Below are 227,747 nucleotides of genomic sequence, written 5' to 3' on the forward strand. Positions count from 1 at the left end.
GGGCAGGCTCCCATCCTCGGCTCTCGGGATGTTGCGGTTGGCCGGGCGGACCCGCAGCGCGAGGAACCTCGATCGCATGCTCGCGGTCGGGTTGCCGGGCGACTTCTTGGTTCCGTGGCGCCAGACCACGAACTTGCCCGCGCCGCGTCCGGCGGCGATGGCCAGGGACTTCAAATCTGTTGGCTTGTCGGCATAGCGCGGTCCGGGCGGGCGGCCGTTGCCGATCCAGGCCGCGGTCGTCGGCACCGCCTCGGCGGGGTGCGCGGTCGCCGCGGGGCTGACGGCCAGCACGTAGGTCAGGCCGCGTTCGGTCAGCCCGAGCCGGAACTCGGTGGCATCGCCGTAGCCGGCGTCCGCCACCACCGGCCGAGACGGCAGGCCCCACGCGCCGGTGACCTCGTCGAGCATGTCCAGCGCGAGCCGCCACTTCTCCCGATGCCGCACCTCGTCAGGAATCGCGCTGCGCGCCCGCCGCGCCCTGATCTCGGTCGCCGTCTTGTCGTCGGCGGCTTTCTCGTCGTCCCACGACTCCGGCAGGAACAACCGCCAGTCGATCGCGGCCGAGGCCCAGTCGGTGACCGCGTGCACGCTCACCCCGACCTGACAGTTCCCCGTCTTGCCCAAAGCACCGCAATACATGCGTGCCACACCAGGAGAATCCTTGCCGTCCTTGGGAAACCCGGTGTCATCGATGACCAGCGCGTCCGGATCGACGAACTCGCCGGCCCACCCGGCCAGGCGGCGGCGCACCTCGACGTGATCCCACGTCGAGGTGGACACGAACTGCTGCAACTGCTGATGATCGACCCCGAGCCGAGCCGCCATCGGCTGCATCGACTTGCGCTTGCCGTCCAGCATCAACCCACGCAGATACAGCTCACCCTTCGCCCGCTGATCACGCCGCGCGAACCCACCGAACATCTGCGCGGCGAAGTCCTCGATCACCGGCCGAACCCGAGCCATCTCCTCCGGAGTCACCCGACAAGAAGATCACACACGACAGCCACCCGAACATCCCACCTAACAAAGCACTACTAGCGTCGGGCGTCGTGAAAACGATCCGTGCCTCCCTGCTGGCCGTCGCCCTCTTCACCACGGCCCTCACCACACCGGCGAACGCCGCCGTCTCGGACCACGACCTGGCGTTCCACTGGGCGCCGGTCCACCACCAGGACACCGACTCGTCCGGCCACGACGCCGACTACCTGTCCACAGTGGACTTCGACGGTGACTGGAACACGCTGAACAACTGGGAGAACCAGCCGCAGCTCGCGAAGCTGACCGGCGCCGCCTACTACTCCGTGGTCGAGACGTCCACTCACTGGTTCCTCGTCTACGGCTTCTTCCACCCGCGCGACTGGGACGACCGGCCGGACCCGTTCGGCACGAGGACCCACGAGAACGACCTGGAGGGCGCGCTGTTCGCGGTCCGCAAGGACGGCTCGCAGTTCGGCAAGCTCGAGGCCGCGGTCACGGTGGCGCACAGCGACTTCTACTCCTACGTGCCCGCCGGGTCGCCGTACCGGAACGGTTCGGAGACCATCGACGGCACGTTGCTGCTGGTCGGCGGCCGCCCCGCCACGTTCCAGGAGGCCAAGGGCCACGGCCTGTACCGCTGGAACGGCGGCGACTTCCCCGGCGGTGACGGCGTGGTCTACCAGCCCGCCGTCACCGGCGAGGTGCCGTCGGGTGGCAACGACCGCACCGTCGGTTACCGGCTCGTGAACACCCTGGAGACCGGCGGGATGTGGGCGCGCCGCGACAACGCGGAGACCTACTCGTCGTTCGGGACGTTCCGCGGCGACAACGGCAAGGACAACGCCGCCAACGCGCCGTGGGGCTGGGACGACCAGAACGACGGCGCGATCTACCGCGGCTACCTGGCCACCGACCCTGCCCTGGTGATCGACAGGTACTTCTCCGGCAAGGGCAGCTTCAGCCTGACCTACACGCGCAACGCCTTCCGCTAAACGCCGGTCACCCCATCGTGGGTAGGCCGACTTCGGCGACCGGTCACGCCCCAGTCCACACCGGATACTCCGGTGTGGACTGATCTGACGGTGCGACGGAGGAAGGCCGCCCGATGACGACTGCGGAAATGCTGTTGCGCCTCGGCACAGGTGTGGGTCTCGGCGCGGTGATCGGGATCGAGCGCCAGTACCGCGCCCGGATGGCCGGGCTGCGGACCAACGCGCTCGTCGCGGCCGGCGCGACCCTGTTCGTCCTGCTGTCCGCGCACGGCTTCACCGGTGACAACGCCGATCCCACCAGGGTCGCCGCCCAGATCGTGTCCGGCATCGGTTTCCTCGGCGGCGGGGTCATCCTCCGCGAAGGCCTCACGGTGCGCGGGCTGAACACCGCGGCCACGCTCTGGTGCTCCGCCGCCGTCGGGGCGCTGGCCGGCGCCGGTCTGCACCTCGAGGCCGTCGCGGGCACCGTGGTCGTCGTCGCCGTGCACCTGGTGCTCCGCCCGTTGGGACGCGTCCTGGACCGGCGCCCGGAGACCGGCGGCGACACACCCGCCACCTACACGTTCCTCGCCGTCGCCAAGGACGACGCCGAGGCGCACGTGCGCACGCTGCTCGTCCAGGAGATGTCGCGCACCGGCTTCGCCCTGCAGTCGGTCGAGAGCACCAACGCCGACCGCGGCGACCTGGTCGAGGTCCGGGCGGTGCTGACCGCCGACCAGCGCGACGACAAGCAGATGGAGTCGGCGGTGAGCCGCCTGTCGCTGGAGCCGTCGGTCACCAGCGTGCGCTGGCGCGTCCACGTCCCCAGCGAGCACCAGGACGAAGAGGACAGCTGATCGGTCCCGGTGCCTGCCGGTGACGGTCATCCCTTCGCGCATCCCCTGTCCGGGGTGCGCTTCCCCCGTCAGGTGGCCGCCGACATCGGCGCAGACGCACCGGATGTCGCTCGTTCGGCTACCTCGCGTCCGGCAGGTTTTTTGGGCCCGACCGCGGTTACTCCAAATGGCGCAACGAGGGCGTTCCGCTGGAGGGAGGTGCTGAGGTCCGGAACGCCGGCGCGACGGTAGGCGGCAAGTCCTGTTCCCCCGGCTCGAACGTCAACCCTGCGGCCCGGATGCCGGAGTGCTCCGGGACGTGGAGGGACGAGACGGCCGGGCATCCACCACGACGATCCGCCTCGCGTGAACGTGCTCCACGTTCGAGAAGTTGTCGTCAAGGAAGGAAGAACATGCGCAAGAACGTCAAATCCGGCCTCCTGGCCGCAGCCGTGGCCACTGGCCTCGTGCTGGCGGGCGGACCGACCGCCAGCGCGAACACCAGCGCGTTCCACCCGTTGGGGGTCGGCGGCGCAGAACATCAGACGGCCTGGGAGTGGTTCGATCATCAGGTCTCGGCCTCTGCCGCGGCCGGGCACGGCGGGCATTCCAGCGAGGGTGGCGACGCCGAAAGCACCGACATCGCCGCGACCGGCGAATCGGGCGACTCCGATGAGTCCGGCGACACCGGCCACAACTCCGCGACCGTGCTGTGCGTCCACTCCGCCTGCCAGACCGGCACGGATTCCGGCGACTCGGGCGCCACGTCCACGGGCAACACCGGCAACGCGACCAACGACAGCAACACCAACGGTGGCAACACCGGCCACGGCGGCAATGGCGGCGACGCCGCGGCCACGGTGGAGAACGCGGTCACGACCATCTGGGACGAGGACGACGAGGACGACGAGGACGACGACAAGGGCAACGTCCCCGCCCACGGCAACCACGGCAACCACTGGACCCATGGCAACCACTGGGGCCACGGCAACCACGGCAACCACTGGGGCCACGGCAACGACACCGAGGCCACGGCCTCTGCCACGGCCGGGCACGGCGGGCATTCCGGCAATGGGGGCGACGCCGAAAGCACCAACATCGCCGCCACCGGCGACAGCGGCGACTCGGGCGATTCCGGCAACACCGGCCACAACTCCGCACTGGTGATGTGCGTGCACTCCACGTGCCTCACCGGCACCGACTCCGGCGACTCCGGCGACACGTCCACGGGCAACACCGGCCACGCCACCAACAACAGCAACACCAACGGCGGCAACACGGGCAACGGCGGCAACGGCGGCGACGCCGACGCGGCAGCAGGAAACTCCACCGCAGCCGAATGGGATGACGACGAGAACGCCGCGCACGGTGACACCGATGCCACGGCTACCGCCACCGCCGGGAACGGCGCATCTTCCGGTGCGGGCGGCGACGCCAGCAGCACCAACATCGCCGTGACCGGCGACAGCGGTGACTCGGGCGACTCCGGTGACACCGGCCACAACTCCGCGACCGTGATGTGCGTGCACTCCACGTGCCTCACCGGCACCGACTCCGGCGACTCCGGCGACACGTCCACGGGCGACACCGGCAACGCGACCAACAACAGCAACACCAACGGCGGCGACACGGGCAACGGCGGCAACGGCGGCGACGCCGACGCGGTGGCCACGAACCTGACCCAGGGGGAGGACGACTGATCGCTGCCCTGTGAGGCGATCATCCGCGGAACGGGTGGGACCGGTTTGCCGGTTCCACCCGCTTTCCGCGTGCGGGAAGGGTTTCAGGCAGCTCGCGGGTAGAGGTTCGCCATTCCCGGTGGCGCGGCGAAGGGCGCCCACGTGCCCTCCGCCTGTGCCAGCCGGTCCGCGACCACCCAGAGGACGCTCGAATTGAAGCCGTATCCCAGGTGTGAGGACGACACCTGGACGTTCTCCTTGTGCGGCCCCGGTTCCTCGACGCACGACTCCCACGAGACGATGCCGTCCGTCTTGGAGTAGATCGACGTGGCGGGCACCGGGATCGGCGGCCGCGTGGACTCCAGCGGCGGGAACTCGTCCTTCGGGATGTGCAGGCGGGAGAACAACGCGAAAGCGGGCATCGCCCGTGACTGCACGGGATCGCTCATGTTGTACGGCGATCCGAGCGTGATCACCTGGCGGACCCGGTGCGGGTGGTCGCGTCCCATCTCGCGCGCGAAGATCCCGCCGAGCGACCAGCCCACGATGGACACCGGGCCGCCGTAGGCGTCGGAGACCTTCTTCACCAAGGCGTGCATGCCGTCCACGGCCTTGCGCGTGGGTCCGATGTTGCGGCCCAGGCCCCACGGGTTCACCTGGTAGCCCAGGCCCGACAGGAACCGGCGCAGCATCACCGTGGACGAGTCGGCGGCGCCCAGGCCCGGGAAGACGAGCACCGGGTGGCCGTCACCGGACGGCGCGCCGCGCAACATCGACCGGGTGGCCACGAACTCGCTGACGTCGAGCGCGCAGCGGGTGGGCTCGGTGAGGTACCAGAACAGACCGGGCGCGGAGCCTCTGACGAGGTGGAGGGGCGGAGCGGCAGGCACTTCGAAGACTTCGTCCGAAGGTACGGCAGACATAGGAGCCTCCCCACACGTCGACAACCCCGAGCCGGCGCCCCGGGCAGCGTTGCCCGGTGAGTCCATGATGTTTCGTGAACGATCTTTTTGCCAGTACTTTCGAGTCTCGATTCGCCACCCGCAGGTAACACGTTGGCAACTTCACAGCTGTGCAGTGCCTCTCACCTGCATGGACGTCGATTGAGACGCTCGAGTCCTCTACTGTTTTTCGAGTGGATCGCATGAGCTCTCTGGACGCCAGCTTCTACTTCATCGAGGACGAGAACGTGCCCATGCACGTCGGTTCCGTCCTCGTTTTCGACGGGCCGGCCCCGTCCTACGGAGATGTGATCCGCCTTTTCCTGGCACGCATGGACCAGGTTCCGCGCTATCGGCAGAAGGTGAAGGCGCTGCCGTTCCACGTCGGGCGTCCGGTCTGGGTCGACGACGACCACTTCAACATCCTCTACCACGTGCGCCACACCGCGGTGCCGTCGCCGGGCGGGGAGGACCAGCTGCGCAACCTCGCCGGCCGGATCTTCGCGCAGAAGCTCGACGGCTCCAAGCCGATGTGGGAGGCCTGGCTGGTCGAGGGCCTCGAAGGCGGTCGCTGGGCGATCATCTCCAAGGTCCACCACTGCATGATCGACGGAGTGTCCGGTTCGGACATGCTGCAGCTCATCCTGGACTTCAGGCAGGAGACCGTGCTGCCGGAACCGAAGGAGTGGAAGCCGCAGCCGCAGCCCTCCACGCTCGACCTGGTGGTCGACGGCGTGCGCGACGCCGTAGTGACGCCGGTGCAGCACCTGTCCGCGTTGCCCGCCGTCGCGCGGAACGTGCGCTCCTTCAGCGAGATCGTGGACTTCGGCAAGTCCGTTCTCGGTTCTCTTCCCGGTACGGCAAGGCGTTTGACCACGCGTGCGGCGACGTCCCTGAACGGTCCTATCGGGCCACACCGCCGCTGGGTGTGGGCGCGCGCGAACCTGGCTGAGATCAAGCAGATCCGCGTCGCGGCGGGGGGCACCGTCAACGACGTCATCCTGACGGCGATCACGCGCGGTTTCCGGGACCTGCTGGAGAAGCGCGGCGAACTGACCGAGGGCATGGTCGTGCGGACCATGGTGCCGGTGTCGATGCGCAAGGCCGATCAGCACAACGAGCTGAACAACCGCGTCAGCGCCGTGCTCGTGAACCTGCCCGTGGGCGAGGCCGACCCGGTGAAGCGCCTCGCGTCGATCCGCACGCAGATGGACGACCTGAAGAGCTCGCGCCAGGCCGCCGGTGCCGACGTCCTCACGAACCTGTCGAACTTCGCCGCGCCGACGCTGATGGCGCTGGGCTCGCGGACCGCGATGCGGTTCCCGCAGCAGATCCTGCAGACCGTCACCACCAACGTGCCCGGCCCGCGCATCCCGCTCTACATGCTCGGCCGCCCGCTGGTCGAGATGTTCCCGTACGTGCCGATCGCCTCGACGATCCGGATCACCGTGGGCATCTTCTCCTACCTCGACAGGTTCACCTTCGGCATCAACGCCGACTTCGACGGCGTGCCGGACGTCCAGCTGCTCGCGGACGGCATCCGCGCGGGCTTCGACGAGATGGTGGCGCTGGCCGCCGAGGCGGCGGAGAGGACCGAGGCGGCTCAGAGGGTCGTGGAGGCCGCGCCCGCCCCCGAGGCCGCCGTGAAGCCTGCTGCTAAGCCTGCTGCCAAGCCGGCGGCGAAGAAGCCCGCTCCCAAGCCCCGAGCCGTGCGCGCGACCTCCAAGGCCGCGACGACCGGCGTGAAGCCGGAGACGACGGCCTGAGACACGATCTGACGGTCCGGGCAGGTGCGCACGACCTGAGCCTGACCGTGGTGGGACTCGACGCACGGCTGGGTGCCCTGGGACTGGCTCTCGGCCAGCTCGACGACGTCCGGGTGGAGCTGGAGGACGTGCGGTGGTCGCGCTGGCGTGCTCGCCAGGCGACCGTCGTCTGCCACGACGTGCACGTGAACCCGCCCGCGGTCCTGGTGGCCTCGCCGGTCGAGTTCCGCGTCGAAGTGGACTTCGCGGACATCCCCGAGTTGCGACCGTTCAGCTGGTTGCCGCTGACAGTCCGGCTGGTCGGCTCGGAACTGCACGTGCGGCCGCACAAGTGGCTGCCCGCGCGGGTGTTCGCGGTGCCCGAACTGCCGCGCGGCATCGAGCTGACGGGCGTCGAGCAGTGCGACGACCACTTCGTGCTGACCGGAGCCGCCCCCGTGCTGCGGGAGCGGCTCACCCTGGGTCAGCTCGCGGACGTGCTCAGGCGGTTGGCGTCCATCCAGTCCAGGACCCGCTCCGACACGACCTCGGGGATCTCCATCTGGGGCACGTGACCGACGTTGGCGTACTCGTCGTAGCGCCAGTGCGGGAACCGGCGCGCCGCGTACCGGGCGGCGGCGACGTTGACCAGCCGGTCGCGGTCGCCGCTCATCAGGAACACCGGCACCCGCACCTCGGCCATCGCCGCGTAGTAGGCGCCGCGCTTGGACGTCGTGGAGACGACGCTGCGCGCGGCCGCGAGGAACGCCTTGTCCAGGCCCTCGACCTTGGCGCGCTCGCCGATCAGGTGCTCGCTGGCCAGCTTGAGCTCCTCGGGGATGCCCGACGGGTCCGCGCAGACCATCTTCAACAGGCGGTCGACCTGGCGGCGGGCGGGGACCGCCCTCGACCTGGCCAGGTACCGCTCCCCCAGGCCCGGCACCGAGTACAGGAAGAACGTGCTGAGCATCGCCGGGTCCGGCCGGGTCCCGAACACCATCGGCAGCGCCGGGTCGACGAGCACCAGGCCCGTGACCGGCTCGGGGCCGTGGGCAACCTGGAAGAGCGAGATCAGCCCGCCCATCGAGTTGCCGACGAGGACCGCCGGTTCCTCCACGACCTCGCGCAGGAACCGGCCCAGCAGCCTCGTGTTGGCCTGGACCGTGGTCTGCCGCCCCTCGGGGTTGGTCAGGCCGTGCCCGGCGAGGTCGACGGCCGTGACGCGGGCCTTGCGCGCGAGCAGCGGTGCCAGCAGCACCCAGTTGAGGTGCGAGCCGCCGAGCCCGTGCACGAGCACGATGCGCGGCCCGTCCGCCGGTCCGCCGAAGTCGACCCAGTGCACGGGCCCGTCGAGGTCAGCGTGGTGACTGATGCCGCCGAAGTTCGCCACAGTCGTCATACCAACCAGTATGTCGCTTGGACCGACCGGCCGGTAGTGACCATTCAGCGCCAGGGTTCGGCGGGCTTGCAGAAGTCCGGGACCTGCAGCCGGTCGAAGGAACCGGAGATGATGTTGCCCTCCCGGTCGACGTAGCACGAGCTCAGGTCCACCCGCGTGTCGCCGAGCAGCTTGCCCTCGGCGTCGTAGGCCCTGAGCGACTCGCTGCCGTCACGTTCCTTCGGGAAGTCCCAGTCGGTCGGCTGCAGGATCCGCGCCACGAAGGTGCCGTCGGCGATCTCGGCCTCGACGGTCCTGCCGAAGTAGGTCCAGGTCATCCGCTTGACCTGCGAGTCCACCCGCCCGGCCACCGTCTGGCTGCCCGGCCGTCCGGCACGGTCGCCGCTCATCTGGTGCTGGTGGTCGATCGAGAAGTGCCCGTTGAGCCAGCGCGTGTCGAACGCCCTGCGGCCCGGCAGGTGCGCGTTGGAGTAGTAGCTCCCCGGTGTGCTCAGGTCGCACGCCAGCGCGTCGGTCGGGGTGTAGAGCAGGGCGAACGTGCCCGCGTCATCCTGGTGGTAGCGGTGCAGCACCGGCCGGGCCGGGGTCCGCGCGGCCTTCCAGCAGCCCTCCTCGATGTCCTCGACCTGGTCTTTGCCCAGTCCGGAGATCGAGGGTTGGGAGGACCAGTAACCGCTGGTCGGCTGATCGGGCAGCACGAGCACAACGGCGGTGACGACCGCGGCGAGCGCCGTGGCCGTGCTGGTGAGGCGCATCCCACGCCGGCGCCGGAGCACCGACCGTTCGAGCCGGGATCGGATCTGGATTTGACGGCCGGGCGGCAGGTCGCGCGCCGGCGGGAGCGTGGTGGTCATCGGTCCTTCCCGGTGTGCACGAGCACTGGCTGCTGGAGCTTCGCCTTCGCCTTGCTGACCCGCGCCCGCACGCTCACCGCGGCGATGCCGAGCACGGCGGCGGCGTCCTCGTAGGACACCTCGGCCCACACGCAGAGAGCGAGCGCCTCACGTTCGTTGCGCGGCAGTTTCTCCACGGCTGCGAGCAGCTCTTTCATCCGTTGCTGGTCATCAAGCCGTTCGGCGACCATGTCCGCGTGGTCGGGCACCGCGCGTTCTTCCCCGACCCTGCGCAGGTTCCTGACGCGCCTGGTCAGCGACCGCTGCTCGTTGCGCACGACGTTGGTCGCGACCGTGAGCAGCCACGGCAGCGCGGACTCCCGTTCGAGCCTCATCACCTGGCTCTTCTTGCGCCAGGCCAGCAGGAACGTCGCCTGCAGGTGGTCCTCGGCCTCAGCCCAGGACGCGGTCAACCGGAAGCAGTGGTTGTAGACCGCCTTCGCGTGCCGGTCGAACAGCACCCCGAAGGCGTGCGCACTGCCTCCAGCCGCCTGCGACCACAGCGCGCGGTCGTCAGGGTCTTCGGTTGTCATGCCTGTTCGTGTCCGCTCGCCCCAGAAGTGTTGGCACCAGTTTCACGCGCCCATCACTAACGTCGCGGAGCGTGGCACATCTGGGGGTGGCCGACCTCGCGAACATCGCGCAGGCGGCGTACGGCCGTGAACTGCGCGACGTGGTCCGCCTGCACGGCGGCACCAAGAAGGGCGTCTACCGCCTGACGCTCGACGACGGCACGACGGGCGTCGCGTACGTGTGGCGCACGAGCGAGGACTACTGGCCGGTGCACGAGCAGGACCCGTTGTTCGGCAACGCGAGCGGGCGCGACCTGTTCCTCACCGCGCACACCGCCCTGTCCGAGGCCGGGGCCTGCGTGCCGAGGCTGGTGCTGGTCGACAGCGACGTCGTCGTGGTCGAGGACCTCGGGGGCGAGTTCCTCGAAAAGCTCCTCGACCACGACACCGAGGCACTGGAACGACTCTGGGACGACCTTAGCGCCGTGCACCAGCGCACCAGCCCGCGCTACGGCCGCCCGAGCGCACTACAACCCGCGGACGCGCCACCGGCACCGGACGTGGTGCTGCACCGGGCCCTCGGCCACCTCGACGCGTGCTGCGAGCGCGTGCCGCGCATCGCCGCCGAGCGCGACCGCCTGGAAACCCAGCTGCGCCAACGACACGCGGCGATCGAACAGCGCACGACGTACGGGCTGATCCACGGCGAGCTGGGCCCCGACCACGTGCTCGTGGCGGACGGACGCCCGGTGCTGATCGACATCGAGGGCGCGATGTTCTTCGACGTCGAGTGGGAGCACGTGTTCCTCGAGCTGCGCTTCGGCCCGCACTACCGGCCGGTACCCGGCCTCGACCCCGCGCGGATGTCGTTCTACCGGCTCGCGCAGCACCTGTCCCTTGTGGAGGGTCCGCTCCGGTTGCTGGACGGCGACTTCCCGCACCGGGACGCGATGCGGGAGATCGCCGAGCACAACATCGGCCGCGTGCTGGACTGCTAGGGCCGAAAGCGCGGTCGTCCCCAGGCGCTACCCGTGTGACGGGTGCCCGTAGAGCCCCACGCCGGCGAACTCCAGCGTCGTGAGGAACGTGGTCGAGGCCAGGTAGGAGGCCTCGACCAGTTCCGCGGTGTGCGAGAAGTCCAGCGGCGTCACGGCCTGCACGGGCGGGCCTGGCAGGTAGAGCACCGGTGCGCTCTGCGAGGCGAGCTCCACCTCCAGCACGGCCTGGTTGCGCATGCCCAGGGTCGCCCAGAACAGCAACGTCTCGGCGAGCGTCTCCGGCACGGTCGGCAGGTGGCCCGGGAACGCGCAGTCCAGCACCACCAACGACTTCGCGCCCATCGCGAGGGCCTGCCGGATCGGCACGTTCGCCAGCACACCGCCGTCGTAGAGCACCTGGTCGCCGATGCGCACCGGCGGGTAGACGCCCGGAATCGCCGCGCTGGCGAGGATCGCGGGGACCAGCTCGCCCTCGGTGATGTTCACGGCCTCACCGGTCACGCCGTTCACCGACACCGCGCCGAACGGCAGCGTCAGTTCCTCGAAGGACGAACAGCCGCCGAGCCCCTCGGCCAGCACGTGCGCGAGCCCGGTGTTCGGGAAGAGGTAGGTCTTGTTGGTGCGCAACGACCTGAGCTGCGCGATCGGCCCGCCCGGGAAGACGCGCTGCCGCGTCATGCCCTGCCACAGCACGGCAAGCCGCTCGGCCGCCCTGTCCGGGTCCAGCGCGAGCAACGAGCCGTTGACCGACCCGACCGAGGTGCCGACGACGAGGTCCGGCCGCACCCCGTGCTCACGCAGGGCGCGCAGCATGCCGACCTGCGCGGCGCCGAGGCTTCCCCCGCCGCCGAGCACGAAGCCGACTGGTCCTGGCAGTTCGATCGTCACGTCCGGTGATCCTAAAGCGAGACAACGGAAAGGGCTGATTTCAATTTACACTGAAGGAACTGAGTGAATCAGAATCGGAATCGCCGTCTCTTGGTGCGTGCGCGACCCGTGGAACCCCTTCATGCCCGTCCACATGGGCTCCGCCTGACTGCGCACGACCACCGCGGAGCCCTTCATCGCCACCACGACGTCTCCGATGCGGTCCGCCGCCAGCGGACTGATCGGGCCGAACCACCCGGCGTCCACCGCGTCCTCGCGCGTCAGCACGTCGGCGCGGTCGCCGAGGTACTCGCGCCACACGTCCAGGACCTCGTCGGTCTCGGTGTGCAGGTACCGCACCCGGGGTTCTCCGGCGATCACCCGGACTCCCTGCCACAGCAGGGGTTCGGTGTCGAAGTCGATCCGCTCTCCCGCGGTGACCATGCCGTGGTCCGCTGTGACGGCGAGGACCGAGTCCGGCGGCATGCGCGCGGCGATCCGCGACACCAGCGCGTCGATGAACTCCAGCTGCAGCAACCACTCCTCGGAACCCGGCCCGTAGATGTGCCCGATCGTGTCGAGGTCCGCGTGGTAGGCGTAGCAGAACGAACGGTCCTCCCGCACGGCCGCGAGAGCACCGAGGGCGAGGTCGCCGAACCCCGCCGCGCCGCGGAACCACGAGCCGCGCAGCACCGCCCTGGTGAGGCCGCTGCCGCGGTGGAACAGCGGGGCGACCACGCTGACCGCGACACCGGCCGCCGCCGCGCGTTCGAACAGCGTCGGGTGCGGCTGCACGACCTCGGGCACCAGCGCCTTGCGCAGGTCGTGGTGGCGGTCGTCGGCGCGCGACCAGGTCAGCGAGTTGAGCACCTCGTCGCCGACCACGAACGTGTAGCCGACGATGCCGTGCTCACCCGAGAGCAGCCCGGTGCCGATCGAGGCGAGGCTGGTCGCGGTCGACGACGGGAAGCCCGCGGCGGTCTCCAGGCCGGCCATCGACGACAGGAACGGGGCGTGCTCCGCGTGCGAACGCAGCAGTTCGTGGCCCAGACCGTCGACGAGCAGCAGTACGACACGCCGGGCCGCGGGCAGGCCTAGCGTGTTGTCGGCACCCGGCACGTCCAGGCCCGACAGCAGTGATGGGACGACCTCGGCGATGGTCATGAAGGACACCGTGCCACGTCGGATCGGGCAACGGGCAGAATGGCGCGCTGTGACAACGCTCATCCACCAGAAGATCGCTGACGAGCTCGGAGTGGCCGCAGGCCAGGTCGGCTCTGCTGTCGAACTGCTCGACGGTGGCGCGACCGTCCCGTTCGTCGCCCGCTACCGCAAGGAGGCGACCGGCGGTCTCGACGACACCCAGCTGCGCACGCTCGAGGAACGCCTCGGCTACCTGCGCGAGCTGGAAGAGCGCCGGGCTGCCGTCCTCAACTCCATCCGAGAGCAGGGCAAGCTCACCGACACCCTCGAAGCGCAGGTCCTCGCCGCCGAGTCCAAGGCGCGGCTCGAGGACCTCTACCTGCCCTACAAGCAGAAGCGCCGCACGAAGGCCCAGATCGCGAGGGAGGCCGGTCTCGAACCGCTGGCCGACGCACTTCTGGGTGATCCCGGGCTGAACCCGCAGGAGGAGGCCGCGAAGTTCGTCGACCCGGCGAAGGAGGTCGCGGACGCCGCGGCCGCCCTGCAGGGCGCGCGGGCGATCCTGGTCGAGCGGTTCGGCGAGGACAGCGACCTGATCGGCGACCTGCGCGAGCAGATGTGGACGCGCGGCCGGGTGGTCTCCAAGGTCCGCGAGGGCAAGGAGACCGAGGGCGCGAAGTTCTCCGACTACTTCGAGTTCGACGAGCCCTTCTCGAAGCTGCCGTCGCACCGCATCCTGGCGCTGTTCCGCGGTGAGAAGGAGGAGGTCCTCGACCTCGTCCTGGAGCCGGAGGAGCCGCGTGAGGAGGGTCCCTCGACCTTCGAGGTGCGCATCGCCTCCCGCTTCGGCATCGACGACCGGGGCCGTCCCGGCGACAAGTGGCTCACCGACACCGTCCGCTGGGCGTGGCGGACCCGGATCCTCGTGCACCTGGGCATCGACCTCCGCGGCCGGCTGCGCTCGTTCGCCGAGGACGAGGCCGTGAGGGTGTTCGCCTCGAACCTGCGCGACCTGCTGCTGGCCGCCCCGGCCGGCACGCGCGCCACGATGGGCCTCGACCCCGGCTACCGCACGGGCGTGAAGGTCGCGGTCGTCGACGCCACCGGCAAGGTCGTCGCGCACGGCGTCATCCAGCCGCACGTGCCCGCGAACCGCTGGGACGAGTCGATCGCGAAGCTCGCGATGTGGGCCAAGCAGCACAACGTCGACCTGATCGCCATCGGCAACGGCACGGCCTCGCGCGAGACCGACAAGCTGGCCGCCGACCTGATCAAGCGCCACCCCGAGCTGAACCTGACCAAGATCGTGGTGTCCGAGGCGGGTGCCTCGGTGTACTCGGCCTCGGCCTACGCGTCCTCGGAGCTGCCCGAACTGGACGTGTCGATCCGCGGCGCCGTCTCGATCGCCCGCCGCCTGCAGGACCCGCTGGCCGAGCTCGTGAAGATCGACCCGAAGTCGATCGGTGTCGGCCAGTACCAGCACGACCTCGCGGAGTCGAAGCTCTCGCGGTCGCTGGACGCGGTGGTCGAGGACTGCGTGAACGCGGTCGGCGTCGACCTGAACACCGCCTCGGTGCCGCTGCTGAGCCGCGTCTCCGGCATCACCGCCGGTCTCGCGGAGAACATCGTGCTGCACCGCGACGCCAACGGCCCGTTCAAGTCGCGCAAGGCGTTGAAGGACGTGGCGCGGCTCGGCCCGAAGGCGTTCGAGCAGTGCGCGGGCTTCCTCAAGATCCGCGGCGGCGACGAGCCCCTGGACGCCTCCTCCGTGCACCCCGAGGCGTACCCGGTCGTGCGGAGGATGCAGATCGAGGCGGGCGCCGAGCTGATGGGCAACACGGCCGTGCTGACGAAGCTGCGGCCGGAGAAGTTCGTGGACGAGCAGTTCGGTCTGCCGACCGTTACGGACATCCTCCGCGAACTGGAGAAGCCCGGCCGCGACCCGCGCCCGGCGTTCAAGACGGCGACCTTCGCGGACGGCGTCGAGAAGATCGCCGACCTCAAGCCCGGCATGGTGCTGGAGGGCGTCGTGACGAACGTGGCCGCGTTCGGCGCGTTCGTGGACATCGGCGTGCACCAGGACGGCCTCGTGCACATCTCCGCCCTGTCCAACACCTACGTGAAGGACCCGCGCGACGTCGTGAAGTCCGGTGACGTGGTGCGGGTGAAGGTGCTGGAGGTCGACGAGGCGCGCAAGCGCATCGGCCTGACGCTGCGCCTGACCGACGAGCCGGGCAAGGCCGCTCCGAAGCAGCAGGGCGGCGGCGGTGGCCGTGACCGAGGCGGTCGTCCGCAGCAGCGCGGCGGGCAGCCCCAGCGCGGCGGCCAGCAGCGCAGCGCGCCTCCGGCCGCGAGCGGCTCGATGGCGGACGCGCTCCGCAAGGCCGGCTTCGGCAAGTAGCGAAACTGATGAGGGGAGCTTTCATAAACCTGAGGTTTATGAAAGCTCCCCTCATCAACTACTTGGCGCGGGTGCCCTTGATCTTCACGAGCTCGGACTCGAACAGTTCCTCGACGGTCGTGAGACCGCCGGGCGCCTTCGAGTCGACCTTGGTGATGTACGACTGCGTCGCGGACGGCCGCCCGACGAGCGAGTAGTGCAGAGCGCTGGTCAGGCCCTGGGTGTCCAGGCCGTTGGTGTTGTGGAACGCCTTCAGCACGCCGTCCCGCGTGAGGTCGCCGTCCTGGCAGGCCTTCTCCACGACGGACAGGAACACCTTCGCGACGGTGTAGCCGTGGTCGACGTAGATCGCGGGCTTGTCGTCCGGGTAGTACTTGTTGAACGCCGCCGCGACCTCGCGCGGGCCGGGCTGGGTGCCGGTGAACGGTGCCACCGACGTCACCACGGACAGCTGCTTCTCGACGGCCGGGCCGACCGGCGAGTCGAGGATCGCGGTGTCGAAGCCGACCACGTTGACCATGAACGGCACCTCCCACTTCAGCGCCGCGGCCACGCCGACGGCGGCGGCGGTCTGAGCGGGGGTGGTGCTGAGCACGACGGCCTTGGCGCCCGCTGCCTTGAGCGCGCCGATCTGCTGCGCGAGGTCGGCCGTGGTCTCACCGATCGGCTGCTCGGCGATCCTCATGTTCCACTGCGTCCCGACGAACCGGCTGCCCTCCACGGCGTTGTCGCCGTAGCTGCCCTGGACGTAGACGTGGCCGACGGTGTCGCCGTCCTTGATCACGCCCTTGCGCTTGTAGTGGTCGAGCCCGTTGATGACGTCGAGGTCGTACGTGGTGCCGACGATCATCATGTGCGGGTTGCCGAGCAGGGACGCGGCCCACGAGGCGGGAGCGGTCAGGGTGCGGGTCTGCATGATGTCGGGCTCGATCGCGGCCGTCATCGGCGTGCCCGCGAGCTCCAGCAGGCCGAGGACCTGCGGTTCCAGCTCGAAGTAGGCGTCGAGTGCCTTCTGCACGTCGTACGCGTGGTCCTTCTGCTTCAGCTCGATCCGGCGGCCGCAGATGCCGCCGCGGTCGTTGACCTGCTTCAGGTACAGCTCGTAGCCCTTCATGCGGGTCAGCGCGGAGGCTTTGAACGGGCCTGTCATGTCCGTGAGGATGCCGAGCGAGATCGTGTCGTCGGTAACGCCCGGCCCGGTCTTGACCTGGGCCTTCTCGTCTGTCTTGGCACCGCAGCCGGCCACCAGGACGGCGAGCGCCAAGGCGGCGGTGGGCAGTACACGGCGGAGGGGCATGCAGGGTCCTTGTCCGGAGATCGAGCCATACTAAGCGGTAGCTCAGTATTGGGTGGGGCCCTAAATAATGGCCCCTTATGTGCTACGGAACACAGGCTCGTAAGGTTCATGTGACTACCGTTCGACTACGGAGTGTGCTAGCTCTTCGGTACCGAACGAAATGAGATACGCGTGATCGGTCACATCGCGGGTATCCGGTCAGGGTGAAAATCGTCGTCACCGGTGCGTCCGGCAACGTCGGCAGCGCGCTGCGCCGCCACCTGGACTTCGAGGACGCCGGTGTTGACGTGCGCACACTCTCGTCCCTGCGCGACGCGTTCCGGGGCGCCGACGTCGTGGTGCACCTCGCGTGGGCGATCAAGCCGACGAACCAGGAGACGAACGTCGACGGCACCGAGCACGTGCTCGCTGCGTGCGTCAAAGAGGACGTCGGTCATCTGGTCCTCGCCTCTTCGGTCGCGGCCTACGGCCCGGCGCAGCGCTGGACGAGGGTCGACGAGTCGTGGGAGCTGACCGGCATCGCGGGCAACACCTACAGCGCGCACAAGGTCCGGCTGGAGCAGATGGTCCAGCGCTATCCGTTGCCGTGCACGGTGATCCGGCCGTGCGGCATCGGGCAGGCGTCCGCCGCCGAGAAGATCCGCCGCTGGCTGCTCAGCCCGTTGCTGCCGCCGGGGCTGCTGCCGTTCCTGCCGGTCCCGCTGTGGAACGACCTGCGCCTGCAGCTCGTGCACGCGGACGACGTGGCGCGCGCGATCGTCGAGATCATCCGCCGCAAAGCGCTGGGGGCCTTCAACCTCGCCGCCGAACCGGTGCTGACCGCGCCGATGATCGCCGAACGCGTGGGCGCGGTCCGGGTGCCGGTGCCGTACCCGGTGATCGAGAAGCTCGCGGGCGCCACGGCGCGGCTCGGGTTGCAGCCCCTGACCCCCGAGTGGGTCCGGATGGCCGATCAGGCGCCTCTCGTGCACACCACACGAGCACATGAAGATCTGGGATGGTGGCCCGAACACGACGCGCGTGATGTGCTGCGTGAGGTCATCGCTGCAATGGGAGGACGTGCGTGAACGAGGTTGACGCGGTCGTCATCGGCTCCGGCCCCAACGGGCTGGTCGCCGCGACCCTGCTGGCGGACGCGGGCTGGGACGTGCTCGTGCTGGAGCAGCGCGAGACTGCCGGCGGCGCCGTGACATCGGCCGAGATCACCGCTCCGGGCTTCACCAACGACGTCTACAGCGCGTTCTACCCCCTCGGTCTCGGCTCGCCCGTCATCGGTGCGTTGAACCTCGACGTGCAATGGCAGCACGCACCTGCCGTGCTCGCTCATGTGCTGCCGGACGACCGTGTCGCGCTCCTCTCCCGTGACGTCGACGTCACCGCGAAGTCCGTCGGTTCCTTCGCTCATTCGGACGCCGAGGCCTGGCAGTCCGAGTACGCCCGCTGGCAGCAGGTGCGCAACGCCGTGCTGGAGAGCCTGTTACGGCCATTCCCGCCCGTGCGCGGCGGTCTGTCGTTGCTCAGGACGCTCGGCGCCGGTGAAACGCTGCGGCTGACGCGACTGCTGACGCTGCCCGTGCGCCGCCTCGGTGAGGAGCTCTTCGCCGGTGAGGGCGCGCGGTTGTTGCTGGCGGGCAACACGATGCACTCGGACCTCGGCCCGGACCAGGCCGGTGGCGCGGGCTTCGGCTGGCTGCTCGCCATGCTCGCCCAGGACGTCGGCAACCCCGTGCCGCGTGGCGGAGCGGGTGAGCTGGCCGCGTCCCTCGTCCGCAGGTTCGGTGGACGCATCGAGACCGGTGCCCGTGTCACCGAAGTGCTGCACGCACGCGGTGTCGCCGTTGGCGTTCGTCTGGCAGATGGTTCCGTTGTGCGCGCACGCCGTGCCGTCCTGGCCGACGTGCCCGCGCCCCGGCTTTACCTCGACCTGATCGGCGGCGACGCGCTGCCGGCCAAGCTCGCGGAGGACCTGAAGAGGTTCCAGTGGGACGGCGACACGATCAAGGTCGACTGGGCGCTGTCGGGCCCGATCCCCTGGCGCAACACGGAAGCGGCGCAGGCGGGCACGGTCCACCTCGGCGGTGACGTCAACGGCCTGGCCGGCGTGGCCCACGAGCTGGCGTGCGGCAAGGTTCCGCGCAACCCGTTCATGATCCTGGGCCAGATGACGACGACCGACCCGACGCGCTCTCCCGCCGGCACCGAGGCCGCCTGGGCCTACACCCACGTGCCGCTGGGCGGGAACTGGACGCCGGACCGGCTGAAGCGCCGCGCCGACCGCCTGGAGCTGATGATCGAGGAGCGCGCGCCCGGCTTCCGCTCGCGCATCCTCGGGCGCTCGGTGCTCGGCCCCGACGACATCGGTTCGGTCAACGGTGGCACGGCGGCGATCCACCAACAGCTGGTCTTCCGGCCCGTGCCCGGTCTCGGCCGCGCGGACACCCCGTTCGACCGGCTCTACCTCACGGGTTCGTCGGCGTGGCCGGGCGGCGGCGTGCACGGTGCGGCGGGTGCGAACGCGGCACGGGCGGCGCTGGCGCGCTGGGGTGTGGCGGGCGGCCTGTACCGGGCTCTGATCCAGGGAGCCCTCAAGGCCATCTACTGACGGGCGTACCTGCGCGTGCGTGACGCCCGCAGGTATCCCATCACCAGCGCCTCCAGGTCGGGGCGCTCGGTCTGGAAACCCTCGGGCGCACCGCTGCCGCGCACCAGCGCCGTCGTCTGGCGGGACGTGTGCGAGGAGTCGACCACGACGCCGTCGGTCTCCAGGTCCAGTCCGGCGGGCCCGACGACGACCTGGTGATCGTCCAGGACCTCCTCGATCTCGCCCGCCACCTGCACACGGCCCTCGTCCAGCAGCAGCAGGTGGTCGCAGACGTCGCCGAGGTCGGTGAGCAGGTGCGACGACAGCAGCACCGTCGTGCCCCGTTCCGCGACGTCGGTCATGACGATCCGCAACGTCTCGTCGCGCGCCAGCGGGTCGAGGTCGGACAGCGGTTCGTCCAGCAGCAGCACCTTCGGCAGCCGGCCGAGCGTCAGCGCGATCGCGACCTGCGTGCGCGCGCCGGCGGACAACGTGCGCACCTTCGCGTCCTTGTCCACTCCCGCAAGGAGGTCCAGCACCTCGTCCGCGCGTCCGGCCGACCAGCGGTCGTTCATCGCCGCGCCCGCCCGCATCAGCTCGCGCACGGTGAACTGGTCGTAGAGCGGCCTTTTCTGGGTCAGCAGCGACACGTCGGGGTGCATCCGGCCGCGCACCGCCGTGCCGTGCACGGTGATCTCGCCGGTGGTGGGCTTCGCGAGCCCGGCGATCAACGACAGCAGCGTGCTCTTGCCCGCGCCGTTCGGCCCCACCAGCCCGGTCACGCTGCCCTCCGGCAGCGAGAACGAGCAGCCGTCGAGCGCTTTGGTGCGCCCGAAGTGCTTCGCGAGGTTCTCCGCCCGCACCGGACTGGTGTTCATCGTGCTCCCACGTCCACAGTGGACATCAGTAGTGCGTGCCCCGCACGTCGGTGTAGATCGCGTCGACCTCGTCGGCCGAGAGCCCCTCGTCGACCGCGCGGTCCATCCACTGCTCCATGCCCTGCCGCAGCGGCGCGTCCGCCTTCGTCGCGTCGGTGGCGAGCGAGGCCGTGACGAACGTGCCCATGCCGCGGCGGCCCTCCACGAGACCCTCGTGTTCGAGCTCGCGGTACGCCTTCAGCACGGTGTTGGGGTTGACCCTGGTGGCCTCCACCACCTCCCGTGCCGTCGGCAGCTTGTCGCCGGGGCCGAGCAGCCCCATCCGCATGGCCTGCTTGACCTGCGCGGCGATCTGGAGATAGGTGGACACCCCGGAGTGCCGATCGATGCGAAACTCGATCACGCCGCTCAGCATAGGTGTCCACCCGTCCACTCAAGTCACACCTGCCTGCGCACTGCCCAGACCGAGCCCAGCACGAACAGCACCGCGAGTCCCGCGAAGATCGACCCTTCGAGCAGGTGCAGGGTCGTCGCCTGGTCGGTGGGGATGACGTCCGCGTACCGCTGCGCGAGCCCGTTCTCCCGGTAGCAGGCCGCCGTGTCGACGACGCCCTGCGCGTCGGCCTTCGAGCCGCAGTTCATCATCGGCGCCGGATCGGCGATCACGTTCCCCTTGGCGTCGAGGTACCCGGACCGCACCACCAGGGGCCCGCGATCGGCCACCGCCGGCTCGGCCACGTCGCCGGAGATCAGCCTGGTCGGCGTGATCAGGGACTCCCGCACGCCGCCGACCACGACCCGCACGACGACGAACAGGCCGAGCGTCAGCGTCATCGCCACGAGCGTGCGCTTGAACAGCGCACCGGCGAACATGCCGAGCGTGTAAGCGAAAAGCGTGTAGGCGACGGGTGACACGCCGCGGGAGTCGAAGACCGTGAAGTAGAACTCCCCCGTCGACAACGGCCCGAGCTGACCGGCGACGTCCAGCCAGCTGTGCACCACGAGCTGGTAGACGACCACCACGACCAGCGCGGGCAGTGCCGCGACGAGGAACTTGGTCGCCATCCAGCGCGTCCTGCTGACCGACTGCGTGAACGCCAGCGCGTGGGTCCCCTGCTCGAACTCCCGCGCGAACAGCGGCGCACCGACGAAGACACCGATCAGCACGGGCGCGGCGAGCACCGTGGCCAGGGCGATGTGCATCTTGTCGAACCAGGCGGTCTGGAACTCGGTGGCCGCCGGGCCCATGCAGGCCTCCAGGCCCTTCGCCGCGCAGTCCACGAGGTTGCGCGCGACGAGGTCCGCCGACATCGAGGCCCGCAGCACCAGGACGGCCACCACCGCCACGGCCAGCCCGGCGACGAGCGTGATGAACACGGGCCGCTGCTGACGCCACACGATCCACGTCATGCCGCGACCTCCATCCGCATGTAGGCGAGCGCGAGCTGACTCAGCGTCCGGTGCTGCGCGTTCGCCCGCAGCAGCGCGCTGACGTCACCCGCCAGCCGCACCCGGCCGTCGGCGAGCAGCACGAGGTGGTCGCACACGTCCTCCAGCTCCGCCAGCACGTGCGATGACAGCAGCACCGTGATGCCCTGCGTCCGGCACTCCTGCACCAGCGTCCGCAGCACGCTCTCGCGCGCCAGCGGATCGAGGTCCGCGAGCGGCTCGTCGAGCATCAGCAACCGCGGCCGCTTGCCCAGCGCCAGCGCGAGCGCGACCCGCGTCCGCTGGCCGCCCGAGAGCGTCCCCACCTTGGCCGCGAACGGCACCTGGGCCTTCTCGACGAGCTCCTCGGCGTACGCCTGGTCCCACCCCGGATTGGCGTTGCGGCCGTACCGCAGCGTCTCGGCGACCGTGAACTGCGGGTACAGCGGCTTGGCCTGCGTCAGGAACGACACCGACCGGTGCATCCCACGCCCGTTCGGCTCGTCGCCGAACACCGAGATCCGGCCCGTCGTCGGGCGCAGCAGTCCGGTGATCATGCCCATCAGCGTGCTCTTGCCGGCCCCGTTCGGCCCGACGAGCGCGACGATCCGGCCCGCCGGGACCTCCAGCGAGCAGTCGCGCAACGCCCAGCCCCGCGAGTACTTCTTCCCCAGGCCCTCAGCCAGGACCGGCGGGTGCTCCCTCTGACTCATGGGAGCAACCGTATCACCCTTTCACTATTTACCTAGTGAAAGGGTTCAGGCGCGGCCTCTGGCCAGATCGCCCAGGCGCTGCAGCGTCTCCTTGTTCCGGGGTGTCAGCAGCAGGTCCTGCAAGAAGTTCGGCAGGATCGTCGACGGTCCGCGCACCGCCCTCTCGGTCATGCGCACCTCCGTCAGCGACTCGGACAGCGCCCGCAGCGCGAAGGTGATCCGCGCCGCGCCCGCGGGCCAGAGCCGGGCGTCCAGTTCCAGCAACTGGGCGGCCTCGCACCGGACCACCTCGGTCACGTCCTCGATGACCAGCGGCCACGGGCCCACGCTGTGGTGGATGCGGGTGCCGGGCTTGGGCCAGCCGGTGTCGACGTCGCGGATGTGCGACGCGCCCACCACCCAGCCCCCGTACGACCAGCCGTCGGCGAGCACGTCCCACACGTGCGCGACGGGTGCCTCGATTTTCAGGGTGACCTCAGCCATGCCCAGGAGTACCCCGTGGGTCAGGAAGCCATGCTCTGCCGGTACTCCGCCGCCTCGGGCTCGAGGACGTACGTCTTCTGCGCGTCCGCCGGCTCGGTGCGCAATCGGGCGGCCTGTTCCAGCGAAACGATCTTCTTCCGCTTGCTGCCGTCAGGACGCGATGCGGCGAGTGCGGCGGCTCTCCGCCCTGCGCTGCAGGTGATCAGCGGTGAGTTCGAGCTCGTAGGTGCGCAAGGCCTGGTAACGCGGCGAGATGCGGAGCGCGAACGTCCCGCTGAGGCGTTCGATCGCCGACGCCGAGCGATCGAGCCGCCTCCTCGCCGCGTCCAGGCCACCGGCTCGCAGCATGCGCAGGCAGTTCTCGGCCTCGCAGTTGTACGAGCGGAGCATCAGCGCCGACCAGTCCTCGACGAGCCTGCGTCCGGTCGCGTCCGATCCGTTGTAGGTGACCTGCCCGCCACCCTCGATCGCCGCTCCGGTCTTGATCAGGGTCTTCATCTCGTCGTGGACGAGGTCCAGCTGCGCCTGGTGGTCCGCGACGGCGTCGGTGCGGAACACGCCTGCTCGTTGCAAGATCAGTTCTTCCTTCAACGGTCGCAGTTCGGCGCGCGCCTTGTCGATCCGGTGCCGCAGCGCTACTAGTTCGGCACCGGCTCTGTCGACCTCTTCCAGCGTGACGGTCTGCGCTGATCGGGCGTCACCGATCCGGGCGAGGAGTTCCTGCAGGCCCTCCACGGCCCGCTCCAGCTCAGCGATCCGGCGGTCTTTGCGCCCGAGCATGCTTACCTCCCCGATCGGCGACGAAAGGACCATGACCGTTCCATCGCAAGGAGGAATCCGCCGTTATCTACGACGCTATGCACTCACTCCATCGAGTGATCCCACGAATCGGACGAACCCTTCCGGGTCCTCGCTCGTGGCGGACTGTTGCAGGATCACGCTGGTAGCGCCCGCGGCGGCTACTGAAGCGACCAGGTCCGTGACGAACGCGCGGTCCCGCGAGTCCGTCTCCACGTAGACGATCACGGGGTGCTCGCGGGTGGCGCGGACGGCCAGGACGCGGTCGAGGTCGGCCGACGCGTCGAGGATCGTGCCGTCGCCCACCTCACCCGCCAGGTCCAGGGTCTTCTCGCCCAGGCCGCCCACGTAGACGGGCATCGGCGCGGACGGCGGCCAGTCCAGCGCTACGCCGGTCAGCTTCACGTACCGGCCTTCGACCGTGACGCGCTCGCCGGCCAGCAGTGCCTTCAGCGCGCCGGTGTACTCGCGCAGCAACGTCAGAGGTGACGCCACCCGCGCGCCGACCTGGCCCATCCAGTCCTGCACGCCGTGCCCGACGCCGATCATGACGCGGCCGGGGAACAAGCGGTCGAGCGTCGCCGCCTCCATCGCCGTCAGGGCGACGTTGCGCAACGGCACCGGCAGCAGGCCGACGCCGACCTTCAGCCGCGACGTCCAGGCCAGGGCCGCCGAAGCGCAGGCGATGCCGCTCTCCAGGAAGCAGTCCTCCCACAGCCACAACGAGTCCACACCGGACTCCTCGGCCGCGAGGACGACGGAACGCAGGTTCTCGGGAGGGAGCTGTGGCCGGTAGACGGCGCCGAGTGTGATCACCCGACAACTACTACCGGCCTCACCTCAGATCAGCAACAACCTCAGCACCCGCAGTTGTGGTACGTGACGTCCCAGTGGTTCGACTCGAGGTAGTAGATGTTGCCCGCGTTCGACTTCCACTTGTTGCCGCCGATGGACGAGAAGCTGCCCTTGATGTAGTTGGTGACGCAGCTGGACAGCCGGTAGTCCACCTTGTAGCCGTTCCAGTGCGAGTACGTGCCCGACGCGTGGCCGGTCTCCGTGCCACCGGTGATGGTCAGCGCACAGCCCGACGCGCTCTTGAACGTCTTGGCACCCGCGATGGTCGTCTGGTTGATCTGCTCGAACGAGGTGCAGTTCGGCTTGTTGCGGTCGCTGCACCCACCGCTGGACGTCCAGGTGACGCCGGCCGCGCGCAACTGCGCGGTCGCCTGCGAGTGGGTGTACTTGGCCGGGGCCGCCGACGCGACGGACGCGCCCATGATCAGAGCGGCGAACATCGCGACCACGGCTGCGATCGTGCGAACGAACATGTGCTCTCTCCTTATGCCCAAGGTGCGGCGAAACCTAGGAAGGAGCGGTAAAGGAAGTCCTAAATCAGCCTTAGGCCGATCTTTGGCGCCACCGTGGACAGTTCCGGTCATCACCGACAGCAAGTCGATCGGAGCTACACCATGCGCATTCGCCACGCAGTCGCGGCGACCGCGATCTCGCTGGGTCTGCTGGGTGGCCTGAGTGGCGTCGCCCAGGCCGCACCGGAGGGTCCTGCCGAGCAGGAGACCGCCGTCTCGCAGGTCCAGGCGGCGGCCGGGTACGGCGGTTCGATCAGCCGTACCGAGGTCATCAAGCGCGCCAAGGACTGGTGGGACCGCAAGGTTCCCTACAGCCAGTCCGCCTACGTCTGGGACATCGGCAAGGGCAAGAAGTACCGAACGGACTGCTCCGGCTTCGTGTCCATGACGTGGAAGCTCACGACGAGCCGCAACACGTCCACTTTGGACGAGGTCGCCACCAAGATCTCCTGGGCGAACCTCAAGCCGGGCGACATGATCCTGCGCAACGGTCACGTGAAGCTGTTCGAGAAGTGGGCCAACTCGGCGAAGACGTCGGCGTGGATCTACGAAGAGGGCAGCACCGCGACGGACATGGACCACGAGACCGTCACCATCTCTTCGCTGAAGAGCGGTGGCTACGCCCCGTGGAAGTACAAGAAGATCACCGGCTGAGTGCGGGCGGGGCCCATTGAGCCGGCCACTGGCGCACCTCTCCCATCTCCCTGGTGCCCAGTCGCGTGAACAGGCCGGCGGCCTCGCGCCAGGAGCGGTCCGCGCCTTCGACGTCCCCCAGACGGGCGTGGACCGCTCCCAGGTCACGTAATGTCCGAGCCCTCCACAGCGGCAGGCTCAGGTCGTTCCACACCGGCAGCAGGTCGGTCAGCACCACCCGCGCACCCGCGTGGTCTCCCGCCGCGAGCTTCCACTCGCCCAGCGTGCGGCGCATCAAGGCCTCGCCGAACCGGTCTCCGACGTCGCGGCAGCCGTCCAGCGCCTGCTGGATCAGATCCGCCGCCGGATCGAGAAAACCCTTGCGCAGCAGCACCTTCGCCCAAGCCTGCGCGGTGTAGCAGCCGAGCAGTTCGTCGCCGGTGCCCGCGACCATCTCGTGGGCGCGCCGGATGTGGTCCTCGGCCTCGTCCAGCTCACCGCGGGCGCGGTGGACGAGCCCGATCCCGCGCGCAGCCAGCGCCTCACCGCGCCGGCTGCGCGCCCGGCGGTAGATGGTCTCGGCGAGCCGCAGCGTGCCGAACGCGCCCTCGTCGTCGCCGAGTTCCCGTTTGATGGAGCCGATTCCGTACAGCGCGTGCGCTTCGCCCTCGAGGTCCTGGGACTTCAGCAGCTCACGGGCCCGGCCCAGGGCCTCCAGCGCGCACGGGTACTGGCCCAGATCGCGGCACACCATGCCGATGCCGTTCATCGCGACGGCCTCGCCGCGCTGGTCGCCCAGGTTCGCGAACAACGTCTTCGCGGTGTCGAACCACGACCGCGCCTGCTCCAGGTTGTCGCGCTTGTAGTGCATCTGCCCGAGGCTGCACCGCAGCACCGCCTCCAGCCGCACGTCCCCGGTCCTCCACACGGCCTCCAGCGCCGCCGTGTGTGTTCGTTCCCATGCCTCGTAACGGTTTCTGAGCCCGAACCACGCGAACACCAGCACCTCGGCCAGCTGTGACGCGATCTCCGCGAGCCCCAGCTCGGCGGCCCGTTCCACGAGCCTGGTCAGCAACGGCTCCTCGCGCGCGAACCAGGCGTCCTTGTCGGTCGGGCGCGCCGCGGACGTGACGACGCCCAGCGAGTCCTGCATGCGCGGCACGGCCAGGAAGAGCTGCTCGGTCAGGCCGTCCACAGTGGACAGCGCGGCGACCACCGCCCTCCTGACCACGTCCTCGCGTTCCTGCTGCTGGTCTTCCGCCTCGGCGAGCTCACGGGCGTGCAACCGCACCAGTTCGTGCATCCGGTACCGCGCGCTGCCGATGACGTCGAGCAGCCGTGCGTCGACGAGCTGGTCGAGCACGTCCTCGTCGAGCAGGTGCGCCCAGAGGAAGCTCGGCACCTCGGGCAGGCCGAGGAACCCGAAGATCCGGTACGCGCGGCGGACGTTCTCGTCGAGCGCCCGGTAGGTCAGCTCGAGCCCGGCCCGCACCGCGAGGTCGTCCGCGACGAGCTCGTCGAGCCGCGACCGTTCGTCGGACAGCCTCCTCACGAGCTTCGACACCGGCCAGTGCGCGCGTCCGGCCAGCTTCGCGCCGGTGATCCGCACCGCGAGCGGCAGATATCCGCACAGCCGCGCGACCTCCTGCGCCTGGTCGGGCTCCGCGGACACCCGGTCGTCGCCGAGGATGCGCTGGAGCAGCGTGACGGCCTCGTCGCCGCTCAGCACGTCCAGCGGGACGCGGCGCACACCTTCGAGCCCGCACAGCCTGCTGCGGCTGGTGATCAGCGTCAGGCAGCCGGGACTGCCCGGCAGCAGCGGCCGGACCTGCGAGACGCTCGTGACGCCGTCCAGCACGATCACCACCCGCCGCCCGCTGACCCTCGCGCGCCAGAGCGCCGCCCGTTCCTCGGCGGACTCCGGGATCCGTTCGCTCGGCACGTCCATGGCGCGCAGCAACGCGTCCAGCGCGCCGGACGGTGAGTGCAGGTCGACGAACAGCTGCCCGTCCGGATACCGGTCGGCCAGCCGGTGCGCCGCATGCACCGCGAGCGCCGACTTGCCGACGCCCGCCGGCCCTTCGATCCACCACACGCCGCCGTCGCTGTCGAGCAACCTGCCGAGCTCCCGGTCGCGCCCGGTGAAGTCGCCCGCGTCGCGTGGCAGGTAGTTGCGGCGGCTGTCCCGCGAGCCCTCCAGCACGTCGCGGTAGAGCTTCTGCAGCTGCTCGCCGGGCTCGACCCCGAGCTCGTCGACGAGCACCTTGCGCGTCTCGCGGAACACCCGCATGGCGTCCGCCCGGCGCCCGGCCCTGGCGAGCGCCGTCATCAGCTGCCCGCGCAGCCGTTCGGCCAGCGGGTACTCGGCGACGAACGCGCCGAGCCGGTCGATGAGCCCGGCGTGCCGGCCGAGCGCCAGTTCGGCGTCGACCCACGCCTCGGCGGCCGCGAGCCGTTGCACGTCGAGCATCTGCGCGAACACGACCGGCGTGCCGCGCCAGAGCTGCAACGCCTGGCTGAGGACGTCGGCCTTCACCTTGAGGTCGGCCTCGTCGCCCGCTCTGCTCACGAGCTTGCGGAACACGTGCAGGTCGACGCTGTCGGGCTCGGCGCTGAGCACGTACCCCGCCGCGCGGTGCTCGACCGGCAGCCCGGCCCGGCGCAGGCTGGAGATGTGCACCTGCAGCGACTTGCGCGCCTGCGGTGGCGGCTCCTCACCCCAGATGAGGTCGATGAGCCGTTCGACGGGGACGATCTTCCCGCACTCGACGGCCAAGACAGCTAGGATCTGCGCGGGCTTCGGCGGCACTGAAGGCTCGACCGGCCCGAGAATCCTGACCTCCACTGTGCCCCCACCAGTGTTGAAGATTCACCGAGTTCTGCACGGCAATGCCAAATTTTGACGCAGCCTGGCTTTCCGGGGTTCCACTTCTGGGTGAATGCACTCGAACGGACGCAGATCTGGATGCAACCAGACCAGAGCCCACTCCGTCCAGCCCACTTTCAGTGGGCATGAATGTGAACTTTTGTTCTGTTTCTACAGGCCGGCTTTGAGCCGCCCGAACTCCTCGGCCAACGCCGGTAACTGCCAGTGCGCGTTCAGCCCGCTCGGATTGGGCAGGATCCACAGCCTCGCACCACCCACGGTGTCCTGCTGCGGCCCCACCTGGGCCTTCTTGCGGTTGAAGGCCGCCCGGTACACCGTCACACCGAGTATCGCGAGAACCTTCGGTGAATACCTCTCGACCTTTTCCGCGAGTTCGATCGCACCTTGATGCATTTCGTCAATTGTTAATTCGTCGGCTCTGGCACTGGGCCGCGCGACGACGTTCGTGATCCCGAGCCCCAGTTCGAGCAGCTTCTCCTGCTCGGCGGGCGCGAACTGGGAGGGAGTGAAACCGGACAAATGAAGTGCGGGCCAGAACCGGTTTCCCGGCCGCGCGAAGTGGTGCCCGGTGGCCTCCGACACGAGGCCGGGGTTGATGCCGCAGAAGAGCACTTCGAGGCCGGGCTTGATCACGTCGGCAATCACGTGGCCAAGCCTACGAGGTCCGTCGTAGCGTGCCCGTCGTGGCCACGCTCCCGATCCTCTTCCTCGACGTCGACGGCCCGCTGCTCCCGTTCGGCGACGGCGTCCCCGGCACACCGGGCCTGGCCAGGCTCGACCCGACGCACGGCCCGTGGCTCACCGCCCTGCCGTGTGAGCTGATCTGGGCCACGACCTGGATGGACGAGGCGAACACGCACATCGCGCCCCTGCTCGGCCTGCCCGCGCTGCCGGTCGCCACCTGGCCGGACGACCCGGGCACCGAGGACGCCGACGCGCGCCAGGGCCTGCACTGGAAGACCCGCGGCCTGGTCGCGCTGGCGGGCACCAGGCCGTTCGCCTAGGTGGACGACGAGATCAGCGAGAAGGACCGCGCCTGGGTCACCGAGCACCACCACCGAGCCCTGCTGCTCAAGGTGAACCCGCGCCACGGCCTGACCGACGCCGACTACCTCGAACTCGACGCCTGGCTGCGGGCGACCTAGGCGCCCGCGGGAACGCGCGGACGCGGCGTCCACATCGTGTAACCGGCCCGGCGCGCGTCCTCCGGCGAGTGGAAGAACGCGTCACCCTTCATCCGCTTGTAGTACGGCGATTCAGGGGTGTGGAACATCATCGTGCGCGAGTTCGCCTTGATCGCGGGCGCGGTGGCGGCGGGCTCCTCCATGATCGACAGGGGCTGAACCTCAACGACGGACTCGCGTGAGCGCATGGTCAGCCAGGTCAGCAGGACGCCGGCGAGGAACGCGCCCGCGCACAGCAGGAACATCTGGAAGAAGAACCCGAACACCGAACAGCTCCTAGCCCGTAGTCGTGAAGTCCTCGTCGACGCGCAGTCCGGGGGCGGCCGAGCGCAGAGCGTCGCTCAGAGAGCCCGCGCGCTCCGGGTCCGCGACGCGTGCCGACGCGGTCAGGTGTCCTTTGTGGACGACGCCGGTGAAGTCGGTGACGCCGTGCTCCAGCACCGCCGCGAGCAGTGACGCGGCCGCGGCCGGGGTGACGGGCATGCGTTCGCCCGCGTCGGGGGTGATCACGTCGGTGATCCGGTGGGCCGCGGTCAGCGCTCGCACGGCGTCCACGACCTCCTGCCGTTCCCCGGCCGAGATGGCGGTGCCCGCCAGCACGATCTCCGACGCGCGCACCGCGAGCACCAGCCGGCCGGACGGAACGGGACGCACCGCGAGACCCACCGAGGCGAGCAACGCCGGCACGACCAATGCACCGACGACAACGCGTTGCGGCAACTGCACGCGCTTGGACTATCCCATCCGGCCGACCAGGTGCCACCGCCTCGGGCGGAACCCCCAGGACACCGCGCCCGAATTCACTCGTTCGTGGACACCACTACGGGCTCGCCACCGACGACCAGGCGCCAGTCGGCACCGGCGAACGAGGCGGGGTCCAGCACGCCCGCCGCCTTGACCCAGGCGATCAGCAGCTCGCGGACCTCCTGCTGCTGGTTGTGCAGCACGGGCGCCGAGGCGATGTGCGGGAAGTCGCCGCCGCCCGCCTGCCGGTAGTTGTTCACGGCCACGGCGAACTCGAACGAGTCCTCGACCGGCACACCGCCGTACGACAGGCCGAGGATCCGCGAGCCGGCCGGGCGCGAGACGTCGATGTCGTAGGTCAGTGGCTCGGTCAGGCCGTAGGCGATGTCGAAGTTGTAGTCGGGCACGTCGTTCGAGATCTCGGCGGCGGAGAACGGGCCCGGCGAGGACACCTGCCGGAAGTAGCGCGCCGACTCCTCCAGGAGGTCGCGCACCTGTCCGCCGGTCATCCGCACGCCGACCAGCGTGTTGTCGAAGATGTAGAGCCCGGCGACGTCCCGGATGGACACCTCTCCCGCCGGGATCGCGGCCGCACGGTTGAAGGGCGCGCACAGCGACAGCACGGGCAGCGAGGTGGACTTCGCGATCTCCAGCGCCTGCACGTGGTTGATGAACCGCAGCGCGGGCGTGTCCTCGAACCGCGACCGCGCCGCCGACATCGCCGAGGCGCAGGTCCCGATGTGCGAGTTGACGTACGACATGACCCGTTCGTGGTCGTGCCGCAGCAGCCGCACGATCCGCGGGTCCTCCTCCACCGAGGCCGACGACAGCACGGACGACCGCGACGTCACCAGTTGCCAGTGCTCGTCGTGGCGCAGGTCGAACTCCATCACCGACAGCCGCTTGCCCGAGAACAACGGCTCGGTGAGCAGCACCGGCCGCCCGGTCACCTTGTTCGTCACGAACCGCGAGGGGATCTCCACGTGCGCGTGGCCGACGAGGACCGCGTCGATGCCCGGCACGGTCTCGGCCAGCAGTTCGGAGCAGTTCTCCGGGAACGGCACCTGGTCGCCCAGCGACGACGACAGGTCGGCCCCGGAGTGCGCCACCACGATCACCAGGTCCGACTTGTGCCGGAGCTCCGGCACCCAGTGCAGCGCCTGCTCGACCAGCCCGGGGAACGTCAGCGCCCCGTCGACGTGGGCGCGGTCCCACACGGCGATGCCGGGGTTCGTCAGCCCGAGGATGCCGACCCGCAACGGCGGCCCGCCCGTGCGCCACAGCGTCTTCACCACGTACGGCTGGAACGCGGGCAGGCCGGTCGCCACGTCCAGGGCGTTCGCCGCCAGCAGCGGGAACTCCAGCTGCCGCTCGAAGGTCCGCAGCACGGACAGCCCGTAGTTGAACTCGTGGTTCCCCAGCGCGGCGGCGGTGTAGCCGATGGCGTTCATCGCGGCGGCCATGGGATGCGTGTGCGCACCGCGCGTGATCGGCTCGACCTTCGCGTAGTAGTGCGCGAGCGGTGTGCCCTGGATGGTGTCACCGGCGTCGAGCAGCAACGTGCGATGCCGTCCCACGGCCGCACGCACGTCGTTCACCAGGGTCGAGATCTTCGCGAGCCCGACGTCGTTGTGCGCGAAGTCGTCGTACTCGCGGTTGAGGTAGTAGTCCCAGTTGAACAGGTTGCCGTGCAGGTCCGTCGACCCCATCACAGTCAGTGTGAACGTGCGCACGCCGCTCACCTCCGGTTGTGGTCGGGCTGATCACCCGACCATAACCGCTCACACTTGACCCCAAATCACCTCGTGGGCGGGGCCTGTCCGGCCCGCTGGCCACGCTGACCAGGTTCGACGACGCTGGAGGCGACGAACTTGCCGTCTTCTGTGGTGGCGATCACCGTCACGGTGTCCCCCTTCTCGACACCTTCGGCCACGGTGTCCGCGTCGACCACGTACGTCTTCGTGTAGCCGTCGGTGGACTTCACCTCGACGGACGAGTCGCTGATCGCGGTGACCTCACCGGTCTGGAACTCGCCGTGCGTCGTGGTGCCGGTCCCGAGGCCGAAGCCGCCGCGCATGCCGCCCTGGCCGTCCGGCGGTGCGCCGCCCATGCCGCCGGCGCCGGTCTGCTGGTTCGTGCCGCCGGCGGCGTGGATGGCGACGCCACCGGCACCGGCGATCGCGACGGCGATGGCCACGGCCGCCACCGTCTTCTTCGCGGTCCACGCCGGCCGAGCCGCGGGCTCTGCAGCGGGCTGGGGTGCTGCGCCCCACTCCGGGGACTGTTGTTCGGTCATGAGAGCCACCGTGTCGGTGCCGGCTGTGCCGAACCTGTGAGCGCAGTAGGCCTGAGCTGTGCAGATCGCTCACAGCTGGTACACAGGATCCGCGTTCACGATGGGAGCCATGCGCGCGATGAAGACCGAACTCCGCCGGCCGGACGGGCAGCCCGTGCGGGTGCTCGTCGTCGACGACGAGTCCACTCTGGCCGAGTTGATGTCGATGGCGCTGCGCATGGAGAAGTGGGACGTGCGCACGGCGCTCGACGGCACGACGGCGGTGCGGACCGCGCGCGAGTTCCGCCCGGACGTCGTGGTGCTCGACGTGATGCTGCCCGACTTCGACGGCTTCGAGGTGCTGCGCCGGATGCGCGCGGAGGCCCCGATCCTGCCGGTGCTGTTCCTGACGGCGAAGGACGCGGTGGAGGACCGCATCGCGGGGCTCACCGCGGGCGGCGACGACTACGTCACCAAGCCGTTCTCGCTGGAGGAGGTCGTGCTGCGGCTGCGCGCACTGCTGCGGCGCACGGGCGTGACCGACGCGGACGCGGGCACCCGGCTGGTCGTCGGCGACCTGTCGCTGAACGAGGACACCCGCGAGGTCGAACGCGCCGGCACCTCGATCGACCTGACGGCGACGGAGTTCGAGCTGCTGCGCTACCTGATGCGCAACCCGAAGCGCGTGCTGAGCAAGGCCCAGATCCTGGACCGCGTGTGGAGCTACGACTTCGGCGGCCAGGCGAACATCGTCGAGCTCTACATCTCGTACCTGCGCAAGAAGATCGACGCCGGCCGCACCCCGATGATCCACACGATGCGAGGCGCCGGTTATGTCCTCAAGCCTGCGTCCTAGGACGCTGCGGGCGAAGCTGGTCTCGGGCCAGATCGTCCTGCTCACCGCGCTGTGCCTGGTGATCGGCGGCGTCTCGGTGCTCGCGCTGCACGCGTTCCTGATGACCAACCTCGACCGCGAGGTCACGACGCTGCGTCCGGCGCCGCCGGGGTCGTCGTACGGTCCCCCCGGCATCAACGCGAGGATCTTCCCCGACGGCAGCATCCGCGGCACGATCGAACTGCCCGGCTGGCAGGCGCCGCGCCTGCTCACCGACGCCGAGATCGAGGTGCTGGCGGCCGCGCCGTCGACGCCGCACACCGTCGACCTGGGCGAGGCGGGCGAGTTCCGCGTGGTCACCGACCGCAGGGACGTCAAGGGCCTGTCGCTGCAACCCGTCACGGACATCGTGTGGCGGATGGTCTGGATCCTCGCCGGGCTCATCGTCGCGGGGGCGGCGGCGGTCGCCCTGGCGGGCAGGGTGGTCGTGCGGCGCGCGCTGGTGCCGCTGGACCGGGTCGCCGAGACCGCCGCGCGCGTCTCCGAGCTCCCGCTGCACGAGGGCGAGGTCGCGCTCGCCGAACGCGTGCCGGAGGAGTACACCGATCCGGCCACCGAGGCCGGCAAGGTCGGCCTCGCGCTGAACAAGATGCTCGGCCACGTCGACCAGGCCCTGAAAGCCAGGCACGACAGCGAGACCAGGGTCCGGCAGTTCGTCGCCGACGCCTCGCACGAGCTCAGAACCCCACTCGCGGCCATCCGCGGCTACGCCGAACTGACCCGCCGCACGGGAGAGGACCTGCCGCCCGCGGTCACGCACGCGATGAGCCGCGTCGAGTCCGAGGCGCTGCGGATGACGTCGCTGGTCGAGGACCTGCTGCTGCTGGCCCGCCTCGACGCGGGCCGTCCGCTGGAGAGCAAGGACGTCGACCTGTCGCGGCTGGTGCTGGACGTGGTCGGCGACGCCCGGATCGCGGGCCCGGACCACAGCTGGAAGCTGGCGCTGCCGGAGGAGCCCGTGACGGTTCCCGGTGACGTGCAACGGCTGCACCAGGTCATCGGCAACCTGCTGTCCAACGCCCGCGCGCACACCCCGCCGGGCACCACCGTCACGACCGGGCTGTCCGTCCACGACGGACGCGTCGACCTGAGCGTCACCGACGACGGCCCGGGCGTTCCCGAAGGCCTGGAGGTCTTCGAACGCTTCGCGCGCGGCGATTCCTCGCGCTCGCGGGCGGCGGGCAGCACCGGGCTGGGGTTGTCGATCGTGGCCGCGGTGGTCGGCGCGCACGACGGTGACGTGTCCGTCGTGAGCAGGCCGGGCCACACCACGTTCACGGTGTCGCTGAAGACATCTGCGGACACAGCTCGTTCACAGCGGGAGCACACGACCGGCCCAGACTAGGCCGCGACGCTCGTCCGCATGAGACGAGAACGCCTGGCGCTGGCGGTCCTGCTGATCGCGACCGGCGCGCTGTACCTGTGGCGGCTGGGGGACTCGGGCTGGGCCAACGCCTACTACTCCGCCGCCGCACAGGCCGGCGCGACGAGCTGGAAGGCGTGGTTCTTCGGCTCGTCGGACGCCTCGAACGCGATCACCGTCGACAAGACGCCCGCCTCGCTGTGGGTGATGGGCCTGTCCGCACGGCTGTTCGGCGTCAACGCGTGGAGCATCCTGGTACCGCAGGCGCTGATGGGTGTCGGCAGCGTCTGGCTGCTGCACGCGACGGTGCGCCGCTGGTTCTCCCCCGCGGCCGCGCTGATCTCCGGCACCGTGCTCGCACTGACGCCGGTCGCGGTGCTGATGTTCCGCTTCAACAACCCGGACGCGCTGCTGGTGCTGTTGCTCATCGCGGGCGCCTACTGCGTGACCCGCGCGGTCGAGAACGCCAGCCCGTTCTGGCTCGCGCTCGCCGGTGTGGCGATCGGGTTCGGCTTCCTCACCAAGATGCTGCAGGCGTTCCTGGTGCTGCCCGCGTTCGCGCTGGTGTACCTGATCGCGGCGCCCGCCACGATCGGCAGGAAGGTCCTGCACCTGACCGGCGCGCTCGGCGCCATGATCGTCGCGGGCGGTTGGTGGATCGCCGCCGTCGAACTGACGCCGGACCGGCCCTACATCGGCGGCTCGCAGACGAACAGCGTTCTCGAACTGACCCTGGGCTACAACGGTTTCGGCCGCCTCACCGGTGACGAGGTCGGCAGCGTCGGTGGTGGCCGCGGCTGGGGAAGTGCTGGCTGGAGCCGCCTGCTGAGTGCGGAGATGGGCAGTCAGATCGCGTGGCTCCTGCCCGCCGCGGTGGTGCTGCTGGTCGCCGGGCTGTGGCTGACGAGGGGACGCGCCCGCACCGCGCTCGCGCTGTGGGGCGGCTGGCTCGTCGTCACCGCCGGGGTGTTCAGCTTCATGAACGGGATCATCCACTCCTACTACACCGTGGCGCTGGCGCCCGCGATCGCCGCCGTCGCCGGCATCGCCGCCACCGAACTGTGGGAGCGCCGCAGCGAACCCGTTGCGGCAGCGGTGCTTTCAGGCTCCGTCGCGCTGAGCGCGCTGCAGTGCCACGTGCTGGTCAACGAGTTCTCCACGCCCGTCGCGGTGCTGGTGCTCATGACAGGACTCATCGCGGCGGCCGGGCTGGTGCTGTCGATGCGCTGGGCGATCCCGGTCGCGCTCATCGCCGCGTTGCTCGGCCCCAGCACGTACTCCTTCGCCACCGTCACCACCCCGCACACCGGCGCGCTGCCCGTCGCGGGCCCGTCGAACGGCCGGATGGGCGGCATGGGCGGCGGGCTGCTCGACGCCACGACACCGGACGACGAGGTCGTGACCCTCCTGCAGGCCAACGCGAGCGACTACCGGTGGGTCGCCGCGGCGATCGGCTCCAACAACGCGGCCGGGCTCCAGCTCGCCAGCGGGCAGCCGGTCATGGCGCTCGGCGGCTTCAACGGCACCGATCCCGCGCCGACCCTGGCGGACTTCCAGGGAATGGTCCGAAGTGGACAGATCCACTACTACGTCGCCGCCGGCCGGATGATGCAGGGCGAGACCGGCAGCGATGCCGCCCACGACATCGCCGAGTGGGTCGCCGAGAACTACACCGCGGCCACCGTCGCCGGTGCCACCCTCTACGCACTGGACGCATCATGACCGCCACGCTCGCCCCCGCGCCCGTCGCGCCACCGAAGCCGCAGGAGCGCCGGGACACGAAGATGCCGCACCGCATCGCCTTTCTCGGTCTGCTCGCGGCGACCGCCGTGCTGTACCTGTGGAACCTCACCGCTTCCGGCTACGGCAACGAGTTCTACGCGGCGGCGACCCAGGCGGCGTCGCAGAGCTGGAAGGCGCTGCTGTTCGGTTCGCTCGACCCCGGCAACACGATCACGGTCGACAAGCCGCCCGCGTTCCTGTGGGTGAGCGGCCTGTTCGCGAAGGCGTTCGGCTTCTCCAGCTGGGCCGTGCTCGCCCCGCAGGCGCTGGAAGGCGTTGCGGCGGTGGGACTGCTGTACGCGACGGTGAAGCGCACCTCCGGTCCGGCGGCGGCGTTGTTCGCCGGCGCGGCCTTCGCCCTCACCCCGGTCGCCACGCTGATGTTCCGGTTCAACCTGCCGGACGCGCTGCTGGTGCTGCTGATGGTCGCGGCCGCGTACTGCACGGTGCGGGCGCTGGAGAAGGCGAGCCCGCTGTGGCTGGCGCTCGCGGGCTCGGCGATCGGGTTCGCGTTCCTCACGAAGATGCTGCAGGCGTTCCTGGTGCTGCCCGCGCTTGCGCTGGCGTACCTGATCGCGGCCCCCACCTCACCTCTCAAGCGGCTGCTGCACCTGCTCGGTGCGGTTGTCGCGGTCGTCGTCTCGGCCGGGTGGTTCATCACGCTGGTCGAACTCTGGCCGGCGGACAGCCGCCCGTACATCGGCGGCTCCACCAACAACTCGCTGTGGGAACTCGCCATCGGCTACAACGGTCTCGGTCGCATCTTCGGCGGTTCCGGAGGTGGACCCGGCGGCGGTGGAACGGGCGGCGGCAACGGGAACATCGGCTTCGGCGGCGAAACGGGCGCCGGACGGCTGTTCGGCGCCAGCATGGGCCCGGAGATCTCCTGGCTGCTGCCCGCCGCGCTGATCGGACTCGGTGCCGGGCTGTGGTTCCTGCGCCGCGCGCCCCGGACCGACCGCACCCGTGCGGCGCTGGTGCTCTGGGGTGGCTGGGTGCTCGTGAGCGGCGCGGTGTTCAGCTTCATGAGCGGGATCACGCACCCCTACTACACGGTGGCGCTCGCCCCCGCGATCGCGGCGGCCGCCGGAATCGCGGGAAGTGAGCTGTGGCGCGGCCGCGGGCACTTCCCGGTGCGGATGGCGCTGACGGTGATGGTCGCGGCGACCGGCGTGTGGGGCTTCATCCTGCTCGACCGCACCCCGGACTGGACGCCGTGGCTGCGCTGGGCCCTGCTGGCCGTCACCGCGGTCGCTGTGGCGGCGCTGGTGTTCGGTCTTGACCGGCGCCGGCTGGCGGGCGTCCTGGTCGTGGCGGCGCTGCTGGGCACCTCCGGTTATGCCGTGGCGACCGCGTCGGTGACGCACAGCGGCTCGATCCCGTTGTCCGGCCCGCGTTCCCAGCAGGGCGGTGGCATGCGCGAGGGCACGTCGTCCACGGAGGTCGTGCAGCTGCTGAAGGCCACCGTCACCGAGTGGGCGGCCGCGACGACCGGCGCCCAGAACGCGGCGTCGCTCCAGTTGGCGTCCGGCCGGCCGGTGATCGCGATCGGCGGCTGGAACGGCAGCGATCCCGCGCCCACGCTCGACGAGTTCACAGCGCTCGTCGCGGCCGGCAAGGTGCGCTATTACGTCGAGGGCGGCCGAGGCGGTGGCAGCAGCGACATCAGCGAGTGGGTCGCGGCGAACTTCGAACCCACCACTGCCGGCGGCCAGACGCTCTACGACCTGGGCTGATCGTCAGAGGCGGCCGGTGTCGGCGGGAAACACCTCCCCCGGCACCGGCCACGCCTCGGCGGGCGACTCGTCGTTCCACAGCAACGGGACCAGGTCGGCGCCCCGCCGGAACAACCACGGAACCCCCTTGAGCGCCAGCCACGCCACGTGGTGCCACACCGTCAGCTCGCGGCCGCCGGAACACTCCAGGCTGACCTCGCCGAACTGGTGCCCCAGCACGCGCAGCTCATCCGCGAACGCCCGCGCCAGCATCCGGTGACCGAGCTCCGACGGGTGCAGCCGGTCGACCGCCCACGTCTCCAGCTCGTAGGCGCCGGGCATCGTGTGCAGGTCGACGCACCGCACGCCGTGCCGCGCCACCACCACGTCGACAACGCGGTTGTACTCGTCGATGCGGTCCTTCAGGACCCGCCGGAGCTTGCCGGGCAGCTTGAACACGCGGCCCTGGTCGTGGAACCGCACGGTGACGACGGAGACCCCGGCCGCGCTCAGCTCGCGGCAGACGTGGTCGAGGTCCTCGTGCATGCGCCGCACGGAGAAGTCCGACCTCAGCGTGTCGTTGACACCGGCGATGACCACGGCGGCACTGGGCCTGTCCCGCAACGCCTGCGGCAGCTGGCCGCGCCTGACGTCCGCCAGCCGCGCGCCGGAGACGGCGTAGTTGCGATAGCCGTTGTCCGAGTAGGCGGAGGAGAGGATCGGGCCGAAGCCGCGCCATCCGCCGGGAACGAGGTCGCCGATCCCGACCGCTGTCGAGTCACCGAGTAACACCAGCACGCGAAACAGCATCAGGTGACGCGGTGATCCGTGAATGACCGTGCGGGAACGGTTCAGCGAAATGCAGGGTAAAGCGGGAGTTCGAGCACCTCAGGGCCGTAGCGGTCGGCCAGTGCGCCGATCACCGCGTCGGCGTGCGACGCGACGGTCTTCTCGCCCAGCAGCAACGCGTCGGACCGCAACCGGATCCACCGGCCCGTCAGCACGACGCTGCGCGGCGGAGCGTTGACGTCGACGGGCATGGGCTTGGACAGCGCCCGCCACGTCGCGAGCCACACCCACAGCAGCTGGGCCTCCAGCAGCCGCGGTAAGAACACCGCGTCGTCGTCCATCTCGGGCCACACCGACCCGACCTCCGCGCGCCAGGCGGCGACCATGGCCTCGGACATCCCCGGCGGCAGGCCCCACGCGCACCAGCAGGACGGGAACGGCACGCGCAACGCGGCGGCGTCGAACACGATGTCGCGGACGCAGCCGCCCTCGAAGTCGACGAACCGGACCCCGCGCGAGGTGACCAGGTGGTTGTCCGGGCACGACGTCGACGGGCTGAACGCACGCCGCCGCGAGGTGCTGAACGCCCGTGCGGCGCCGTTGGCGTACTCGATGGCCTGCGTGGACGTGCCGACGCCCACAGTGGACTCCAGGAGCCCCGGTAAGCCCGCGATCGCCGCGTGCACGTCGACCGCGATCGGGTCTTGGCAGCACTGCGCCCCGGCCCGGCGCATCAACGCGTCGAAGTCGGCGTCACGGCCCGCCGTCGTGGCGTGCAGGCGGCCCATGGCGTGTGCCCACGAGAGCAGGCCGCGTTCGGCCGCCCGCGCGTCCTTGGCGTGCAGCTTCTCGGACAGCCTCGGCGCACGGCCCAGGTCTTCCAGCACGACGAGACGCGCCGCCGCGTCGTGCGCGAACAGTTCGGGTGTGGCGCGCTCTTCGGCCGGCAGCGCCGTCAGCAGCTGGTGGCTCACGGCCTCGTGCGCCCACGGGTCCCGGTCGCCGGAGCCGGCGGGATAGCGCTTCACGACCAGCGTGCGCGGCATGGAGAACGGCGAGGCAGCGACTCTCACGCGAATGACGACGGAACGACCGGTACCCCCGAGAGCCTCGGGGTCAGCGAGGCGCACCTGTGCGCCCAGTCGCTTGGTCAGTACCCGCTCAGCCGCCACGACAGCGTCCGCGATCTCAGGTGAAGTCGTGTCAGGAGGGCCCGCGGTGATCTCCACGCTCATCCCCTCCGACCCTACTCCCCATGTCCGTGAGCCGGACCGACGCTAATCGGGCCGGGCTGCGACCACCACCACTCGTTGGTAACGGCTCGCACCGTTCCCGAACACCCCTCCGAGGTGTGGACGTGTGGAAACACCTTCCGTTGCCCACTACGTACCGATCAAGCCGATCGATCGGCACGCGCTCCTCAATACCGATCAAGTAGGTCCTCGATCGGGCGAACCGGTCTCATGTTCTGGGACGCGCGGAGGCATCCGTCAGGTTGCCTCCGCGCCGCGAAAGATCGTCAGGCCTTCGGCTCGGCCTTCTCGGCCGCCTTGTCCTGGGGCTTCGCGTCCACACCGGCCTCCTTGCGCTGCAGCGCCGTGATGGGCGCCGGAGCGGCCGTCAGCGGGTCGTAGCCGCCGCCCGACTTCGGGAACGCGATGACCTCGCGGATCGAGTCGGCACCCGCGAGCAGCATGCACAGGCGGTCCCAGCCCAGGGCGATGCCGCCGTGGGGCGGGGCGCCGAACTTGAACGCGTCGAGCAGGAAGCCGAACTTCTCCTGCGCCTCCTCGGCACCGATGCCCATGACGTTGAACGCGCGCTGCTGCACGTCCGCGCGGTGGATACGGATCGACCCGCCGCCGAGCTCGTTGCCGTTGAGGATCACGTCGTAGGCGTAGGCCAGCGCCTCGCCGGGAGACTCCTCGAAGGTGTCGATCCACTCCGGGGTCGGCGAGGTGAACGCGTGGTGCAGCGCAGTCCAGTTGCTGCCGCCGACGGCGACGTCACCGGCCTCGAGCTTGTCGACCGACTCGAACATCGGGAAGTCGACGACCCAGCCGAACGCCCAGGCGTTCTCGTCGATCAGGCCGACGCGGTGCGCGATCTCGACACGGGCCGCACCCAGCAGGGCACGCGCGTCACGCGGGTCGCCCGCGCCGAAGAAGATGCAGTCGCCCGCGTTGGCGCCGACGGCCTTCGCGAGACCCTCGCGCTCGGTGTCGGTGAGGTTCTTCGCGACCGGGCCGCCCAGCGTGCCGTCCTCCTGGACCAGCACGTACGCGAGACCCTTGTGACCGCGCTGCTTGGCGAACTCCTGCCACGCGTCGAGCGTGCGGCGCGGCTGCGAGGCGCCACCCGGCATGACGACGGCACCGACGTACGGCGCCTGGAACACGCGGAACGTCGTGTCCTTGAAGTACTCGGTCAGGTCGGTGAGCTCGAGCTCGAAGCGCAGGTCCGGCTTGTCCGAGCCGTACTTCGCCATCGCGTCGGCGTAGGAGATCCGGCGGAACGGCAGCGGGATGTCGACGCCCTTGGTCTCCTTCCAGATCGCGGCGAGCAGCTTCTCGGTCAGGCCGATGACGTCGTCCTGCTCGACGAAGCTCATCTCGATGTCGAGCTGGGTGAACTCCGGCTGGCGGTCGGCGCGGAAGTCCTCGTCGCGGTAGCAGCGCGCGATCTGGTAGTAGCGCTCCAGGCCACCGACCATGAGCAGCTGCTTGAACAGCTGCGGCGACTGCGGCAGCGCGTACCAACTGCCCGGACGCAGCCGCGCCGGCACCAGGAAGTCGCGCGCGCCCTCGGGGGTGGAGCGGGTCAGCGTCGGCGTCTCGACCTCGACGAACTTCTCGCCGTGCAGCACCTCGCGGGCGATGCGGCTGACCTCGCTGCGCAGCCGGATCGCCTGTGCGGGGCCGGAGCGGCGCAGGTCGAGGTAGCGGTGCTTGAGGCGGGCCTCCTCGCCGGGCTCCACGTCGCTCTCGACCTGGAACGGCAGCGGCGCGGCCTCGTTGAGGACCTCGAGGTCGCTCACGTAGACCTCGATGGCGCCGGTGGCCAGGTCGGGGTTGTCGCTGCCCTCGGGACGCTTGCTCACCTCACCGGTGACCTTGACGACGTACTCGCTGCGCAGCCGGTGCGCGCGCTCCGCCATCTCGCCCTCGCGGAACACGATCTGGGCGACACCACTGGCGTCGCGGAGGTCGATGAAGATGACACCGCCGTGATCCCGCCGGCGAGCGACCCACCCGGTGAGGGTGACGGACTGCCCGGCGTGCTCGGCCCGGAGTGACCCGGCCTCGTGCGTGCGCAACACGGTGGTGGCTCCTTGTAGACGAAGTCAGCTTTGCCGTCAAGGCTAGCCGGAGCCACCGACAGATTTTCAGGCAGGGCGGATCGCGGGTCCCGCCTTCGCCCACGCGGCGTGCCAGCCGGGGTCGACCTGCTCGGCGTTCTCACCGTCGTCCGCGATCCGTTCGATCATGTCCAGCAGCCGTGCCCGGTGCTCCGGTGCGAGCAAGGGCATGACCTCGACCAGGAACGGCAACACCGCCGTGGCCGCGGGACACACGAACCCGCCTTCCTCGTACACGGTCCGGTCCAGGTCCGTGACAGCCTGAGCGACCACCTCGGGGTCATCGGACAGCAATGCCCTGAGGTGCCCAGGCGTGTCCAGCGCGGGACCGCAGGCGTGGTCGATGCTGTGCCACGCGACGTCGTCCAGACCTTCCAGGCTCATCGCAGCTCCAGCAGCACCGACGAGGCCAGCGTCGAGACCTTCTGCCCCAGCGACGTCACCCCGTGGTCGTGCACCCTCCCGGCGACGAGGTCCCGGTACTCCCGAGCCCCCGCGACGCCGGCCAGCCACACCGCGAACGCCCGCAGCCGCACGTCCGGATCGGCGATCCACACCGGCACGAACGGCACGACCAGCCCCACGTCGGTGATGTCGCGCTCGAACAGCCGGCGCAGGTAGTCGAGCGCTTCGGTCCGCCACGGCAGCACGTCCACCAACGCCAGCACGAGGTCGATGCCGTCGAAGTCCTTGGGCCCCACCAGCCAGAGCACGTGCTCCAGCACCTCGTCGTAGCCCATCTCGAACGACCCGGTCGCGAGGAACAGCTCCAGGTCCCCGGTCAGCCCGCGCAGGATGACGTCGGCGTCCGGCCTGGTCGCCGCCGACACGAGCAGCCGCACCAGCGGTTCGTCGCCGGAGACCGTCAGCTCCCGCAACCACTCCACCGCCGCCTCGTCACCGCGCCCGGCGAACTCCGTGGCGACGATCACCAGGCACAACCGCGTGGCCGGATCGAGCTCGTCCTCCCACCGCCGGGACAGGGCGGGCAGCACGAGCGCGCTGTCCCCGTGCCCCTTCCCCAGCATGAACAACACGCCCCGGCGCACGCCCGCGGAGCCGTGGTCGAGCAGAGCCAGCAACGTCGGCTTCGAGGCCTCCCAGGCGGCCGGCCAGCTCGGGTGCACCCCGTCGGAGCCGCTGCCCCCGGCGACCGCGATCGCCCCGCAGACGTTCTCCAGCAGCCACTCACGGCTGGGGGTGTTGTCGTGCGCGACCAGCTCCAGCAGGAACGGCCACGCCGCCACCGTCGCCTCGCTGACCTCGGACTCCTCCCCGGTCAGGTGCCGCACCAGCTCCTCGTGCGGCTCGACGGACGTCCTGGCCTGCCTCAGCAACCTGGGAAGGTCGTCGGCGTACCCGTCGTGACTGCGCAACCGGTACCAGTCGATGCCCTTCAGACCCTCCACCATGGACCCAACAATAGGAAAAGGCCGCGACCAGCAGGTCGCGGCCTTCTCATCGGGAGCTAGCTCACGCGGTCGGCGCGAGGTAGAGCAGGCGGTTCGGCGAACCGGTGCCCGGGTTCGTCACCTTCGACGGCGTCGACTGCGCGATCAGGTACGAGGCGACCTGGGCCGGCGTCGCCGCGCGGTTCGTCGAGAGGTAGCGAGCGACGGCACCCGCGACGTGCGGGGTGGCCATCGACGTACCGGAGATGGAGTTGGTGGCGCTGTCGGACGTGTTCCACGCCGACGTGATGGCCGAGCCCGGAGCGAAGATGTCCAGCACCGAACCGAAGTTCGAGTAGGACGCGCGGGCGTCGGTGCGCTCGGTGGCGCCGACCGTGATCGCCTCGGTCACGCGGGCCGGCGAGAAGCCGGACGCGTTGGCGTTGGAGTTGCCCGCGGCCACGGCGAACGTGACGCCCTTGGCGACGGCGTTGCGGACGGCCGTGTCGAGCGTGGCGTTGGCGCCGCCGCCCAGCGACAGGTTGGCGACGGCCGGCTTGACGGCGTTGGCGCCCACCCAGTCGATGCCGGCCGCGACGCCCGCGAGGGTGCCGGAGCCCGCGTTGTCGAGCACGCGGACGGCGACGATCTTCGCGGCCTTCGCGACGCCGTACTGCGAGCCCGCGATGGTGCCGGCGACGTGCGTGCCGTGGCCGTTGCCGTCCTGGGCGACGTTGTCGTTGTCGACGAAGTCACGGCCGTTGGCGGCGCGGCCACCGAACGTCGAGTGGCTGATGCGGACGCCGGTGTCGATGACGTACGCGGTGACGCCCGATCCGGTCGAGGTGTAGCTGTAGGAGCTGTTGAGCGGCAGGTTGCGCTGGTCGATGCGGTCGAGACCCCACGACGGCGGGTTCGTCTGCGTCGCCTGCGTGTGGACGACCTGGTCGGCCTCCACGAACTCCACCGACGGGTCGGCGGCCAGGCGCTTGGCCTGCTTCTCGGTCAGCTTCACGTTGAAGCCGCCGAAGGTCTTGTACTCGCGCTCGACGGTGCCGCCGAAACGGGAAGCGAGGGCGTGCCCGTTCGCCTTGCCCTCCTTCAGCTTCACGATGAAGCTGCCGGCGATCTTCTCCGGAGCGTTGAGGGACAACACCTCGCCCTCGGCGGCGGAGGCGTTGGGAACCATCAGGACCGACATGGCGAGAGTCGCCGCGCCGGCACCGGCCAGGAACCGGATCTTTCGCGTCATGATTCGCTTTCCGTTCTTTGCAGGGGAACGAAGCGCTTTCGACGTTATGGAGAGATCCGGTTCCTGCCAAGGGTGTCTTACCGTTTAAGACGCGCTTGCATTGCCGGACAATTCACCTTTCACAGGGACGGCGGCCAGTAGAGGATACGAGTGACGGGTGGCGTGCCCGGGGTGCCCGTGGTAACCAGCGCGCGCTCGACCTGCGCGGGCGTGGCGGTGCGGTCGCGTTCCAGGAACCGGGCCGCGACACCGGCCGCGTGCGGCGCGGCCATGGACGATCCGCTCAACGTGTTGGTCGCCGTGTCGGAGGTGTTCCAGGCGGAGGGGATGCTGACGCCCGGTGCCCAGATGTCCACCAGGGGGCCGTAGTTCGACGAGGAGGACTTGGTGTCGGTCTGCGTCAACGCACCCACGCAGATCGCCGCCGCAACCCGTTGCGGCGACGAGTTCGCCGGGTCGGTGTTGCTGCCGCCCGCCGCGACCGCGTACGAGATGCCGGAGTCGATGGACTTCTTCACGGCCGTGTCCAGAGCCGCGGAAGCACCGCCTCCCAACGACATGTTCGCCACCGCGGGCTTCACCGCGTTGCGCGTCACCCAGTCGACACCCGCGATGACACCGGAGATCGTGCCGGAACCCGACCCGTTCAGCACCCGCACACCCCACACCGTGGCCTGCTTGGCGACGCCGTGCTTCGTGCCCGCCGCGATGCCGGCGACGTGCGTGCCGTGACCGTTGTCGTCCTGGGCGATCGCGTCGTTGTCGACGGTGTCCCAGCCGTTGCGCGCCCGGCCGCCGAAGTCCGCGTGCGTCACGCGGAGGCCGGTGTCGATCACGTAGATGTTCACGCCACGTCCGGTGGTCGTGTACTCGTAGCGCTGGTCGAGCGGCAACGCGCGCTGGTCGATGCGGTCCAGGCCCCACGGCGGGTTGAGCTGGACGCTGTTGGCGTGCACGATCCCGTCACGCTCCACAGAGGACACGGCCGGGTCGGCCTTCAGCTTCCTGACCTGTGCCGAGGTCAGCCGGGCGCTGAAACCGTTCAGGACGCTCGAGTACGTGTGCTCGACGGCACCGCTGAACGACGAGACGGCGCCGTCCTCCAGCACGACGATGTACGACGACGTGGCCGCGGACGCCGGGGCGACCACGACCGTTGCCGCGAGTGCGGCGACTGCCAGCAGGGCTCTCACAGGCAGACTTCCTTTCGATCGCAGGGAAAACGGCCCCGGCTCGTGAAAGAGCCGGGGCCGCACATCTCAGTGCCGTGTTCAGCTGGTCGGGGCCCAGTACAAGAGCCTCGTGGTCGTGTTCGCTCCGGGGTTGGTCACCTTGCCGTTGGTGGCGTTGGTCGTGATCGCGGTCGCCACCTGGGCGGGCGTCACGGTGAAGTTGCCCTGCAGGTACCGGGCCACCACGCCGGCGACGTGCGGTGCCGCCATCGAGGTGCCGGAGATGGTGTTCGTGGCCGTGTCACTGGTGTTCCACGTGGACGTGATGCCACCACCGGGCGCGAAGACGTCCACCACGGGGCCGTAGTTGGAGAAGGAGGAGCGGGCGTCGGTGCGGTCGGTGGAGCCGACGGTCAGCGCCGCCGCCACACGGGCGGGCGAGGTGTTCGCCGCGTTCGTGTTGGCGTTGCCCGCCGCGACGGCGAACGTCACGCCGCGCGTGATCGCGCCGGACACGGCGTTGTCGAGCGAGGTGTTGGCGCCGCCGCCGAGCGACATGTTGGCGACAGCGGGCTTGACGTGGTTCGACGCCACCCAGTTCACGCCGGCGACGACACCGGCGATGGTGCCGGAACCGGAGTTGTTCAGCACGCGGACGCCGATGATGTTCGCCTGCTTGGCGACACCGTGCAGCGTGCCCGCGACGGTGCCGGCGACGTGCGTGCCGTGACCGTTGCCGTCCTGCGCGACGGCATCGTTGTCCACGAAGTCGTAGCCGTTCTTCGCACGGCCGCCGAAGTCGCGGTGCGTGACGCGGACACCGGTGTCGATGATGTAGGCGTTCACACCGGAACCGGTGCTGTTGTAGGTGTAGCGCTGGTCGAGCGGCAGGTTGCGCTGGTCGATGCGGTCGAGCCCCCACGACGGCGGGTTCGTCTGCGTGGCCTGGATGCTGACGACCTGGTCGCGTTCGACGTAGTCGACCGAGGGGTCAGCGGCCAGTCTGCGCGCCTGCGCGTCGCTCATCCTGACCGAGAAGCCCTGGAAGACGGTGTCGTAGACGTGACCGACCCGGCCACCGAACCGGGAACCGAGGGTCTGCGCGCTCGCGGTGACCCCGTTGTCCTTCAGCTTCACGATGAAGCTGCCGGCGATGTTCTCACCGGGCGAGACGCGGATCTCGCCCACGGCGGCGGTGGCCGGTGCCGCGAACGCGGCGATCATGACCGCCGAACCCAGCAGAGTTGCAGTCTTGCGCATTGTGCTGTCCTGTTCGTCGCAGGGATGCTCAGGAAGCTGACCGGGGCTATTGGCGGCGTAATAGTCCCGAGATCTGAACCTGCCGAGTTTCGAACCGGGACAAAACCGCCGATCGGCTGTACCGCGTTCCCTTTGCTGCCGATAGCCTTCCGAGCTTGACTCCGTGAAACGGAGGAGTGGATGCTCACGATTTACCCACCGCGCGAGGAGCTCGCCGACCTTCTCGTGACGGGTCCGTTCGCGGACGCGTTGCGGGTCGCGATCCAGGTGCGGGGACTCAGTCTGGAACGACTGCAGCACCGTCTGAAGGTGCGGGGCGCGCCGATCAGCGTGACGGCGCTGAGCTACTGGCAGTCGGGCCGGCGCAGACCCGAGAGGCCCGAGTCGCTGATGGCGCTGGCGCACCTGGAGGACGTCCTCGGGCTGCCGGCGGCCGCACTGAGCCGCCTGCTGGGGCCGCCGCGGCCGCGTGGCCGTTCCCGCAGGCGGGAGCAGGCGGCACGGGCCGCGTGGGACGGTTCCGGGCTGGTGCTGACCGCCCAGCACGACCGGGTCGACGTCGCGCCGTGCGGCGGGGTGCTCGGCATCCGGTCACGGCAGGTCATGCAGGCGAGCACCGCCGATGTGGACCGCTGGATCCTGTGCCAGGAAACGGGTTCCGCGCAGCCCGCGGTCACGGCCGTCCGTTCCTGCCGGGTCGGCCGGATCGCCAGGGAACGCACGAACGGCGTGCTCGTCGCGGAGATGTTGTTCGACGAACCGATCTCCACCGGCGACTCGATCGCCATCGAGTACGAATTGATCTATCCACATCCGACTGTCGAGCACACGCATTTCCGGCGGTTCGGAGAGCGCGTGCACGACTACGTGCTGGAGATCAAATTCGCGGCCGAGTCCCCGCCCGCCTCCTGCGAGCAATTCTCGTCCGGCCCGGCCGGAACGGAAATGTTCGCCGGCGCCCGTCCCGCGCCCGTGGACGAAGGCGGGTACGCGCACGCCGCCGCGCTCGACTTCGGTCCCGGCCTCTACGGAATGCGCTGGACGGTCGCCGCGAACGCCTCGGGGTCGTCCACCCAGGGGAAGTGACCGGCACCGGGCTGCACGACCAGCGTCGCGCGCGGGAACAGGTCGGCGTACTCCCGCGCGCGGTTCGGCGGTAGCGCCACGTCGTACTCACCGGTCAGCAGAAGCGTTGGCACGTCGAGGTTCGCGAGCTTCTCGCGAACCTCCCGCGGATCGAACGCGCCGTCGGCGTAGTACTCCCTGGCGGCCTCGTCGTTGCGCGGGTGGTCGTCGAGCGCCCGCGCCTGCGCGTCCCACCGGCCGTGCATGAACGGCGTGATGCCCTTGAACGCCTCCGGGGTGAAGTCACCGGCCCAGATCTGCTGGAAAGCCGCGAACGCCTGCTCAAACCACGGTTCGGCCCGGCGCTGCTCGGCGATCTCCCTGCGGTCGTCGTCGGTGACGTCAATACCGACGACCCGGGCCGTGGGAGTGATCAGCAGTAGTTGCTCGACGCGCTGCGGAAATCGCGTCGCGTAGAGGATCGCCAACGACGCGCCCGCGCAGTGGCCGAGCAGCCTGATCTTGTCGAGACCGAGGTGCTGCCGCAACGCCTCGACGTCGTCCACCTGGTGGTCGACGCGGTACGCCGCGGCCGGTGCGGAGTCGCCGGTGCCGCGCAGGTCGAGCCTGATCATGTCGTCCAGCGGCAGACCGCCCAGGTACGAAGACGCCTGCATCGGCCCGCCCGGCACGCAGATCAACGGGTCGCCGGCCTCGCCGTGGTAGGCGAGGCCGACGCCGTCTGAAGTCGTGAAAGTCCCCATGTCCCGCAGTGTGTCAGTACGAGCGCGGCAACTTCAGCGAGTTTTGCGCGACGAAGTTGAGCACCATCTCCCGTGAGACGGGCGCGATGCGCGACAGCCGGGACATGCCGAGCATCGACGCCAGCCCGAACTCCGAGCTCAGCCCGTTGCCGCCGTGGGTCTGGATGGCCTGGTCGACCGCGGCCGCGATGGCCTCGCCCGCCGCGTACTTGGCCATGTTCGCGGCCTCACCGGACTCCTTGTCGCGGCCGGAGTCGTAGAGCGCGGCCGCCTTCTGCGTCATCAGCCTGGCCAGCTCGATCTCGATGTGGATCTTCGCCAGCGGGTGCGAGAGGCCCTGGTGCGCGCCGATCGGGCTGTCCCACACCTGACGCTGCTGGGCGTACGAGACGGCCTTGGCCATCGCGAGGCGGGCCGAGCCCGTCGCCATGCTCGCGCCCATGATCCGTTCGGGGTTGAGACCGGCGAAGACCTGCAGCAGACCCTGGTCCGGCGAGCCGACCACGGCGTCGGACGGCAGCCTGACGTCGTCGAAGAACAGGGTGAACTGCTTCTCCGGCGCCACGAGGTCCATCTCGATCTGGTGGTGGGTGAAGCCCTCGGAACTGGTCGGCACGACCACGAGCACCGGCCCGGTCGCCTGGATCGCGACCACGAGCACGGCGTCGACCTCGTCGACGCCCGAGATGTAAGTCTTGGTGCCCTTGAGGATCCAGTCGTCACCATCGCGCCGGACGTGCGTCTTCAGCTTGTGCGAGTTGGAACCCGCGTCCGGCTCGGTGATCGCGAACGCCATCTTCAGCGTGCCGTCCGCGAAACCGGGCAGCCACTTCGACTTCTGCTCCTCGGTGCCGAATCGCGCGATCACCGTGGCGCAGATCGCGGGCGAGACCACCATGAGCAGCAACGGACATCCGGCCGCCGCCAGCTCCTCGCACACCGCCGCGAGGTCGCCGATGCCGCCACCACCGCCGCCGTACTCCTCGGGCACGGCCACGCCGAGGTAGCCGAGCTTGCCGGCCTCCTCCCACAGTTCGGTGGTCTTCTCCCCCGCCCTGGACTTGGCGATGAAGTAGTCGTGGCCGTACTTCGTACCGAACTCGGCGACGGCCTTGCGCAGTGCGATCCGCTCTTCGGACTCGACGAAGCTCACAGTTCCTCCACTACGGCCAGGACATCTCCGGCATTGACCTGCTGTGCCTGCGAGACGAGGAGTTCGGTGACGGTGCCCGCGCTGGTCGCGAGCACGCGGTGTTCCATCTTCATGGCCTCCAGCACCAGGAGTTCGGTGCCGGCCTCGACCACGTCGCCCTGCTGAACCGACACCCTGACCACGGTTCCGGGCATCGGGGCGACGGTCGCGCCCGGCGCGAGCTTCGTCTCCGGTTCGGGGAACCGCGGCACGGCCTTCAGCGTCACCGACCCGCGCGGCGAGTCGACCTCGACCAGATCGCCGTACTTCGCTACGTGGAACGGAACGCGCACGCCGTCCAGGTCCAGAGTGACCACACCCGGAGTCGCCTGCTTCGGGTCGTACTCGACCTCGACCAGCTCCTCGCCGAACAGGAACCTGGCCTTCGGCTGCTGCGATCGCACGTTGCGCCAGCCGAGCGGCAGGTGCCCGATCTTCCGGCCGGCCGCGCTCGCCAGCGCCGCCGCGACCGCAAACGGTTGCGGGTCAACGGTCCGGGTGAAGTCGTGCTCGGTCAGGAACCCGGTGTGCGTGTCGCCGTCGAGGAAAGCCTCGCTGCCGAGGACGTCCACGAGCAGTGCGCGGTTCGTGACCAGGCCGTGGATCTGAGCGCTCTGCAACGCCGTCGCGAGCTTGCGTGCTGCGGCACGGCGCGTCGGCGCGTACGCGATCACCTTGGCCAGCATCGGGTCGTAGTGCACGGAGACCACGGAGCCGTCCTCGACACCGCTGTCGAGCCGGACGTCGCCGGGCACGTGGAACCGGTGCAGCGTGCCGCTCGCCGGCCGCCAGTCGTTCGCCGGGTCCTCGGCGTAGAGGCGGACCTCGATGGCGTGGCCCCGCGGTTCCGGTACGTCCACCGGGAGCTCGGCACCTTCGGCGATCCGCAGCTGCCAGTCGACCAGGTCGACGCCGTGGACGAGTTCCGTGACGGGGTGCTCGACCTGCAGCCGGGTGTTGACCTCCAGGAAGTGGAAGTCCTCGCCCTTCAGCATGAACTCGACGGTGCCCGCGCCGACGTACCCGATCGACTCCGCCGCCGCCGTCGCCGCGGCGAACAAACGCTGGCGCACGCCGTCGCTCACCGCCGGACTGGGCGACTCCTCGACGATCTTCTGGTGCCGGCGCTGGATCGAGCACTCGCGTTCGCCGAGCGCCCAGACCGTGCCGTGCGCGTCGGCGAGGATCTGCACCTCGACGTGCCGCGCGTGCTCCAGCAACGGCTCGCAGAACACCGTGGGGTCGCCGAACGCCGACTCAGCTTCACGCCGTGCGCTCGCCAGTGCGCCGGCGAACTCGGCTTTCTCCCGCACGATCCGCATGCCACGGCCACCACCACCGGCCGACGCCTTGATCAGCACCGGGAACTCGGTGACGGTCTCCGGGTCCAGTTCCGGCAGCGTCGGCACACCCGCGGCGGCCATCCGCTTCTTCGCGGCGACCTTGGAGCCCATCGCCTCGATCGAGTCCGGTTCCGGGCCGACCCAGGTCAGGCCCGCGGCCTGCACCTTCCGTGCGAAATCGGCGTTCTCGCTGAGGAATCCGTAACCGGGGTGGACGGCGTCCGCGCCGGCCTTCGTCGCCGCCTCCACGAGAAGGTCGGCACGCAGGTAGGTCTCGGTCGGTGACGCGCCGGGCAACCGCACCGCGAAGTCGGCCTCGCGGACGTGCGGCGAGTCGGCGTCCGGGTCGGAGAACACCGCGACCGTGCGGATTCCGTTGTCCTGACAGGTGCGGATGATCCGGCGGGCGATCTCGCCGCGGTTGGCGATCAGCAGAGACTTGATCACTGTGCTCATCTTCGGGCTCACATCCGGAAGACGCCGAAGCCGTCGGCGCCCTTGATCGGTCCGCTGTGGACAGCGGAGAGGCAGAGGGCGAGCACGGTCCTGGTGTCGCGCGGGTCGATCACGCCGTCGTCGTAGAGCTTCCCGGACAGGAACGGCGCGAGCGACTGCTCCTCGATCTGCGCCTCCACCATCTTGCGCATGGCGGCGTCGTGCTCCTCGTTGTACTCCTGCCCCTTGGCCATCGCGGCCTGCCGTCCGACGATCGAGAGCACACCGGCGAGCTGAGCAGGGCCCATCACGGCCGACTTGGCGTTGGGCCAGGTGAACAGGAACCTCGGGTCGTACGCCCTGCCGCACATGCCGTAGTTGCCGGCGCCGTACGAGGCGCCCATCGTGATCGTCAGGTGCGGGACCCTGCTGTTGGAGACGGCGTTGATCATCATCGAGCCGTGCTTGACGATGCCGCCCTGCTCGTACTGGGCGCCGACCATGTAGCCGGTGGTGTTCTGCAGGAACACCAGGGGCGTGTCGCTCTGGTTCGCGAGCTGGATGAACTGCGTGGCCTTCTGCGACTCCTCGCTGAACAGCACACCGCGCGCGTTCGCGAGGATGCCGACCGGGTAGCCGTGGATGCGGGCCCACCCGGTGACGAGGCTGTTGCCGTACAACGGCTTGAACTCGTCGAAGTTCGACCCGTCGACGAGCCGTGCGATGACGTCGCGCGGGTCGAACGGCACGCGCTGGTCCTCGGAGACGATGTCGAGGATGCTCTCGGCGTCGAACAGCGGCTCTTCCACCGGTGCCGGCTCAGGACCCTGCTTGCGCCAGTTCAGCCGGGCGACGACCCTGCGCGCCAGCCGGATCGCGTCGGTCTCGTCCTCCGCCACGAAGTCCGCGAGCCCGGACGTGGCCCCGTGCATGGTCGCGCCGCCCAGCGACTCGTCGTCGGAGTCCTCCCCGGTGGCCATCTTGACCAGCGGCGGCCCGCCCAGGAACACCTTGGAGCGGTCCTTGATCATGATCACGTAGTCGGACATGCCGGGCACGTACGCACCGCCGGCCGTCGCGTTGCCGAACACCGCCGTGATCGTCGGGATGCCGGCCGCGCTCAACCGGGTCAGGTCGCGGAACGCCCTGCCGCCGGGGATGAAGATCTCGCTCTGCGTCGGCAGGTCCGCTCCGCCCGACTCGACCAGGCTGACCAGCGGCAGCCGGTTCTGCAGCGCGATGTCGTTGGCCCGCAGCGACTTGCGCAGCGTGTACGGGTTCGACGAACCGCCGCGCACGGTCGGGTCGTTCGCGACGATCACGCACTCGACGCCCTCGATGCGCCCGATGCCGGTGACGACCGACGCGCCGACCGGGAAGTCGGTGCCCCACGCGGCGAGCGGGGACAGCTCCAGGAACGGGCTGTCCTCGTCGACGAGGAGCTCGACCCGTTCGCGGGCGAGGAGCTTGCCGCGCTTGTGGTGCCGCTCGACGTACTTGGGCCCACCCCCGGCGAGCGCTTTGGCGTGCTCGGCGTCCAGGCCCGCGATCTTCGCGAGCAGCGCCTCCCTGTTGCCCATCAGGCGAACCCCAATCGTCGTGCCGCGAGCTCGGTCATCACTTCACTCGCCCCGCCCCCGATGCCGAGGATGCGGGCGTCCCGGTAGTGACGCTCCACTTCGGACTCCCGCATGTAGCCCATGCCTCCGTGCAGCTGCACCGCTTCGTCGACCACCTCGGAACAGGCGTCCACGGCGGCGTTCTTCGCGAAGCAGACCTCGGTGACGCAGTCGTCGCCGCGGTCGATTCCGGCCGCGACCTCGCGCGTGTACGTCCGCGCCAGGTCGATCTTCTGCGCCATGTGTGCGAGCTTGTGCCGCACCACCTGGTTCTTGATCAGCGGTTTGCCGAACGTCTCGCGGTTGCGCACCCACTCGACGGTCAGGTCCAGCGCCCGTTGGGCCGTCGCGTACGCCTCGACCGCCATCGTCACGCGTTCGACCTGGAACTGCCGCATGATCTGCCCGAAGCCCTGGTTCTCCTCGCCCACCAGGTTCTTCACCGGTACGCGCACGCCGTCGAAGTGCAGTTCGGCGGTGTCGCTGCAGTGCCAGCCCATCTTGTCGAGCTTGCGCCGCGTGAACCCGTCTTCGATCACCAGCAGCGAGATGCCCTGGTAGCCCTCGCCGCCGGTGCGCACCGCGGTCGTGACGAAGTCGGCCCGGCAGCCGGAGGTGATGAAGGTCTTCTCGCCGGTGACGACGTAGTGGTCGCCGTCCCTGACCGCCTTCGTCCTGATGGCCGCCACGTCGGAGCCGGCGCCGGGTTCGGTGACCGCGAGACTGCCGATCTTCTCGCCGCGGATGGCGGGCTTCGCGAACCTCTCGACCAGGTCGTCGTTCCCGCTCTGCCAGATGTGCGGGATCGCGATGCCGAGCGTGAACAGCGCTGCCATCACGCCCGACGAGCCGCCGTTCTGGATGATCTCCTCGGTCAGCGCGACCGAGTCGAGCAGGTCGCCGTGCTCGAACCCGATGCCGAGCAGGTCGAGTTCCGCGGCCTTCTTGTGCAGCTCACGAGGAACCTCGCCGTCGCGTTCCCACTGGTCGAGGTGCGGTGCGATCTCCCTGCGGGTGAAGTCGCGGACGAGTTGCCGCAGTTCTTTCCGCTCGTACAGGTCCTTCGTGATCACAGCAGCTCCTCCGGGATCTCTACTTCCCTGCTGCGCAGCCATTCGCCCAGAGCCTTGGCCTGCGGGTCGAAACGGGTGCTGCTCGCCACCCCGTCACCGAGGAGTCCGTGCAGCACGAAGTTGAGCGCCTTGAGGTTCGGCAGCTCGTACCTGCTGACCTCGCGCGCCTCCGGCAGCAGCTCCTTGAGCTTCTCGGTGGTGAGGAAGCCGTTCAGCCACTCGAAGGCCTCGTCGCTGCGCACCCACACACCGAGGTTCGCGTCCCCGCCCTTGTCGCCGCTGCGCGCACCGGCGATCGTTCCCAGCGGCCTCTTCACAGCAACACCGCCTTGGCACTGACTTCGTCGCGGTTCACGTAAGCCGCCTGGTAAACGCCGAACGGTGTCCCGTCGCCGGGTGGTGCCGTGACGTGGAAACCGGGATAGCTCGCCAGCGCCAGCTCGATCGCCGCCCGGCTGAACCCTTTGGCCCGCTTGGGGTCCGTCGTTTTGATGGTGACGTGCAGCAACGCGCTGGCCTGCTCCTCGGTGGCCGCGTCGCGCTGGTCGGTCCGCGCCAGCGTCCACGTCAGGCCTTCCTCGCCGATGGCGTCGTGGAGCTGCCGCCGAACCAGGTCGGCCTTCTGCTGAACGTCGAGTCCGGTGAGGACGAACGTCGTGGAGTTCCGGAAGCCGCCCAGCGTGTTCAGGCAGACCTTGAGCGTGCCGGGAGGCGGACTTCCCCTGGTGCCGCTGATCCTGACGCCACGCTCGTGCGGGTCGAGCCTGATCGTGTCGAAGTGCGTGGTGACGTCCGGGCCCAGGTACTCGGGCGCCCCGATCTCGTACAGCAGCTGCGCCGTCACGGTGTCGACGTTGACCGCGCCACCCGTGCCGTCGTGCTTGGTGATCAGGCACGAGCCGTCCTCGTCGACCTCCGCGATCGGGAACCCGGGCCGGGTCACGTCGATCTCGGTGAAGAACGAGTAGTTGCCGCCCGTGGCCTGCGTCCCGCACTCCAGCACGTGCCCGGCGACCGTGGCTCCGGCCAGCCGGTGCCAGTCGTCGCGCGCCCAGCCGAAGTGCGCCGCGGCGGGCCCGACCACGAGACTCGCGTCGGTGACGCGCCCGGTGACCACGACCTGCGCGCCCTGGTCGAGGCACTCCGCGATCTCCCACGCGCCGAGGTAGGCGTTGGCGGTCAACGCCTCGGGGAACCGCGCCTTGAGGTCGTCGCCCGTGACGTACCCGACCTTGGCACCGAGCTTGCGCGCCAGGCCTTCCGGGTTGAGCCCACCGGCGTTGACCACGATCTTGACGCCCTTGTCGAGCGCCAGCGCCAGGCAGTCCTCCATCTGCCGCAGGAACGTCTTCGCGTAGCCCAGCGACGAGTCCTTCATGCGGTCGCGCCCGAGGATGAGCATGGTCAGCTCGGCGAGGTAGTCGCCGGTCAGGACGTCGAGCTCGCCGCCTTCCAGCTGCTCGCGCATCGCGGACAGCCGGTCGCCGTAGAACCCGGACGCGTTGCCGATCCTGATCAACGGCCACCTCCGGGCGGCCCCGCGAACGCCTGCGCGATCGGCACCCACTCCTCCGCCACCGGGCCCGAGGCCTCGATCGCGAGCACCTTGCGGCTGCGGCGCTGCGTCACCAGCCACGCGAAGTCCAGTGCCGGACCGGAGACCCGGTTCTCGGCGCCCTCCGGTCCCCAGGCCCACGACTCGCCACCGGGTCCGGTCAGCTCGACGCGCACCTCGTCGGTGGGCACCGCCAACCCGTTGAGCAGGAAGGCGAACCCCATCGTCCGCACGCCGATGTGGCACACGTGCCTGATGCGCGCGGTGGGTTCCCGGACCACCCCCAACGCGTCCGCGACGTCCTGCCCGTGCGCCCAGGTCTCCATGATCCGCGCGGTGGCCATCGACGCCGGGCTCATCGGCGGCCCGAACCACAGGATCTTCCCGGACGCCTGGGCGAGGTGCTCCAGCAACGACTTCCTGCTGTCCCGCCACAGCTCCAGCAGGTTCGGCGACGCCGCCGCCTCCGCCGCGGTGCGGTCGACGATGTCGGCGGTCAGCGGCTGCGCCTGGAACGCCTCGGGGTCGGTGATGGCGAGGACCGACGCCTTGTCCGTCCACATGAGATGGCCGATCTGATGCGCCACCGTCCAGCCCTCCGCGGGCGTGGGCACCGACCAGTCGTCCACCCCCGCGACGATCTCGTCCAGCGAGCGCGACTCGGCGTCGAGGTCGGCCAGCAGTTCCGTGATCACAGCTGTTCCTCCAGCATCCGCGCCCAGTAGCGCACGACGTGCGCCCGGCGCTTGGTGTCGTCGGCGAGCTGGTTGGCGAGCGCCAGCCCGCGCACAAGATCAAGGGTCGCCTGCACCGCGTCCCGCACACCCGGCTTCGAGTCGTCCACCTCGAGCAGCTCCAGGGCCAGCCCGTACACCTCGCGGCCCAGCCGTGCCTGCAGCTCCAGCACCTGCTCGCGCAGTTCCGGGTCGGTGCGCGCGGCCACCCACAGTTCGAGCGCCGCGGTGAAGAGGTCGCTGGCGTGGAAGTCCGCGATCAGCTCCACCACGGCGTGCGTGCTCTTCTCGGCGACCTGAGCACGGCGCTTGAGCGCCTCGACGCTCTCCGCCCCCACGTGCTCCACAGCCGCCGCGACCAGCTCACCGCGCGTGCGGAAGTGGTGCAGCTGCGCGCCGCGCGACACCCCTGCCCGCTCGGCCACCTCGGTCGTCGTCGTGCCCGACCAGCCGCGTTCCACCAGGCACTCGACGGTCGCCTCCATCAGCTTCCGCTTCGTCTCGCGCGTGCGGTCGGCCTGACGTTGCCTCGTCTCCACACCCGGAGTGTTCCGCCGGACAAACAAACAGTCAAGCCTGCTTGTTAATTGCGCTGCTAGCGTCCGCGAGCGATGAGCATCGTGGAACGACTGCGGGCCGCCGGCTGTGTTTTCGCCGAAGAAGAGGCCGCACTGCTGCAGGAGGCCGCTCGCGACGCCGAGCACCTCGAAGACCTGGTCAGGCAACGGGCCGACGGCCTGCCGCTGGAGCACGCCGTCGGCTGGGCGCTGTTCTGCGGACAGCGGATCGTGGTCACCAGGGGCGTCTTCGTCCCCCGCCACCGCACCGAACTGCTGGTGGACCTCGCCACCGAACTGAAGCCCGCCACCGTCGTCGACCTGTGCTGCGGCTCCGGCGCGGTGGGCGCGGTCCTGCACCACCGGCTGCCGGACGCCACGGTCTACGCCGCCGACATCGACCCGGTGGCCGTGGCGTGCGCGCGCCAGAACCTGACGAACGTGTTCGAAGGCGACCTGTTCGACGCCCTGCCCACGCATCTCAAGGGCACCATCGACGTCGTGGTCGCCAACGTCCCGTACGTACCGACCGACGACATCCCGTTCATGCCTTCAGAAGCCCGCGACCACGAGGCACGGGTGGCGCTCGACGGCGGCGTGGACGGCCTCGAGGTCATGCGCCGCGTGGCGGCCCAGGCAGCGACCTGGCTCCGTCCCGGCGGACACCTGATGAGCGAGACCAGCGAACGCCAGGCACCGGCCGCGCTCACCGCTTTCACCGCCGCAAGACTGGACTCCAAGCTCGTGACCAGCGAGGACACCACGGCAGTGGTCGGGCGGCGCTAAGTTCCGTACAATGTACGGTATGGCGTACGACGAGGTCATGCAGTGGTTTGCGAAGTGGGACGAGCTCGCGGTCAAGGGCGACGTCGAGGCGATGGCCGACATGGCCCTGTTCCCGGTCAACACGGTCACCGACGGTTCGGCCACGTCGTGGGACCGGGAGATGTTCCTGTGCGTAATGGGGTCGCAGGTAGGTGGTGACGTGCAGATGGAGTCCACCAGGACGCCGCACTTCATCAACGACAACCTGGTCTTCGTGATCACGGACGGCACGATCAACGGGATCACGGTGCGCTACGGCGACCTGCTCACAAAGGTCGGCGGCGAGTGGAAGTTCCAGACGATGGCCCAGGGCGGGTGGGCCTGACCGGACGAGGGTGCCTGACCGTCGTGGTCGGGCACCCTCGTCCGGAAATAATATTATGGTATTATTTTCTTATGGCACGTACCGCTGACCACGACTCCCGCCGCCGACAGGTCGCGGACGCACTCCTCCGCACCGTCGCGGCCCACGGAGTGGCGGGCACCAAGCTGGTGACGGTCGCCGACGAGGCAGGTGTCTCGGTCGGCCTCGTGCAGAGCTACTTCCGATCGAAGACGCAGCTGCTCCGCTTCGCCGTCGAGTCGCTGCTCGGCCGCATCAACGACCGCCTCGACGGCATCGAGGTGAGACAGCCGTTGCGCGGCACCCTCCAGCAACTGGCCGAGACCCTGCTGCCCCTGGACGACCAGCGGCGCGACGAGGCGGCTGTGTGGCTCGCCTTCCTGCCCGGCACGCTGACCGACCCCGAGCTCAAGCAGCTGCACGACGACGCGGTCGACCGGCAGATCACAGGCCTCGTGCAGGGGTTCGCCGGCGCCCAGAAGCTCGGCGAGCTACCGGAATCCCTCGATCCACTCCAGGAAGCGCTCACGCTCACGGCGTTCGTCGACGGCCTGGCCAACCACATGCTCACCCAGCCGCAGCACTTCGGCCCGGCGGCGGGACGCCGCCTGACGACGGCGTATTTCGACCGGTTGTTCAGCCACACCAAGGGGGAGACATGACGGAGCAGACACACCTGAGAGCGGCGTTTCACCAGGCGGGCGGCCTCGACGGCGCCGTACTCACGGTGGTTCCCGTCGTCACGTTCGTCGCTGTCAACGCGCTGACGAGCATGTGGCCCGCCATCTTCGCCTCGGTCGGGGCCGCGGTCGTGGTCGGCGTGATCCAGTTGGCGCGCAGGAAGAAACCCACTGCCGCGCTCGGTGGGCTCGGGGGCGTGCTGGTGTCGTCCGCGGTGGCCGCACTGGCCGGCGAGGCGAAGGGCTACTACCTGTGGGGCATGTGGATCACGCTGACCATCGGGTCGATCCTGCTGCTGTCGGTGATCACGCGCTGGCCCCTAATCGGCGTGGCGTGGTCGACCCTGAACGGCACTGGTTCCGCCTGGCGCACCGACCGCCGATCACAGCTGTACTACGGCGCCGCCACGCTGTTCTGGTCAGCGCTGTGCTTCACGAGGTTCTCAGTCGAGAACTGGCTCTACCGCAACGACGAGGTGACTTCACTCGGGGTCGCGCGGCTACTCATGGGCTGGCCGCTAACGTTGCTGGCCGCGCTGGTGAGCCTGTGGGCGATCCGGATGGCGGCGAAGGACACCCTGGGGAAGAGGGCGTCCCACTGAGGATCACAGCAGTGTGAGTTGTTCCTGATCGACGCGCGGCGCCGGCACACCCACCGGCAGGCTGCCGTCGGGCCACACACCTTCGTCGTCACCGGGCACACCGGTGACGGCGTCGGTGGAACGACCCCGCGGTGCGAGCCCGTGCTTCTCGATCAACGGGACCACGCGCGCCGCGAGCCGGGCGCGATACCGCTTGTCCACATAGGACCGGTTGCCGTACAGGTACCGGTACGTCTCGACCAGGTCCGGGTGCTCGCGCCGCAGCCAGGCCGCGAACCACTCCTTCGCACCCGGACGCAGGTGCAGCGGCAGCACGGTCACACCCGTCGCGCCGGCGGCCGCGATCTGCTCCAGCAGGAAGTCCAGCTGCTCTGCGGAATCCGTCAGCTCCGGCAACACCGGGGCCACGAACACACCGCACGGCAGGCCCGCCTCCCGCACCTTGCGCACCAGGTCGAGCCGGGCGGCGGGCGTCGGTGTGCCGGGCTCCAGCGACTTGTGCAGGTCCCGGTCCATCAACGCGAGCGACACCGCGATCCCGACCGGCACGACCTCGGCGGCCGCCGTCAGCAACGGCAGATCACGTGCCAGCAGCGTGCCCTTCGTCAGGATCGAGAAGGGCGTGCGGGAGGCGGTCAGCGCCTCGATGATCCCTGGCATCAAGGCGTACCGCCCCTCCGCCCGCTGGTACGGATCGGTGTTGGTGCCCAGCGCCACGTGCTCCTGCTTCCAGCGGGTGGACCGCAGCTGGCGCGACAGCACCTCCCCCGCGTTGACCTTGACGATCAGCTGGTTGTCGAAGTCCTTGCCGGTGTCGAGGTCCAAATAGGAGTGGGTGTTGCGGGCGAAGCAGTTGTGGGACACGATCCCGTTCGCGATGAAGTCCGCGGTGCCGGTCGAGATGTCATAGAGGGTCATCTCCCCCAGCGGTTCCACGGACACGACGCCCAGCGGCTGCCGCGACTTGATCGCCACGCCGTCGATGTCGCGCTTGCGGGTGATCGACGGGTCGACGGTGTGGAAGAAGCGCAGGTTCTCCCGCAGCCCTCCGCGCAGCCGCACGACCCGCACGCCACGCCGGCGGCGCAGTTCCTCGATCGCGAAGTCGAAGTCGAAGTGCTTGAGCGCCAGGCAGATCGCTTCCAGCACGGTGGTGTTGCGCGTCGACATCCGCAGGATGCTGCGCGAGCAGGTCCCGAGGTAGTCGAACGCTCCGGCGAGGAATCCCTTGAGCCAGTCGGGGTTCGGGGCTATCTGCCAGTGCGCGAGCTCGCGCACTTGGTGCAGAAATCCCCTCCCTTCTCGCACACCGAAGTAGTCGAGATACTCCCGTGTGCGGTCCATGGCCTCGATGTCGGCCAGGGGGATGTGGAACTCGGTCTCGTCTTCCACCATGCCGCGCAAGTAGCCGCGGCGGTAGTCGTCGGTCACGGAGGGCTGCTCGACGAACGCACCCGTGCCCATCAGCTTGTTGCCGGTCGTGAGGTGCGGACGCCGGCCGACGCCCGCGGTCTCGCCCGTCACGTGCTTCCAGCCGCGGTCGGTGAGGAACCGGTGATCGCCGGACGCGACGACGGTGGTGCCGTCCTCCAGCGTCAGCCGGTACGCGGTCTTGCGCGTCTCCCAGTGGGCGACAACCGTCGTGAGCTTGTAGCGCCGGTAGTTGCCGACGAGCTCGGTGCCGTAGATCTCGTCGCCTTCACGCAACTCGGCCAACGGTTTCGTGCGACCGTTGCCCATGAGGATCGGCGTGTCACCGGCCAGGCAGTAGGTGCAGGCGTGTGAGCAGCCGCGATACGGGTTCACCGTCCACGAGAACGGCAACGACGAACCCGGTACCCCGTTGAGCACGGATTTGGCGCGGACCTCGTGGAACACCACGTCCGCGAACTCAGGAGTTCGTACGCTGCGCACCAGTCCCGGTAGCCCCGGTAGCGCCTGCTGCGGCTCTGCCTCGAGTTTCTGTCCGTCCCATCGCACACCGTCGATTCGAACACATGTTCGAACAGCGGTCAAGGAGTGCACGTGTCACCCATTGAGGTAGCAGGCTTCGTCACCGGCGCACTGTGCGTGTGGCTGGTCGCCCGCCAGAACCCCTGGAACTGGCCCATCGGAATCGCCAACAACATCGCGTTCCTCGTGTTGTTCTGGGGCAGCGGCCTCTACGCCGACTCCGGCCTGCAGATCGTCTACATGGCACTCGCGCTCTACGGCTGGTGGGCGTGGGTGCGCGGCGGCGTGCAGCACAGCGCGTTGCACGTCAGCCGCACCACGACGCCGCAATGGGTCTGGCTCGCGGTCGCCGGCGTGCTCGGAACCGGTCTGCTGCACTGGGTCCTGGTGACGTTCACCGAGTCGACCGTGCCGTTCTGGGACGCCATCACGACGGTGCTGTCGCTGCTCGCGACGTGGGGTCAGGCGCGCAAGAAGGTCGAGTGCTGGTGGCTGTGGATCGCCGCGGACGTGATCTACGTGCCGCTCTACGCGTACAAAGAGCTCTATCTGACGGCTGTGTTGTACGTGGGGTTCATGGTGCTGTGCGTGCTCGGGTTGCGCAATTGGACGAAGGACATCAAGAAGGAGGTGCCCGCGTGAAGGAGTTCGGCCACGCTCTCGTGCTCGGCAAGTTCTACCCACCGCACAACGGGCACCACCACCTCATCGAGACGGCGGCCGCGCGCAGCGAACGCACGACCGTCACGGTGCTGGCGGCCTCGCACGAGACGATCCCGCTCGAACACCGCGTGCGCTGGCTGACCGAGACCCACCGCGACACGCCCGGTGTCCGCATCATCGGCGACCTCGACGACCACCCGATGGACTTCGACTCCGACGAGATCTGGAACCTGCACGTCGCACTGACCCGCGCGGTGCTGGCCCGGCGTGCGATCGCGGACGGCGAACCGGGCGCGGCACGCGTCGATGTCGTGTTCTCCAGCGAGAAGTACGGCGACGAACTGGCCGAGCGGCTCGGCGCGCGGCACGTGCTCGTCGACATCGACCGCCTGACGCACCAGGTCTCCGGCACTGCGATGCGCACCGATCCCCTCGCGAACTGGCACCACCTCGCGCCCGCGACCCAGCGCGGCCTGGGCTGGAAGGTCGTGGTCGTCGGCGCGGAGAGCACCGGCACGACCACGCTGTCGAAACAGCTGGCCGCCCACTTCGGAGCGCCCTGGATCCCCGAGTACGGCCGCGAGCACACCGAGCACAAGCTCACGGCCGCACGCGCGTTCGACCCTTCGGCCACCGTGGACGGTCTGGTGTGGACCCTGGGCGACTTCGAAGACGTGGCGCACGAGCAGGAACGCCGCATCCAGGCCGAGACCGCACCACTGGTCGTCGCGGACAACGACGCGTACGCCGCGACCGTCTGGGGCGAGCGCTACCTCGGTTTCCGGCCGGAACTCCCCCTCGGCACCGAACCGGACCTCTACCTGCTGACCGACCACGCCGGCGTTCCGTTCGAACAGGACGGCTGGCGCGACGGCGAGCACCTGCGGGAGTGGATGACGGGCTTGTTCGAACGCGAGCTCGCGCGGCGCGGTGTGCCGTGGCTGAAGCTCACCGAGGATCGGTTCGTGACGGCCATGACTGCGATCGAACATCTCATGGGGCAGGATGTCGCGCGTGGGTCACGGTCACGGGCATAGCCATGCGCTGAACGAGGAACCGGCATCGCAGCGCGTGCGCACGTTGCTGATGTGGCTGCTGGTGCCGTTGGCGCTGGCCACCATCGTCGGCGCGGCGCTGCTGTACCCGTTCGGGTACGAGCAGAAGACCGGCGCGGAGATCGGCCTGCACCAGACGCCGGTCGAGGCCGTCGTCACCGGCCTGGCCCAGAACTGCGGTGAGAAGTGCGTCGCGGTGACCGTGCAGATGGAAGACGGCGCCGCGAGCGGGCAGAGCATCACCATCCCGAGCGTGAAGGGCCCCGGAGCGCCGAGCTTCCAGATCGGCGACGAGGTGGTGCTGTCCTACGCGGGCAGCCAGCCGCAGGCCGCCGAGTCGTACCAGATCGTCGACTTCCAGCGCGGCTGGTCGCTCGCCGTGCTGGCGCTGCTGTTCGCGGGCGCCGTACTGCTGCTCGGCCGATGGCAGGGACTCGCCGCCCTGGGCGCGTTGCTGCTGAGCTTCGTGGTGCTGGTGCTGTTCGTGATGCCGTCGATCCTCGCGGGCGAGAACCCGTTGATGGTCGCGGTGGTCGGCGCCGGCCTGATCATGTTCATGGTGCTGTACCTGACGCACGGCATATCGGCGCGCACGTCGACAGCGGTGCTCGGAACACTGGTCAGCCTCGCGCTGATCGGCGTGCTGGGCGCGTTGTTCTCGGCCGCGTCGAAGCTGACCGGCCTGGACGAGGACACGACGAACCTCGTCACGCTGCTCGGCACCGACATCGACACCCGCGGGCTGCTGCTCGCGGGCACGCTGATCGGCGCGCTGGGCGTGCTGGACGACGTGACGGTCACGCAGACCAGTGCGGTGTGGGAGCTACGCCGGGCCAACGACAAGCTGACGTGGCGCGAGCTCTTCGCGGCGGGCTCGCGGATCGGGCGCGACCACATGTCGTCCGTCGTGAACACGCTCGTGATGGCCTACGCGGGCGCCGCGCTGCCGTTGCTGCTGGCGATTTCGCTGGCCGGGCGGTCGATGGGCGAGATCCTGACGTCGCAGCAGATCGCGCAGGAGATCGTCCGCACGCTCGTGGGCAGCATCGGCCTGGTGGCGGCGATCCCGGTGACCACCGCGCTGGCCGCCCTGATCGCGGTACGCCAAGAGGTCGCCCCCATCGCGGTTCAGGCCCCCGAGCCCGAACCTGAGCCCGAACCGAAGACCGTGAAGCGTGCCGCGAAGCCCGTGAAACCCGAAAAGCCACGGCCCGCGCGCATCGAGGGCGACCTCTTCACCGGCTACGACCCCGACAAGGGGCCGTGGGAACGTCCTAGTGAGCCAAGAGCACGAAGAGCAGCGCCAGCACGCCCGGCACCACCTGCACGAAGAAGATCTTCCGGCTCGCCGTGAACGTGCCGTAGATGCCGGCGACGATCACGAACACCGTGAACAGCACGGACGCGCCGAAGTCCTGGCGGATCAGCGCGTAGACCAGACCGGCGGCGAGGAACCCGTTGTAGAGACCCTGGTTCGCCGCGAGGGCCTTCGACTCCTGGGCGAACTCAGGGGTGAGGCCGAACGCCTTCTGGCCGCGCGGCGTCGTCCAGAGGAACATCTCCAGCACCACGATGTAGACGTGGATCAACGCCACGAGGGCGAGCAGAACGCCTGCGATGACCTGCACTTGGGTTCCTCCTCAGAGCTGACACACGCGATGAGACAATAGAGCAGTGGGAAGACAGCGGCCCGACACAGAGGCGATCACCGAGTCGATCGACTCCGGTGTCGCCGAACTGGTCCCCGATCTCGGTGGACGGAACTCCTGGACGTTGCGGGTCAACGGAACCCCACAGTCGCATGTGGACCTCGACGACCCGACCTACCTGGAGTTCGAGTACGTCCGCCGGCTGGGCCACATCGTCGACCTCACCGCGCCTTCGCGTGTGCTCCACCTGGGTGGTGGCGCTCTCACGCTAGCGCGCTACGTGGCCGATCTACTGCCTCGGGCGTCTCAGCAGGTGGCCGAGATCGACGCGGGCCTGATCGCGTTCATCCGCCGCGAACTCCCGCCGCCCCCGCGGGTGAAGATCACCACGGGCGACGCCCGCGCCGTGCTCGTCAAGGCCCGCCCCGGTTCGTTCGACCTGATCATCACCGACTGCTTCGCCGGAGCCCGCACGCCCGCGCACCTGACGTCGGTCGAGTTCGTGGAGCAGGCTTCGGCCGCGCTCGCCGGCGACGGCATCTACGCGGCGAACATCGGCGATGGCAACGGCCTGCAGTTCGCCCGCGCCCAGTGCGCGACCGTGCGCTCGGTGTTCGAACACGTCTGCGTGATGGCCGAGCCGGGCGTGTTCCGCGGCAGGCGCTTCGGCAACTTCGTGATCATGGCCTCGCACAACGGCCTGCCGATGCAGCAGCTGACCCGCGCGACGGCCGGGGACCCGTTCCCGGGCCGGGTCGAGCACGGGACGGGGCTGACGAAGTTCATCGGTGGCGCGCCGGTCACCACCGACGCGACCGCGACCCTCTCCCCCGCCCCGCCCTCAGGCCTCTGGGGCACCTGAGCCGCTTCAGTCGAGCGACGTGACGAACTTCGAGACGGCGTCCGGATGGAGCTTCTGCGCCATCCGCCCGGCCGGGGCCAGCGAGCCGAGCCGGTACAGCGGCCGTTCCGCCGCCGCCATCCCGCGCGCCTCGGACCGCAGCTGAGCCACGAGCAGCTCCGAGAACACCAGACCGGGCGTGTCCCCGCGTGCGGCCAGCGCGTCAGCGAGCCTGCGGAGCTGGTAGACGCCCAGCTCGCGGCCGCCCGTGCCCGCGTACATCGACAGGGCGATGTTGATCGCCTTCTTGCCGCCGCGCACGAACAGGCCGACGGTCCGGGCGCCGCGCAGGTCCGTGACCAGCAGGTCCAGGCCGTCCGCCACCGCCAGGTCGACCTTGCGCGTGCCGAACGCCCGCACGTACACGGTCGTGCCCTGCAGCCACACCGTGCGGCGCGCCTCGGACATCGCCAGCAGGATCACCGGCACCGACACGATCGCCCCGGCGATGACACCGGGCCAGCGGCCACCGATCAGGCCCACGATCGCGCCGAAGGCGAGGGCGACCATGATGCCGCCGATCGCCACCATGCGCGCACGCTTGCGGACCGTCGCCTTGTCGAGCAGGTCGAGAACGAGCTTGTCGTCGCTCACGGGGTCTCACGCACCGCCTCGGCCACGACCGCTCCGGCGTCCGACGCCATGCCCTCGACACCACCCGGCACGGCGGCCACGAGTGCGACCGCCTTCAGCGCACCGCGCGCCTCTTCGACCACGTCCGCCAGCGGCACCGTGACCTGCTCGCCGGTCGCGAGGGTCTTGATCCCGATGTTGCCGGCTTCCAGGTCGCGCTCACCGAGCACCAGCGCCAGCTTCGCGCCCGACTTGTCTGCGGCCTTGAAGCCCGCCTTCATCGAACGGCCGCCGTAGACCAGGTCGGTCCGGACGCCCGCGGCACGCAGCTCACCGGCGATCGCGACCAGGCGGGCCCGCGCGGCCTCGCCCAGCGGCACGCCGATCACGTCGACCCGGCTGAACTCCGGCAGCACGCCCTCGGCCTGCGCCGCGAGCAGCGCGCGGTCGACGCCGAGGCCGAAGCCGACACCGGAGAGCTCCTGACCGCCGAGCTGCGCCATCAAGCCGTCGTAGCGCCCGCCGCCGCCGATGCCCGACTGGGCACCGAGGCCGTCGTGGACGAACTCGAACGTCGTCTTCGTGTAGTAGTCGAGACCGCGGACCATGCGCGGATTCTCGACGAACTTCACGCCCAGCTCGGTCAAGTACCCCTTGACGAGCTCGTAGTGCGCACGGCACGCGTCGCACAGGTGGTCCACCATCAGCGGCGCCTCGGCGACGAGCGCGCGCACCTCGGGACGCTTGTCGTCCAGCACGCGCAGCGGGTTCAGCTCGGCCCGCTTCCGCGTCGCCTCGTCCAGGGGCAGCTTCGCGAGGAACGCCTGGAGCAGCTCGCGGTACGCGGGACGGCAGTTCGCGTCTCCCAGCGACGTGAGCTCCAAGCGGTAGCCGGTCAGGCCGATCGCGCGGAACCCCGCGTCGCCGACGGCGATGACCTCGGCGTCCAGGGCCGGGTCGTCGATGCCGATCGCCTCGATGCCGACCTGGTGGAACTGCCGGTACCGGCCGGCCTGCGGCGCCTCGGCGCGGAAGAACTGGCCCGCGTAGTAGAGCTTCGCCGGCAACGAGCCGCGGTCGAGGCTGTGCTCGATCACGGCCCGCATCACGCCCGCGGTGCCCTCGGGGCGCAGGGTGATGGAGCGGTCACCGCGGTCGAGGAAGGTGTACATCTCCTTCGTCACGACGTCGGTCGACTCGCCGACACCGCGCGAGAACAACGCCGTGTCCTCGAAGACCGGCAGCTCGATGTAGCCGTAGCCCGCGAGCTCGGCGGCACGGGTCAGCGTCGACCGGACGTGCGCGAACGCGGCGGACGTCGGCGGGATGTAGTCGGGAACGCCTTTGGGTGCGGAAAACACGTCTCTCAAAGTCCTCGGTGCGGGGCGGCCGGCGCGTCGTCCGTCCGAACGGCGTCCTGCAGCTGGAGCAGGTACGGGTTCGTCGCACGTTCGCGGCCTATGGTCGTCGTCGGGCCGTGGCCGGGCAGCACCACTGTGTCATCGGGCAAGGTCATGACCTTGTTCTGCAGAGACGACAGCATTCGTGAGTGGTCACCGCCGGGCAGGTCGGTGCGTCCGATGGAACCGGCGAAGAGCGTGTCACCCGAGATCACCAGGCGACCGCCTTCCTGCACACCGGACCGGAACATCACCGACCCGCCGGTATGGCCCGGCGTGTGGTCGACGGTGAGCTGCAGCCCGGCGAGGTCGAGCGCGGCGCCGTCGGCCAGCTCGCGGACCTCGGACGGCTCCCGCATCTCCAGGTTGCCCCCGAAGAACGCGGCGGACTCGCGGCTGATGCCCTTCAACGGGTCGGCGAGCATCGCTACGTCATCCGGGTGGATGTACGCGGGGATGTCGTTGCCGTCGCAGACGGGGGTGACGGAGAACGTGTGGTCGAAGTGCCCGTGCGTGAGCAGCACGGCGACAGGCGCGAGACGGTGCCGGCGCAGGGCCTGTTCGATCGGTTCGACCGCGTCCTGACCGGGGTCGATGATCACGCAGGGCTCGCCCTCACCGGCCGCCAGTACGAAGCAGTTCGCCTGGAGCGCACCAGTCGGGAACCCGATCACGAGCACGAAAATGACCTCCCTGTTCAACGACAGCCTAACCACCACACAAAGCTCATATGCCCAGGCCCTAGACTGCCGAGCCGACCGCCCTATTCGCATGAGTCCCTGGGGAGGGAGCACGTGCCCACCAACGAGCAGCGACGCGCGGCAGCCAAGCGCAAGCTTGAGCGTCAGATGGTTCACCGCCACGAGCGGGCCAAGAAGCGTCGCATCATCGCCGTCGTCTCGACGGTCGTCGTTGTTGCGCTCGTCGGAGGTGGCGTGTGGTTCCTCGCGACTAACGACGTCTTCGGCAATGGCGACGCCGCCGCGTCGGAGACTCCCACCCAGGAGTCGGTGGACAAGGCGGAGAACATCCCCACCGCGATGCACCAGATCGCGAAGCGCCCTGCCGCGCTTCCGGCGAAGGTGAATTGTGAATACACGAAGGGCCAAGAGCCGGCGGCCAAGGAGAACACGCCGCCCGCGAACGGCGAGCAGCCCACCACCGGCACCGTCGGCGTCACGCTCGGCACCTCGATCGGCGACCTGAAGCTGAACCTGGACCGCTCGCTCGCGCCGTGCACCGTCCACAACTTCGTGGAGCTGGCGAAGCAGAAGTACTTCGACAACACCACGTGCCACCGCCTCACGGTGACCGGCATCCAGGTCCTGCAGTGCGGCGACCCCGGCGGCAACGGCATGGGCGGCCCCGGCTACTCGTTCAAGGACGAGGTCTACCCGGAGCTGACCTACGGCCGCGGCGTCCTCGCCATGGCGAACTCGGGCCCGGACACCAACGGCTCGCAGTTCTTCATCGTCTACGGCGACGCCTCGAACCTGCAGGCGAAGTACAACATCTTCGGCACGGTCGACGAGGAGTCGCTGAAGAAGGTCGACGAGGTCGCGAAGACCGGCACGATCTCCCAGCAGCCCGGCCAGGGCGACGGCAAGCCGAAGACCCCGGTCGACATCAAGTCGGCACTGGTCGCGAACTAGCCAGATCAGCGAAACGGCCCCGGAGCGGTTGCTCCGGGGCCGTTCTGCGTACTGCTCAGGAGGCTGACGTCACGCGGTACACGTCGTAGACGCCCTCAATGCCGCGCACGGCCTTCAGAACGTGGCCGAGGTGCTTCGGGTCGCCCATCTCGAACGAGAACCGGCTGACGGCCACCCTGTCGCGCGACGTCGTCACCGACGCCGACAGGATGTTCACGCGCTCGTCGGCCAGCACCTTCGTGACGTCCGAGAGCAGCCGGTGCCGATCCAGCGCCTCCACCTGGATGGCGACCAGGAAGACGCTGGAGGACGACGGCGCCCACTCGACGTCAAGGAGCCGTTCCGGCGACTTCAGCAGCTCCTCGGCGTTCGTGCAGTCGGTGCGGTGCACCGAGACGCCACCGCCCCGCGTGACGAAGCCGAGGATGTCGTCGCCCGGCACCGGGGTGCAACAACGGGCGAGCTTCACCCACACGTCGCCCGCGTCCTTGACGATCACGCCCGCGTCGCCGGTGGGGCGGCGCCGGGTGACCGTGGACGGGGTGGCGCGATCGGCCAGTTCCTCCTCGGCGTGGTCGACACCGCCGAGCTGCGCCACGAGCCGTTGCACGACGTGGCGGGCCGAGGTGTGCCCCTCGCCGACCGCCGCGTACAGCGCGCTCATGTCCGAGTGGTGCAGTTCCTTCGCGAGGGCCTGCATCGAGTCGACGCTGACCAGGCGCTGGATCGGAAGCCCGACACGCCGGACCTCCTTGGTGATCGCGTCCTTGCCCTGCTCGATCGCCTCTTCCTTGCGCTCCTTGGCGAACCACTGCTTGATCTTCGCCTTGGCGCGCGGGGACGCCACGAAGCTCAGCCAGTCACGGGACGGACCCGCACCCTCCGCCTTGGAGGTGAAGATCTCGACGACCTCACCGTTCTCGAGCTTGCGCTCCAGAGCGACGAGACGACCGTTCACACGGGCGCCGATGCAGCGGTGACCGACCTCGGTGTGCACCGAGTAGGCGAAGTCGACAGGCGTGGAGCCCGTCGGCAACGTCTCGACGTCACCCTTGGGGGTGAACACGAAGATCTCGCGCGCGGCGAGGTCCCAGCGCAGCCCCTCCAGGAACTCACCGGGGTCCGCGGCTTCCCGCTGCCAGTCGAGGAGCTGGCGCATCCACGCCATCTCGTCGATCTCGACGGACTTGCCGTTGTGCGTGCCCTTGGTCTCCTTGTAGCGCCAGTGCGCCGCGATGCCGTACTCGGCCCGCTGGTGCATCTCGGAGGTGCGGATCTGCACCTCGAGAGGCTTGCCGTCGGGACCGATGACGGTCGTGTGCAGCGACTGGTACACGCCGAACCGGGGCTGCGCGATGTAGTCCTTGAACCGGCCCGGCATGGGCTGCCAGGCGGCGTGCACGACGCCCATCGCGGCGTAGCAGTCGCGCACCTCGTCCACCAGGATCCGGACGCCCACGAGGTCGTGGATGTCGTCGAAGTCCCGGCCGCGGACGATCATCTTCTGGTTGATCGAGTAGTAGTGCTTCGGCCTGCCCTCGACCTTCGCGACGATCCGCGCGCTCTCCAGCTGGCTGTTCAGCTCGGAGACGACGGACCTCAGGTACGTGTCGCGACTAGGTGCGCGCTTCGCGACCAGGCGCACGATCTCGTCGTACTTCTTGGGCTGCAGGATCGCGAACGCGAGGTCCTCCAGCTCCCACTTGACCGTCGCCATGCCCAGCCGATGGGCGAGCGGCGCGAGCACTTCGAGCGTTTCACGGGCCTTGCGGGCCTGCTTCTCCGGCGGCAGGAACCGCATGGTGCGCATGTTGTGCAGCCGGTCGGCGAGCTTGATGACCAGGACCCTCGGGTCCTTCGCCATCGCGATGACCATCTTGCGAATGGTCTCGGCCTCGGCCGCTGCCCCCAGCTTGACCTTGTCGAGCTTCGTGACCCCGTCGACCAGCCGGGCGACTTCTTCGCCGAAGTCCTCCTTGAGCTGGTTGAGCGAGTAGTCGGTGTCTTCCACGGTGTCGTGCAGCAGCGCTGCCACCAGCGTCGTGGTGTCCATGCCCAGCTCGGCGAGGATGGTCGCCACGGCGAGCGGATGCGTGATGTACGGGTCGCCGGACTTGCGGCGCTGCGGGCGGTGCTTCTCCTCGGCAACGTCGTACGCGTGCTGCAGAAGCGCCAGATCGGCCTTGGGATGTAGGTCACGGTGCACGGCGGCGAGAGGTTCGAGGACCTGCTTCACCGGGGCCGCACGTTGGGCGGTGATACGCCGCGCAAGGCGGGCGCGCACACGCCGGGTCGCCGACGGTTGAACAGCCGTCGCAGCGGGTTCGGTGTCTTGACTCAACCCCACGCTCCTCGGGTCTCGCGAGTACCGAGGATAACGCGTTTACGATGCGGAAACGTCCGGTGGCTCGCTGAGCGGCACAGCTCACACGGTGAACGCCGCGCAAACTACCGCTGGGCCGATCAGGCGACGCTCACCACGAACGCCCGCCAGGCGGAGACGGAGAACGCCAGGACGTCGCCGCCGGCGGCCTTCGAATCACGCACGAGAGCATCCGCGGTGAGCGACACCTCCACGCAGGCGCTGTCACCTTCAGGACCGCTGTAGGAGCTCTTACGCCAACTCCGCCTGTGGGTCATGGGAGTCCTTCCGGAGTCCGCTGACGTAGCTCGCCAGCAAGCTCCGCGATTGTCCCTCATCCAAGGCAATGGCATCCAACCACTTGAAGAACTCACGGCTGTCCGCAATGGCGGCGCCGTCATGCGCGAAGACCCTGGCCATGTCGGTCTCGCTGTATGCCAGCGGCACCAGCTTCTCGAAGCTGATGAGCATCCGCGGGGACATTCTGATCGGCCCTGGACCAGCGGACATCGGCACAATCCGAAGCATGTGCGTGTGGAAGAGCATGCGCAGGTATTGCTCCTCCATGATCCTGTCGTCGCCCACGCGCAGCTGCAGTGCGAGCTCGTGCACGTAGAAGAAACACTCCGGACGGTTCGGCCTCCTCATGATCGCCTGTCGATCCATCCGCCATCGGAAGCTCTTCTCGACGTCGGCCGGCATCTTGCGACCAGATTCGAGCAGCGCCCGTGCATATTCGGGGATCTGGATGAGGCCAGGCACCGACAGCACGTCGAAGCTGATGATCTTCTGGGCTTGGGCTTCCGCCATGGCGAGCGTGCGCAGGTTGTCCGGGACGATGAGGACGTAGGGGTCGAAGGCGTGCTGGTACCGCTCGCGGAACGCCTCGAAGTGGTTGCTGTCGCGGCCGCACGTCATCAGGTACTGCACGAGGTCGATCTCGCTCGCACGCGCTTTTCCCTTCTCGATGTTGGAGACCTTGCTCGGGTCCCAGCCCAGTTGTTCGGCGAACGCGTGGCCGGTCAGGCCGGTGAACTTCTCGCGGAGGCGGCGCAGTTCGTCGCCCAGGTCGCGGCTGTAGGCGGTGGAGGTGATCGCAGTCATTCGTCCGACGGTAGGCATTGCCCCTCCTCCACGAACCAGCTCGTTCGGATGAAAACGGACACGGCGCTAGGCGACGTGGCGGCCGGTGTGGAGCCTGGTGTTGGTTCTTGGAACGCGGGCGGGGTCGAGCCATGCCGGCGGGATGAAGGTCGGGGTTCCATCGTGGAGCTTCACCTCCCAATCGCTTTGGTGGATCAAGGTGTGGTGGTGGCGGCACAGCAGGGCCGCGTTGCCTATCGACGTCTCGCCACCCTCTGACCAGGGTCTGACGTGGTGGGCGTCGCAGTGCTTCGGCGGGCGGTCGCAGCCGGGGAAGGAGCAGCCCTGGTCTCTGGCCACGAGCAGTCGGCGGATGGACGCGGGGAAGGTTCTTGCCTTGCGGCCTACGTCCATCGCTTCGGAGCGGCCTCCCAGGACCACCGGGATCACGCCCGCGTTGCAGGCGAGGCGGCGGACCAGGGTGGCGGGGACGCGGACCCGGTTGTCGAGCACCGCCAAGCCCGTCCGGCTCACCAGGGCGTCGTACGACATCGTCAGCATGAGGCTGACCAGCTCGCCGCCGTGTTCGGGGAGGCGGTCTGCGCGCAGCACCAGGTCGAGCAGGTCGGCGAAGGCGTCGCCCTCGCGTTCGGCACGCGAGCGGGCGTCAGGGCCTTCTTCCGGGGTGGTGGGGCGGGGTTTGGCCAGCGGGTCGATCAGCGCCTCGAGCTTCGCGCCGGCGATTTTGTCGAGCCTCGCCGACACCTCCAGCTGATCGCCCCTCCACGCCATGCGCAGCCTGTTGGCCGGCGGCTCCGCCGCCACAGGTTCGCCCGGCGCGGCGTCGCGCTGGAAGAGCCGGTAGGCCAGCTCCCTGCCGAACGCACGCACCGCGCTGGGCTCGTGCGCCAGCGCGAACTCGACCACGGACCGTTCGGCCTCGGGCGGCAACTCCTTCATCACCTCGGCCACAGCCGAGATGTGGTCGCCGGAGAGCGCACCCTCCGCCATCGCGACGGCGGTGACCGGCAACTCCACCAGCGAGCCGGACAGGAGCTCGGCGCGGGCGACCCACTGACGCGCGGTCCTCAGGTCCCACCGCACGGCATGACGCAGCACGTGCGCCACATTCCTGTACCCCAGCTCGACGGCGGCTCCGCGGCGGGACAATTCAGCGATCTTCCGCATCATCCGATTCTCCAGAACGCGAATTTCCGCCACGTCTCCGACGACTGCGGCAAGCAGCTCGTCGGTGGGAAGAAGGCGGAGTTCCGGTTCGCTCATGCGTTCGACCGTACCGCAAGATCAGAGCATAAACGCACGTCAGGGCTCACACGTTCGAGTGAACAGCCTGGACAAATGGCCATAGGCGCCGTTAGTGCGCATCTCTCTAGATGCAACGCATTCACCTAAAACCCGCGCACGGAACAAAATGCGAAAAGCACACAAGAACCGCGCACGAGCGACCGTGCCTCAACGACTAAGCCGTACGCCTGAGAGGATCGGACTGTGAGTACTCTGATCTGGTGCGCCGCCATGACGTTCGTGTGGCTCGGCACGATGGCGTACCTCGCCCTCGACGACCCCGGCTACATCGATCCGCGGTCGGTCATCGGCTCGTCGGTCGGCTGGGTGGTCGCGACCACCCTGAGCTGGCTGGTGCTGCGCCGCGCGAAGGCGCCGAAGCTGTGGGAGATCGCGGTCGTGACGGCCCCGGCGTCGCTGGTGACGCTGGTCTTCGTCAGCATCGGTGCCGCCTTCGTGGCGCCCCCGCCGATCGCCTGACGTGTGGCATGATCGTCCACTCGACGTGAACGAGGTCTGGGGGGACCGCTCATGTTTCCTGCTTCGCCACCACCGTCCGTGCGGCGCGGCACGCCGTTCCTGCACTGCGTGGCGGGTGCCGCGGTCTGGTACGTCGCCAGCATCACGGTCCAGGTCATCGTCGCGCACAGGACCGGTTACGGCGCGGGCGGGCTGAGGGGCGTGCTCGTCAGCGGTGGGATCATCTGGCTGCTCACGGCGTTGGTCACGTGGCTGATCGCGCTGAAGGTCAGGATCAAGCCGTGGGTGCTAATCATCCTGACGCTGCCGCTCTACCTGGTGCTGTCGTTCCTCGTCGCGATGCTCTTCGTAGTCGTGGCCGTCGTGTTCCATCTTTTGGTCCGCTGAGAGACTGGGCGTGTGCACTCACACCGGCCGATCTGGCACTGCCTGGCGTTCGCGGGCATCTGGTACGCCGCGATCGTCCTGCTCAACCTCGTCACGAATGGCAGCGACGAGGGCGCTCGCGCGGCCATGCTCGGGGTGGTGCCGTGGCTCGGTGCCTCGGCCGCCCTGACGCGGGTCGGGCACGGTGACATGAAGGCCTGGCGGCTGATCCTGCTGGGCCTGCCGATCTTCTACTTCCTGTGGGCCATCACCGTCGTGGTCGCCTACCGGTTCGTCGTGCCGGTCTCGGGCTGACCGGGCACGAAAAAGGGGGACGAGGCATCCGCCCTGTCCCCCTCCACGCGCAGAACACGGTCACACGGTCATCAGTGCCTGCACGTCACGGCCCGCGAGGCGCGAACGGCCGCCGAGAGCCTGGATCTCCAGCACCACCGACACACCGGTGACGATGCCGCCGGCCCGTTCGACGAGCGTGCACGCGGCTTCGGCGGTGCCTCCCGTGGCGAGCACGTCGTCCACCACGACCACGCGCTGGCCCGGCTGGATGGCGTCCGCGGGCAGTTCCAGCGAGGCCTCGCCGTACTCGAGCGCGTACGACACCGAGTCCGCGACGACCGGGAGCTTGCCCGGCTTGCGCAGCGGCACGACGCCGTAGCGCCAGCCGTACCCCAGGGCAGCACCCAGGAGGAAGCCGCGCGACTCGATGGCGGCGATCACCTGGGTGCTGTCGTCGATCTTGTCCTGAAGAGCGTCGACCACGGCGCGCAGGGCGTCGGGGTCGGTGAGAACCGGCGTGAAGTCCCGGAAGACGACCCCCGGCTGGGGGAAGTCCGGGACTTCACGCATCAGTCCCAGAGCACGATCCAGTTTCAACGCTGACGCTTCCCGGTCGGACGACGGCGGGCGTCGCCTGCCTTGGCGGTGCGGTGGGGCACCGACGCGGCGGCGGCGTACGCCTCTTCCTTGCGCAGGTCGGCGGACAGAGCCTCGTCGTCCACCGACTCGATGCCCTCGGCGGCCTGCGGGCCCGTGGCCTTGGCGCGGCGGGCGGCCACGCGGCGGGCCTGCGCGATGTACTTCGGGTCGCGCATCTTCAGGTCCACCAGCACCGGGGTGGCGAGGAAGATCGAGGACAGGGCGCCGATGAACATGCCGACGAGCTGCACGAGCGCCAGGTCCTGCAGGGTGCCGACGCCCAGGATGCCGACGCCGACGACCAGCAGGCCGATGACCGGGAGCAACGCGATCAGCGACGTGTTGATCGAGCGCATCAGGGTCTGGTTCAGCGCCAGGTTCGCCGCCTCGGCGTACGTGCGGCGGGTCAGGCCCAGCAGGCCTCGGGTGTTCTCCTTGACCTTGTCGAACACGACGACCGTGTCGTACAGGGAGAAGCCGAGGATCGTGAGCAGACCGATCACCGTCGCCGGCGTCACCTCGAAGCCGATGAGCGAGTACACGCCCGCGGTGATGATGACGTCGTGGAACACGGCGACGAGCGCGCCGACGGCCATCTGCCACTCGAAGTAGAACACCAGGAAGATGGTCACCGCGACGAAGAACCAGAACAGGGCCCAGAGGGCCTTGCCGCTGATCTCACCGCCCCAGGAGGCAGAGACGGCGCTGTCGGAGATCGCGCCCGCACCGCCCTGCGGCTGGGTGTCCTGCGCCAGCGCCGCCTTGAGGGTCGCGACCTCCGCGATGCTCAGGGCGGGCGACTTGAGCTGGATCGACGCGCTGGCACCGGAACCGACGGACTGCACGGCGTTCGGCTTCTTGCCGGGCAGGGCCTTCGCGTAGGCGTCCTCGACGGCGGACGTCGGAATGGCCTGACCGCTGGCCGACACCGACGGCATCGAGATCTTCGTGCCGCCCTTGAAGTCGATGCCGAAGTTGAAGCCGTTGAACACCATCGAGCCGATGCAGACCAGCAGGATGATGGCGGAGGTGATGTACCAGCGGGTGCGCTTGCCGACGATGTCGAATGCGCCGTTGCCCACGTAGAGGCGCGAGAACACGCTGCTCACGTCAGGCCTCCTTCACGGCGGTGGTCTTGCCGGTCGTGGTCGCCCGGTGCGCGGCGCCCTCGCGGGCGGCACCACCCAGACCCGACAGGCTCGAGTTGGTCAGGAACTTGGACTTCGACGCGATCGCGACCAGCGGGTGCGTCACGAGGAACACGACGACGAGGTCGAGGACGGTCGACATGCCCAGGGTGAACGCGAAGCCCTTCACCTGGCCGACCGCGATGACGTACAGCACGGCGGCGGCGATGAAGCTGACCGCGTCGGCGGAGAGGATCGTGCGGCGGGAACGGACCCATGCGCGCGGCACGGCCGAACGGAACGTACGGCCCTCACGCACCTCGTCCTTCAATCGTTCGAAGAAGACGATGAACGAGTCGGCCGTGATACCGATGGCGACGATGAAGCCCGCGATGCCGGCGAGGTCGAGCGTGAAGCCGATGAGGCGGCCGAGCAGGACCAGCACGGCGTAGATGACGACCGCGGACAGGACCAGCGACAGGATCGTCAGGACGCCGAGCAGGCGGTAGTAGAACATGCAGTAGACGAAGACCAGCGCGAGACCGATGCCGCCGGCGATGAGACCCGCCTTGAGCGACTGCAGGCCGAGCGTCGGGGAGACCGTCTGCGCCTCGGACGCGTCGAAGGACAGCGGCAGCGCGCCGTACTTCAGCGTGTTCGCGAGGTTCTGGGCCTCCTTCAGCGTGAACTTGCCGCTGATCTCGGTCGAACCACCCGCGATGGCCGCCTGGATGGTCGGCGCGGACATGACCTCGCCGTCGAGCACGACCGCGACGGCCTGCTGGACGTTGGCCGCGGTGAACGCGCCCCACTTCGTGCCGCCCTCGGACTTGAAGTCGAGGTTGACGACGTAGCCGGTGCCGTTCGGGTTGTTGTTCGCGGCGGCGTTGCTGATGTCCTCACCGGTGAGGCGGGAGTAGTTCGTGTAGTCGTCGGCCTTGGTCTGGGTGTCCTCCTTGGGAGGGTTGACCGGGGCCAGCGTGTACTTGAACTCGCCCTTCTCGTCACAGGTGACGAGAGGCTTGTCGAGGTCGTCGTTGCCTCGCAGCGGGTCGGCCTTCGTGCAGTCGAGCAGGAGCGCGGCCTGCTGCAGGACCTGCGGGTCCGTGGACTGGCGCAGCGCCTTCGCCTCCTGGATCTCCTTCGCGACCCTCGGGTCGACGTTGGAGGGGGCGGACGGCGTGCTCGGCGCGGTGCTCGACGGCGCGGTGCTGCTCGACGGCGGGGCGCTGGAGGGCTGCGCGGCCAGGTTCGGCGCGGGACGGCCCTGCGGGGCACCACTCGACGGCGGCGGGCTGCCGGCGCTCTGGCTCGGCGGCGTCGACGGAGGCGTGCTCGCGTCACCGGACGGCGGAGTGCTCGCCTGGGTCTGCGGCACGGCGCCTGCCGGGACCGGCTGGCCGATGACCTTGCGGAACGCGAGGCGAGCGGTCTGGCCGAGGCCCTTCGCGCCTTCGCTGTCCGCGCCCGGGACCGTGATCACCAGGTTGTTGCCGTCTCGCACGACCTCGGCACCGGAGACGCCGAGACCGTTCACGCGGACCTCGATGAGGTCACGCGCCCGGTTGAGCGCTTCCTCGCTCGGCTGTGCGCCGTCTTCCTGACGAGCCGTCAGGGTGACGAGCGTGCCGCCCTGGAGGTCGATTCCGAGCTTGGGTTTGGCCGAACCGTTCCCGGTCAAGAACACCAGGGCGTAGAGCGCGACCACGATGAGGACAAAACTCGCCAGATATTTCGCAGGGCGAATTTGCCCGGCCGGAGGTGCCACGATCCGTCCGTCTCCTAGTAGCTATGGTTTCCGAGCGCGCAGCGTAACGCGCGCCGCGTGAGCTGCGCGTCACTACCTGGAGTTGGCGGTGTTCACAGTTGCCAACTCCAGGTGTCACGAGCCTGTCGGTTACTTCTTGGCGCTGTGGTCCAGGGGCTCGGCGACCTGTGCGGTGGTCGCGGGCACCTCTTCCTCCGCGTCGTCGGTCTTGTCCTCGATCACGGCCTCGTCGGTCTCGGCGACCTTCTCGCGGATGGCGGCACGCAGCCAGCGCGTGACGACCCCCTCGGAGATCTCGATGTCGATGGTGGTCTCGTGGCTCGCGTCGGCAACGGTGCCGTACAGGCCTGAGGTCGTCATCACCTTGTCGCCAGGGGCGAGCGAGTCCTGCAGGTTCTTCTGCTCGGCCATCGCCCGCTTCTGCTTGCGCGCGCTGAGGAACAGCGGCACCGCCAGCAGAACCAGAAGCAACGGGAACATCAAAGACGAAAGGTTGCCCATCATTCTCCGATCAAGTGGACATGCCTCGACGCACGTCCGATATGTCCAGGTGCTTTCACCGATTGTGCCAGGTCACCACAGTTGATCACCGGCGGGCGGTTCGAGTCCCAGGTGGTACCACGCGGCGGGTGTCGCCACTCGGCCGCGCGGTGTCCGGGCCAGCATGCCAGCCCGCACCAAATAGGGTTCGCACACCTCTTCCACGGTGGTCGGTTCCTCACCGACGGCGACCGCGAGGGTGGAGACGCCGACCGGGCCTCCGTTGAAGGTCTTGACCAGCGCGTTCAGCACCGCGCGGTCGAGCCGGTCGAGGCCGAGCTGGTCGACGTCGTAGACCTCGAGCGCCTGCTTCGCGATCTCCTCGGTGACCCTGCCGTCGGCCCTGACCTCGGCGAAGTCGCGGACGCGGCGCAGCAGCCGGTTCGCGATGCGGGGCGTGCCCCTGGACCGGCCGGCGATCTCGATGGCGGCGTCCTCGGCGATGTCGACGCCGAGGATCTTCGCGCTGCGCTTCACGATGAGGTCGAGCTCGTCGGCGCTGTAGAACTCCATGTGGCCGGTGAAGCCGAACCGGTCGCGCAGCGGGCCGGTCAGCGCACCGGACCTCGTGGTGGCCCCGACCAGCGTGAACGGCGCGATGTCGAGCGGGATGCTGGTCGCGCCGGGGCCCTTGCCGACCACGACGTCGACGCGGAAGTCCTCCATCGCGAGGTAGAGCATCTCCTCGGCGGGGCGGGCCATGCGGTGGATCTCGTCGATGAACAGCACGTCGCCCTCGACCAGGTTCGACAGCATCGCGGCCAGGTCGCCGGCGCGTTCCAGGGCCGGGCCGCTGGTGATGCGGATGGCCGCGCCGAGCTCCTTCGCGATGATCATGGCGAGGGAGGTCTTGCCCAGGCCGGGAGGGCCGCTGAGCAGGACGTGGTCCGGGGCCGTGCCGCGGCGCATCGCACCGTGCAGGACGAGCTCGAGCTGCTCGCGGACGCGCTGCTGGCCGACGAACTCGTGCAGGTCGGCCGGGCGCAGGCTGGTCTCGAGGTCGCGCTCGGCTGGCGCGACGTACGGGCTGAGCTCGTCCTCGGTCACTTGCGCCCCAGGGTCGCGAGCGCCCGGCGCAGGACGGCGGACGTGGACTGGTCGGGGTTCGCGGCGAGGACGCCGTCGACCGTGGCCTCCGCGGACTTGGCGGCGAAGCCGAGGCCGAGGAGCGCCTCGACGACGTGGTCACGCGTCTGGCTGTGCGCGGGCGTCGTGGGCGTGGGCAGCTGACCGACCTTGTCGCGCAACTCGATGATGAGGCGTTCCGCGCCCTTCTTGCCGATGCCCGGGACCTGCGTGAGCACGGTGATGTTGCCCTCGGCGAGCGCGTGGCGGAGCTTGTCCGGTTCGAGGACGGCGAGGGTCGCCAGGGCGATCCGCGGGCCGATGCCGCTGACGGTCTGGAGCAGGCTGAACAGCTCGCGGGCCTCGGCGTCGGCGAACCCGAACAGGGTGAGGCTGTCCTCGCGGACGATCAGGGTGGTGGCGAGGCTCGCCTCCTCGCCGCGGCGCAGGGTGGCGAGCGTGGTCGGCGTCATCTGGACGGCGAACCCTACGCCGCCCACCTCGACGACGGCGTGGTCTAGGCCGACGTGCTGCACCTGGCCGCGCAGTGACGAGATCACCTTTGTCCTCCGGACTTCACGCTCACGCAGGCGTCCCCTCGCGAAGGGGACCCCTTGATTTCATTCTTCCAGCCGACACCGACAATTTCGGCGCGCCCTGAAGCCGTCATGACCCGCTCCGCCGCGCCGCCTCGGCCAGCTTCGCCTTGTGCACGCGGGCGAGCTCGGCGGCGCGGGCCTGCGCCTCCTCCAGCCGGCTGCGCATCGGCGCGCGCCAGTGGTGGCAGATCGCGAGGGCCAGCGCGTCCGCCGCGTCGGCCGGCTTCGGCGCGACCTTCAGGCCGAGCAGCTTGGTCACCATGGCGGTCACCTGGGCCTTGTCCGCGCGGCCCGATCCCGTGACGGCGGCCTTCACCTCGGACGGCGTGTGGAACTCGACCGGCAGGTTTCGTTGCGCGGCGGCCAAAGCGACGACGCCCGACGCCTGCGCGACCCCCATCGCGGTGCTGACGTTGTGCTGTGCGAAGACCCGTTCGATGGCGACGACCTGTGGTTCGTAACGGTCCAGCCACACACATACGCCGTCGTACAGCTCGTGCAGGCGCACGGACAGCGGAGCGTCGACAGGTGTGCGCAGCACATCTACGGCCACGGCGCGCACGACCCGGCCCGGCCCGCCGTCCACGACGCCGAAGCCGCACCTGGTCAGACCGGGGTCGACCCCGAACACCCGCACAACAGCTCCCCGGATCGCCGAACGAACAACAGTTCGAACCATATCGGGTGCACCTATAGGTGACAGTCACCGACACGGTTCGACAAGCCTGCTCCGCCGTTACTACGGTGGTCGGGTTTCGATCACGGGAGTGACGGGTGAAGAGGTTCTGGGCCGTTGCGGGATGCGTCGGCGTCGTCATGGCGATCGCCATCCTCTCCGCCCTGGCCGCGCCCCGCGATATCGGTATCGCAATCGACAAGGTCGTGCAGCTCGTCTTCGCCGTCGCGGCGCTGATCGCCTACGCGCGGTCGCGGGACCGGTGGATGACGGCGGCGATGATCAGCCTCAGCATCGGGTTGTCCGCGTGGATCTGGGGCCAGCAGATCATGGGCGTGCAACTGCCGTCGTCCACGATCGCGCCGATCGGTTTCACGATGGTGCCGGTGCTCTGCCTGGCCGCCGTGATCGCGAAGGCGCAGAAGCGCCGTTCCGACGACCTGCTGCCGAACTCCCGCAGCCGCACGGTGATCGTGCTCGACGGGCTGATCGTGATCGGGTCGCTGTTCGTGCTGACGTGGGTGTCGGCGCTGGAGTCGCTGACCCGCGCGTGGGCCACCGAAGGCCCTGGGTTCGCCACGGTCATCGCACATCCCGCCGCGTACCTCGTGCTGCTCGTGGCGATCGTGGTGATGTCGTGGACGCATCAGGCCGTGCGTCAGTGGCCGATGCTCTTCGTGGCACTGGCCGGTATCGCGCAGTCGTCGTCGGGCTGGGTGTTCGCGTACTACATCTCCAAGGGCAACACGGCGATCCCGGCGACCGCGGACATCGGCTTCATGCTGTGCCCGGCGTTCTTCCTGCTGAGCGCGCTCGCCCCGGTGCGCAACCTCGACCCCACGCCCGGCCGCATGCGCATGGCCGACCTGCTGCACCTGCTCGTGCCGTACCTGCCACTCGCGATCACCGGGCTGTTCGTCAGCTGGAACACCGCGACGGGCGGGCGGCTCAACCCGGTCGAGATCTACGTCGGGCTTCTGGTCATGTGCCTCGTGATCGTGCGTCAGCTGTTCACGATGATGGACAACGTCCGGCTGATGGACCAGCTGCGCGTCTCTCGCGAACAGCTACGGCACGAGGCGACGCACGACCCGTTGACCGGCGTCGCGAACCGGTCGCTCTTCCGGGAACGGCTGGAGCGCGCGCTTTCAGACCGTGACCGCTCCACGCCGTTGGTCCTGCTGTTCATCGACGTGGACGGCTTCAAAGCGGTCAACGACAACAACGGACACGCCGAGGGCGACATGGTGCTCCGCAACGTCGCCGCACGGCTGGTGAACAGCGTGCGGCCGGAGGACACCGTGGCGCGGCTCGGCGGTGACGAGTTCGGTGTGCTGGTCGACGGCGGCGACGCCGACGAGATCGGCGACCGGCTGCTCAAGGTGCTGGGGCATCCGCATGAGGTCCACGGCCGGGTGCACCGGGTGCACGCCAGCATCGGTGTGGCGCAACGGCTCTCGTACGATCCCATGATCACCGCCGACGACGTGCTCGGGGCCGCGGACGCCGCGATGTACACGGCGAAGCGGCTCGGCAAAGGCATGGTCGTCGTGCACGGTTCACCGCTTCCGGAGATGACGTGACCCCTGAGCAGTTGATCAGCGACCTCGGCATGCAGGAACTGCCCGTCGAGGGCGGGTACTTCGCGCAGACGCACCGGTCCGCCGAGGCGTCCGCGATCGCGTACCTGTTGCGCCGCCCGGATTTCTCCGGCATGCACGTGCTGAAGCACCTGGAGATCTACCACTTCCACGCCGGGGCGCCGTTGCGGATGCTGCTGCTGCACCCGGACGGCGCGGCGACCGAGCCGGTGCTGAGCGCGTCGAACCCGCAGGTCGTGGTGCCCGCGGGTGTGTGGCAGGGCAGCACTCCGGCGGGCGACTGGTCGCTGGTCGGCACGGTGGTGGTGCCGCCGTACACCGACGACGTCGTGGAGTTCGGGCACGCGGACGACCTGTGCGCGCGTTATCCCTCACACGCTGCTCTCATTCGGCCCCTGTGCAGGTTCTAGCGTCTCTAAGATCCCCGGAATGGCGCTTGTCCCGCTCAACGGCATCGAGCTGAACGTCCAGACCGAGGGTTCCGGCGATCTCGTCGTGCTCGTGATGGGTACCGGCAGTCCCGGCAGGGTCTGGCGCTCGTACCAGGTACCCGCGCTGGTCAAGGCCGGGTACCGCGTCGCGTACTTCGACAACCGCGGCATCAGGCCGTCGTCCGAGTGCGCGGAGGGCTTCACGCTCGACGACATGGTCGCCGACACCGCCGCCGTGATCGAGCACCTGGGCGGCCCGGCGCACGTGATCGGCACGTCGCTGGGCGGCCGCATCACCCAGGAACTGGCGCTGACACGTCCGGCACTGGTGCGCTCGGCGGTGATGATGGCGACCGCAGGCCGGCCCGAACCGGTGTCGCAGGCCTGGTCGCAGGCGGTGTGCGACCTGCACGACAAGGGCGTCGAGATCCCGCTGCAGTTCTACGCGGTGGCGTCGGTGGTCAGGAACCTGTCGCAGACGACGCTGACCGACCCGGTCGTCGCCCGCGACTGGCTGCAGATGTACGAGTTCGCCGGCAACACGCTCGGCGCGGGCGAACGCATCCAGCTCGGCCTCGGCGAGTACGACACGCGCCTCGCGGCCTACCGCGACATCGCCGTGCGGTCGCTGGTCATCGGGTTCGCCGACGACGTCGTGCTGCCGCCGCGGTTGTCGCGCGAGGTGGCGGACGCGATCCCCGGCGCGCGGTACGCCGAGGTCGCGGGTGCCGGGCACGTCGGGTACCTGGAGCGGCCGGACGAGGTGAACCGGCTGCTGGTGGAGTTCCTGGGCGGCGCTTGATGGTGCGGGTGTCCCCGCACGAGCGGTGGCTGGAGATGGTGCGGGAACATCCGGAGCTGCACGAGTTCCTGTCCGGACTGCGTCTCGGCGAGGTGTTGTCCGGCACGGTCGCGGCGGTCGAGAACTTCGGGGTGTTCGTGCGGCTCGACGGCGGCCCCGCCCACCCGAGCTACCCCGGCGTCGGGTTCGTGACGATCCCGAACCTGTCCTGGCACCACGTCGACGACCTGTCCGACGTCGTGGCCGTCGGACAGCGCGTCAGCGGCAAGTTCCTCGAGTACGACACGTTGCAGATGGAGGCCCGGATGTCGTTGAGGGCGCTGCAGCCGGACCCCTTCCAGGCGTTCGCCGACGCCGTCACCGCCGGACAGGAGTTCCGCGGGCCCGTGACGATGCGAACCCCGATCGGGATGTTCGTTCTGCTCGCCGACGGCGTCGAGGGCCTGCTCCCCGATGTCGATCTCGCCGTCGGCGACGAGGTCTCCGTCGTCGTCACCGAGATCGACCGGGAGCGGCGCCGGGTGGTCCTGGCTAGCGGTCGAGGCTGAACTCGTCCGTCGTCTCCCCCTTCACCAGCAGGTCGACGCGGCCGCTGAGCACGTAGGTGCCGTGCGGTGTGCGGGCGGCCGTGGTCGGGGCGGTCTTCCAGTCCCGCTGGGACCTCACCTGCCACGTGCGGGTGTCCAGGAGCGTGACGGCGTTCTTGCCCGGCGCGGCCAGGCCGTTCGTCACGACCACCAGGCCCTGCGGGGTGAGGGCGAGGCCGTCCGCGCCCGGCAGTTTCGGTGCGGGCAGTTCCTCCACGTGGTTCTGCGTGACCTTCAGCAGGGTGCCGTCGGTGTAGTGGCCGGTGACCAGGAATCCCCTGGGGTCCCAGACGATTCCGTTGTTGCCGAACGACGCCCCGCCCAGCCGGGGGTCGCGGGCGAACGGTGTCACGGTGCCGTCGCGGCCGACCTTCCAGATCGTGTCGCCCAGCGTGCCGGTGACGTAGGCGTTGCCGCGCGGGTCGACGGCGACGTCGTTGGCCCCGCCGGGGATGTCGGCGTACTTCAGCGCGCGGCCGGTGCGCAGGTCGAAGATGCCGAGGCCGGACTGACCGGGTTCCGATCGTTCGCCGAAGCCGATGTCCCCGTAGGTGACCAGCAGCCGGCCGCCGTCCACCTGGAGACCGAACGTGGACACCATGTGGCTTCCGGTGACGAGCGGGCGGACCCGGCCGTTCGTGCCGACCAGCGACACCGTGCCGTGGCGCAGCGAGCTGACGAGGAACTGGCCGCGGCTCGGATCCCAGGCCACGCCCTCGGGGTGCAGCGACGGCGAGCGTGCCTCGATGTGCCTCGGCGTGGCGTGCGCCGTGCCCGTGAACAGCACCAGCACCGCCATGACGGCGAGCAGGACGCGCATTGCTTCCTCCAGTACGAGCACTGATGGTTATCAGAGTTCTGATACTCATCCATACTCTTATCACACTCCTATGCTGGAGGGATGCGCAGCGGTGATCGGATCGGCGGAGACATCAAGCGCGCCGAGCTTGACCTGGTGGCCGCGAAGTCGGCGGCCGTGAAGCCCGCGGGGCTGACCGTGCCGCAGTACGCGGCGCTGCTGGCCCTGAGCGAGCACCCCGGTGCGCCCGCGGCGACGCTCGCGCGGTTGTGCCTGACCACGCCTCAGACGATGACGACGATCCTGCAGAACCTGGTCGCGCTCGGCCTGGTGGAGCGCACGTCGAACCAGTGGCAGCGCAACGTCCTGGAGAACCGGCTGACCGAGGCGGGGCAGGCGAGGTTCCGCGAGGCGGACAAGGCCGCGGTGGCGGTGGAGCAGAGGCTGGCGGACGCGTTCACCGACGAGGAGCGCGCACAGTTGCGCGCGCTCCTGCAGCGGTGTTCGGACGTGCTCAGCGAGCGGTGACGAACTCGTAGGTCTCGTCGGCCATCCGGGCCAGGAAGCCGTCGCGGTCGAACGCCGGGTCGTCCTCCATCCCCGGTGGCGGCACGTGCACGAAGCCGAAGTGGCCCGCCTTCGGCACGACCCGCAGGTCCACCTCGGCCGGCGCGGACTTCACCACCTCGACCTCCGACGGCGGCACGAAGGTGTCCAGTTCGCCGACGTAGGCGAGGATCGGCGTCCGCACCGCGTCGAGTGCGCCGGGGGCCGCGAACCAGCCCGCGGGCGGGGTGTAGAGCACCAGGCGGCTGACTCGGGAATCCCTTGGCACGTCGAGGGGCTCGCCCTCCTTGCTCCACGGCGTCGCGCCCGCGAGGCACAACCCCGCCCAAGCGCCGATCGAGTGACCGATCACGGCCACCTCGGCGTCCGGGGCGACGTCGCGCAGGGCCTCCACCAGGCCGAGAGGGCGGGCCAGGTAGTCGTCCCAGGTGGCCTGCTGCGGGTGCAGGCGCGGGAACGACGGCGCGATGACCTGGTGGCCGCGGGCGGTGAAGTGGTCCAGCAGCGGGCGGTGCCGCTTTGGGTCACCGCCGCCGCCTACCGCGAAGAGCACGATCACGAACTACCCCCTCAGCGATGCGCCGCCTGGCCGGTGGGCCGCAGCAGGATCTCGTTCACGTCCACAGTGGATGGCTGGGACACGGCGTAGAGCACCGCCCTGCCAACGTCTTCCGGTGCCAGCTTCGGGTCATCCACACGCGACGGCGGAATGGCGTCGGTGTCGACGAGTCCTGGCTGCACCACCGTCACCCTGACCCCGGTTTCCACGGCTTCAGCGCGGATCGCCTGTGCCAGACCGGTGATCGCCCACTTCGTCGCCGAGTACAGGTTGCCGGGGCGGACGCCTCGGCCGGCCGCGGAGCCGGTCATCACCAGGTGGCCGCCGGAGCGGATCAGCGCGGGCATCGCGGCGCGGGCCGTGAAGGCCGGTCCGCAGACGTTCGTGACGACCATGTCCGTCCATTCGCGAGGCTCGGCGCCCGCCGAAGAGACGAACGACGTGTCCACCGAAACGCCCGCATTGGCGAAGACGACGTCGATCCGACCCCAGCGGGACTCCACGCGCGACATGAGATCCTGCACGGAATCCCAGGAAGAAACGTCGCATCGGGCGTCCCAGCCGCGATCACCGACAGATTCTTCGGCCGAACGGGAGGCCCTGACCACGCGATACCCCGCCTGGGCGGCCAGGGAGGCGGTCGCCGCCCCGATTCCGCGGGAAGCACCGGTCACCACGAAGACGTTTTCCATGATCCGGAACCCTAGTCAGGGAAACGTCAGTGCCGCCTGTTTTGATGTCGCCCATGACTTTGAACCGCAGGTCCGTGTTCGGGCTGGGAACCGTCGCGGCCGCGACGGCCGTGCTCGGCTCCAACGGTGCAGCACAAGCACAGGAAGACGCGGAGGTAGAGATCGAACGCTCCCCGGCGACGGCCGACCGGTCGCGCAAGCGCGTGGCCCAGATCTACAAGCGGCAGACCCGCAAGGCGAGGGGCAGCTGGTCGTCGCTGATCACGGTCGCCGACCTGGACGGCACGACGAAGCCCGCCGTCGACGAGAACGCGGACGTGGTCGTCGAGGCCTACAGCGTCAACAAGATCGCCGTCGCGGTCGCCGTGCTGGACAAGGTGGACCGCGGGCTGATCAGGCTCGACCAGACGGTCACCGTGTCGTCCGCCATCGTCATCCAGGACACCGACGGCATCTTCGCGCTCGACGGCGCGTACCCGAGCGAGGTCACGGTCGGCCACGCGCTCGCGAACCTGCTGACCGTGTCGGACAACACCGCGGTCCGCCTGTGCGGCCTGGTCGTGCCGGCGCTGGAGCTCAACGAGATCCTGCGGTCCAAGGGCTTCGTGCACACCCAGGTCGTCCCGGTCGCGAACCCGAACCGGTTCTTCCTCGGCACGACGACGGCGCGCGAGACGCACACGTTGCTGCAGAAACTGGTCGACGGCCAGCTGCTCTCGGCCGCGTCCACCGCGTACCTGCTCAACATCCTGCGCGCCACGGCGAGCTTCACCGACGGCGTGCGGCTCAACCTGACGACGAACGAGCGCCTGCGCGTCGCCACGAAGGCCGGTTGGTTCGAGGACGGCCGCAACGAGGCCGGGATCATGTTCAGCGCGGACAGCCGGGCGATCCTGATCTACTCGATGTTCGCGTCCGGCGAGTTCTCCGGCGACAAGGCCGTGAACGACGAGGACTTCAGCACCACGCACCCGGCCGTCGCGGCCCGCGCGGAGCTCGGACGGTCCATGTTCGACGCCGTCATCAAGATCACGACCACCCGCCCGAAGCACCGCGTGAAGGTCTACAGGTTCTTCAACGGCGGCTGAGTTGCTGAGATTTCTCTGAAACCCCGGCCAATCGGCACCGGTTTCGGATATACAGACAGCTTCGCCGGGGTCGGTCGTCGCCGCCGTCGACGACCGGCTTCCCCGCGCGAGTCACAGCGCCGGTTCCACAACGTCGTGGTACCTGCGCGTCACCTCCCCGATCACCTCGTCGAAGTCCGCCGCCCAAACGGCCGCGTTGAAGATCTCCACCTCGACGTCACCCGAGTACCCGGTCGCCGCGACCTGCCGGGTCAGCCGGCCCAGGTCGATGTCACCGTCACCGGGATAGCCGCGTCCGAGCAGCACGTCGGCGGGCACGGGCGTGAGCCAGTCGCACACCTGGTACGACGCGATGAGCCGTCCCGCGCGGGCGATCTGCTCGTCCACGGCCGGGTCCCACCACACGTGCAGCGCGTCCACGACGACGCCGACCGACTCGTGCCGTTCGGCGATGTCCAGCGCCTGGGACAGCGTCGACAGCACGCCGCGATCCGCGCAGAACACCGGATGCATCGGTTCCAGCGCCAGCACCACGCCCGCCTGCGCCGCGTGCACCGACAGCTCGGCGATGGCGTCGGCGACGCGCTGACGTGCGCCGATGAGGTCCTTGTCGCCCGCCACTCCCCCGACGACCATGACCAGCGTGCCGGTGCGCAACGCCGCCGCCTCGTCGATCGCTCGGCGGTTGTCGTCGAGCGCGCTTCGGTTGTCCACGGCCGTGAGGAACCCGCCGCGGCACAACGACGACACGCGCAGCCCGGCGTCCTGGACGATCTTGGCGGTGCGTTCCAGGCCGTGGTCGGCGACCGGTTCGCGCCACAGCCCGATCGACTCGATCCCGTGCCGCGCACAACCGTCGACGGCTTCGGCGACCGTGGCGCGTTTGATCGTGGCCTGGTTCAGCGAGAGGCGAGCCACTGGCTCCACCGCCGTTCCGCGAACTCCGGTTCGACCACGCCGGCGATCTCCGCGAGGCGTTTCGCCTCGGCCAGGTGCTCGATGCTGCGCGCGGTCTCCAGGCCACCGAGCAGTTGGAACCGCTCCTGGTGCCCGGCGAGCCACGCCAGGAACACGACGCCCGTTTTGTAGTAGTAAGTCGGCGCGCTGAACAGATGGCGGGACAACGGAACCGTCGGCGCCATGATCCGGTGGAACTCGCCGGTGTCGCCCTCCGCCAGCTTGGCGAGTGCCTTCGCCGCCACCGGTGCGATCGGGTCGAAGATGCCGAGCAACGCGTGGCTGTGGCCCTGCTCGTCGCCCGCGATCAGCTCCGGGTAGTTGAAGTCGTCGCCGGTGTAGCAGCGGACGCCGTCCGGCAGCGCGCGCCGCAGCCCGATCTCGTGGGCGGCGTCGAGCAGCGAGACCTTCACACCGTCGACCTTGTCCGGCCGCGAGCGGATGATCTCCAGGAAGTTCCGGGTGGCCTGGGTGACGTCGGCCGAACCCCAGTACCCCTCCAGCCGCGGGTCGAACGCGGTGCCGAGCCAGTGCAGGACCACCGGTTCGCTGACGCGGTCGAGCAGCGTGCCGTAGACCTTCTCGTAGTCCTCGGGACCGCGTGCCGCCGCCGCGAGCTGACGTGAGCACATCAGGACGGGCTGGGCGCCGGCCTCCTGGACGACCTCGAGCTGTTCCAGGTAGGCGTTCAGCACCTCGTCGAGGCTTGCCCCACCGGTCAGCTGGTCGGTCGCGACACCCGCGCAGATCCGTCCCGCCTTCTCGGCGGCGCTGCGGCGGATGAGCTCGGCGGCCGCCGGCCAGTCCAGGCCCATGCCGCGTTGCGCGGTGTCCATGGCCTCCGCGACACCCAGGCCATGCGACCACAGGTGGTGCCGGAACGCCAGGGTGGCGTCCCAGTCGACCGTGCGTTCGTCCTGGGCCACAACGTGAGCGGCGGCGAACACGATGCGGTTGAACTGACCTTGGCTAGACATCGGCGATCTCCACCCGGCGACCCTCCGAAGAGGACCGCAGACCGGCCGCCGCCAGCGCGACGCCCCGTGCCCCGGCGCGGAAGTCGTGCGGGAACGGCGCGCCCCCGTAGACGTGGCGCAGGAACTCCGCCCACTGCACCTTGAAGCCGTTGTCGAACTCCTCGTTGTCCGGCACCTGCTGCCACTGGTCGCGGAACGGGTGCGTGACCGGGAGATCCGGGTTCCACACGGGTTTCGGCGTGACGGCGCGGGGCTGCACGAAGCACTCGCGCAGCCCCGCGACCGCACTCCCCTCGGTGCCGTCCACTTGGAACTCGACGAGCTCGTCGCGGCGCACCCGCACGCACCAGGACGAGTTGATCTGGGCGATGACGCCGTTCGCGATCTCGAAGATCCCGTACGCGGCGTCGTCCGCGGTCGCCTCGTAGGCGTTGTCCTGTTCGTCCCACCGGGTTGGAATGTGCGTCACGGCCTTCGCGGTCACGGCCTCGACCCGGCCGAACAGGTCGTGCAGCAGGTAGCTCCAGTGGCAGAACATGTCCGAGACGATGCCGCCGCCGTCCTCCGCCCGGTAGTTCCAGCTCGGGCGCTGCGCGGACTGCCAGTCGCCCTCGAAGACCCAGTAGCCGAACTCGCCGCGCACGCTGAGGACGCGGCCGAAGAAGCCGCCGTCGATCAGCCGCTTGAGCTTGCGGATGCCGGGCAGGTACAGCTTGTCCGCCACCACGCCGTGCTTCACGCCCCTGGCCTCGGCCAGCCGCGCGAGCTCCAGTGCCTCCTCGACGGTCTCGCTGACCGGCTTCTCGGTGTAGACGTGCTTGCCGGCCTCGATCGCCTTCGTGATGGACTCGACGTGCTTTGACGTGACCTGCGAGTCGAAGTAGATCTCGACCGACGGGTCGGCGAGCGCACTGTCGAGGTCCGTCGTCCAGCGCGCGAGGTCGTGGCGCTCGGCGATCTCCTTGAGCTTGTCGGCGTTGCGGCCCACGAGGACCGGTTCGACCTTCAGCACGGTCCCGTCCGGCAGCCGCACGCCCTCGTCGCGCAACGGAAGCAGCGAACGGACCAGGTGCTGGCGGTACCCCATCCGCCCGGTGACACCGTTGACCGCCACGCCAATGGTCCGAACCGCCATCGCACCTCCCTGGAAACAGCGCTGGAAAGCGCTTTCCCGCCACGCTAATCGCGGCGCTTGACGGACGTCAACCTCCTCGCGAGTTAGTCTCAGCGCTCACATGCAGGTTGACGGAGGTGGTCGTGTCCGCCCGACAGGTGACGCTCGCCGAGGTGGCGAAGCAGGCGGGTGTGTCGTTGGCGACCGCTTCTCGCGTGCTCAACGGCAGCACGCGGCAGGTGAGCGAGGACCTGAGCGAGCGCGTCCTGCGCACCGCGGAGGAGCTCGGCTACGTGCCGAACGCGTCCGCGCAGGCGCTGGCCCGCAACTCGAGCTCGCTGGTCGGGCTGGTGGTCCACGACATCACCGACCCGTACTTCTCGTGCATCGCGGCGGGGGTGACGCGGGTCGCCGAGGCCGCCGGGCTCTCGGTCGTCCTCGGCACGACCGGGCGCCGTCCCGAACGTGAGGCGGAGCTGCTCTCCACCCTGCGTGCGCATCGGGCCCGTGCGGTGGTGCTGGCCGGTTCGCGCACCACGGACCGCGCCGCGCAGTCGCGGCTGGCGGCCGAGATCGACGCGTTCAGCGAACAGGGCGGGCGTGTCGCGTGCGTGTCGCAGGCGAAGCTCGGCACCGACACGGTCGTTCCCGGCAACCGCGCGGGCGGCCGCGCCCTGGCCCGTGCGCTGACCGAGCTCGGCCACAAGAAGTTCGCCGTGTTGGGTGGTCCTTCCGAGCTCGTGGTGGCCCGCGACCGGCTCGCGGGGTTCAAGGCAGGCCTCGCCGACGCCGGGATCGCACCGCCCGTGGTGATCAACGGCGCCTTCACCCGTGACGGCGGGTACGCCGCCGCGATGGAGCTGCTGGCGTCGAAGTCGCGCTCCACCTGCGTGTTCGCCGTGACGGACGTCATGGCGATGGGGGCCATGGCCGCGCTGCGCGAACGTGGCGTGCGCATCCCGGAGGACATCTCGATCGCCGGGTTCGACGACATCCCGACACTGCGCGACACGGTTCCGGCACTGTCCACCGTGCGACTGCCGCTGGAGGAGATGGGCGAGATCGCCGCAGGTCTCGTGCTGGACGCCGGGGGTGACGAGGCACGCACCGTCCGGGTGGCCGGTGAGGTGGTGCTTCGGGCCTCCACTGCCCACAATTAGACTCGTCTGGCTGTTCACGTACTTGAGTCATGAGGAGTTGAGCCGTCCCCATGGGGTCTGGCCCCGGCTGGCATACCAACCCGGTCCCTTGTTCCTGCAGTTCAGGAGCACGTAGGTGACCGGAATCCTTCTCAGCGTGCTCGGTCTGGTCGCCGTAGTGGCACTGACCGCGGGCACCTTCATCGCGGTGGCGGCCGAGTTCTCGCTGACCGCGCTGGAACGAAGCACCGTCGAACGTCACGTGGCCGAGGTGGGCGACGCCAAGGCGCACACCATCGACCGTGCGCATCGCACTCTCTCGTTCCAGCTCTCCGGCGCACAGCTCGCCATCACGCTGACCACGCTGATCACCGGTTACATCGCGGAGCCCGCGATCGCGAACCTTATCGAGCCCGGACTCACGGCGCTCGGCGCGTCCGGGGCCCTGGCCGACGGGTTGTCGCTGGCGCTGGCACTGGCGATCGCGACGTCGTTGTCGATGGTGTTCGGCGAGCTCGTGCCCAAGAATCTGGCCATCGCGAAGCCGCTGGAGACCGCGCGGAGCGTGGTCAGCATCCAGGCGGGGTTCTCCAGGATCTTCCGCTGGTTGATCAACTGGATGAACAACTCCGCGAACTGGCTGGTCCGGCGCCTGGGCGTCGAGCCGGTCGAGGAGCTGGCGTCCGCGCGGTCACCCGAGGAGCTGGGCGCGCTGGTCCGCACGTCCGCCGAGCACGGCACGCTGGACCAGGGCACCGCGGTGCTGCTGGACCGGTCGCTGCGCTTCGGCGACCGGACGGCCGGCGAGCTGATGACGCCCCGCGTGCGGGTCGAGGCGTTGCGCGGCGACGCGACGGTCGCGGACCTCGTGATGAAGGCCCGGCAGACCGGCTTCTCCCGGTTCCCCGTGCACAACGGCTCGCTGGACGAGGTGAGCGGGATCGTGCACGTGAAGCAGGCCTTCGCGGTGCCTTCCGCTCTGCGTACATCCACTCCGCTGTCGGCGTTGACCCGGCCCGTGTACTCGGTGCCGGAGACGCTGGAGGGCGATGCCCTGCTGGACCGGCTGCGGGCGTCCGGGCTGCAGACGGCGCTGGTCGTCGACGAGTACGGCGGCACGGCAGGGATGGTGACGCTGGAGGACGTGGTCGAGGAGATCGTCGGCGACGTGCGCGACGAGCACGATCGCGGTGAGGCGGCCCCGGTGCGGTCGCTGGGGTCGAACAGCTGGATCGTGTCCGGGCTGCTGCGCGACGACGAGGTGGCCGACGCGACCGGGTTCCAGATGCCCGAGGGCGACTACGAGACGCTGGCCGGCCTGGTGCTGGCGCGGCTCGGCCGGATTCCGGACGTCGGCGACGAGATTCGCGTCGACGGGTGGAGGGTGACCGTCATGCGGATGGACAAGCACCGCGTGGCCGAGCTCCGGGTGGTGTCGTCCTCGTGAACTTCCTCATCATCGCCTTCCTGCTGGCGGGCAACGCGTTCTTCGTCGGTGCCGAGTTCGCGGTGATCACCGCGCGCCGGGACCGCCTGGAGGCGTTGGCGGACAAGGGATCTTCCCGGGCCCGCACCGCGATCAAGGCGTCGCAGCAGCTGCCGTTGCTGATCGCGGGCGCGCAGCTGGGCATCACGCTGTGCTCCCTAGGGCTCGGCGTGATCGCCGAACCCGCGCTGGCTTCCGTTCTGGAGGGGCCCCTCAGCGCCGTTGGGCTGCCGTTGGCCGTGGTGCACGGTGTGGCGTTCGCGGTGGCGTTGGTCATCGTCGTCGCGCTGCACACGATCCTCGGCGAGATGGTGCCGAAGAACCTGGCGATCGCCGGTCCGGAACGGGCCGCGGTGTGGCTGGTCCCGGTGCACTACGGCTTCTCGCGGATGATCGCACCGGCGCTGGCCTTGTTCACGGCCGTCGGCCGGTGGGTGCTGCGCCGGTTCGACGTGGAGCCGGTCGACGAGCTGGAATCGGCCTACACGCCGGACGAACTGGCGTTGCTGATCGGCCAGTCCCGGTCCGAGGGCCTGCTGGAGGACTCGGAACACCGGCGGCTGACGCAGACGTTGTCCTCCGCCGCACGCACCGTGGCCGACGTGCTGGTTCCGCTGGACAGGCTGACAACGGTGTCCGCGTCGCCGACCGTGGGCGAGATCGAGGCCGCCGTCGCGGAGACCGGGTTCTCGCGGTTCCCCGTGCTCGCCGACGCCGGGCTGATCGGGTACCTGCACGTCAAGGACGTGCTGGACCTGGAAGGCGCGGAGACGTCGGTGCCACGTGACCGGGTGCGCGGGTTGCCCGAGGTGCCCGCGGACGCCCGCCTGGACGAGGCGCTGACCGCGTTGCGCCGAGCCCAGTCGCATCTCGCGCGCGCAGTGAGCGCGGACGGCACAGTGCTCGGGGTCGTGGCGATGGAGGACCTGTTGGAGGAGTACGTGGGCACGGTGCGCGACGGCACCCACGTGCGCTGGGTCTAGAGGCTTTCACCGGGGGCTGTGCGGATTTCGAGCATCGTGCAGCCCTTGTCCGTCCGGTAGGGACCGTGGGGCATTCCGGGGCGGCGGCTCGCGAAGTCGCCGGCCCGGAACGTCCTGGCGAGGGTCAGATCGGTGAGATCGCCCTCCAGCAGGTAGACCTCCTCGTGGTAGTCGTGGCGGATCACGCCCTCGGTTTCGAGGCCCGGTTCCCAGCGCGCGATCCTCGTGAGGGTCGACGTGTCCGGGTCGCGGCTCAGGACTCGTTCGGTGACGCCTTTGCCGTCCTGACGCCAGTCGATCGCCTCGACCGGGAAGAACTCGTGTTCCTCGCGCATCACAGCCTCCGGTTCGCCAGCACGGGCAGCTCGGCGCGGACCTCTTCGACGAGCTGAACGTCCACATCGGACAGAATCGTGCCGGGGATGCCTTCGAGTCGCTCGCGCACGGAGCCGATCGGGTCGATCACAGCGCTGCGGCCGATTCCCGTCGGGGCGGAACCGTGATCGGCATCGGGGTCGGCCTGCCCGCAGGCGAGGACCCACGACGTCGCGTCCAGAGCACGGGCCTGGACCAGCAGGTCCCACTGGTCGGCCTTGCCCGGGCCCGCTCCCCAGGACGCCCCGAGCAGGATGACGGGCGCGGTGGCGGCGAGGGCGCGGAAGAGTTCGGGGAACCGGACGTCGTAGCAGGTGGCGAGGCCGATCGTGGTGCCGTCCACCTCGAACGTCACGGGCTTCTCGCCGGGGGTGACGGTGTCGGACTCGCGGAAGCCGAAGGCGTCGAACAGGTGCACCTTGTCGTAGCCGAGGTGCAGGCCCGCACCGGTGACGAGGGTCGTGTTGGTGACCTTGTCCCCCTCGCCGGGTGTGAACATGCCGGCGACCACCACCACGTCGTGCTCGTCGGCGATCTCGCGGACCGCCGTTGCCCACGGGCCGTCGAGAGGTTCGGCGATCGGCTTGAGCGGCACGCCGAAGCGGCACTGGGCGGCTTCCGGGAACTGCACCACGCGTGCGCCGTTCGCAGCAGCGCTCGCTACTTCGGCGCGGACGGTGGCAAGGTTCTCCTGCGGATCAGCGGTGGAACTGATCTGGCACAACGCGAAGCGCATGATCCTCCTCTGGTATACATGTTGTATGCAGGGTGCAGACAGCTTGTCTGGCAGAGAAAAGGCCTACGAGTTCCTCAAGGACACGATTCTCGCCGACCCTGGGATGCAGGGGCGGTTCATCAGCGAGCAGGACGTCGCCAACCAGATCGGCGTCTCCCGCACACCGATCCGCGAGGCCCTGCTGCTGCTCGCGGCCGAAGACCTCGTGCAGCTCGTGCCGAAGAAGGGGGCGTACGTCGCGCCGTTGTCCTCGCGCCAGATCAGCGAGTTGATGGAGTTGCGCGGCGTCATCGAGCGGTACGCCGCCGAGCGCACGATCGGCGAGGGCACCGTTCCGTTGCGGCAGATGCAGGAGCTCATCGAGCAGCAGCGGTTCCTGGTCGAGGACGCGCGGCAGTTCATCGACGTCGACAGGCAGTTCCACGCGCTGCTGGTGGCGGCGACGGGCAACGAGCTGTTGACGAAGACCTACGAGGGGTTGCGCGCACGGCAGGTGCGCGCGGGTGTGGTCGCGTTGTACCGGGCGCACGGCAGGCAGCAGGCCGTGATCGACGAGCACGACGTGATCGTGGCCGCGCTCGAGTCCGGAGACGTCGGCGCGGCCACCGCGGCGATCACCGCTCACTTGGACACCACGCTGAAGGTGCTGCTCAACGGCTGAACCTCGTCGTCCGGCTGAGGATCGCGGCCGAGCCAGAGGCCGACGAGCGTCACCACGCACGCCACGGTGACGTAGAGGCCGACGATCACCCACGTGCCGAACCCGGCCAGCAGCGCGGTGAAGAGCAACGGGGCGATGGCGCCGCCGATCACACCGGCCAGCGTGTAGGCGAGCGAGCTTCCGGTGTAGCGCAGGCGTTCGGTGAACTGCTCGGCGATGAACGCGGCCTGCGGCCCGTACATGAACGCGTGGAAACCCAGCCCCACCACGACTCCGAGCACGATCAGCGGCCACGACCTCGTGTCGATGAGCGGGAAGAGCACGAACGGCCACACCGCGCCGCAGACCGCGGCCACCGCGTAGAGACCGCGCCGGTTGACCTTGTCCGACAGCCAGCCGGCGAGCGGCATCAGGAACAGCTGGAAGCCCGAGGCGATCAGCACGGCGACGAGACCGACGTTGCGCGGCAGCTTCAGCTGGGTCGTGAGGTAGGTCAGCACGAAGACGGTGTGCAGCGCGTACAGCACGTCCGGGCCGACGCGGCACAGCACGGCGGCGACCAGCGGCCGGGTCTGCGTGCGGAACACCTCGCTGATCGGCGCGGACGGGCGGTCGCCGCGCGCCTCGATCGCCTTGAAGACCGGCGTCTCCTCCAGCTTCACGCGAATCCAGAGGCCGAAGATCACGAGCACCGCGGACAGCAGGAACGCCACGCGCCAGCCCCACGACATGAACGCGGCGTCCGACAGCGCGACGCCGAGGAGCGCGAGCACGCCGTTGGCCATCAGGTTGCCGGCGGGCGGGCCGATCTGGGCGGCCGAGGCCCAGAAGCCGCGTTGCTCCGGGTTGCCGTACTCGCTGGACAGCAGCACCGCGCCGCCCCACTCGCCGCCGAGCCCGACGCCCTGCGCGAATCGCAGCAGCACGAGCAGCACACCGGCCGCGGGGCCGATGGCGGCGTGCGTCGGCAACAGGCCGATGAGCAACGTCGCGATACCGGTGATCATCAACGTCGTGACGAGCACGCGTTTCCGGCCGATCTTGTCGCCGAGCCGGCCGAACAGGAACCCACCGAGCGGCCGGGACAGGTAACCGACCGCGTACGTCGAGAACGCGAGCAGCGTCGCGGTGAGCGGTTCGGAGCTCGGGAAGAACAACGGGCCGAGCACGACGGCCGCGGCGACGTTGTAGATCGCGAAGTCGTACCACTCCAGGGCGGTACCGGAGAGCGAGGCCACGAAGGCGCGCACCAAGGCCGAACGCGGCACGTCCTGCGTTGCTGCACCTGCGTCTGATGCACCTGCGTCTGATGTACCTGCGTTTGATGTAGCTGGCGGCATGGCGTAATACTGCCTGTATACAAGTCGTATGCGCAAGGAGTACCGCATGTCTACCGTTCGTACACAGACCACCACGCTGCAGTTCGACCTTCCGGACGGCTCCGTCGCCGAGGTCACCGTGACAACTTTGCTGAACGGCGGCTACGCAGGTCGCAGCCAGGAGGAAGTGGCCGCTCACGTGCGTGAACTGGCTGAGCTGGGGGTGCCGGCGCCGTCCGTGACGCCGAGCCTCTACCCCGTCTCGCCGTACCTCGCGCAGCAGACCTCGACGGTTCCAGCGCAGCACGGCAAGACGTCCGGCGAGGCGGAGTGGGCACTCGTCGTCACCTCGGACGACGTCCTGCTGACCGTCGCCTGCGACCACACGGACCGCGCGCTGGAGGTGCACGGCGTCGCGTGGAGCAAGAACGCCGGGCCGGACGTGCTGGGCCGCGGGGCGTGGCGGCTGTCCGAGGTCGCGGACCGGATCGACTCGATCGAGCTCACGGCGTGGGCGGACGGCGTGGAGATCCAGCGCGGCACCTTGGCCGAGCTGCTGACCCCGCAGTACTGGGTGGAGCGGCTGCGCGAGCTGGGGCAGTTCGAGCCCGGCACCGTGCTGCTGTCCGGCACGATCCCGATGCACCACGGCGTGGACCAGTTCGCGTCGAGGTGGCGCGTCGAACTGCGCGACCCGGCGACCGGCGATGTCCTCGACTGCGACTACGAGGTCACCAGGCTGCCCGACCCCATCGGCTGAACCGGTATGTGGCGCCGGGGGCCGTGTCGATCGAGGGGCCGGCGCGTTCGACGTACCTGTGCAGGACACGACACAGGGAGGCACAGAAGATGAGCAAGGTCTACACGGGCGCCAGCACCTCGATCGACGGCTACGTCTCGGGCCCGGACTTCTCCGGCTTCGACAAGCTGTTCGCCTGGTACGAGGCGGGCGACGTGGCGTTCACGGTCCCGACGGGCGCGATGACCGTCAACCTCACGCCCGCCAGCGCCGCCTACTTCGGCGGGATGATCCAGGCGACCGGCGCGCTGGTCGTGGGGCGCAAGCTCTACGACTTCACCAACGGCTGGGGCGGCCAGCACCCGATGGGCGTGCACACCGTCGTGCTCACCCACCGGCCGTTGGAGGACAACGAACACTTCACGTTCGTCACCGGCGGCATCGAGGAAGCCGTTGCGGTGGCCCGGAAGCACGCCGCCGACAAGGCCGTCGGGCTCAACTCGGGCGAGATCGCGCGGCAGGCCATCGACGCGGGCCTGGTGGACGAGATCTTCCTCGACCTGGTGCCGGTGATCCTCGGCGGAGGCACGCCGTTCTTCGCGCCCGGCAAGGGATACGCGCTGGAGGGCCCGGTCTCGGTCGTTGAGAGCACCTCGGTCACGCACCTGCGCTACAAAGTCACGTATGAAGCTCCGGAGACTGACTGACGCCGACTCGACGGAGCTGTTCCAGGCCATCACGGAATCGCTCGCACACCTGCGGCTGTGGATGCCTTGGGCGGCCAACGGCTACGACGCGTCGATGCTCGCGGACTTCCTCGCCGGCGCCGAGAGCGGCTGGGCACACGGAACGCTGTTCCCGCACGTCATCACCGTCGACGGCGCGATCGTCGGCCTGGTGACGGCGAACCGGGACGGCGAGGACGACCTCGTGGAGATCGGCTACTGGCTGCACCCCGCACACACCGGACGGGGCCACGCCACGGCCGCCACCGCGGAGCTCGTGGAGTTCGCGTTCGCGCTGGAGGGCGTGCGCAGGATCCAGATCTGGCACGACGAGGCCAACGTCGCGAGCAGCGGTGTGCCGCGGCGGCTCGGGTTCACCGAGATCGACCGCCGCACACCGCCGCGCGAACCCGCGATCGGCAACCGCGTCGGGGTGGACGTCGTGTGGGAGCTGCGCCGCTAGGCGCGATCCCACCTGCGCGGTCCGCCTCAAGAGGCCAGTGACGCCTTCACCGCGCGAGTGCGGTCGTCAGCGAGCACTTCGTCGTCACCGTTCTCGATCGCCTGCAGCACCTGGGAGACGACGTCCTCCGGCGCGATCTTGGGCGCGTCGATGCCGTCCGTCATGTCGGTGTCGATGAAGCCCACGTGCACGCCGATGACGTTGGTCCCCTGCTCCCGCAGGTCTTCGCGCGTCGACTTCGTGAGCGACCAGCCCGCCGCCTTCGACGCCGCGTAGCCGCGCCAGGCCGGGCGGCCGACCCACGAGAGGATGCTCAGGACGTTGACGAGGGTGCCGCCGCCGTTGGCCTTGAGGACGGGCGCGAACGCGTCCGTCGTGCGGACGAGGCCGTAGAAGTTGACCTCGAACTCCGCCTTGATGCTGTCCACGTCCTCGCCCGCGACGAGCACGCCGGCGTTGTTGATGACGATCGAGACGTCGCCGAGCTCCTTGGCCGCGGCCGCCACGGACGCGTCGTCGGTCACGTCCAGCTGGACCGGGACGACGCCCTCGTCCACGACGGACGCCGGGTTGCGGGCACCGGCGTAGACCTTCGCCCCGCGCTTCGCGAACTCCTGGGCGAACGCCCTGCCGAGCCCGCGGTTGGCTCCGGTCACCAGCACTGCCGCACCGTTGAAGTCCATGACCCCTACCTCCTAAGTTGGCTTTCCAAACTCACGTTAGCGGCGTAAGTTGGATTTTCCAACCCACTGATAGGATGGTCACATGGCACCTCGAAGCTGCTCCATCGCGAACGCACTCGGAGTCGTGGGCGAACGCTGGTCGCTGCTGGCTTTGCGCGAGGTCTTTCTCGGCGTCACCCGCTTCGACCAGATCGCCGCGAACACCGGCGCCTCACGTGATGTGCTGACCGTGCGGCTGAAGAAGCTGGTCGCCGCCGGGGTGCTGGAGAAGCACCAGTACTCCGAGCACCCGCCACGGCACGAGTACCTGCTCACGGACTCGGGGCGCGCGCTGCACAACGTGATGCTCATGCTCAAGGAGTGGGGCGACACGTACGTGACGGAGGGGGCCCTTCCCCTCGTGTGGGAGCACTCGTGCGGCGCGGTGCTGGAGCCCCGTGTGGTGTGCACGGCGTGTGGCGAGGAAGCCACATCCGAGTCACTGACTCGTGCGGCGGAGCTGACCCACTAAGTTGGGCGGCATGAGTGAGGACGACGAGGACGAGTTCGCCGAGGACGACGACTTCGAGGACGAGGAAGACCCGGACGACCTCTTCGCCGTCACGCCCGAACCGCGCACGGTCTGCCACCTGTGCGGGGGTGCGAGCTACATCGCCGCGCCGACGCTGGCGATCATCGGTGGCGCGCCGCGGACCGTCGACAACGGGCGGGAGTGCCCGCACTGCAACGGCGCGCGGACGTTCAGCGGGCTCGTGCCGCCGCTTTAGCCCTGTTCTCGGCGTGCCAGTCGACGAACTCGGTCACCGACAGGCGCGCCACCTCGGCGCCGATGATGTCCAGGGCCAGGTCCGAGGCCCGCCTGAAGCGCACGCAGGCCTTGCCCATGTCGAGCTTCTTGCCGGTCTCCGCCCACCGGGCGCGGAACGACTCCTCGAACTCCTCCATGACCGTGGTCAGGTGGACGGAGCAGTAGCGCTTCTGGGCGCCGAGGGCGACGTAGAGCAGCGGCTTCTTGTTGTAGGTCGGGCCGCTCACCTCCAGCGGCACCGCGTAGACGATCAGGCCCCAGTCCATCGTCTCGACGTAGCCGCCGGGGAGGTTGGCGAGGACGACATCACGCACCACCTCCATCTCCGCACGCTGCTCATCAGGCAGTTCGGCGAGGTACTGGGCGACCGTGGAGGCTTGGCTCTTCACCATTCGCGTACGGTAATCGCCCGTGGAGGTCCTGTCCCGAGCCGAATGGCACGAACTGCGCGACGCGCACGTCGCGCGCATGCGCCGGTTCACAGGACCGCATCAGGAACGGAAGCTTCGCAAAGAGAAGCACCCGGTCATGGACTTCCTCTTCACGTATTACAGCCATCGGCCCGTGCGGCTCGAACGCTGGCATCCAGGGCCCGGCGTCGTTCTCGAGGACGCGGCGGAGTACCTGGAGTTCCCGCACTACAAGGCCACGCCCGAGGGCGTCACGCTCGACGTCGAGAGCTTCGTGGGCCAGCGGGCGAAGACGCTGGAGTTCGTCCAGGGGTTGCTGACGGCGACGCTGAGCAGGCCCGCCCGCCTCGGCTGTTTCGGGCTGCACGAGTGGGCGATGGTCTACCGGCAGCAGCCGGAGGAGGTCCGGCACAACGCGTGGCCGCTCCGGCTCGGCAGCGGCGGCACGGACCAGGTGGTCGAGGCGAGCCGGATCCAGTGCGGGCACTTCGACGCCTTCCGGTTCTTCACGCGACCCGCCCGGCCGCGCAACGCTCTGCAGCCGACCCGTGACGAGCAGTTGCTGAACGAGCAGCCGGGGTGCTTGCACGCGAACATGGACCTGTTCAAGTGGGCCTATAAACTGGAACCGGCGACGCCGTCCGATCTCGTCGCCGACTGCTTCGAACTGGCCGCTGACGTGCGCGAACTCGACATGCAGGCCTCCCCGTACGACCTGGCCGGGCTCGGGTATCCCCCGGTGAGGATCGAGACGCCGGAGGGGCGCGCGGAGTACGTCCGGCGGCAGGCCGGGTTCGCTGAGCAGGCAAGACCGTTGCGAGAACGGCTCATCTCCGTTTGCCAGTCGATACGTGGAGTGACTTCACTTCGCTGACGAAGTTCACCTGTTAGCGTGATTGGCGGTCGTCGGGGGCCGCTGAGTAGTTGTGAGGGATCGATGTCTCGACACCGCGCTCTGCGGGCGAAGGTGAAGCGCGGAATCGCCAAATGGCCCGTGCTCATCGTCGTGCTCGTGGTGCTGCTCGGCCTCAGCTGGCTCGCCCTGTCGTGGGCCGGTGGGGTGCTCGACAAGCGCTCGCAGGCCTTGGCCCAGAACTGCAGCGAGGGCGACTCGGTGCTGCGCATCTCCGTGACGCCCAGCGTCGCGGAGGCCGTCAGGGACGTCGCCCACGCGTACAGCGCGACGCGGCCCGTCGTGTACGACCACTGCATCGCGATCGAAGTGATCTCCGCGGACTCCTCCGCGGTGCTCGAAGGCCTGACGACGGCGTGGGACGAGCAGAAGCTCGGCAAGCGCCCGCACGCGTGGCTGCCCGACTCGACGCTCTGGGCGAACCGGCTGTCCGCGCTGAACGCGAAGCTGGTCGGCTCGGCGCCGAAGTCCGTCGGCACGTCGCCGGTGCTGCTCGCGGCTCCCGAGGCCGCCGCGCCGGTGCTGAAGGACTTCCGCTGGTCGGACATGCCCGAGGTGACGGACTGGAGCAAGTACGGCCAGTCCTGGGGCCGGTTCAGCGTCGCGATGCCCGATCCCGCCACGAACACGGCCTCCGCGCTCGCGATCCAGGCGGCGCTGGCCGGCGGCAAGGGCCCGGTCACCGCGGAGTCGCTCGGATCGGACGCCGCGAAGGCCTCGCTGTCCAAGCTGGCCGCCACGGTGCCGCCGGAGGTTCCGCCGACGACGCGGGACGCGTTGCGGCGACTGGGTGACAGCGCGACGGTCAACGCGGCGGGCTTCTCGGCCACTCCGGTGTCCGAAGTGGACCTGTTCAAGCACAACACGGGCAAGGAGGCCCCGTCGAAGCCGTTGGTGGGCGTGCTGCCCGCCGGCCCGGCTCCGGTGGCGGACTTCCCGTACGTCGCGCTGGGCGGCAGCGAGGTCGGCGAGGCGGAGGTGCGTGCGGCGCAGGCGTTCCGCGACTTCATGACCGAACCCTCGCAGCAGGCGATCCTGGCGCGCGGCGGCCTGCGGGTGGAGTCCACTCAGGACCGTCCGTCACCTTCGCCGGGCGTGTCCTGGTCCCCCGTCACGGAGAACCTGGTCGCCGCCGACGCGACGACCACGCAGCAGCTCTCCTCCGCCTGGGCGTCGGCGGACCGCGGCGGGCAGGTCGTCACGGTGCTGACGGACGTCTCGACGTCGATGAAACCCAGGCTGGACAAGGTGAAGGCGGCCCTGCGCGGTCAGGTCGACAGGTCCGTCTCGGGGTCGTTCGGGCTGTGGGAGTTCGCCCGCGACCTCGACGGCTCGAAGCCGCACAAGCAACTCGTCGCCACCGGTCCCGTCAGCGAGAAGCGCGACGCGTTGCGCAGGTCGATCGACGCGCTCAAGACGGCGGACGGCTCGCAGCTCTACACCGCGCTGGCGGCCTGCTACGAGACGGCGCACGACGGCTTCGTGGCCGGGCGGGTCAACCGGGTCGTGGTGATCACCGACAGCACCTCGGACGGCGGGATCGACCTGGCGGCGCTGAAGGCGCAGCTGCACGGGACCGACCTGCCGGTCAGCTTCATCGCCATCGGCGGCGAGGTCGACAAGGCCACGCTGACGGACATCGCGCAGACGACCGGCGGGTCGGTGTCGGTGGTGGAGAACGTGGACGGCGTGGAGGCGGCGCTCGGTCAGGTGCTGTCGACGAACGCCTGACCGAGCGCGACCGGTCGCTCAGGCGGCGTTGAAGCGGTCGGGGTCCGGACCGGTGCGGGTCCCGTTGTCGAGCTCGGTGATCACGAGCATGTCGTCCTGGGCCAGCTCGAAGTCGAAGATGTCGATGTTCTCCTTGACCCGGTAGGGCGTGACGGACTTCGGGATCACGACGTTGCCGAGCTGGACGTGCCAGCGCAGCACGATCTGGGCCGGGGTCTTGCCGTACTTGTCGGCGAGACCGGTGATGTCCGGTTCGCGCAGCAACGCGCCGCCCTGCGCGAGCGGCGACCACGCCTCGGTGACGATGCGGTGCGTCACGTGCACCTTGCGCATCTCTTCTTGCTGCAGCAACGGGTGCAGCTCGATCTGGTTCACCGCCGGGGTGGTCGGGAACTCGTCGAACAGGCGCTGCAGGTGTGGTGTGTGGAAGTTCGAGACGCCGATCGCGCGCACGCGGCCGTCGGCGTAGAGCTTCTCCAGAGCGCGCCACGTGTCGGCGTAGAGGTCGCGCTCGGGTGTCGGCCAGTGGATGAGGTAGAGGTCGAGCACGTCGCGGCGCAGGCGGCGCATGCTCTCGTCGAACGCGCGCAGCGTCGCGTCGTGGCCCTGGTCGGCGTTCCACAGCTTGGTGGTGACGAACAGGTCCGGCACGCCGGCGATCGCGTCGCCGACGCCGGACTCGTTGCCGTAGGCCGCGGCCGTGTCGATGCTGCGGTAGCCGGCCTCGATGGCCGTCGTGACCGCACCGGCCACCTGGTCCTCCGGCACCTGGTAGACGCCGAAGCCGAGTTGGGGGATCCGTACTCCGTTGTTCAACGCAATCAGCGGAACCATGCCCGTAGCTTCGCATCGTTGTAGACGTCCTGCATCGCCTCGATTGTTTCGACGATGTCGCGCCGCACCTCGTCCGGTGCCAGCACTTCCACGTCCGCGCCGAATTTGAGCAGGTCAGCCACAGCGTGCCGGTTCGACTCGGTGGGGAAGCCGAACTCCTCCCCCGGTTCGGGTGCGAGGTCCCGGATCACGCGTGCCTGATGACCGCTGAGCAGGTACTGGGTCTTGTCCAGGCCGGAGCGCGTCATGCGGACCGTGACGCGTTCGCCGTACATGCGGGCCTCGAACTGCTCCGACCACTCCGCCCAGAACCGCGCGAGGTCGAAGTCCCCGGGACGTTCGAACGTGTCCGGTGTGGCGTGGAGCGCGAGCACCCGCGAGACGCGGTAGGTGCGGCCGCTGCCGACGAAGTACCAGGTGCCCGCCTTCAGCACGAGCCCGTACGGGTCGACCTCGCGTTCGACGGTCTGGTCGCCCCAGCGCCGGTAGGTCATGCGGACCCTGCGCTGCTCCCAGACGGCGTCGGCGATGGTTGGCGAGGTGCTCGGTGGGCTCGTCGCCGCGGAACCACGTCGGGGTGTCGAGGTGGAAGCGCTGGCGGATCTGCTCGGCCCGGGTCCGCAACTCCGTGGGCAGCGCGGCGAGGAGCTTGAGCTGGGCGGCGGCCGCGAACTCCCCCAGCCCCAGCGCCTGCGCGGGTCCGGGGAGACCGGCGAGGAACAGCGACTGCGCCTCGTCCGTCGTCAGGCCGGTGAGGCGGGTGCGGTAGCCGTCGACCAGCTGGTAACCGCCCGCCGGGCCGCGGTCGGAGTAGATCGGGATGCCGGAGGCGGAGAGGGCCTCGACGTCGCGGTAGATCGTGCGCGGCGAGACCTCCAGTTCGGACGCCAGTTCGTCGGCCGTCATCCGGCCCCTTCCCTGCAGGAGCAGGAGGACCTGGAGGAGCCTGCCGGATTTCATGGAATGAACCTGACACGATCTGTCAGGAATTACCAGCAGAGTGGTCCGCATGAAGGCAACCGGAACCATCGAAGTGAAGAGCTGGGACGAGAAGACCTGGGACGGCCGGTCCTACAAAGACGTCGAGGGCCGCAAGCTCACCGAGGCGCACGTCCAGTTCGGGTACGCGGGCGACGTCAGCGGCACCGGGAGCTGCCGGTACCTCATGTACTACGGCGACGACGTGGCGTGGACGACCGCGATCGAGGAGATCACGACGGACGAGGGCACGCTGGTGCTGCGGCACGTCGGCGCGTACCGGTCCTCTGTGGAGGCTGTCATCGAGATCGTCGACGGCACCGGGAAGTACCTGAACGCGCGAGGTGCGGTGACGGTGGACTGGGCGGAGGATGGCAGCGGCACCTACACCCTGGAGTACGAGGTCTGACGATGACCAACGCCCCTCTCTACGACGCGGCCAAGGAACGGATCACCGCGCTGGTCTCCGGCGCGGATCCCCAGACACCCGTGCCGGCGACGCCCGGCTGGTCGGTCAAGGACGTGGTGGCGCACCTCGCCGGCGGTCTGCGCGACTTCGCGGACCGCCGGTTCGACGGTGTCGAGTCGGGCGAGTGGGGCGAACGGCAGGTGCGCGACCGCCGCGACAACTCGCTGGCCGACGCCTTCGCCGAGTGGGACGCCAACCTGGAACTGGCCCGGCCGCTGTTCGACACGCCGATGGGGCCGGTCCTCGTGGCCGAGGTGATCGCGCACGAGCACGACCTCCGTTCGGCGCTGGGGGTGCCGGGCGAGCGGGACGGCGTCGAGGTGCGGGCGGCGCTGGTGAAGCCGTTGCAGCAGCTCGACCAGCGGATGCGGGAGAACGACGTGCCGGCGTTGCGGATCACGCTCGAGCACGGCGACCGGGTGCTCGGGCACGGCGAGCCCGCCGGGACGTTGCGGACGACGTCGTTCGAGCTGATGCGGGCCATCGGCGGGCGGCGGTCGGCCGACCAGATCAAGGCACTGGACTGGGACGGCGATCCGGACGTCTGGATCGCCGCCCTGGCGTTGTTCGGACGGCACCGGCCGGAGCCGTTCGAGGAGTAAGTTCCTCCGGCGTGAGCGACTGGCTGGCGGACACGCGGGACTCCTACGACACGGTCGCGGTCAGCTACGCCGACCAGACGCGCGACCTCCTGGACGGCCTCCCGCACCTGCGGGCGGCGCTGCGGTTGTTCGCGGAGGAGGTGCGCGGTCCCGTCGCGGACGTCGGTTGCGGGCCGGGCAGCATCACCGCGCTCCTGCACGGACTGGGCGTGGACGCGTTCGGCATCGACCTCTCCCCCGCGATGATCGCGCTGGCCCGGCGGAACCACCCCGGCCTGCGGTTCGAGGTGGGGTCGATGACCGAACCGCTCCCCGAGGCGGTCGGCGGGATCATCGCCTGGTGGTCGCTGATCCACGTACCGGACGACGACGTGCCCGCGGTGTTCGGGCACTTCCGCGAAGCGCTGCGGCCGGACGGGTTGCTGCAGCTGGGTTTCCACGTCGGCGACGAGACGCGGCTCAAGACGCAGGGCTACGGCGGGCATCCGATGCGCGTGCACGTGCACCTGCGACGGCCCGAGCGGGTCGCGCAGTGGCTGCGGGCGGCCGGGTTCACCGTCGAGGCGCGGTGGCTGCTCGGCGAGGACGGGGCGGTCCTGTTCGCGCGGCGCGGGTGAGACGATCTGACCGTGTCAGATGAACAGACGTGTCAGCGGTGCGGCGAGACGGTGGAGCTGGAGGAGGAAGACTTCGAGCTGTTCGAGCGGATGCACCCCGACTGCTTCCACTTCGCGTTCGAGCACGACCTGAACCAGCCGGGCATCGGCGCCGACGAGAACTGCGGCGACGACGCCTGCCCCGTCGCCGTGTGACGTTGATGAGGGGAGCTTTCATAAACCTGGGGTTTATGAAAGCTCCCCTCATCAAGTACGTCAGTTGCTGTACGCCGAGAGCGGCGGACAGGAGCAGACCAGGTTGCGGTCACCCTTCGCGCCGTCGATGCGGCGGACGGGCGGCCAGATCTTCGGAGTCGCGCTCTGGCCCGCCGGGAACACGGCCTCTTCGCGGGTGTACGGGTGGTTCCACTCGCCGACGGTCACGCAGGCCGCGGTGTGCGGGGCGTTGCGCAGCGGGTTGTCCTCGACGGGCCAGTCGCCGGCGCCGACGCGGTCGATCTCGCGCTTGATGGCGATCATGGCGTCGATGAACCTGTCGATCTCGGCCAGGTCCTCGGACTCGGTCGGCTCGACCATCAGGGTGCCGGCGACCGGGAACGACATCGTCGGGGCGTGCAGGCCGTAGTCGGCGAGCCGCTTCGCGACGTCGTCCACCGTCACGCCGGTGGCCTTGGTGATCGGGCGCAGGTCGAGGATGCACTCGTGGGCCACGAAGCCGCCCTCGCCGGTGTAGAGGACCGGGTAGTGCTCGTCCAGCCTCCGCGCCACGTAGTTCGCGGCGGCCACGGCGGTCAGGGTCGCGCGGCGCAGGCCGTCGCCGCCCATCATGCGCACGTACGCCCACGAGATCGGCAGGATCGACGCGGAACCCCACGGGGCGCCCGAGATCGGTCCGACACCGGTGGCCGGTCCCGCCGTCGGCTGCAGCGGGTGGTTCGGCAGGAACGGGGCGAGGTGGGACTTCACGCCGATCGGGCCGACGCCGGGGCCACCGCCGCCGTGCGGGATGCAGAACGTCTTGTGCAGGTTCAGGTGCGAGACGTCCGAGCCGAACTTGCCGTAGCGGGCCAGGCCGATCAACGCGTTGAGGTTCGCGCCGTCGACGTAGACCTGGCCGCCCGCGTCGTGGACCAGGCCGCAGACCTCGCGGACGGTGTCCTCGTACACGCCGTGGGTCGACGGGTAGGTGATCATGATCGCGGCGAGGTCGTCGGCGTGCTCGGCGACCGTCGTGCGCAGGTGACCCATGTCGATGTTGCCCTTGTCGTCGCACTTCACGACGACGACGCGCATGCCGGCCATGACGGCGGACGCGGCGTTGGTGCCGTGGGCGGACGACGGGATCAGGCAGACGTCGCGGGCGGCGTTGCCGTTCGCGCGGTGGTAGGCGCGGATCGCCAGCAGGCCCGCGAACTCACCCTGCGAACCGGCGTTGGGCTGCAGCGACACGGCGTCGTAGCCGGTGACCTCGGCGAGCCAGGCCTCCAGGTCGGACACGATCTTCAGCAGGCCCTTGGCGTCCTCGACGGGCGCGAACGGGTGCAGCGTCGAGAACTCCGGCCACGTGATGGACTCCATCTCCGCGGTGGCGTTCAGCTTCATCGTGCAGGAGCCGAGCGGGATCATGCTGCGGTCCAGGGCGACGTCCTTGTCGGACAGTGCGCGCAGGTAGCGCAGCAGCGCGGTCTCGGAGCGGTGCGCGTGGAAGACCGGGTGGGTCAGGTAGTCCGAGGTGCGGCGCAGGTCGGCCGGGATGCCGTCGGCGGTGTCGCCGTCGATGGCGTCCACATCGGACCCCTTGACACCGAAGGCTTCCCACACCGCGACGATGTGCGCGCGGGTCGTCTTCTCGTCGCAGGCGATCGCCACGACGTCGTCGTCGACCTTGCGGAGGTTGATGCCGGCCTCGCGCGCCTTCTCGACGACAGCGGCGGCCCGGCCCTCGACGCGCACCTGGACGGTGTCGAAGAACTCGCCGTGCACGACGTCGAGCCCGGCCTCGCACAGGCCCGTGGCGAGCACGGTGGCCAGGCGGTGCACGCGGGTCGCGATCGAACGCAGGCCCTCGGGACCGTGGTAGACGGCGTACATGGACGCGATCACGGCCAGCAGCACCTGTGCGGTGCAGATGTTCGACGTGGCCTTCTCGCGGCGGATGTGCTGCTCGCGCGTCTGCAGCGCGAGGCGGTAGGCCAGCGAGCCGTCGGCGTCGACGGAGACACCGACGAGACGGCCGGGCAGCTGACGCTCCAGACCGGACCGGACGGCCATGTAACCGGCGTGCGGGCCACCGAAGCCGATCGGCACGCCGAAGCGCTGCGTGGTGCCGATGACGACGTCCGCGCCGATCTCACCCGGCGCGCGCAGCAGCGTCAGCGACAGCAGGTCGGCGACCACGACGGCCTGGGCGCCGGCGGCGTGGATCTCCTCGACCAACGCGGCCTGGTCGCGCACCACACCGGACGCGCCGGGGTACGACAGCAGCACGCCGAAGAAGTCGCCACCGAGGCCGAGGCCTTCGATGCCCTGGGAGAGGTCCGCGACGACGATCTCGATGCCGAGCGGCTCGGCGCGCGTCTCGATGACGGCCAGCGTCTGCGGCAGCGTGTCGGCGTCGATGACGAACTTGTTCGACTTGGACTTGCCGGCGCGGCGCACCAGCGTCATCGCCTCGGCGGCGGCGGTCGACTCGTCCAGCATGGACGCGTTCGCGACCGGCAGGCCCGTCAGGTCGCCGACCATGGTCTGGAAGTTCAGCAGCGCTTCGAGGCGGCCCTGCGAGATCTCGGGCTGGTACGGCGTGTACGCGGTGTACCAGGCGGGCGACTCGAGCACGTTGCGCAGGATCACGCCCGGCGTCACGGTGTCGTAGTAGCCGAGGCCGATCATCTGCGTCATCGGGCGGTTCTGCGACGCGAGCTCACGCAGCTCGGCCAGCGCCTCGGTCTCGGTGGCCGGGGCGGGCAGCTCCAGCACGAGGTCGCGCTCGTGGATGGACGAAGGCACCGCGTGCTGTGCCAGCTCCTCGAGCGACCCGACGCCGATGACGTCGAGGATGCGCGCGAGCTCGGCGGGGCGCGGACCCACGTGCCGGTCGGCGAACGGGGTGCCGTGCTCGAGAGCGGCGAGCGGAATGCGGTCCTGCGTCATCAAACGCCTCCGGGGGTGGCTGCGGGCACACGTGTCCTGTGCCCTCCCCGCTCTGTCCGTACCCCGAAGGGCGCCTGAGAGGTTCACCCACCACGAGGATGGGCTTTCACCGTCGGCGGGATTCCCCTGCGGGGACTCCACTTTCCAGAGGCGTCTCGCTCTGGCGGTCCTGGATGCCTGAGAGGTTCCCGGGGAGGGACTTGCTCCTTCGGCGCCGGGCTCGAAGCCCGGGCTCTCCCGCCTGAGTTCAGCGACTACCCGAGAAGAATACCCGCAGGCAGCTCGCGTAGTCCCTAGGGACGCGACCTACATCTCAGTGGGAAGACCGTCGAGCGTCCCGGCGACCGGGTCGGCGGCGTCGTCCCGCACGGCCACGAGCAGGTGCGTGGTGTCCACGACGGCGTCCCCGCGCCGGGCCGCGACGAGCTTCGCCCGTTCCATCGCGCGCTCGACCGGACCGCCACCGGGCAACACGGCCGGATCCACTCCGGCCTCGCGCAACGCCGCCGCCCCGCCCGACTCGAACTCCGGCTTCAGACTCCGGCCCGCCGCCCGCAGCTGGTGGTCGACCGTCAGCACCGCCGCCACGAGATCACGAGACGAGACGTCTCGTCTCGCTGCGACCGCGAGCCGTCCGGCCTCGTTGCGCACTACGGTCAGCACCGGCCCGCCCAGCCCTTGGCCGCGCGCGACCCAGCGGAGGAGCCAGCGCACGTACCCGCCGCCGGAGTCCCCCTCCAGCGCTCCCGCCTTGCGCAGCAACCGCACGGCGGGCGCTTCCTCGACCTCCGCGTACCGCCGCGAGGCATCGGCTCGCACAGCGGCGGCCGTCGCCTCGACGTCCACCCCGCGCAGCACGAACAGGTCGGCGGCACGCCCGGAACCCTGCTCCAGCAACGCGAGCGAGAGGTGGGTCGTGGTCAGCACACCGTCGCCGGCCCGGGCGACCGCCGCGAGCAGACACTCCTCCAGCGCACGGCTGACGGGCAGCACGGTCCCGATGAGACTCTTGTCGCAGGCGGTGTTCATCAACGCCGTGACGTCCGGATGAGCCTCGGGAACGACGCCACCGTCGTCGTCGGCCCAGTGCTCCGGCCCCCGCGCCATCGCCTGGGCCGCCAGCGACTTCACGCCGAGCTTGCGGCCGGGTCCGATGGTGTCGATCAGCGAGATCAGCAGGTTCTCGGTGCCGAGGAAGCCGAACTCCAGCCGGAACGCGCGCTTCGCCGCCGCGGCCAGCACCTTCACGACCTGGTAGGAGGGGGTGGGCGTCATGCCGGAAACGCTAGGGAACAACAAGATCCGGGCGCTGCTGCCGACCGGCCACTCACCAGCGCCAGTCGGCCACGTTCACAGTGCCGATCGATCAGTTGGGCCGGTCAGCCGGTGGCGCGCTCGCGACGCCGGCGGGTCAGCTCGTCCTCGGTCATCGGGGCGATCTCGACGCCGTCCGCGCGTTCGGCCGGGAACTCGTGGATCGTGCCGGAGATCTCCCGCATCGCACCGCTGACCGCGATGCCGAACACGCCCTGGCCGCCCTGCAACAGGTCGACGACCTCCTCGGGCGAGGTGCACTCGTAGACCGTCGTGCCGTCGGAGAACAGCGTGATCTTGGCCAGGTCCTGCACGCCGCGGCGGCGCAGGTGGTCGACCGCCACGCGGATGTTCTGCAACGAGACACCGGTGTCCAGCAGCCGCTTCACGACCTTGAGCACCAGGATGTCCTTGAAGGAGTACAACCTCTGGCTGCCGGAGCCGTGCGCCATCCTTATCGTCGGCGCGACCAGCCCGGTCCTTGCCCAGTAGTCGAGCTGCCGGTACGTGATGCCCGCGATCTGACACGCCGCGGGCCCTCGGTAACCGACGAGCTCGTCCGGCAGCGAGGAGTCCGGGAACAGTTCACCCTGCAGCCCGGATTCGGCCCGCAAGGGCGCTTCCTCGACCACGCCTGCCTCCCCTCGGAACGGCCACGAAACTCATGACCGTCAAGCCGCCGCGTCCACTCTCGTGAAGCAACGACGTCCACTCGAGTTCGACGGTAAGACCGCTCCGATGGCAGGTCAACGCGACGCGCGGGGAGTTGCGACCCTCAACCTGAGGTAGAGAGTCATACCGTCACCCGAACAAGCACGTTCAGGTGACGTTTAGTGATCGTTTAGCGGTCATAACGACCGTAAGTAGTCCAACCGAGGGACGTCCAAACGAACTGCCCTCCAGCCCTTGCGAGACGGAGTGCGACACCGGAGAAAACTCAGGTGTCCGCGCCTCGACAGCGCCTACGTGTCCGCTCCGCGGAAGTCCTCCGGGGAGACGGAGTCGAGGAACTCGCGGAACTTCTCCACCTCGTCCTCCTGCTCGTCCGGGATGATGAGGCCCGCTTCGGCCAGGACGGACTCCTCGGCGTGGATCGGCACCCCGACGCGCAACGCGAGCGCCACCGAGTCCGAGGGCCGCGCGGACACCCGCACGTCGCCGTCGAACACGAGCTCCGCGAAGAAGGTGCCCTCCTGCAGGTCGGTGATCCGCACCTGTTCGAGGTTGCGCCCCAGCGCCCCGATGACGTCCTTGAGGAGGTCGTGGGTGAGGGGGCGAGCGGGGCGGACGCCCTGCTGCTCGAGCGCGATCGCCGTGGCCTCGACACTGCCGATCCAGATGGGCAGGTACCGCTCGCCCTCGGTTTCGCGCAGAAGAAGGATCGGCTGGTTCTGGGGCAGCTCCACCCGCACGCCGACGACACGCATTTCGCTCATCGGGCCTCGCCTCCCTCTAATCCGTTCGGGGACGACCCGGTTTCACACCCGAGCATCCCCCGGCGTACCTCTCCGACGCTACCCGCCAAGCGGGCCCAGTGCTCAATCGTTTCGGGCAGATCGTGATCAAGAAGGCACGCTCCGCCGGCTGATCAGGACTGGCGCAGGCCCGCTCTCACCAACAACGTGTGCAACGAGGCGAAGAGGCCGGTCAATTCCCGGACCGTCTCGGTATCTGAGAACGACTTCAGCAGAACCACCTCGTGATCCGCTGCCGCGCGGACCGAGCGCAGGTGCTCGCGCTCGACGCCGAGTCCGGTCATCGTCCGGATCGTGCGGAGCGCGGTGATGTCGTCGGTGGTGAACCGGCCACCGGGGCCGGAGCGCACCAGACCGTCGCGCTCCAGCTGGGAGAGCTGTTCGGCGCTGAAACCGGTCTGGGCGAGCAGATCGAACCGCGAGATGGAGCCCGCGTCCACCGGGGTGGAGTCGAGCTGCTCGCGGATCACCTTGAGCGGCAGGTACCTGTCGCGTTGTGCGGACAGCACGAACCGCAACCTCTCGACGTCCGCCACGCTGAACTGGCGGTAGCCGGAGGCGGTGCGTGCCGGGCGGACCAGCCCCTCCGCTTCGAGGAAGCGGATCTTGGAGATGGTGACGTCGGGGAACTCGGGCCGAAGCTGTGCGAGCACAGCCCCGATGCTCGTGCCCCCGCGTTGTGGCCGCCCGGCCGTCACGCGTCAGGCTCCCGCGGAGCCAGGACCCGTCAGGAAGACGAGGCGGAACTTGCCGATCTGAACCTCGTCGCCGTTCGCGAGGACGGCCTGGTCGACCGGCTCACGGTTGACGTAGGTGCCGTTGAGGCTGCCGACGTCGATGACGACGAACTCGCCGCTCTCCCGGCGGAACTCGGCGTGGCGGCGCGAGACCGTCACGTCGTCCAGGAAGATGTCGCTGTCGGGGTGGCGCCCGGCGCTCGTCGTGTCGCGGTCCAGCAAGAACCGGGAACCGGCGTTCGGGCCGCGCTTCACCACGAGCAGCGCGGAACCGGCGGGAAGGGCGTCAACACCGGCAACGGCCGGCTCCTGTGCGGGCGCCTCGGCGCCGCCTTCCATCTCCTGGAGGAAGTCCGCCCGGAAGACGGAGGTCCGCTCCGGGGACTGCTCCGGCGGAACGCCTGGGCCGTCGTTCGTGCTCACCTGAGCTCTCCTCCTGCTGCTGGATCCGTCACTTCCGGTAAAACCTATCGCGTTGGGGTCTCCGCCTTCAGCGCGGCTCCCCTTCCGGCCGAAGATCCGGCGAAAGATCGACGTCACTCCTTCTCCACCAACGCCTTGTACCCGTCCGCGTCCAACAGGCCTTCCAGCGCCTCGGGGTCGTTCAGCCTGATCTCGACCATCCAGCCCTCGCCGTACGGATCGGTGTTGACCGCGTCCGGCGTCTGGACCAACGCGTCGTTGATCGCGGTCACCTCGCCGTCGAGCGGGGAGTAGAGGTCGGAGACGCTCTTGGTGGACTCCACCTCGCCGAACGTGTCCCCCGCCGCCACGGTGTGACCGACCTCGGGCAGCTGGACGAAGACGACGTCACCGAGCTGTTCCTGGGCGTAGTCGGTGATGCCGACGCGCACTGTGTTCTCGCCGTGGGTGGCGATCCACTCGTGCTCCTCGGTGTAACGAAGCTCCTCGGGAATCAACTGACTGCGCTCCTCGTGCTGAACCTGTATGGGGTGATCTTTTCACGCGACCGTGCGAGGTGTGACCCGCAGGGCCAGGAAGAACTGGTAGACGTACAGCAGCGCCGACCACAGGTAGAGGGCTCCGCCCCAGGCCGTGAACGCGTAGGCGATCGGCTGCGCGACCTGCGCCCACCCCGAGTCCCCCTGCGCGATGAGCAGCAGGGGGAAGGCGTACAGCAGGTTGAAGGTCGCGGCCTTGCCCAGGTACGTCACCTCGAACGTGCCCCAGCCCCGTTGGCGCAGCACGAGCAGGCAGATGCCGACGACGACCTCTCGGCCCACGAGCACGAGGGCGATCCAGAGCGGCACGATGTCCCTGATGACGAACGCCAGCAGCGTGCAGAACACGTAGAGGCGGTCGGCGGCGGGATCGAGCAGCGCGCCGAGGTTGCTCATCTGGTCGAGCCAGCGCGCGAGCTTGCCGTCGAGCCAGTCGGAGAAGCCCGCGAACATGAGGATGAGCAGCGCCCAGCCGTCTTCGCGGGGTCCGAGCAACAGGTACAGGAACAGCGGAACACCGGCCAGCCGCAGCACGCTGAGCAGGTTCGGAATCGTCAGCAGGCGATCAGCCGGGTCACGCACACCCGCACTCTAAACGAGTGACTGCGCAGGGGCTGCCGGATGGCGTCACGGCACGCTGTGCGACTGGTTGCGGGGGTGCGGTCGTTCTGCGTTCGGGGGTGGGACTCAGGCTGTCCGGGTGAACGTCCAGCCGCGGCGCTGCATCTCGGCGCCGGTGATGGCGTGCGGGCGGCCCCGGTCGTCGCGGCCCACCCAGCGGGCGCGGAAACCCTCGAGCACGTAGGCGTGACCCCGGCTCCAGACCACGCTGCACGGCGTGGTCGGCAGCGCGGAACCGGACTGCTCGTCCTGCTGCGGCTGGGTCTCCATGGCGGTTCTCATTTCAGTCCCTCCGTGACATCAGGGATGTCGCGTGCCGGGGCTCCGGCGTTATCCCTGTGAACGAATTCTGGCCGACTGTGGTTCAGAACACGTGTCCTGTTTGGGTCCTTAGCGTTAACTGGATCAATCGGCGCGCCGAGCTGTTCGGGCCCGAAGCGGGGCGGAATTCCGGGTGCTTGCCTGCGCAACCGTTCGTCGTACGCCGATGACCGCACAACGTCCATTCGGGATCGGCTGGGCCTAACCTCATGGCGTGACCCAGGTGAAATTCGGTGCGGAGCTCATCTCCCGGTTGATGGACCACCTGTGCTCGCGGCTCGACGGCTGCGAGGGCGTCGGTCTGAGCGTGTGGCCGGACGGCACGTTGCTGCGCGCCATCGGGGTCGCGGTCGAACTGGACGCCGAGCAGCTCAGCGCCGGTGCCGGGCCGCTCGTCGAAGCCTCACGCGACGAACGGCAGGTGTCCGGTGAGGTCGCCGGTACGCACGTCGTCGCGGTGCCGGGCAGCTGGGGCGACAGCGGGCCGGTCGTGCTGACCGTCTACCTGTCGCACGCGCCCCAGATCGAGGACCTCAAGGCCATCGAGGAGATAGAGCCGCTCGTCGCGACGGCGGCCGCGGTCGTCGAGTTCTGCTCGGGCGAGGTGCTGAGGGCCGACCAGATGGTGCGCATGGTGCAGCACCGCCGCTACATCGAGCAGGCGAAGGGCCTGGTCATGGGGGCGCGGCCGGGCCCGCCCGGCGAGGCGTTCGAACTGCTGGTGCGGGCCAGCCAGCGCGCCAACGTGAAGCTCCGGGACGTGGCCACCGCGCTGGTGCTGGTCGTCGGCGGGACGCTGGAGGACAGCGCGGAGGAGGTCGTCGAGCCTCCACGGGCCGCGCTGGAGGTCGCACGCAAACTGTGGGACGCGCTGAGCGTTTGAACCGACCATTGTCCGGGTATGGACCCTTCGACCTGTCCTGTTGGGCGGCCACTCCCGTACGGTGGTGTCCGCAGCGGTTGAGCCACCAGCCGCATCGGGGCCGCTGCGTGGCGGCTTCCTGTATTCGAGAGGAAGTACTTCGGTGACTGTGCAGGATCCGCGTGCGGAGCAGATCGAGCTGAAGGTGCGGCAGCCGGCGCCCGGAGTCACCGTCCTCGCCGTCTCCGGCGAGGTCGACATGGTGTCCGCGCCGTCGTTGCGCGAAGCCCTCATCAACGGTCTCGGCGACGGTGGCGTCTTCGTCGTGGACATGACCGGCGTGACGTTCCTCGGTTCCGCCGGCCTCGCCGTGCTGGTCGAGGCCGCGAGGCGCGCGCAGCAGGAAGAAGCCTCGCTCAAGGTCGTGGCGAAGGCACGGGCCGTGACGCGTCCGCTGGAGGCGACCGGCCTCGGTGAGGTCTTCAGCATGCACGACTCCGTCGACTCCGCCCTGGCCTAACGCCTCCGGACGACGAGGCGGTTGCCCGCCGCGCTGAGCGCCTCGGCGACGTCGTGGAGGGCCTGCTCGACCCCGCCCTCCTCACCGCCGAGCTCGCCGAGCTCGACGGTCAACGGCACGGTGCCCCCGCGTGCCGCCGTGGTGAGCGTGCGGCGCAGCGAAGGACCTGCCTCCACAGGCACGTTCCCGCGCACCACCGCTACTACGCCGGAGGAGGTCTCGTGGATCTGGACGTCGCATTCGAGCGCCGCTCTGGCCACGGGCAGCACGGGCGAACGAGCTCGCCGCAGGTGCACGGTCGTGCCGCTCGCCCTGCGGTCGATCTCGACGTCGTCCACGCTCTCCCGCATGAGCAGGAGACCTCGTCCGCGCATGGTCATCGCCGGAGGCGGCACACGCCATTGGCCGTGGTCGGTGACGTTCACGTGGGCCGAACCGTCCAGTTCGCAGTGGGCGTTCACCTCGACGGTGCCGCCCGCGGGACCCGGATAGGCGTGCTCCACCGAGTTGTTGACGGCCTCGCTGACGGCGAGGACGAGATCGCTGGCTTCGTCCTCACCGAAACCGGCACCGTGCAGCCATTCGCGGAGCTGGTGCCGCACAGGCGCCACCTCGTGCGGGTCCGCCGGGAATCGGAGGACCAGGAAGTCTTCGTGCACAAGCACAGCGCTCCTCCGGTTGGTTGCCTTCACCAGGTGACTTCCCTGGGCGCCCAGTCAGTACACGTGTGAGATGAGATCGTTTCGGGTACGGCAATGACATGTCGTCCCTAGGCAGAACGGACTACGAGGTGGCTGTGACTCAATTGTCAGGCGTCGAGCTCCGGATGGCGGCGGATCCCACGCAGCTGTCCATCGTGCGCGCGGTCGCGGCGGACATCGCGATGCGGCAGGACTTCGACCTCGACTCGATCGAGGACCTGAAGCTCGCCGTGGACGAGACCTGCTCCACGCTGATCACGCTGGCAGCGCAGGACGCCGTGCTCAGCTGCCACTTCGCGGTGGACGACAGAGGTGCCGTCCACGTCGCGGCGAAGATCTCCGCGAAGTCCGCGGCCGGCCCCGACGAGGCCAGCTTCGGCTGGCGGGTGCTGACCGCGCTCGTCGACTCGGTGCAGACGCGAGTCGAGGAGACCGAAGGGTTCCTGGTCCACATCAACCTCGTGAAGTCCACGGCAGGGGCGGTGGATGCGTGACCGGATCGGAAGAGGCGACCAAGACCGAGGAGAAGAAGACCCGGTCGGGTGATTACGACCACCTGGCGCCGCTGTTCGCCGAACTCGCCGGAACCCCTGAGGGTCCGGCGCGGGAGACGTTGCGGGACAGACTCGTCACCGAGCACCTCCCGGTCGCCCAGCACATCGCACGCAGATTCGGCCACCGCGGCGAACCGCACGAGGACCTGGTCCAGGTGGCGACGGTCGGTCTGATCAACGCGGTCGACAGGTTCGACCCCGAACGCGGCAGCGACTTCCTGTCGTTCGCGGTGCCGACGATCATGGGTGAGGTCCGGAAGTACTTCCGCGACTCCAGCTGGTCGGTGCGGATGCCGAGGCGGCTCAAGGAGCTGCACCTGGCGATCAACGCGGGTACGTCGCGGCTGTCCCAGTCACTCGGCCGTGCCCCGACGCCGTCGGAACTGGCCGAGCACCTCGGACTGTCGCGCGAGGAGATCCACGAAGGACTCGCGGCCGGGAACGCCTACCAGAGCGCGTCCCTGGACGACATGCTGATGTCGGAGGACTCGTCGATCTCGCTGGGCTCGACCATCGGCGAGGAGGACCCCGAGATCGCGATGATCGAGCAACGCGAGGCGCTGCACCCGTTGCTGGAGAAGCTGCCGGAGCGCGAACGCAAGATCGTGGTCATGCGCTTCTTCGGCAACATGACCCAGACCCAGATCGCCCAGAAGGTCGGCATCTCCCAGATGCACGTCTCGCGCCTGCTCGCGAAGACGTTGCGTCAGCTGCGGGACGTGCTGGAGGAGTAGGCACGAACACGGCGCCGGGCCGCGTTGACGATCTGGCGCCGTTCGTCCTCCCCCATGCCGCCCCACACGCCGTACGGCTCCTGGGCCTCGAGCGCGTGGGCGCGGCACTGTGCGAGCACCGGGCACTGCCCGCAGATCGCCTTCGCCTTGTCCTCACGGGCCGCTCGCGCGTAGCCGCGTTCGTTGTCGGGGTGGAAGAAGATCGCGCTGTTCTCGCCGCGGCACAGGCCGTCCATCTGCCAGTCCCAGACCTCGGTGACCGGCTTGGGCAGACGGGTGGTGCAGGTCATCGCGACTCCCTGAGGACTAGGAGGAAAGAGTTGCGATCACTGCGTACCTCGGTCTGACCAGGGATAAACCAGTTAGAGCCTTTCGGGTGCCCCAATACCCAGCAGGGACAGGCCCAGCGTGAGCACGCGTGAGGTCAGCGTGAGCAGGTGCAGGCGCGAATCCTGCAACTCCCGCGTCTCCGCCGTCGCCACCGGGCAGTCGTTGTAGAAGGTCGAGAACGCCGTCGCCGTCTCGAACAGGTAGGTCGTGAGCTTGTGCGGCGCGAGCTCGTCGATGGCCGCCTGGATCGCCGTGGGCAGCTGCAACAGCTTCAGCGCCAGCTCCCGCTCGGCCTGCTCCTGCAGCACCAGCGGCGCGTCCTGGGGCGCCTCACGGCCGACCTTGCGGATGATCGACAGGATGCGCGCGTTCGCGTACTGGATGTACACCGACGTGTCGCCGGTCTTGGCGAGCATCTTCTCCCAGGTGAAGACGTAGTCCTTCTCCCGGTCGTTGGAGAGGTCCGCGTACTTCACCGCGCCGAGGCCGAGCGTGCGGGCGAGCTCTTCCTTCTCCGCACCCTCCACTTCGGACGACTCCGGCATCACCTGGTAGGAGTTCTCGACGGCCTCGGTGAGGAGGTCGATCAGCTTGATCGTGCCGCCGGCCCGCGTCCGGATCGTCTTGCCGTCGGCCCCGAGGATCGTGCCGAACCCGGTGTGCACGGCGGTGTGCGCGTCGTCGAGCCACCCGGCCTGCTTCGAGGTGGCGAAGATCATCTGGAAGTGCTGGGCCTGCGGCGTGCCGACGACGTAGATCAGGTCGTCGACCTTGCGCTCCCGCACCCAGTACCGCACGGTCGCGAAGTCCGTGGTGGCGTAGCCGTAGCCGCCGTCGCTCTTGCGCACGATCAGCGGCAGCCGGTCGCCCTCGCGGTTGCTGAACCCCGGCGGGAACACGCACAGCGCGCCGTCGCTGGTCTCGATGAGACCCTTCTGCTGCAGCTCGGTGATGGTGTCCGCGAGATACGGGTTGTAGAAGCTCTCGCCGTAGTTGTCCCCGGCCGTCAGGCCGATGCCGAGCAGTTCGTAGACCTGGTTGAAGTGCCGCTGCGACTCGCCCACCAGCTCGTGCCACAGCGCCAGCGTCGCCTCGTCGCCGCCCTGCAGCAGCACCACCCGGCGCCGCGCGCGGTCCGCGAAGCCCGGCTCGTTGTCGAACTTCTGGCGCGCCTGCTGGTAGAACGCGTTGAGGTCGCTGATCTCGTGGTCGGCGCCGTGGCCCTCGTCCGTGAGGTGCTCGATGAGCATGCCGAACGGGGTGCCCCAGTCACCGAGGTGGTTGTGCGGGATGACCTCGTGCCCGGCGAAGCCGAGCAGCCGGCAGAACGCGTCGCCGATGATCGTCGACCGCAGGTGCCCGACGTGCATCTCCTTGGCCACGTTGGGGCTGCTGTAGTCGATCGCGATCCGGCGGGGCTCCTCGGTCTCGGGCACCCCGAGCCGGTCGTCGGAGAGCAGCTTCGCGGCCTCGGCCTCGAGCCACTCGCGGCGCAGCTTCAGGTTGATGAAGCCGGGGCCGGCGATCTCCGCCGACTCGACCGCGTCCTGGGCGTCCAGGTGCTCGACGATGAGGGCGGCGACCTCGCGCGGGTTCCTGCCGACCTTCTTGGCGAGGCTCATCGCGACGTTGCACTGGTAGTCGGCACCGTCCCGGTTGGACGGTCGGATCAGCGCTTCCCCGGCGGTGATGTCCACGTCCAGGGCGACGCGCAACGCCCGCGCGACCCGCTGGCCCAGTTCGAGCCCGACATCCCCACGCAGCACTGAACCCACCTCTCGACCGCTGGCTTGTTCACCCGAGTATTTCACCCGCGGCCAAGCGAGTTCACCACCGCCCGAGCAACAACGCCCCGCCACCGGCGAGCGCGGCGACGCTGACCGCCCCGAAGAACGTCACCCAGCCCAGCGCCGGCACCCCGGTCAGCCAGGCGAGCTGGTCGGCGTCCGACCGCGGTGCCTGCCGGCGCCACCGCTTGACCTGCAGCTCCCACACGGGCCGGACCCCGCCCAGCAACAGGAACCAGGCGAAGACGAACGCGGCCGCGTCCCGGACCTCCACGGAGGCGTAGAAGGAGACGAAGAAGAACACCCCGCCGGTGATGATGATGGACAGCACGCCGAACACGTTGCGGATCATGATGAGCATCGCCGCGAGGAAACCGATGCTGATCCACAGCATCAGCTGGATCTGCTCGTTGGTGATCAGCACGGCCGCGCCGAACCCGAGCAGGGACGGAGCGACGTACCCGGCCACCGCGGTCAGCACCATGCCCGGCCCGCGGGGCTTGCCGCGCGAGACGGTGAGCCCGGACGTGTCGGAGTGCAGCTTGATCCCGCTCAGCCGCCGCCCGGTCAGCACGGCCAGCAGGGCGTGCCCGCCCTCGTGGGCGATGGTGATGACGTTGCGGGTGACCCGCCAGAGCCCGTGCACCGCGACGGCCAGGAACGCGGCGGCCGCGGTCCCCCAGGTGATCAGCACTTCGTCGGTCAGCAACTCGGAAGGCATCGCGACATCGAAACAGACGCGCCGTGAGAGCCGCATGTGGGCTCTCACGGCGCGTCTGTGCCGGACCGGGGCTGATACCGCCCTGGGTCAGTGCTTGATCCTGTCCTTGCTCACCCGCTCGGTCTTGGGGTCGACGACCGCCTGCTCGCGGGTGATCGGTTCCGTGTTCCGCGCCGCGGTGGGAAGCGGCTCGGTGATCGCCGTCCCGTCCCGCTCGCCGTGGAACGCCTCCGAGCGGGGCTCCGGCAGCACCGGGTCCTCTTCCTCGACCAGCTTGCGGCGCGCGGGCATGACCGCGAGCAGCAGACCGAACAGCGCGATGCCGAGGTGCAGCCAGTTGTCGTTGACGTTGACCGCCAGCGGGTTGCCGAACCGCTCGGCCGGGTTCTGGGCGAGGATTCCCGTGATCATGAGGTCCCAGACGAAGAGCGCGGCGAAGCCGGCGAACAGCAGCCAGCCGTACATCCGCGCGAGGCCCGAACCGAGAGCCGTGAGCAGACCGAGCACGCCGACGGCCACCATCACCAGGTTGTGCAACGGGTTCACGGAGAACCCGAGCACGAACGACTGAGCGGCCCAGTCGCCGATCCCGGTGCGGGTGAAGCCCACGACGCCGAACACGATGAACGCGATGCCGGCCAGTCCGGCCAGCACCTGCACCGGCTGAAGACCGGCGATCTTGATGCGGTGGGTCATGACGCCCTCCAGGCTCCAGTCTTGTCGCCCGGCGGACTACCCCTGCCTCACAGAGACCAAACGTTCGGGCCTGCGGCGTGGATCTAGCGCTGACCCTTGCGCCCGATCGCGGCGTACGCGCCCGGCACCACGGCCGGCGCCTCGATCGACAGGCCTTCCACGAGCTGGTCGACCGGAGCCGGGTGCGACACCACGAGGAACCCGCCCGCCGGTAACGCGTGCCGGTAGCGGCGCACGACGCGGCCCGGTCCGGTGGCGTCGTCGACGTATCTCAGGACGTCGACCATCAGCACCGCGTACGGCTCGCGGAGGTCGAGGTGCGACAGCACGCCGGGATGGCGCAGCACCTGGTCCGGGCGGCGCAGGTCCGCCTCGATCGCGCACGCCCTCGGTTCGCCGCGCAGCAGTCCACGCGAGAACGCGACCGTCACCGGATCGGAGTCCACGTAGACGACACGGGCGTCGGGCAGCGTCTGGTGCACGGCACCGCACGTCGGGATGCCCGAGCCGAGGTCGAGGAACTGGCGCACGCCCGCCGCCCAGCAGTGGCGGGCGGCGTGGCGCAAGAACGTGCGCTGAGCCCGCGTCACGAGCGGCAGTTCCGGGTCGATCCGGACAGCCTGCTTGGCGAAGGCGCGATCGGCGGCGTAGTTGTGCGCGCCACCGAGGTAGAAGTCATGGATGCGCGCGGCGTTCGGCCGACGTACGTCGACCTCGTAGCGTGCGAAGGCGGGGACCGCAGCCATTCGCAGAGCGTAACTGGCGCCTAGACCATTCGGGCGAAGTTTTCGAAGATTCTTTGGGTCCGTCTGACATGGACCCCCTCGCGGGAGGGCCCGGTCCACCCCACGAAGACCGGGCCACGTAGCGCGTACGGGGATCGAACCCGTGTTTCCGGATTGAGAATCCGACGTCCTGACCACTAGACGAACACGCCTGGAACGAGCATTGACGCACAAATGCTCGCACAAATAGAAGAAAGTGAACTAGCAGGTCACAGCTTGGAGGGCGCTCCGGCCCATTCATCTGCTCGGATCATGTGAACAATGATGACCGAGAGCGCGCACCCGCCGCAAAGGAATTAATCGAGCCACGTCGGCGCGAACCACCGGACGGCCCGCGCGCCGGCCGTTCCAAGATCACGAACGCGGGTGGGGCGAGACCGTGGACGCACGAACATCACTTTGTGGCAGCCTCGCACGTGGCCTGCGACCTGGTGGGCCTGCCGGCGTTGGAGGAGGGGCAGTGACGCGCAACGGTGGCGACGTCGTCGTCGAAACGCTGGAGGCGCTCGGCGCGCACACCGTGTTCGGCATCCCCGGCCAGCACGCGCTCGGGCTCTTCGACGCGCTGCGGCGATCGGAGCTGCGGTACGTGGGTTCGCGGACCGAGGTCAACGCCGCGTTCGCCGCGGACGGGCACGCGCGGATCACCGGCTCGGTGACGCCGCTGCTGGTGTCGACCGGGCCCGGTGCGCTCCAAACCCTTGCGGGACTGCAGGAATCGGCCGCCGGGTCGGCGCCGGTGCTGGGCATCTCGTCGCAGATCCCCGCTGCCGGACTCGGTGGTGTGCGGGGCGGGTACCTGCACGAGCTGACCGATCAGCTGGCCTCGTTCCGCGACGTGGTCAAGCACGCGCGGGTCGTCCGGCACGTGTCGCAGATCCCGCCGGCGCTGGCCGAGGCCTGGGAGATCGCGCTGACCGCGCCGTTCGGGCCGGTGTGGGTGGAGATCCCGCAGGACGTGCTGCTCGCGCCCGCCTCCGTGCCTTCCGTGACGTCGGTGGCCTGGGCGCCGCGAGAACTGCACCCGCAAGCTGAGCTGGTCGAGGAAGCCGTGCGGTTGCTGAACGGCGCCACCCGGCCGGTGGTCCTGGCCGGGGGCGGTGCGCTCGGTGCGTCGGCGGAACTGCAGGAACTGGCGGAGAAGCTGCGGGCGCCGGTCGTGTCGACGTTCGGTGGCAAGGGCAACTTCCCCTGGGACCACCCGCTCTCCGCGCAGTCGTGGCTGGAGGACCGCTACACGACGGAGTTCCTGGCCGACGCGGACGTGCTGCTCGTCGTCGGGTCGGGGCTGGGTGAGCTGTCGAGCAACTACCGGACGTTCCGGCCGCGTGGCGCGGTGGTCCAGGTCGAGGCGGACCTCGGCAAGCTGGAGTCGAACTACCCCGCGCTCGGCATCCACGCCGACGCCCGGCATGCCTTGCGCGCGTTGACTTCCGGCGTGACATCGCGTGCTGTGGACGGTGTCGCCGAGGGACGGGTCATGGCGCTGCTCGCGAACGTGCGGCAACGGTTCGGCGAGCAGGAGCTCGACCTGGAGTGGCAGTTGCTCGCGGCGCTGCGGTCGGCCGTTCCGGACGGCACGCCGACCTGCTGGGACATGACGATCCTGGCGTACTGGGCCTGGTCGGCCTGGGATCCGCGGGGTGGCGCGCAGTTCTCCGCCCAGGGTGCCGGTGGGCTCGGCTACGGCTTCCCGGCGGCGCTCGGGGTGGCGGCGGCCGTCGACGGGCCGGTGCTCGCGGTGTCCGGTGACGGCGGCGCGATGTACGGCATCTCGGAGCTCGCGACGGCCGCGCAACACGGGTCGCGGGTCGTGTGGCTGATCGTCGACGACGGCGGCTACGGCATCCTGCGCGAGTACATGACCGACGCGTTCGGCCAGGCCACCGGGACCGAGCTCACCCGGCCGGACTTCGTGGCGCTCGCCGCGTCGTTCGGGGTGCCCGCCACCCGCAGCACGCCCGAGTCGTTGCGCGAGGACCTCGCCAAGGCGTTCGCCGGGGACGGCCCGCACGTGGTCGTGCTGTCCGCGGTGCTGCGCATGTTCGCCCCCACGCACCTGGAGCACACGTGATCGTCGCGAACTTCGTCAACGGCGCCTCCGCCACGGCCGCGGACACCTCACCTCTCGTCGACCCCGCCACCGGTGAGGAGTTCGGCCGCGCGGTCGTCTCCCGTGCGGCCGAGGTCGACGCGGCGGTGCGTGCCGCGCAGGCGGCCTTCCCCGCCTGGTCGCGCACCACGCCCGGCGAACGTCAGCTGGCGTTGCTGAGGCTCGCCGGTCTCCTCGAAGCCAACGCCGAGGTCGTCGCCGACGCGGAGGTCCGCGAGACCGGCAAGATCCGCTCGGTGCTGCTGGACGAGGAGATCCCGCAGTGCGTGGACCAGATCCGGTTCTTCGCCGGTGCGGCAAGGGCTCTGGGCACCGCCGCCGCGGGTGAGTACGTGCCGGGCCACACCTCGTACCAGCGCCGTGAGGCGGTCGGCGTGATCGCGCAGATCACGCCGTGGAACTACCCGCTGATGATGGCCGTGTGGAAGATCGCCCCGGCCCTGGCCGCGGGCAACGCGGTGGTGCTGAAGCCGGCCGGCACCACGCCCTCGTCCTCCGTGCTGCTGGCCACGCTCGCCGCGTCCGTCCTCCCGGCGGGCGTGTTCAACGTCGTGCTGGGCGACCGCGACACGGGCCGGCTGCTGGTCGAGCACCCCGTGCCCGCCATGGTGTCGCTGACCGGCTCCACCCGCGCCGGCGTCGAGGTGGCCCGCAGCGCCGCGGCGACGGTGAAGCGCACGCACCTCGAACTCGGTGGCAACGCGCCGGTCCTGGTGTTCGACGACGTGGACGTCGCCGCCGCCGCGGAAGGCGTCGTGGGCGCCGCGTTCTACAACGCCGGCCAGGACTGCACGGCCGCCTCACGGGTGCTGGTGCACTCGGCCGTGCACGACGAGTTCGTCGCCGCGCTGGCGAAAGCGGCGTCGGCGCAGGTTCCCGGCACCGACTTCGGGCCGTTGAACAGCCAGGCCCAGCTGGACCGCGTGCTCGGCCTGCTCTCCCGTTCGCCCGGTGTCGTCCACTGTGGAGGGAAGCGGCACGGGTCCTCCGGGTTCTTCCTGGAGCCCACGGTCGTCTCCGGCCTGAACCAGGACGACGAGCTGGTCCAGGAGGAGGCGTTCGCCCCGCTGATCACCGTGCAGGCGTTCGGTTCCGACGACGAGGCGATCGCTCTGGCCAACGGTGTTCCGCAAGGACTCGCGTCCTCGATCTGGACCCGCGACAACGGGCGCGTCGCGTCACTGACGGCACGGCTCGACTTCGGCATCGTCTGGGTCAACACGCACGGCCTCGTCGCGTCCGAGATGCCGCACGGCGGTTTCGGCGCCTCGGGCTACGGCAAGGACCTGTCGATGCACGGCCTGGAGGACTACACGCGCGTCAAGCACGTGATGATCGCGCACTGAGCATCGCCCGGTACGGCATCGGGTAGTGCAACAGGCTGGCCGGGACGAACGCGGACACCACCCGGATCATCCGGATCCACCGCCGCAGCCTGCGCCCGTCCCGGTCCGTCCACTCCAGACCGAGCTTGTCCCGCAACGCCTCCGGCAGCGTGCCGACGGCGAAGTCCGGCAACACCTGCGCCGCCACGGGCCGCACCAACGGCCAGAGCGCACTCGGCACGTGTTCGGCACCCGGCGCCTTGCCCGTCCGCAACTGGAACGCCTCCAACAGGCCGTCCACCCCGTCGGTGGGCATCAACTGCGTGGCCACCACGTCGTCGAGGTACTCCCGCAACGCCGTGAGATCACCCGGCATCGTCCTGATGCCCAGCGACTCCCCCGTCTCCCGCCACTCCCGGTACAGCCGCTCCTCGTGGATGGCGGGCAGCCGGGGCCGCAGCAACCGGTACGCCGTGAGCAGCGAGTCGAAGCTGGTCGCGTGCACCCAGCGGAACAGCTCCTCGCCCGCGCCGGGAATCCGCGCGTGGGCGCGCAGCAGCCGTTCCGCCTCCGGCCCGGCCTGCTCACCCCCGAACAACCGCAGCTGCGACGACGCGATGGTCCTCGTCAGCCGCGCGAACGGATCGGCCCGGTAACCGTCGCGCACCGCGGCGGCGATGACCGGGTGCGCGACCTGCATCAGCACCGCGCGTCCCAGCACCACCAGCTCGAACCGCGTGTACCAGCCCAGCCGCCACGTCACCGACTCAGGTCCCAGCGTCACACCATGATCATTCCGTGCGCGGAACCACGAGCTGAAGTTCAGTCACCCCAACGAGCTAAGCACCCCGCCACGTCAACCCTCGATGCGGTGCCCCAGCGGACCGTTGTACGGATCACCCAGAAGACGCAGACCAGCAGCAGGCACGACGCCGTCGAACTCGACCGCACTCACCTCGTAACCGTCGTCAGCCACACTGATCTGCGGGTACCCGAGTTCCTCGGGCAGTTCCACGTCGTGCACAGCGTCGAAGACGATGTCCAGCGGCCGTTCCGCGTTGTGGTAGCGCATCACCTCGCCGGTGTCCTGACGGATGAACCTCCACGGCAGAGATAGGGGAAACACGTCGGTCGCGGCGGCCCAGCCCTCCGCCATCGCGATCAAGTCCGAGACGACGGCCCGTACGTGCTCGTTCTCACCCTCGAGCACCTCACGAAGCGGACCGGTGATGACCCGCACGATCTCCGCACCCTGCTCGACGGGGTACCAGCTGAGGAAGAACATGCTGTCCTGGTCGGCGACGTGCCCTCGGAGCACGGCGGCGACCTCGGGATCTGTTGTGAGTTCGGCGATCTGCCCGAGGACCCAGGAGAAGACGCCGCGAGAGGCGTTCCACGTCGGGCCGTACCAGGTTCCGGCATGGTCGACGGTGAAGTCACAGGACATGGCTCGATCCTAAGCGCAGGGGCCGCCCCGCGACGCGAAGCGGCCCCTGCTGTCTGAAGTGGACTGTCTGACTAGCGGACGACGACGATGTTCGGCAGGGACTTGTCCCTGATGTACTGCAGTATCTGCTGCTCATTCCCCGGACTCAGACCGGTCACGTCGAGGAGAACGATGTCGGACTTGGCCGAATGCTTCAACAGGCTGTTGGACGTCTTCGGCCAGTTCAGCTGGAAGAACTGGTCCGCCTGGGCGTTGAAGGGACCGAACGCGTCGTACGTCATTCCGTCCGCGGTGTACCAGTCCGGATTCGCCGAGTCGAAGGGTCCGGAGTAACGGAAGAACTCCTTACCGTAGGTCTTCTCCCCCCACAGAGCGATTCTCAGCTCCTCTGCGGAGAAAATCCCCTCTTTGCCGGGCGCGAGATCCACACCGAGCGCGCCGATGCGTTCGGCCTCCGTTCTCGTGAGGCTCGTCGCCTGCTGCACCCTGGCTGCCCGCATCGCCGCGAGCTCGGCCTGCAGAGCCCTCACCTCGGCCATAACCTTGGTAGCGAGGCCCACTATGGCTGACCTGGTCGACACCGTGATCAGCCAGCTGGGGAAGAGCGCCGCGCCAGCAGGGTCGACCGACATCAGAAGGCCCTCGCAGACGACGCCGCATTGCAGCATCATCGTGATCATCGAGTTGGCCACCACTACGACCGTCAGCATCGCCATGAACATCTGCATGGTGGCCATGCCGAGCTCGAAGCTGCGGTTCTCCGAAAATCCAGGATGCAGCACGTCGGCGGTGCAGTTCTTGTAGAGGTCGCTCTCGCGGCCCTGCCCGTACAAGTGGTCGCAGATCTGACCGTTCTGGAACGCGCGGGCGGTCTTCTCGTCGTCGGACTGGCCGACCAGGTTGATGCAGTTGGTGTATTCGCCGGAGCCCGCCTGGTGCCGGATCCCGCAGTACGCGGCCTGATCAGCCGCCTCCCTGACCTTCATGTCGTCGACCAGCCGGTTGGCGTGCTTGAACGCCTCGTCCGCGGCGGCGAGAGCCTCGCCCGCCAACTCGCCGGCGGCGATCTTGGCGTCGTAGGCGGTCTGCGCCGACGCGTACGCCTCGTTCGCGAACCTCCTGGCCTGTGCGGCCGACGACTCCGCCCAGGTGGCGGACCTGGCCGCGTCCCGCGCGGCCGCGAACGCCCTGGCCGACGCCGACTTCGCCGTGCGGGCCGACTCCGCCGCCTTCTGCGCGGACTGCTCGGCCTGCTGGGCTGAGGCGGAGGCGTCCTGGGCGTACTTCGCGGCCTCGGTGGCCTGGCTGCGGGCCTGCTGCGCGTACTGTGCCGCTTCCGCCGCCGCGCCTCGGGCGGTGGCGGCGACGGCCTGCGCCTCGTTGGCGGCCTGGACGGCAGTGGCCGCCGACTTCGAGGCCACCGACAGCAGGGTCGACACCTCAGCGATGTGCGCGGCCGCTTCGGCGTCGCGACGTATCGAGGAGTAGCGGCCAGACTCGAGCCACTGCTTGATCGCGGCGGGCGAACCGTCCAGGACGGCGTTGCCCATCGCCTTCGTCTCCGGGCCAGAGGCAGGATCGCTGACAATGCGGTTCACGGCAACGCGGTCGTCGACGACGGCGGTGTTGAACCTGTCAGTCTTCAGGAACTTCTGGTACGCCGCCGCGGTGCCGACGTCGAGCGCCTTCTGCGCGGCAGCCGCGGTGATGGTGCGATTTTCCTGCCGTTCCGCCGCCATCACCTGGTTGATCTTGATGCGGTCGTCCTGGTCGCGGCCCACATAGTTCTTGTCACGCAGGAATCGCACGATGTCGGCGTCCGAACCGGACAGTGCCGCGTTCGCCGCGTCCTTCAACCGTTGCGTGCCATCGGCGGCGATGATCTCGAGCGTGTTTCGGTCGTCCCTGCCTGCGGCGAATTGGACGCCGTGGCGCACGTACTGGGCGACCTCGGCGTCGGCACCGACGAGCGCGGCCTCCGCAGCGCGCCTGGTCCACTCGCCGTCCGAGGAGGCCAGCCGCAGCGCGATCTTGCGGCCGTGGCTCACCACCAGCGACTCGGCAGCACCGGGCGCGGTCGCCTCGGCGATCAGCGTGTTCGTCCCCGCGTCCCGCCTGGTCGCCTGGTCCGCGTCCCGCTGCGGGGCGGGCTGGGCCGCCGCGAAGGTCGCTTTCGTCTCTTGAGCCGCCGCGCGCACCTGCTCGGCGTGGATCTTGAGGTTCTCGTCCTCCACGACACGGGCGGCGTCGTAGATCGTCTTGGCCTGGTTCGAGGCGGTCACCGCGTTCTCGGCGGCGGTCGTGGCGGCGTTCGCGTGCTTGGTCGCTTCAGCCGCCTGCTTGTCCGCTTCCACGGCGTGGTCGGCGGCCTGCTGGGCGGCGTCCGCGGCCTCCCTGGCGTTCGTGCCCGCCTTGAGCGCGGCGGCCCTGGAACGGTCGGCTGCGGCGGCTGAGGCGTTTGCGAAGGTCTCCGCGGCGGTGGCCGCGCGCTTGGCCCGTTCGGCCTCGCGCTGGGCCAGGGCTGCAGCGCTGCGGGCCGCTTGAGCGTCCGCGCCGGCCTGGTCGGCGAAGTTGCCGGCGTTCGCGGCGGCGATGGCGGCGGCAGCGGCGTGCTGGCTCGTCGACACGGCTGACTGCGCGGCGCTGAGCGCGTTGCGAGCGGCATCGGCGGCGAGCCTCGCGGCTTCAGCGGCCTCGTCGACCCTAGCGGCGTCGTCGCGTGCCTTGACCGCGGCGTTGCGGGCGTCGCCGGCCTTGTTCCGGTCGGCGACGGCCGCAGCGGCGGCGTTGTAGGCGGCGGAAGCCGATTGTCCGGCAGCGGCGGCGGCCGAAGCGGCGCGAGAAGCCGCCGAAGCAGCCATCCTGGCGGCGTTGGTGGCGTTGTTGGCGGCCGAGACAGCCTCACCGGCGGACCTCGCGGCTCTCGTCGCGGCGTCCGCGGCCACCCCGGCGAACCGGGCAGCCTCGTCGGCGTTGTTCTTCGCGGCCTCGGTAGCCTTGGCTGCGCGCTCCGCCGCCTCCTTGGCGAGCTGGGCCTCGGCGACAGCCCGTGCCGACGCGTCCTTGGCCGCCTGGGTCTCCTGGATCGCGAGTTCACCGGCGGCCTTCGCGACCTGGGCAAGCTCGGCGACGGACGCCAGCTCGTCGTCGCGTGCCTGCGCGATCGGCCACTCGGAGGTCATGAAGTTCGTATAGGCCTCCAGGGTGCCGGCATCGAGCGCTTCCTGCGCCTTGGCTCGCACCCGGGGACCACCGACGGACATCAGCTGGTTGACCTTGATGCGCTGGTCGAGCTTCTCCTGGTCCTGCCAGCCCGACTGGAGGAACGCGCGCTGGATGGATGGGTCGTTCGAGTCCAGCGCCTCCTGGACCTTTGCCCGCACGTTCGGGCCGGAGACGGCCATCGCCTGGTTGAGGCCGATCCGCACGTCCAAGTTCTGGGCGTTCTGCCAACCGGTGTTCAGGAAATCGCGGATCGCGGCCGGCGTGCCCGCGTCGAGCGCCTGCTGAGCGCCCTGCTTTACTCCCACGCCACCGGTTTCGAGCATCTTCGACAGCCAGCCGCGGTCGTCGGACTCGGCGGCCCGCCGGTAGGAATCGCCGTTGACGAAGCTGGCGATGTCCGCGTCGGTTCCAACCAGCGCACCGGCCGCGGCGTCCTTGACGGCCGGGCCGCCCAGGCGCCACAACGACATGACCCGCATGCGGTCGTTGCGCTGTGGTTCTGGTTCCTCGGCCGCGGCTTGCGGTGCGGTGACGACCACTGTGCTCGCCACCGTGGCGAATGCCAGCAGCAACGAGATCAGTTTTCGGGATCTCGTGTTCTTCATGAACTTCCCCCAGGACTCGTGGTGCACTTCGGACAGGCGGCCAGAATTTCCTGTGCGGAGTTCCGGTCGCCTGTCCGTCAGAATGTCGTGCGAGGGCTCGCCGTTACGGCTTGATCTCCAGCTTGACGATCGTCTCCGCCGGCTGGTTGCTGCCGAGGCCGACCTGCTGGTTGCCGTTCGGGTTCAGCTCGACGGTCCTGCGCTCACCCGTTTCTCGCGACACCTCGACGGTGCCCTTGTGCCCCTGCACAGAACCGTGGCCGTCACCACGGATCTCGAACGCGTCCGGGATCCGCAGCACCAGCAAGCCTGGGGTGCCCAGCACCTTGAAACAGACCCGGCCGTCGTTGTTCCCGCCCACGCTCAGGTCGGTCGAGCCGATGACCATCACGCCGATGCCGTTCTCCGGCTGCTGTACGCACGGCGAGTAGACGATGTGACCGTCACCGGAGATCAGCTCGACGTTGTCCTCGGCCAGGATGCGCGCGGCACCGGGGTAGCCGAAGTCCTCCACGAGCGGCTGCTGCACGTCGGCGGCCGTCGGCTCATTGGCGCTTGCCGCGAAGACACCCCCCACCGCGACCGCTCCGACCGCCAGACCGGTGACCAACACACGTGACCACGACTTCATCTTGAACCCCCAGGCATTCTTGTCGTTCAACTTGTCGTTCAACCCTGTCGAGCGCATGTCACTTCACCAGCGTGCAGGCGCCCGCCTGAGCGGAGACGTGACGCTCGGTGTCCCAGCCGGACCCGATGGACCGGCCGGTGTTGTCGGCCGCGCCGGGCGCCCAGCCGTCGGTGTTGTCGTAGTGCGCGTACCAGCGCAGCACCGGCACCGTGTCCTCGCCCCACGGGTTCTTCCCCAGCGCACCACGCGCGTACAGGAGGTCGCCGCCCGGCGAGAAGATCTCGCTGAACATGTTCCAGCCCTTGCCCGCGGGCTTGTCCTTCTGCGTCCACGTCTTCGAGGACACGTTGTACTCGAAGCGGAACAGGTCACCGTTCGGCTGGCGGGCGTACAGCACGCCGTCGCCGGCGGCGGTGATCGAGTCGAAGCGCTCCCACCCGGACTCGACGGTGTCGCCCGAGCCGTTCACCCAGGTGTTGTTCGCGGTGTCCCAGACGTAGTACCGCAGCCGGCCCTGGTCGTCGATCACGAAGATGCGGCCGGCGCTGTCGATCGTGATCCGGTTCTTGTACTCCGGTGTGAGGTACCGCTCCCAACCGCTGCCGACCACCTGACCGCCGGACCAGAAGCCGGTGTCGGGCACGGTCGGGCTCGGGTTCCACACCCAGCGCTTGAGCACGCCGTCCGCGTGCGGGTCGTTGCCGTCGATCTTCTTGTGGAAGTCCCACACCACGTTGCCGGAACCCGCGACCATCCGCCCGAACCAGCCGTTGCCGACCGCTTGGCCGCCGGACCAGGACAAGCCGCCGGTCTTCGCGTCAGCGTGCACATAGCGGTGCAGATCGCCGTTCTGCCGTGTGGACCACACCGTCACGGGTGTGCACGTGACCGGCGTCGGCACGATCTGCTTGGTGATCCACGTGGTCAGGTCGTCGACGCGCGTGCCGGTGCTGCCCTTGCGGGTCTCGGCGACCAGCAGGCAGCCGTTCTGCCAGGACCTGCTGCTCAGCGCGACCAGCTGCGGCGTGCCGCCGACCTCTCGGAACGCCGGACCACCGGCGTCACCCTTGCAGGTGTCCTTCTCACCGGTGAGCGATGCCTCGATGGCGTTGAGGGCACCGACGGTGAACGTCGCCACGTGGGGCCGGGCCGGCACCCATTCCGTCCCTGTCCGTCCGAACCCGGCGGTCTTCACGGACTCGTTCTGCGCCAAGGCGGTGGCGCTGAGTGCCAGAGGCGTGATGCCAGTGGTCTTCGCGGCCAGCTTGACCACCGCCACGTCCCGGCCGGTGTGCCGGACGATCTTCGCGGCGGTCGTCACGTGGCCGGCGCCTGTGGCGATGTTCGCCTTGCCCACCACGATCTTCACCTCACCGGTCTGCGGCAGGCAGGACGCGGCGGTGATGACGAACTCCGGATCGATCAGCGCACCCGAGCACCCCTTGTCCCCTGCCGTGATGCGGGCGAGGAACTCGTAGGCGCCGTCGGGAACGACCGCGCCGCCCGACAACGCCTGCGCGACCGGCACACCGGCGAACGCGACAACCACGAGCGAGGCGCCGATGGTGATCTTCTTGGTCGTGCTTGCAGACCGAAAACGCATCCGCGTCTCCCCAAACCCCCAGAGCGCGCGAAAACATCAGCGCGCTGCCCCCAGAACAGCGCACACCCCACGGGCGTGCGGCGGGAACGGTACCTGCAGATCATCCGGCTTTCCACAGCACGCGAAGTGACGCTTGTCGCGTAACGCCGCAGGATGATCTTGCCGGCGCAGTCGACCTCCACATGAGTCAAACTCCTGGTACCGGTTCATGTTCGCGATTCGGCAGTACGAGTTCGCTCCGGCGGAGAACCTGCGCTTCGTTGGGGTTCCCGATCCAGAGTTCGCCGGTGGTCAAGTGCGGATCACAGTTGCCGCGGCCGGGGTGCACCTGGTCGACACCACGATCCACGGAGGCGGGTCCGCGCACGTCGACTTTCCGGTGACGTGCTCAAGCCGCGAGAAGAGGAGCCGCCTCACAACGAACGGAAGCGGCCTCTCGTTCCCTTCGGTCACGCCGAAACGGGACCATCCGATCGGATGGTCCCGGTCCCCTGGTGCTCGAGCTAGAACAACTTCGCCGACTGTGCGGGCCAGTTGCCGTCGCCACCGTCCCACTGCTGGACGGGAGCGTCGAAGCCGTTCGCGTTGCCCTTCCACAGGAACGCGCGCGTCAGGCCGTTGTCGTAGTTGTAGAACGCCACGATGTCGGCGCGGCCGTCACCGTTGTAGTCGCCGGAGGTGATCCGGGCGTACTGCGCCGCCCAGTTCCCGTCGAGACCGTCCCACTTCTCCGTCCAGCCGCTGAACGAGGTCGCGTTCGCGTAGAAGACGAGCAGCTTCGTCCGGCCGTTGCCGTAGTTGTAGAAGGCACCGACGTCCGAGCGGCCGTCGCCGTTCCAGTCACCGGACACGTACCGCGCCTGCCCGTTGCCCCAGCCGGTCACGCCGAGCCGGTGTACCGGGGCGTTGAACCCGTTCGCGGTCGCCTCGAACGTCCAGAACGCGACACCGCTGTCCAGGTAGTCGTAGACCGCGGTGATGTCGACCTTGCCGTCACCGTTGTAGTCGCCGGCGAGATAGGTGGCCTTCGCCTGGTTCCACTGCCCGGAGCCGCTGTCCCACTTCTCGGCGGGCGGCTCGAACCCGGTCGCCGTGCCGTACCAGACGAAGAGCTTCGTCTGGTTGTTGCCGACGTCGTAGAACGCGGCGATGTCGGCGCGACCATCGGCGTTGAAGTCACCCGCGACGGGCTTCGAGGTCGCGGACGGCGGATTGTTCAGTCCGCCCGTCCACTTCTCCTGCCAGTCGCTGTAGCCGGTCGCGGTGGCGTAGAAGACGAGCAGCTTCGTCTCGCCGTGCGGGTAGTTGTAGAACGCCGCGGCGTCGGCCCTGCCATCGCCGTTGAAGTCCCCACTCACCCAGCGCGCGAAACCCAGGTTGAAGCCGCCCGCGTTGCCCCGCAGCTTGAACTCGGGTGCGCCGAGGCCGTTCTGACCTCCGGCCCACACCGGAAGGGCGAGGGTGTGGTCACCGAGGTCGTACGCGGCGGTGAGGTCGTCGAGGCCGTCACCGGTGAAGTCGTTGCGGGTGGGCACCTTGGTGGTGGCCGCGCTCACTCCCGACGCAGTGCCGTCCTGGCCGTTGTTCACCGGAACGACGCGGTAGTACCACTTCTGGTTGGCTGCCAGCGCGCTGTGCGTGAATGACGCCGTGGTGGCAGTACCAATCAGGGTGGACGGACCGACCGGCACGTCCGCGTTCTGCGAGGCGTACACCTTGAACGACTGGGCGCCCCTGGGCGCCCACGTCAGGTTGACCGCGTGCCTGGGCGCGGCCTGCGCAGCCAGGTCCAGCAACTCGGAGGCGAACCAGTCACCGAGGTTGTCCGTGCGAGCGGCGGTGCTGCCCTGCCGGGTCTCACTGACGCCGATGCAACCGCGCTGCCAGGAGGTGCTGTTGAGTCCGACGAGCTGAGGCACGCCGCCAACCTCGCGGAACACCGGGCCACCCGCGTCACCCTTGCAGGTGTCGACGCCGTCGTTGCCGGTCAGGGCAACCGTCTGGCCGTTGGCAGAGCCGACGGTGAACAGGGAGGTGCGCGGACGATCCGGCACCCACTCGGTGATCGTGCGGCCGAAACCAGCGACCCGCAGCACCTCGCCCTGCACGGGCGCGGAGCCGATCGCGATCGGTGAGCCGCCCTCGACGGGCCCGGACAGCCGCACCAGCACGGCATCGCGGTCGGCACGGGTGACGACCCAGGCGATGCCGATGTTCTTGCCCGCCACCGAGACCGTGGCACCCGCCGGCGTGCAGCCCTTGCCGGTCAGCACCCACATCGGATCGATCAAAGCTCCGGTGCAGGCCGCCGTGGTGCCCGAGGAGATCTTTGCGATGAACTTGTAGGCGCCGTCGGGAACGACCGAGCCGCCCGACAACGCTTGCGCGACCGGCACCCCGGCGAACGCGACAGCCACGAGGGAAGCACCGATGGTGATCTTCCTGGTCGTGCTTGCAGCTCGAAAACGCATACGCGTCTCCCCAAACCCCCAGAGCGCGCGAAACTCAGCGCGCTGCCCCCAGAACAGCGCACACCCCACGGGTGTGCGGCGGGAACGGTACCTGCAGATCATCCGAGTTTCCACGGCATGAGGAGTGACGCTTGTCGCGTAACGCGCCGAAGCTGATCTTGTTGGCAGCATTGACCTCCAGGTAAGTCGAGCTCCTAGCGTCGGCTCATGTTCGCGATTCGGCAGTACGAGTTCGGTCCGGCGGAGAACCTGCGCTTCGAGGAGGTCCCCGATCCGGAGCCGGCGAGCGGTCAAGTGCGGATCACAGTTGCCGCGGCCGGGGTGCACCTGGTCGACACCACGATCCGCAAGGGCGGGTTCGGGCCCGTCGGTTTTCCGATGACGCCGGGGCGTGAGGTCGCCGGGATCGTCACGGCGCTCGGGGAGGGGGTCGAGGCCGAGTGGCTGGGGCGGCGGGTGGTGGTGCACCTCGGGCAGGCGAACGGCGGATACGCGGAGCTCGCGGTGGCGGAGGCCAGATCGCTGCACGGGCTGGCCGACGACGTGTCGTTCGAGGCCGCCGTCGCCATGATCGGTACCGGCCGCACGGTGGTCGGGGTGCTCGACGCCGCGAAGCTCACGAAGGACGACGTGGTGCTGGTGACGTCGGCGGCCGGTGGCATGGGCGCGTTGTTCGTGCAGGAGGCTCGCAACGTCGGGGCTCAGGTCGTCGGGCTGGCCAGTGGCGAGAAGCTCGACCTCGTCATGGACAACGGGGCGGATGCCGCCATCGACTACACCCTGCCCGGTTGGGCGGACGGGCTCAAGGACATGACCGTGGTGCTGGACGGCGTCGGCGGTGAGGCGGGGGCGCAGGCGCTGAAGACGCTGGGGCCCGGTGGGCGGCAGATCATCTACGGGTGGGCGTCCGGGACCGCGACTCCGATCAGCACCGAGGCGTTGTTCGCCAACAGTCTCACCGCGACTGTCGCTTTGGGACCCGGGTTGATGCGAAGAGGGCTGCGGGTGCTGGAGGACGAGTCGATGGCAGGGCTGGCGAGCGGGCGGTTCGTGCCGCTGGTCAACCCGCCGTTCGCGTTGAAGGACGCGGCCGCGGCCCACGTGGCGCTGGAATCCCGCGCCACGGCGGGGAAAGTCGTGCTCAAGCCGTGAAAAGAGGGGCCGCCTCCGCACTGTGGAAGCGGCCCCTCGTCGTCACATCACGCCTGTACCGGCACCTCGACGAACTTCTTGCCCGCGAAGTTCTCGACCACCACGGACTGCACGTCCTTGGGGTCGACCAGCGCGGAACCGTCCAGGTTCGTGCCCTCGGCGGCGCCCTTCTTGGACACCACCCAGGAGCCCGCCTCCTGGCGGCTGCCGTCCTTCGAGACGACGAAGATCCGGCACTTCTCGCCCTCGGGGATGCCGTTGATCGCCATGTTCGTGCGGACCCACCCGGCGGCGGGGACGACCTTCACGGTCATCGACGCCTTGGTCAGCGGATCGGTGAACGTGGCGAGCCTGGTGCCCGCCGGGTCCGGTGCCACCGTCGGGGTGGGAAGGGCCGTCACATCGGGTGACGTGGCCTTACCGACGAAGACACCGGCACCGAGCACCACCACGGCCACGACGGCCGCCGCGGCACCGAGCGCGAACTGACGACGCCGTGCGACGCCGCCCCGTTCGGAACGCACCTGGCGCAAGGTGCGCTGCAACAACAGATCGCCGCCCTCGGGCGGCCCGTCCAGCATGGCCTCCGGCGGCACCTCGCCGAGGAAGGCCTCCATGTCGCGGAGCTCTTCGAGTTCACGCGCGCATTCGGGGCAGGACGCCAGGTGCTCGTCCATCTCGCGCACCTCGTGCTCGGCCAGTGCCCCTAGAACGTAGGCACCGAGCAGTTGCGGGTCGTGTCGCGTGGTCATCCAGCCACCCCCTTCAGTGCGACCTTCTGACCTCCGAAGGTCTCCCTCAAGGCTCGCAACGCGTAATACGATCTCGATTTCACTGTGCCAGGTGGCACCCCGAGCGCTTGCGCCGCCTCCGTCACGCTGCGGCCGCGGAAGTAGATCTCCATCAGCACGTCGCGGTGGTCGGAGGACAGCCTGTCGAGCGCTTCGAGCACCACCACCGAGTCGACGACCTGGTCAGCGTGGTCGCGCTCGACGGGTGGCGTCGCCGGGGACTCCGCCACCTCCTGAGGCCGCGCGGCCCTCGCACGAACCCTGTCGGTGACGATGTTGCGCGCCACCGTCAGCAACCAGCCACGCACCGATCCCTTGCCGTTCACGAGGGCGTCGGGATGGCGCCAAGCTCGGACCAGGGTCTCCTGGACCACGTCCTCGGCAGCCGCCCGATCGCCGGTGAGCCGCGTCGCGTACGCCAGCAGCGCCCGCCCGTGCTCCTCGTAGAGCGATCGGATCAGTGCCTCGTCGGCCGCGGCCTCCCGTTTGCGGGAGAACAAAGCCGCCATCCACCCACTCCTCCCCGCCCGCGAACACCTCTGCGGGCGTCCTGTTCAAGACCTCAGCCGACACACGAGCGACAGAGAGCTTCGGTTCAACGGCTTTCCACTGAAAAATAGGAATGCCGGATGTTAGCGGGAACGGTTGAGCCGCCCGACCAGCTCCGCCATCTGCTCCTCCGGCATGGCGTTGATGTACATGCCGTGGTCGGTCGCCGGATCTCGCAGCTCCTCCTGGAAGCTGTCGATCGCGAACGGGCGGCCCGCGGGGACGTCGTAGCCCACGGTGACGTGCAGGCGCGGGATCGGGAAGGTCTTGGCCGGGCACATGCCACCGGCCAGCGGGAACACCACGTGCGTGCGGTGCGAGGCGCTGTCGGTGTTGTTGCCGTCCCAGCAGCTGCCGAAGTCGTAGCTGCGCAACGTGGTCGCGTTTCCGCACAACGGGTACTTCGTCGTGTAGCGGTCCGGCCGGTCCGAGCAGCCCCACCGGGCGCGCGTGTTCGGGCCGTGGCCGTTGGAGAACGCCGACGGGTCGCCGGTGATCAGGCGCAGGAACCGGGGCATCGGCAGGACGGCGCTCACCGGGCTGCCGTCGTAGCGGATCTCCACGCTCTTCGGCCTGAGCACCTCACCGGTGTTGCCGTGCAGGCCGCCGCCGTCCGCGTGCTGGTCGTGCCCGGTGCCGTCGGTCAGGCGCAGCACGGGCCAGTAGTAGGTCGAGAGGTCGTTCTTCTCGCACGTGGTGGTGGCGGCCGCGAGGGACTCGTCCGTGGACTTGGCGTCGGCCGACCTGTTGCCGACGTACTCGTGCGTGTGGTGGGCGCCGAACGGGATGCCGGGTGAGACGACGGGGTTGTCCGCGTTGAGGTGGCGGTCCTCGTTCGCACCGCAGCGGATGACGACGTGCGGCGTCTTCGGGCCGGTGAGCACCTGGTCGAGCTCGGTGACGTACTGGCCGGCGGACAGCGCGCCGTTGGACGTGCCGCGCAGCAGGACCGCGGAGCCCGTGACGACGAGGAGCGCGACCACCGCGACTGCGAAGGTCACCGGTTTGTTCCGGGCCACGTCCACAGCCTGCCAATCGGTCCGGGCGAACAGAAGTGCGCCGTCTCAGCAGGACTGGCCGGCGTGTCCGGGCACGACGATAGCCCGGCGCGCCGGGCGGGCGGGCAGTGGACCTGACGAGGACCCGGGACCGTGAAGCACGTCGCTCCGCGGCCCGAGTCCCGCCTCAGTTCGCCGTCACCAGCGGCAGGCGGTCGTGGTCGACCACGCTGACCCCGGTCACGTCCCCCGCCCGCACCATCGCGGACCCGGCCAAGGTCACCTCACCGCCGTGCGCCCTCCACGAACCGGCGGTGAACGTTCGCCCGTCCTTCGTGTGCACGACCAGCCAGCAGGCTTCCCCGTCCTGCATCCCGTCGATCGTCGCGACCAGCTTCAGGCCGCCTTCGGTGTCGGTGACCTGCACGGCCATGCGCGCACCCGTCGACGAGGTCCCCTGCAGGAGCGCGGCGACGGTCTCGGTGCCACCGACCCCCATTCCCTGACCCAGCCAGACGCCCCCAGCGAGCACTCCGGCGACGACAAGGGTCGACGACAGGGCCGTGATGCGCCCACGGCGCCGCACGGCCTGATATCTCTCTTCACGGACCGTGCCCAGCGTGCGCTGGAGCAGGTGGTCCAGGTCCGGCGGAGGCCCGTCGAGCGCGGCCTCCGGTGGCAGTTCTTCCATCAGCATGTCGTTCTCGTTCAACTCGTCGGTGCCCAGGAAGTTCGGTGCCATGCGCTGGCGGACGCGGCAATGGACACGGTCACGCGGAACGATGCACTCAATTCTCTCCTTCTCCAGTCCCGCGTACGGCGGTGACCAACACCTTCAGAACGAGCCTGTGAGGAAGTTGGTTCAACGCAGATACAAAGAGGTCGTGCAGCCCACACGAAACGGTTGACCCGGCGCTCTACCAGCTCCTACGCTCTCATATATGATGTATGACCGGTCTGGCGTCCTTCCGGCGTCCCGGACGGACTTTGTTCTGGAATCGATCAAAGAAGCGATTCTTCACGGAAAGCTGAAGCCCGGTCAGGCGCTCGTGGAAACCGATCTCGCCGCGACGCTCAACGTCTCGAAGACGCCCGTGCGCGAGGCGCTCAAGACGCTCGCCGGGTCGGGGCTCGTGGTGATGAGCCCGTACAAGGGCGCCACGGTCCGCAGAGTCGACGCCGGGATGGCCGCGTCCGTCTACGACGTGCGGCTGTTGCTGGAACCGGAGGCGCTGCGCCGTTCCGTCGAACTGGGAGCGGACCTCACCGAGGCGAGATCAGCCCTGGACGAGGTCACCGACCTGGCGCGACGCAGCTTGGCCAACCGCCGCTTCCACCGCGCGCTCTACGCCGGGTGCGGCAACCCGTTGCTGGTCGAGATCCTCGACGGGCTGCGGGACCAGGCCGCGCTGATCACCGTCGCGGGCTGGGGCATGCACCCCACCTGGGACGCCGAGGCCGCCGAGCACCGGGCGATCCTCGTCGCCGCCGAGGAGGGCTTCGGCGACGCCGCGGCCGGCCTGTTGCGCCGTCACATCCAGACTTTCGCCGATCGAGTGGTCGAGGAGCTCCCCGATGTCGTTCGATGACCTGTCCAAGCAGCTGGCTTCCGTGGTGGCGATCACCGTCACACCGTTCGGCGCGGACGGGGCGATCGACGAGAAGGACTACGCCGCGGTCGTGGACCGGATGGTCGAGGCCGGGATCTCGGTCGTGACGCCGAACGGCAACACGAGCGAGTTCTACACGTTGTCCTCCGCCGAGACCGAACGCGCCCTGCGGATCACCGTGGACGTGGCCGCGGACCGTGCGGCGATCGTCGCCGGGGTCGGGCACGACCTGACGTCCGCCGTGGCCGCCGCCCGCTTCGCGGACCGGGCAGGTGCCCGGGGGATCATGATCCACCAGCCGGTGCACCCGTACGTCTCGCTGGACGGGTGGGTGGACTACCACCGGGCGATCGCCTCGGCGGTGCCCGAGCTGAGCGTGGTCCTGTACGTGCGCAACCCGCGCATCGGCGGCGAGCAGATCGCGGCACTGGCGGACGCGTGCCCGAACGTCGTCGGCGTGAAGTACGCGGTGCCGGACCCGGTGCGGTTCGCCTCCGTCGCCCGTGACGCCGGGCTCGAGCGGCTGACGTGGGTCGCGGGGCTGGCCGAGCTGTCGGCGCCGGGGTACTTCGCGGTCGGGGCCACCGGGTTCACGTCCGGGCTGGCGAACGTCGCGCCGCAGCTGTCGCTGCAGATGTTCCGGTGCCTGCGGGCCCGTGAGTTCGGTGCGGCGATGGAGTTCTGGGAGTTCGTCCGGGGGTTCGAGGAGCTGCGGGCGGCCGGTGAGTCGGCGAACAACGTGTCCGTGGTGAAGGAAGCCTTGGCGCAGCTGGGGTTGTGCCGCCGGGACGTGCGACCGCCTGCCTCTGTTTTGCCGGAAGCGGACCGTTCGGCCGTGGGTGTGCTGTTGCACTCGTGGAGCCTGCTGTCATGAACTCGTCCCTGAAGGGACGAGCTTGCCAGCCGCCGCGGGCGGCGGTTTTCAGGCTTGCTGCTGCCGTCCTGGCTGGCTGCCAGGATGGGCGCTGCGTCTGGGCGTATGACTTCGCCCCAGCGCACGACACCGCGGGCCGCGATGTTGTGTGCTGCGTTGTGGTCGGCGTGCCCAACGAAGTCACACCGGCCGCACTGGAACACCGCCTGACTGCGGCGGTTGCGTTTGTCGACGTACCCGCAGGCGTGGCAGGTCTGCGAGGTGTAGGCCGGATCGACCTGCACCACCACCACACCGGCCTGCTGGGCCTTGTAGGTCAGGAACTGACCGAGCTGAGAAAACGCCCAGGAATGCAGCGTGGCCCGTTGGGGCTTGCGAAGCCGTACCCGGACACGGATTCCCGTCAGTTCCTCGACGGCGATCCCGCGTCCGGTGCGTTCAGCCTCGGCCACGATGTTCTTGCTGATCCGGTGGTTCACATCGGCCGCGAACCGCGCCTCCCTACGACGGCGTTTCTTGAGCAACCGCCGCGCGGAGGATGTCTTCTTGGCCTGCAACCGTTTCCGGATTCGCTGCTGGCGTTCACGGTAGCGGTTCAGGCGCGCCCCGCAGAACCGGTCACCGTCAGAGGTGGTCGCGATGTTGACGATGCCCAGGTCGACCCCGTTCGCCGGTTCCTGCCGGGCGGCCTCGGGACTGTCGACGACGGCGTGCAACAGCCACACCCCGTCCCGGTGCAGCAGATCGGTTTCCCCGATCACCGGCCGGGAACGCAGCAAGGCGAGACGCCCAGGGTTTCCGACGAGCCGCACGGTGCGGAGCCGACCGGCGACCGTCCAGATCGACACCGTCCCGTCACGGCCCGCGTCACCGAGTTGCCAGGACAGACAGCGGGCGTCGAACGGCTGCCCCGCAAGCGGGCGGAACCTGATCGGGGTGTCCTCGACCTTCCGGCGCCGCTCCGACCCAGGCGGCCCGTAGTTGCCTGCCTTAAGGCCGGCCCGCAGTGTCGTGTAAGCGTCCACGGTCTTGCCGATCACCCGGATCGCCGGCTGGGCGGCCAGCCCGAACCGTTCCCGCAGCGCGGCGTAGAGGCGTTTCTGCACGTCGCACTTCCGGAACACCTGGTCGGTGCACATCCGCCCAGACAGCTAGGAAGCCGCCGTGTTGCAGGCGCGCAGGGTGTCATTCAGCGCCGACGCCTCCGCGGGCGTCGGCAGCAAGCGCACCTGCACAACCTGCTTCACGTTGATCACCATAGCGTTGGTCTAGGTCACCACGATGGGAACCCGACCCCAACGTACGCAGGGGACGCAGTGTCATCTACAACCTTCACGTCCACCTGGTCTTCGTCACAAAGTACCGGCGTGGCGCGTTCACTGATCAGATCCTGTGCCGCTGCAAGGAGATCGTGCGGGACGTGTGCACCGGCCTGGGCGCGGAGCTGCGCGAGTTCAACGGCGAGACCGACCACGTGCACTACCCGCCCAGCCTGGCTCTGTCCACACTGGTCAACAGTCTCAAGGCGTCTCCTCTCGACGCCTGCGGCAAGAATTCGCCGCGCACATCCGCCGACACCTGTGGGGGCAGCACTTCTGGTCGCCCTCCTACTTCGCCGGGTCGCGCGGTGGTGCGCCCTTGTCAATCATCAAGGACTACATCGACCAGCAGAAGCGCCCCGACTGACGGCCCCCCGCGCGGGCAGCACAAGCCGGGATCGGCACCTCCTGAACGTAAACGACCAGCCTTCCCCCGATTGGAGTTCAGGTGAAGCTTCGCAGCGCGGAGTGGTTCGAGGGCGAGGGACTGCGGGCGTTCTCGCACAACGCCCGGATGCGACAGCTCGGCCTGAACCCCGACGAGCATCTCGGCAAGCCGGTCATCGCGATCCTGAACACGTGGAGCGGCATCAACCCGTGCCACATGCACCTGCGCGAACGGGCCCAGCAGGTCGAGCGCGGGGTCTGGGAGGCGGGCGGCTTCCCGTTGGAGTTCCCCGTCTCCACGCTGTCGGAGACGTTCCAGAAGCCGACTCCGATGCTGTATCGGAACATGCTGTCCATGGAGACCGAGGAGGTCCTCCGGTCCTATCCCGTCGACGGCTGCGTGCTGATGGGCGGCTGCGACAAGACCACGCCCGCGTTGCTGATGGGGGCGGCCTCCGCCGGGCTGCCCACGGTCTTCGTGCCCGCCGGGCCGATGCTGCGGGGGCACTGGCGGGGCGAGCAGCTCGCGTCCGGCACGGACATGTGGCGGTTCTGGGACGAGAAGCGGGCGGGCACGATCTCGTCCTCCGACTGGTCCGAGATCCAGTCCGGGCTGGCCCGCTCCCCCGGCACGTGCATGACGATGGGCACGGCCTCGACCATGACGGCCGCCGCGGAGGCGCTGGGGCTCACGCTGCCGGGGGCGTCGTCGATCCCGGCCGTCGACTCGGCGCACCACCGGATGGCGGCCGCGTCGGGCATGCGCGCGGTCGGGATGGTGCGCGAGGGGCTGACGATCGGCGACGTGCTGTCGGCGGAGGCCTACGAGGACGCGATCCGGACCGTGCTGGCGCTGGGCGGCTCCACGAACTCGTACATCCACCTGATCGCGATGGCCGGGCGGTCGCAGATCCCGTTGTCGCTGGACGACTTCGACCGGTTGTCGCGGGAGGTGCCGGTGCTTGCCTCGGTCCAGCCCGCGGGACAGCACCTGATGGAGGACTTCTACTACGCGGGCGGGCTGCGCGGGCTGCTGTCGCGGTTGCGGGACTCGTTGCACCTCCAGCGGATCACGGTGACGGGGCGGACGTTCGGCGAGGACCTCGACGGCGCCGAGGTGCACGACTCCGCGGTGATCCGCCCGGTGGACGATCCGATCTCCGCCGAGGGCGGACTGGCTGTGCTGCGGGGCAATCTGGCTCCTGACGGCGCGGTGATCAAGTACGTGGCGGCTGATCCCGCGTTGTGGCGGCACACCGGGCCCGCCGTGGTCTTCCACGGCTACCAGGATCTGCAGGCACGGATCAACGATCCTTCATTGGACGTGACGAAGGATTCGGTGCTCGTGCTGGCCGGTGGCGGCCCGAAGGGCGGGCCCGGCATGCCGGAATACGGGATGCTGCCCATCCCGGACAAGCTGCTGCGCGAGGGTGTCCGGGACATGGTGCGCGTGTCCGACGCGCGGATGAGCGGAACTTCTTATGGCGCATGCGTTCTGCACGTGGCACCGGAAGCCCACGTCGGCGGGCCGCTGGCGCTGGTGCGGGACGGCGACCTCGTGACGCTGGACGTCGAGGCGCGGGTGCTGCGCGTGGAGATCTCCGACGAGGAGATGGCGCGTCGCCGTGACGCGTGGACGACGCCACCGCCGAAGTTCGAACGCGGTTACGGCGCTTTGTACTACGAGCACATCACGCAGGCCGACGAGGGCTGCGACTTCGAGTTCCTGTCACGCCCCGGAACGAATCCGGAGCCCAACGCCCACTAGGTCCTATTTGGACTCGATGCGGCCCTGCTCGGTGGCGGCGTCCTGCCAGTCGGCGGTTCCGAGCAACTGACCGCGCAGGTAGGCCGTGGTGAGCCGTTGCACGGCCGCGACCCGTTCGGGGCTCTCGTCGGTGGTCTCGGCGACGTCGTATCCGGAGACGCCGCCGAACCCGTGCTCCGCGCCGAACAGCGTGAGCAGGTCCTTCGGGCCGGGCGCCAAGTGGTACGGGTCGGCGTGCCAGTCCGGGCCCATGGTGGTCAGGTGCGCGGAGGCGTCCGCGTCGCCGGCGACCACGAGCGCGGGCGCGGTCATCCCACTGAAGTCCGTGGTCTGCATGAAGGAGTAGTTCTCCTTCACCACGTCGGTGACCGCGTCGCCGCGGCCGGTCGAGCCGAGCAGCACGCCCGCCTTGATCCGGTCGTCCTTCAGACTCACGCCCTCGGTCCGCATGCCCAGCAACAGGCTCGCGGTGTGACCTCCCATCGAGTGGCCGACGACCGCGATCTTCGTGCGGTCGAGGCGGTTCTGCAGCTGCGGCACGGCCTTCTCGATCTCGTCGAGGCAGTCGATGATCTGCGACATGTCCTCGGCGCGAGAACGCCAGAACATCGGTGCACCAGGGGTGTTCTCCGGCAGCGTCAGACTCCTGCTGCTCAGGTGCGTGGGCTGCAGGACGACGAAGCCCTGCTCCGCCCAGTGGTTCGCGAGCGGCGCGTAGCCGTTCAGCGAGGACAGGTGGTTCGAGTAGCCCTGCCCGTGTGACAGCAGCAGGATCGGCAGGCCGGTGCCCTCCGTCGGCGCGGAGACCTTCACCTGCAGGTCAACGGGCCTGCCGGGGATCTCGAGCACGACAGGGCTCACCGTGAAGACGGTCATGGGTTTCCCTTCGAGTACAGTCCACTCAAGCGGAGCGACGTTCCGGAACGATACGGAGCACTGTTCCGCTTTGTCAACCGACCGCTCGGGAAGGAGCGCGCGTGCCACCACGCAAGCGTGCCGACGCCGTGCGCAACGAGCAGACGCTGCTCGCCGCCGCGGCCGAGGTGTTCGTCAGGTCGGGCGTCGACGCGCCGATCCGCGAGATCGCCGCCGCGGCCGGTGTCGGCATGGGCACGATCTACCGCCACTTCCCCACCCGCGCGGACCTCGTCGTGGCCGTCTACCGGCACCAGGTCGAGGCCTGCGCGGAGGCCGGCCCCGCCCTGCTGTCCACAGAGGACTCCGCTGTCGCCGCGCTGCGCAAGTGGATCGACCTGTTCGTGGACTTCCTGGTGACCAAGCACGGACTCGCCGGCGCGATGCAGTCGGACAGCAGCGGCTTCGCCTCGCTGCACGCGTACTTCCTCGACCGGCTCGGACCGGTGTGCGGCTCGCTGCTCGACGCGGCGGCCGAGGCCGGCGAGATCCGCGCCGGCGTCCGGCCGTTCGAGCTGATGCGCGGGATCGGCAACCTGTGCATCGGCCGGGACGACGACCCGTGCTACGACCCGCGGCGGCTGATCGCCCTGCTGCTGGACGGGCTTTCCGTCCAGCAGTGACCGGCCGCCACCGCCGCACCGTCGATGCGGATCATGTCCGCCACGGCAGCCGCGCGAGCACGCGGCGGCCCTGCGCGCGGACCGCGTCGACGACGACCTGACCGACGTCGCAGATCCACCGCCGGCGACTTCGAGACTCCCACTTCGTCCAGTGCCCGGCTACGGCAGGGAATTCTGCGCGGCGAGCGGGATCTTGCCGCAAGCGGAGGCTGTGGTGTGCGTGCCGCCGGACAACGAGTTCGTGTCCAGGCTGGACGTGCACGGCGTGCCGTTCGTCGCGTTCGAACAGTCGGTGCGAGCTGGTGACGAGTGCGCCGCCGGATCCCGCGACCGTCGCGGACGCGCTGGTCGCGAGTGGTTCGGGCCGATCGCCACCGCGGCGGCGGGCGCTGACGTGCTGGTGGCCACCGGGCTGATGCCCCGCGGGCGCGCGGTCGGTGGCCGAGCACCTTCCAGGATCTTGGGGGCTCCGTTGCCCGCAGCGGAGGCCTTGTCGCCCGTTGGAGGTCGTGATCCCGGCCCTCCTCGATGCCCACACCGGGCGCCTGACCCGTCATGATTGGTTCGACCAGCTGGTGAGGGTGAGGTACAAGTGGCAGTCACGATCCGCGACGTGGCACGCCGGGCACACGTGTCGGTGGCCACCGTTTCGCGTGCGCTGACGTCCCCGGAGCTCGTGCGCCCGGAGACCAGGACCCGCGTGCTGGCCGCCGCGACCGAGCTCGGCTACCAGCCCAACAGGGCGGCGCGCGGGCTGATCACGGGCAAGACCGGCAACATCGGCATCGTCGTGCCGGACCTCGACAACCCGTTCTTCACCGGCGTGCTCAAGGCCGTGCAGGCACGGGCGACGCAGGCCGACTACGCGGTGTTCGTGGCGGACAGCGACGAGGACCCGGTCACCGAGGCCCGGCTGGTGCACGCGATGGCGAAGCAGGTCGACGGGGTCGTGCTGTGCGCTCCGGGCCTGGAGGACTCGCAGGTGCACGAGGTGGCCGGAGTGACGTCGCTGGTGCTGCTGAACCGGCGGCTGCCCGGCGTGCCCGCGGCGTTGATGGACTCGGCGGGCGGCATGCACGCCGTCGTCGACCACCTCGTCGCGCTGGGGCACCACCGCATCGCCTACCTCAACGGGCCGCGCACGTCGTGGTCCAACCAGGAGCGTCGCCGCGGCCTCATGACCGCGGTGGCGAAGCACGGCGTGGATCTGGTCGACCTCGGGCCGTTCGCACCGCGGTACGAGGGCGGCCTGCAGGCGGCGGACCTCGCCCTCGCGGCCGGCACGACGGCGATCGCCGCCTACAACGACATCATGGCGCTGGGCGTGCTGGCACGGCTGCGCGACCGGGGCGTCTCCGTGCCGGGCGACGTGTCGGTGACGGGGTTCGACGACCTCACCTACGCCTCGCTGTGCTCGCCCGCGCTCACCACGGTGGCGATGCCCGTGGCGCAGGCGGGACGCACGGCCGTGAACCTCCTGCTGGACTGGCTCGACTCGGACCACACCGACGCGCCGCAGATCGTGGCGGAGACCCAGCTGATCGTGCGCGGGACCACGACGCCACCGAAACGCTGACACGGATCCGATCGGTCGTCGGCGCGACCACAAAGGACGGAGATGCAAGGCGGCCCCGGCTGGGCGTCTGGGGGGAGTACGCCTTGAGCCGGGGCCGCGAAGCGGCTGGGCCCGAGGGGGGAGGGGGCCTAGCGCCGCTTGGTGTCCCACTCTGCCCTGACCGGACCGAATCCGCCAGGGTGGATGTACCTGTTTTTGGATTTCTCGTACGTACGGGTTACTCGTAGAGCCCTTCGTACAACGCAGAGTGAAGGCGGTGCACCACGCCGCGCTTGACCTTCAACGTCGGCGTGAGCTCACCTTCCTCCTGGGACAGATCCCGGGTGAGCAGCACGAACTTCTTCACTTGGGAAACACTGGCGAAGTGCGAGTTCGCTTCGTCGACAACTTCCTGCACGAGCGTTCGCACATCCGGGTGACCCACCAAGGATTCGACGTCGGACGGCAAACCACGGGCCGTCGCCCACGGCACGATCTCGTCGGCATCCAGTGTGATCAGCGCCACACAGTACGGCCTGCGATCGCCGAACAACACGGCGTGCGAGATCCAGCGGGACTGGCGCAGCACGTTCTCCACGTTCGCCGGCGCGATGTTCTTGCCGCCCGCGGTGATGATGATGTCCTTCTTGCGCCCCGTGATCGTCACGAAACCGTCCGCGTCGATCTCGCCCAGGTCGCCGGTGTGCAGCCAGCCGTCCCGCAGCGTCTCGGCCGTGGCCTCGTCGTTGCGCCAGTAGCCCGCGAAGACGTGCGGGCCGCGCATCAGCAGCTCGCCGTCCTCCCCCAGCGACATCTCGAGGCCAGCCACACCGGACGCGCCGACCGAGCCGAGCTGGAAGCGGTCCAGCGTGTTGATCGTGCCGACCGCCGTGGACTCGGTCATGCCGTAGCCCTCCAGCACCGGCACCCCGGCAGCGTGGAAGAACCGCAGCACCTCGGGCGAGATCGGCGCGGCGCCGGACAGGGCCTGCACGAGCCGGCCGCCGAACACCGCGCGCACGTTGGCGAACAACGCGTCGACCTGCTCGAACGCGGCCGCCATCTCCGCCGGCACGGGCTCGCCCGCCGCCCGCCTGCGCCGCACCTCCAGGCCCAGCACCACGGCCTGGGAGAGCTGCTCGGCGGGGACGCTCGACGTGACGAACGTGTAGATCTTCTCGAAGATGCGCGGCACGGACGGCAGGAAGGTCGGCCGGACCTCGGCCAGTTCCGGCACGATCGCCAACATGTCACCGCCGAAGTAGGCCAGCGCCCCGCCGCGGTACATCGTGCCGAACATGATGATCTGCGCGAAGACGTGCGCGAGCGGCAGGAACAGGTAGACGACGCCGGTCATCGCGTCGATGCGGGTCTCCTCCGCGAGCCGGCACAGCGCGACCCAGTTCGCGTTGGTCAGCACGCAGCCCTTGGGCGGGCCCGTGGTGCCGGAGGTGTAGATGATCAGGCTCGGGTCCTCCGGCCTGATCGCGGCCCGGCGGGAGTCGAGCACGCCGGCCAGCGGCGAGGTGCGGCCGGTGTCCTGCAGGTCGGCGACCCGCGGGCGGTCACCGGCGGGATCGATCGAGAGAACCGTGCGCAGCTCGGGGAGTTCGGAGCCGACGGACTCGACCTTGGCGCACTGCTCCTCGTTCTCGGCCACCACGATCGACGCGCCGGAGTCGCCGACGACCCAGGCGATCTCCTCCGGGGCGCTCGACGGGTAGATCGGCACGACGATGCCGCCCGCCGCGAGCACCGCGAGCTCGACCGCCGTCCACTCCGGACGGGTGTTCGCGAGCACGCAGACCCGGTCCCCCGCCTCCAGTCCGGCGTGGACGAACCCGGAGGCGAGGTCCAGCACCAGCTCGGCGACCTCGGCGTAGGTCTGCTCGCGCCACTGCCCGTCCTGCTTGAACCGCCACGCCACCGCGTCGCCGTAGGCCTGCTCCGCGAGGAACGGCAGGTCGGCTATCCGGCGGATGGCTCGCACCGCGTTCGGGCTGGTGACTCCGGCGGTCATCACGACTCCTCTGAGCACTGGGTGTTTCCGGACGGGTTTCTTCAGGCGGGCACGACCTGCACGCGGGTGCCGTTCAGCACCGCGGTGCCCGAGAGCGGGTCGATGCGCAGGTCGTCGGTGAGGAGGTTGACGTTCACGCCGGCGTGCTCCGCCGCGACGGTGAGCCGCGTGCCGGGCTGGTCGTGGCCCCAGCCGTGCGGCATCGAGACGACGCCGGGCGCGATGTCCGCGGTGACCTCGACCAGCACCTCGATCTTGCCGACGCGCGAGGTGACCTGGGCGGTCCCGCCGTCGGTCAGGCCGATGCGGGTGGCGTCGCCGGGGTTGACCAGGAGCGTGCACAACGGCTTGCCCTTCACCAGCGCGGGCACGTTGTGCATCCAGGAGTTGTTGGTGCGCAGGTGCCTGCGGCCGACCAGGACCATGCCGGACTCGGGCGTGCCGAGGGCGGCGAGCACGCGCGGCAGGTCGCCCATGATCGGCTGCGGAGTCAGTTCGACCTTGCCGGACGGCGTGCGCAGGATCTCCGGCAGGCGCGGGGTGAGCGGGCCGAGGTCGATGCCGTGCGGGTGGTCGAGCAACTGCCGCAGCGTCACCCCGTACGCGCCGGTGCGGAGTTTGAGGTCCAGCAGGCGTTCCTCGCGCGTCTCGCCCTCGGGTTCGAAGTCGGCGCCTGCCTTCTTCCTCAGGTCGTCGAGCTGGAACGCCGCGATGGCGTCGAGGTCGGCCGCCGGGCCCATGCCGGCGAGGATCGTGGTGAGGCGGAAGAAGATGTCCGTCTCGTCGACCCTGCCTTCCTCCAGCGGGATCGCCGCGCGCGAGTACTTCGCGACGTTGCGCACGGAGTTGTTGAGGAACGCGATGTCGTAGTGGTCGCGGCGTGATGGTGGCGGCGTCGGCAGGACGACGTCCGCGTGCCTCGTGGTCTCGTTGAGGTACGGGTCGACGCTGACCATGAAGTCCAACGAGGACAAGGCGTCGTTCACCCGCGCCGAGTTCGGCAGTGACAGCGCGGGGTTGCCGCCGATCGTGAACAGCGCCCGCACCTGGCCCTCGCCGGGCGTCTCGATCTCGTCGACCATCGTGACGGCGGGGTACTCCCCCATCACCTCGGGGTGGCCCTTGACCCGGCTGTGCCAGCGACCGATGCCGAAACCCTTGCCACTGCCGGATCCGCGCTTGCTGTGCGCGGGCAGCGGCCACATCACGCCGCCGGGCCGGTCGAGGTTGCCGGTCAGGACGTTGAGGGTGTCGACCGCCCACGACGCGACCGTGCCGAACTCGACGGTCGTCGTGCCGATCCGGCCGTACACCGCGGCGCGTTCGGCTGACGCCAGTCGCCTTGCCAGCGCACGGATCGTGGCCGCGCCGACGCCCGTGCGCCCCTCGACGGCCTCGGGGCTGAACTTCTCGACGTGCTGCCGGACGACCGTGTGGTCGGTGACGTGCCCGGCGAGTTCGCGCAGGTTCACCAGGTCCTGCGCGAACAGCTCGTGGATGAGCGCCAGCAGCAGGAACACGTCGGTGCCCGGCCTGATCACGACGTGCTGGTCGGCCGCCTGGGCGGTGCGGCTGCGGCGCGGGTCGACGACGACGAAGCTGCCGCCGCGCTTCTGCAGGTCCCTGAACCGGCCCGGCGCGTCCGGGACCGTCCACAGGCTTCCGTTGGACGAGAACGGGTCCGCGCCCAGCACCAGCATGAAGTCGGTGCGGTCGATGTCGGGCACGGGGATCGAGAAGATGCCGCCGAACATGTGGCCGACCTGCACGTGCTTGGGCATCTGGTCGACGGTGCTGGCGGTGAAGACGTTGCGGCTGCCCAGTGCCTTGCGCAGCGGTCCGGCGTAGAGACCGCCGGCGAGCGAGTGGACGACCGGGTTGCCGAGGTACATGGCCACGGCGTCGCGATCGGGGAAGTCCTTCAGGCGTTCGTCGATGTACGCGAAGGCCTCCTCCCAGGTCGCCTCCTGGAACTCGCCGTCGCGCTTGATCAGCGGCGTGCTCAGCCGGTCCGGGTCGGCGTCGAGCGTGCCGAGCGAGGCGCCCTTGGGGCAGATGAAGCCCCTGCTGAACTCGTCCTCGCGGTCGCCGCGCACCTTCGTGATGCGGTCGCCCTCGACCGTCAGCTCCAGCCCGCAGGTCGCTTCGCAGAGCGGGCAGGTCGTGAACACCGTCTTCATGGGTCCCCTTAAGCGGCTTGTTACCAACGGGTACTAGTCACCTGCCCTCGGACGCAACCGCACGGCCGAGGTCGACCCGAACGGCCCAGCGACTGCCTGGGAATCGCCGAGCATACCAGCCGGTATGTCGATTTGCACTGGTCAAAGCCCGGCACCTGCCGACCATGCTTCCGGAACTGACCGGTACCTATCTACGGAGTGAGTCCAGGTGGGTACGCCCTGTGGCGAGGTATGGCCAACATGTGTGCACAGGTGCAGCATGTGGCGGTGAACGCCGCACTCCGCACCGCCGCCACGATCGCCGCGGTCGCTGTCGCGTACTTCGCGACCGCGCAGGTCGGCCTGGTCCTGGCCCTCGTGAAGGGTCAGGTCACTCCGCTGTGGCTGCCGACGGGGATCTCCGTGGCGGCGCTGCTGATGACCGGCCGCCGGATCTGGCCGGGGATCACGCTCGGAGCGTTCGCCGCCAACATCTCCCTGGGCGCGCCGCTGTTCTCGGCGTTGCTGATCACCGCGGGCAACACGGCCGCGCCCCTGCTCGCCTGGTACCTGCTGACCCGCTTCGGCTTCCGCCCCGCGCTCGACCGGTTGAAGGACGCGCTGCTGCTCGTGTTCGCGGGGGCGCTGGGCGCGATGCTGGTCAGCGCGTTCGTCGGCGCGGTGGCGTTGCGGCTCGGTGGCGTGATCGCGTGGCACGAGGTACCGGCCGTGATGTCGGTGTGGTGGACGGGCGACGCGATGGGCGTGCTGGTGTTCACGCCGCTGCTGCTCACCGTGCCGCGCCAGTGGAACGCCGCGCCGCGCAGGCTGGCGGAGGCGGCCGCACTGCTGGTCACGACCGCCGCGCTCGCGTTCTTCGTGACGACAACGGAACTGCGCCTGCTGTTCCTGGTGTTCCCGATGCTGATCTGGGCCGCGCTCCGCTTCCAGCACGCGATCGCCGCCCCGTGCGCGGTGATCATCTCCGTGGCCGCCGTGATGGCCGCGGCCAGCGGTCACTTCGCCACCGGCGACCTGCTGACCACCATGATCGTGCTGCAGGCGTTCAACGGCTCGGTGGCGCTGACCGGGCTGATCCTGAGCGCCATCACCAGCGAGCGCAACGAGGCCAGGCAGGCCATCGAGCGGGCCTGCGAGCAGCTGGCCGAGACCGTCGCGCGCTACCAGGACGTAGGAGCGCGCAAACGGCTCGGCCGCGTCGTGCCGCCCGGCTAGTGTCCTGCGCCGGAAATTCGTCATCAAAGTATGAAGGTTGATGAGGGGAGCTTTCATCAACCTCAGGTTTGGGAAAGCTCCCCTCATCAACGTCGCGGGGCCTCAGCCACGCCGTCATCAACTGCACGCGGGGCGCTTTCGTGCGCTCCACGCGCACGAAAGCGCCCCGCGTGCGGCACAAACGGCAGGGACTTCAGCGGCGGACTTCCGGCGTAGGGCACTAGTGGTGTGACCCGGAAGGTTGGCGAGGTAATCCACGCCCAGCAGGGCACCTCGTGGCCGTCTGACCGCGCATTCCCCCGGCAACCTTCCAGGCCGCACCACTAGAAGGGCTTCGTCTCCGCTGCGATCTCACCGAGAATGTCGCTCAACGGCCGGGCCGACTGCACACCCAGGGTCGCCGCCTGACCAGGAGGCACGGTCTCCGCGATGTCCGTCCCGGCACAGGTCACCCGCGACGCCGGCAGGATCCCCGACACCAGGTACTTGTTGACCAGCGTGTCGACGCAGGTGTTGCGGCGCAACGCGTAGTGGCCGTGCTGGCCGTCGTTGGCCACGCTGATCAGCGGCTGGCTCAGGTGCTCCGCCATGACGCGGCCGTTGGCGAGCGGGGTCTGGGTGTCGCCGTCGGAGTTGACCACCAGGCCGGCCGGGTACTTGCGGGTGATGGCCGGGATCTTCTCCGGGCGCTGGAAGGCGCGGAACGTGCAGTTGGTCGGCGCCATGTAGTCGACGGTGCCGCCGTACGGGTTGGTGTCGCGCCAGCGCTTCATGTCGTTGTAGTAGGTGTTGACGTCGGAGAACCAGTCCCATTCGCACACCACGGCCTGGTAGGTGCCCGGTGACGTGGGCTCGATGTCGCCCTTCTTGAGTGCGGCCACGATCGCGGAGGCCTCTGCCGGGTCCGCGGCGCCCGCCTTGATCGAGGCGATGTGGCGGGAGAACGCGGCCCAGGAGCGGCGGTAGCGGGTGGCGCCCGCCGCGTAGTCGAAGGAGGTCACGTCCGCGTAGCCGCCGTGGGGGCCGGTCTTCAGGCGCGCGGCGATGGCGTCGAGTTCACCGCGCACCGCGGCGGGGGTGGTGCCGAGGCCGTAGGTGCCGTTGCGGGCGGCGGTCCACTCCGTCCACTTGCGGAGGTTGTCGGTGATCGCGTCCACCACGTCGACGTCCTGCTCGTGCCACGTCTTCAGCGGGTCCAGGGCGGAGTCGAGGACGCTGCGGTCGAGGCGCGTGGGAAACATCGAGCCGTAGACGGCGCCGAGCTGCGTGCCGTAGGAGTAGCCGACGTAGGAGATCTTCTTCTCCCCCATGGCCCCGCGGATGACGTCCATGTCGCGGGCGGTGTTCATGGTCGAGATGAACCGGCGCATCTCACCGCCGCCGCGCTGGCAGTTGTCCTCGACCGCGCGGGCGTAGTCCGACCAGTTCGAGAGCTGCGCATCCGTTGGGCGCGAGGGGAACTCGTCGTCCGACGGCGTGGAGACGCAGCGGATCTGCGTCGACCGGCCGACACCGCGCGGGTCCATGCCGATGACGTCGTAGATCTTCAGGACGTCGGTCTGGGCGTTGAACCAGTGCACGGCGCCGAGGCCCGAGCCTCCGGGTCCGCCGGGGTTCGTCATCAGCACGCCTCTGCGGCGCGCCGGATCTGTCGCCTTCTTGCGCGAGAGGGCGATCTCCAGGTTGCCGTTGCCCGGGTTCTTGTAGTCCATCGGCACGATGACGGTGGCGCACTCGACCCCCGCCGAGGGCGAGATCCAGCCCGCCGGGCACTCGGCCCAGGCGACGGTCTGCGTGTAGTACTCGTCCAACGGTCCCGGCGCCGCCTGGGCCGTTCCCACCAGGGACATGAACAGCGGAGCGACCAAAGCCGCCGCGCCCCAACGCTTCCTCACCGCGTACCCCTCACGATCGTCGGCCAGCGGCAGAACGCTTCCGCAGTCGCCGGTCCGGTCGACACCCCCGAAGGTCGGGTGAAATTCACCGCACCGGCACCATTCGAGACGGTGGCACGCGAGGCGCGCGGACACCGCGGATGAGGTAGGAAGGGGTATGGATCCGGTCAAGGCGTTGAAGCAGGTGGCCTTCCACCTCGAACGTGCCGGCGAGCCGACCTACCGCGTCCAGGCGTTCCGCAACGCGGCCGCCGTCCTCGCCGGCCTCGACCCCGCCGACGTCGAGAAACGGGCGAAGCTCGGCACGCTCACCGACCTCAAGGGCGTGGGCAAGTCGACGGCCGGGGTCGTCGCGGACGCGCTCGCGAACCGCGAGCCGTCGTACCTGGCGAAGCTCCGGCACGTCGACATCACCGGCGGCGAGGAGATGCGCGCGCGGCTGAAGGGCGACTGCCACGTCCACTCCGACTGGTCCGACGGCGGCAGCCCGATCAGGGACATGGCCGAGGCGGCACGCGATCTCGGCCACGAGTTCATGGTGCTGACGGACCACTCCCCGCGGCTGACCGTCGCGAATGGACTGTCCCGGGAGCGGCTCGAGAAGCAGCTCGAGGTCGTCGCGGAGCTCAACGCCGAGCTGGCGCCGTTCGTGGTCCTCACCGGGATCGAGGTCGACATCCTCGACGACGGTTCGCTCGACCAGGACGAGAACCTGCTGGCACGCCTCGACGTCGTGGTCGCGAGCGTCCACTCGAAACTGAAGATGCCGCGCGCCGAGATGACCCGCAGGATGGTCAACGCGGTCAAGAACCCGCACGTCGACGTCCTCGGCCACTGCACGGGCCGGCTGGTCGTGGGCAAGGGCCGCCCGGAGTCCCAGTTCGACGCCGTCCAGGTCTTCGAGGCCTGCGCCGAGCACGGCACCGCCGTCGAGATCAACTCACGGCCGGAACGCCTCGACCCCCCGCGCCGGCTGCTCAGCCTGGCCGTCGACGCCGGGTGCACGTTCTCCATCGACAGCGACGCGCACGCGCCCGGCCAGCTCGACTGGCTGAACTACGGCTGCGCGCGGGCGGAGGAGTGCGGTGTCGAACCGGACCAGGTGATCAACACGAGGAGCGCAGCCCGGCTGCTGTCCGGGTGAGGTGCTCGTACCAGGACACGAGCGGCCCGGTGTCGGCCAGCGCGCGGACCAGGGCGACCCGGCACAGGTCGCGGACGGGCTCGGGGTCCCACGCGGCCAGCAGGTCGGGAAGCGACCCGAGTGACCCGAGCGCGTACCGCTCCAGCCCGGCGCAGATCGGCACGACCGTCCCGTCCGCCCGCACCACGAGCGGATCGACCCGCATGAACGCTGTGGGATCGGCCCGCAGCAAGGCGGTGGACGTGACGTCGAACTGCACCTCGACGGCGTCATCCTCCGCGACCCGGTTCAGCTCCACGGCCGCGTAGACGAGATCGACCCGGTCGACGCCGTGCGGCCGCACCCGCACCTTGCGGGCGCCTTCGGCCACGGCTTCGGCGGCCAGGCCCCGCAGCATCGTCACGTTGTCCGGCACCAAGTCGATCAGCACCGTCACCCGGTGCCCGGCTGCGGCGTGTTCCCCCACCTCGTCCAGCGCGACCACGAGCTCGGCCCCTGGCACGGCCGCGAGCCAGCGAGGGTCGCAGACCTCGACTCCCATGTTCTGATGGAGCGGGCAGCGGGCGTGGAAATACCGATCCGCCCCGGCAGTCACCCCCTGGAGGGGTTTTCCCACCGTTCACCCAACCGCCGCCGAACGATCATTGGTGACCGAACCACCGCGCCCCTACTCTTCGCGACGGCCCATGTCCGCCCACCACCACAAGGACAGGCATGTCACGACGCAGGGCTCCTTTGGCCGTGCTCTCCACCGTCATCGTCACGGCGGCCACACTCACCGCCTCCACCGCAGCTCTCGCTGCCACCACCACCTTCACGCCCACCGCCGACACCTACGTCGACAACGGGTCCACCGGCACGAACTACGGCACGTCCGGCCAGCTCGGCATCGACAACTCGTCGATCAAGCGGTCGTTCCTCAAGTTCACCGTCTCCGGGATCACCGGCAGCGTCAGCAACGCCAAGCTGCGCATCCACACCGACGACGTCTCCGGCGCGCAGAGCCCGAACGGCGGCACGTTCAGGGTGATGTCCAACGTCAGCTGGACCGAGACCGCGGTGACCTGGAACAACCAGCCCGCGATCGACGGCGCCACGCTCGGTTCGCTCGGCTCGGTCGTGCGCAACGCCTGGTACGAGGTCGACGTCACCGGCTACGTCACGGGCAACGGCACCTACAGCATCGGCATCACGTCGAGCAGCACGGACGGCGCCGACTACGACTCCCGCGAGTCCGGTTCCACCGCACCGCAGCTCGTCGTCACCGACGGCACGATCCCGCCTCCCGGCGACCCGGTCTGGGTCGGCGCGGGCGACATCGCCGACTCCGGTTCCGGTGACACGGCCACGGCCGCGTTGCTGGACAACATCCAGGGCACCGTCTGGACCACGGGCGACAACGTCTACCCGGACGGCACCGCGAGCCAGTTCAACACCTACTACGAGCCCACGTGGGGCCGGCACAAGGCGCGCACCAGGCCAACGCCGGGCAACCACGACTACCACACCAGTGGCGCCACGGGTTACTACAACTACTTCGGCGCACAGGCCGGGCCGTCCGGCCGCGGTCACTACTCCTACGACCTCGGCAACTGGCACATCGTGTCGCTGAACTCCAACATCAGCATGTCGGCGGGCAGCGCGCAGGAGCAGTGGCTGCGGCAGGACCTGGCGGCGAGCACGAAGCCGTGCACCGCGGCGTACTGGCACCACCCGCTGTTCACCAGCGGCGCCAACCACTCGCCCTCGACGGCCACCAGGCCGTTGTTCCAGGCGCTGTACGACGCCAACGCCGACGTGGTGGTCTTCGGTCACAACCACCAGTACGAGCGGTTCGCCCCGCAGAACCCCACGGGCGGGCTGGACAACTCGCGGGGCATCCGGACGTTCGTCGCGGGCATGGGCGGCGCGGGCGCCTACGGCTTCGGCACGATCAAGCCCAACAGCGAGGCCCGCAACACCGGCACGCGCGGCGTGCTGAAGCTGACGCTGCACAGCAACAGCTTCGACTGGCAGTTCGTCCCCGAGGCGGGCAAGACCTACACCGACAGCGGCACGACCAACTGCCACTGACGGACCGCTGGAGGCCGATGATGTACCTGTCCACATTAGACAAGCCGAAGTCAGCGAACTGGAAAGGGCTGAGCGGCAACGTCTTCGCGCTCGGCACGGTCAGCCTCATCACCGACGTCTCGTCGGAGATGGTGGCCGCGGTCCTGCCGCTGTACCTGGTCATCGGCCTCCAGCTCAGTCCCGCCGCGTACGGGCTGATCGACGGCGTCTACACCGGCGCCACCACGCTCCTCAGACTCGCGGGCGGCTACCTCGCCGACCGGACGAACAAGCGCAAGGCCGTCGCCGGCTTCGGTTACGGCGTCTCGGCGGTCGCCAAGCTCGGACTCCTCGCCGCCGGGAACTCCCTGACCGCGCTGGGCTTCGTGATCACCGCCGACCGCGCGGGCAAGGGCCTGCGGACCGCCCCGCGCGACGCGCTGATCACCCTCTCGACGCCCAGCGGCGACCTGGGACGGGCGTTCGGCGTGCACCGGGCGATGGACGGCATCGGCGCGTTCGCCGGGCCGCTGGTCGCGATGGCCGTGCTCGCGGCCTCCGCCCAGTCGTTCGACGCCGTGTTCGTCACCAGCGCCTGCATCGCCGCGTTCGGCGTGCTGGTGCTCGTGCTTTACGTGCGGGACCGGCCGGAACCCCTGGCACGCAGGGAGCCTCTCAAACTCGCGCTGCTCAAGGACCCGGCCGTCCGCCGGATCGTGCTGGCCGCGTCGCTGCTCGGCCTGGTCACCATCGGCGACGGCTTCGTGTACCTGTTGCTGCAGAAGCGCGAAGGGCTGGCGTTCGGCTGGTTCCCGTTGCTCGCCGTGGGCACGAGTCTGGTCTACCTGCTGCTCGCCGCGCCACTGGGCGCACTCGCCGACAGGGTCGGCAGGCTCAGGGTCATGCTGGCCGGATACGGCGCGCTGACCGTCGTCTACCTGCTGCTGCACGGACCGTTGGGCGGCTGGCCGCTCCTCGTGCTGGTGGTGCTGCTCTACGGCGTCTTCTACGCGTGCACGGACGGCGTGCTGATGGCGCTCGCGGGCCCGGTCCTGCCGGAACGCCTGCGCACCACTGGGATCGCGCTGATCCAAAGTGGACAGGCGCTCGCCTACCTCGGCTCGTCCGTGCTGTTCGGTCTCGCCTGGCAGTTCTGGAGTCCCGAAGCCGCCACCCGGATCGCCGCCGTCGCGGTGGTCTGCGCCCTGATCGCCACCGCCGCACTGCTGGGACGCCGCCCGTGACCAAGCGCCTGCTGATCACCCTGACCGCCGCCGTCCTGCTCGGGGGAGTCGCCGCCGGCTACACCGCGCTGTCCGGTGTTACGCCGGACGACGCCGCGCAGTCCGTTCCGGCCGGTGCCGGGCCAAGGCTGATGGTCCTGAGCAACGGCAAGCTCTCCACGGTGTCGCGGACCGACCCGGCCGGGTCGCGGGAGGTCACCGAGCAACGCTGCGACCGCGTCTACTCGGCCGCAGGCACGATCTCCTGCCTGCGGCCGGTCGGAGCGCTGAAGGCGAGCGAACTGGCCGTGCTCGACCGCGATCTGAAGGAGCTCAGGACGGTCCCGCTGACCGGGTTCCCGAACCGCACGCGGGTGTCGGCCAGCGGCCGGATGGTGGCGTGGACGCTGTTCGTCGACGGGCATTCCTACGCCGCCAACGGGTTCTCCACCAGCACCGGCATCCTCGACACGAAGACCGGCGCGCTGGTCGCGTCGCTGGAGGAGTTCGCGGTCGAGGGCATGCCGCAGCGGCCGGTCGACACGAACTACTGGGGCGTCACGTTCACCGCCGACGACAACCGCTTCTACGCCACCATGTCCACCGGCGGCCACCGCTACCTGCTCGAAGGCGACTTCGCGGCGCGCAAGATCCGTCCGCTCACGGACTTGGACGACGTCGAGTGCCCGTCGCTCTCCCCGGACGGCACCCGCGTCGCCTACAAGAAGGCGGTCGGCGGCGACCCGCAGAAGGGCTGGCGGGTGTCCGTGCTCGACCTGGCGACGCGCCGGATCACCGAGCTCGCCGAGACCCGCAGCGTCGACGACCAACCGGCCTGGGTCGACGACAGGACCGTCGCGTACGGCATCCAGCGCGACGACGGGCTCAACGACGTGTGGTCCGTGCCCGCGGACGGCACCGGGACGCCCGCGATCCTGGTCCCGGAGGCGAGCTCTCCCGCGCCGATCACGTAGATCGGCAGGATTGGGCAAGAGTGCGACAGCATCGATCTCCTGTCCACCCTGTTCAAGCTGATCTGATGAGTCCATCGCCAGAACAGCGGAACGAACAGAAGGTAGGAACAGATGAGCGTCGAGCACGGTTTCCACGCCACCCTCACCGCCCGGCCCGGCAAGCGCGACGAAGTGGTCGAGTTCCTGCTCAACGCACCGTCGCTGACCAACGACGACTGCGTGGTCTTCCTGGTCAGCCGCTCGGCCGGCAACCCGGACGTCGTCCACGTGACCGAGGGCTGGACGACGGCCGAGGCGCACAGCGCGTTCTTCGCCACCGAGGAGGCGCAGGCTCTCGTCGCGAACCTCCAGACCCTGCTCGACGGCGAGTCCACGTATTCCGACGAGCTGCCCGTCGGCGGAAAGGCGGCGTTCTGATGTCCCGCCCGGCCATCGACCCCGAGCTGCGCACACTCCTCGCCGGCATGCCGCTGGGGATCGAGCTCACCTACGAGCTGCTCCAGCAGATCCGCCAGATGCCGTCGCCACCGTTCAAGACCGACGCCGAACGGCACGACGTCACGGTCGGCGAGATCACGCTGACCGTCTTCCGCCCCAAGGGACTCACCGAGCCCGCGCCGTGCGTCTACTGGATCCACGGTGGCGGCATGATGATGGGCGACCGCTTCTCCCAGATCGACATCCCCCTGCAGTGGCTGGAAGAACTCGGCGTCGTCGTGGTCACGGTGGAACACCGGCTCGCTCCGGAGGCGAACGGGACGACACTCGTCGAGGACTGCTACCGCGGCCTCTTGTGGACGGCCGAGAACGCGGAAGCCCTCGGCATCGGGAAGATCGTCGTGGCGGGCATCAGCGCCGGCGGCGGTCTGGCCGCCGGGATCACGCTGATGGCCCGCGACCGGGGCGGCCCGGAGATCGCGGCCCAGGTGCTGATCTGCCCGATGCTCGACCACCGCAACAACACCACGTCCAGCACGCAGTACTCGGGCGAACCCGGGGTGTGGACGCGGGAGATGAACGAGTTCGGCTGGCGCTCGGTGCTCGGCGACCTCACGGACGTTCCCGGTTACGTGTCACCGGCTTTGGCCGAGGACCTGTCCGGGTTGCCCGCCACGTACGTCGACACCGGGACGGCGGAGGTGTTCCGCGACGAGGACGTCGCCTACGCGTCCCGCATCTGGGCGGCGGGCGGTGACGCCGAACTGCACACGTGGGCAGGCGGGTTCCACGGCTTCGACGCGATCTTCCCCGACGCCGGGCTTTCCGTCCGGGCGAGGCGCACGCGCACCGATTGGCTTGAGCGCCGTTTGTCCTAGATGGGGAGAGGCCTCATCCGGTCCGGCATGTGCGCGCGAAGCGTGTCGTGCAACGCCGACACCTCGTCGGCGTCCAGCAGAACGGACCCCGTCTCGCACGCCAGCACCGCCTCACCGGTGCGCTGGTCGGGCACGTACCGCAGTGCCACGTCCGGCACGGTGCACGACTGCGCCTGACGAATCGCGGTCAGCAACTCCGACACCCGCTCGTACCCCAGCCGCGCGCTCCAGAGCGACGCGGCCGGGGGACGGACGAACAACCGGAGGCCTCCGGTGGAGCGGCGAACCTCGACGCACGACAGCACCGTCACAACCTCCTACCAAGCCTCAGCAGCGAGACTAGTCAGAGATGTCCGGTTTCAGCGTCGGGTGTCACCCGTTCGGTTCATTGGTAGCAGGGCTTCTCGAACTTGAAGTCCTTCGCCGTCGAGCCGGTGAAGAAGTCCTCCACCAGCGTCACTCCGGTCGGAGCGGCGTCGTCGGGCCGGTAGAGCGTCGACTGACGGAACAGTCCGTCCTGGGCCGAGGCGGAGAAGTTGCCCGCCCCCGAAGGAAGCATGCCCTCGTAGTCCACCGAGTTGAGCTGGCGCACAGCGGCGAGCACGCCGGCACGCGTCAGGTCCTTGTTCGACGCCGCCTTCTCGAGCGCCGCCTTGAGCGGGTACGCCCACACCCAACCGGCGGTGTAGCCGTCGTTCGGCGTCACGCCGGGCAGTGCCGCGCGCATCGCGGTGTGACCGACGGACTCGGTGCCCCACGACTTCCACGGTGCCGACTGCATGTACAACGCCTTGATCGCGGGAGCGGCCGGCGACTTCAGCAGACCGGGGTTCCACGTCGGCGAGGTGCCGATGAACTTGCCCTTGAAGCCACGGGCCGCGGCCTGGCCGATGATCACGGCGGCGTCGGTCGGCCCGGTCGTCAGGATCACCAGGTCGGGCTTCTTCGACACCACGGCGTCGATCGCACCGCCCTGGTTGTCCTGGCCGGCCGTGGTGGTCACGTTCTCGAACGTCAGCCCGCGCTTCTCGGCCGCGATCTTCGTGCCGGCCGCCGCGTCGTCGCCGTAGTCACCGGCGTTGTGCACGGCCATGACGGACTTCACGCCCATCTTCTCGGTGGCGTAGTCGACGGCGTTCATCGACTCGACGCAGTAGTTCGCGCCGGACTCCAGCACGACCTCCTGGTGGCCCCACAACGAGGTCCAGGACGCCGGCACGGAGACCATCGGGGTCTTCTCGAGGTCCGGCAGGATCGCCACGGTGGTGGGCGAGCCGAGCGTCTGCGTCAGCGCCAGGACGCTGCCCTTGATCTCCTGGTAGACCTGGTTGTGGATCTGCGGGTTGTACTTGTTGTCCTTGACGTACTTGGTGACGTCGACCTCGTAGCCGCCGATGCCGCCCTTGTCGTTGACGCGCTTCCAGAACGCCTTCTGCGAGTCCGTGATCGGCACGGCCAGGGTCTTGAACGGGCCCTCGGTGAGGTCGGAGATGGTGCCGAGGTAGATGCAGCCCTTGGACTTGTCGACGGCGTTCGGGCACGCCTCCTTGGTCACCCCGGCGTCGACCTTGATGCCGCCGGCGCCCTCCTGCGGCGCGGCGTCACCACCACCACGACATGAGGCGAGAAGTAACGCTCCAGCGAATATGACTGCGAGTCTCTTACCGGACATGGGGATTCTCTCCTCAGTACGAGAACGGCCAGGTGCGCCAGTAGTTGCGGACGCGGACCCAGATGCCGAACAACCCTCGTGGCTCGACGATGAGGAACACGATGATGAGCACGCCGTAGAGCACGGCTTCCAGCTGGAAGACCGTGAACGCGCCGGTCGCGTCACCACTGATGAACGGCAGCACCGTGGGCAGTTCCCTGGTGATGCGTGGCAGCAGAGTGATGAAGAGCGCGCCCATGATCGCTCCGGAGATGGTGCCCGCGCCGCCGATGAGCACCATCGCGATGTACTGCACTGACAACAGCAGGCTGAACGAGCCGGGATCGAAGAACCCGTTCACCACGAACAACAACGCGCCCGCGACACCCGCGTAGAACGAGGACACCGCGAACGCCAGGACCTTGTACCTCGTCAGGTCGACGCCGATCACCGACGCGGCCAGGTCCCGGTCCCGCACCGCCGCGAACGCCCGCCCGACGCGCGATCGCACCAGGTTCCGCGCCAGCACACCGAAGATCACCAGCAGCACGAACATCAGCAGGTACAGCTGCTGTGCCGCCGTGAACAGCGCGCTGTCCTGGTCCAGCCGCACCCCGAACAGCTCGGGCACGGCGGCGGGCCGGCCGACACCGGGCCCGCCGGTCAGCGACGTCCACTCCCGGAACACGTGCTCCCCCAGGAAGACCAGCCCCAGCGTCACGATCGCGAGGTAGAGCCCCCGCAGCCGCACCGCCACCGGCGCCACCAGGACGCCGAACAACGCGGCCACCAACCCCGAGGCCAGCAGCCAGACCGGCAGCGACGTGATGCCGAACCCGATCACCCGCCCGTCCTCGGGGCCGGACAGCGCCGCGGCCGTGTACGCACCGATCGCGAGGAAGAACGCGTGCCCCAGGGAGACCTGGCCCGCGTACCCCGTGACGATGTTCAGCCCGATCGCGCCGATCGCCGCCACGAACCCGGTGGCGAGCAGCTGCAGCAGGTCGTCGGTGATCATGAACGGCAGGACGAGGGCGAGCACGACGAGACCGCCCGACCACGCGCGTTTGGGACGCGTGTTCAGGAATCCCATGTCCTGCCCATATGAGGTGTACAGCTCAGGACGACCTTTCACAGCCGCTCCACCTCTCTCTTGCCGAACAGCCCGTACGGTCTGACGAGCAAGACGAGCAGCATCAACGCGTACGGCGCGACCAGCCCGAAGTTGGGCCCGAGCCACGGTGCGAAGTCGCCCTGGTAGGTGCCGAAGAGCGACTCGACGACACCGACCGCGAGACCGCCGACCACCGCGCCGCCCAACGACTCCAGGCCGCCGAGGATGATCGCGGGCAACGCTTTCAGCGCCACGATCCAGAGTTGCTGGTCGACGCCCGCGCCCGTGGCCACGAACACGCCGGCCAACGCGGCGAGCCCGCCAGCCAGTGCCCACGACAGCGCGAACACCGATCCGACCGAGATGCCCTGTGCCAGCGCGACTTCCTGGTCGTAGGCCACCGCCCGCATCGCGAGCCCGATCCGCGAGTACCGGAAGAACAGGAACAGCAACGCCGTCACGACCGCGGTCGTCGCGATCATCACGAGGTAGCGCTGCTGCACCTCGGCACCCAGGAAGCTGACCGTGTTCAAGCCCCACGGGTCACCGACCTGCCGCACGTCGAGGCCGATGAACGCGTTGGTGACCACCCTGACCACGACGTCCACGCCGATGGTGATGATCGCGACCACGAACACCGGTTTGCCGACCATCGGCCGCAGCACCGTGCGTTCCACGCCCAGCGCCAGCACCGCGATCACCACGGCGGCGACGAGAACAGCCCCGAGGAACGACACCGCGGGCGAGAGGTACGAGACCAGCACCGCGCCCGCCAGCATGAACGCCGGCTGCGCGAAACTGATCACCTGCGTCGACTTGTAGATGATCACGAAGCCGAGCGCGAGCAGTGAGTAGATCGACCCGGTGCCGAGACCCCGGATCAGCGACTGGAGAAACTCATCCATACATGCTCTCCACGAGGTCGTCGAACATCTTGCCCAGCGCGGATCTCTTGACCTTCTGGGTCGCGGTCAGCTCGCCGTCCTCGTGGTCGAGCTCCTTGGGGAACATCCGGAACTTCTTGATCTGCTCGACCGTCGCGAACTTGCCGTTCGCCTCGGTCACGATGCCCTGCACCAGTTCCAGGACCTCGGGTTTCTCCGACAGGTCCCGGTAGGTGGTGTAGGTGATCCTGCGTTGCTGCGCCCAGTGGCCGACCGTCTCGTACTCGATGCCGATCAACGCCACGAGGTAGGCCCGCTGGTCGCCGATCACCACGGCCTCCTTGATGTACGGGGAGGTCTTCAGCGCGTTCTCGAGCTCGGACGGCGCGATGTTCTTGCCGCCCGCGGTGATGATGATGTCCTTCATCCGGTCGGTGATCTTCACGTGCGTGCCGTCGACCCACTCGCCGACGTCACCGGTGTGCAGCCAGCCGTCGTCCAGGACTCGTCGCGTGGAGTCGGGATCCTGCCAGTAGCCCGCGAACGTGCCGCCGTGCCTGGTGAGGATCTCGCCGGTCTCCTCGTCGATCCGGAGCTCGGTGCCGGGCTGCGGTTCGCCGACCGTGCCGATCTTGACCCGGCCGGGCCGGTTCCCCGTTGCCACGGCGGTGTTCTCGGTCATGCCGTAGACCTCGTGCATCGGCACCCCGATGCCCATGAAGAACTTCAGCACGTCCGGCGCGATCGGCGCGGCTCCTGAAGCCGCGTACCGGACGTGCCGCATGCCGATGCGGGCCTTCAGCGCACGGAAGCAGAACAGCCAGCCGAGCGCGTAGATCAACCGGCTCTTGCCCGTGTGCTTACCGCCGTTGTGCACCAGCGTTTCGCCGATGACCTCGGCGCGTTTGAGCCAGAACCGGGTGGTCGTGCGCTTGAGCCAGGACGCGGACGAGACGCTGATCGTGACGCCGGCCAGCACCTTCTCCCAGATGCGGGGCACGCCGAACAGGATCGTCGGCTGCACCTCGCGCAGGTTCGCCTGCACCGTCTCGATCGACTCGGCGAAGTGCACCTGCACGCCGCTGGCCGCGCTGAACCACGTCGTGAAGATGCGCTCGGCGACGTGGCACAAGGGCAGGTAGGACAGCGTGACGTCGGCGGAGGACGGTGGCGGCGAGGTGAACCCGCCGCCCTCCACCAGCACGTGGACGGCGAACTCGACGTTCGCCACGGTGAGCATCGCGCCCTTGGGCGGCCCGGTGGTGCCCGAGGTGTAGATCAACGTCATGACGTCGCCGGGTTCGACGGCCGCCATGCGTTCGGTGAGCTCACCGGGGAACGAGTCGCGGTGCTGGGCGCCCAGCGCCAGGAAGTCGTCCCAGGCCAGCAGTTTCGGGTTGTCGTAGCGACCCTTGATGCCGCGCGGCTCGACGTAGACGATCCATTCGAGCTCGGGGGTGTCCTCCAGCACCAGCAACGCCTTGTCGACCTGCTCCTGGTCCTCGGCGATCAGGATCCGCGAACCCGAGTGGGACAGCAGGTAGGCGACCTCGGACGCCGGGTTGGTCGGGTAGAGCCCGACGGTGATGCCCCTGGCGGCGACGATGCCGAGGTCGGCGTAGAGCCACTCGCGCCGGTTCTCGGATCCGATCGCCACCCGCTCGCCCGGCTGCAGGCCCAGCGCGAGCAGCGCGTGGCCGACCAGTTCGACGTTCGCCCAGTAGCCGGACCAGGTGACCTCCTGCCAGATACCGAAGTCCTTGGCCCGCAGGGCGATCTGGTCAGGCGTGTGCTCGGCCCTGTTCTTCACGCGCGTGACGACGGTCGTTGTTGTCATGGCGTCACGCTCTTGTGCTGCTCGCCGAGGTACGCGCGGATGACGTCGGGGTCCTGCTGCACCTCCGCGGGCGTGCCGGTGCGGATGGGGCGGCCGAAGTCCATGACCATCACGCGGTCGGCCAGGTCCATCACGAGACCCATGTCGTGCTCCACCATGATCATCGCGATGTTCAGCTCCTCCCGGACGTCGAGGATGAACCGGGCCATGTCCTCGGTCTCCTCGACGTTCATGCCGGCGACCGGCTCGTCGAGCAGCAGGAGCTTCGGCTCCATGGCCAGCGCCCTGCCCAGCTCGACGCGCTTCTGCACGCCGTAGGGCAGCAGGCCGACCGGGTACCGGCGCCACTGCTCCAGTTCGAGGAAGTCGATGACCTGCTCGACCGCGGCCCTGTTCTCCAGCTCCTCGGTGCGGGCCCTGCCGAGCCAGAAGAACGCCGACAGCGCGCCGTACCGCATGTGGTTGTGGCGGCCGAGCATGAGGTTGTCGACGACGGTGAGGTGGGAGAACAGCTCGATGTTCTGGAACGTGCGGGCCATGCCCCGCGCGGCGATGCGGTGCGGCCGCATGCCGATCAGGTCCTGCCCGCGGAAGCGCACGGTGCCCTGCTGCGGCCGGTAGACGCCGCTCAGGACGTTGAAGATGGACGTCTTGCCGGCGCCGTTCGGGCCGATGACGGCGAAGAGCTCACCCTCCCCGACCTCGAACGACACCCCGTCGACCGCCACGACCCCGTCGAACGCGAGCCGGACGTCGGTGACCTCCAGGACGGCGGTGGACGGCGCCTCCGCCGAACCGCGCACGCCGGCGCTCATGACAACCACCGCTTCCTGCGCTTGTAGTGCTTGACCGCACGGAACGAGGAGGTGCCGAGGCCGAGGTAGAACTCGCGGATGTCATCGTCGGCGAGAAGTGCCTCCGCCGGCTTGTCCATGACGACCTTGCCGGTCTCCAGCACATAGCCGTGGTCGGCGATGGAGAGAGCCATGCTGGCGTTCTGCTCGACCAGCAGGACCGTGGTGCCCTGTTCGTTGATCTTCACGACGAGGTCGCGGATCTGCTGGACCAGCAGCGGCGCGAGACCGAGGCTGGGTTCGTCCAGCAGCAGGTAGGACGGTTCCGACATCAGCGCCCGGCCGATCGAGAGCATCTGCTGCTCGCCGCCGGACAGGTAGCCCGCGCTCTGTCTTCGCCGTTCGAGCAGCCGGGGGAACAGCTCGTAGCAGCGGTCCAGGTTCTGCTTGAGCCGCTTCGGCCTCGCGTGGCCACCGACCTTGAGGTTCTCCTCGACGGTCAGTTCGGACAGGATCCGGCGGCCCTCCAGAGCCTGTTTGATGCCCCGGTCCGCGATCTTGGCCGGTGAGAGGCGGTGGATCGGTTCACCGTCGAGCATGATCGAGCCCTTGGTCACCTTGCCGTCGTGCACGTCGAGCAGGCCGCTGAAGGCCCTCATCAGGGTCGTCTTGCCCGCTCCGTTCGCACCGAGCAGCGCGACGACCTTGCCCTGCGGCACCTGCAGGCTCACGCCGCGGAGCACCAGCATCACGTCGTCGTAGACGACCTCGAGGTTGTTCGCTTCGAGCACCAGCGCCTCCTAGGGGCCCCTGACATACCGCGCAGTATGCCGCCCGTGAGACTTGGATCACAGAGCGATTTGACCACTGCGGGCGATTTCGTGATGTGCGGGCCGCAAGCGGTTCGGCACTCTGCGTGACCGTCCAGTGTGGACACAGGTCGGATGTGTAACAGCGCGTCGCTCGGGTACTCACCTTCCGACACCAATCGAAGGAGGAGGTTTCGTGACCACCATTGAGAAGTCGGTGGACGTCCATGTGCCTGTGAGCACGGCTTACAACCAGTGGACCCAGTTCGAATCCTTCCCGGCGTTCATGGACGGGGTCGAGAAGATCGACCAGATCACGCCGACCAGGACCCACTGGACCACGAAGATCGGCGGGGTCGTCCGCGAGTTCGACGCGGAGATCACCGAGCAGCACGCGGACGAGCGAGTCGCGTGGACCACGGTCGACGGGCCGCCGCAGGGTGGCGTGGTGACGTTCCACCGCCTGGACAACGACACGACTCGGGTGCACCTCCAGATGGAGTACTCCCCCGAGACCATCACCGAGAAGGCCGGAGCGGCGCTGGGCGTCGTCGGCCACCGGGTCGAGGGTGACCTCAAGCGGTTCAAGGAGTTCATCGAGAACCGCGGTGCCGAGACCGGCGCCTGGCGGGGCGACGTGACGCCGCCGCCGCAGGTCTGATCGCGGTGCGCGTTGACGCCAGACCAGCACGCGGCGTTTGAGGAACTCGCCCGCATCAGCCGTGACTCGCCGCGTTACTACGTGATGCGGGACCGGCTGGTGCGCGAGTACCTCCCCCTTGCCCGGCACATCGCTCGCCGTTTCAGCGAACGCGGCGAGCCCATGGAAGATCTCGCGCAGGTGGCGGCGGTCGGACTGATCAACGCCATCGACCGGTTCGACGTCTCACGGCAGACGGACTTCCTGTCCTACGCCGTGCCGACGATCACCGGCGAGGTGCGGCGTCACTTCCGCGACCAGTGCTGGGCGGTGCGCGTGCCCCGCAGGTTGAAAGAACTGTGCGATGCCATCGACGGCGCGACCGCCGAGCTCTCGCACCGGACCGGGCGGTCTCCGACTCCCTCGGAGATCGCCCGGCACCTCGGGGTGTCGCTCACCGACGTCTACGAGGGCCTGCGGATCGAGAAGAACATCGCGTTCGCGCCTCTGGACTCACTGGAGAGCTCGACCGTCGACGATCCAGCGCTGGAAGGCGTGGAGATCCACGAGGCCCTGCAGCCGATGCTGCGGGGCCTTCCGCGCCGTGAGCGGACGATCGTGGTCCTGCGCTTCTTCGGCCGGCTGACCCAGACGGAGATCGCCCGCCGCGTGGGCATCTCCCAGATGCACGTGTCACGGCTGCTCACCAAGTCCCTGGAGCAGCTGCGGCACGACTTGCTGGCCGAGGAGTGAAATGAGCGAGCGGGAATGTCCGGTTCTGGCGATACTGGGGTCATGAACCGGTTGCGGTGGCCCCAGAAACTGGCGATCGGCACTGGCGCCCTGCTTGTGCTCTGGGGCGTGGCCGGGTTCTTCGTGACCGGTCTCTCGTCGTTCGCGGGTGAGGCGGACACGTGGGTCCTGGGCCTGCGCGTCAACCCGCTGCAGAACGTCATCCACCTGGTCTTCGGCGCCGCCCTGCTGTTCGCGGTACCGCGCCTGAAGGCGCTGACCGGAACCGGATTGCTCGTGGCGGTGCTGTTCCTGGTGATGTTCGGGCTGGGCCTGGCCCGCTACGACGGCGAGGTCGTGAACTTCCTCAACGTCAACCCCGGCTCGAACGCGCTGCACCTCTTCGCCGGCTTCGCCTCGCTGGCGGCGGCGCAGGGGGCGGCGTGGTGCCGCCAGTGCGACCGCGCCGCCGCCGTCAAGCCTGCTTGAGCAGCTTCCGCACCGCCCGTTCCGGGTCGCCCCCGTTGATCACCCGGCCGTGCTCGAACGCCTCCACCAGGCGCGGGTCCACGTAGGACTTCCTCGCCACGGACGGCGTGTTGCCGAGGTCCTCCGCGACCTCCTTCATGACCGCGCTGACCGCCCGCTTCGACGGCTTGCCCCGTTCGCGCAAGGCGTGCGCGAACGCCTGGGCGGCGAAGACCGTGGCGTGCCAGGTGCGCAGGTCCTTCACGCTGAACTCGTCGCCGACCAGCTCGCGGAAGCGTTCGTTGACGTCGTCCGCGGTGAGGTCGAAGACGCGGCAGTCCGGCGTCCGGTCCCGCAGCAACGACCGGACGGCCCCGGCGAGCGCGCGATCGGTGATCTCGTGGTCCACCTGGACGCCGTGCTTGGCGGGGAACCGGAAGCGCACCCGGTCGCCGGTGACCGAGAGGTGTTCGCAGAGCAGGGTCGCGACGCCGTGCGTCCCGTTCTCCTCGGCGTACTCCTCATGGCCGACGCGGAAGACACCGAGGTCGAGCATCCGCAGCGCGATGGCGAGCAACCGCCTCCGGCCGCGCGTCCTCATGTCCTTCTCGATCTGCTCGCGGAACCTGCCGAGCTTCGGGGCGAGCTCCAGCACGCGGGCGAACTTCTCCGTGTCGCGGTCGGCCCGCCACTTGTCGTGGTAGAGGTACTGGCGACGCCCGGCGTCGTCGTACCCGACGGCCTGGATGTGGCCGTTCGGGTGCGGTGAGATCCACACGTCCCGCCAGGCGGGTGGGATCACGAGGGCCTTCACCCGTTCGACGTCACTCGCGGACAGCGCCCGGCCGTCGCCGTCGAGGTACCGGAACCCCTTGCCCTGCCTGCGCCGCGTCCAGCCTGGACCTGCGGTGTTGCTGCGCCGCAGTCTCATCTGGCCACCCCGGGATTGATCAGCATGGAGAGCGGGTACCCGCTCTCCGATGAATCACTACACGGTCGGTGTGGAACAGGAGTTCCTGCTCGTGGATCCCGATTCGCGGCGGCCGGTGGCACTGGCACCCCGCGTCCGGGAGATCTCGCGCGCGCCGGGAGACCTCGACGTGCAGGGTGAGCTCACGCCGTTCCAGATCGAGATCGCCACCGGTGTCACCTCCTCGTTCGACGAGCTGTCCGAGCAGGTCCGGCTCGGCCGCCGGGTGCTCGTGGACGCCGCGGACGAGGCAGGGTGCCGGCTCGTGGCGACGGGCATGCCGCCGATCGGCGAGGCCGGGCCCCCTCCCGGATCGGATGACCCCCGCTATCACCGGATCGAGTACTCCCATCGACGGCTCGTCACCGGAACGGGTGCCTGCGGACTGCACGTCCACGTAGGTGTCTCCTCGAGTTCCGAGGCCTTGGCGGCGTCGAACAAACTGCGTGCGTGGCTGCCGACGTTGCTGGCTCTGAGTGCGAACTCCCCGTACTACCAGGGAGAGGACACCGGGTACGCCAGCTGGCGGTCGATGGTGTGGTCGCGCTGGCCGGTGAGCGGACCGCCGCCGTTCTGGCACGGCCCCGACGACTACGACCGGACCGTCGAGGCGCTGATCAGCTCGGAAGCGTTGATGGACAGGGCGATGGTGTACTGGGACGTCCGCCCGTCGGCCGATCATCCGACCGTTGAGGTCCGCATCGCCGACATCCCGCAACTGGCAACGGAAGTCGCGGTCCTCGCCGAGTTGGTCCGGGCCCTCGTCGTGACGGAACCCTCCGAACAGCGGGTGGACGATTCCGTGCTGCGAGCGGCATATTGGCGGGCGTCGCGCGACGGGGTCGACGGACTGGCCGCCGATCCACACACCGGAAAACTCTCCCCCGCGTTCGACCGGGCAGTGTCGCTCGTGGAGCACGTCGAGGTCGCACTGCGCGATCGTGGCACTCTGTCTACTGTGGAGCAGCAATTGGACTGGTTGCGCCACAACGGCTGCGGAGCCGCCCGGCAACGACGCTGCCCGGACCCCGAGTCCCTTGTGGACATGCTGATCGCCCGAACGCGTGAGGAAACCTGATGCGCCTCCCCGCTCCCCGCGGCCACATGAGCTCAGCCCTGGTCGCAGCGCTGCGCCTGCCGCCCCCGCCGCGGCCCGCGCTGCTCGTCAGCGGCGGCACCAGGGAAGCCTGGCAGGACGACGACCTGCAGCTGTCGCTGTGGATCTGCTACGAGCTGCGGATGCGCGGCTTCGACGACGTCGCCACCGGCTGGGAGGACCACCCGGCGCTGGCCCAGTTCCACGCGGCGCTGGAAGCCCGCTGGGAGGGGGCGCTCCGGTCGTTGACCGAGGTCACCTCACCCGTCGCGCTGTCGGACGAGGGGCTGGCGGAACTGCGCCGCCACCAGGCGTTCTGGCAGCCGCGCAGCGAGATGCGCTCGGTGCTGCGCGACATCCAGGGCGACGCCTACGGCACGCGCTCCGAACACACCCATTCGGTGCTGTTCACCGTGACGCTGCGTGACCTCGACCCTTTTGCCGGCGTGGACGAGATGCCCGCACCGACCCTCGCGCTGGCGAACGCGCTGTCGTTGTTCGGCCTGCACCGGCGGCTCGTCGGGGCTCTCGTAGGCTTCCTGACGGCGGTCGACACCATCGGCGGTGACCCGTTCGCGCAGCTGCTGCCCGTCCAGTGCCCGCCGGAGGACGTCCGCCTCGGCTTCACCGCGTGCCACGAACTGCACGCCCGCCTCACCCAGCACGTCCACGCTTCCCAGCAGGCAGGCCGCACCTCCTTGAGGGGCCGTCGACCGCCGGTCTCCGGCCGGGTTAACGTGGGGTGCTGACCGCTTACGAAGGAGATCACGTGCCTGACCCCACTGCTCTGGCCACCGTGGTCGTCGACCGGCTCGCCCCCGACGTCGTCGTGCTGCGTGTGTCCGGTGAGCTCGACACCACCTCCAGTGGTTCGCTGACCGGCCCGCTGGACACCCACGTGACGGAAGGCCTGCGAGCCGTCGTCGTGGATCTCGGCGGCGTCCGGTTCCTGGGGTCCGCCGGGCTGGAGGCCCTGGTCCTGGGACAGCAGCGCGCGTCGAAGGCCGGCGTCGAGTTCGTGGTGGTGGCGTCGACCCGCGCCGCGTTGCGACCCATCGAAGCGACCGGGCTCGACGCGGTGTTCACCATCGTGAAGTCGGTGGACGAGGCGACGCAGCGCTTCTCGTCCTGATCACCAGGGCGGGTTGCCCGTGGCGTCGAAGTAGCCGCCGGTCGGCCCGTCCTGTCCGATCTGCGCCATCCGCACGATGGCGCCGGTGTCCTGCTCGACGGCGTTGATCCGCATCTGTGGGAACGCCTTCGCGTACTGCACCGTGACGATGTTGACCGCTGCCGCGGACGGCGAGTCCGCGGGGCCGCTGACGTTCACCACGACGGCGGAGGCGGACCGTTCCAGCAGCGGCAGGTAGGTCTGCAGGACGCGCGCGGTGCTCTCGACGGCGCCCTCGAACGTCTCCTGCGCGGCTCCGCCGGTGTTGACGAGCACGTCGAGCGAGTCCAGGGACTCGGCCGAGGCGCCGTCGAGTGGCGCGAACCGGACGGTGTGGCCGGCGCGGACGAGTCGGCGGGCGATCTCCGCGTCCTCGTCCGCCCCGGTGATCAGCACTGCAGCCATGCATCCCACGATAGTGCTGCGGTCGCGGCACACTCGTGCAACTTGATCTTTATGAGGGGAGCTTTCATAAACCTCAGGTTTATGAAAGCTCCCCTCATCAACCACGGACGCGTCACAAAGAGCGCGCAACCCTGCGGCTACGGACAGGACCAGTGGCGACATGCCTAGTCCTGGCCGATGTCCTCGTACCAGAGCTCCGGGCGTTCGGCGATGAACGTGGTCATCAGCTCGACCAGCTCCGGGTCCTCGACGACGGTGATCCCGACGCCGTGCTCCGCCAGCCAGTCGTGGCCGCCGTGGAACGTCGTGGCCTCGCCGATCAGGACGTGCGAGATGCCGAACTGGCGGACCAGGCCGCTGCAGTACCAGCACGGCGACAGGGTCGTGACCATCGTCGTGCCGCGGTAGCTCCGCTGGCGGCCGGCGTTGCGGAAGGCCGACGTCTCCGCGTGCATCGACGCGTCGTCGTCCTGGACGCGGCGGTTGTGGCCCCGGCCCAGCAGACGGCCGTCGCCGTCGAAGAGTGCCGCGCCGATGGGGATCCCGCCTTCGGCGAGTCCGATCCGCGCCTCTTTGACGGCGACGGCCAGCATGTCCTCAGCATTCATGCGTTCGACGCTACTTCGTCTTGAACAGCTTCACCGTCCATCGACGTGCTGCTCTGGCGAGACCCTTCAGGCCGACACTGGCGGCGGGCAGCTTCACGCCCGCGCTGGGCTTCTCGGCGAACCAGAACTGCTTCGTCTCATCGGCGGCGCGGCTGCGCAGCCGCGCCGCGGACGTAGGACGCCTTGCCGTTGACGTCGTGTTCGTAAGGTTGTCGGCACGTCTGCGAAACAGACGGCCCAGCTCCTTGCGGCGGAACCGCGTGCGGGCGCTCGCCGAGCTGCGCGGTGCTGGGTCGCGATCACCAGACCAGCAGGTAGGGCTCCTTGAACACCGCGGTCCGATCCTCGTCCGGCAAAGCTGCGGCGATGTCGCCGGCGTACGTGGACGAGGCCGAGCATCGCCCGGTACGCGTCGTCACCGCCCGCGCGGAGTTGTTCGTGCCAGCGGACCACGCACTCGGCGACGACGACGCCGGCCGCGTGCTCGATCACCTCAGCCAGGTCGTGGTCGCCGGTCGAGGTGACCCAGCCATCTTTCACACGCACACGCAGCTCGTCGTTCCCCACAGCGGCGAGCAGGTCGTCGTCCCACTCGAACAGCACGCCGCCGGGCATCTCGATCTCGCGCATCGGGCCGTAGCCGGCCAGCGCCTCCCGGACCCGTTGCACGAGGGTCACTTCGGCGGCAGCGCTTCCACGAACTCGCGGCACCGCGCGATCCACTCCTCCAGCGCCTCGTCCTCCGCCACGGCCTCGCCGTCGACGACCACCCAGCCGTTCATCGGCCGGCCGGTGAAGTCGAAGACGCGGGCGCCCGGCTGGGCCAGCGCGTCGGCCTGCGCCTCCGGGCCCACGCGCGCTATCAGGTCGGAGCCCAGAGCTCCTAGCAGCATGTTTCCCCGCCACAGGAACACCAGGCTGCCGAACATCTTCTTGGTGTTCAGGTCCGGGAGGTCGCCCAGCGACTCGCCCAGGCGGTGGGCCAGGCCCTCGTCGTACGCCATGCGCTGAATACTGTCTCAGCGAGTTGCCAGGCGCCTCTCAGATTCGTGTGGCTTCATGGACGTACAGGACACAAGGAGGCCATCTTGTTCGGCTTGGTCGGCTGGCTGCTCTATTGGCTCTTGACGTTGTTCATCCTCGTGATGATCGGCCGGATGATCGTGGACTGGGCGGTCACCTTCCAGGCGCGCGGCGACTGGGTGTGGAAGGTGCGCCGGGTGACCCACGGCGTCACCGAACCGGTGCTGGCGCCGGTGCGCAAGGTGTTGCCGCCGGTGCGGCTCGGCGGGTTCGGGCTCGACCTGGCGTTCACGCTGGTGTTCATCGCGGCGCTGATCCTCAGGTCGGTCGTGTCGTGAGGACGCCTGGGTTGAGCAGGCCCTGAGGATCCAGCGCGGCCTTGGCACCGGACAGGGCCGCGCCGAAGACGTCCGGCCGTTGGCGCGTGTACCAGGGCATGTGGTCGCGGCCGACGGCGTGGTGGTGCGTGATCGTGCCGCCTGACGCGATGAGCGCCTCGGAGACCGTGGCCTTGATCTCGTCCCACTGCGCGGTGAGGCTGCCCCAGCGGCCCGGCGCGTAGACGCCGTAGTACGGCGCGGGGCCGTCCGGGTAGACGTGGGTGAAGCGGCACGTGACGATGCCGATGCCGCACACCTCCCGCAACGCCCTGGTCGCCGCCTCCGTCACGGCCGCGTGCAGTCCGGCGAAGCGATCCCAGGTGCAGGCCGTCTCGAACGTCTCGGTGATCATCGCGTGCTGCGCCATCGCGTCCCGCTGATAAGGCATGCGCAGGAACGACTTCCGCCACTGCCGCGCCGCGCCCTCGACGACCTCGCCGCCCCCGCAGAGCTCCAGCGCCCGCGCGAGCTTCGCGTCGACCGGGTGGTCCGCGGACTCGAAGGCCAGCACCAGCACGGCCTGCGCCGAGCCGGCGTTGAGGAACGCCTCCGCCGGGTCCAGCAGACGGCAGTTCGCCGGGTACAACCCGGACTGCGCGATCAGCCGCGTCGCCTCGACGGCCCGTTCCCACGACGCGAACCGCACCGAGGCCCCGGCCCGATGCACGGGCGGCTCCTGCAGGCGCATCCAAGCCTCGGTGATCACGCCCAGAGTCCCTTCGGAGCCCAGGAAGAGCCGGTCCGGCGACGGCCCCGCACCCGATCCCGGCAACCGGCGCGACTCGCTGATCCCTTGCGGCGTCACGACCCTGAGCGACTCGGTCAAGTCGTCAACATGCGTGTAGAGCGTGGCGTAGTGGCCGCCCGCACGCGTGGCGAGCCAGCCGCCGAGCGTCGAGAACTCGAACGACTGCGGGAAGTGCCGCAACGTCAGGCCGTGCGGCTTGAGCTGCGCCTCCAGCGACGGCCCCAGCACCCCCGCCTGGACGCGGGCGGCGCGGCTGGCCGGGTCGACCTCCAGCACCCGGTCCAGGTGCTGGAGGTCCATCGTCACGACGCGGTCCAGGTCACGCGGCTCGACGCCACCGACCACGGAAGTGCCGCCACCGAAGGGAATCACCGCCACGTCGTTCGACCCGCACCAGTCCAGCACGTCGACGACGTCCTGCTCGGTGCGCGGCCGGGCTACGGCATCGGGCAACGGCCCGACGTCACCGGCGAGGTTGCGGGTGACGTCGCGGTAGGCCTGGCCGCGGGCATGTGCGAGCCGGTCGACCGGATCGGTCGAGTAGATCTCGCTCGGCTCGATCCGGGAGGCGGGCAGGTCGAGCGCGGCGGGGTCCGGCGGCGAGTGGAACGTCAGGTCCGCGTCCGGCAGCACCGCCCGGACCCGTTCGACCAGCGCACGGCGCTCATCCGGGGTAACGGCGTCCTCGACGTTGCCCCAGCCCCACCACGACCTCGTTGTCATGACGCGCAACCATAAGCGAAACTCAGGCGTTCTGGAATGGCCCGAAGTCGTCGCTCTTGGCCGACGCGAGGAAGGCTTCCCAGCCCGGCTGGGACAGCGGGATGTGAGTGGCAGGGGACTTGCTGTCCCGGACACCGACTCCGGCACCGATCTCCACGCAGTTGTCGCCGTCAGGGCTGTAGCTGCTCTTGCGCCACACAGTGGCCTCCTCAGGAGACGATGTCGGTGATCAATCGCCTCGATCCTTCCGCATCAAGCGCCACCGCATCGAGCGCCGTGAGGATGTTCGTGTAGAGGTCGAGCGTGGCCTTGTCCTCCAGGAAGATGCAGGAGTTGTTCGTTTCCAGGTAGACGATCGGCGACAGCTTCTCGAACTTCATCACCTTGAACTCGCCCATCGTTCCGGGATGCGCGCCGATCGCGGTGGGCACGACCCGGATGTGGATGTACGGCCGCACCGACATCCGCAACAGGTGATGGAGCTGGTCACGCCACACCGATTCGCCGCCGACGGGAAGCTGCAACGCCTGTTGGTGCACGTAGAAGGTGAAGTTCCGCCGCTCTCCGAGCACCCGCTGGCGCTCCACCCGCGCCTTGACGCGCTGCTCGACCTGCTCCGGCTTCTTGATGGTGGGCCATTGCCTGATCAGCGGCCTCATGTACTCGGGAAGTTGAAGCAGACCAGGGACCAGTGCCAGGTGCCAGCTCACGATCTCCTTCGCCACGTCCTCGTGCTCGAAGAGCGTGCGCAGCTGGATGGGCAGGTCGGCACCGTAGAACTGCCACCACCCCTTCTCCCTCGACACCTTCAGCAGGGCCATGAGGTGGTCGAACTCCTCCTCGGTCACCCGGCACAGGCCCAGCAGCCGGGCGAAGTCGATCTCGCTCACCCCGCCCTTGCCCGTGAGCAGGTCCGAGAGCTTTTGCGGATCCCAGCCCAACAACTCGGCTATGGCGCGGTGCGACATACCCGTCGAATCGACTACTGCGCGGACTCCCGCTCCGAACTCGCGGCCGCGCACAGTGGAGGCTCTTGCTGGCATGGCAAGGAAAATAGGGGCGGTTCCGGGTCGTCAAACACCGTTTGGGGCCAAGACCAACCGAAGAGATGGTCGATGGAGACCCTCCATCACCCCGCGCCGAAGCACACGAAGCCGACGGCAGCCGCGTAGGCGGCGTCGTCCACCGCGGCACGCTGCACCGCCGCCAAGGCCTCGGCCGGAGCCATCCCGGCAGCCAGCTTCTGGTGCAGCTCCACCATCACCGGAGCCGTGCCGTCGGTGGGCACCGGCACGACAGGCGCGATCAACGTCCGCGTGCCCAGCCCGAGAAGCGCCGCGGTGAACCCCATCAACTCGTCGCCCGGACGAACGGCGGACTGACCGGTGTCGCACGCCGACAGCACCACCAGCGTCGGAGGGCGGCGCAGGCGTTCGATGTCGTAGACGGTCAACGGCCCGTCGGCCAGTTCCAAAGCGGAGAACAGCGGGTTGTCGACGCGGAACGAGCCGTGGGCGGCGACGTGGGCGAGCGCGGCACCGTCCATCGCGGACGCCACGGCGCTCACCGTCGCCTCGTCACCGACCAGGACGCGGCCCGGCACGTGGGCGCTGATGGCCTTGATCTCGTCGGGGGCGGCGGCCATGCGCGGGCCCGCGGCCAGCACGGCTTCGCCCGAGGCGTCCGGCACCGACGTGGCGCGCAGCCAGACGGAGGCGGACGGCGCGACCGTCACCTGGCGGTTCAGGACCGCCCACGGCAGGCCGTTCAGCGCGCCGGTGGGCACGACGACCAGCGGACGGCCGTCGATGCGCGGGGCCAGCGGGTCCAGCAGGCGGCGGGCCAGCAGTGCGGCGGCGTGGGAGGCCGACGAGCGGGCCACGGCCAGGTTCGGCAGGTTCGGCGGCAGGGTGACCAGGCGGTGCAGGGCGAAGCGGAGCAGGCGGATCTCGCGGACCACGCCCTCCGCGGCGCCCAGGGAGTGCAGGGAGGCGCGGCCGCCGGCCAGGACGACGGCCATCAGCGTGCCGTCGTCCTCCACGAACTCGATCAGCGCCGACGAACCCAGGGCGGTGACCAGGGACGGGACCGACGGCGGCTTGAAGACGGAGACCTCGCCCGACACCTGGCGGGTCAGGTCGCGGACGCGTTGCTCGGCGCGCACCAGCTTCACGCGCAGGGCACCCGCCGGTTTTCCGGCCAGCACAGCGGATTCCACGTCCGCCGCCACCGCGCGCAACGACGCCAGCGCGTCCTCCAGGCGCGGGTCGTCGGGGGGCGACACGGACTTCATCCGCAGCGCGCCGGCGCGCCAGCTCTCGGTCCACGACAGCACGCGTGCGGCGTTGCCGGAGGCCACGGCCAGCCGCAGGCCCTCCAGCGCAAGAGCCTGGCCCTGCACGCCCGCTGAGGCGCGCAGCTCGGCGGCGCCCAGGGACACCCGGTACTCGTCCAGCAGGCCGATGCCACGCCGGAGAGCCGAAGACGTCCCCCGGACGTCACCGGAGAGCTTGCGGCGCAACGCTTCCGCGTACCAGCCGCGCACGCGCAGACCGGCCGGGCCACGCAGTCGCGCGGCAGCCGCCACCGACAGCTCGGCGACCGCACGCGCGCGGTGGCCCAGGTCCGCGGCCACCAGGCCCGCGTCGATGCGGGCCTCCAGCGCGGGCAGCCGCCAGTCCATCGCGTCCAGCTCGGAGGCGACCCGCGACAGCGCCAGGCGCAACGGACGCGAGCGGTCGCCGCGCAGCACGGCCGCGTGCAGCTCCAGGTAACGCGCGCCGGCCGCCCACAGCAGGCGTTGCTCGCGGCGGAACCGGCGGCGCGCCTCGGCGGCGAACCCGTTCGCCGCGTCGGGGTCGTCGTCCAGCAGGGCGATGCGGGCGCGGAAGTACAGGGCCTCCGAGACGCCCAGCGGGTTCTTCAGCGCCTTCAGCTCGGGGATCGCGCGGTCGGCCGCGGCGCGGGCCTCGTCCAGCAGCGGCACCGAGACGAGCAGCTCCAAGCGGTTGACCAGCAGCACCGGGCGCATCACGTCGAGGCGGCGGTACACCTCCTCCGCCTTGTCGAACAACGTCAGCGCGGCGGGCACGTCGCCGCCGCGCGTCGCCATGATGCCGGCGTTCCAGTGCACGTCGGCGACGCCGAGCTCCTGGCCCAGCTCCCCCAGCAGCGAGGCCGCCAGCGAGAAGTCGGCCGACGCCTCACGCATGTTCCCCACGTACGCGCGCACGAGGCCGCGGTTGTTGAGAGCGCGCGCCTCGACCAGCCGGTCCCCCACTCGACGCGCACCGGCGATGGCCGCCGTGTAGTCGCGCTGCGCGTCGTCGTACCGCGTCAGGTAGTGGAAGACGACGCCGCGTTGCATCAGTGCGGCCACCGAGTCCGCGCCCGTCAACTCGGGCATGGCGTCGTCCAGCAACGTCAGCGCGGCCTTCTGCTTGCCCGTGTAGGCGAGCACCCACGCCAGGCTCATCTGGGCCAGCGCGGACAACCGGGGCAGCGACGCCTCCGAGGCGATCCTGATCGAGCGGCGGAGGTGCCGGGCCGCGCCGGGGAAGTCGTGCATCTCCCGCAACGCGAGGCCGATCGCGCGCTCGGCGATCGACCATTCCGAACGATCTTCCGTCGCGCGAAGGACAGCGCGGGCCATCTCCACGGCCGCGCGCGGGTTGCGCTGCCTGGCCTCCAGCGCGTCCTCCGCACAAAAGTCGGTCACGGCAACACTTTATCCGCTGTGGTAGCTTGATCAAGCTCGGTCGGGGTGTCCGTCAACGCTGCTTTAGTGAGGCCGTGGTGTCGAAAACGCCAGAAAGCGCGGAGCTTTACCAAAGAGCTTTCCTGCAGCTCATCGCCGAGGACAAGACCATCAGCTTCCACGCCGAACGCGGGCGTGAATTCCTTTATCGACCCGGTCAGCTGCTCGTCGCCGCCGAAGACCAACAACGCGTGGTCGAAAAGCTCCGGGAAAACAACATCATCGCCCGGCCGGGCGAAGGATTCGCCGGTTTGGCGCGATTGACGTTGCCGAACAACGCGGAGGACATTCCCCGCATTGTCCGCCTGCTGCGCGACCAGCGGAACTGGCCGAACGAGCGCGTGCCGCTCGTGCAGCCGCACCACGTGGTCGTCGGTCACGGCGGTCTCGTCATGGGCAACCCCGGCGACCGGCCCCACCCGGCCGACCCCGTCTCGGCGCCGAAGTTCGACGAGCGCCTCAAGGACGTCCGCGTCGGCATCGTCGACACCGGTATCTCCTCAGGCGCCGACAGCGAGCACTCCGACTGGTTCGACGGCCGCTACGACAAGGAGACCGACGACATCGACGCCGCCTACAGCAGCGGCGACAACTTCGCGCTGCAGGGCGGCCACGGCACGTTCGTCGCGGGTGTCATCCAGAACGCGGCGCCCGGCGTCACGTTCGACCCGGAGGCCGGCCTCGACCCGAACGGCTTCGGTGACGAGGAACTGATCTGCCGCAAGATCACCGAGCTGGGCCGTAAGAAGATCAACGTGCTCAACCTGTCGCTCGGCTGCTTCACCGCGGACGACGTGGCCTCGGAACCGTTGCGGCGCACCATCGAGGCGCTGCCCGAGGACATCGTCGTGGTCGCCTCCGCCGGCAACCAGGGCACGCAGCGTCCGAGCTGGCCCGCCGCGCTGTGCGGGGTCACCGCCGTCGCCGCCGCCCAGCAGGAACGGGACGGCTCGATCGGTCCCGCCTTCTACTCGAACTGGGGCCACTGGGTCGACGCGTGCGCGATCGGCAACCGGGCCTCGACCTACCTCAAGGGCGAGTGGCACCTGCCGGGTGAAGCCGCGGCTACGCCGTTCGCCCTGTGGGCGGAGTGGTACGGCACGTCGTTCGCCGCTCCCCTGGTCACCGGCCGGATCGCCGCCACCATGGTCTCGGACGGCATCGACGCACGTCAGGCACGTGACAAGCTGCTGACCGGGCCGGAGTTCCACACCGGCTACGGAGTTTTCGTCAAATAGTTGTATCTGCGAGGCAACCCCGGCCTCCGCCAGTTGTGACCGCAAGGAGTCGACGTGAGTTCTGCATCCCCGATCGCCGCGCTCGTGAGCGCGGCGGCCGAGGGCGATCAGTCGGCGTGGAACGAGATCGTGGACCGTTACACGCCGCTGGTGGTGTCGGTGATCTACAAGCACCGGCTGCGCCCAACGGACGCGGCCGACGTGAACCAGACGCTGTGGCTTCGGCTCGTGGAGCAGATCGGACGACTGCGCGAGCCGGAGGCACTGCCGGGCTGGATCATGACGACCACCCGCAACGAGTGCCTGCGCGTGCTGCGCGTGCAGCAGCGGACGCACCTCTACGACCCGTTGTCCGAATCCGACGCGCTGGAGTCGGAGCAGGTGGACGCGGACGTGGAGGCGGACCTGCTGGCGGTGGAGCGGCGGCAGGCGTTGCGCGACGGGTTCGCCGACCTCACGGACCAGTGCAAGCGGTTGCTGCAGAAGCTGATGACGGACCCGCCGCCGAGCTACCAGGTCGTGAGCGAGGAGCTCTCGATGCCGGTCGGCAGCATCGGCCCGACGCGGATACGTTGCCTGGAGAAGCTGCGGAAGACCCCTGCGCTTTCAGCGTTCCTGGGATCTCCGGCGAAGAGAGGAGGTGTGCTGGGTGCGGCACGACTGGGACAGTGACGAAGTACTGCTCGATGCCTTGCGCGACGCGTTGAGCACACCCCGGGACGACGTTCCACCGGAGTTCGTGGAGGCCGCGAAGGCCGCGTTCACCTGGCGGAACATCGACGAGGAGCTGCTGCTCATCACGTCGTACGACTCGGTGCTGGACGACACGCTCTTCGCGCGTGCCCGGTCCACGGCCACCGCGCGGCAGCTGGTGTTCGACGCGGACGGCGTGATGCTGCAGGTCGAGGTGTCCGCGGCGGGGGTCACCGGTCAGCTGGTGCCGGCGACGGGCCCGGTCACGCTGGTGACTCCGAACGGCGACCACGAGACCGCCGTGGTGGACGAACTGGGGATGTTCGTCATGGGGGTCGCGCCGCGAGGACCGGTGAAGTTCCGGTTCGCAAGTGGTTGCACCGACTGGTTCATCCTCTGACTCACATTCTTGTGACGGCGTATTTCATTCGTTCGGCCCACATCCGCGGCCAGTAGGGTTGTCGACGCTCCGAATTCGCATCGCGAGAGGTGTGTCGCTGTGGTCGATCGAGTCAGCTGGGTTCCGGAAGGTGTCAACGTCGACGTCCCGAGTTCCGCTCGGATCTACGACTACCTGCTCGGCGGCGGGCACAACTTCGAGGCGGACCGCGCGACGGCGGAAGCCCTGATCAAGGTCCTTCCGGTGCGGGGCATGGCGCGGCTCAACCGCGCCTACCTCCGCCGTGCGGTGCTGGAGCTGGCAGACCTGGGCGTCCGGCAGTTCCTCGACCTCGGTTCGGGCATCCCGACCGTCGGCAACGTCCACGAGGTGGCGCACGAGGTCGCTCCCGAGGCCAAGGTCGTGTACGTCGACTTCGAGCCCGTCGCGATCACGCACGCCGAACTGATGCTGGCGGGCGAACCGAACGTGACGGCGTTGCTGGCCGATCTGCGCGAGCCGGAGAAGGTCGTGGCGCAGGCGTCGCAGCACCTCGACTTCTCCCAGCCGATCGGGCTTCTGGTCGTGGGTGTCCTGCAGTTCATCCCCGACTCGGACGACCCGTGGGGTGTGCTCTCGCGTTACGTGGAGTCTCTCTCGTCCGGGTCGTACCTGGCGCTGTCGCACTTCACCGCGGACAGCATGCCGGCGGCCATGGCGGCAGGTAAGGAGATCTTCGCGAAGACCGCGGAGCCGATCACGCCCCGCACCAAGGCACAGGTGGCGGACATGCTGGCGGGCACGGAGATCGTCGAGCCCGGCATCGTGTTCACGCCGCAGTGGCGGCCGGAGACCCCCGAGGACGTCGGCGACGAGCCGTCGAAGGCGAACCTCTACGCCGCGGTGGGTCGCAAGCCCTGATGTCCGCCTCGTCCCTCGCACAGCGCTGGGCGGCTGTTCTGATCGAGAGCGCGTACTCGCCGATGTCGCGGCGGAAGCTGACGCAGCACCTCGACGAGCACGCCGCCCGGCTGCGTGCCGGGAAGGCGGCGGTGGTCATCGGCGAATGGCTGGTGCGCAAGCGCTTCACCGGCCCCGACTCGTTGCGCCGCACGCTGGAGGTGCTCGGAGGCGAGTTCTCGCCCGAGGTGCTCGGCGCGCTGGCGTCGGGGTACGTGCGGGCGACGCGCGACCAGTTGTTCGCCGAGCAGGAAAAGGTCAAGAACTCGCTGCTGAAGGCCGTCGAGGACGCGCAGCGCGACCTGCACGACAGCGAGGCCCGGTTCGCTCAGGTCTTCGCGACTACGGCGGTGGGCATCGCGATGTTCGACCTGCAGGGCGCGGTCGTCGAGGCGAACGAGGCGCTGGCCGCCATCCTCGGCCACGAGGAGATGCCGAAGGAACTGTTCGCCGAGCCGGACGCGATCGCGCTGGCCGCGGCCTGCCACCGACTGCTCGCGTCCTCAGTGGACACCGACCGGCGCGAGTGGGAACTGGCCCGCCCCAACGGGGACACGGTGTGGGCGAACGTCGTCCTGTCCGTGCTGCGCGGCTCGGACGGACTGCCGAAGTTCCACGTCGCGCTGATCGAGGACGTCACCGAGCAGCGCATGCTCCAGGAGTGGCTGCGGCACCAGTCGCTGACGGACCTGCTGACCGGGCTGCCGAACCGGGCGTCGTTCACCGACAAGCTGGAGTCCGCGCTCGCGTCCGGCGAGCCGCACACGCTGGGATACCTGGACGTCGACAGCCTGACGATCGTCAACGACGGCCTCGGTTACGTGGCGGGCGACGCCGTGCTGGTCGAGGTGGCGCGACGGTTGCGGGCCGCGCTGCCGGACGCGGTGGTGGCGCGGGTCGGTGGCGACGAGTTCGTGGTGCTGATCCACGGATCGCCCGACGTCGCGGCACTGGCGGCGATGATCGACGAGGAACTCTCCGAGCCCGTGTACCTGGAGGGCGCCGGGGTCGCGGTGTCGACGTCGATCGGTTTCGTGCACACCTCCGGTCCCGGCGTCGACCCCACGACCGTGCTGCGGCGTGCGCATTCGACGTTGCGCAGAGCCGAGACCGGCGGCAAGAGGCAGTGGGGCATCTACGACCACGAGGCCGACGCCGCCGACCGGGCGAGATTCGCGCGAATCGCGGCGATGCCCGGTGCCTTCGAGAACGGCGAGATCTCCGTGGAGTACGCGCCGGTGTCGTGGGTTTCGGGACAGCTGGCCTTCGTGGAGGCGTCCGTGCACTGGGGTGCCACCCGGCACGACGACGTCGTGGCCCACGCGGACGCCCTCGGACTGGCGTCACGGCTGGGGCAGCTGGTGCTGCGGGACGCGTGCTCGCGCGGCGAGCCGGTGCTGATCCGGTTGTCCAGGGACCAGTCGCGGGACCCGGACCTCGCGGCGCACGTGCGGTCCACGTTGCGGGTCAGCTCGTTCCCGGCCTCGTCGTTGTTCCTGGCGCTGGACGTCAGGTCGATGCCGGACGGCGAGGAGAACCTCGAGGTGCTGCACGACATGGGCGTGCACGTCCTGCTGCACGAGTTCGGCGGCGGGTTCGCCGGCCTGTCCACTGTGGACCGCAGTCCGGTGTGGGGCGTCCGGCTGGCCAAGCCACCTTCGGAACGCCTGGCGCGCCAAGGTCTTGCGCTGATGGTGCCATTGCTGCGGTCGGCCGGCGTGCACGTGATCGGCGGGCCGGGCGACCCGGACGAGCTGCGGGCGCTGGGCGTGGACCTGGTGGTCTCGCCGTGAGTGGTTGTGGCCGTCAGGGAGACCACAACCACTCACCCGCTGCTTAGGCGGCGTCCGCGAAGGTCGTCGGCTGGACGGTCACCATCGAACGGAAGTTCGCCTCGACCTCGGCCTTCTCCCTGGTGTTCGGGTTGGGGTTCTTGCACGACGTGCCGGCGCTGGCACCGGACATCAGGTCGGTGCACAGCCCCGTCCTGCGGTCGGGCAGGCCGAGCAGGTGCCCGAACTCGTGGGACGAGATGCGCACGGTGTCGTGGCCCTCGTTGACCGCCTGGCGGCCCATGACCCACCGGCCGCGACCGAGGCTCGTCACGTAAGCCCGGGGCCACTGGTTGTCCACGCTCACCATCACGTTCGCGGTGCCGGGCACCTTACGGAACTGCACGTTCGCCACGCTGGCGTTCCACACCTGCGCGCCCTTGTCGATCGCGGCCTGGAACTCACCGGTGTTGCTGGAGTTGTAGGTCACGATGCGGGGCGCGGCTTCCGCGGTGCCGATGAGACCGACCGACATGGCGACAACACTGGCGGCCACGCCGATTGTTTTGCGCAGGGACACAGGAATCTCCTCGCAATGCAGGGTAATTGCACCCCGACTGTATCGCCGCACCGTTGGCGCACAAGAAGAGTCAAGTGTGAAGCGGCGCTGACACGATCAAGAGACTTCGTAGGTGATCAGCCCGCCACCAGCGCCGACGCGCGGCCTGGCGAGCGGAAACAGGCCCTACCACCGGATTTCTCGCCCTTTCCCGCCCCGGACGGGCTGCCGCCGGATGGGCGAATAACTGTTCACACGCGTCTGCTTCTTATGGACCGGAAGGCCGAACGCGAGCAACAGGGGTTCAGGGCGAAGCGGCGAAGAAGGCAGTGACGACGCGCATGTCCACAGGCGGCGGAAAGCTCGCGTTGTCCGCACTCATTCCGCCGACCTTCACCGTCCAAGCTGGCTTCGTCCGATCCGTCAGCGGAGCTGCGCCCCGGAGAACGAACTCCGCCCCTTCATCGCAGGAGTACGCCCCTTCGAGGCCATCAGCACGGCCTGGCCAGTGAGAACCTCCGTTGCGACGGTGACATTTCGCGCCGTCGGCGAGTTCCATGCCCCAGGGTTGCGCCTGCTCGTTCAAAGGCATCAGGTCGATCTGGTCAGTCGTGTTGCGAGTCAACGACCTGGTCCACGGCCCGTCGCCGCACAGCAGCACTCGCGGTGAAGGTGTGGTCCAGCAGACGTTAGCTCCCGCACCACCCGGCAGACAGCCGAGGACACCCTCGTCGATTGCAGACGAAGAGAGTCGGCAGTTGGCCACCTCGACACCGTCGGCGACCCGATAGCCGGCAGCCGGGTTTCCCGACTTGTCCACGGCGGTCACGTTGACCACCTTGGTGGGCTGGTCCGGATCCGGGTCGACGAACTCCCGAGTCGCTGTGGTGATGGTGCTCCCAGTCACCGAAGGCAGCGACGTTCGAACCGTCTGCACCACGACGCCAGAAGTGTCCGGTGCGTTGACCGTGCGAAAGACGAAGATCCCACCGGCCAACACGATCACGACGATCACCGCCGCCCACGCCCACTTCACGACGACCGTCCGATTTCGGCGAGCACTGACCGCACCTTCTCCGCTGAGCAGTCGAACAAGTCGTCGAATGACTCGTTGGTTGGATGCCACTTGGTGAATCCGAGCGGGTAGAGCGCGCACTGGAACTGGTTCTTCGTTCGTCCGGGCGCCACCACCAGGCGCGCGTACTTCCCCAGGCCGATGCGATCGAACTTCCCGGCGTCCTCACCGTTCAGCGGGAGGGAAACGGTTTCCTTGGTCGTGCCGGCCGACACGTCAGCAACGATTCGCCCTGAGTACGAATAAGTGTCGTCGCTCGTCATCCGGAGTTCGAGGCTGCCCTGCTCGCCGGGCTCAAGGTTGAACGCGAAAGGTCGCGTGCTTGCCGGCGAGTCGGTGACGAGTTCCTGTGCCTTGCGGTCCCGATCAAGCCTGAGTTCGAGGATCGCGGCGTCGGCGTTGCCGCCGTCCGGGCACTGGAAGTGCATGACGGGCTGAGGTTCGTACCTGTTCACATCCACCGCGCGAAGGTTGTCGACGACCAGCATCGATCCGTCCTCCGCCGCGCTGCGAATGGATATCCGCTGGTATGGCGGGACTTCTGTGCCGAACCTCCGCAACCACTCGATCATGCCCGTGTCGCAGTAGAAGCCGCCGTCCGTATGCGGCATTTGATCGATGGGAGCATTGAGAGGCAGCGCGAAGTCAGTCACGGTCTGCTTGTTGACCGGTTCGGCGACGAGGCTCGTCGCCTTCGTGCGGCTCTTGCTCAACTCGGGAACCGAGCCGGTCAGCGCTGCGACGAGACTGAGGATCGCGATGATGACGCCTGTGATCAGGAACCACGGGCTCTTGACCGCCGTGGTGAACCGGGTGCTCAACTGGCTCACTCCCTCCGAGTTCGGCGACTGGAGGGGTCATCGGGCATCGCGCCGGAAGAGTTACGGCTTAACAGGTCCATACACCCGAACGGGGCCGGTGCGCGTGGCACCGGCCCCGTTTCCGCGGGAAGCGGGTATGAAGTTCTAGGCGAACGAAGGCTGGCGCAGCGCGTGCTCCACCAGTGCGATCAGGATCTGCTTCGTCGACTGCCGGTTCCGTGCGTCGCAGGGAATTATCGGCACGGAGGCCGAGATCGTCAGCGCGTCCCGGATCTCCTCGGCCCGGTGGTGCATCAGGCCGTCGAAGCAGTTCACCGCGATCACGTACGGCAGGTCGCGGTCCTCGAAGAAGTCGATGGGCGCGAACGCCTCGTCGATCCTGCGGGTGTCGACCATGACGACGGCACCGATCGCACCGCGGACCAGGTCGTCCCACATGAACCAGAACCGGTGCTGACCGGGCGTGCCGAACAGGTACAGGATCAGGTCCTTGTCCAGCGACACCCGGCCGAAGTCCATGGCCACCGTGGTGGTCACCTTGTCCGGCACCATCGACAGGTCGTCGACGCCTACCGATGCCTGGGTCATCACGGCCTCGGTCGTCAGCGGGGTGATCTCGGAGACCGACCCCACGAACGTCGTCTTGCCGACACCGAACCCACCGGCGACGACGATCTTCGACGACACCACGCTCAGGCCGGCCCCAGGTGACCCCGGACGACCCGGAGCACCGTTGCTCATGGGAACTTCTCTCTACTCAGGCGCGCATGGAAACGTGCAGCTGGGCCCGGATCTCCGGCGTCAGCTGAAGACCGACCCGCTCCACCAGCCGGGTCATCGCGTAGCCGATGAGGCCGATGTCGCAGTTGGGTGCGGCGAGCACGGCGAGGCAGGACCCGTCGCTGATGGACATCAGGAAAAGATAGCCCCGTTCCATCTCGACGACGGTCTGTTTGACCTCACCGGCCTCGAAGCAGCGCGCCGCGCCGAGGTTCAGGGAGACCAGTCCGGACGAGACGGCGGCGAGCTGCTCCGCGCGGTCGTGCGGGAGCCGATCGGACGATGCGAGCAACAGGCCGTCCGCGGAGACGACGATCGCGTGCGCGACACCGGCCACCCTGCTGACGAAGTCCTCGACCAGCCAGCTGAAGTTGTCCAGTTCCTCAGTCGCGGTGGTCACTGGCGTTCCCTTTCTGCGATCACGGGGATGCCTCCGACGGCGGAGTCGAAGAGCGACTCACGGCCCATCTGGACACCCTTCTGGTACGTGGCGAACCGCTGGCGCAGCCGGTCGGCCGAACGGCCGGGGATGTCGGCGGTCGACAGCTGGGGCGCCGGCGACGACGGCTTCGGCAGCGAACCGGGGACCAGGCGCGCCTTCGGGACGCGCTTGGGCAGACCGTTCTCCGTGGTCTGCGCTGCCGCGCCCTTGTCCAGCGCACCCGCGGCCTTCCAGCCTTCGTCCGACGCTCCCCAGTCGGACTCGGCGTAGTCGGCGACCGCGCGCGGCACCGCCGTCGGAGCCTCGATCTTGACGGTGTCCGCCGAACGCTGCCGCTTGGGCAGGCCGTTCACGGTGGCGGGCTCCGCGTCCTCCTCGTCGTGGTGCTCGGCGCGTTCCGGCTCCGCTGGCGGAACGTCCTTGAGGGAGGGTTCGGGGGCCGAGGGGGTCTTGAACCACCTCGACAGGTCGTCGTGCGAGATCAGCGGCTCGTCGACGATGGCGGGGAAGATCTCCGTGGCCGGGTCGTTCGGGCGTTCGACCGGCGGCTCGTAGGAGTACCCCTCCTCGGCGACGTCCTCCGAAGCCTCGATCCGTGCGGTGAACAGGCCGTCCGTCGAAGTCTGCTCGATGCGGTGCCGGCCGGAGTTCTCGTCCTCGGTGGCGGGCGACGACACGTGGACCGGGTGCTCCGGCGTCCACTTCGGCACACCGGACAGCGCCTCACCGGTGCTGCTGGTGGACTCGATCGCGGAGGGGAGCGGCGCGGCCGGCAACGGCAGCGCGGGAGCCGATCCCTTGTGCAGCAAGGAAAGCGGAAGGATCACCTGTGCGGTGACGCCACCCTCTATGTCGTCGTTGTTCGCCAGCGTCACGCGGATCTCGTGGCGCTTCGCCAGCTGACCGACGACGTACAGGCCCATCTCGCGGGCCACCGAGACGTCGACCTCCGGCGGCTCGGCGAGCTTCGCGTTGAACTCGCCGACTTCGTTCTCCTGCATGCCGACACCGCGGTCGTGGATGCGGATCGCGACCTCGCCCCTGCGAGTCTCTATCGTCCGCACCGTCACCTTGGTGGTGGGCTTGGAGAACGCCGTCGCGTTGTCGAGCAGCTCGGCGACGAGGTGCGCGAGGTCGTTGACCACGCGGCCCTGCACCATCAGCTCCGGCGTCGGTGCGATCTGGACGCGCGCGTACTTCTCGACCTCGGACACCGCGGCGCCGAGCACCTCGGCGATCGCGACCGGGCGGGTGACGCGGCGGTTGACCGTCGTGCCGGAGAGCACCAGCAGGTTCTCGCTGTTGCGGCGCATCTGCGTGGCGAGGTGGTCGAGCTCGAACAGCGACGCCAGGTGGTCCGGGTCCTGCTCGTCCTGCTCGAGCCGGTCGATCACGCTGATCTGCCGCTCCACCAACGCCTGCGAACGCCGCGACAGGTTGATGAACATGTCGTTGACGTTCGCGCGCAGTGCCACCTGCTCGACGGCGAGGCGGACGGCTTCGCGCTGCACGAGGTCGAACGCCCGTGCCACCTGGCCGACCTCTTCGGTCGTGTTGATCGGCACCGGGACGATCGCCTCTTCCGCGGCGCGTTCCGGGTCGCGGTGCGAACGGATTCGCTTGATCGCGTCGGGCAGCTGGTTGCGCGCCACGTCGAGCGCACTGCGGCGCAGCACGCGCAGCGGCCGCAGCATCGACTGCGCGACCATCGCCATCAGACCGAACGCGATCAGCAGCGAGACGGCGACCAGGGCCGCGTCACGCCAGGCGTCCGAACGAGCCGTGTCGGCCAGACGCGTGGTCGTCGCGTCGGCCTGACCCTCCAGGTCGGTCGCGACCTCGCGAACCAGCTTCGCGGTGTCCTCGCCGATCTTGAGCACCTCGGCGTCCGTGATGGACACCGGCTTGCGCTCGAAGTCCTGCGCGAGCGCGAGCCGCACGAGCCGGTTGCGTCCGTCCACGGACGAACCGGACACGATGTCCTGGAACCTCTGCCTGTTCGCCGGCGACGCCGCGTCGTTGAACTCGTTGAACGCGGCGTCCAAACGCGACTGCGCGGCACGCAGCTCGTCCGCGGCACCGGGCGCGAAGCCCCGGCGCAGTGCGGTGGACGTCAGGATCGAGTTCTGCTGGCCGAGCTGCTCCTGCGCCGTGTAGAGCGCCTGCGCGGCGGCCACCAGCGGAACGATCTCCGGCTCGCTCAGGCTGGAGATCGCGGCGCGGTGCACCGTGCCGAGCGAGGCGATGATCTGGTTGTACGCACTGATCACCGCGACGTCCGGGTACTTGGTGCTCAGCAACGTCACGCGCAAGCTCGCCAGCCCGTCGAGCGACTGCAGCGACTTGGTGAACGTCTCCTGCAAGGGCGCGCTCAAGGCCGTGGCCGTCGCGCCCGAATCCCGGTACTTGCCCAATTCCGTGTCAGTGAGACCCGTCCTGGCGGCGTGCTCGGGACACGCGTTCTGCCTGCCGGCGGCCACACACTGCACTGCCCAGTCACGTTCGACCTGTAGAGCGTTCTCCACCTTCGCGGCCTGGTGGCTCACGGCGAGCTCGCGCTGGACTTTGCCGAAGAGTTCGACGTCGTCGAGCTGGGTGTTCAGCCGCAGGCCCGCGAGAGTCGCGGTGCTCAGGGCCGGAACTAGCAACACCACTGCGAGCTTGCTCCGCAACCGCCAGTTGCGTAGGCGGAACCGGTCGATGCCTCGCTGGTCCTCACGACCGCGCACCGTCAACACTCCCCGCCCCGTTTAATAGCAGCAAACCTGGTGGATCTTGGAGTAAAACGCGCTGTTCTCATACCGCCGTTCGGACGACAAAACAGTGGTTCGAGAATCAACAACTTTGACCTGCACGGCTAAACGGCCGTCGCACGATAATTCATCTGGTGGAAACGAGTGCGCGGGTGGCCGTGATCACGGCCTGATCACAGCCACCCGCGCTGTTCGTCAACTACCGGAGGGCTGGATGAGCATCGGCTTGACGTCGAGCTCCTTGTCCAGCATCTGGTACCGCTGCATCAGCTGGACGACGCGCTGCAGACGCGTCGCGTCGAGCGTCGTCGGGAAGGCGCCGAAGTGGACAAGACCTGCGGTTTCCTTGTCGACCTTGGCGTACTCGACGAGCAGCGGCTCGACCGTGGGACGGTCAGCGGCGTCGGCCTGGCCCTTGGCCATCGCGCGCTGGAAGGCGGCGACGGTCTTGGGGTTCGCCTTGGCGAAGGCGCCGGTGGTCGCGTAACCCGCGATCGGGATGTTGTCGGTCGGGCCGGCCGCGGCGTCCAGCACCTTGATCTGACCGGCGGCGCGCTGCGCGCGGGTGATGAACGGCTCGACCATGAAGGCCGCGTCAACGGTCTTGTTCTGGACCGCCGCCTGCATGTCCGGGAACGGCATCTCCTTGAACTTGACCGAGTTCACGTCCACGTTCGCGGCCTCGAGCGTGGCCTTCGCGGTGAGCTCCGCGATGTTCTTGAACGTGTTGATCGCGATGGTCTTGCCGGCGAGGTCGGCAGGACTCTTGATGGCCGAGTCACCGGCCGCCAAGATCAGGAACATGTCGGGTTTCGCCTGGTAGCCGTCGGAGATGAGCTTGATTCCGTCGACCGCCTTCGCGGCGTCCTTCGATTGGGCGGCGAAGAACGAGACCCAGTTGCCGAACGTGAAGTCCAGCTCCTTGCTGACCAGGCCGGGGATCGCGGCGGCTCCACCCTGGATGACCTTCAGGTCGACCTCGAGGCCTTCGGCCTTGAAGTAACCCTTCTTGATCGCCACGTGGACGGAGGCCACGTCGAGGATCGGCAGGACCCCCAGGCTGATCTTGGCCTTCTCGACCGGACCGCTGCTGTTCGCATCGGCCGGGGGTGCTTGCTCTTTGCCGCCGAGCGCACCACAGCTCGCCACGGTGGCGAGCAGCGTGGCAAGGGCGATGCCACGGATGGCCATACGGCGGACTCTTCGAGTCATCGGGAGCACTCTCCTGTCGGAGCGGTGTCGTCGTTGCGGGGAAGTGTCGCGACGGTCAACCACTCAGAGTAATGGCACTGCTCCAAAAGACCCCAGTTGACCGACACGAGCAGGTTCCAGTCAACTACCTGCGGTGAGCATCTAAGCACAGCAGGTCTAGGGCTAGGAGAACCCCAGTTGAAGCGCTCCGTGACCGTTGTCGGCGCAGGGCCGGCCGGTCTGACCTTGGCAAACTTGATCCAGCAGTCAGGCATCGACTGCGTCGTGCTGGAAAGAGCTAGTCGCACCCATGTGGAAACCCGGCCACGGGCGGGAGTCCTGGAGCACCGCTCCGTGACCATGTTGGAGTCACTCGGTCTGGCAGATCGTTTGCTGATGGAAGCAGACCGTCACGGTACGTGTGAATTTCGCGTGAGCGGGAAGGCGTTCCAGGTCTCGTACAGCGACCTGTATGGCGGCCGCGAACACTACGTGTACCCCCAGCAGGAAGTGGTCAAGGACCTCATCGGGGGATTTTTGGACACGGGTGGGGACATCCGCTTCTCGGTCAGTGACGTCGAGTTGCGCGACCTGACGTCGTCCAGCCCCTCGGTGGCCTTCACCAGCGAAGACGGCACCCAGGAGACGGTCAGCAGCGACTTCGTCGCGGGGTGCGACGGGTTCCACGGCGTGAGCCGGCCGTCCATTCCCGAGGGCGTCCTGACGGAATTCACGCACCAGCACGGAATTGAGTGGCTGACCATTCTCGCGGAGGCCCCTCCGTCGACTAAAGCGACCATTTACGCACTGCACGACGACGGATTCGCCGGGCACATGTTGCGGTCCCCCACGATCTCTCGATTCTATTTGCAGGTACCGGTCGGAACGAAGGCTGAAGATTGGTCCGACGAACAGGTCTGGGAAGCTTTGCACAAACGTTTCACACTGCACGACTCGTCGTGGGCGCTGACCGAGGGAAAGATCATCGAGAAGCGCGTTCTCGACATGCGCAGCCATGTGGTCGAGCCGATGTCGTACGGCCGGCTCTACCTGCTGGGTGACGCAGCACACATCATCACTCCAGTCGGGGCCAAGGGCATGAACCTCGCGATGAACGACGCCGCAACGTTCGGACGTGCGCTTATCGACTTCTACGCGACCGGATCCGAGACCGGGCTCAAGACCTACTCGGAGGACTGCCTGCGCCGCGTCTGGCGTGCACAGGAATTTTCCCAGTGGATGGTGAACATGATCCACACCGACGTGAGCTCGCCGTTCTTCGGACGGTTGGCCCAGGCGAGGCTGGAGCACCTGGCCGAGTCCCCCGCGTACCGCGCCACCTTCGCGGAGAACTACGTCGGACCCTGATGGGTAAAAATCAGCCCTACAGGGTGAAATCCCCGCCCCCCTAACGGGTGAGGCCGATCCCCTAGGGATCTCATTACGTCACGATCTGGGGCCAACTCCCGATGCCGGGGGATGTCGTTCATCCATACGGTTCAGCACGACATCCCCCGATCCACCTACAGGAGCTTGAGTTCCATGGGCACCCAGCAGACGCTGCACGACTTCACCCTCACCCTGCTCGGCGACCTGGACGCCCGTGAGGCGTTCCAGCTCGACCCCGAGGGCACCCTCGAGGCCGCGGGACTGGGCGACATCTCCCCGGTCGACGTCCACGAGATCCTGCCCCTGGTGCTCGACAGCGCGTCCGTCGTGAAGATCGACGCGGTCGACGAGCTCCTGGCCGGCGCGGGTGACCTGACCGCCGTCGACAGCCTCAAGCTGATCACGGGCGACCTGGACGGCATCACGGGTGTCGCCGGCATCGCCGCCCCCTCCTCGCTCACCGCGCTGGTCACGGACTTCGACGGCATCGGCGACGTGACGGGCACCCTCGACGCCGTGAACGCCAACGAGGTCGTCGCGAACGTCACCGACATCGCCCCCGTGCACGACGTGGCCGACGTGGTCGTCAAGGACCTCGACACCGACGTGCTCGTGAAGGACCTCGACGCCGACGTGCTCGTGAAGGACGTCGTGGACTCCGACGTGCTGGTCAAGGACGTCGTCAGCGACGTGGACGTCAAGGACGTCGTGGACCTCAGCCACAACGTCGTGCAGGACGTCGCGCAGGTCGGCGACGTGCACGCCGACCTGGGCCAGGTCATCGACGACGTGAAGGTCGGCGACGTCGACCTGCTCCACGACGGCATCGGCAACGGCGACCTGACTGTGTTCTGAACGAGTAACCAGTACAGGCAGGGCGTTGCCCAAGCGAGCGCCGGGGCGCCTGCCCTGGGCTCACGCTTTGCGGTGCCTCACAAGGTGTCTGCGCGCCCTCCTCAGGCAAGCCAGGTCTTGCCCGTCCTGTGCGGCCTGACCAGTGCCCACTCCCTCCTGCGGGCGCTGAGAACGCAGCAGAGCCCCGGACCGCGGTGGTCCGGGGCTCTGCTGCGTGTTGCTACGGGATGTCTGTCGCGACTGTCAGGACGAGACGGTCTCGCTGAGCGATTCCCGTTCCGCCGCAGCCCACTTGTCCACGTCCAGGGTGGGCTTGCCGCCGACGTTCAGCAGCCGGGCCACCTTGGACCGCAGCGCCACGAAGGCCTCGTCGGTCCGCGTCGTCACCTGGTCGCGCTCGGCGGGCAGCGGCACTTCCAGGTCCGCCACCAGCTTCGCGGGCGAGCCGGAGAGCACCAGGATGCGGTCGCCCAGGTACACCGACTCGTCGATGTCGTGCGTCACCACGAGAACGGTCGTGTCGTGCTCGCGGCGCACTCGAAGCAACAGGTCCTCCAGCTCGAACCGGGTCTGCGCGTCCACGGAGGCGAAGGGCTCGTCCATCAACAGCAACGCCGGCCGGTACGCCAGAGCGCGCGCGATCGCCACACGCTGTTGCATACCACCGGAAAGCTGCCACGGCCGCTTCTTGGCGGCCGCCGAGAGACCCACCCACGCCAGGGCCTCGGCGGCGCGGGAGCGGCGTTCGGCGCGCGGCAGGGAGCGCAGCGGGAACTCCACGTTGCCCTGCACCGTGAGCCACGGGAACAGCGAACGCTGGTAGTCCTGGAACACCACCGCGAGGTGGGAACCGTGAAGGGACACGTCACCGCGGGAGGGCGCGATGAGTCCCGAGATCGTGCGCAGCAGTGTGGACTTGCCACACCCGGAGGGTCCGACCACGCACACCAGCTCTCCGGCGCGGACGTTGAACGTGAGGCCGCCGATGGCCTCGTAGTCACCGTAGGTGTGGCCCAGGTCGGCCACCTCAAGCATGTTGCTCATCCCTGCTCCTCGGTTGCCAAGCCAAAGCCCTGCGTTCCACCGCCAGAAGCGCGGTGTTGAGTCCGTAGCCCAGCACGCCCAGCAGGACGATGCCGGCCCACATGCGCGTGTAGTCGAACTCGCGCTGTGCCGTCATGAGTTGTGAACCGATGCCGTTGTCCGTGCCCACGAGCTCGGAGATGACCATCAGCACCAGGGAGAGCGACAGCGACACCCGCAGCCCGGCGAAGATCTTCGGTGAGGCCGCGGGGAGCACCACCCCGAGAATCCATTGGTGACGGGGGATCCGGAAGACCGCGGAAGTGTCCACTTTGGTCACGTCGACGGAACGGGCACCGTCCACGGTGTTGAGCAGCACCGGCCAGATCACGCCGAAGACGATGGTCGCGAGCTGCATCGACGTGCCGCCCCTGAACAGCAGCAGGAACACCGGCACCAGCGCGGGCGGCGGGATCGAGCGCAGGAACACCAGCAGCGGCCCCGCGTACTCCATCGCCCGGTCGGAGCGGCCGAGCAGCAGGCCCAGCGCCACACCGATGACCGAGGCGATCGCCCAGCCCGACAGCAGCCGGCCGATCGACGGCAGGATGTGCTCGGTGACGTTCTGCGGCTCGAGGACCCACCACTCCCAGGCCGCCGTCACGATCTCGGACGGTGGCGGGAAGAACGGGTCGTCGGCCGCCATGCCGGCCAACTGCCACACGACGATGAGACCGGCGAAGACGGTCCACCGCTGGAGGAACTTGTTCACCAGGCCACCCAACGCCGGCGGACTCGCTCGAGACCGCTGTTCAGCAGGACGCCGATCGCGCCCGCGACCACGGTGCCGACCAGCACCTGGTCCATCCGGCCCGGCCCGCTGCGGGCCTCCATGATGAAGTAGCCGAGACCGATCTGGCTGCCCGCCATGAGCTCGACGCTCACCATCACGATCAGCGCCGTCGTCGCCGCGAGCCTGATTCCGGTGAGGACGAACGGCAGCGCGCTCGGCAAGGCCACCCGGAACAGCACGCCGACCCGTCCGGTGCCGAAAACCCGTGACGTCTCAACGAGCAGCGGGTCCAGCTCGTCCAGCGCGTAGATGGTGTTGAACAAGATCGGCCACAGTGCCGCGTAGACCGCGAGCGTGATCTTGGTTTCCGGGCCGAAGCCCAGCACCACGAGCGCGAGCGGAATCAGTGCCACAGAAGGGATGGGGCGGAGGAACTCGATGACCGCCCTGGTCGCGTGGCGCACGGCCGGAATGCTGCCGAGCACGAGTCCACTCGGCACCGCGATGGCGATGGCGATCGCGATGGCGATCAGCACGGCCAGAACCGTTGCCACGACATGACTGATGAACTCGGGGGATGTCAGCTGCGCGACCAGCTCACCGAACACGAGGGACGGTGGTGGCAACGCATCCGCGGGTAGAAGGGGAGAGCGTCCTAAGAGCTCCCAGAGCGCGAGGAACACGGCAATGCCGATGAGTCCCCTTGTGAACGCACGCACCCGGTCACCCTAGAGAGTGGATCTCCAGTTCACAATGCGTGCACGCTCAACTCCGGGTTGTTTCCCCCACATCGCGGCGGTTCAGCAGACGTCCACGCGAGCCACTTCGCCGAAGCTCTTCACCCATTCGGAGTCAGTGAGCCTCGCGCCGTCTTTTTCACACATCCTCTTGATGAGGCGGCCGGTGTCGAGGTCGTACGGCAGCAGCTCCGGGTCCTGGCCCCCGCTGCGCACCAGGAAGTCGCGGTTCTGCGGCCGGAACACCGCGCGCGTGGAGTTGCCGTGCCCGACGACGTACACGAGCCGGTCCGCCTGACGGTCGCTCGCGTAGAGCTGGTGGACCTCGAAGACGTTGTCGCGGACGACGGCCACGCGGCCGTCGTCGGAGAACGAGACTCGGGCACCGGCCCGCAGCGCCGTGTCGAGCCGTGCGCGCAGCACGGGCGTGCCGCTCGGCACGCGCTGCCACACCTCGACGACCGACTCCGGCGAGGAGTGCTCGACGGCGAGCCAGCGCCCGTCGCCGCTGTAGGTGATGCCGCGGACGTAGGCGTGCTGGGACATCGGCGGACCCGCGGACTCGACGGTGCCGCCGATGCTCCAGAACTCGATCGTCGTGGTGCCGGTGGCCGAGTCCCAGACACCGGTGGCGAGCTCGCGGCCGTCCTGGCTCAGCGCGACGGTCCCGGGGTTGCTGACCGGCATCGGGAGCTTGCGGGGGTGGCGCGGGTCGCTCAGGTCGTAGAGCTCGGCGTACTCGGACTCGTCCGGCGTCGGGAGCCCGACCTCGACCGCGGCGCCGACCTTGCCGACGAGCCGGGAGCCGTCCGGGCTGAGGTCGAGCGTGCGGAACCGGCTGGGCAACGCCGTCAGGTAGGTGATGTCGTTCGCGTCGCCGACGGACCAGAGGTGTTCCTGGCCGTTGAAGTCGCGCGTGACGGCACGGCGTTCGGCGAGCTTCACCACCCGGTGGCGGTCGGCGAACTTCCTGCCGGGCGACGCCTTGCCGTCGTCGATGCCCCACATCCGGTCGGTGCCGTCCTGGTCGGTGACCGCCGCCATCTCCCCGCGCGGGGCGACCACCACGTCCGCGTCGTCCTTCGGCGTACCGGTGAACGGGATGCCTCTCGCGACCGCGTTCGCGAGCCGCAGCACCTTCTCGGCCTCGGCCGACGGGCTGACCTCGTAGCCGACCAGCGCGTACTTGTCCGCGTACGGCCGGCGTTGCTCCAGCAGCGCCTCGGACTGCGACAGCGCCTTGCCGCCCAGCGCCCTGTCGCTCATCTCGGTGAGCTTGCGTTCGTTCGAGAGGGCGTAGACGACGGTGCCGGGCACCAACGCGATCAGCACCGCCACCACCGCGATCAACGCCGTCGAGCGGCGCGTCTCGCGTCTGGTGCTCATGTCGACGAACCGGCGCTCCTGGACCGTCAGGAACTCGCCGAGCTCCTTGGCCCTGCGCAGCCGGACGCCCCGGTAGAGCGCCATCGGGTCGCGGTCGCTCGCCTCCCACAGCTCGATCGCCGTGACGAGCTGCTGGTGCGTCCTGAGGTTCTCGCGTTCGTCGTCGATCCACCCGGCGAGCCTCGGCCAGCGCAGCACGGCGTCATGGGTCAGTTCGGCGCCGTCCTCGGTGAGCGTCACCAGCCGCGCCTTCACGAGCAGGCCGAGCAGGCGGGCGTCGACGTCCAGCAGGCGGTTGCGGCGTTGCACGATCCCGTTGCGCGGCACCGAGACGAGCCGGAGGAACAGCCGCCTGGCCGCCCGCCGGTCGGACTCGCCGAGGCCCTCGAAGAAGGTCTCCGCGGACTGCGCGACGACCTGCTCGATGCCGCCGGACTCCTCGAAACCGGCGAGCGACAGCGTCATGCCGCGCTTGCGCCGCCACGTCTCGACGAGGGCCTGCTGCACCAGCGGCAGCGCGTGCTGGTTCGCGGCGTCGGCGACCAGTCGCGCGATGACCGCCGTCTCGACGGTGGCGCCGATCTTGGCCGCGGGTTCGGTGATCGCGCGGCGCACCTGGTCCGCGCTCATCGGCTCGATGGTGATCTCGGCGCCGTCGACGCCCTTGGCGTGCCAGCGCCGCCGTTCGTCGGCGCGCACGGAGAGCACGACGTGGGGGCAGCGGGTCACGGTGGCGACGAAGTCGTCCGCGTCCAGCGCCCTCTCGAAGTCGTCGACGAGGAGCACGAGGCCCGGGCGGTGCTGGCGGATCCGCAGCCTGAGGTGGTCGGGGTCCTCCCGGAACTCCCGCGCCAACCGGCTCGCGGTGGTGTTCTCGAAGATCTCGGCGAGGGCGGCGGCGAGGTCCTGGACCGGGTCCTGCCCCGGCGTGATCACCACGGCGTCGTCCAGGGCGGGCAGCAGACCGGCGCGCAGCAGCGACGTCCGGCCCGATCCGGAGGCGCCGAAGACGACGGTGAGGGGCTTGGCCCTGACCGACTCGACGACCTGCTCGACGAGGCACTCGCGCCCGAAGAACCGCTTCGCGTCGGCCTCGGTGAAGGGCTCGCCGCCGGGGTACGGCGTGTTCGGGTGCAACGGCTGGGTGTGCTCGGCGGCGAGTTCACGCCATCGCCTGGTCCACGAGGCGGGATCGGCCTCGCAGGCCCGCACGAACGCGAGCGTCAGCGCGAGTGACGGCAGCTTGCGCCCGCCGGCCGCGTCGGACAACGCGGTCGGCGAGTAGTTCGCGCGCCTGGCCAGTTCGCGATAGCTCGGTTTGCCTGCCTGGTCACGCAGTCTGCGCAGGTCACCGGCGAACCGCAGCAACGCGGTGTCCTCCGGGCCCAGCGGACGTTCCCCTCTTGGCATGCCGCCTCCTGGCCGGATTGTCCACCAGAGGTTCGCCCTCCGTCTAACGGCCCGCTAATCCCTGACCATCAACACGTGCGCTTCGTGATCGTTCCACCGGCCGGGTCCTGGGCTTTCAGTCGCGGCACGGCGGGGTGAAGTCGAGATCGCCGAAGTACTGCTCCCACGACTCGCGGCTCATCCGCGGAAAGGCCTGCTCGCAGATCCTCACCGCCGGGTCGCGCGGGTCGGCGTTCCACAGCCGCACCGCCCGGTCCGCACCGCCCGTCACGACCTCGTCCTCGGGCGTCAGGCCGACCGCGGTGACCGGCCCGGTGTGGCCGCGCAGCAGGGCCTGCTCGACCGGTTCGCCGTCCCCGACCTGCCAGAGCCGCACCAGGCCGTCGTCGGTGGCGACCGCGACCCGGCCGGCGGCGAGCCAGGCCGACGTGACCTCGCCGCCGCCGGACCGGACCGCGGCGCGCAGGACCGGGTCGCGCGGGTCCGTGGTGTCCCAGAGGTGCACGGCCGTACCCGCGGTGGTCATCAGGCTCTCCTCGTCGGCGAACTGGGCGCTGCCGGCGAACTCCCTGGTCAGCGACAGGAGCCTGACGTCGCGCGGGTCGGTGACGTCGACCAGGTGCACGGCGTGGCCGGTGGTGACGGCGGCGAGGACGTGGCCGTCCGGGCGGAACGACAGGCCCGCCAGCGGCCCCAGGCCGGGCTGGGCGGTGGTGAGGAGCCTCGGGCGTTCGCCGCGCAGGTCCGTCCAGAAGCTCAGGGCGCCGTCCGAGCCGGTGGTGACGAGGGTGCCGCCCTGCCAGGCGATCGCGGTGGCACGCACGGGAAGCACGGCCAGTTCGCGCGGTTTGCCGAGGGAGACGTCGACGACGTGCACGGTGCCGTCGTCGGCGGCGGACGCGACCAGGCCACCGGCCGGGTCCATCGCGAGCGCGGTGACGGCCCCGGAGTGCCTGGTGGCGTCGTAGGAGGTGCGCGGGGACGGCAGGTCGTCCAGCGCCGTAAGCACGACCGTGCCGTCGCGGTGCCCGGTCGCGACCTGCTGCTGGGTCTGGCCGACCACCAGCGCGGTGACCTCGGACCGGGCTTCGCGCAGCACCTGGGACGGCACGTCCTCCTGCCTCAACCCGTTGCGTGCCTGGGGCAACGGCACGAGCTGGTAGGCGGCGAGCGCGACCTGCTGCGCCAGGGCGGGGTTCGTGGACCGCAGCGCGGCGGCCTCCCCCACCGCTCTCAGCACGGCCGCGTGGGCGCGCTGCTCCTCGGCGGCGATGCCGGCCCGCAGGGCGAAGACGGTCGAGCTCGCGGCGACGACCACGAGTGCCACGAGCGCGGCGAGCAACTGGCGCTGCCGGCGGGTGCGTCTCCGGGCGCTCACCGAGACCTCCTCCTCCGCGGCCAGGCTGGCGGCGAGGAAGGCGCGTTCCTTGACGTTCAAGGAAAGTCCCGCGGGCACGTTCACCAGGCGGCGTCCCCGCCACAGCACGCCGGGGTCGCGGTCGAGCGACTCCCACGTCTGTGTGGCGTGCGTGAGCTCGCGCTGCGCCTTGATGTTCTCGCGGTCCTCCTCGACCCAGCGCTGGAACGCGGGCCAGCTGCGGATCAACGCCTCGTGCGCCAGTTCGACGCCGTCGCGGTCGATCACGACGAGCCTCGCCGCGGCCAGTGCGAACAGCACCTCGTCGTCCGCTTCGAGTTCGGCCTGGCCCGCGCGGCGTTTGGTGCCGTCGGCGGTGACGAGCCTCAGCAGGATCCGCCTCGCCTGGTCCCACCCGGCCGGGGACAGACCGTCGAACACCTCCTGCGCGGTGCGGGCGACGGCGTGTTCGAGGCCGCCGATCTCCTCGTAACCGGCGAGGGTCAGCGTCATCCCGCGCCGGTGCTGCCAGGTCTGCGCGAGCGCGTGCGACAGCAACGGCAACACGGCCGCCTGCCCCACCGCGTCGGCCATCAGCCTGGCCAGCAGCGCCGTCTCGACCTTGCACCCCACGACCGCGGCGGGTTCGGTGATGGCGAGGCGGAGCTCGTCGGACGTCATCGGACCGAGGAGGAGTTGCGCGCCTTCGAGGGCGTCGACCAGGTCGGGGTACTGCGCGCAATGGCCGTAGTAGTCGGCGCGCACGCCGATGACGACCCTCGGACAGCCGAGGAGCGCCCCGATCAGCCACCGGCGCAGCTCCTCGTCGCGGCACAACGTGAACAGCTCCTCGAACTGGTCGACGACCACGAGGTGCGGGCGCCTGCGGCCGAGCGCGCCGGGGTCCTCCAGTTCACCGGCGAGCGCGCCCGCCTCCCCTCCGGTGAGCCGGGCGAGAGCGATCGCGCACTCCTCCACCGGGTTCGCGCCGGGCGTGAACAACAGCACCGGCTCGCGGGTGCGGGCGATGAGCCCGGCGCGCAGCAACGAGGACTTGCCCACCCCGGACGGTCCGAAGACGCCGGTGAGGCGGTTCCGCGTGGTGAGCAGCTCGGCCGTCAGCCGCTCGCGCCCGAAGAACTTCGGCGCGTCATCGGGCTGGAACATCGCGAGCCCCACGTACGGGCTGTCATCGGCCCCACGGGGTTCGGACTCGACGACCGCGCGCCACCGCCGCGCCCACTCCTCCGGATCGGCGTCGCAGGCCTTCGCGTACGCCTTGGTGACCGCGAGGCTCGGCAGCTTCCGCCCACCGGCCGCCTCCGACAACGCCGCCGCCGAGTAGTGCGCCCGCCGGCTCAGTTCCCGGTAGGTGGGGCTGCCCGCACGCTCCCGCAGCCGGCGCAGATCCGCCGCGAACCGCAGGAGACCGCTCTGCCCCTCGTCGAGAGGGCGTTCCCGTCTCGGCATTCCGTCATTGTTCAGAGAACTTTGTTCAGCGGCGGACACATGACCGTGAACAACCCGTTCGCCCTAATGTCGAGGCAGACGCAACCACGGGGAAGACCCGGTGCTCGCGCCCCGAACCGGCGCCGGAGTGGCCGTGGGTGGCCCGCGCACGCGCCACCCACGGCTCACGCACTCAGCACACGGGCACCCTTGCGACGTCAGAGAAGTAGCGCCGCCACTCGTCGTCGGTCAGCGCGATCTCCCGTTCCCGGCAGAGCCCGTCGCGGACCTTCTCCATGTCCGTGCTCAGTGCCCAGGTGGACGGACCTGCGTCGAAGACGGCGAAGGACTTCTCCCTCGGCCGGTAGCGCAGTCCCTCCGGCTGCTGGAAAGAGCTGAACGATCCTGCGGTGACCGCCTCGCCCTCGTCCTCGACATCCCAGATCTCGACGGTGTTCTTGCCCAGCACGGCGATCTGCCGGTCGTCAGCGCTGAAGGCGATCTGCGCGGTGTCGTTCGCCGGCAGCCGCGGCACCGTCACCCTCGGCGCCGGTGGTGAGGCCGACAGGTCCCAAACCTCGATCTTGTCCAGGGACTTCAGCGCGAGACGTTGCCCGCCGTTGCCGATTGTGGCGTCGATGGACTCACGACCGACCCGCATCTTCACACCCGGTCGCGGTTTCACATCGCCGAGGTCCCAGATCTGCACGGTGTTGGACTTGTTGGCCTCGTCCCACTCCAGAACAGAGAGCTTCCGGCCGTCCGGGGCCACGTCGGCTTGGCTCACACTCTCCGAAGGCAGCGTGAAACTCCTGGGATTCGCCGGATCCCTCAGGTCCCAGACGGTCGCCCGACCACGCGAACCTTTGTTCTCGTAGAATTCCTTGATCTCGTACCTCGTGACGGCCAGCCACGTGCCGTCGTCGTTGATGTCGCGCCAGCGATCGTCCAAGCCGAGCGGCAACACACCGATCTGCTTCGGGTGTGCCGGATCCTCGACGTTCCAGATGCCCGTCACACCGGACCTCTCGAACGCGAAGACCCGCCGGTCATCGGCGGTGAGCAGGACCCCGACGACGTCGGTGCCGATCAGCGGCGCGTTCGACAGCGGGCCGTACCTGGTCATGATCCGGGCCGGACCGGGCTTGCCCGCCGCGATGATCAGCTCTCCATCGGTCTGCATCGTGAGGGTCGCGCCGATGAGTTCCGGGTCGCCCCGCAAGTTCCGCAGCTGCCTGGCGGCGTCGGCGTTGAGCACCGCGTCGCGGGTCACCTGGCCGGGCGTCACCGCGTACGCGGCGAGAGCGAGGCGCGCGGCCTGCAGCGGATCGGCCGGGATCAGCCGCATGACCTCCGCCGCGGCCCGTCCGGCCAGCGCGTCGTTGCGCTGCTGCGTCGCCTCCCGTGTCTTGGTGACCGCGAACACCGCCGTGCCGGCCAGCAGGAGCACCAGCACCGACAGGACGCTGATCACCGCGCGGGCCCGGCGGGTGCGACGACGGCCGGCGGCCTGGCTCGCGGTGAGGAAGGCGCGTTCGGGTTCGGTCAGGTCGGTCGTGTCGAGATCGGCCGCCTGGGCCAGCCGCGTGCCCTGGTAGAGGAGGTCGCGATCGCCGTCCCACCCGGCGGCGGCCTCGGTGAGCCGGTGGTGCACGCGCAGCTTCTCGCGGTCCTCCGCGATCCAGTCGCGCAGCCTCGGCCAGGAGCGGATCAACGCCTCGTGGGTGAGTTCGGCGTGCTGTTCGGTGAGCGTCACCAGGCGGGCGTTGGCGAGCCGGTCGAGGACCTCGGCGTCGAGGTCCTCGCGGTTCGCGCGCCGTTTGGTGTCCTCAGTGCCCTCGCCGAGCGCGATCAGGCGCAGGAACGTGCGGCGGGCGATCTGCTGCTGGTCGTGGTCGAACTGGGTGTACACGGCCTCGGCGGTGCGGGCGATGGCGTGCTCGACGCCGCCCGCCTCCTCGTAGCCGGCGAGCGACAGGGTCATGCCGCGGCGGCGGTGCCAGGTCTCGACGAGGGCGTGCTGGACGAGCGGCAGGGCGGCGGCCTGGCCCGCGACGTCCGCGACGAGGCGGGTGACCAGGGCGGACTCGACGATGGCGCCGACGTGCCGGGCCGGTTCGACGATGGCTCTGCGCAGTTCGTCGGTGGTCAGCGGGCCGACGAGGAGCTGGCCGCCTTCCAGCGCCTCGACCAGTTCGGGGTGGCGGCCGACGTGGCCGTAGAAGTCGGCGCGGACGCCGATGACCACGTGCGGTGCCGAGACGAGGGCCTGCACGAACCAGTCGCGCTGCTCGGGGCTCGCCAGGGTGAAGACCTCCTCGAACTGGTCGACGACCAGGACGAGGTTCTCGTCGTGCTGCCGGACGAGCAGGCCCAGTGCCGCGGGGTCGGTGAGCTCGCTGTGCAGGACCACCGCGGAGTGCCCGGTGAGCTGGGCGAGGCGGACGGCGCACTCGGCGAGCGGCTGGACTCCGGGGGTGAAGATCAACGCTTGGTCCAGCCGCGGCAGCAGGCCGGCGCGCAACAGTGACGACTTGCCCGAGCCACTGGCGCCGAAGACGCCGGCGAACGGACGCGTTCGCGTGAGTTCGAGCAGCTTGGCGGTGAGCTTCTCGCGGCCGTGGAACCGGCCGGCGTCTTCTCGCTGGAACGCCTTGAGCCCACGTACGGGGCTTCCGCCGTCGGGCTGGGCGGCGCGGCGATGTCGCGCCAGCGCTGTTCCCACTCCTGTTCGTCGCCGCCGCACGCTTTGACGTAGGCGAGAGTGACCGCGAGGCTCGGGAGTTTCTTGCCGCCGGCGGCGTCGGACAGCGTCGCCGCCGAGTAATGCGCGCGTGAAGCGAGTGCGCGGTAGGACGGTGTGCCCGCCTTGTCGCGGAGTGTCCTCAGCTCGGCCGCGAACCGGCCGAGCTCGGTGTCCGCGCTCTCCAGCGGGCGTTCGGTGCGTGGCATGTCGATCTCCCCCTGAGATCGATTGTCCACACCCTGTTGTTCAATCCGCACTTCCGACCCCTTACAACGTCGTCGCCGTAGCGTTCTCGTCGCGAGGTGAATGGGGATTCACCGCAGGTCGCCCCTCCGGTTCGGGGGCCGGAGGGGCGAGCGGGGTTCAGATTCTGGTCAGAGGCCGACGAGCTTGTAAAGCCCGCCGACTTCCTGGCGGTTCAGCACCCGCATCGAACCGGGGCGCTGGTTTCCGAGGGAGACACCGCCGACAGCGACGCGGACCAGCGACTGCACCGGGAATCCGGCGGCCTCCATGAGGCGGCGGACGATGTGCTTGCGGCCTTCGTGCAGCACGATCTCGACCAGCGCCTTGCCGGGAACGGAGCTGATGAGTTTGAAGGAGTCGACCTTGACCGGCCCGTCCTCGAGCTCGATGCCCTCTTTGAGCTTCTTGTTGAGACCCTTCTCGAGAGGTCCCGGGACCTCGGCGAGGTAGGTCTTCTTGACGTTGTAGCTCGGGTGCATCAGCCGGTGCGCGAGCTCGCCGTCGTTCGTGAGGAGCAGCAGCCCCTCGGTCTCGGCGTCGAGGCGCCCGACGTGGAACAGCCGCTCCTTGCGGCTGCGCACCAGGTCGCCCACGCACGGACGACCCATCTCGTCCTCCATCGTGGAGAGCATCCCGTACGGCTTGTTGAGCGCGATCGTGACGACGTCCTCGCGGATCTGCACCCGCAGTCCGTCGACGTGCACGACCGCGGTCTCGGGGTCGATCCGCCGGCCCTGCTCGGTGACGACCTTGCCGTCGACCTGCACCCGCCCCTGCTCGATCAGTTCTTCGGAAGCGCGGCGCGAGGCGACGCCCGCCTGCGCGAGCACCTTCTGCAGGCGCACGCCCTCGTTCTCAGACATCGTCGATCGCATCCACTTCGGGCAGCAGCGGGGCGATTGGCGGCAAGTCGGCGAGTGACGACAGCCCCAACCGCTCCAGGAACAGTTCGGTCGTGCGGTACAGGATCCCACCCGTGTCGCTGTCGGTGCCCGTCTCCTCGATGAGCCCCCGTGCGACCAGGGTCCGGATCACACCGTCCACGTTGACGCCTCGAACCGCCGCGATCCGCGCCCTCGTCACGGGCTGCCGGTAGGCGATCACCGCAAGCGTCTCCAGGGCCGCGCGGGTGAGTTTCGCGCGCTGACCGTCGAGCAGCAGCTTCTCCACGAACGGGGCGAAGCGGTCTCGCGTGTAGAACCGCCAGCCGTCCCCCGCCCTGCGCAGGTCGATGCCGCTGCCGGACTCGGTGTACCGGGTGGAGAGTCTACGGAGTGCCTGCTTGACGCGCTTCACCGGCTGCTCGAGAGCGCTGCTGAGGGCGTCTTCGCCGATCGGGCTGTCGACCACCAGCAGGACGGATTCCAGCGCCGCCTCGAAGGTGGCGTCGTCGGTGAGGTCGGGGAGACCGCTGTCCTCGATCGCCTCTTCCGGGGCCGCGGCGAGGAGCTGGGCCTCCAGGGTGGCGGCGTCCTCGGTGTCGGCCGGGTCCGGCCCGGGCTCCGGCTCGTCGAGCACGACAGCGGGGGGAGCCGCGTCGTCGAGCGCGGCGTCGGGTTCCTCCGGCTCGCCCCCGTCGAACGCCGGTCCCGGCTTCTCGATCTCCGCCGCGTCCGGCCCGACCAGTGGCTCGCTCATCAGCCGTAGTCCTCATCCTCGTCGCCGGCGTGCACCTGCGCCTGCGCGTCGTCCAACGTCCCGCCGACCCACGTCACCTGCAGCGGCCCGAGCGGGTCCTCCTGCTCGAAGGCCAGCGACTTCTCGCGGTAGAGCTCCAGCAGTGCCAGGAACCGCGCCACGACCTCCATGGTCTCGGTGCACTCGGCGACGATCTCGGAGAACGACGCGGTGCCCTTCTCGATCAGCATCGCGCGCAAGATGTCAGCGGTCTCGCGGATCGACACGCGGTGCTGGTGGATGTGGTCGACCGACAGCGTGCGCTTCTGCTTCGGGCGGAAGGACGTGGCCGCGATCAGGGCGAACTTGTCGGGCGTGACACCGAGCATCACCTCGGGCAGCAGGCCCTCGAAGCGCGGTTCCAGCGACACCGAGCGCGGATAGCGGCGGAACGCGCCCCGTTCGAGCTCGGCGAACAGGGCCGCGACCTGCTTGTAGGCGCGGTACTGCAGCAGCCGGGCGAACAGCAGGTCGCGCGCCTCCAGCAACGCCAGGTCGTCCTCGTCCTCGACGTCGCCGGTGGGCAGCAGCCGGGCGGCCTTCAGATCGAGCAACGTCGCCGCGATGACCAGGAACTCGGTGGTCTCGTCGAGGTCCCACTTGTCGCCCATGCCGCGCAGGTGCGCGATGAAGTCGTCGGTGACCGTGTGCAGCGCCACCTCGGTCACGTCGAGGGTGTGCTGGGAGATCAGCTGCAGCAGCAGGTCGAACGGGCCCTCGAAGTTCGTGAGCCGGACCTTGAACTTGCCGTCGTCGACCGGGGTCTCAGCGGGGGCTTGCTCTGTCACTGCTCGCGCAACCTGCGTACCAGCAACGACGCGTCACCGTGCGTTTCGAGGTCGTCCAGCACGATGGCGATCGCCTCGCGCACCACCCGCCCGCGGTCGACGCCCAGCGAGTGCGCGCCGCGCAGCACGAGCCGCGCCTGTTCCAGAGCGAGCAGTTCCTCGTCGGACACGTAGACCGTGATCTTCGTGGTGTGCTTGGTGCGGCCGGAACCCCGGCGTTGCTGCGGAGCGTCCTCGGAGGAGGAGACCTCGGTGGAGGGCGCGGCAGCGGTCAGCCTGAACAGTTCCGCGGCACCCGGCAGCGTCGGGCGGCGGTTCACCGGGCGATCACCTCGCGAGCCAGCGCGCGGTAGGCGTTGGCGCCGGACGAGCGCGGTGCCCAGCGGGTGATCGGCTCACCGGCCACCGTGGTCTCCGGGAAGCGCACGGTGCGGTTGATGACCGCGTCGAACACGATCTCGCCGAACGCCTCCACGACGCGGGCCATGACCTCGCGCGAGTGCAGCGTGCGCGGGTCGTACATCGTCGCGAGGATGCCGGTGATGTCGAGCTTGGGGTTCAAGCGTTCCTTGACCTTCTCGATGGTGTCGATGAGCAGCGCCACCCCGCGCAGCGAGAAGAACTCGCACTCCAGCGGGATCAGCACACCGTCCGCGGCCGCGAGGGCGTTCACCGTGAGCAGGCCGAGCGAGGGCTGGCAGTCGACCAGCACGTAGTCGTAGTGCTCGATCACAGGACGAAGGGTGCGCACGAGCGTGTGCTCGCGGCCCACCTCCGACACCAGCTGGATCTCGGCCGCCGACAGGTCGATGTTGCTCGGCAGCAGGTCCATCCCGTCGATCATGGTCTTGCGGATCACGTCGGGAACGGCGGTGTCGTTCTCCATGATGACGTTGTAGATCGTGGTTTCCAGCTGGTGCGGGTGCACGCCGAGGCCCACCGAGAGCGCGCCCTGGGGGTCGAAGTCGACGAGCAGCACCCGTCTGTCGTGCTCGGCCAGCGCCGCGCCCAGGTTGATGGTCGTCGTCGTCTTGCCGACGCCGCCCTTCTGGTTGCAGATGGCCAGGATCTTCGCCGGGCCGTGGTGCAGCAGCGGCGGCGGGTCCGGGATGATGCGGCGCGTGCGGCCTGTCGGGCCGATCCCGTCGACCTGCTCGTGGGCGACGTCGTCCACCGGCGCGGCGTGCGGGGCCATGTTCAGGTCGGCACGGGGCGCAAAAGCGTGCTCCGGTGTCGACATGGCTGGCGTTCCCTCACTGGTCGTAGTCGTCTCTCGGGGCGCAGCCTAGGCCGCACCCGTGCGAGCGGCAACGCGCCTCGCCGGGTTTTGTCAAGACTGAGTTAGACGGTGACATCCGTTCGTGTTCGCCGGTCGGCGGCGGACAGCACCACGTCCAGCAGCCCGGGGAAGAGAAGATCCAGGTCATCGCGGCGCAACGACACCCAGCGCTGGTTGCCGCGGCAGCGTGTTCGGGTGATACCCGCTTCGCGCAACACGCGCAGGTGCTGGGAAAGGGTCGATTTCGCGACGTCGACTTCGAAGGCCCCGCACAGCCGCTCGCCGCTCGATTGGATCTGGCGCACGACCGCGAGCCTTGTCGGGTCACTCAGCGCGTGCAGCACGGCGGCTAGATCGATGGCCTGTGGGGACGGCTCGTCCAAGTTCGGCACCTGCCCACCGTACCCGTGGAAGCCTCATGTTCCAGTGGCCCGAGGGTGTGCAGTTGCGTAGACCTCCCTCAAAGTCGTAACGGTTACCAGTGTGTACACCTGAGTGGTCGTAACGGATGCGTGCCCGAGGAGTTCTTGCACCACCCGAACGTCGGCACCCCCTTCGAGCAGATGGGTGGCGAACGAATGCCGCAACGTGTGCGGGGACACCACCGAGGTGATTCCAGCCTGCTCCGCCGCGGTCTTGAGAACCGTCCACGCGCTTTGCCGTGAGAGCCTTCCGCCACGTGCGTTCAAGAACAATGCAGGTGTGCCACGGCCTTTGGCCGCCAAGCCGGGACGCGCCCGGACCAGGTAGGCGTCGACCGCCGCCAACGCCGGCCGCCCGACGGGGACCAGCCGTTGCTTCCCTCCCTTCCCGTCCAGCACCACCGTCCGCTCGGCGGCGTCGATGTCGTCCACGTCCAGCCCGACGACCTCGGAGATTCGCGCTCCCGTCGAGTACAGCAGCTCCAGCAGCGCTTTGTCCCTGAGGTTTCCCACAGTGTCGAGGAGGGTGAGAACCTCATTGATCGGTAATGCTTTCGGCAGCCTCTTCGGCGGCGAAGGCGGATGCACGGCCCGTGCGACGTCATGCGGCACAACACCTTCACGGTGCGCGAAACGGTGCAATCCGCGCACGGCGACCAAAGTCCGTGCGGCAGAAGACGCCGCGAGTCCGCTTTCGCGCAGCACGGCCAGGAACTCACTCACCTGCAGTTCCGTGACCGCGCCCAAATCCGTGACACCTATGGACTCCAGGTGCTCGGTGTAGCGGCGCAGGTCGCGGGTGTAGGAGTCGAGCGTGTTGCGGGCGGTGCCGCGTTCCACGGCGAGGTGGTCGAGATAGGTCGCCACCAGATCTGAGATCACTCCAGCCCTTCCAGCACGATCTCTCCAGCACGCGCGTTGACACCCTTGGCGAGCGCCGGGTCATCCGCGACAGCGCGATCAAAACCCTTGTCCGCCAACGCGATGACGTACGGCAGCGTCACGTTCGTGAGCGCGTACGTCGACGTGTTCGGCACGGCACCGGGCATGTTCGCGACGCAGTAGAACACGGAGTCGTGCACGCGGTACGTCGGCGCGTCGTGCGTGGTCGGCCGCGTGTCCTCGAAACACCCGCCCTGGTCGACCGCGATGTCCACCAGCACGCTGCCGGGCCGCATCCGCGACACCAGGTCGTTGCTGACGAGCTTCGGCGCCTTCGCACCCGGCACCAGCACCGCGCCGACCACCAGGTCCGCCCACCGGCAGGCCTTCTCGACCTCGTAGACGTTGGAGGCGATCGTCTGCAGGTGCCCGCGGTAGGTGAAGTCGATCTGCCGCAACCGGTTGACGTTGGTGTCCAGCACGACCACCTCGGCCTGCATGCCCACGGCCATCGTCGCCGCGTTCATCCCCGCCACCCCCGCACCGATCACCGCGACCTTGCCCGCCGCCACTCCGGGCGCCCCGCCGAGCAACACCCCGCGCCCGCCTTGGGCTCGTTCCAAGCAGTGCGCGCCGACCTGGGCGGCCATCCGGCCGGCGATCTCGCTCATCGGCGCCAGCAACGGCAACGACCCGTCGGGCAGCTGCACCGTCTCGTACGCGATGGCCGTGATGCCGGAGGCCGCGATCGCCGCGGTGCACGACGGCGAGGCCGCGAGGTGCAGGTAGGTGAACAGCACCTGATCGCGGCGCATGCGGTGGTACTCGGGCTCGATCGGTTCCTTGACCTTGAGGACCAGGTCCGCGGACCCCCACACGTCGTCGGCCGACAAGGCGATCCGCGCACCCGCGGCGACGTACTCGTGGTCGGGGAACGAGGAACCCGCACCGGCGTCGCGCTCGACGACGACCTCATGCCCGCGGCGCACCAGTTCGACCACTCCGGCGGGCGTGATCGCGACGCGGTACTCGTGGTTCTTGATCTCCTTTGGGACACCGACCAGCATCGTCGCAGCGTATTCCCGATATCGATCTGCTGCATCGGATACCGTGCGAGCCGTGTCAGAAGCATTCGGGCCTGAACAGCAGCGCATCGGCAACCAGCAGCGCGAAGAGGCGATCACCGCGCTCAACGACCACTTCGCGATGGCGCGGCTCGACATCGGCGAGTACCAGGAACGCGTGAACCGCGCGTCCGGCGCGCAGAGCTACGCCGAGCTCGCGGAGCTGTTCCGCGACCTGCCGCAGCCCCACCCGCCGTTCCTCGCGCCGCCGTCGGTGCCGTTCGCCGTGCCCCCGGCCCCGCCCGGCTACGCGCCCCAGCCGACCCAGCCGTACTACCCGCCGCCCACCGGCCCGCACCCGCAGCAGCAGTACGCGGTCCCGCCGCCCCCGCCCGGCATGATGCCGCCCGGCTACGGCAACCCCGGCGCCCCGTACGGCTACGACCCGATCACCGGCGTACCGCTGTCGGACAAGTCGAAGGTCGCCGCCGGCGTGCTGCAGCTGTTCCTCGGCAACCTGGGCATCGGCCGCTTCTACACCGGCCACACCGGCATCGCCGTCGCCCAGCTGCTGACCTGCGGTGGCTGCGGCATCTGGTCGCTGATCGACGGGATCATCATCCTGGTCAACGGCGGCACCGACGCGCAGGGCCGCAAGCTCAGGGACTAAATCCCCGCGAGATTTCGCCCCACGCCCCACACGGCGGCCACGACGAGAACGGCGAAACCGACCGGCTTCGGCACGGATCGCCGTTCGCCGTTCCACCGGTCGCGGGTCCAGCGCGCGAACAGCCACACGGCCAGAGGCACGCCCAACGCGAGCAACACGGCGTTGAAGTGGAACGCGCCGACGACATCCCCGTGCAGCAACGCGTGCACCATCCGCGTGGCACCGCACGCCGGGCAATTCAGCCCCGTCAGCCAGTTGACCGGGCACTTCGGCAGCAGGTTGCCCGCCTTGTTCGGATCAACGAACAGCAGCAGCACCACGCCCGCGCCACCCAGTGCCAGAACGCCGAAGGGTGCCTTCACCCGTGCGAAGGCACCCTTCAACGTCTGCATCGGTCCAACCTACTTCTTGCGCGCGGCGAACCGGGTCGGCTTGTCGCGGAACGGTGCGCCGGCCGGACGCGACTGCGCCCGGCCCGCCAGCACCTCGTGCGCCGCGAGCAGCCCGGCGACGGCCGAGGAGTTCACGATCTCCCCCGACAGCACCATCCGCACGGCCTCGTCGAGCGGGAAGCGGTGGACCTCCAGGTCCGCCTCCTCCTCGCCCTGCACGTCACGATCCACTTCGGACAGTTCGCGCGCCAGGTACACGCGCACGACCTCGTCGGTGAAGCCCGGGGACGCGGCCGTGTCGACCAGCGTGTCCCAGCGCGCCGCGTCGAGTCCGACCTCCTCGGCCAGCTCACGGCGTGCGCCGATGACCGGCTCCTCGCCGTCGTGGTCGAGCAGCCCCGCCGGCAGCTCCCAGAGGTGCCGGCCGAGCGCGTGCCGGTACTGGTGGATCAGCACGACCTCACCGGCGTCGTCCACGGCCACGACCGCGACGGCGCCCATGTGCTCGACGATCTCGCGCTTGGCCGTGCCGCCACCGGGCATCTCGACCTCGTCGATGCGCAACGCGACGACGCGGCCGACGTGCAGGTCCTCGCTCGAGACCGTCCGGAAGTCGTGGCGGGTCACTTGGCCGCTCCTGCCTTCAGGGGCAGCCGGTCGGCCACGCGGTAGTCGATCGCGGCCTTCACGAACGCCGCGAACAGCGGGTGCGGCTTCGTGGGACGCGACTTGAGCTCCGGGTGCGCCTGCGTGCCCGCGTAGAACGGGTGCACGTCCGACGGCAGCTCGACGAACTCGACCAGGCGGCCGTCCGGCGACAGGCCGGAGAACACCAGGCCGGCCTCGGTGAGCTTGTCCCGGTACGCGTTGTTGACCTCGTAGCGGTGGCGGTGCCGCTCGGACACCTCGGTCGCGCCGTACGCCTGGGCGACGACCGACCCCGGCGTGAGCTTCGCGACGTACGCGCCGAGGCGCATCGTGCCGCCCATGTCGCGCTGACCGGCCACGACGTCCTGCTGGTCGGCCATCGTGGAGATGACCGGCGTGCCGCCCTCTTCGAACTCGCTGGAGTTCGCGTCCTCGATGCCCGCGAGGTTCCGCGCGGCCTCGATGACCATGCACTGCAGGCCGAGGCACAGGCCCAGCGTCGGCACACCGCGCGTGCGGGTGTACTTCAGCGCACCGAGTTTGCCCTCGATGCCTCGCACGCCGAACCCTCCGGGGATCAGCACCGCGTCCATGCCGGACAACGCCCGTGCCGCGCCCTCGGGCGTCTGGCACTCGTCGGACGGCACCCACTTGATCTCGACCTTGGCGTGGTGCGCGAAACCGCCCGCACGCAGCGCCTCGGTGACCGAGAGGTACGCGTCCGGCAGGTCGACGTACTTGCCGACGAGCGCGATCTTCACCGTCTCGGACGGGTTGTGCACCCGCTCCAGCAGGTCGCCCCACACAGTCCAGTCGACGTCGCGGAACGGCAGGTCGAGACGGCGCACGACGTAGGCGTCGAGGCCCTCGGCGTGCAGGACCTTCGGGATGTCGTAGATCGACCGCGCGTCGACGGCCGCGACGACGGCGTCGGTGTCGACGTCGCACATCAGGCCGATCTTGCGCTTGAGCGCGTCCGGGATCTCCCGGTCCGCGCGGCACACGATCGCGTCGGGCTGGATGCCGATGTTCCGCAGCGCCGCGACGGAGTGCTGCGTCGGCTTGGTCTTCAGCTCGCCGCTCGGCGCCAGGTACGGCACCAGGCTGACGTGCAGGAAGAAGACGTTGTCGCGGCCGACGTCGTGACGCACCTGGCGGCACGCCTCGAGGAACGGCAACGACTCGATGTCGCCGACCGTGCCGCCGACCTCCGTGATGACGACGTCCGGCGTGACGCCGTCGGCGTCCGGCTCGGCCATCGCCCGGATGCGGCGCTTGATCTCGTCGGTGATGTGCGGGATCACCTGGACCGTGTCGCCCAGGTACTCACCACGCCGCTCCTTGGCGATGACCTCGGAGTACACCTGGCCGGTGGTGACGTTGGCTTCGCCGCTCAGATCCCGCGCGAGGAACCGCTCGTAGTGGCCGATGTCGAGGTCCGTCTCAGCACCGTCGTCGGTCACGAAGACCTCGCCGTGCTGGAACGGGTTCATCGTGCCGGGGTCCACGTTCAGGTACGGGTCGAGCTTCTGCATCGTTACCCGCAGGCCGCGCGAAGTCAGCAACTGGCCGAGGCTGGAGGCGGTGAGCCCCTTGCCCAAAGAGGACGCGACGCCCCCCGTGACGAAGACGTGCTTGGTCGTACGTGCCTGCTGCACCAACGGGGCTCCCGTGAAAATCGTGGGGGCCGAATCCCCCTATCCACGGGCCATAACGCTAACACGCCGCCGGTCACTCAGCGCACCACGACCCGGCAGATCACATCACCCGATCGGCGCAGCGAGGGGTTTTGCCGAACGTCCCACGGCACGGGCCGGCATCAGGAAAAGTTGTCACGTGACCTTCGACGTGGCAGGGGAAGCCGCAAGAGCCGTGCGCGAACGCTCCGGGGCGTGGCGTTTCATCGAGGGTTTCGCGGCCGCGTGGGCCGAGCCGATCGAACCGCAGGACGGCTGGAACCGCGCCGATCTCGCCGCCGCCGAGGAGCACCTGCTGGTCCGGCTGCCCGAGGCGGTGAAGGAGGCGCTGTCGCTGTTCGGCAAGCGCCCCGACCTGACCAGCAACCAGGACCGCCTGCTGACGCCGTCCGAACTGCGCGTGGACGACGAGGTCCTGGTGTTCCGCGCCGAGAACCAGTGGGTCGCGGCCTGGGGCACGACGCTGGACGGCGACGACCCCGAGGTGATGATCAAGCTCGACCTCGTCGACAGGGCCGAGGAGCGCTGGGACACCTGGCTGCCCCGGTTCTCGCTGGCGTGCGTGGAGATGGTGCTGTCCGAGTCGCTGTTCCGCGACGGGGCCGGAACCGCGGACAGGGAGACGTCCGAGGCGGACGTCTCCCTGCTCGAGGACCACTTCGCACTGCTACCGCTGCACAGTCCCGGCACCCGCTGGTTCGTCGCGGACGACCTGGTCGTCCGCGAGGACGACCGCCAGTGGCTGTGGGCCCGCGCCCGCACACCCGACGCCTTCGAGCAGCTGCAGAAGATCCTGCCGGGCGACTGGACGACCGAGTACTAGCTCGCCGTCCCCGGCGAGGAAGCCTCCGCGTTGCCCGCGACGCCGTAACGACCGGAGCGGCCCTCCAGCTGTTCGCTCAACGCCATCACCACGACCACCTGACCGGCCGGGGTGTCGGAGTTGTCGACGGTGGAGAGGATCGACGTCGCGGCGGTGTCCGCGCGGACCACGCCGATCGCACCCGTGCCGTTCGCCGAACCGTTCGCGCCCGCCAGCACGACACCCGCGCCGGCCCGGTCGAGCTGGGTGGCGAAGCGCGCGACGGTCGAGGCGCGGTCCGCGGCCGAGTCACCGATCGCGGCGCCGCCGGTCAGCACGATCGCGAGCTGTGCCGGCTTCACCCCCGAGGTCGCCTTCACGAACCCGGAGTTGGTCAGCCCGGCGAGTGCGGACGCCGTCTCTTCCGGCGTGGCCTGCGGCTGGTTGCTGGACGGGTTGAGCAGCAGCAACGCCCCGAACAGGCCGCCGGCGCGCGTGCCGGGGTCACCGGCCGTGGGCAGCTGCGAGCCGGCGGGCTGCAGCCGCGCCACGAGGTCGCGCAGCTGGTCCCCGCGCGACGGGTCGGTGAACGCGTCGGTCAGCTGGACCTCGCCGGTGACGGTGGCGCTCGCGGACTTGAGCAGCCCGGTCAGAGCGTCCCGGTCGGCCGGGCGGGCGTCCGCCGTCGTCACGATGACGACCGTGCGGCCGGTGAGCCGGTCCTTGACCGCGAGCGGGCCGACGGACGAGGCGAACTCGTCCGCCTCGGTCAGCTTGGCGTTCAACGCGTTGCGGTCGTTCTGGAGCTCGTTCACCTGCTGTGCCAACGAGTTCTTCTCGTCGCTCAGCCCGGAGAGCAGCCTTCCGCTGATCGCGGTCGACCCCAGCACGACACCGACCGCCAGCGCGAGGAACACCGCGGTGATCGAAACTATGTGGTAGCGCAGCGTGATCACGAGAAGAACCCCTTGAACCAGTTGACGACGGATTGCCAGCCGTCGACCACGATGTCGACGTAGACGTGACCGACGCCGGAGACCGCGAGGGCCGCCGCCATGGCGGCGATCGCGGCGGTCACCAGCAGGACGATCACGCCCAGCGAGACCCGGCTGCGGTGCAAGGTCGCGACGGCCTCCCCGTCGACGAGCTTGCTGCCGAGCTTCAACCGGGTCAGGAACGTGGAGGGGTTGGAACCCGAGTGCCCGCGGTCGAGGAACTCGCGCAGCGTCGCGCGCAGCCCCACCGTGACGACCAGGGACGCCCCGTGCGCCTCGGCGAGCAGCAACGCGAGGTCCTCCGCGTTGCCCGACGACGGGAACGTCACCGCGCCGATGCCGAGGTCCTGGATCCGCTGCAGACCGGGCGCGTGACCGTCGGTCTGCGCGGGCACGACCACCTCGGTGGCCGCACGCAGAGAAGCCGTGCCGATGCCGTCGGGGTCGCCGACGATGATGTCCGGCTTGAGCCCGGCGTCGATCAGCGTGTCCGCGCCCGAGTCGACGCCGATCAGCACCGGCCGGTACTCGCGGATGTACTTGCGGAGCTTGCGCAGTTCCTCGGCGTGCGACGGGCCGCCCGCGACGACGAGCACCTGCCGGTCGCGCATCGCCACGTAGACCTCGGGCACTCCGACGCCGTCGAGGACGAGTGCGCGTTCCCGGCGCAGGAACTCGATGGTGTTGGCGGAGAAGGCCTCGAGTTGCGCCGACATGCCGGCCTTCGCCTCGATCATCGCGTCGGCGATGCTTTCGGCGTTCTGCTCGATCCCCTTGGCGAGCTCGCGTTCTCCGGCGTACACGACACCTTCGTGCAGCCGGATCTTGACACCTTCCTTGATCTCCCGCAGCGCGACGGCGCCGACGTTGTCGATCAGCGGAATGCCGGCCTCGATGAGCAGTTCCGGGCCGAGGTTGGGAAACCGCCCGGAAATGGACGGTGACGCGTTCACGACGCCGACGACCTCGGCCGCGACGAGCGCTTCGACGGTCCGCCGGTCGAGGTCGACCAGGTCCATCACCGCGACGTCACCGGCACTGACGCGCCGAACCAGGTCGCTCGCGCGCCGATCAACCCGCGCGACGCCCGTGACTCCGGGAAGTTCGTGGTTGGTGCGGCTCAGCAGCCCGGAAAGCTTCATGGGCCGATAGTGGCTCACGGTGCGCACGCGACAGGTGAGGCACGCCGGGCAATTGCGGGTGGTCAGTCGTCGGGGTGAACTACTACGGCTCCAAACGCGAGAACCACTGCGCTTATGAGCACCCAAATACCGTTGCCGAACCCGGCTTGCAGCGCCGGATCGATGGCGATGTTGCCCTCCTTGTGAAAGCTGATCGCGTTCAGCAAATACACGAACAACATTCCGGTGACACCCGCGAGAGCGGCCGCTCCGGCAAAGGCGACCTTTCGCCACCGCAGCCCGGCCAGCACGGCGACGGCCGCCACCACGATCGGGATGGCGAACAACGGACCGTGCTCGTCCTGCGTGCCACCGAACCGCGTGCTCCACCCCGTGGTGACGTACGCGGTCTGCGGCTGCCCGGGGGCAAGGCTGATCAACAGTTCCGAGAACGGCAGGAACGTGGCCAAGACCGCGGCCGCGGCGGCGAGCCCGAACAGGACGAGGCCCACGATCTTCCTCACGCCGCCGCCTCCCGTTGCACCGCAACGGCTCCGGCCAGCGCGACCAGCGTCCCGACCGCGAGGAACACGAGTCCGAACCCGACCGCGAAGTCGCCCTGCTGCTCGACCGCGTGCCCGCGCTCCGACACCACGAGCGCCCCGATGACGCACACGGCGCCGAGCTGCCCGGCCGCTCCCGCCAGCGCCGCCCGGCTGATCCACACGCCGGCGACGAGCAAGAGAGCGGTGACCACGACGGGAACCCCGTACCAGGGCGAAAGTTCTCCGGCGGGCCAGTCGCCGGGTTTGTCGAGGATCTCCGTCCCCCACGCCCGGACTACGACCTCCACTCCGCCGGCATAGGCCGTCGAGTACCACGGCAACACCATCGCCGTGGCGGTCAGCACCACTCCCGCCGCGATCAACGCGATCGCCGTGGGTCTGCCGATCACCGGACCTCCCGCTGCTCGTCGTCGTGCGGAATGGCAAGGCCGAAGGGCGGCGTGTCGTCGTCGCCGCCGAGCTGGTGCACGACCACTTCCTCCCCCTCGTCGTCGTCCTCCGCCACCGGCTCTGGACTCCGCCGCTGGGCGAGCGCCGCACCGACGAGTCCGACGACGGCGGCGACCATCAACAGGTAGAAGCCACCGTGGTAGTGCATCTCGTCGTTGCGGGAACCGGACTGCTGCTGAGAAGCGACGAGCTCCTCCAGCCCCTTCACCTGAACCACGAAGAGGAACACGACCCCGGCCAGCGCCCCCGCACCGCCCACGGCCAACGGCCGTCCGACGAACGCGGTCCTCTCCCGCACCATCAACGCCACGGAGACCGCCATTACGATCGCCGACACCACCACTGGCCACCCTGCGGCGAAGAGCGCGGGTTGTTCGACGGGCCCGTTCTGCGGGTCCGAAGTGGTGATCCACAGGGTCGTGCTGACCGTCAGATCAGTACCCAGCCCGTCGTAGACCGTGCTGAAGACGGCCTGGAGCGATGCCACCACCGACAGCACGGCCCCCAGCGCCAGCAGCACCCACGAAATCTTGCGACGATCAATCACTCTTGGGCTCCACGATCACCGGATATCCGTACGGCGGTGTGTCGGTGTCGTCCGCCTCGTCGTCGATCTGGTGGACGACCACCCCGTCACCGCTGGGCTCCATCCGGTCCACCCGAGGCAACTCCTGGTGCAGCACTGCGGCCACCACGGCCACCCCCGCGGCCACGATCAGCAGGGTGACCCCTTCGCCCTGCTCCACCTCGATCGGCACGCGCGCGTTGAACTCACCCATCATCTTCAGCAAACCCTGGATCCGGGAGACGGCGGCCCACGCCACCCCGGCCAGCAACCCGGCCCCGAGCAGCGACCCGACCCGCAATGCCGGAATCCGGAACGCCAGCACGGCCGCCAGTGCCATGACGAGCGCGGCCCCCACCACGGGCTCACCGAGCTCGAAGGGTTCGAGCACGAGCAGCTCACGGAAGTCGTCCCGCTCGACCGCCCAGAAGGTGGCCTCGTAGCGCAACTCCCGGCCTGCGAGCACGATCTGCACGGAGTACGCGGACAGGAAAGTGGCCGCCACGGCCAGTCCGGCCGCGACGACCACCAGCACCGCCCCGAGCACCCGGCGCGTGGTCAGAGTTCCCGTCACGCCTCCATCATGCCGAACCCGGCCGCGAAGAGCGGAAGAGAAACGACCGGGCCGGTCAGGCCTTCTTCTTCTTGCGACGGATGACGGGTGCGGCGGACTTGTCCGCCTTGGCCGCGGCCAGCAGCTCCTCGGCGTGGGCCCGGCCGGTGTCGGTCGAGTCCATGCCGGCCAGCATCCGGGCGAGCTCGACGACCCGCTGCGTCTCGTCCAGCCTCCGCACCGCGGACCGCGTGAACGTCCCGTCTGCGGACTTGTCCACCACGAGGTGCCGGTCGGCGAACGCCGCCACCTGCGGCAGGTGCGTCACCACGATCACCTGGTGGGACCGGGCGAGCCGGGCCAGCCGGCGGCCGACCTCGACCGCGGCCCGGCCACCCACACCGGCGTCGACCTCGTCGAACACCAGCGTCGGCACCGGATCCGAGTGCGACAGCACCACTTCCAGCGCCAGCATCACGCGGGAGAGCTCACCACCGGACGCGCCCTTGTGCACCGGCAGGGCGGGCGCACCGGGATGCGAGATCAACCGCAGCTCGACGTCGTCCACGCCGGACGCCCCGGCGTGCAGCACCGACCGTCCGACGGTCAGCGCCTGCGCGTCTCCGGCTTCGGCGTGCCGGGGCCGGACGGCCAGCTCGACCGTGGCGTGCGGCATGGCGAGCCCGTCGAGCTCCTCGCTGACGGCCTTGCCGAGCTCCAGTGCGGCCTCGGTGCGCGCCGCCGTCACCTGGGCGGCCAGCGTGCCCAGTTCGGCGGCCAGTTCGTCGCGACGGGTCGCCAGGCCGGTCAGCGCCTCTTCGGACGTGTCCAGCCCGCCCAGCCTGGTCCGCGCGTCCTCGGCCCAGGCGATCACGCCGTCGACGTCGGCCGCGTACTTGCGGGTCAGCGCCTTCAGCTCGGCCTGACGCTGCAGCACGGACTCGAGCCGGCCGGGGTCGGCCTCCAGGTGGTCGAGGTAACCGGAGATCTCGGCACCGACGTCGGCCAGCAGCGTCGCCGCCTCGACCAGCCGCGGCTCCATCTCCCGCAGCTTCGGGTCCTCCGTCGTGGCCAGTCTGCGGGCGGCCTCGGAGATCAGCCCGAGCGCGCCGGGGTTGTCCGGGTCGCCCTCCAGCGAGCCGGACACCGCGAACTGCGCGCCCTGGGCCGCCTCGCGGAGCTGGTCGGCGTCCGCGAGCCGCCGGGCCTCGTCGTGGAGCTCGGCGTCCTCGCCCAGCTTCGGGGCGACGGCGTCGATCTCGGTCAGGCCGTGCCGCAGCAGGTCGGCCTCACGGGCCAGTTCGCGCGAGCGTTCGGTGCGTTCCTTCAGCTCCGCCGAAACACGCAGCCACTCCTCGCGAACGGCCTGGTACTTGCGCAAGGGCGCGCTCACGTCGTCGGCGGCGAAGCGGTCCAGCACGCCGCGCTGCTCGGTGGGCCGCATGAGCCGCAGCTGGTCGTTCTGCCCGTGGACGGCGATGAGCTGCTCGGCCAGTTCGGACAGCACACCGACCGGCACGGAGCGGCCACCGACGTGGGCTCGCGAACGGCCGTCGGCGCCGACGGTGCGGATCGCGATCAGCGACCCGTCCTCGTCGGCCTCGCCGCCGACCTCCTCCGCCACCTTCGCGGCAGGGCTGCCCGCCGGAGCCTGGAAGCGGCCTTCGAC

At 69.3% G+C, this 227,747-nt stretch carries 228 protein-coding genes, 1 tRNA gene, 7 pseudogenes and 1 riboswitch (1 of these 237 running past the window's edge); of the genes and pseudogenes, 86 read left to right on the forward strand and 150 right to left on the reverse strand.

Annotation, left to right across the window (positions count from 1 at the left end):
• The coding region (locus tag LX88_RS36065; RefSeq protein WP_258952252.1) for an IS701 family transposase at positions 1-963 on the reverse strand (963 nt) is incomplete at its 3' end.
• Positions 964-1,049: 86 nt separating this feature from the next.
• Between LX88_RS36065 and LX88_RS36070 the strand changes: the two genes are divergently transcribed.
• The 3 genes from LX88_RS36070 (at position 1,050) to LX88_RS36080 (ending at position 4,485) form a co-directional block, all read left to right on the forward strand.
• The gene (locus tag LX88_RS36070; protein WP_258952253.1) at positions 1,050-1,970 is read left to right on the forward strand and encodes a hypothetical protein; all 921 of its coding nucleotides are present in this window, start codon (positions 1,050-1,052) and stop codon (positions 1,968-1,970) included.
• 113 nt (positions 1,971-2,083) lie between these two features.
• Complete coding sequence (locus LX88_RS36075) at positions 2,084-2,806, forward strand: MgtC/SapB family protein (RefSeq protein ID WP_258952254.1); 723 nt, start codon at positions 2,084-2,086, stop codon at positions 2,804-2,806.
• Between the two features lie 392 nt (positions 2,807-3,198).
• Positions 3,199-4,485, forward strand: a complete 1,287-nt coding sequence (locus tag LX88_RS36080) for a hypothetical protein (protein ID WP_258952255.1) — start codon at positions 3,199-3,201, stop codon at positions 4,483-4,485.
• 83 nt (positions 4,486-4,568) lie between these two features.
• Here LX88_RS36080 and LX88_RS36085 read toward each other — a convergent pair whose 3' ends face one another.
• Positions 4,569-5,387: an esterase/lipase family protein gene (locus LX88_RS36085; RefSeq protein WP_258952256.1), complete on the reverse strand. Its 819-nt coding sequence runs from the start codon at positions 5,385-5,387 to the stop codon at positions 4,569-4,571.
• A gap of 221 nt (positions 5,388-5,608) precedes the next feature.
• Between LX88_RS36085 and LX88_RS36090 the strand changes: the two genes are divergently transcribed.
• Positions 5,609-7,171, forward strand: coding sequence for a WS/DGAT/MGAT family O-acyltransferase (locus LX88_RS36090; RefSeq protein ID WP_258952257.1), 1,563 nt, complete (start codon positions 5,609-5,611; stop codon positions 7,169-7,171).
• Between the two features lie 50 nt (positions 7,172-7,221).
• Complete coding sequence (locus LX88_RS36095; protein ID WP_258952258.1) at positions 7,222-7,725, forward strand: hypothetical protein; 504 nt, start codon at positions 7,222-7,224, stop codon at positions 7,723-7,725.
• Here LX88_RS36095 and LX88_RS36100 read toward each other — a convergent pair.
• Genes LX88_RS36100 through LX88_RS36110 form a run of 3 tightly spaced genes read right to left on the reverse strand, consistent with a single transcriptional unit; the run spans position 7,635 to position 9,975 of the window.
• On the reverse strand, positions 7,635-8,549 hold the full coding sequence (locus LX88_RS36100; protein ID WP_258952259.1) for an alpha/beta fold hydrolase: 915 nt from the start codon (positions 8,547-8,549) through the stop codon (positions 7,635-7,637). The two genes, LX88_RS36095 and LX88_RS36100, sit on opposite strands and share 91 nt — an antisense overlap.
• Before the next feature lie 44 nt (positions 8,550-8,593).
• Positions 8,594-9,403 (reverse strand): hypothetical protein, encoded by an 810-nt coding sequence (locus LX88_RS36105; RefSeq protein ID WP_258952260.1) that lies wholly within the window; start codon positions 9,401-9,403, stop codon positions 8,594-8,596.
• Positions 9,400-9,975, reverse strand: coding sequence for an RNA polymerase sigma factor (locus tag LX88_RS36110; RefSeq protein ID WP_258952261.1), 576 nt, complete (start codon positions 9,973-9,975; stop codon positions 9,400-9,402). The genes LX88_RS36105 and LX88_RS36110 overlap by 4 nt, the downstream gene beginning before the upstream one ends.
• A 71-nt stretch (positions 9,976-10,046) precedes the next feature.
• On the opposite strand from LX88_RS36110, the gene LX88_RS36115 reads away from it, so the two are divergent.
• Positions 10,047-10,952 (forward strand): phosphotransferase, encoded by a 906-nt coding sequence (locus LX88_RS36115; RefSeq protein ID WP_258952262.1) that lies wholly within the window; start codon positions 10,047-10,049, stop codon positions 10,950-10,952.
• A 27-nt stretch (positions 10,953-10,979) separates the two neighbouring features.
• Here the strand turns inward: LX88_RS36115 and LX88_RS36120 are convergent, their stop codons facing one another.
• A complete protein-coding gene (locus tag LX88_RS36120; RefSeq protein WP_258952263.1) occupies positions 10,980-11,840 on the reverse strand; it encodes a patatin-like phospholipase family protein in 861 nt (286 codons plus the stop codon).
• Between the two features lie 45 nt (positions 11,841-11,885).
• Positions 11,886-12,983 (reverse strand): alkaline phosphatase family protein, encoded by a 1,098-nt coding sequence (locus LX88_RS36125; RefSeq protein ID WP_258952264.1) that lies wholly within the window; start codon positions 12,981-12,983, stop codon positions 11,886-11,888.
• A gap of 49 nt (positions 12,984-13,032) precedes the next feature.
• On the opposite strand from LX88_RS36125, the gene LX88_RS36130 reads away from it, so the two are divergent.
• Complete coding sequence (locus LX88_RS36130; protein WP_258952265.1) at positions 13,033-15,363, forward strand: Tex family protein; 2,331 nt, start codon at positions 13,033-13,035, stop codon at positions 15,361-15,363.
• A 58-nt stretch (positions 15,364-15,421) separates the two neighbouring features.
• Here LX88_RS36130 and LX88_RS36135 read toward each other — a convergent pair whose 3' ends face one another.
• Positions 15,422-16,660, reverse strand: a complete 1,239-nt coding sequence (locus tag LX88_RS36135; RefSeq protein ID WP_258952266.1) for an ABC transporter substrate-binding protein — start codon at positions 16,658-16,660, stop codon at positions 15,422-15,424.
• 203 nt (positions 16,661-16,863) lie between these two features.
• Between LX88_RS36135 and LX88_RS36140 the strand changes: the two genes are divergently transcribed.
• Together LX88_RS36140 and LX88_RS36145 are read left to right on the forward strand one after the other, a co-directional pair.
• Complete coding sequence (locus LX88_RS36140) at positions 16,864-17,727, forward strand: NAD-dependent epimerase/dehydratase family protein (RefSeq protein WP_258952267.1); 864 nt, start codon at positions 16,864-16,866, stop codon at positions 17,725-17,727.
• Entirely contained in the window at positions 17,724-19,262 is a 1,539-nt protein-coding gene (locus tag LX88_RS36145; RefSeq protein ID WP_258952268.1) for a phytoene desaturase family protein, read from the forward strand. The genes LX88_RS36140 and LX88_RS36145 overlap by 4 nt, the downstream gene beginning before the upstream one ends.
• Here the strand turns inward: LX88_RS36145 and LX88_RS36150 are convergent.
• The 8 genes and pseudogenes from LX88_RS36150 to LX88_RS36185 all read right to left on the reverse strand — a co-directional run bounded on the left by LX88_RS36150 (position 19,256) and on the right by LX88_RS36185 (position 24,869).
• The gene (locus LX88_RS36150) at positions 19,256-20,119 is read right to left on the reverse strand and encodes an ABC transporter ATP-binding protein (RefSeq protein WP_258952269.1); all 864 of its coding nucleotides are present in this window, start codon (positions 20,117-20,119) and stop codon (positions 19,256-19,258) included. The two genes, LX88_RS36145 and LX88_RS36150, sit on opposite strands and share 7 nt — an antisense overlap.
• Before the next feature lie 25 nt (positions 20,120-20,144).
• Positions 20,145-20,522 (reverse strand): GntR family transcriptional regulator, encoded by a 378-nt coding sequence (locus tag LX88_RS36155; RefSeq protein WP_258952270.1) that lies wholly within the window; start codon positions 20,520-20,522, stop codon positions 20,145-20,147.
• A 35-nt stretch (positions 20,523-20,557) separates the two neighbouring features.
• Positions 20,558-21,529, reverse strand: coding sequence for an ABC-2 membrane transporter-related protein (locus LX88_RS36160; protein WP_258952271.1), 972 nt, complete (start codon positions 21,527-21,529; stop codon positions 20,558-20,560).
• A gap of 224 nt (positions 21,530-21,753) precedes the next feature.
• Positions 21,754-22,260 (reverse strand): annotated as a pseudogene (locus LX88_RS36165) (ATP-binding cassette domain-containing protein); the annotation flags it as partial.
• Between the two features lie 45 nt (positions 22,261-22,305).
• Positions 22,306-22,743 carry an SRPBCC family protein gene (locus LX88_RS36170; RefSeq protein ID WP_258952273.1) on the reverse strand — a complete coding sequence of 146 codons (438 nt, stop codon included), beginning with the start codon at positions 22,741-22,743 and terminating at the stop codon, positions 22,306-22,308.
• Positions 22,744-22,893: 150 nt separating this feature from the next.
• The gene (locus LX88_RS36175) at positions 22,894-23,523 is read right to left on the reverse strand and encodes an SNIPE associated domain-containing protein (protein ID WP_258952274.1); all 630 of its coding nucleotides are present in this window, start codon (positions 23,521-23,523) and stop codon (positions 22,894-22,896) included.
• A gap of 75 nt (positions 23,524-23,598) precedes the next feature.
• On the reverse strand, positions 23,599-24,357 hold the full coding sequence (locus tag LX88_RS36180; protein ID WP_258952275.1) for an LLM class flavin-dependent oxidoreductase: 759 nt from the start codon (positions 24,355-24,357) through the stop codon (positions 23,599-23,601).
• A gap of 41 nt (positions 24,358-24,398) precedes the next feature.
• Positions 24,399-24,869 carry a hypothetical protein gene (locus LX88_RS36185; RefSeq protein WP_258952276.1) on the reverse strand — a complete coding sequence of 157 codons (471 nt, stop codon included), beginning with the start codon at positions 24,867-24,869 and terminating at the stop codon, positions 24,399-24,401.
• 141 nt (positions 24,870-25,010) lie between these two features.
• Here LX88_RS36185 and LX88_RS36190 point away from each other — a divergent pair, with 141 nt between their 5' ends.
• Positions 25,011-25,562 (forward strand): NlpC/P60 family protein, encoded by a 552-nt coding sequence (locus tag LX88_RS36190; protein WP_258952277.1) that lies wholly within the window; start codon positions 25,011-25,013, stop codon positions 25,560-25,562.
• On the opposite strand, the gene LX88_RS44475 is transcribed toward LX88_RS36190, so the two are convergent.
• Positions 25,552-28,386 carry an AfsR/SARP family transcriptional regulator gene (locus LX88_RS44475; protein WP_308203481.1) on the reverse strand — a complete coding sequence of 945 codons (2,835 nt, stop codon included), beginning with the start codon at positions 28,384-28,386 and terminating at the stop codon, positions 25,552-25,554. The two genes, LX88_RS36190 and LX88_RS44475, sit on opposite strands and share 11 nt — an antisense overlap.
• 192 nt (positions 28,387-28,578) lie before the next feature.
• The gene (gene mug / locus LX88_RS36200) at positions 28,579-29,073 is read right to left on the reverse strand and encodes a G/U mismatch-specific DNA glycosylase (protein ID WP_258952278.1); all 495 of its coding nucleotides are present in this window, start codon (positions 29,071-29,073) and stop codon (positions 28,579-28,581) included.
• Between the two features lie 38 nt (positions 29,074-29,111).
• On the opposite strand from mug, the gene LX88_RS36205 reads away from it, so the two are divergent.
• A complete protein-coding gene (locus LX88_RS36205; RefSeq protein ID WP_258952279.1) occupies positions 29,112-29,432 on the forward strand; it encodes an HAD domain-containing protein in 321 nt (106 codons plus the stop codon).
• A complete protein-coding gene (locus tag LX88_RS36210) occupies positions 29,433-29,573 on the forward strand; it encodes a hypothetical protein (protein ID WP_258952280.1) in 141 nt (46 codons plus the stop codon).
• On the opposite strand, the gene LX88_RS36215 is transcribed toward LX88_RS36210, so the two are convergent.
• The 4 genes from LX88_RS36215 to LX88_RS36230 all read right to left on the reverse strand — a co-directional run bounded on the left by LX88_RS36215 (position 29,570) and on the right by LX88_RS36230 (position 32,652).
• Positions 29,570-29,878 carry a sunset domain-containing protein gene (locus LX88_RS36215; protein ID WP_258952281.1) on the reverse strand — a complete coding sequence of 103 codons (309 nt, stop codon included), beginning with the start codon at positions 29,876-29,878 and terminating at the stop codon, positions 29,570-29,572. The two genes, LX88_RS36210 and LX88_RS36215, sit on opposite strands and share 4 nt — an antisense overlap.
• Positions 29,879-29,888: 10 nt before the next feature.
• On the reverse strand, positions 29,889-30,338 hold the full coding sequence (locus LX88_RS36220; RefSeq protein WP_258952282.1) for a hypothetical protein: 450 nt from the start codon (positions 30,336-30,338) through the stop codon (positions 29,889-29,891).
• 74 nt (positions 30,339-30,412) lie between these two features.
• A complete protein-coding gene (locus LX88_RS36225; RefSeq protein WP_258952283.1) occupies positions 30,413-32,089 on the reverse strand; it encodes a bifunctional metallophosphatase/5'-nucleotidase in 1,677 nt (558 codons plus the stop codon).
• A 65-nt stretch (positions 32,090-32,154) separates the two neighbouring features.
• Positions 32,155-32,652 carry a hypothetical protein gene (locus LX88_RS36230; protein ID WP_258952284.1) on the reverse strand — a complete coding sequence of 166 codons (498 nt, stop codon included), beginning with the start codon at positions 32,650-32,652 and terminating at the stop codon, positions 32,155-32,157.
• Between the two features lie 109 nt (positions 32,653-32,761).
• Here LX88_RS36230 and LX88_RS36235 point away from each other — a divergent pair, with 109 nt between their 5' ends.
• Genes LX88_RS36235 through LX88_RS36250 form a run of 4 tightly spaced genes read left to right on the forward strand, consistent with a single transcriptional unit; the run spans position 32,762 to position 38,407 of the window.
• Positions 32,762-33,487, forward strand: a complete 726-nt coding sequence (locus LX88_RS36235) for a response regulator transcription factor (RefSeq protein WP_281273466.1) — start codon at positions 32,762-32,764, stop codon at positions 33,485-33,487.
• The gene (locus LX88_RS36240; protein ID WP_258952285.1) at positions 33,465-34,871 is read left to right on the forward strand and encodes a sensor histidine kinase; all 1,407 of its coding nucleotides are present in this window, start codon (positions 33,465-33,467) and stop codon (positions 34,869-34,871) included. The genes LX88_RS36235 and LX88_RS36240 overlap by 23 nt, the downstream gene beginning before the upstream one ends.
• Positions 34,872-34,889: 18 nt before the next feature.
• Positions 34,890-36,611: an ArnT family glycosyltransferase gene (locus LX88_RS36245; RefSeq protein WP_258952286.1), complete on the forward strand. Its 1,722-nt coding sequence runs from the start codon at positions 34,890-34,892 to the stop codon at positions 36,609-36,611.
• Complete coding sequence (locus LX88_RS36250; RefSeq protein ID WP_258952287.1) at positions 36,608-38,407, forward strand: glycosyltransferase family 39 protein; 1,800 nt, start codon at positions 36,608-36,610, stop codon at positions 38,405-38,407. The genes LX88_RS36245 and LX88_RS36250 overlap by 4 nt, the downstream gene beginning before the upstream one ends.
• A gap of 3 nt (positions 38,408-38,410) precedes the next feature.
• Here the strand turns inward: LX88_RS36250 and LX88_RS36255 are convergent, their stop codons facing one another.
• From LX88_RS36255 to LX88_RS36290, 8 genes are all read right to left on the reverse strand, one after another.
• Entirely contained in the window at positions 38,411-39,184 is a 774-nt protein-coding gene (locus LX88_RS36255; protein ID WP_258952288.1) for an SGNH/GDSL hydrolase family protein, read from the reverse strand.
• Between the two features lie 53 nt (positions 39,185-39,237).
• The gene (locus tag LX88_RS36260; protein ID WP_308203482.1) at positions 39,238-40,248 is read right to left on the reverse strand and encodes a hypothetical protein; all 1,011 of its coding nucleotides are present in this window, start codon (positions 40,246-40,248) and stop codon (positions 39,238-39,240) included.
• Between the two features lie 446 nt (positions 40,249-40,694).
• Positions 40,695-42,494 (reverse strand): aspartate--tRNA ligase, encoded by a 1,800-nt coding sequence (aspS, locus tag LX88_RS36265; RefSeq protein ID WP_258952289.1) that lies wholly within the window; start codon positions 42,492-42,494, stop codon positions 40,695-40,697.
• A 66-nt stretch (positions 42,495-42,560) separates the two neighbouring features.
• Positions 42,561-42,917, reverse strand: coding sequence for a hypothetical protein (locus LX88_RS36270; RefSeq protein ID WP_258952290.1), 357 nt, complete (start codon positions 42,915-42,917; stop codon positions 42,561-42,563).
• Positions 42,914-43,945, reverse strand: coding sequence for a HEAT repeat domain-containing protein (locus LX88_RS36275; protein ID WP_258952291.1), 1,032 nt, complete (start codon positions 43,943-43,945; stop codon positions 42,914-42,916). The genes LX88_RS36270 and LX88_RS36275 overlap by 4 nt, the downstream gene beginning before the upstream one ends.
• 61 nt (positions 43,946-44,006) lie before the next feature.
• Entirely contained in the window at positions 44,007-45,176 is a 1,170-nt protein-coding gene (locus LX88_RS36280) for a S8 family peptidase (protein WP_258952292.1), read from the reverse strand.
• Between the two features lie 119 nt (positions 45,177-45,295).
• Complete coding sequence (locus tag LX88_RS36285; protein WP_308203483.1) at positions 45,296-46,369, reverse strand: S8 family peptidase; 1,074 nt, start codon at positions 46,367-46,369, stop codon at positions 45,296-45,298.
• A gap of 78 nt (positions 46,370-46,447) precedes the next feature.
• Positions 46,448-47,608, reverse strand: a complete 1,161-nt coding sequence (locus LX88_RS36290; protein WP_258952293.1) for a S8 family peptidase — start codon at positions 47,606-47,608, stop codon at positions 46,448-46,450.
• 180 nt (positions 47,609-47,788) lie between these two features.
• On the opposite strand from LX88_RS36290, the gene LX88_RS36295 reads away from it, so the two are divergent.
• Positions 47,789-48,694 carry a helix-turn-helix domain-containing protein gene (locus LX88_RS36295; RefSeq protein ID WP_258952294.1) on the forward strand — a complete coding sequence of 302 codons (906 nt, stop codon included), beginning with the start codon at positions 47,789-47,791 and terminating at the stop codon, positions 48,692-48,694.
• Here LX88_RS36295 and LX88_RS36300 read toward each other — a convergent pair.
• The 8 genes and pseudogenes from LX88_RS36300 to LX88_RS36335 form a co-directional block, all read right to left on the reverse strand.
• Complete coding sequence (locus LX88_RS36300) at positions 48,634-49,437, reverse strand: alpha/beta fold hydrolase (protein ID WP_258952295.1); 804 nt, start codon at positions 49,435-49,437, stop codon at positions 48,634-48,636. The two genes, LX88_RS36295 and LX88_RS36300, sit on opposite strands and share 61 nt — an antisense overlap.
• Before the next feature lie 13 nt (positions 49,438-49,450).
• Entirely contained in the window at positions 49,451-50,590 is a 1,140-nt protein-coding gene (locus LX88_RS36305; protein WP_258952296.1) for an acyl-CoA dehydrogenase family protein, read from the reverse strand.
• Positions 50,587-52,419, reverse strand: coding sequence for an ATP-binding protein (locus tag LX88_RS36310; protein WP_258952297.1), 1,833 nt, complete (start codon positions 52,417-52,419; stop codon positions 50,587-50,589). Before LX88_RS36310 ends, LX88_RS36305 begins: the two co-directional genes overlap by 4 nt.
• Before the next feature lie 17 nt (positions 52,420-52,436).
• Positions 52,437-53,987, reverse strand: coding sequence for an acyl-CoA carboxylase subunit beta (locus LX88_RS36315; RefSeq protein WP_258952298.1), 1,551 nt, complete (start codon positions 53,985-53,987; stop codon positions 52,437-52,439).
• Positions 53,987-55,099, reverse strand: a complete 1,113-nt coding sequence (locus LX88_RS36320) for an acyl-CoA dehydrogenase family protein (RefSeq protein ID WP_258952299.1) — start codon at positions 55,097-55,099, stop codon at positions 53,987-53,989. Before LX88_RS36320 ends, LX88_RS36315 begins: the two co-directional genes overlap by 1 nt.
• Positions 55,096-56,567, reverse strand: a pseudogene (locus LX88_RS36325) (acyclic terpene utilization AtuA family protein). The gene LX88_RS36320 and the pseudogene LX88_RS36325 overlap by 4 nt, the downstream one beginning before the upstream one ends.
• 47 nt (positions 56,568-56,614) lie before the next feature.
• Positions 56,615-57,349, reverse strand: coding sequence for a TIGR03084 family metal-binding protein (locus tag LX88_RS36330; protein ID WP_258952300.1), 735 nt, complete (start codon positions 57,347-57,349; stop codon positions 56,615-56,617).
• The gene (locus LX88_RS36335; protein ID WP_258952457.1) at positions 57,346-57,873 is read right to left on the reverse strand and encodes a TetR/AcrR family transcriptional regulator; all 528 of its coding nucleotides are present in this window, start codon (positions 57,871-57,873) and stop codon (positions 57,346-57,348) included. Before LX88_RS36335 ends, LX88_RS36330 begins: the two co-directional genes overlap by 4 nt.
• A gap of 126 nt (positions 57,874-57,999) precedes the next feature.
• On the opposite strand from LX88_RS36335, the gene LX88_RS36340 reads away from it, so the two are divergent.
• From LX88_RS36340 to LX88_RS36355, 4 genes are all read left to right on the forward strand, one after another.
• On the forward strand, positions 58,000-58,731 hold the full coding sequence (locus tag LX88_RS36340; RefSeq protein ID WP_258952301.1) for a putative protein N(5)-glutamine methyltransferase: 732 nt from the start codon (positions 58,000-58,002) through the stop codon (positions 58,729-58,731).
• A 19-nt stretch (positions 58,732-58,750) separates the two neighbouring features.
• On the forward strand, positions 58,751-59,095 hold the full coding sequence (locus LX88_RS36345) for a nuclear transport factor 2 family protein (RefSeq protein WP_258952302.1): 345 nt from the start codon (positions 58,751-58,753) through the stop codon (positions 59,093-59,095).
• A gap of 71 nt (positions 59,096-59,166) precedes the next feature.
• Positions 59,167-59,775, forward strand: a complete 609-nt coding sequence (locus LX88_RS36350) for a TetR/AcrR family transcriptional regulator (protein WP_258952303.1) — start codon at positions 59,167-59,169, stop codon at positions 59,773-59,775.
• Complete coding sequence (locus LX88_RS36355; RefSeq protein WP_258952304.1) at positions 59,772-60,395, forward strand: DUF3159 domain-containing protein; 624 nt, start codon at positions 59,772-59,774, stop codon at positions 60,393-60,395. The genes LX88_RS36350 and LX88_RS36355 overlap by 4 nt, the downstream gene beginning before the upstream one ends.
• 3 nt (positions 60,396-60,398) lie before the next feature.
• On the opposite strand, the gene LX88_RS36360 is transcribed toward LX88_RS36355, so the two are convergent.
• A complete protein-coding gene (locus LX88_RS36360) occupies positions 60,399-62,375 on the reverse strand; it encodes an intein-containing Rv2578c family radical SAM protein (RefSeq protein ID WP_258952305.1) in 1,977 nt (658 codons plus the stop codon).
• A 45-nt stretch (positions 62,376-62,420) separates the two neighbouring features.
• On the opposite strand from LX88_RS36360, the gene pnuC reads away from it, so the two are divergent.
• The 3 genes from pnuC to LX88_RS36375 are packed head-to-tail and all read left to right on the forward strand — an operon-like array spanning position 62,421 to position 65,420.
• Positions 62,421-62,990 carry a nicotinamide riboside transporter PnuC gene (gene pnuC / locus LX88_RS36365; protein WP_245983863.1) on the forward strand — a complete coding sequence of 190 codons (570 nt, stop codon included), beginning with the start codon at positions 62,421-62,423 and terminating at the stop codon, positions 62,988-62,990.
• On the forward strand, positions 62,987-64,048 hold the full coding sequence (locus LX88_RS44480) for an AAA family ATPase (protein WP_258952306.1): 1,062 nt from the start codon (positions 62,987-62,989) through the stop codon (positions 64,046-64,048). The genes pnuC and LX88_RS44480 overlap by 4 nt, the downstream gene beginning before the upstream one ends.
• 34 nt (positions 64,049-64,082) lie before the next feature.
• Positions 64,083-65,420: a YibE/F family protein gene (locus LX88_RS36375; RefSeq protein ID WP_308203485.1), complete on the forward strand. Its 1,338-nt coding sequence runs from the start codon at positions 64,083-64,085 to the stop codon at positions 65,418-65,420.
• On the opposite strand, the gene LX88_RS36380 is transcribed toward LX88_RS36375, so the two are convergent.
• Entirely contained in the window at positions 65,341-65,694 is a 354-nt protein-coding gene (locus tag LX88_RS36380; RefSeq protein ID WP_258952308.1) for a DUF1304 domain-containing protein, read from the reverse strand. The genes LX88_RS36375 and LX88_RS36380 overlap by 80 nt on opposite strands.
• Before the next feature lie 46 nt (positions 65,695-65,740).
• On the opposite strand from LX88_RS36380, the gene LX88_RS36385 reads away from it, so the two are divergent.
• Positions 65,741-66,577, forward strand: a complete 837-nt coding sequence (locus LX88_RS36385) for a spermidine synthase (RefSeq protein ID WP_090072466.1) — start codon at positions 65,741-65,743, stop codon at positions 66,575-66,577.
• A 6-nt stretch (positions 66,578-66,583) separates the two neighbouring features.
• On the opposite strand, the gene LX88_RS36390 is transcribed toward LX88_RS36385, so the two are convergent.
• From LX88_RS36390 to LX88_RS36400, 3 genes and pseudogenes are all read right to left on the reverse strand, one after another.
• Positions 66,584-67,210: a hypothetical protein gene (locus LX88_RS36390; RefSeq protein WP_090072464.1), complete on the reverse strand. Its 627-nt coding sequence runs from the start codon at positions 67,208-67,210 to the stop codon at positions 66,584-66,586.
• A 92-nt stretch (positions 67,211-67,302) separates the two neighbouring features.
• Positions 67,303-68,550: pseudogene (hisS, locus tag LX88_RS36395) on the reverse strand (histidine--tRNA ligase); the annotation flags it as partial.
• A gap of 5 nt (positions 68,551-68,555) precedes the next feature.
• A complete protein-coding gene (locus LX88_RS36400) occupies positions 68,556-69,269 on the reverse strand; it encodes an MBL fold metallo-hydrolase (RefSeq protein WP_258952309.1) in 714 nt (237 codons plus the stop codon).
• A 114-nt stretch (positions 69,270-69,383) separates the two neighbouring features.
• Here LX88_RS36400 and LX88_RS36405 point away from each other — a divergent pair, with 114 nt between their 5' ends.
• On the forward strand, positions 69,384-70,241 hold the full coding sequence (locus LX88_RS36405) for a peptidylprolyl isomerase (protein WP_258952310.1): 858 nt from the start codon (positions 69,384-69,386) through the stop codon (positions 70,239-70,241).
• A 55-nt stretch (positions 70,242-70,296) separates the two neighbouring features.
• Here the strand turns inward: LX88_RS36405 and LX88_RS36410 are convergent, their stop codons facing one another.
• The 4 genes from LX88_RS36410 to LX88_RS36425 form a co-directional block, all read right to left on the reverse strand.
• Complete coding sequence (locus LX88_RS36410) at positions 70,297-72,582, reverse strand: RelA/SpoT family protein (RefSeq protein WP_258952311.1); 2,286 nt, start codon at positions 72,580-72,582, stop codon at positions 70,297-70,299.
• 122 nt (positions 72,583-72,704) lie between these two features.
• Complete coding sequence (locus LX88_RS44485; RefSeq protein ID WP_308203486.1) at positions 72,705-72,818, reverse strand: DUF397 domain-containing protein; 114 nt, start codon at positions 72,816-72,818, stop codon at positions 72,705-72,707.
• A 37-nt stretch (positions 72,819-72,855) separates the two neighbouring features.
• Positions 72,856-73,707: a helix-turn-helix domain-containing protein gene (locus tag LX88_RS36420; protein WP_258952313.1), complete on the reverse strand. Its 852-nt coding sequence runs from the start codon at positions 73,705-73,707 to the stop codon at positions 72,856-72,858.
• Positions 73,708-73,773: 66 nt separating this feature from the next.
• The gene (locus LX88_RS36425) at positions 73,774-74,970 is read right to left on the reverse strand and encodes an HNH endonuclease signature motif containing protein (protein ID WP_258952314.1); all 1,197 of its coding nucleotides are present in this window, start codon (positions 74,968-74,970) and stop codon (positions 73,774-73,776) included.
• Between the two features lie 225 nt (positions 74,971-75,195).
• Here LX88_RS36425 and LX88_RS36430 point away from each other — a divergent pair, with 225 nt between their 5' ends.
• Genes LX88_RS36430 through LX88_RS36440 form a run of 3 tightly spaced genes read left to right on the forward strand, consistent with a single transcriptional unit; the run spans position 75,196 to position 76,152 of the window.
• Complete coding sequence (locus tag LX88_RS36430) at positions 75,196-75,471, forward strand: hypothetical protein (protein WP_258952315.1); 276 nt, start codon at positions 75,196-75,198, stop codon at positions 75,469-75,471.
• A 51-nt stretch (positions 75,472-75,522) separates the two neighbouring features.
• Positions 75,523-75,858, forward strand: coding sequence for a hypothetical protein (locus tag LX88_RS36435; protein WP_258952316.1), 336 nt, complete (start codon positions 75,523-75,525; stop codon positions 75,856-75,858).
• 12 nt (positions 75,859-75,870) lie between these two features.
• Positions 75,871-76,152 carry a hypothetical protein gene (locus LX88_RS36440; protein ID WP_258952317.1) on the forward strand — a complete coding sequence of 94 codons (282 nt, stop codon included), beginning with the start codon at positions 75,871-75,873 and terminating at the stop codon, positions 76,150-76,152.
• Positions 76,153-76,212: 60 nt separating this feature from the next.
• Here the strand turns inward: LX88_RS36440 and LX88_RS36445 are convergent, their stop codons facing one another.
• The 7 genes from LX88_RS36445 to ruvC all read right to left on the reverse strand — a co-directional run bounded on the left by LX88_RS36445 (position 76,213) and on the right by ruvC (position 82,509).
• Complete coding sequence (locus LX88_RS36445; protein WP_090072444.1) at positions 76,213-76,704, reverse strand: adenine phosphoribosyltransferase; 492 nt, start codon at positions 76,702-76,704, stop codon at positions 76,213-76,215.
• A gap of 23 nt (positions 76,705-76,727) precedes the next feature.
• Complete coding sequence (gene secF, locus LX88_RS36450; protein WP_258952318.1) at positions 76,728-77,882, reverse strand: protein translocase subunit SecF; 1,155 nt, start codon at positions 77,880-77,882, stop codon at positions 76,728-76,730.
• Between the two features lies 1 nt (position 77,883).
• Positions 77,884-79,668 (reverse strand): protein translocase subunit SecD, encoded by a 1,785-nt coding sequence (secD, locus tag LX88_RS36455; protein WP_258952319.1) that lies wholly within the window; start codon positions 79,666-79,668, stop codon positions 77,884-77,886.
• Positions 79,669-79,797: 129 nt separating this feature from the next.
• Positions 79,798-80,148 carry a preprotein translocase subunit YajC gene (gene yajC, locus LX88_RS36460; RefSeq protein WP_090072438.1) on the reverse strand — a complete coding sequence of 117 codons (351 nt, stop codon included), beginning with the start codon at positions 80,146-80,148 and terminating at the stop codon, positions 79,798-79,800.
• Positions 80,149-80,241: 93 nt separating this feature from the next.
• Positions 80,242-81,255 carry a Holliday junction branch migration DNA helicase RuvB gene (gene ruvB / locus LX88_RS36465; protein WP_258952320.1) on the reverse strand — a complete coding sequence of 338 codons (1,014 nt, stop codon included), beginning with the start codon at positions 81,253-81,255 and terminating at the stop codon, positions 80,242-80,244.
• Positions 81,252-81,833 (reverse strand): Holliday junction branch migration protein RuvA, encoded by a 582-nt coding sequence (gene ruvA / locus LX88_RS36470; RefSeq protein ID WP_258952321.1) that lies wholly within the window; start codon positions 81,831-81,833, stop codon positions 81,252-81,254. The genes ruvB and ruvA overlap by 4 nt, the downstream gene beginning before the upstream one ends.
• A 106-nt stretch (positions 81,834-81,939) precedes the next feature.
• Complete coding sequence (gene ruvC / locus LX88_RS36475) at positions 81,940-82,509, reverse strand: crossover junction endodeoxyribonuclease RuvC (protein ID WP_170176625.1); 570 nt, start codon at positions 82,507-82,509, stop codon at positions 81,940-81,942.
• Positions 82,510-82,646: 137 nt separating this feature from the next.
• Here ruvC and LX88_RS36480 point away from each other — a divergent pair, with 137 nt between their 5' ends.
• The 4 genes from LX88_RS36480 to LX88_RS36495 are packed head-to-tail and all read left to right on the forward strand — an operon-like array spanning position 82,647 to position 85,930.
• Positions 82,647-84,131, forward strand: coding sequence for a diguanylate cyclase domain-containing protein (locus LX88_RS36480; RefSeq protein WP_258952322.1), 1,485 nt, complete (start codon positions 82,647-82,649; stop codon positions 84,129-84,131).
• Positions 84,128-84,559 carry a cupin domain-containing protein gene (locus LX88_RS36485; protein WP_258952323.1) on the forward strand — a complete coding sequence of 144 codons (432 nt, stop codon included), beginning with the start codon at positions 84,128-84,130 and terminating at the stop codon, positions 84,557-84,559. Before LX88_RS36480 ends, LX88_RS36485 begins: the two co-directional genes overlap by 4 nt.
• A 19-nt stretch (positions 84,560-84,578) precedes the next feature.
• The gene (locus tag LX88_RS36490) at positions 84,579-85,382 is read left to right on the forward strand and encodes an alpha/beta fold hydrolase (RefSeq protein WP_258952324.1); all 804 of its coding nucleotides are present in this window, start codon (positions 84,579-84,581) and stop codon (positions 85,380-85,382) included.
• Positions 85,382-85,930, forward strand: coding sequence for a S1 RNA-binding domain-containing protein (locus LX88_RS36495; RefSeq protein WP_258952325.1), 549 nt, complete (start codon positions 85,382-85,384; stop codon positions 85,928-85,930). The genes LX88_RS36490 and LX88_RS36495 overlap by 1 nt, the downstream gene beginning before the upstream one ends.
• Here LX88_RS36495 and LX88_RS36500 read toward each other — a convergent pair.
• Positions 85,914-86,789 (reverse strand): hypothetical protein, encoded by an 876-nt coding sequence (locus tag LX88_RS36500; RefSeq protein WP_258952326.1) that lies wholly within the window; start codon positions 86,787-86,789, stop codon positions 85,914-85,916. The two genes, LX88_RS36495 and LX88_RS36500, sit on opposite strands and share 17 nt — an antisense overlap.
• A gap of 81 nt (positions 86,790-86,870) precedes the next feature.
• Between LX88_RS36500 and LX88_RS36505 the strand changes: the two genes are divergently transcribed.
• A complete protein-coding gene (locus tag LX88_RS36505) occupies positions 86,871-87,296 on the forward strand; it encodes a MarR family winged helix-turn-helix transcriptional regulator (RefSeq protein WP_258952327.1) in 426 nt (141 codons plus the stop codon).
• Here the strand turns inward: LX88_RS36505 and LX88_RS36510 are convergent.
• Together LX88_RS36510 and LX88_RS36515 are read right to left on the reverse strand one after the other, a co-directional pair.
• Positions 87,283-87,894, reverse strand: a complete 612-nt coding sequence (locus LX88_RS36510; protein ID WP_258952328.1) for an alpha/beta hydrolase — start codon at positions 87,892-87,894, stop codon at positions 87,283-87,285. The genes LX88_RS36505 and LX88_RS36510 overlap by 14 nt on opposite strands.
• Positions 87,895-87,905: 11 nt before the next feature.
• Positions 87,906-88,589 carry an SDR family oxidoreductase gene (locus LX88_RS36515; RefSeq protein WP_258952458.1) on the reverse strand — a complete coding sequence of 228 codons (684 nt, stop codon included), beginning with the start codon at positions 88,587-88,589 and terminating at the stop codon, positions 87,906-87,908.
• Positions 88,590-88,639: 50 nt separating this feature from the next.
• Between LX88_RS36515 and LX88_RS36520 the strand changes: the two genes are divergently transcribed.
• Positions 88,640-89,674 carry a serine hydrolase gene (locus tag LX88_RS36520; RefSeq protein ID WP_258952329.1) on the forward strand — a complete coding sequence of 345 codons (1,035 nt, stop codon included), beginning with the start codon at positions 88,640-88,642 and terminating at the stop codon, positions 89,672-89,674.
• A 111-nt stretch (positions 89,675-89,785) separates the two neighbouring features.
• Here LX88_RS36520 and LX88_RS36525 read toward each other — a convergent pair whose 3' ends face one another.
• The 3 genes from LX88_RS36525 to LX88_RS36535 are packed head-to-tail and all read right to left on the reverse strand — an operon-like array spanning position 89,786 to position 92,743.
• The gene (locus tag LX88_RS36525; RefSeq protein ID WP_258952330.1) at positions 89,786-90,592 is read right to left on the reverse strand and encodes a sugar phosphate isomerase/epimerase family protein; all 807 of its coding nucleotides are present in this window, start codon (positions 90,590-90,592) and stop codon (positions 89,786-89,788) included.
• On the reverse strand, positions 90,574-91,608 hold the full coding sequence (locus LX88_RS36530) for a dihydrodipicolinate synthase family protein (RefSeq protein ID WP_258952331.1): 1,035 nt from the start codon (positions 91,606-91,608) through the stop codon (positions 90,574-90,576). Before LX88_RS36530 ends, LX88_RS36525 begins: the two co-directional genes overlap by 19 nt.
• The gene (locus tag LX88_RS36535) at positions 91,601-92,743 is read right to left on the reverse strand and encodes a Gfo/Idh/MocA family protein (protein ID WP_258952332.1); all 1,143 of its coding nucleotides are present in this window, start codon (positions 92,741-92,743) and stop codon (positions 91,601-91,603) included. Before LX88_RS36535 ends, LX88_RS36530 begins: the two co-directional genes overlap by 8 nt.
• 122 nt (positions 92,744-92,865) lie before the next feature.
• Here LX88_RS36535 and LX88_RS36540 point away from each other — a divergent pair, with 122 nt between their 5' ends.
• The 3 genes from LX88_RS36540 to LX88_RS36550 all read left to right on the forward strand — a co-directional run bounded on the left by LX88_RS36540 (position 92,866) and on the right by LX88_RS36550 (position 96,330).
• Positions 92,866-93,882 carry a LacI family DNA-binding transcriptional regulator gene (locus LX88_RS36540; RefSeq protein WP_258952333.1) on the forward strand — a complete coding sequence of 339 codons (1,017 nt, stop codon included), beginning with the start codon at positions 92,866-92,868 and terminating at the stop codon, positions 93,880-93,882.
• 115 nt (positions 93,883-93,997) lie between these two features.
• The gene (locus LX88_RS36545) at positions 93,998-95,308 is read left to right on the forward strand and encodes a hemolysin family protein (protein WP_258952334.1); all 1,311 of its coding nucleotides are present in this window, start codon (positions 93,998-94,000) and stop codon (positions 95,306-95,308) included.
• The gene (locus tag LX88_RS36550; protein WP_258952335.1) at positions 95,305-96,330 is read left to right on the forward strand and encodes a hemolysin family protein; all 1,026 of its coding nucleotides are present in this window, start codon (positions 95,305-95,307) and stop codon (positions 96,328-96,330) included. Before LX88_RS36545 ends, LX88_RS36550 begins: the two co-directional genes overlap by 4 nt.
• Here LX88_RS36550 and LX88_RS36555 read toward each other — a convergent pair.
• Both LX88_RS36555 and LX88_RS36560 read right to left on the reverse strand, forming a co-directional pair.
• Entirely contained in the window at positions 96,327-96,665 is a 339-nt protein-coding gene (locus tag LX88_RS36555; protein WP_258952336.1) for a cupin domain-containing protein, read from the reverse strand. The two genes, LX88_RS36550 and LX88_RS36555, sit on opposite strands and share 4 nt — an antisense overlap.
• Positions 96,665-97,441 carry a carbon-nitrogen hydrolase family protein gene (locus LX88_RS36560; protein WP_258952337.1) on the reverse strand — a complete coding sequence of 259 codons (777 nt, stop codon included), beginning with the start codon at positions 97,439-97,441 and terminating at the stop codon, positions 96,665-96,667. Before LX88_RS36560 ends, LX88_RS36555 begins: the two co-directional genes overlap by 1 nt.
• Positions 97,442-97,484: 43 nt before the next feature.
• Between LX88_RS36560 and LX88_RS36565 the strand changes: the two genes are divergently transcribed.
• A complete protein-coding gene (locus LX88_RS36565) occupies positions 97,485-98,102 on the forward strand; it encodes a GntR family transcriptional regulator (protein ID WP_258952338.1) in 618 nt (205 codons plus the stop codon).
• On the opposite strand, the gene LX88_RS36570 is transcribed toward LX88_RS36565, so the two are convergent.
• Positions 98,063-99,442, reverse strand: coding sequence for an MFS transporter (locus tag LX88_RS36570; protein ID WP_307791792.1), 1,380 nt, complete (start codon positions 99,440-99,442; stop codon positions 98,063-98,065). The two genes, LX88_RS36565 and LX88_RS36570, sit on opposite strands and share 40 nt — an antisense overlap.
• A 46-nt stretch (positions 99,443-99,488) precedes the next feature.
• On the opposite strand from LX88_RS36570, the gene LX88_RS36575 reads away from it, so the two are divergent.
• From LX88_RS36575 to LX88_RS36585, 3 genes are all read left to right on the forward strand, one after another.
• Complete coding sequence (locus LX88_RS36575) at positions 99,489-100,181, forward strand: DUF2848 domain-containing protein (RefSeq protein ID WP_258952340.1); 693 nt, start codon at positions 99,489-99,491, stop codon at positions 100,179-100,181.
• A gap of 89 nt (positions 100,182-100,270) precedes the next feature.
• Positions 100,271-100,867 carry a dihydrofolate reductase family protein gene (locus tag LX88_RS36580; protein WP_258952341.1) on the forward strand — a complete coding sequence of 199 codons (597 nt, stop codon included), beginning with the start codon at positions 100,271-100,273 and terminating at the stop codon, positions 100,865-100,867.
• Positions 100,845-101,348: a GNAT family N-acetyltransferase gene (locus tag LX88_RS36585; protein WP_258952342.1), complete on the forward strand. Its 504-nt coding sequence runs from the start codon at positions 100,845-100,847 to the stop codon at positions 101,346-101,348. Before LX88_RS36580 ends, LX88_RS36585 begins: the two co-directional genes overlap by 23 nt.
• A gap of 26 nt (positions 101,349-101,374) precedes the next feature.
• On the opposite strand, the gene LX88_RS36590 is transcribed toward LX88_RS36585, so the two are convergent.
• On the reverse strand, positions 101,375-102,031 hold the full coding sequence (locus LX88_RS36590) for an SDR family oxidoreductase (RefSeq protein WP_258952343.1): 657 nt from the start codon (positions 102,029-102,031) through the stop codon (positions 101,375-101,377).
• Between the two features lie 82 nt (positions 102,032-102,113).
• On the opposite strand from LX88_RS36590, the gene LX88_RS36595 reads away from it, so the two are divergent.
• Entirely contained in the window at positions 102,114-102,542 is a 429-nt protein-coding gene (locus LX88_RS36595; RefSeq protein ID WP_258952344.1) for a winged helix-turn-helix transcriptional regulator, read from the forward strand.
• Positions 102,543-102,552: 10 nt separating this feature from the next.
• The gene (locus LX88_RS36600) at positions 102,553-102,798 is read left to right on the forward strand and encodes a hypothetical protein (RefSeq protein ID WP_143086981.1); all 246 of its coding nucleotides are present in this window, start codon (positions 102,553-102,555) and stop codon (positions 102,796-102,798) included.
• On the opposite strand, the gene LX88_RS36605 is transcribed toward LX88_RS36600, so the two are convergent.
• The gene (locus tag LX88_RS36605) at positions 102,773-103,231 is read right to left on the reverse strand and encodes a DUF1801 domain-containing protein (protein ID WP_258952345.1); all 459 of its coding nucleotides are present in this window, start codon (positions 103,229-103,231) and stop codon (positions 102,773-102,775) included. The genes LX88_RS36600 and LX88_RS36605 overlap by 26 nt on opposite strands.
• 76 nt (positions 103,232-103,307) lie before the next feature.
• Between LX88_RS36605 and LX88_RS36610 the strand changes: the two genes are divergently transcribed.
• The gene (locus LX88_RS36610) at positions 103,308-104,123 is read left to right on the forward strand and encodes a 3-methyladenine DNA glycosylase (RefSeq protein ID WP_258952459.1); all 816 of its coding nucleotides are present in this window, start codon (positions 103,308-103,310) and stop codon (positions 104,121-104,123) included.
• A gap of 63 nt (positions 104,124-104,186) precedes the next feature.
• Positions 104,187-105,893, forward strand: coding sequence for a substrate-binding domain-containing protein (locus LX88_RS36615; RefSeq protein ID WP_258952346.1), 1,707 nt, complete (start codon positions 104,187-104,189; stop codon positions 105,891-105,893).
• Between the two features lie 18 nt (positions 105,894-105,911).
• On the opposite strand, the gene LX88_RS36620 is transcribed toward LX88_RS36615, so the two are convergent.
• The 3 genes and pseudogenes from LX88_RS36620 to LX88_RS44850 form a co-directional block, all read right to left on the reverse strand.
• Complete coding sequence (locus LX88_RS36620; protein ID WP_258952347.1) at positions 105,912-106,727, reverse strand: aldo/keto reductase; 816 nt, start codon at positions 106,725-106,727, stop codon at positions 105,912-105,914.
• On the reverse strand, positions 106,715-107,221 hold the full coding sequence (locus LX88_RS44845) for a helix-turn-helix transcriptional regulator (RefSeq protein WP_504928593.1): 507 nt from the start codon (positions 107,219-107,221) through the stop codon (positions 106,715-106,717). Before LX88_RS44845 ends, LX88_RS36620 begins: the two co-directional genes overlap by 13 nt.
• A 346-nt stretch (positions 107,222-107,567) precedes the next feature.
• Positions 107,568-107,756, reverse strand: a pseudogene (locus tag LX88_RS44850) (HTH domain-containing protein); the annotation flags it as partial.
• Between LX88_RS44850 and LX88_RS36630 the strand changes: the two are divergent.
• The 4 genes from LX88_RS36630 to LX88_RS36645 are packed head-to-tail and all read left to right on the forward strand — an operon-like array spanning position 107,737 to position 109,588.
• On the forward strand, positions 107,737-108,114 hold the full coding sequence (locus LX88_RS36630) for a DUF3224 domain-containing protein (protein WP_258952348.1): 378 nt from the start codon (positions 107,737-107,739) through the stop codon (positions 108,112-108,114). The pseudogene LX88_RS44850 and the gene LX88_RS36630 sit on opposite strands and share 20 nt — an antisense overlap.
• A 2-nt stretch (positions 108,115-108,116) precedes the next feature.
• Entirely contained in the window at positions 108,117-108,776 is a 660-nt protein-coding gene (locus LX88_RS36635; protein ID WP_258952349.1) for a maleylpyruvate isomerase family mycothiol-dependent enzyme, read from the forward strand.
• Between the two features lie 11 nt (positions 108,777-108,787).
• Entirely contained in the window at positions 108,788-109,393 is a 606-nt protein-coding gene (locus tag LX88_RS36640) for a class I SAM-dependent DNA methyltransferase (RefSeq protein ID WP_258952350.1), read from the forward strand.
• A 12-nt stretch (positions 109,394-109,405) separates the two neighbouring features.
• Positions 109,406-109,588 carry a hypothetical protein gene (locus tag LX88_RS36645; RefSeq protein WP_258952351.1) on the forward strand — a complete coding sequence of 61 codons (183 nt, stop codon included), beginning with the start codon at positions 109,406-109,408 and terminating at the stop codon, positions 109,586-109,588.
• Positions 109,589-109,648: 60 nt separating this feature from the next.
• Here LX88_RS36645 and gcvP read toward each other — a convergent pair whose 3' ends face one another.
• The 9 genes from gcvP to LX88_RS36690 form a co-directional block, all read right to left on the reverse strand.
• Positions 109,649-112,543, reverse strand: coding sequence for an aminomethyl-transferring glycine dehydrogenase (gene gcvP, locus LX88_RS36650; protein WP_258952352.1), 2,895 nt, complete (start codon positions 112,541-112,543; stop codon positions 109,649-109,651).
• 154 nt (positions 112,544-112,697) lie between these two features.
• Positions 112,698-112,793, reverse strand: a riboswitch (glycine riboswitch).
• A gap of 56 nt (positions 112,794-112,849) precedes the next feature.
• On the reverse strand, positions 112,850-113,818 hold the full coding sequence (locus LX88_RS36655; protein WP_258952353.1) for a Clp protease N-terminal domain-containing protein: 969 nt from the start codon (positions 113,816-113,818) through the stop codon (positions 112,850-112,852).
• 104 nt (positions 113,819-113,922) lie between these two features.
• Complete coding sequence (locus LX88_RS36660) at positions 113,923-114,489, reverse strand: MerR family transcriptional regulator (RefSeq protein WP_090072357.1); 567 nt, start codon at positions 114,487-114,489, stop codon at positions 113,923-113,925.
• A gap of 330 nt (positions 114,490-114,819) precedes the next feature.
• Positions 114,820-115,293: a bifunctional nuclease family protein gene (locus LX88_RS36665; protein ID WP_030468959.1), complete on the reverse strand. Its 474-nt coding sequence runs from the start codon at positions 115,291-115,293 to the stop codon at positions 114,820-114,822.
• A gap of 152 nt (positions 115,294-115,445) precedes the next feature.
• Positions 115,446-115,985 (reverse strand): MerR family transcriptional regulator, encoded by a 540-nt coding sequence (locus tag LX88_RS36670; protein WP_258952354.1) that lies wholly within the window; start codon positions 115,983-115,985, stop codon positions 115,446-115,448.
• A gap of 48 nt (positions 115,986-116,033) precedes the next feature.
• Positions 116,034-116,492 carry a glycogen accumulation regulator GarA gene (garA, locus tag LX88_RS36675; protein WP_030476302.1) on the reverse strand — a complete coding sequence of 153 codons (459 nt, stop codon included), beginning with the start codon at positions 116,490-116,492 and terminating at the stop codon, positions 116,034-116,036.
• A gap of 113 nt (positions 116,493-116,605) precedes the next feature.
• Complete coding sequence (gene gcvH / locus LX88_RS36680; RefSeq protein WP_258952355.1) at positions 116,606-116,989, reverse strand: glycine cleavage system protein GcvH; 384 nt, start codon at positions 116,987-116,989, stop codon at positions 116,606-116,608.
• A gap of 42 nt (positions 116,990-117,031) precedes the next feature.
• A complete protein-coding gene (gene clsA / locus LX88_RS36685) occupies positions 117,032-117,613 on the reverse strand; it encodes a cardiolipin synthase ClsA (RefSeq protein WP_258952356.1) in 582 nt (193 codons plus the stop codon).
• Positions 117,614-117,718: 105 nt separating this feature from the next.
• Positions 117,719-117,934, reverse strand: a complete 216-nt coding sequence (locus tag LX88_RS36690; protein ID WP_245983860.1) for a hypothetical protein — start codon at positions 117,932-117,934, stop codon at positions 117,719-117,721.
• A 253-nt stretch (positions 117,935-118,187) separates the two neighbouring features.
• Here LX88_RS36690 and LX88_RS44490 point away from each other — a divergent pair, with 253 nt between their 5' ends.
• A complete protein-coding gene (locus LX88_RS44490; protein WP_258952357.1) occupies positions 118,188-118,856 on the forward strand; it encodes an ANTAR domain-containing protein in 669 nt (222 codons plus the stop codon).
• Positions 118,857-118,998: 142 nt separating this feature from the next.
• Positions 118,999-119,355 (forward strand): STAS domain-containing protein, encoded by a 357-nt coding sequence (locus tag LX88_RS36700; RefSeq protein WP_143086978.1) that lies wholly within the window; start codon positions 118,999-119,001, stop codon positions 119,353-119,355.
• Here the strand turns inward: LX88_RS36700 and LX88_RS36705 are convergent.
• A complete protein-coding gene (locus LX88_RS36705) occupies positions 119,352-120,020 on the reverse strand; it encodes an ATP-binding protein (RefSeq protein ID WP_258952358.1) in 669 nt (222 codons plus the stop codon). The genes LX88_RS36700 and LX88_RS36705 overlap by 4 nt on opposite strands.
• A gap of 131 nt (positions 120,021-120,151) precedes the next feature.
• On the opposite strand from LX88_RS36705, the gene LX88_RS36710 reads away from it, so the two are divergent.
• Positions 120,152-120,550: an ATP-binding protein gene (locus tag LX88_RS36710; RefSeq protein ID WP_258952359.1), complete on the forward strand. Its 399-nt coding sequence runs from the start codon at positions 120,152-120,154 to the stop codon at positions 120,548-120,550.
• Positions 120,547-121,344, forward strand: a complete 798-nt coding sequence (locus LX88_RS36715) for a SigB/SigF/SigG family RNA polymerase sigma factor (RefSeq protein ID WP_258952360.1) — start codon at positions 120,547-120,549, stop codon at positions 121,342-121,344. Before LX88_RS36710 ends, LX88_RS36715 begins: the two co-directional genes overlap by 4 nt.
• Here LX88_RS36715 and LX88_RS36720 read toward each other — a convergent pair.
• The 6 genes from LX88_RS36720 to LX88_RS36745 form a co-directional block, all read right to left on the reverse strand.
• Positions 121,317-121,634, reverse strand: coding sequence for a WhiB family transcriptional regulator (locus tag LX88_RS36720; protein ID WP_258952361.1), 318 nt, complete (start codon positions 121,632-121,634; stop codon positions 121,317-121,319). The genes LX88_RS36715 and LX88_RS36720 overlap by 28 nt on opposite strands.
• A gap of 72 nt (positions 121,635-121,706) precedes the next feature.
• On the reverse strand, positions 121,707-123,440 hold the full coding sequence (gene argS, locus LX88_RS36725) for an arginine--tRNA ligase (protein ID WP_258952362.1): 1,734 nt from the start codon (positions 123,438-123,440) through the stop codon (positions 121,707-121,709).
• A gap of 61 nt (positions 123,441-123,501) precedes the next feature.
• Positions 123,502-124,182, reverse strand: a complete 681-nt coding sequence (locus tag LX88_RS36730) for a M50 family metallopeptidase (protein WP_258952363.1) — start codon at positions 124,180-124,182, stop codon at positions 123,502-123,504.
• 87 nt (positions 124,183-124,269) lie between these two features.
• A complete protein-coding gene (locus LX88_RS36735; RefSeq protein WP_258952364.1) occupies positions 124,270-124,878 on the reverse strand; it encodes a DUF4383 domain-containing protein in 609 nt (202 codons plus the stop codon).
• Between the two features lie 83 nt (positions 124,879-124,961).
• A complete protein-coding gene (locus LX88_RS36740) occupies positions 124,962-125,624 on the reverse strand; it encodes an SAM-dependent methyltransferase (protein WP_258952365.1) in 663 nt (220 codons plus the stop codon).
• A 119-nt stretch (positions 125,625-125,743) separates the two neighbouring features.
• A tRNA-Glu gene (locus LX88_RS36745) sits at positions 125,744-125,815 on the reverse strand.
• A 308-nt stretch (positions 125,816-126,123) separates the two neighbouring features.
• Here LX88_RS36745 and LX88_RS36750 point away from each other — a divergent pair.
• Positions 126,124-127,737, forward strand: coding sequence for a thiamine pyrophosphate-binding protein (locus tag LX88_RS36750; RefSeq protein WP_258952366.1), 1,614 nt, complete (start codon positions 126,124-126,126; stop codon positions 127,735-127,737).
• A complete protein-coding gene (locus LX88_RS36755) occupies positions 127,734-129,122 on the forward strand; it encodes an aldehyde dehydrogenase family protein (protein WP_258952367.1) in 1,389 nt (462 codons plus the stop codon). Before LX88_RS36750 ends, LX88_RS36755 begins: the two co-directional genes overlap by 4 nt.
• Here the strand turns inward: LX88_RS36755 and LX88_RS36760 are convergent.
• The 6 genes from LX88_RS36760 to LX88_RS36785 all read right to left on the reverse strand — a co-directional run bounded on the left by LX88_RS36760 (position 129,097) and on the right by LX88_RS36785 (position 139,083).
• A complete protein-coding gene (locus LX88_RS36760; RefSeq protein WP_258952368.1) occupies positions 129,097-129,885 on the reverse strand; it encodes an oxygenase MpaB family protein in 789 nt (262 codons plus the stop codon). The genes LX88_RS36755 and LX88_RS36760 overlap by 26 nt on opposite strands.
• 72 nt (positions 129,886-129,957) lie before the next feature.
• Complete coding sequence (locus LX88_RS36765; protein ID WP_258952369.1) at positions 129,958-130,548, reverse strand: hypothetical protein; 591 nt, start codon at positions 130,546-130,548, stop codon at positions 129,958-129,960.
• 71 nt (positions 130,549-130,619) lie between these two features.
• Positions 130,620-134,378 carry a hypothetical protein gene (locus tag LX88_RS36770; protein ID WP_258952370.1) on the reverse strand — a complete coding sequence of 1,253 codons (3,759 nt, stop codon included), beginning with the start codon at positions 134,376-134,378 and terminating at the stop codon, positions 130,620-130,622.
• Between the two features lie 103 nt (positions 134,379-134,481).
• Positions 134,482-135,051 carry a hypothetical protein gene (locus LX88_RS36775; RefSeq protein WP_258952371.1) on the reverse strand — a complete coding sequence of 190 codons (570 nt, stop codon included), beginning with the start codon at positions 135,049-135,051 and terminating at the stop codon, positions 134,482-134,484.
• 16 nt (positions 135,052-135,067) lie between these two features.
• Positions 135,068-136,612, reverse strand: a complete 1,545-nt coding sequence (locus LX88_RS36780) for a tachylectin-related carbohydrate-binding protein (RefSeq protein ID WP_258952372.1) — start codon at positions 136,610-136,612, stop codon at positions 135,068-135,070.
• A gap of 503 nt (positions 136,613-137,115) precedes the next feature.
• Positions 137,116-139,083 (reverse strand): FG-GAP-like repeat-containing protein, encoded by a 1,968-nt coding sequence (locus LX88_RS36785; RefSeq protein ID WP_258952373.1) that lies wholly within the window; start codon positions 139,081-139,083, stop codon positions 137,116-137,118.
• A gap of 207 nt (positions 139,084-139,290) precedes the next feature.
• Here LX88_RS36785 and LX88_RS36790 point away from each other — a divergent pair, with 207 nt between their 5' ends.
• Positions 139,291-140,235 (forward strand): zinc-binding dehydrogenase, encoded by a 945-nt coding sequence (locus LX88_RS36790; protein ID WP_258952374.1) that lies wholly within the window; start codon positions 139,291-139,293, stop codon positions 140,233-140,235.
• 47 nt (positions 140,236-140,282) lie between these two features.
• Here LX88_RS36790 and LX88_RS36795 read toward each other — a convergent pair whose 3' ends face one another.
• The 4 genes from LX88_RS36795 to LX88_RS36810 form a co-directional block, all read right to left on the reverse strand.
• Positions 140,283-140,987 carry an anti-sigma factor family protein gene (locus LX88_RS36795; protein WP_258952375.1) on the reverse strand — a complete coding sequence of 235 codons (705 nt, stop codon included), beginning with the start codon at positions 140,985-140,987 and terminating at the stop codon, positions 140,283-140,285.
• A complete protein-coding gene (locus tag LX88_RS36800) occupies positions 140,984-141,535 on the reverse strand; it encodes a sigma-70 family RNA polymerase sigma factor (protein WP_258952376.1) in 552 nt (183 codons plus the stop codon). Before LX88_RS36800 ends, LX88_RS36795 begins: the two co-directional genes overlap by 4 nt.
• A gap of 123 nt (positions 141,536-141,658) precedes the next feature.
• A complete protein-coding gene (locus LX88_RS36805) occupies positions 141,659-142,576 on the reverse strand; it encodes a DUF1996 domain-containing protein (protein ID WP_258952377.1) in 918 nt (305 codons plus the stop codon).
• A 184-nt stretch (positions 142,577-142,760) separates the two neighbouring features.
• Entirely contained in the window at positions 142,761-143,315 is a 555-nt protein-coding gene (locus LX88_RS36810) for a hypothetical protein (RefSeq protein WP_258952378.1), read from the reverse strand.
• 202 nt (positions 143,316-143,517) lie between these two features.
• Between LX88_RS36810 and LX88_RS36815 the strand changes: the two genes are divergently transcribed.
• A complete protein-coding gene (locus tag LX88_RS36815) occupies positions 143,518-144,162 on the forward strand; it encodes a GntR family transcriptional regulator (protein WP_258952460.1) in 645 nt (214 codons plus the stop codon).
• On the forward strand, positions 144,149-145,057 hold the full coding sequence (locus LX88_RS36820) for a dihydrodipicolinate synthase family protein (protein WP_258952379.1): 909 nt from the start codon (positions 144,149-144,151) through the stop codon (positions 145,055-145,057). Before LX88_RS36815 ends, LX88_RS36820 begins: the two co-directional genes overlap by 14 nt.
• A 143-nt stretch (positions 145,058-145,200) precedes the next feature.
• Here the strand turns inward: LX88_RS36820 and LX88_RS44685 are convergent.
• Positions 145,201-146,196 (reverse strand): annotated as a pseudogene (locus LX88_RS44685) (RNA-guided endonuclease InsQ/TnpB family protein); the annotation flags it as partial.
• 182 nt (positions 146,197-146,378) lie between these two features.
• On the opposite strand from LX88_RS44685, the pseudogene tnpA reads away from it, so the two are divergent.
• Together tnpA and araD are read left to right on the forward strand one after the other, a co-directional pair.
• A pseudogene (gene tnpA / locus LX88_RS36825) lies at positions 146,379-146,743 on the forward strand (IS200/IS605 family transposase).
• An 81-nt stretch (positions 146,744-146,824) separates the two neighbouring features.
• A complete protein-coding gene (gene araD / locus LX88_RS36830; protein ID WP_258952380.1) occupies positions 146,825-148,531 on the forward strand; it encodes an L-arabinonate dehydratase in 1,707 nt (568 codons plus the stop codon).
• Between the two features lie 3 nt (positions 148,532-148,534).
• Here araD and LX88_RS36835 read toward each other — a convergent pair whose 3' ends face one another.
• Positions 148,535-149,407, reverse strand: a complete 873-nt coding sequence (locus LX88_RS36835) for an alpha/beta hydrolase family protein (protein ID WP_258952381.1) — start codon at positions 149,405-149,407, stop codon at positions 148,535-148,537.
• 101 nt (positions 149,408-149,508) lie between these two features.
• On the opposite strand from LX88_RS36835, the gene LX88_RS36840 reads away from it, so the two are divergent.
• Complete coding sequence (locus tag LX88_RS36840) at positions 149,509-150,069, forward strand: TetR/AcrR family transcriptional regulator (protein ID WP_258952382.1); 561 nt, start codon at positions 149,509-149,511, stop codon at positions 150,067-150,069.
• Between the two features lie 159 nt (positions 150,070-150,228).
• Here the strand turns inward: LX88_RS36840 and LX88_RS36845 are convergent, their stop codons facing one another.
• On the reverse strand, positions 150,229-150,477 hold the full coding sequence (locus LX88_RS36845; RefSeq protein WP_258952383.1) for a hypothetical protein: 249 nt from the start codon (positions 150,475-150,477) through the stop codon (positions 150,229-150,231).
• Positions 150,478-150,661: 184 nt separating this feature from the next.
• Here LX88_RS36845 and LX88_RS36850 point away from each other — a divergent pair, with 184 nt between their 5' ends.
• Positions 150,662-151,645, forward strand: coding sequence for a LacI family DNA-binding transcriptional regulator (locus tag LX88_RS36850; RefSeq protein WP_258952384.1), 984 nt, complete (start codon positions 150,662-150,664; stop codon positions 151,643-151,645).
• A 217-nt stretch (positions 151,646-151,862) separates the two neighbouring features.
• On the opposite strand, the gene LX88_RS36855 is transcribed toward LX88_RS36850, so the two are convergent.
• Both LX88_RS36855 and LX88_RS36860 read right to left on the reverse strand, forming a co-directional pair.
• Positions 151,863-153,644, reverse strand: coding sequence for an AMP-dependent synthetase/ligase (locus tag LX88_RS36855; protein WP_258952385.1), 1,782 nt, complete (start codon positions 153,642-153,644; stop codon positions 151,863-151,865).
• Positions 153,645-153,685: 41 nt separating this feature from the next.
• Positions 153,686-155,824 (reverse strand): molybdopterin oxidoreductase family protein, encoded by a 2,139-nt coding sequence (locus tag LX88_RS36860; protein ID WP_258952386.1) that lies wholly within the window; start codon positions 155,822-155,824, stop codon positions 153,686-153,688.
• 267 nt (positions 155,825-156,091) lie between these two features.
• Between LX88_RS36860 and LX88_RS36865 the strand changes: the two genes are divergently transcribed.
• Positions 156,092-157,039, forward strand: coding sequence for an MASE1 domain-containing protein (locus LX88_RS36865; RefSeq protein WP_258952387.1), 948 nt, complete (start codon positions 156,092-156,094; stop codon positions 157,037-157,039).
• Between the two features lie 323 nt (positions 157,040-157,362).
• Here LX88_RS36865 and LX88_RS36870 read toward each other — a convergent pair whose 3' ends face one another.
• Entirely contained in the window at positions 157,363-158,934 is a 1,572-nt protein-coding gene (locus tag LX88_RS36870) for an alpha/beta fold hydrolase (RefSeq protein WP_258952388.1), read from the reverse strand.
• Between the two features lie 157 nt (positions 158,935-159,091).
• Here LX88_RS36870 and LX88_RS36875 point away from each other — a divergent pair, with 157 nt between their 5' ends.
• The gene (locus LX88_RS36875; protein WP_258952389.1) at positions 159,092-160,078 is read left to right on the forward strand and encodes a PHP domain-containing protein; all 987 of its coding nucleotides are present in this window, start codon (positions 159,092-159,094) and stop codon (positions 160,076-160,078) included.
• Here the strand turns inward: LX88_RS36875 and LX88_RS36880 are convergent.
• Positions 160,041-160,619, reverse strand: coding sequence for a hypothetical protein (locus LX88_RS36880; RefSeq protein ID WP_258952390.1), 579 nt, complete (start codon positions 160,617-160,619; stop codon positions 160,041-160,043). The genes LX88_RS36875 and LX88_RS36880 overlap by 38 nt on opposite strands.
• Before the next feature lie 173 nt (positions 160,620-160,792).
• On the opposite strand from LX88_RS36880, the gene LX88_RS36885 reads away from it, so the two are divergent.
• The 5 genes from LX88_RS36885 to LX88_RS36905 all read left to right on the forward strand — a co-directional run bounded on the left by LX88_RS36885 (position 160,793) and on the right by LX88_RS36905 (position 165,643).
• On the forward strand, positions 160,793-162,151 hold the full coding sequence (locus tag LX88_RS36885) for a CBM96 family carbohydrate-binding protein (RefSeq protein WP_258952391.1): 1,359 nt from the start codon (positions 160,793-160,795) through the stop codon (positions 162,149-162,151).
• Between the two features lie 20 nt (positions 162,152-162,171).
• Positions 162,172-163,374: an MFS transporter gene (locus tag LX88_RS36890; RefSeq protein WP_258952461.1), complete on the forward strand. Its 1,203-nt coding sequence runs from the start codon at positions 162,172-162,174 to the stop codon at positions 163,372-163,374.
• Positions 163,371-164,327, forward strand: a complete 957-nt coding sequence (locus LX88_RS36895; protein ID WP_258952392.1) for a hypothetical protein — start codon at positions 163,371-163,373, stop codon at positions 164,325-164,327. Before LX88_RS36890 ends, LX88_RS36895 begins: the two co-directional genes overlap by 4 nt.
• 111 nt (positions 164,328-164,438) lie before the next feature.
• A complete protein-coding gene (locus LX88_RS36900) occupies positions 164,439-164,744 on the forward strand; it encodes a putative quinol monooxygenase (protein WP_258952393.1) in 306 nt (101 codons plus the stop codon).
• Positions 164,744-165,643, forward strand: a complete 900-nt coding sequence (locus LX88_RS36905) for an alpha/beta hydrolase (protein ID WP_258952394.1) — start codon at positions 164,744-164,746, stop codon at positions 165,641-165,643. The genes LX88_RS36900 and LX88_RS36905 overlap by 1 nt, the downstream gene beginning before the upstream one ends.
• Here LX88_RS36905 and LX88_RS36910 read toward each other — a convergent pair.
• The 7 genes from LX88_RS36910 to LX88_RS36940 all read right to left on the reverse strand — a co-directional run bounded on the left by LX88_RS36910 (position 165,640) and on the right by LX88_RS36940 (position 172,717).
• A complete protein-coding gene (locus LX88_RS36910) occupies positions 165,640-165,954 on the reverse strand; it encodes a hypothetical protein (protein WP_258952395.1) in 315 nt (104 codons plus the stop codon). The genes LX88_RS36905 and LX88_RS36910 overlap by 4 nt on opposite strands.
• Positions 165,955-166,028: 74 nt before the next feature.
• A complete protein-coding gene (locus LX88_RS36915; protein WP_258952396.1) occupies positions 166,029-167,315 on the reverse strand; it encodes an ABC transporter substrate-binding protein in 1,287 nt (428 codons plus the stop codon).
• A gap of 13 nt (positions 167,316-167,328) precedes the next feature.
• A complete protein-coding gene (locus LX88_RS36920; protein WP_258952397.1) occupies positions 167,329-168,387 on the reverse strand; it encodes a branched-chain amino acid ABC transporter permease in 1,059 nt (352 codons plus the stop codon).
• A gap of 38 nt (positions 168,388-168,425) precedes the next feature.
• Positions 168,426-169,313, reverse strand: coding sequence for a branched-chain amino acid ABC transporter permease (locus LX88_RS36925; protein ID WP_258952398.1), 888 nt, complete (start codon positions 169,311-169,313; stop codon positions 168,426-168,428).
• Complete coding sequence (locus LX88_RS36930) at positions 169,306-171,129, reverse strand: AMP-dependent synthetase/ligase (protein ID WP_258952399.1); 1,824 nt, start codon at positions 171,127-171,129, stop codon at positions 169,306-169,308. Before LX88_RS36930 ends, LX88_RS36925 begins: the two co-directional genes overlap by 8 nt.
• On the reverse strand, positions 171,126-171,944 hold the full coding sequence (locus LX88_RS36935) for an ABC transporter ATP-binding protein (RefSeq protein ID WP_258952400.1): 819 nt from the start codon (positions 171,942-171,944) through the stop codon (positions 171,126-171,128). The genes LX88_RS36930 and LX88_RS36935 overlap by 4 nt, the downstream gene beginning before the upstream one ends.
• Positions 171,941-172,717, reverse strand: coding sequence for an ABC transporter ATP-binding protein (locus LX88_RS36940; protein ID WP_372511499.1), 777 nt, complete (start codon positions 172,715-172,717; stop codon positions 171,941-171,943). The genes LX88_RS36935 and LX88_RS36940 overlap by 4 nt, the downstream gene beginning before the upstream one ends.
• 211 nt (positions 172,718-172,928) lie before the next feature.
• Here LX88_RS36940 and LX88_RS36945 point away from each other — a divergent pair, with 211 nt between their 5' ends.
• Genes LX88_RS36945 through LX88_RS36955 form a run of 3 tightly spaced genes read left to right on the forward strand, consistent with a single transcriptional unit; the run spans position 172,929 to position 174,593 of the window.
• On the forward strand, positions 172,929-173,393 hold the full coding sequence (locus LX88_RS36945; protein ID WP_258952401.1) for an SRPBCC family protein: 465 nt from the start codon (positions 172,929-172,931) through the stop codon (positions 173,391-173,393).
• 12 nt (positions 173,394-173,405) lie between these two features.
• Entirely contained in the window at positions 173,406-174,125 is a 720-nt protein-coding gene (locus LX88_RS36950) for a SigB/SigF/SigG family RNA polymerase sigma factor (RefSeq protein ID WP_258952402.1), read from the forward strand.
• Between the two features lie 42 nt (positions 174,126-174,167).
• A complete protein-coding gene (locus LX88_RS36955) occupies positions 174,168-174,593 on the forward strand; it encodes a DUF4383 domain-containing protein (protein ID WP_258952403.1) in 426 nt (141 codons plus the stop codon).
• Here LX88_RS36955 and LX88_RS36960 read toward each other — a convergent pair.
• Positions 174,580-175,503, reverse strand: coding sequence for a DNA topoisomerase IB (locus LX88_RS36960; protein ID WP_258952404.1), 924 nt, complete (start codon positions 175,501-175,503; stop codon positions 174,580-174,582). The two genes, LX88_RS36955 and LX88_RS36960, sit on opposite strands and share 14 nt — an antisense overlap.
• A 49-nt stretch (positions 175,504-175,552) precedes the next feature.
• On the opposite strand from LX88_RS36960, the gene LX88_RS36965 reads away from it, so the two are divergent.
• From LX88_RS36965 to LX88_RS36975, 3 genes are read left to right on the forward strand one after another with little or no spacing between them, the layout of a single operon-like run.
• On the forward strand, positions 175,553-176,620 hold the full coding sequence (locus LX88_RS36965) for a carboxylate-amine ligase (protein ID WP_258952405.1): 1,068 nt from the start codon (positions 175,553-175,555) through the stop codon (positions 176,618-176,620).
• Positions 176,620-177,387, forward strand: a complete 768-nt coding sequence (locus LX88_RS36970; protein ID WP_258952406.1) for an iron-containing redox enzyme family protein — start codon at positions 176,620-176,622, stop codon at positions 177,385-177,387. Before LX88_RS36965 ends, LX88_RS36970 begins: the two co-directional genes overlap by 1 nt.
• A 20-nt stretch (positions 177,388-177,407) precedes the next feature.
• On the forward strand, positions 177,408-177,770 hold the full coding sequence (locus LX88_RS36975; protein WP_090074058.1) for an STAS domain-containing protein: 363 nt from the start codon (positions 177,408-177,410) through the stop codon (positions 177,768-177,770).
• Here LX88_RS36975 and LX88_RS36980 read toward each other — a convergent pair whose 3' ends face one another.
• From LX88_RS36980 to LX88_RS36995, 4 genes are all read right to left on the reverse strand, one after another.
• A complete protein-coding gene (locus LX88_RS36980; RefSeq protein ID WP_258952407.1) occupies positions 177,771-178,214 on the reverse strand; it encodes a Rossmann-fold NAD(P)-binding domain-containing protein in 444 nt (147 codons plus the stop codon).
• 164 nt (positions 178,215-178,378) lie between these two features.
• Entirely contained in the window at positions 178,379-178,822 is a 444-nt protein-coding gene (locus LX88_RS36985) for a nucleoside deaminase (protein ID WP_258952408.1), read from the reverse strand.
• Between the two features lie 93 nt (positions 178,823-178,915).
• Complete coding sequence (locus tag LX88_RS36990) at positions 178,916-179,500, reverse strand: hypothetical protein (RefSeq protein WP_258952409.1); 585 nt, start codon at positions 179,498-179,500, stop codon at positions 178,916-178,918.
• Positions 179,497-179,826 carry a TfoX/Sxy family protein gene (locus LX88_RS36995; protein WP_258952410.1) on the reverse strand — a complete coding sequence of 110 codons (330 nt, stop codon included), beginning with the start codon at positions 179,824-179,826 and terminating at the stop codon, positions 179,497-179,499. The genes LX88_RS36990 and LX88_RS36995 overlap by 4 nt, the downstream gene beginning before the upstream one ends.
• A gap of 84 nt (positions 179,827-179,910) precedes the next feature.
• Between LX88_RS36995 and LX88_RS37000 the strand changes: the two genes are divergently transcribed.
• Positions 179,911-180,183 (forward strand): YggT family protein, encoded by a 273-nt coding sequence (locus tag LX88_RS37000; protein WP_258952411.1) that lies wholly within the window; start codon positions 179,911-179,913, stop codon positions 180,181-180,183.
• On the opposite strand, the gene LX88_RS37005 is transcribed toward LX88_RS37000, so the two are convergent.
• From LX88_RS37005 to LX88_RS37025, 5 genes are all read right to left on the reverse strand, one after another.
• Positions 180,164-181,696: an FAD-binding oxidoreductase gene (locus LX88_RS37005; protein ID WP_258952412.1), complete on the reverse strand. Its 1,533-nt coding sequence runs from the start codon at positions 181,694-181,696 to the stop codon at positions 180,164-180,166. The genes LX88_RS37000 and LX88_RS37005 overlap by 20 nt on opposite strands.
• A gap of 22 nt (positions 181,697-181,718) precedes the next feature.
• A complete protein-coding gene (locus LX88_RS37010; RefSeq protein ID WP_258952413.1) occupies positions 181,719-181,895 on the reverse strand; it encodes a DUF397 domain-containing protein in 177 nt (58 codons plus the stop codon).
• A gap of 10 nt (positions 181,896-181,905) precedes the next feature.
• The gene (locus LX88_RS37015; RefSeq protein WP_258952414.1) at positions 181,906-182,739 is read right to left on the reverse strand and encodes a helix-turn-helix domain-containing protein; all 834 of its coding nucleotides are present in this window, start codon (positions 182,737-182,739) and stop codon (positions 181,906-181,908) included.
• 86 nt (positions 182,740-182,825) lie between these two features.
• Positions 182,826-185,414, reverse strand: coding sequence for a CHAT domain-containing protein (locus tag LX88_RS37020; RefSeq protein WP_258952415.1), 2,589 nt, complete (start codon positions 185,412-185,414; stop codon positions 182,826-182,828).
• The gene (locus tag LX88_RS37025; protein ID WP_258952416.1) at positions 185,411-185,833 is read right to left on the reverse strand and encodes a hypothetical protein; all 423 of its coding nucleotides are present in this window, start codon (positions 185,831-185,833) and stop codon (positions 185,411-185,413) included. Before LX88_RS37025 ends, LX88_RS37020 begins: the two co-directional genes overlap by 4 nt.
• On the opposite strand from LX88_RS37025, the gene LX88_RS37030 reads away from it, so the two are divergent.
• The 5 genes from LX88_RS37030 (at position 185,795) to LX88_RS37050 (ending at position 190,516) form a co-directional block, all read left to right on the forward strand.
• Positions 185,795-186,691, forward strand: coding sequence for a S8 family peptidase (locus tag LX88_RS37030; protein ID WP_258952417.1), 897 nt, complete (start codon positions 185,795-185,797; stop codon positions 186,689-186,691). The genes LX88_RS37025 and LX88_RS37030 overlap by 39 nt on opposite strands.
• 54 nt (positions 186,692-186,745) lie before the next feature.
• Positions 186,746-187,363, forward strand: coding sequence for an RNA polymerase sigma factor (locus LX88_RS37035; RefSeq protein ID WP_258952418.1), 618 nt, complete (start codon positions 186,746-186,748; stop codon positions 187,361-187,363).
• Positions 187,341-187,784, forward strand: coding sequence for a hypothetical protein (locus tag LX88_RS37040; RefSeq protein WP_258952419.1), 444 nt, complete (start codon positions 187,341-187,343; stop codon positions 187,782-187,784). The genes LX88_RS37035 and LX88_RS37040 overlap by 23 nt, the downstream gene beginning before the upstream one ends.
• Before the next feature lie 99 nt (positions 187,785-187,883).
• A complete protein-coding gene (locus tag LX88_RS37045; RefSeq protein WP_258952420.1) occupies positions 187,884-188,684 on the forward strand; it encodes an SAM-dependent methyltransferase in 801 nt (266 codons plus the stop codon).
• Positions 188,684-190,516, forward strand: a complete 1,833-nt coding sequence (locus LX88_RS37050) for a diguanylate cyclase domain-containing protein (protein ID WP_258952421.1) — start codon at positions 188,684-188,686, stop codon at positions 190,514-190,516. The genes LX88_RS37045 and LX88_RS37050 overlap by 1 nt, the downstream gene beginning before the upstream one ends.
• Positions 190,517-190,559: 43 nt before the next feature.
• On the opposite strand, the gene LX88_RS37055 is transcribed toward LX88_RS37050, so the two are convergent.
• The 7 genes from LX88_RS37055 to LX88_RS37085 all read right to left on the reverse strand — a co-directional run bounded on the left by LX88_RS37055 (position 190,560) and on the right by LX88_RS37085 (position 198,116).
• Positions 190,560-191,075 (reverse strand): snapalysin family zinc-dependent metalloprotease, encoded by a 516-nt coding sequence (locus tag LX88_RS37055; protein ID WP_258952422.1) that lies wholly within the window; start codon positions 191,073-191,075, stop codon positions 190,560-190,562.
• Between the two features lie 283 nt (positions 191,076-191,358).
• Entirely contained in the window at positions 191,359-192,069 is a 711-nt protein-coding gene (locus LX88_RS37060) for a hypothetical protein (protein WP_258952423.1), read from the reverse strand.
• A 17-nt stretch (positions 192,070-192,086) separates the two neighbouring features.
• On the reverse strand, positions 192,087-192,950 hold the full coding sequence (locus LX88_RS37065) for a hypothetical protein (RefSeq protein WP_258952424.1): 864 nt from the start codon (positions 192,948-192,950) through the stop codon (positions 192,087-192,089).
• A gap of 144 nt (positions 192,951-193,094) precedes the next feature.
• Entirely contained in the window at positions 193,095-193,691 is a 597-nt protein-coding gene (locus LX88_RS37070; protein WP_090074081.1) for a GTP-binding protein, read from the reverse strand.
• A gap of 16 nt (positions 193,692-193,707) precedes the next feature.
• Positions 193,708-194,130: a roadblock/LC7 domain-containing protein gene (locus LX88_RS37075; RefSeq protein ID WP_030468876.1), complete on the reverse strand. Its 423-nt coding sequence runs from the start codon at positions 194,128-194,130 to the stop codon at positions 193,708-193,710.
• Positions 194,127-196,901: a sensor histidine kinase gene (locus tag LX88_RS37080; protein WP_258952425.1), complete on the reverse strand. Its 2,775-nt coding sequence runs from the start codon at positions 196,899-196,901 to the stop codon at positions 194,127-194,129. Before LX88_RS37080 ends, LX88_RS37075 begins: the two co-directional genes overlap by 4 nt.
• A gap of 219 nt (positions 196,902-197,120) precedes the next feature.
• Complete coding sequence (locus LX88_RS37085) at positions 197,121-198,116, reverse strand: ABC transporter substrate-binding protein (RefSeq protein WP_258952426.1); 996 nt, start codon at positions 198,114-198,116, stop codon at positions 197,121-197,123.
• A 198-nt stretch (positions 198,117-198,314) separates the two neighbouring features.
• Here LX88_RS37085 and LX88_RS37090 point away from each other — a divergent pair, with 198 nt between their 5' ends.
• The gene (locus LX88_RS37090) at positions 198,315-199,484 is read left to right on the forward strand and encodes a 4-hydroxybenzoate 3-monooxygenase (RefSeq protein WP_258952427.1); all 1,170 of its coding nucleotides are present in this window, start codon (positions 198,315-198,317) and stop codon (positions 199,482-199,484) included.
• Between the two features lie 174 nt (positions 199,485-199,658).
• A complete protein-coding gene (locus LX88_RS37095; protein WP_258952428.1) occupies positions 199,659-200,360 on the forward strand; it encodes an IniB N-terminal domain-containing protein in 702 nt (233 codons plus the stop codon).
• Between the two features lie 243 nt (positions 200,361-200,603).
• Here LX88_RS37095 and LX88_RS37100 read toward each other — a convergent pair whose 3' ends face one another.
• The 15 genes and pseudogenes from LX88_RS37100 to ald all read right to left on the reverse strand — a co-directional run bounded on the left by LX88_RS37100 (position 200,604) and on the right by ald (position 217,622).
• Positions 200,604-201,404 carry an ABC transporter ATP-binding protein gene (locus tag LX88_RS37100; RefSeq protein WP_090074096.1) on the reverse strand — a complete coding sequence of 267 codons (801 nt, stop codon included), beginning with the start codon at positions 201,402-201,404 and terminating at the stop codon, positions 200,604-200,606.
• Complete coding sequence (locus tag LX88_RS37105) at positions 201,388-202,155, reverse strand: ABC transporter permease (protein ID WP_245984070.1); 768 nt, start codon at positions 202,153-202,155, stop codon at positions 201,388-201,390. Before LX88_RS37105 ends, LX88_RS37100 begins: the two co-directional genes overlap by 17 nt.
• A complete protein-coding gene (locus tag LX88_RS37110) occupies positions 202,152-202,895 on the reverse strand; it encodes an ABC transporter permease (protein ID WP_258952429.1) in 744 nt (247 codons plus the stop codon). Before LX88_RS37110 ends, LX88_RS37105 begins: the two co-directional genes overlap by 4 nt.
• An 81-nt stretch (positions 202,896-202,976) precedes the next feature.
• The gene (locus tag LX88_RS37115; RefSeq protein ID WP_258952430.1) at positions 202,977-205,709 is read right to left on the reverse strand and encodes an nSTAND1 domain-containing NTPase; all 2,733 of its coding nucleotides are present in this window, start codon (positions 205,707-205,709) and stop codon (positions 202,977-202,979) included.
• A gap of 115 nt (positions 205,710-205,824) precedes the next feature.
• Positions 205,825-208,536: an nSTAND1 domain-containing NTPase gene (locus LX88_RS37120; RefSeq protein WP_258952431.1), complete on the reverse strand. Its 2,712-nt coding sequence runs from the start codon at positions 208,534-208,536 to the stop codon at positions 205,825-205,827.
• 172 nt (positions 208,537-208,708) lie between these two features.
• Positions 208,709-211,240 (reverse strand): WD40 repeat domain-containing protein, encoded by a 2,532-nt coding sequence (locus LX88_RS37125; RefSeq protein ID WP_258952432.1) that lies wholly within the window; start codon positions 211,238-211,240, stop codon positions 208,709-208,711.
• Positions 211,241-211,299: 59 nt separating this feature from the next.
• Positions 211,300-211,467 (reverse strand): annotated as a pseudogene (locus LX88_RS44690) (NB-ARC domain-containing protein); the annotation flags it as partial.
• 168 nt (positions 211,468-211,635) lie between these two features.
• Complete coding sequence (locus LX88_RS37130; RefSeq protein WP_258952433.1) at positions 211,636-212,370, reverse strand: pseudouridine synthase; 735 nt, start codon at positions 212,368-212,370, stop codon at positions 211,636-211,638.
• Entirely contained in the window at positions 212,363-213,145 is a 783-nt protein-coding gene (scpB, locus tag LX88_RS37135; protein WP_258952434.1) for an SMC-Scp complex subunit ScpB, read from the reverse strand. Before scpB ends, LX88_RS37130 begins: the two co-directional genes overlap by 8 nt.
• A complete protein-coding gene (locus tag LX88_RS37140; protein WP_090074109.1) occupies positions 213,145-213,972 on the reverse strand; it encodes a segregation and condensation protein A in 828 nt (275 codons plus the stop codon). Before LX88_RS37140 ends, scpB begins: the two co-directional genes overlap by 1 nt.
• Positions 213,969-214,292, reverse strand: coding sequence for a hypothetical protein (locus tag LX88_RS37145; RefSeq protein WP_258952435.1), 324 nt, complete (start codon positions 214,290-214,292; stop codon positions 213,969-213,971). Before LX88_RS37145 ends, LX88_RS37140 begins: the two co-directional genes overlap by 4 nt.
• Positions 214,289-215,167: a ParA family protein gene (locus tag LX88_RS37150; protein WP_258952462.1), complete on the reverse strand. Its 879-nt coding sequence runs from the start codon at positions 215,165-215,167 to the stop codon at positions 214,289-214,291. The genes LX88_RS37145 and LX88_RS37150 overlap by 4 nt, the downstream gene beginning before the upstream one ends.
• 146 nt (positions 215,168-215,313) lie before the next feature.
• Positions 215,314-215,643 carry an ArsR/SmtB family transcription factor gene (locus LX88_RS37155; RefSeq protein ID WP_090074115.1) on the reverse strand — a complete coding sequence of 110 codons (330 nt, stop codon included), beginning with the start codon at positions 215,641-215,643 and terminating at the stop codon, positions 215,314-215,316.
• A 24-nt stretch (positions 215,644-215,667) separates the two neighbouring features.
• Positions 215,668-216,540, reverse strand: coding sequence for a site-specific tyrosine recombinase XerD (xerD, locus tag LX88_RS37160; RefSeq protein ID WP_258952436.1), 873 nt, complete (start codon positions 216,538-216,540; stop codon positions 215,668-215,670).
• 11 nt (positions 216,541-216,551) lie between these two features.
• Positions 216,552-217,622: an alanine dehydrogenase gene (ald, locus tag LX88_RS37165; protein WP_258952437.1), complete on the reverse strand. Its 1,071-nt coding sequence runs from the start codon at positions 217,620-217,622 to the stop codon at positions 216,552-216,554.
• Positions 217,623-217,674: 52 nt separating this feature from the next.
• Here ald and LX88_RS37170 point away from each other — a divergent pair, with 52 nt between their 5' ends.
• A complete protein-coding gene (locus LX88_RS37170; RefSeq protein ID WP_258952438.1) occupies positions 217,675-218,289 on the forward strand; it encodes an NINE protein in 615 nt (204 codons plus the stop codon).
• Here LX88_RS37170 and LX88_RS37175 read toward each other — a convergent pair.
• Genes LX88_RS37175 through pyrG form a run of 3 tightly spaced genes read right to left on the reverse strand, consistent with a single transcriptional unit; the run spans position 218,286 to position 220,987 of the window.
• Positions 218,286-218,681: a DUF2752 domain-containing protein gene (locus LX88_RS37175; protein ID WP_258952439.1), complete on the reverse strand. Its 396-nt coding sequence runs from the start codon at positions 218,679-218,681 to the stop codon at positions 218,286-218,288. The genes LX88_RS37170 and LX88_RS37175 overlap by 4 nt on opposite strands.
• 9 nt (positions 218,682-218,690) lie before the next feature.
• The gene (locus LX88_RS37180) at positions 218,691-219,308 is read right to left on the reverse strand and encodes an NUDIX domain-containing protein (protein WP_258952440.1); all 618 of its coding nucleotides are present in this window, start codon (positions 219,306-219,308) and stop codon (positions 218,691-218,693) included.
• A complete protein-coding gene (pyrG, locus tag LX88_RS37185; protein ID WP_372511497.1) occupies positions 219,305-220,987 on the reverse strand; it encodes a CTP synthase in 1,683 nt (560 codons plus the stop codon). The genes LX88_RS37180 and pyrG overlap by 4 nt, the downstream gene beginning before the upstream one ends.
• Positions 220,988-221,165: 178 nt before the next feature.
• Here pyrG and LX88_RS37190 point away from each other — a divergent pair, with 178 nt between their 5' ends.
• Positions 221,166-221,849 (forward strand): hypothetical protein, encoded by a 684-nt coding sequence (locus LX88_RS37190; protein WP_090074129.1) that lies wholly within the window; start codon positions 221,166-221,168, stop codon positions 221,847-221,849.
• Here LX88_RS37190 and LX88_RS37195 read toward each other — a convergent pair.
• The 7 genes from LX88_RS37195 to recN all read right to left on the reverse strand — a co-directional run.
• On the reverse strand, positions 221,846-222,784 hold the full coding sequence (locus tag LX88_RS37195; RefSeq protein WP_258952442.1) for a copper transporter: 939 nt from the start codon (positions 222,782-222,784) through the stop codon (positions 221,846-221,848). The genes LX88_RS37190 and LX88_RS37195 overlap by 4 nt on opposite strands.
• Positions 222,781-223,965 carry a putative cytokinetic ring protein SteA gene (steA, locus tag LX88_RS37200; protein ID WP_258952443.1) on the reverse strand — a complete coding sequence of 395 codons (1,185 nt, stop codon included), beginning with the start codon at positions 223,963-223,965 and terminating at the stop codon, positions 222,781-222,783. Before steA ends, LX88_RS37195 begins: the two co-directional genes overlap by 4 nt.
• 62 nt (positions 223,966-224,027) lie before the next feature.
• The gene (locus tag LX88_RS37205; RefSeq protein WP_258952444.1) at positions 224,028-224,468 is read right to left on the reverse strand and encodes a hypothetical protein; all 441 of its coding nucleotides are present in this window, start codon (positions 224,466-224,468) and stop codon (positions 224,028-224,030) included.
• A complete protein-coding gene (locus LX88_RS37210; RefSeq protein WP_258952445.1) occupies positions 224,465-224,899 on the reverse strand; it encodes a hypothetical protein in 435 nt (144 codons plus the stop codon). The genes LX88_RS37205 and LX88_RS37210 overlap by 4 nt, the downstream gene beginning before the upstream one ends.
• Positions 224,896-225,507 carry a hypothetical protein gene (locus LX88_RS37215; RefSeq protein ID WP_258952446.1) on the reverse strand — a complete coding sequence of 204 codons (612 nt, stop codon included), beginning with the start codon at positions 225,505-225,507 and terminating at the stop codon, positions 224,896-224,898. The genes LX88_RS37210 and LX88_RS37215 overlap by 4 nt, the downstream gene beginning before the upstream one ends.
• A complete protein-coding gene (locus tag LX88_RS37220; protein ID WP_258952447.1) occupies positions 225,500-226,099 on the reverse strand; it encodes a hypothetical protein in 600 nt (199 codons plus the stop codon). The genes LX88_RS37215 and LX88_RS37220 overlap by 8 nt, the downstream gene beginning before the upstream one ends.
• Positions 226,100-226,154: 55 nt before the next feature.
• Positions 226,155-227,747 carry the 3' portion of a DNA repair protein RecN gene (recN, locus tag LX88_RS37225; protein ID WP_258952448.1) on the reverse strand. Its footprint extends 189 nt past the window's final position, so 1,593 of the gene's 1,782 nt are visible here — the last part of the coding sequence; its start codon lies off the right edge, out of view; its stop codon occupies positions 226,155-226,157.

It is taken from the genome of Lentzea californiensis, from assembly GCF_024648825.1.
In the GTDB taxonomy this organism is placed as follows: Bacteria; Actinomycetota; Actinomycetes; order Mycobacteriales; family Pseudonocardiaceae; genus Lentzea; species Lentzea californiensis.

Coding starts and splice junctions, on each gene's coding strand:
- LX88_RS36075 (WP_258952254.1), top strand. CDS start 2,084: ATGACGACTGCGGAAATGCTGTTGCGCCTCGGCACAGGTGTGGGTCTC.
- LX88_RS36080 (WP_258952255.1), top strand. CDS start 3,199: ATGCGCAAGAACGTCAAATCCGGCCTCCTGGCCGCAGCCGTGGCCACT.
- LX88_RS36085 (WP_258952256.1), bottom strand. CDS start 5,387: ATGTCTGCCGTACCTTCGGACGAAGTCTTCGAAGTGCCTGCCGCTCCG.
- LX88_RS36090 (WP_258952257.1), top strand. CDS start 5,609: ATGAGCTCTCTGGACGCCAGCTTCTACTTCATCGAGGACGAGAACGTG.
- LX88_RS36100 (WP_258952259.1), bottom strand. CDS start 8,549: ATGACGACTGTGGCGAACTTCGGCGGCATCAGTCACCACGCTGACCTC.
- LX88_RS36105 (WP_258952260.1), bottom strand. CDS start 9,403: ATGACCACCACGCTCCCGCCGGCGCGCGACCTGCCGCCCGGCCGTCAA.
- LX88_RS36110 (WP_258952261.1), bottom strand. CDS start 9,975: ATGACAACCGAAGACCCTGACGACCGCGCGCTGTGGTCGCAGGCGGCT.
- LX88_RS36125 (WP_258952264.1), bottom strand. CDS start 12,983: ATGACCATCGCCGAGGTCGTCCCATCACTGCTGTCGGGCCTGGACGTG.
- LX88_RS36135 (WP_258952266.1), bottom strand. CDS start 16,660: ATGCCCCTCCGCCGTGTACTGCCCACCGCCGCCTTGGCGCTCGCCGTC.
- LX88_RS36150 (WP_258952269.1), bottom strand. CDS start 20,119: ATGAACACCAGTCCGGTGCGGGCGGAGAACCTCGCGAAGCACTTCGGG.
- LX88_RS36160 (WP_258952271.1), bottom strand. CDS start 21,529: ATGACGTGGATCGTGTGGCGTCAGCAGCGGCCCGTGTTCATCACGCTC.
- LX88_RS36170 (WP_258952273.1), bottom strand. CDS start 22,743: ATGGCTGAGGTCACCCTGAAAATCGAGGCACCCGTCGCGCACGTGTGG.
- LX88_RS36175 (WP_258952274.1), bottom strand. CDS start 23,523: ATGCTCGGGCGCAAAGACCGCCGGATCGCTGAGCTGGAGCGGGCCGTG.
- LX88_RS36185 (WP_258952276.1), bottom strand. CDS start 24,869: ATGTTCGTTCGCACGATCGCAGCCGTGGTCGCGATGTTCGCCGCTCTG.
- LX88_RS36190 (WP_258952277.1), top strand. CDS start 25,011: ATGCGCATTCGCCACGCAGTCGCGGCGACCGCGATCTCGCTGGGTCTG.
- LX88_RS36230 (WP_258952284.1), bottom strand. CDS start 32,652: ATGACCGAACAACAGTCCCCGGAGTGGGGCGCAGCACCCCAGCCCGCT.
- LX88_RS36235 (WP_281273466.1), top strand. CDS start 32,762: ATGCGCGCGATGAAGACCGAACTCCGCCGGCCGGACGGGCAGCCCGTG.
- LX88_RS36240 (WP_258952285.1), top strand. CDS start 33,465: ATGTCCTCAAGCCTGCGTCCTAGGACGCTGCGGGCGAAGCTGGTCTCG.
- LX88_RS36245 (WP_258952286.1), top strand. CDS start 34,890: ATGAGACGAGAACGCCTGGCGCTGGCGGTCCTGCTGATCGCGACCGGC.
- LX88_RS36250 (WP_258952287.1), top strand. CDS start 36,608: ATGACCGCCACGCTCGCCCCCGCGCCCGTCGCGCCACCGAAGCCGCAG.
- LX88_RS36270 (WP_258952290.1), bottom strand. CDS start 42,917: ATGAGCCTGGAAGGTCTGGACGACGTCGCGTGGCACAGCATCGACCAC.
- LX88_RS36275 (WP_258952291.1), bottom strand. CDS start 43,945: ATGGTGGAGGGTCTGAAGGGCATCGACTGGTACCGGTTGCGCAGTCAC.
- LX88_RS36280 (WP_258952292.1), bottom strand. CDS start 45,176: ATGACGCGAAAGATCCGGTTCCTGGCCGGTGCCGGCGCGGCGACTCTC.
- LX88_RS36290 (WP_258952293.1), bottom strand. CDS start 47,608: ATGCGCAAGACTGCAACTCTGCTGGGTTCGGCGGTCATGATCGCCGCG.
- LX88_RS36295 (WP_258952294.1), top strand. CDS start 47,789: ATGCTCACGATTTACCCACCGCGCGAGGAGCTCGCCGACCTTCTCGTG.
- LX88_RS36300 (WP_258952295.1), bottom strand. CDS start 49,437: ATGGGGACTTTCACGACTTCAGACGGCGTCGGCCTCGCCTACCACGGC.
- LX88_RS36315 (WP_258952298.1), bottom strand. CDS start 53,987: ATGGGCAACAGGGAGGCGCTGCTCGCGAAGATCGCGGGCCTGGACGCC.
- LX88_RS36335 (WP_258952457.1), bottom strand. CDS start 57,873: ATGGAGGCGACCGTCGAGTGCCTGGTGGAACGCGGCTGGTCGGGCACG.
- LX88_RS36340 (WP_258952301.1), top strand. CDS start 58,000: ATGAGCATCGTGGAACGACTGCGGGCCGCCGGCTGTGTTTTCGCCGAA.
- LX88_RS36345 (WP_258952302.1), top strand. CDS start 58,751: ATGGCGTACGACGAGGTCATGCAGTGGTTTGCGAAGTGGGACGAGCTC.
- LX88_RS36350 (WP_258952303.1), top strand. CDS start 59,167: ATGGCACGTACCGCTGACCACGACTCCCGCCGCCGACAGGTCGCGGAC.
- LX88_RS36355 (WP_258952304.1), top strand. CDS start 59,772: ATGACGGAGCAGACACACCTGAGAGCGGCGTTTCACCAGGCGGGCGGC.
- LX88_RS36420 (WP_258952313.1), bottom strand. CDS start 73,707: ATGACTGCGATCACCTCCACCGCCTACAGCCGCGACCTGGGCGACGAA.
- LX88_RS36425 (WP_258952314.1), bottom strand. CDS start 74,970: ATGAGCGAACCGGAACTCCGCCTTCTTCCCACCGACGAGCTGCTTGCC.
- LX88_RS36435 (WP_258952316.1), top strand. CDS start 75,523: ATGTTTCCTGCTTCGCCACCACCGTCCGTGCGGCGCGGCACGCCGTTC.
- LX88_RS36445 (WP_090072444.1), bottom strand. CDS start 76,704: ATGCGTGAAGTCCCGGACTTCCCCCAGCCGGGGGTCGTCTTCCGGGAC.
- yajC (WP_090072438.1), bottom strand. CDS start 80,148: ATGTTCCCGTTGCTTCTGGTTCTGCTGGCGGTGCCGCTGTTCCTCAGC.
- LX88_RS36490 (WP_258952324.1), top strand. CDS start 84,579: ATGGCGCTTGTCCCGCTCAACGGCATCGAGCTGAACGTCCAGACCGAG.
- LX88_RS36495 (WP_258952325.1), top strand. CDS start 85,382: ATGGTGCGGGTGTCCCCGCACGAGCGGTGGCTGGAGATGGTGCGGGAA.
- LX88_RS36500 (WP_258952326.1), bottom strand. CDS start 86,789: ATGCGCGTCCTGCTCGCCGTCATGGCGGTGCTGGTGCTGTTCACGGGC.
- LX88_RS36505 (WP_258952327.1), top strand. CDS start 86,871: ATGCGCAGCGGTGATCGGATCGGCGGAGACATCAAGCGCGCCGAGCTT.
- LX88_RS36520 (WP_258952329.1), top strand. CDS start 88,640: ATGACTTTGAACCGCAGGTCCGTGTTCGGGCTGGGAACCGTCGCGGCC.
- LX88_RS36530 (WP_258952331.1), bottom strand. CDS start 91,608: ATGTCTAGCCAAGGTCAGTTCAACCGCATCGTGTTCGCCGCCGCTCAC.
- LX88_RS36535 (WP_258952332.1), bottom strand. CDS start 92,743: ATGGCGGTTCGGACCATTGGCGTGGCGGTCAACGGTGTCACCGGGCGG.
- LX88_RS36555 (WP_258952336.1), bottom strand. CDS start 96,665: ATGCGCGAGGAACACGAGTTCTTCCCGGTCGAGGCGATCGACTGGCGT.
- LX88_RS36560 (WP_258952337.1), bottom strand. CDS start 97,441: ATGCGCTTCGCGTTGTGCCAGATCAGTTCCACCGCTGATCCGCAGGAG.
- LX88_RS36570 (WP_307791792.1), bottom strand. CDS start 99,442: ATGCCGCCAGCTACATCAAACGCAGGTACATCAGACGCAGGTGCATCA.
- LX88_RS36575 (WP_258952340.1), top strand. CDS start 99,489: ATGTCTACCGTTCGTACACAGACCACCACGCTGCAGTTCGACCTTCCG.
- LX88_RS36580 (WP_258952341.1), top strand. CDS start 100,271: ATGAGCAAGGTCTACACGGGCGCCAGCACCTCGATCGACGGCTACGTC.
- LX88_RS36585 (WP_258952342.1), top strand. CDS start 100,845: ATGAAGCTCCGGAGACTGACTGACGCCGACTCGACGGAGCTGTTCCAG.
- LX88_RS36590 (WP_258952343.1), bottom strand. CDS start 102,031: ATGGACTTCAACGGTGCGGCAGTGCTGGTGACCGGAGCCAACCGCGGG.
- LX88_RS36595 (WP_258952344.1), top strand. CDS start 102,114: ATGGCACCTCGAAGCTGCTCCATCGCGAACGCACTCGGAGTCGTGGGC.
- LX88_RS36600 (WP_143086981.1), top strand. CDS start 102,553: ATGAGTGAGGACGACGAGGACGAGTTCGCCGAGGACGACGACTTCGAG.
- LX88_RS36605 (WP_258952345.1), bottom strand. CDS start 103,231: ATGGTGAAGAGCCAAGCCTCCACGGTCGCCCAGTACCTCGCCGAACTG.
- LX88_RS36610 (WP_258952459.1), top strand. CDS start 103,308: ATGCGCCGGTTCACAGGACCGCATCAGGAACGGAAGCTTCGCAAAGAG.
- LX88_RS36615 (WP_258952346.1), top strand. CDS start 104,187: ATGTCTCGACACCGCGCTCTGCGGGCGAAGGTGAAGCGCGGAATCGCC.
- LX88_RS36620 (WP_258952347.1), bottom strand. CDS start 106,727: ATGGTTCCGCTGATTGCGTTGAACAACGGAGTACGGATCCCCCAACTC.
- LX88_RS44845 (WP_504928593.1), bottom strand. CDS start 107,221: ATGACCTACCGGCGCTGGGGCGACCAGACCGTCGAACGCGAGGTCGAC.
- LX88_RS36630 (WP_258952348.1), top strand. CDS start 107,737: ATGAAGGCAACCGGAACCATCGAAGTGAAGAGCTGGGACGAGAAGACC.
- LX88_RS36635 (WP_258952349.1), top strand. CDS start 108,117: ATGACCAACGCCCCTCTCTACGACGCGGCCAAGGAACGGATCACCGCG.
- gcvP (WP_258952352.1), bottom strand. CDS start 112,543: ATGACGCAGGACCGCATTCCGCTCGCCGCTCTCGAGCACGGCACCCCG.
- LX88_RS36655 (WP_258952353.1), bottom strand. CDS start 113,818: ATGACGCCCACCCCCTCCTACCAGGTCGTGAAGGTGCTGGCCGCGGCG.
- LX88_RS36665 (WP_030468959.1), bottom strand. CDS start 115,293: ATGAGCGAAATGCGTGTCGTCGGCGTGCGGGTGGAGCTGCCCCAGAAC.
- LX88_RS36690 (WP_245983860.1), bottom strand. CDS start 117,934: ATGAGAACCGCCATGGAGACCCAGCCGCAGCAGGACGAGCAGTCCGGT.
- LX88_RS36720 (WP_258952361.1), bottom strand. CDS start 121,634: ATGACCTGCACCACCCGTCTGCCCAAGCCGGTCACCGAGGTCTGGGAC.
- LX88_RS36730 (WP_258952363.1), bottom strand. CDS start 124,182: ATGCCTTCCGAGTTGCTGACCGACGAAGTGCTGATCACCTGGGGGACC.
- LX88_RS36735 (WP_258952364.1), bottom strand. CDS start 124,878: ATGACCCACCGCATCAAGATCGCCGGTCTTCAGCCGGTGCAGGTGCTG.
- LX88_RS36740 (WP_258952365.1), bottom strand. CDS start 125,624: ATGGCTGCGGTCCCCGCCTTCGCACGCTACGAGGTCGACGTACGTCGG.
- LX88_RS36765 (WP_258952369.1), bottom strand. CDS start 130,548: ATGTCCTGTGACTTCACCGTCGACCATGCCGGAACCTGGTACGGCCCG.
- LX88_RS36770 (WP_258952370.1), bottom strand. CDS start 134,378: ATGAAGAACACGAGATCCCGAAAACTGATCTCGTTGCTGCTGGCATTC.
- LX88_RS36780 (WP_258952372.1), bottom strand. CDS start 136,612: ATGCGTTTTCGGTCTGCAAGCACGACCAAGAAGATCACCATCGGCGCC.
- LX88_RS36785 (WP_258952373.1), bottom strand. CDS start 139,083: ATGCGTTTTCGAGCTGCAAGCACGACCAGGAAGATCACCATCGGTGCT.
- LX88_RS36790 (WP_258952374.1), top strand. CDS start 139,291: ATGTTCGCGATTCGGCAGTACGAGTTCGGTCCGGCGGAGAACCTGCGC.
- LX88_RS36795 (WP_258952375.1), bottom strand. CDS start 140,987: ATGACCACGCGACACGACCCGCAACTGCTCGGTGCCTACGTTCTAGGG.
- LX88_RS36800 (WP_258952376.1), bottom strand. CDS start 141,535: ATGGCGGCTTTGTTCTCCCGCAAACGGGAGGCCGCGGCCGACGAGGCA.
- LX88_RS36810 (WP_258952378.1), bottom strand. CDS start 143,315: ATGGCACCGAACTTCCTGGGCACCGACGAGTTGAACGAGAACGACATG.
- LX88_RS36815 (WP_258952460.1), top strand. CDS start 143,518: ATGTATGACCGGTCTGGCGTCCTTCCGGCGTCCCGGACGGACTTTGTT.
- LX88_RS36820 (WP_258952379.1), top strand. CDS start 144,149: ATGTCGTTCGATGACCTGTCCAAGCAGCTGGCTTCCGTGGTGGCGATC.
- LX88_RS36835 (WP_258952381.1), bottom strand. CDS start 149,407: ATGACCGTCTTCACGGTGAGCCCTGTCGTGCTCGAGATCCCCGGCAGG.
- LX88_RS36855 (WP_258952385.1), bottom strand. CDS start 153,644: ATGACCGCCGGAGTCACCAGCCCGAACGCGGTGCGAGCCATCCGCCGG.
- LX88_RS36860 (WP_258952386.1), bottom strand. CDS start 155,824: ATGAAGACGGTGTTCACGACCTGCCCGCTCTGCGAAGCGACCTGCGGG.
- LX88_RS36875 (WP_258952389.1), top strand. CDS start 159,092: ATGGATCCGGTCAAGGCGTTGAAGCAGGTGGCCTTCCACCTCGAACGT.
- LX88_RS36880 (WP_258952390.1), bottom strand. CDS start 160,619: ATGGGAGTCGAGGTCTGCGACCCTCGCTGGCTCGCGGCCGTGCCAGGG.
- LX88_RS36885 (WP_258952391.1), top strand. CDS start 160,793: ATGTCACGACGCAGGGCTCCTTTGGCCGTGCTCTCCACCGTCATCGTC.
- LX88_RS36890 (WP_258952461.1), top strand. CDS start 162,172: ATGTACCTGTCCACATTAGACAAGCCGAAGTCAGCGAACTGGAAAGGG.
- LX88_RS36900 (WP_258952393.1), top strand. CDS start 164,439: ATGAGCGTCGAGCACGGTTTCCACGCCACCCTCACCGCCCGGCCCGGC.
- LX88_RS36905 (WP_258952394.1), top strand. CDS start 164,744: ATGTCCCGCCCGGCCATCGACCCCGAGCTGCGCACACTCCTCGCCGGC.
- LX88_RS36915 (WP_258952396.1), bottom strand. CDS start 167,315: ATGTCCGGTAAGAGACTCGCAGTCATATTCGCTGGAGCGTTACTTCTC.
- LX88_RS36920 (WP_258952397.1), bottom strand. CDS start 168,387: ATGGGATTCCTGAACACGCGTCCCAAACGCGCGTGGTCGGGCGGTCTC.
- LX88_RS36925 (WP_258952398.1), bottom strand. CDS start 169,313: ATGGATGAGTTTCTCCAGTCGCTGATCCGGGGTCTCGGCACCGGGTCG.
- LX88_RS36930 (WP_258952399.1), bottom strand. CDS start 171,129: ATGACAACAACGACCGTCGTCACGCGCGTGAAGAACAGGGCCGAGCAC.
- LX88_RS36935 (WP_258952400.1), bottom strand. CDS start 171,944: ATGAGCGCCGGCGTGCGCGGTTCGGCGGAGGCGCCGTCCACCGCCGTC.
- LX88_RS36955 (WP_258952403.1), top strand. CDS start 174,168: ATGAACCGGTTGCGGTGGCCCCAGAAACTGGCGATCGGCACTGGCGCC.
- LX88_RS36960 (WP_258952404.1), bottom strand. CDS start 175,503: ATGAGACTGCGGCGCAGCAACACCGCAGGTCCAGGCTGGACGCGGCGC.
- LX88_RS36965 (WP_258952405.1), top strand. CDS start 175,553: ATGAATCACTACACGGTCGGTGTGGAACAGGAGTTCCTGCTCGTGGAT.
- LX88_RS36970 (WP_258952406.1), top strand. CDS start 176,620: ATGCGCCTCCCCGCTCCCCGCGGCCACATGAGCTCAGCCCTGGTCGCA.
- LX88_RS36980 (WP_258952407.1), bottom strand. CDS start 178,214: ATGGCTGCAGTGCTGATCACCGGGGCGGACGAGGACGCGGAGATCGCC.
- LX88_RS36985 (WP_258952408.1), bottom strand. CDS start 178,822: ATGAATGCTGAGGACATGCTGGCCGTCGCCGTCAAAGAGGCGCGGATC.
- LX88_RS36995 (WP_258952410.1), bottom strand. CDS start 179,826: ATGGCGTACGACGAGGGCCTGGCCCACCGCCTGGGCGAGTCGCTGGGC.
- LX88_RS37005 (WP_258952412.1), bottom strand. CDS start 181,696: ATGACAACGAGGTCGTGGTGGGGCTGGGGCAACGTCGAGGACGCCGTT.
- LX88_RS37015 (WP_258952414.1), bottom strand. CDS start 182,739: ATGCCAGCAAGAGCCTCCACTGTGCGCGGCCGCGAGTTCGGAGCGGGA.
- LX88_RS37050 (WP_258952421.1), top strand. CDS start 188,684: ATGTCCGCCTCGTCCCTCGCACAGCGCTGGGCGGCTGTTCTGATCGAG.
- LX88_RS37070 (WP_090074081.1), bottom strand. CDS start 193,691: ATGAGCAACGGTGCTCCGGGTCGTCCGGGGTCACCTGGGGCCGGCCTG.
- LX88_RS37085 (WP_258952426.1), bottom strand. CDS start 198,116: ATGGCCATCCGTGGCATCGCCCTTGCCACGCTGCTCGCCACCGTGGCG.
- LX88_RS37095 (WP_258952428.1), top strand. CDS start 199,659: ATGGGCACCCAGCAGACGCTGCACGACTTCACCCTCACCCTGCTCGGC.
- LX88_RS37100 (WP_090074096.1), bottom strand. CDS start 201,404: ATGAGCAACATGCTTGAGGTGGCCGACCTGGGCCACACCTACGGTGAC.
- LX88_RS37115 (WP_258952430.1), bottom strand. CDS start 205,709: ATGCCAAGAGGGGAACGTCCGCTGGGCCCGGAGGACACCGCGTTGCTG.
- LX88_RS37120 (WP_258952431.1), bottom strand. CDS start 208,536: ATGCCGAGACGGGAACGCCCTCTCGACGAGGGGCAGAGCGGTCTCCTG.
- LX88_RS37130 (WP_258952433.1), bottom strand. CDS start 212,370: ATGTCTGAGAACGAGGGCGTGCGCCTGCAGAAGGTGCTCGCGCAGGCG.
- scpB (WP_258952434.1), bottom strand. CDS start 213,145: ATGAGCGAGCCACTGGTCGGGCCGGACGCGGCGGAGATCGAGAAGCCG.
- LX88_RS37150 (WP_258952462.1), bottom strand. CDS start 215,167: ATGGCCCCGCACGCCGCGCCGGTGGACGACGTCGCCCACGAGCAGGTC.
- ald (WP_258952437.1), bottom strand. CDS start 217,622: ATGCTGGTCGGTGTCCCAAAGGAGATCAAGAACCACGAGTACCGCGTC.
- LX88_RS37175 (WP_258952439.1), bottom strand. CDS start 218,681: ATGCAGACGTTGAAGGGTGCCTTCGCACGGGTGAAGGCACCCTTCGGC.
- steA (WP_258952443.1), bottom strand. CDS start 223,965: ATGAAGCTTTCCGGGCTGCTGAGCCGCACCAACCACGAACTTCCCGGA.